The sequence below is a fragment of the Larkinella humicola genome (assembly GCF_008727875.1).
Lineage (GTDB): Bacteria > Bacteroidota > Bacteroidia > Cytophagales > Spirosomataceae > Larkinella > Larkinella humicola.
In genome coordinates this window covers 1-230,686 of sequence record NZ_VTWS01000005.1, presented here as the reverse complement: position 1 = coordinate 230,686, position 230,686 = coordinate 1, and the positions used below count along the sequence as shown (strand labels likewise).

Here is a 230,686-nt window from a genome sequence, read left to right as displayed (position 1 = left end):
GTTAGTCAGTTTTGCCAATCGTTATTTCCTATATTGAACCATCAATTTCATGCTAATGACGTCAAAGGATTTGAGAGATTAGCTCAACGTGGTTTGATACTTGGTTTGGTTGTAGTGGGTACAGGAGCATTTTTTTTATCAATAATAGGGCCAATATTTATTTTTTCATGGTATAAGTGGCAGGCTACACCACTAGCTATATTTTGGTATTGCTTAACTATATCCTCAAGTATAGTTGCTTTTCTAAATCAGTATTTTGGTAATTTATTGGTTATTACAGATCGGCAGCAAGAGCGTCTTTGGGCTGATACAGCGCTGGCATTTATGCTGTTTATGATTTGTTATTTGACAGTTAATCGATGGCCGGATGCCAGTCCATTTGTCGCTAATTTTTTCTCTATTTCTATCGGAGGGCTTTGGGTATGGGTAGCTTATAAACGACGAAAACACTCATTTTTAATCTAATTTCGAGTAAATACGCATACTATTTCTAAGAATAAATCATGAAACTATTGTTTTCTTACTTTCTTAAATGGGGATTATTGCTTATTTGGTTAGGCCTGTTAATGGGAGTAGTAATTACGTATAGTAGTGTGTCATTTCATGTTGTAGATTGGTTGCTTTTTTCCCTCATTGTTCTGTTTTTTCTAGTCCAGTCATGGTTTCCAGTGTTTAGGAGTGATGATACTTTATTGACACCAAAAAATCTGATGTTATTTGTTTTTCTAAACAAATTAGTATTAATCCCATTAGAGCTATTAATATGGGGAAATCAGGTGCAGAAGTTTGAATGGAAAAGAACAAATTTAATTGAGGAAGTTGCTGTAACTACATTTGCCTTCCTGGCTTTCACAGTTGGCTGGAAATTAAACGGTTTGAATAAATACAACCGATCCATGAAAACTGAAAATTATGAACCTATTCGTTGGCTTGCCTACATTTTTCTGTTAATTGGTATTTTCTCTATTTTAGTTCGTTACGGATCTATTCAAGGCTATTTAACTGGTTCCTTTTTAAAAGAAACAATAGCTCAATTCAATGAAAATAATGCAGGAAGTATAATAGGACTTATAGGGAGCATGACGTCCCGATTTTTACCATTTTCGTCAATCCTGTTTTGGATCTTAGCTGATCAAAAACGCGACAAGATAGGGGGACCATATTGGAGACAAAATATTCTTTTTATTGTACTCTGTGTGCTTTGTTCGCTTAGTAGTAACCGGGCTAACATTATTTACCCTTTATTGTCTCTTTTAAGTATAATGTTTAGCTATTTTAAAGTTTACAATAAAGTACCTGTTATCGTAATGGGTATTCCGGCTATTGTTTTGCTGTTTTTTTTTGGATTGGTTCGATCATTACGTGAGTTCAGTTTAGATGAAATACCCAAACTGTTAAAACTTTTTGCTGATAATTTTGGATATGTGCCATCGGCTCATCAGATTTATTTCGGAACGCCTTATCAGATAACACCTTTAATTTATACGGATTATCAACTACAAGGTAATACTTTACTTTCGTCGATATTGTTCTCTATACCACTGGTCGGAAAAAACTTTCGCCTAACAAGTGGTGTTTCTATGTATAATCAAGCTATTTACAGTTCATCAATTAGCTCAGATCAGGTCATACCTGTTGCTGGAGAATTTTACTATAATTTTGGATTGGTAGGTGTTGTACTTTCTCATTTGTTAATTGGTTATTTCTATTGCAAAATAGACAAATTATTCAAACAAAGTCTACTTTACTCAAAAGCTATTGCAGTCGCTTGGTTTTATATAGCTATTCACTATAATGCAGCCATTTTTCTAAGCATTTCTGTCCTAATTCAGTTTTTAGTGTATTCTTGTTTGCCAGCAATCATCCTGCTCATTATTTGTAAATATCAAGTTGAAGAAATGAAATTAGAATTTGAGTCATGAAAATTGTATTAATAGGGGAGTCGTATTTTCCTTTAAGAAACGGTATTTCTTCGATAATGACCATGCTCGCCGAAGGTTTGGTACGTAAAGGATATAAGGTAACCGTTGTAACTACATATCACGTTGATCGTACAGTCAATGAACACAATGGAGTACATATTCGCCAATTTAAAGTTGCCGGTAATTGGATTTCAGGAATGTCAGGCGAGGTCAGTCAGTTCATAGACTTTATTGATAAAGGTGATTGGGACATTCAACATCATCATGCCTGCCAGAACTGGACTTTCGATGCGCTTATAAATTGGTATCCGGTTAGAAAGCGTCCTGTTATTGTTACACCACATGGATTTTCATCTTTAAATAATTCTGGATGGAAGAGCTATTTTGATCGATTTAGGGAAGTTTTGAATCATATTGACGCTGTTACCTGTCTGTCCTCCGCTTTCGAGGAAGTTCCGTATCTGCAAAAAATAGGGTATCGCCATTATTCTATTATTCCAAATGGTGTTAATATTCAGGAATTTGAAAGCATATTTACCTGCAATTTACGCAATGAATGGGGAATTAATGAGCGATATTGGATACTGAATGTTTCTAATCACGTTGGCTTAAAAGGTCATAATACCTTGCATTATTTAGCTGAAAATTTACCGGATACATCAGTTGTTAATATTGGGAGACCAATTCAGACACGTCGTTTTAATCTTGATCGAATGGGTATTTATTCTGGATGCTATTATGTTTGTCGTGTCAAAGAATATTTAATCTCAAATTTTCAAACCAGGCAATGTAATCGGGATATAACTGTGTCGGCTTACAAGCATGCAAATGTATTCGTTCTTCCTTCCACGCGTGAAGCTTCACCTGTAGTGATTTTAGAGGCAATGGCTGCCGGTTTGCCGTGGATAGCTTTTGATGTTGGTAATGTGCGTGATCATGAAGGGGGCATCATTGTTAACTCAAAACAGGCTATGGTAGATGCAATCAGGAGGCTAAAAAATGATCCGGATTTTTCCAATGATTTAGCCGAAAGGGGAAAAAAACACGTACGTCTTAAACATGATCAAGAACAAATAATTGAAAAATATACAACATTGTACGAAAGCTTTTAAGTTTAACAATAGATAAAGTTGAATAACTAAAGTGTTCTTGGCATGATCGTCGTTGAGTTAATGGGTGGACTTGGTAATCAATTATTTCAATACGCTATTGGACGAAGTTTAGCTTTTAAAAAGAAAACGGACCTGTTCATAGATACCAGATTTTTGACAAGTCGAAATGTGACTGGTCAGCGCGTTGTTTTTCGAAACTATGATCTTGATGTTTTTAACATCAACCCTACTCTTGTTACATTAGATATTTCACGAAGATATGGAACTAGTTCTTCTTTTCTCAACCGGTATGGAAAGCGATTGTTAAACCATTGGATCAAAACGGGAACTTTGACCTATGTGTATGAACGAATTCCGTTTCAGTATGATAGCCGAATAGGTCAGGTAGATGATAATACTTATCTAAGCGGTTATTGGCAGTCTGTACGCTATTTTCAATCGGTTATAAAAGAATTAAAATCAGATTTATGTTTTAAAAAGCCTATTCCTTCGTTTGCAAACGGATTGGCTGAAGACATCCAGCAGCAACAATCGGTTTGTGTTCATGTACGACGGAGTGACTTTGTGACAAATTTGCGTCATAACATTATTGAGACAGTATATTACCAGCAAGCGGAACGGATGATTCGGACGCATGTCACCGAGCCTGCCTTCTATGTGTTTTCCGACGATATTGATTGGTGCCGAACTCATCTTCGGTTTGATGGTCCTACTGTATTCGTAGGCGACGAGTATGCAGGTGAACAGGCCGGAACCTATTTGCACCTGATGACACTCTGCCACCATTTTATCATACCCAACAGCACCTTTAGCTGGTGGGCTGCGTGGTTGAGCAAACATGCCGATAAAGTGGTCATTGTTCCGAAGAATTGGGTGTATGACCGTGGTACTTTTATCAAGTCGGATGAACTGGTTTATCCCGGCTGGATTCAACTTTAAACAAAAAGAGGTAATTGTATGCCTGTGGTTACCGTTGGCTTACCGGTTTATAACGCTGCTCCCTACCTGGCCGATACCATTCACTCGGTCTTGAACCAAACGTTCCAGGATTGGGAATTGCTTATTGTTGATGATGGGTCGACGGATAACTCGGTTGGTATTGCCCGTTCGTTTAGCGATCCCCGAATAAAAGTTATTGCTGATGGACTTAATCTTGGCTTACCAATCCGTCTGAACCAAATTTCTCAATTAGCACAAGGCTTGCTGATTGCTCGGATGGATGCAGACGACATTATGGTGGATAAGCGTCTACAAGTTCAAATCGACTATTTTGGCAAACATCCAGAAGTCGATGTCGTGAGTTCATTCATTTACACTATTGATAAGCATAATAAGGTGTTTGGAATAAGGGGTAGTACAAGCTTGCCAAATACCCTTAAAGGGGCCATATGTGGAGTCCCTATTGCACATCCCACTGTTATGGCTAGAAAGAACTGGTTCTTGGAACACCCTTATAATCCCACGAATTTTAGGGGACAAGACATTGAATTGTGGTTATCAATTATTGAAACAGCAAAGTTTCACGTAATTACAGATTCGCTTCTGTTTTACAGAGAAATAGGGCTTCCCTATACTAAAAAATACTTACAAACATCGCAGGCCGTACGTACACTTCTCAAAAAATACAGTAAAAAAATTGGTCACCGAAATACACTACTTGCTTTCCTTATGACTTATGTAAAAGACGGCCTTTATATACTCTTTCATCTTTTTAATAATGAAGATTGGTTGTTGCATCGTAGGAGTAAAGTATTGACTACATTGGAGCAGCAGCATGCTCAAGAAATGCTGACCCAATCGATTCAACGCAATCTGACACACAGGCTATGAACCGGAATCATGCCCTTGTTCAAACGATTAGTGTACCGGTTTCCTTAACTTTTTATCGGAGTGCAGTTTATTTTATTGATTTAAATTGCTTGAGCATACATATATTTACTTCAAAAAGATGTTTAAAACCGGTATCGCCGACGAACGACTATAGAGAATGTATAAAACCGCCTATTACGAGAGCTCATTGAGCGAATACGCATTTTTAATAACTGGAGGAGCCGGTTTCATTGGATCAAATTTGGTTGAGTATCTGCTGAAGCATAATGCCGGAAAGGTCCGCGTATTCGATAATTTCAGTACAGGGTGTAAGAATAATCTGGAAGAGTTTAGAACTCATCCGGCTTTTGAGTTATTGGAAGGTGACATTGCCGATGCCGACGCCTGTCGGCTAGCCTGTGAAGGCATTACTCATATTTCGCATCAGGCTGCACTTGGCTCTGTCCCACGTTCCATTAATGACCCCATGCGCACGCATCAAGTCAATGTAACTGGGTTTTTGAATATGCTGATTGCAGCGAGAGACGCCGGAATTCGACGATTTGTTTATGCTTCATCAAGTTCTGTATATGGCGATAGCCCGGCACTTCCAAAAGCAGAACATCAAATCGGCTGGCCGCTTTCACCTTATGCAGTTACAAAAGCAGCTAATGAGCAATATGCGCGGGTATTCGGTAAGATCTATGAAATGGAAACCATTGGCCTGCGGTATTTTAACATATTTGGACCCCGGCAAAGTCCAAATGGCCCCTATGCCGCCGTAATTCCATTATTCATGCATGCCATCAAGGGCAATACTGCTCCTGTCATTCATGGCGATGGCGAACAGACCCGAGATTTTACTTTTGTAGAAAATGCAGTACAGGCAAATGTGCTTGCCATGTTGGTCAAAAATGCGATGACCTACAACGAAATTTTCAACGTCGCAGTCGGTGAACGGATTTCATTGAATCAGCTTTGGGATGAAATCTGTACCATCGGCCAGAAAAAATTGAGTCCATTGTATTTAGAACCACGCAAAGGCGATGTTCGAGATAGCCTTGCCGATTTATGTAAAAGTCGAAAAATACTTTCATATCAAACTGAAATCTCACTGAAAGAAGGACTGTTAAAAACTTATAATTGGTTTTTGAACGGGGTTGAATGAGGCATAAGAGGGTAACACTATAATTTGCCCGGAAGAAATGAGGTTGATATACTGTTCTCGTCGGTCTATGCCTATTCTATAGAAGCAATTATGCGTGCCTTGCTTTATGATTGTCTGGGTATTTTTTAAAAAGTAGACAGACGCTATCGTCTCGTTTAAAACTACTTCGTTTCTATGTGCGGCATATTTGGAACCGTTAACTGGCCCCATGATTCACCAGCGTACCTGAGGGGCAGCTTATTGCATCGGGGGCCGAACGAGCAACGGGATTGGCGACAGGATAATGTCTATCTGTTTCATGCCCGACTGGCAATTCAGGATTTGTCACCGGGTGGACGCCAGCCAATGACTTACGGTATTTACACCATCATTTTTAATGGAGAAATTTACAACCATAAACAGTTACGTCAGCGGTATAACCTGAGCTGTCAGTCGTCATCGGATACTGAAACGCTGCTTCATCTCTTTGTACTATTAGGGTTGAAGATGCTGGATCAACTGGATGGAATGTTTGCGTTTGCGCTCTATGACACCAAGGCCCAAACGATATTGTTGGTTCGTGATCGGGCGGGTAAAAAACCGCTGTATGTTTATCAGCACAACAATCAATTGGCATTCAGCTCTGAATTGAACGCCCTGGCGGCTTATCTGCCCTTATCAGTTGACGACCAAGCGTTGGCCCGTTATCTGCGGGTCGGTTTTCTATATGGTCAACAGACGCCGTACTGCAATGTTATGGAATTACCAGCTGGTCATTATGCCGAGATTGACTGTAGAACGGGGACTTTGGCGATTTCATCGTGGTGGGACATCACTGCTTTTGCCCAACAGGTACGTCCTATTTTGGAGACAGAGGCCCTTGAACAGGTAGACACCTGTTTGCGAAAAGCAGTTAATCAGCGGATCGATAGCTCCGATTTGGAGGTAGGTGTATTCCTGAGTGGAGGAATTGACAGTGGATTAATCACCGCAATGGCAGCTCAATTCAAACCAGGCATTCGGTCGTTCACTGTATCGTTCGCCAATGGAGAGTACGATGAAGCTCCGTTGGCCCGGCTGGTTGCCGATCGCTACCAGACAAAGCATAAAGAAGTGCGACTATCATTCGAACGGCTTCAGGATGACATCGAACGGATTATTGCCGGCTATGGTGAACCGTTCATGGATAGTTCGGCCATTCCAAGCTACTATGTTGCGCAGGCAGCCAGGAAACACCTGACGGTCATTCTAAACGGTGACGGTGCTGATGAACTCTTTGGCGGTTACCGGCGCTATGTGCCAGCCGCTCGATTTGACTTTAACAATTTCCCCAGCGTCGTGCAGCGGAGTGCCGATGTGCTCTACAGATCGTTGCCTTACCCAACTAACAAAAAAAGCCGGTATAATTTTGCGTATCGGATGCTGGATATGGCTCGAAAATCAGGTCTTGAACGTTATTTGTCAGCTACGACCGATGTTTTTGAAAACTATACAGAAGCGTTTTACCAACCTGTGCCACTGGCTGATCTGGCCGGAGCACTAGATCGACTACGAATGTCAGGACTGAGTTCATTGCAGCAAATGCAAGTTGCAGATTTTCAGACTATTTTGCCCGGCAATTTATTGGTAAAAATGGATATCGCCACAATGGCACACTCGCTCGAAGGTCGAAGTCCTTTTCTGGCTAAAGATTTATTAGAGTTAGCACCCACCTTGCCGGATTCATTAAAGATTCACAGTACCACAACAAAGTATCTACTGCGTCAACTGGCCAAAAAATATTTGCCTCAAAAATTGATTGACCAACCAAAAAGAGGATTTGAAGTCCCACTTAAACAATGGATGGATAAACAATTAAAAACGGTGGTCTGTGACTATCTGGCGGAACCACAATTGGCACAGCGGTATATCCGAAGGGAATTTATCAGTAAACTGATCAACCAGCCTGATAAATTTCCGGCTGAAAAACGGGCTAAAATGCTGTATTCTCTGTTTGCAATGGAAGTATGGTATCGAAAAGCCGTGAGAAATGACTAAGCTGATGCGGATGACAACCGTCCCGGTTTCACTTCAGAGTCTAATCCGGGGACAGATGCGGTACATGAAATTGCAAGGGTTTACCGTCTGGATGAGCAGCGCCGATGGCACAATGCTGCGGGAACTTGAGCAACAGGAAGGTTGCCCACACTACATTGTGCCGATGACACGAAAATTGACTCCCCTACAGGACCTGAAAGCGTTGTGGGTGGCATACCGACTCCTTCGGCGGCTGCGTCCGGACATTATTCACACGCACACCCCTAAAGCCGGTTTGATCGGAATGCTGGCTGGCTGGCTCGCGGGAATTCCCATCCGGCTTCATACCGTTGCCGGTTTGCCTCTCATGGAGCGCGAAGGAGTTTTAAAACAGGTATTGATCAGGATAGAACAACTCACGTATGCTTGTTCAACAGGCATCTATCCCAATTCGATTGCGTTACGAAACTACGTAGAAAAGGTTCTCTATGCTAATCCTCAAAAACTAAAAGTAATCGGACACGGGAGCAGCAACGGTATCGACAGCCGACATTTTCACCGAACGGTTGAGATGAGTGTGCAAGGTCAAACGGTGCGGAATCAATGGAATATACAGTTAAAAACGTTTGTCTGGATCTACATAGGGCGCATTGTTAGGCAAAAAGGAGTTGACGAGCTGATACAGGCCTACGTGCGGTTAGCAAATACCTGTCCGGACATCCGGTTGGTGTTGGTCGGGCCATTTGAGTCGGATCTGGACCCGATTTCGCCCGATTCGGAACAACTCCTGAAAAACCGCGGGGATATCATCATAACCGGTTTTCAGGCGGACGTACGTCCTTATTTGGCTATGGCCGATGCGCTGGTTTTTCCGAGTTACCGGGAAGGGTTTCCGAATGTCCCAATGCAGGCCGCCTGTATGGAATTACCCATGATTGTAACGGATATCAACGGATGCAACGAGATCGTGACCCGGGAGGTGAATGGACTGATTGTTCCACCCAAGGATGAAGAGTCTCTTTATCTGGCCATGAAGCGGTTGTATGAAGATACCGACCTGCGTCAGAAATTCAGCCGGAAGTCGCGCGAATTGATGGTCGAACGGTTTGACCAGCAATGGATATGGCAACAATGGCTGATCGAATACAAGCGATTGATGGTCGAAAAACGTCTTATCTAGCTATGAAAAAACTGCTTTTGCAACAACTTCACCAAGTCAGGGGCATCCGCTGAACCGTGAGGTGTGGCTGGCCGGTTCCCGGTGAACGGCTATTCGTACGGAAACGACATTTGAATAGAAAAAAATAAAGGCTTACTACTCACAACGCACTGAAAATGTATCAGAAAGCCGGGAAACGTCTCATTGATATCAGCGTATCAGCGATCGCTCTGCTGGCCCTGCTGCCTGCGCTGTGTTTGCTGTTACCTGCACTGACACTGGCTACTGGTGGAAATCCATTTTTTATTCAGGCCCGGCCGGGCCGAAATGAGCGAATTTTTTGGTTGGTTAAATTCAAAACGATGAACGACCGGCGTGCTCCGGATGGTCGCTTGTTGCCCGATGCTGACCGCCTGACGCCGATTGGCCGATTGGTTCGAAAAACATCCCTGGATGAATTGCCACAGCTCTGGAATGTTCTGAAGGGTGAAATGAGCCTGATAGGACCCCGCCCGTTGCTGGTCGAATACCTGCCTCTGTATACCGATCATCAGCGCAGGCGGCATACCGTTCGGCCCGGTATAACGGGTTGGGCGCAGGTGAATGGCCGAAACACCCTATCGTGGGAAAAGAAATTTGAATACGATGTATGGTATGTGGAGAATGTATCTTTTGGACTAGATTGTAGAATAGTGTGGCTTACCATACAAAAAGTTTTACAAGCAAAGGATATCAATGAGTCACAGCAGGTCATGATGTCCCGTTTTACCGGAAATACTCAATAAGCTTATGCAGAAGAAAATCGCTATTTATGGAGCAGGGGGCTTTGGTAGAGAAGTACTCATGCTGATTCGGCAAATTAACCAGTTTACCAGTGATCAGTGGGATTTTGTGGGTTTTTATGATGATGGTATCGAGACTGGTACGCTTGTCAACGGCTATCCGGTGTTAGGTGGAATAGCGGATTTGAATCAGCTCAATCAACCTATCGGTATTGTCATCGCCATAGGCAATCCGACCACTAAAAAGAAAATTGTAGTTGGACTTCAAACGGCCAACGTTTATTACCCCATACTAATACACCCTTCTGTCAGTGTTAATGATGATCAACAAATAAAAATTGGTGAAGGCACTATTATTTGCACAGGGACTATTTTAACGGTTAATATCAGGGTTGGGCAACATGTGATATTGAATTTGAATTGCACGGTGGGACACGACACTAGAATTGAGAACTATTGTTCGTTTATGCCTGCGGTTAATCTTTCTGGTGAAGTGTTAGTGGAAGAAGGGGTTTACATAGGAACGGGTGCAACTGTTATTAACCAGGTTATTATCGGACAGAATACAACGGTAGGAGCAGGCGCTGTCATTGTAAAATCACTCCCAGCCAACTGCACAGCCGTTGGTGCACCTGCCAAGCCCATAAAATTTCACTAATGTTGTAATATGATCCCAGAAATCTATCTTTCATCTCCCCACCTCGGTGACCTCGAACTGCAGTATGTTCAGGAAGCTTTTGCCGCTAACTGGATCGCACCCGTTGGCCCACACATCGATGCGTTCGAGCGGGAGCTGTGCATCGAAACCGGAGCCGCCCATGCGGCCGCGTTGTCGTCCGGAACATCAGCTTTGCATTTGTCGCTGGTATTGTTGGGGGTAGGGCCCGGCGATGAAGTGATCTGCCAGTCGTTTACCTTTGCGGCCAGTGCGAATCCGATTGTCTATCAGGGAGCGACCCCCGTGTTCATTGATAGCGAAGCCGATACCTGGAACATGTGCCCGGATGCACTCGAAATGGCGCTGAAAGACCGCCTGGCGCGGGGAAAACGCCCCAAAGCCGTCATCGCGGTTCACCTGTACGGTATGCCGGCCAAACTCGATGCGCTGCTCAAAATATGCCATCACTATGAAGTACCGTTGGTTGAAGATGCGGCCGAATCGTTTGGTTCAACATACAAAAATAAGCCTTGTGGTAGCTTTGGAAAGCTAGCGGTTTTGTCATTTAACGGGAATAAAATCATTACGACATCGGGGGGAGGAGCGTTGCTGTCCGATGATGAGGCTCTGATTAAAAGGGCACGGTTTCTGGCTACGCAAGCACGTGATCCGGCCCCTTACTACCAGCATTCGTCCATTGGCTACAACTACCGAATCAGCAACGTCTGTGCCGGAATCGGGCGGGGGCAACTGAGGATTCTTGCTGACCGGGTAGCGCAGCGACGCGCCAACTACGCGTATTATTTCGAGCATTTAAGCAAGCTGCCAGGCTTTGCTTTCCAGCCCGAACCCAACCCCTGTTTTTCAAACCGCTGGTTAACCTGCATCACGCTTGATCCGGATCTGTCAGGGGGGATTACCTGTGAGGATATTCGACTGGCATTGGCCGAAAGACGGATTGAAGCGCGGCCTTTGTGGAAACCAATGCACCAGCAACCCGTTTTTGCCGGGTTGCCCTTTTACGGATCCGGTGTATCTGATCGACTCTTTAAGACTGGTTTATGTTTGCCGTCCGGTTCTAATTTGACCCGTGAACAAATCATCAAGGTGGTATCATGCATAGAAGAAACCGTAGAGGTAGCTTATCTGGCGGATGGTAAGAACTAGATCAGAAAAACCATGTACAGGATTCTGTTAGTAGACGATCATTCCATCGTGCGTTCGGGCATTCGTCTCCTTTTGAAGGAACAGTACGGCGCAATTGAGGTAGACGAGGCCAAAAACGGCAGTGTGGCATTCGGGAAAATCATGGAAAATGCCTATCACCTGATGGTGACGGATATCAACATGCCCAATACCGATACATTCAGCCTGCTCCGGAACATCCGAAGCACGGCACCGGATTTGCCCATCATGGTTTTCACGATCATGACCGAATATGCTTTTGCCAAACGGTATTTGCAACTGGGTGTGAAGGGATACGTCAGCAAGCAGGCTGAAGATTCGGAAATTCTGCAAGCGGTTCACCGCATTTTAGTCGGAAAACTTTACGTTTGTTCCGAACTGATGGATCAGATGGTGGAGGACAGCCACTTTAGCCAGGAACCAGACCCGTTTGGGCGGTTATCGAACCGGGAACTGGAAATCGCCTATCACCTAGTGAAGGGAAAATCCGTGAGCCACATTGCCGACACGCTGAACATTCACACCTCGACCGTAGGCACGCACAAAGCCCGGATTTTTGATAAGCTGAAAGTAGATAACGTGGTCGTTATGAAGGATCTGGCCATGCATTACCGGCTGATCTGACGCCGTTTGGGTCGACCTGACGGGTAAAATAAAAGCCGCAAACGAAATCCGTTGCGGCTTTTTCGGGTTCAACCAGTTCGTGCAATTAAAGCGCGTTTCCGCCTTTCACGCCCTTGCCAATCGCCAGTAACTCTTCCGGGGAAATATACCCCAGCACTTTCTTGACAACTTTGCCGTCACCGTCGATGAAAAACAGGGTCGGATAGCCTTCCAATGGGTATTGCAGCGCTAAATCCGGGCCTTCGCCTTTTTCCATATCAACCTTTACATTGATAAATTCTTTGTTGAAAAAGTCGCCGACAGTTGGCTGCGTAAAGACATTTTTCTGCAACATTTTGCAGGGACCACACCAGCTAGTGTAGGCATCCAGAAAGACCAGTTTGTTTTCGGCTTTCGCCTTGGCCAGGTGCGTTTTCCAGGCGGCATCCGTAAATTGAATACCCGGTTCTGCACTGGCCGTAGCCTCCGCTGGAGGGGTTTCGGCTTCGCTCGCAGCCGGAGTTGCGCTTTCACTAACGGCCGTTTTTTCTCCTTCCGATTTTGTGCTGGTGGTGTTGCAGGCATTCAAAACCAAGGCCAGAGCAACAAGGACGGATAGCAAACTTGTATTTTTCATAATTCGGTATGCGGTTCGTTCAGATGGAAGAATAACGACGAATGGTTTCCAATTGGTTTCCCAATTCCCGGAAATGCTCCCATTCGTAGTACAATTTTAAGCAAAAATATCGATTATAAGTCGTTGTGATTGATGCAATATGGGGATAGAATAGTACTCTTCTCAATTCTTTACGAACTTTGCGGCTGGAAGACGGTTTTTAAACTTGTTCTCTGAACCATTATGGAAGTAAAACAAGCTGAATTTATAATTAGTAATTCCGATCCGACCCGCTGCCCGAAACCCGACAAACCGGAATACGCTTTCATCGGTCGCTCGAACGTCGGAAAGTCGTCGCTCATCAACATGCTGACCACCCGGCACAAGCTGGCTAAAACCTCGCAGACGCCCGGAAAAACGCAATTGATCAACCATTTTCTCATCAATACGGATTGGTATCTGGTCGATTTGCCGGGCTACGGTTTTGCGAAAGCACCCCAGCGGGAGCGGGAAAAGTGGGAGAAAATGATCGATGCCTACCTGACCGAACGCCCGAATCTGATCTGTACGTTCGTGCTGGTCGATGGCCGCATTGACCCGCAGCGGATCGATTTGGAGTTTATGGCGAAAATGGGCGAACGCGGACTACCCTTCGTAATTATTTTCACGAAAAACGAAAAAAGCAGCACGAACGCCATTTCTCAGATGGTAAAAAAATACAGTCAGACCTTAAAACAAACGTGGGACGAACTGCCGCCGATGTTCGTCTCATCAGCCGTCAGTAGCCGGGGTAAAGAGGAAATTTTGGACTATATCGACCAACTGAATAAAGAATTTTATGAGGAGATGAAGGCAAAGAAATGACAATAAATGGGCTCAACACCCCAGGCGTATCGAAGGGAATTAAAATCGCCTAAATCCACTCTGTTGCTGTTATGTGCAGGCGATTAGCCCTATCTTTGCCCCTCAGTTTTTCATAAAATTGGCAATAACCAAATCAAATCGACCGTTACCCATTAAACAAGCAGCATGGAAGCGCTGAAAGAAATTGCAAATATTGCCGGCAAAAGCGGCTTATACCGAATCATGAAACCCAGCCGGACTGGCGTGATTGTGGAGTCGCTCGACGAAAAGAAAGAAAAAACCATGATCGGGCCGACGGCGCGCGTATCGGTGCTGAAAGACATCTCGATTTATACCGACGACGAGGAACAATCGAAGCCCCTGGCGGATGTGTTTCTGGCCATCTACGAAAAATACGAAGACAGCTTGCCGATCACACCCAAATCGGCGTCAAATGCTGAACTGGCCGAATTCATCGGCGAAGTGGTGCCGGAATACGACCGCGACCGGGTACACATGTCGGACGTCAAGAAAATGATTGGCTGGTATACCATTCTGCGGAAAAACCTGCCGGAAGTCTTTGAGAAAAAAGCGGAAGAGACGACGGACGTTGAAGCAACCGCCGAAGCCACTCCGGGCGAAATGCCCTCTGCCACCGCCGAAACGGAGGAGCAAAAAGCATAACGAATTTCCATTTTCAGTAATTAATTGAAAAAGCAGGAATGGGCCTTTGGCTTTCCTGCTTTTTTTTTGGAGAAGAAAGAGGAGAGACAAGAGAGAAAAGACCCTTTGCATGCGAATCATCTTTCCTCTCTTGTCTCTCCTCTTTCTTCTTACAGAAACAATCGCCTGATGGTTTCTTCCGAAAAACCGGCGCTGGAGGTCATGCCTTTGCCGCCAATCCCGGTGACGATGTGAATGTTTTCCAGATCGGCTTCGAAAATTTCCTGCGTAGTCTGGGCGTAAAAACCGGCCCAGGTCCGTTGAATCCGATTCACCGGGAAGTTGACAATGCGGCTGGCTTCCTCCAGAATCAATTGATTGACATAGTCTTTGGTGTCGAACCCCAGGTCGTCGGTCTGGAGCGCCGTTGCGTATTCGTGCGAATCCCCGATGATGATGGAACCGTCGAGCGCCTGTTTGAACAAGACGTGAATGCCCCATTTTTTTAGCTCGTCCAGGTGTTCCGGCGTCTTGAGACTGGCGTACGACGGACAATCGGCAAACGACTCATACCGCCGGATGGTCAGACCCGTCAGAATGTTTCCGGGGAGGGCAATTTCCGGCATCGGAACCGTCTGCATCATCTGAAGTTTGCTTACCACCAGCCCACTTTCGGCAAACAAGTCGGGGTACAACAACCGAAATTCGCTGCCGTTGCAGATCAAAACCTTCTGAGCCTGAAACCGTTCACCATTCGCCAGTTGAACCGTTGCTCCGCTGGCCGTCGATTCGCAGCCAACCACGGCGGCATTGTTCCGATACGTTACGTTGGCGTATTTCGTCGTCACGTAGTCGATGAGCTTGTAGATCATCAGATCCGGCTCGACGCTGATTTCTTCCGGAAAAACCACGGCCCCTTTGACATATTCGGGCCGCAAAACCGGGTATTTTACCAACGTCTGGGCCTGCGACCACAATTCGCAGGGGTAGCCGTCGGCCCGGCGCTGGTCGTATAATTCGTTGGCCAGTTGCCACTCGTCGGCATCCGACGCCACGTAAACCGAGCCGTTTTTCCGGACCGAAATGTCGTGTTCCTGCTGAATTTCGTGGTAGAGTTCCAGACTGCGACGCCCGTACTGATACCAACGCCCACTCAAACCCGACGGAACGACCTGCCCAAAATTCCGAACGGTGGCACTGACGGGGCGGTTGTCTTTTTCAAGAACCAGAACCCGCTTGCCGGCACGGGCGGCATGGAGCGCATGAAACGTCCCCAGAATACCGGAGCCGATGATGATGAAATCGAAAAAAGCCAAGAGAAAAAGGGATTACGAATTACAAACTAAGACCGTTGGCCCGTTTTTGAAAGGACGTGGCAGAAAGCAGGGTCGGCAAATCACCGAGCGATCCCAGTAACTGGTCGTGAGGGTAGGCTTCGAGCTGGGCGCGGGTGTGGGTGCCGTTGACGACCCCCAGATTGAGGGCAACCCCGGCGGCTCTTCCCGATTGCAGATCCGAAGGCGTATCGCCAACGTTGACGACCGACTTTGGGTCAGAAACGCCCAGTAACCGCATCGCTTTCTGAATCATCAGCGGCTGTGGACGACCGTGTTCCACCTCATCGCTGGCAATCGACGCCTGAATAACGGTTTGACTATTGCCCACATACTGCTCGTCCAGACCGGTCAGCCAGCCTAATTTTTCCAGAATAATATCAGTCACCTTGCGGTAAAAACCGGTGGTCAGCGCAATGCGGATGCCATGTTTACGCAGGAAATCGAAGGTTTCGAGACAGCCTTCCGTTGGCACAATGGGTTGGGTTCGGTAATGATTTTCCAGGATTTCGGTAAAAAGCTGGTAGGAATGATCCACTTTAGCCGTCAGTTCCGAAGGCGAAGGCTGGCCCAACTGTTCTTTCCAGAGGGTTTCAAAAACAAACCGCTTGGAAAGGCCCTGCATGGCCAGAATGCGTTCGTCGCTGACGATCAGATCGGTCTGGGAAGCCGCCCGGGCGAAACAGTGCTCCACCTCGTGCTGGTCCCGAACCGTCGTGCCAGCCATATCAAATACCACCAATTGAAATGCTTTCATTTTTCAAAAACGGATAAAATACCAATCGCCAAACATACAAAAGACCGGTCTATATACGGTTATCGGTGTATTAAATTCCTGGATTTCTTGGGCTTATCCGGGCTAGTTAGTAGATTCCATTTTTGAACCACCGGGATTCCGTGAGCCCGGTTTTCGTACAACTCTTTTCGGAATTGTTACCACTATGGCCTACCGCTGCACCGTTCGGAACTTTACCTATCACTTCGACGACCTGAAAACGTTGCTGGCCAAAGCGACCCCGCTCCGGTCGGGCGACCAACTGGCGGGAGTGGCGGCCCAAACCGCCGAGGAGCGGGTGGCGGCCCAAATGGCCCTGGCCGATCTGCCGCTGACGACGTTCCTGAACGAAGCCGTGATCCCGTACGAAACCGATGAAATTACCCGGCTGATTCTGGACACGCACGATGCCGATGCGTTTGCCCCGATCAAAAGCCTGACGGTGGGCGAGCTGCGGAACTACCTGCTGGCGGACGAGGTCGATGCGCAAACGCTGACCAGGCTGCAACCGGGCCTGACGCCGGAAATGGTGGCGGCTGTGAGTAAGCTGATGCGGAATCAGGATTTGATTACGGTTTCGGCGAAGTGCGAAGTCATTACCCGGTTTCGGGACACCATCGGATTGAAAGGGCGGTTTTCGACCCGGCTGCAACCCAACCACCCGACCGACGATTTCCGGGGCGTTGCGGCCAGTATCGTAGACGGTTTGTTCTACGGCAGCGGAGACGCGGTGATTGGCATCAATCCGGCCACCGATCACGTTCGGACGGTGGTTCGGCTGGTCGATATGATGGACCAGATCCGGCAGCGGTTTGAAATTCCGACGCAGACGTGTGTGCTGAGCCACATTACCACCACGCTCCAGGCCATCGAACAGGGCGCGCCGGTCGATCTGATGTTTCAATCCATCGGCGGAACGGAAGCCGTTAACAGTTCCTTCGGGATCAACACGGCTCTGCTCCGGGAGGGGTTTGAAGCTACCCGCGCCCTGAAACGCGGTACCGTGGGCCAAAATGTTATGTATTTTGAAACGGGGCAGGGGAGTGCGCTGTCGGCCAATGCCCACCATGGCGTCGATCAGCAGACCTGCGAGGTCCGGGCGTATGCCGTGGCCCGGCTTTTTGAACCTTTGCTGGTCAATACCGTAGTCGGTTTTATCGGACCGGAGTATCTATACAATGGAAAACAAATTATTCGGGCCGGTCTGGAAGACCATTGCTGCGGAAAACTGCTGGGGTTGCCGATGGGCGTCGACATTTGTTATACGAACCACGCCGAGGCCGATCAGGACGATATGGACACCCTGTTAACCCTGCTCGGAACCGCGGGCGTTACCTTTATCATGGGCATTCCCGGTGCCGATGACGTGATGCTGCATTACCAGAGTACGTCGTTTCACGATGCGCTGTATCTGCGGGATTTGTGCCGCCTGCGTCCCGCGCCGGAATTTGAAGCCTGGCTTTTGCGCATGGAATTGATGAACGCCGACGGAAAGTTGATGCCGGTTAAAAATACCCACCGTTTACTCCAAGCTGCCGGTTTATGAGCCATCTGCCCGACCAACCCGATCCGTGGGCGTTTCTGCAAAGCCACACCTCCGCCCGCATCGCCCGCGGACGTACGGGCCACAGCCTGCCCACGCGCGCCCTGCTGGATTTTCAGCTCGACCACGCCCGCGCCCGGGATGCGGTGTATTCAGAACTGGAGCGGGATGCCTTGCTGGCTCAATTACAAACCGTTCAACTGCCGGTTTTGCCGCTTCATAGCCGGGCGGCTGACCGTCAACAATACCTGCAACGCCCGGATTTGGGTCGGAAACTGAATGAGCAGAGCCTTTTACACCTGTCAGGTCTTGAAGACCTGACAGGTGTCGATCTCAGTATTGTAATCGTCGATGGCTTATCCGCCACGGCGATCAATCGGCACGCAGGAACCGTCGTTTCGCGATTAGCGGAAGAAGTTCGGGCGTTAGGCTGGTCACTGGCGCCTTTGTGTCTGGTGGAACAGGGGCGGGTGGCGATTGGCGACGAAATTGCCCACGCGCTCCAGGCCGAAACCGTTGTGGTGCTGATTGGCGAACGGCCTGGCCTGACCTCGCCCGACAGCATGGGAGCCTACCTGACGTTCCATCCGCAACCCGGTTTGACCGACGAATCGCGCAATTGCATCTCCAACATCCGGCCCGAGGGCTTTCCGTACGAAGCCGCCGTACAAAAGTTGCTTTACCTGCTCACCGAAATGAAAACCCGGCGGTTATCGGGGGTGCTGTTGAAAGACGAATTTGACGACAATTTGTTGACGCCTTAACGAAGAGGCTTCAATGTGGCTTTCATGCGGGTCGTCAGAAACACTTTTTTGCCTGAAATCCGCTCCAGCATCGGTTTGAGAATTTTGTCGGCGTTCTGCCGGGTTTGTTCCAGAATTCCGCTGTTCAGTGCCGACTGCCGGATTTGGGTTTCGGCCCGCTGGTAGGCTTCGTTGACCAACTGGGCTTCTTCAAAAAACGCGTATTCCGTATTGAAAACCCGCGAGCGGTTGTGGTTGATCTTGTAGGAACAGATTTCTGGGTCGGGTAGATGAACGATCAAACTGTCGCCCTGAGCGGTAATATCGTCGGCGGTTATTTTGGTCAGATCCAGGCAACCGATCGCTTCGCCTTCCACAATCAGCACGGCTTTTGGGTTGGGCAGCCACTCCCGGACAAACTGGTGTTCGACAATGTCTTTGAAGCGGTATTGAACCAGTTCGAGTTTTCCTAACTCAGTTACCTCCTGCAAAACCACCGTCTGGACGGTCGCTTCTTTCTTCGTCAACCCGCTGAAAACCGACCAGCCCCGCAGTTGTTCCCACAGCACCACCAGGCCAACGACCAGCAGGACGATCAGAAACAGGCGGAGAATCGTATTGAGAAAGCGGGACATAGTTGGTCGGTTTACGGTTTTCAGTTTACGACGGCCCGGCGTAAACTGAAAACCGTAAACCGAATACTGTGAACGAAAAATCCCAAACCAATTGCTTCGTTTGGGATCTTAAGGAACGCTCATCATAGGTTAGTGAAAATTCTGCGATGCATCGGCGGGTTGTTTTTCCAGATCGAACAGATCCGTCAACACATCGATCAGGGTATCGGCTTCGCCCCGTTTGCAGGCGGCTTTGAGTTGCAATACCGGTGACTTCATGATTTTTTGCATGATGCTGCGCGTAATCTTATCCACTTTTTCGGATTCTTCGGCAGTCATGTTTTTCAAATGGCGGGCAATTTCCTCTTTTCGAATCTGCTCCAGCGCATTTTTGAATTTATTGATCGTGGGTGACACCACCATTTCCCGCGACCAGTCGTTGAAATCGGCAATTGACTGATCGATGATGGCTTCAACCTGCGGAATCGACGCCATCCGGCGGCTCAGGGCTTCGTCGGCCCGGTTGCGGATGTGGTCGATGTTATACAAAAGCACACCCGGAATCTGCTCGATGTTGGTATCGATGCTCCGGGGAACGGATAAGTCAATGAAATATTTGAACGTCAGGGAGTTTAAGCCGGCCAGCAAGTCGGTGGTAATGAGCGGTTTTTCAACCAGAACCGACGCAATGATCACGTCCGCTTTGGCAATTTCCTCCGTTAGATCGGCCATATCCGCCACCCGAAACGCGTGTTTCTCCGCCAGGGCATCGGCTTTGGAACGGGTGCGGTTGCAGAGTGTAATGCGGTTTAATTTGCGGGCGGCCAGGTTTTCGCAGATGTCCGCGCCGATTTCACCCAGACCAACCACCAACACCGAGGGTGTCGCCGGGCCGTGACCCGCCGGACAGCCGCTGGTTCCCACCAGTTCTTCAATCAATTCAACGGCGGCATACGAAACCGAAGCGGCTCCGTCGCGGAAACTGGTTTCCTGGGCCACCCGTTTGTTGGTAAAGAAGATGGTGTGCATCAGCCGGTGCAGGAAAGGACCCGCCATATCGAGGTCGGCCGACCATTGATAGGCTTGCTTGACCTGATTCGGAATCTGCATATCGCCCACGACCTGCGAGTGTAAACCGGTGCAAACTTCGAACAGATGCCGAACGGATTCGGCCTGCGTATCAAAAAAATGAAAATAGGGAAGGTAATCTTCCGTCGAGGTTATCCCTTTTTCAGTGAGTAGCAACCGGGCTATTTCCCGGTTCAGATTTTGCGGGGAAGTGTAATAAACCTCCGTGCGGTTGCAGGTAGAAATAACCAGCGATTCCGAGGCCCCAAAAAACTCCCGAAGCTTGATCAGAAATTGTTTGGACTCGTCTTCATTTAATGCAATTAGCTCCCGGACAGCCAGGGGGGCGGTTTTATGTGAAAGGCTAATTGATTGAAAGAAATCGTGCATTGCTACTTTTCAAAATATGCCCAAAATTACGATACAATTCTCTTACAGAAAACACTGTTGGTACAGATTCAGTTTACTAGTTACTTATTTAGAACCTCTATAAACTATTGCAAAGTTCTCTTCTTTATATCCTATTTGCAATATTATTCTGGTGAGACGGGAAATAAGGACATTGAATTGCTGAAAATGAGCGTTATGACGTAAGTCTGTTGCGAAGTTACCACCTGAAGCGGGTGTGATTTGATGATGAGAATCAGCTCATAAAATGATAATTTTCACCCGATACGCCGAAAACCGGAGTTAGGTTGCTTCAAACCGAAATCTATGTTGAAGTCATTGGATATATATGGTCAGCGAAACACGCTGAAGATTGTCGTTGCGCTGAATCTGCTTTTAGTCGGTACGGCTTCCCTGCTCTACACCAACCGGTTGGTGGAACGGCTGGAAGAACGGGAGGAGAATTACGTCAGGCTGTATGCCAAAGCCCTGGTTCAGGTGTCTGATGAGAATTCGAATGAGGATATGACGTTCATTACCCAGGAGATTATTTTTGTTAACGAAAAAAACCAGGTCCCGACGATTTATGTAGATGAGAACGATAAAATAATCGTTCACAATTTCACTTTCCCGCCGGGCACACCCGACGAAGAAATCGACCTTGAATTGGAAGAAAATCTGGCGGAAATGAAAGAAGAGCATCAACCCATTGTAGTTGAGACCGGTAACAAAAAGCGCGGCTACATTTATTACCACAATTCTTCATTACTGACCCAACTCCGGTTTTTTCCGTACGTCCAACTGGCGGTGATGATCACCCTCGGTTTTCTGGCGTATCTGGCGTTCAGTTCGGCCCGGAGGGCGGAGCAAAACCGCGTTTGGGTGGGGCTCGCGAAAGAAACCGCCCACCAGTTGGGAACTCCGTTGTCGTCGCTGATGGCCTGGGTCGAATACTTTCGCACCGATCCGGCGATGGATCAGTCGATTGCGGATGAAATCGAGAAAGATGTCAACCGGCTGGAGACAATTGCGACCCGGTTTTCCAGCATTGGCTCCATTCCGACGCTAAAGCGGGAGGATCTATACGAAACCGTCCACCAATTTATCACCTACCTTGAGAAGCGTATTTCAACGAAGGTCAAAATGCACGTAGAAAACTATCTGGTCGATGGCCGGGAGGTGAAAATCAACAAGTTGCTGTTTGAGTGGGTCATTGAAAACATCTGCAAGAATGCCGTCGATGCAATGGGTGGGATCGGTAGCCTGACGATTCGGTTGTTACCGCTGCCCCGCAACGAAATTGCCATCGACATTACTGATACGGGAAAAGGAATCAGTAAAGCGAATATGCAAAAAGTGTTTAATCCCGGTTACAGCACCAAAAAACGGGGGTGGGGCCTGGGCCTGACGCTGGCGAAACGGATTATTGAAGAATACCACAACGGCAGGCTGTATGTCAAAAGCTCCGAAGTGGGCAAGGGAACTACCTTCCGGATTTTGCTGCGGGAAACCGTGGTGGGCGAAGAACCAGCCCTGGAAAGCCACAAAACGATTCGCAGTGCGTAGAACCGGTTTTTACGCACTGCGAATCGCATAGTTTTAATTCAGGGGAACGGAAATGGTATCGGTTTCCACGACGTTACTGACGCGCAACTTGCGGTCCCGAATGCGGATGGCAAATTTGACCGGCGTCATGCGGGTATTGCGCGAGCGCAGAAAGCTTTGGGAGAAATCCAGTTTGCCTTCCAGTGGACTGTCCTTGTTATCCGGTTTCAAACGGGGAAAAAACAGTTTGTTGAGAACCGGTAGATCAACGTATTCGAACTTGCCATTGACAAACTTGTAGGTCTTCAGTTCATAATTTCCCCAACTCAGGTAATTCAGGGAATCTTTGGTGCGTTCATCCACCGTTAGGCCCAGATCGCCGTCACCGTCCTGAAACTGAACCGTAATCACCAATGAATCTTTGGGAATCTGGGAAAAATCGTCGAAGGCCGGATACGATGTAACCGACGGAGAGCTTATTTTGGGTGTGTTATCAAAATCAGGCGGTTCCAGACAGCCGATCAAAAGGGCCGAAAATCCTAAAAAAAACAGGCCTTGCCGAATAAATCGCGTAGACATCGTGTTTATAAACTAATCGTTACCAGTTTGTCTTTACCAGGCTTACCGCCATGAATAAGCCCCTTTCTACTCTTACTTTGTCGCCTTCAAGCATTCGTCACGAACTCCGAAACCGCATTATCCGGCTTGCTGCAACCGACCGTACCGGGTTCGATTCGCTCGCACTCGCGGTTTTTCGTTATCAGGCCGCTTTCAATCCCCTTTACGGGTCATATTTAAGGCATCTGAATATTCAGCCTGAAAAGATACGAACCATCGCTCAAATTCCGTTTCTCCCCATCGGTTTTTTCAAACAGCACCCGATTCTGACGATTTCGTCTGGCGAAGCAAAACCGTCTCTGGAAGACTTGTTGACCTTTGAAAGCAGCGGTACGACCGGCGTGGTGACCAGCCGCCATTTTGTTCCTGATCCGGCGTTGTACGATACCGTTAGCCAGCAAATCTTTGAAAACCGCTACGGGCCGCTCGATCGCTTTCACATTCTGGCCCTGTTACCGTCTTATCTTGAACGAAATAACTCGTCGTTAGTGTATATGGTTCAGCGGTTTATTCAGAAATCGGACTCGGCGTTTTCGGGTTTTTTTCTGCACAATACCGCCGATCTGACCGCTGCATTGCAGGAACTGGCCGCCCATCCGGATCCGGATCGCAACATCCTGCTCATTGGCGTTACGTTTGCACTACTCGACTGGGCCGAGTCCGACACGGACTTTTCGTTCCTGCAGGCCTTGCCCCAGTTGGTAGTCATGGAAACCGGTGGGATGAAAGGCCGGCGGCAGGAGTTGCTCCGCGAAGAAGTCCACGATCTGCTGATGGCCAGGCTGGGCATATCGGCGGTTCATTCGGAATACGGCATGACCGAATTACTGTCGCAGGCTTATTCGACCGGGGCCGGGGTTTTCCACATGTCGTCCACCCTGCGCATTCTGCTCCGGGACGTGAACGATCCGTTTTTCATTCATTCTTTACCGGACAATAAGTCGGCTTCATCGGCGCGTTTGACGGGGGGAATCAACGTGATCGACCTCGCGAATCTGGATTCCTGCAGTTTTATCGAAACGCAGGATTTGGGGCAGTATGAAAAAGACGCGCCGGATGCTTTTCGGGTCATCGGCCGGTTCGATAATTCGGATATTCGGGGCTGTAATCTGATGGTGATTTGAGGAGAAGCCGATCAGGCGGGGGGGGGCGGCGATTGCAAATCCCAACCAGCCTCAGGCATACATTTCGACATCATTCCGGCTGATTTCGTCACCGCAGAGAATGACCAGTCGTTCAACCACATTGCGTAATTCCCGGACATTTCCGGTCCAGGCCAGAGACTGGAGATAGGCCATGGCGTCCGGTGTAATTTCTTTGGTTTGCGCGCCGTATTCTTCCGCAATGTCGTGCAGAAATTTATCAGCCAGCAGCGGAATGTCTTCCCGCCGGTCGGCCAGCGGAGGAACGTGGATGCGAATGACGCTCAGCCGGTGGAAAAGGTCTTCACGGAACATTCCTTCCTGAATTTCTTTGCGGAGGTCTTTGTTCGTGGCCGCAATCACCCGAACATTGATTTTTATTTCTTTATCACCGCCCACGCGGGTGATTTTACTTTCCTGCAGAGCCCGCAGCACTTTGGCCTGGGCGGAGAGGCTCATATCACCGATTTCGTCCAGAAACAGGGTGCCACCATCGGCCTGCTCAAATTTGCCGGTACGCCGGGCCGAGGCACCGGTGAAAGCGCCTTTTTCGTGACCAAACAATTCACTTTCAATGAGTTCGCTCGGAATTGCTGCGCAATTGACTTCGATCAGCGGCATGGCCGAACGGCTTCCTTTTTCGTGGATTTGCTTGGCAACCATTTCCTTGCCGGAGCCGTTGGCACCGGTAATCAAAACCCGGGCTTCGGTGGGAGCAACGCGGTCGATGGTGTCTTTAACCCGGCGAATGGGGTCCGAATCGCCCACAATCTCGTTGAGTTTATAAATTCGCCGTTTCAGGGTTTTGGTCTCCATCACCAGTTTCGCTTTCTCAATGGCATTGCGAACCGTGACCAGCAGGCGATTTAAATCGGGGGGTTTGATGATGAAGTCGAAAGCGCCCCGTTTGGTGGCTTCAACGGCGTTTTCAACGTTGCCGTAGGCTGAAATCATGATAAACTGGGTTCCTTTGCCAACGTCGGCGGCTTTCAGCAACAGCTCAAGACCGTCCATTTTAGGCATCTTGATGTCGCACAGAGCTACATCATAGCTATTCTGTTTAATCAGTTCCAGTCCCTCTTCACCATCTTTGGCTTCGTCAACTTCATAGCCCTCATATTCCAGAATGTCACGAAGTGCATCCCGGATACTTTTTTCATCATCAATGATGATTAATCTCGCCATAAATCAATGTTACTTAATAAAATAACCTGGTAACTTGTCTGGAAACTAACATTCCCGAAACTGAATTCTGGTGGAAAGTAATAGAAAGAGATTTCAATAAACAAGGTTATGTCTTTTTTTTTAGAGGAATTGAACAAACATTCATATAAAAGGATTTTTGACCCACTCAAGGCGTATCGGTCGATGCAATTACCGGACAAATTCAGAGGATAAATAGGGATTCTGTCCACAAAAATTTGATCGTTCCGTGAAAAATATCTAAAAAATGCCTTGTAATATCCTAAAAGTTACTGAAATTTAGAAAAACCGATGATCGGGGCTGAATTGCGGGTAAATTCAATATAATCTTGCTCTTTTACCATTTTACGCATTTACCATCTTTATTTTTTAAACCCATTTCCTATGCAGTACTCTACCTTCCTAAGAAGTTTGCTAACCCTGTGGCTGGGTGTCTTGTTGGTGGCAGGCGCTCAGGCACAAGACCAGCGGGTGACCGGAACGGTTCTTTCCGGGAAAGACCAGCAGCCCGTTGCGGGTGTCTCAGTCCTGATCAAAAACTCTACCCTCGGAACCACGACCGATGCCGCGGGTAAATTTGCCCTGAATGTACCGGCCAACGCGGTTCTGGTCTTCAGTTCCATCGGTTTTCAGGGCCGCGAGGTGGCCGTTGGTAATCAGACGGTGCTCAGTGTGATTCTCGAAGAAGGTTCACAAAGCCTCAACGAAGTAGTCGTGACGGCCCTCGGGATCAAAAAAGAAGCCAAACGGCTGGGGTATGCCACGGCCAATGTGAATTCGGAACAGATCACGACCAACCGAACCGTTAATTTCATGAACGCCCTGCAAGGCAAAGTCGCCGGGGTCAACATCTCGAATTTAGGTACGGGAGCCGCTGGTACCAGCAAAATCCGGATTCGCGGGCAGTCGTCGTTCTCCGGACAAAACTCGCCCCTGATCGTTGTCAATGGGGTGCCCATCGACAACACGAACTTCGGCCAGAACAACGGCAACACGGGCAGCGACGGTTCCATCGCCGGACGCGACCGGAACTACTCTGACGGGGGCGACGGACTTTCGTCCATCAACCCGGACGACATCGAGGGGATGACCGTTCTGAAAGGGGGAACAGCGGCAGCCCTCTATGGCTCCCGGGCCAAAGACGGCGTTATCATGATCACGACCAAAACCAAAGGCAGCGGCCAGGGCATCGGTGTCGTGTATAACACCAACTTTACGACTGACACGCCCCTGGATTTTACGGATTTTCAGTATGAATACGGGCAGGGTGAATACGGGGTCCGGCCCACGGCGGCCAACCCAACTTCCGGGGTGTGGAGCTTTGGCGAGAAATTCAACGGACAGACGCAGGTTCTTTTCGGCGGTGTTACGGTTCCCTACGTACCCGTCCGCGACCGGATCAAGAAATTCTACCGTACCGGCTCCACCTGGACCAACTCCGTTTCCGTTTCGTCGGGCAGCGACCGGGGCGGTTTCAACCTGTCGGTTTCCAATACGGATAACAAAGGAATTACCCCGAACAATTCGTTCAACCGCAAAACCATCAACCTCGGATTCAGCTACAATCTGTCGCCAAAGCTGACGGTAACGGGAACGCTCAACTATTCGAACGAGTATAACAAAAACCCGCCCCAGATTGCCCAGCAGGATAACAGTACGCCAACGGTGATTTACACCATGTCGAACTCGATGCCCCTCGATTTGCTGGAGGCCAACCAAATCAATCCGGCAACGGGCAACGAATTCATCTGGTCACGGTTTCAGAACCGAACCAACCCGTATTTTGTCCTGAGTCAGAAGTTTGAAAACATCCGGCGTGACCGGCTGCTGGGTAACCTGACGGCCCGCTACAATTTTACGGACTGGCTGTATCTGCAGGGACGGGTTGGGCAGGATTTCTGGTCGCGGGATCAGGACTACAACTTCCCGACGGGACAGGCTTCGCTGGCAGCCGCGCCCGCCGGTTTTGTGAACGGGGCCTATGTGCAGGAAGCCCGCCGGTTTCGCGAAATCAATGCCGACTTCCTGATTGGAGCGAATAAAACCTTTGGCAAGTTTGGCGTCGATCTTACCGTGGGCGGAAACCAGTTGTACCGCCGGAGCGATGTGAACAGCGTGCTGGTTACCGATTTTATCGTTCGGGGGCTGTATATTCCGCAAAATGGCCGGGTAAAAGATCCGACGTACGGTTTGAGCGAGCGGAAAGTGAATTCACTCTACGGAGCGGCCGAATTTTCGTTCAACGACTTCCTGTATCTGAATGTAACGGCACGGAACGACTGGTTTTCGACGCTCGCACCGGCCAACCGCAGTGTTCTATACCCATCCATTACGGGTAGTTTCGTGTTTTCCCAGGCCTTCAGCAATATGCCAAACTGGCTCAATTTTGGGAAAATTCGGGCTGCTTATGCCGAAGTGGGCAGCGATGGCGACGTGGCTCCGTATTCCAACAACCTGTTCTACAGTGTGGGTGCCAACCTGTTCCCAAACCCTTCGGGTTTAGGCCAGCCGGTGGGCAACATCACCTCGAACACCGTTCCGAGTGCGACGCTGCGACCCAGCCGGACGGCAGAAACCGAAGTGGGTCTTGAACTGAAAATGTTCAATAACCGCGTGGGACTGGATGTGGCGTTTTACAACAAAATCACCAGCGACCAGATCGTGGCGGCTCAGTCGTCCGATGCGTCCGGCTATACCAATACGCTGATCAACAGCGGCCAAAGCCGCAACCAGGGTTTTGAAGTACTGCTCAACGTATCGCCATTCCGGACGAAAGATTTTTCCTGGGACATTACGCTGAACGGTTCGTATAACCAGACCAAACTGCTCCGGTTGCTGACCGATGTTGCAGGGGAGCAAATTGTGGTGGGCAACGGGATTTACGTGGGCGACCTGCGCCATGTTGTCGGTCAGCCGCTGGGTCAATTGTACACCTTTGGGTATGTGCGCGATGCGCAGGGGCGGATTGTGCACGGGGGCGATGGCTTGCCGGTTCGGACGCCGGCCCCGATTTCCTTCGGTTCGGCCTTGCCTAAATACATCGGCGGGATTAACAACTCGTTTACCTATAAGGGCATCAATCTGTCGTTCCTGATCGATTTCAAACTGGGCGGGAAAATGATTTCGGGGACTAACCTCAACACCTACCGGCACGGTTTGCAGAAAGAATCGCTGGTGGGCCGGGGCGAAGCCGATAACAAGATGGTTGGCGCCGGCGTCAACGAACGGGGCGAGGTCAACACGGTTCGGGCTTTTGTACAGGACTACTACTCGGTCGGCCGTTCGAAGAGCCTGGGCGAACAGGTGGTCTACGATGCCGGTTTCTGGAAGCTGCGTCAGATCACGCTGGGCTACGATTTTACGAAAATGTTACCCAGCAAACTGTTCATCAAAGGCGTTCGGCTGAGTGCGGTGGCCAACAACGTCGCACTGCTGAAGAAATGGGTGCCCAACATCGATCCCGAACAGTTCGGATTCAGTTCGGATAACCTGGTTGGTCTGGAATCAACAGGCTTGCCCACGACCCGGAGCATTGGTTTTAACCTAAATGTTAGATTCTAAATTGGTTTACGGGATTCGGTTTCCAGTTTACGGTGGCTGGCGCAAGCGATCTTTGCGTGCGCCAGCCACCGTAAACTGAAAACCGTAAACCGAATACCCCAGACAGAAAATTATGAAAAAGATAGCTTTATACATCCCGTTGATTGCCCTGCTACTTACCACAAGTGGGTGTGAGGAGGGATTCGACGAATTGAATGTCAATCCGACCGCAGCGACGGCCCTCAATCCGCTTTTTACGTTCAACAACGCCATGATCAATACCACGTTTCCGGGAGGGACGATGGTATTTGAGCATCCCATCGTGCAGCAGATGTTTTCGCCCAATTCCGGAGTATTGGCGGGCGGAAACTTTAACGTCGACAACCGCGGGCCCACGGGACCCAACACGGCGATTTGGCAGCGGTATTACCGGGATGTGATCCGGTATCTGGTGGATGTGGTCGCCAAGACGAAAGACGACGCCAACCGGACGAATCTGTACCATATGGCCCGGATCTGGAAAGCCTATGCTTTTATGGTGCTGACCGACACGTACGGTGATATTCCGTACAAAGAAGCGGGACTGGGGTTCCTGGGTACCAACGTAACGCCGAAGTACGATACTCAGCAAAGCATCTATGACGATATCATCAAGGAATTGACGGAAGCCACAGCCGCGCTGGATGCTGCCAAACCGACCGAAGCCGGGGATATCGTTTACGGTGGAAACATTGCAAAATGGAAAAAATTCGGCTATTCGACCCTCCTGCGGGCGGGCATGCGCCTGACCAAAGTGAATCCGACGCTGGCGCAGGCCACGGCGGTAAAAGCCGTGGCGGGTGGTGTGATTCTGACCAATGCCGATAACGGACTCATTCGGAACAATGCCAATTACCAAAACCCGGTCGGAACGATGCTGAATTCGACGGAAGCGGCCAACTTCTACCTTACCCGCTATTTTGTAAACTACCTCAATGCCAATGCCGACCCCCGGCTGGCGTCGATTGCCGTGCGGTATGTGGGTGCTAAAAGCGGGGCAGAACACACGGCCGCCAGGGCCAACCGCGACCCGAGTGTTCAGATCGGGATGCCGATGGGATTTGACAACGGGACCATCCCGGCTCAGGCTATCGCCGACAAACTGGCGAGCTTCTACGATTACTCGCAGTTGGACCGGACACGCTTGGGTAAGCTGGACGCCCCAACTTTTATGGTGACGGCCGCTCAGACAAATTTGCTACTGGCCGAAGCGGCTCAACGCGGCTGGATCACCGGCAGCGCGGCTGATTACTACGCGGCTGGCGTAACGGCCCACATGCAACAGTTAGGCGATGCCGATGCGAATTCGGCGGTACCGGCGGCTGCCATTACGGCTTATCTTCAGAAAAACCCGTATGTGGCTGCGAATGGTCTGGAATTGATCAACACGCAATACTGGGTGGCGTCGTTTCTGAACGGCCCGGAAGTATTCGCTAATTTCCGGCGGAGCGGTTTTCCGAAGCTGACGCCCAATCCGTATCCCGGCAAGGAAATCAAAGGAAACTTTATCAACCGCATCACGTATCCGGATTCCGAATTGTCGGTGAATAAAGCGAACCAGGCTGAGGCACTTTCCCGTCAGGGTCCTGATAACCAGGATAGCCGCGTCTGGTGGGATAAACAGTAGAACTATCCATTCAATAAAAAAACCGGAAGGAAACTTCCGGTTTTTTTATGCCTAAACGAATCGTAATTACTTCTTGTACATCACCGCATCGACGGCCTGTAACGTCCGTTTCACGTTGGGCAGAATCACTTCGATCAGCGTGGGCGCATACGGCAGCGGCAAATCCAGGCTGTTGACCCGAATCACCGGTGCATCCAGGTAATCGAACGCGTTCCGCTGAATGTTGTAGGTCAGTTCTGATGAAATAGCCGCCAGTGGCCAGGCTTCTTCCACCACCACACACCGGTTCGTTTTCTTGACGGAGTTAATGATCGTGGCGTAATCGATCGGGCGAACGGAGCGCAGATCGATCACTTCCGCCGAAATGCCTTTGTCGGCCAGCTCATCGGCAGCTTGCAGTGCCACTTTCATGAATTTACCAAACGACACGATGGTCACATCGTTGCCTTCCCGCTTGATATCGGCTTTGCCAATCGGAATCAGGTATTCTTCTTCCGGAACCTGGCCTTTGTCGCCGTACATCAGTTCCGACTCCATGAAAATAACCGGATCGTTGTCGCGGATCGCCGTTTTCAGCAGTCCTTTGGCATCGTAAGGATTCGAGGGAACCACCACTTTCAAACCGGAAGTGTTGGCAAACCAGTTTTCGAAATTTTGCGAGTGTTGCGACGACAGCATCCCGGCATTTCCCGTCGGTCCGCGGAACACGATGGGGTTGGAATACTGACCACCCGACATCGACATGATTTTGGCCGAGCCGTTGATGATCTGGTCGATGGCAACAAGCGAGAAGTTAAACGTCATGAACTCGATGATGGGCCGTAAGCCGTTCATGGCCGCACCGACGCCAATACCGCCAAAACCCAATTCGGCAATGGGCGTATCGATGACCCGCGCCGGGCCAAACTCGTCGAGCATGCCCTGACTGACTTTGTAAGCACCATTGTATTCAGCCACTTCTTCACCCATTAGAAACACCTTCTCGTCCCGGCGCATTTCTTCTACCATGGCTTCGCGAAGGGCTTCGCGGAATTGTATTTCTCTCATCGTGTGTGAGTTAATTATTGTCAGCTTCTAATAAACGGTCAAAAATAGGGAAAACAGGCTAAAAGTACAATTCGATCTCACGACACGCGCAACCCGGCGTTCGGGCGGGGCTGAACCCGAAGCTGCAAACCGCCTTTGGGACGCAGCGTTATGCCCGGTTCCGGCTCCACGATTTTCTGATCGACCGGCTGAAAATCAAAGTCACGGATCAGCAACGTCAGTACAATCTGCATCTCCATCATCGCAAAATTATTCCCAATGCAGAGTCTGGGCCCTCCGCCAAACGGCAGATAGGCATAAGTGGGCCGGAGCTTAACCTGCTCAGGAAGAAAGTGTTCGGGGTGAAATGCTTCCGGTTTTTCCCAGTAACGTGGATCGCGATGGAGAAGATACGGGCAAATCAGCATCCCATCGGCGCCCGGAACCTCGACCCGGTAGTCGCCAAACTGGTCGGAATGCAGCGGTTGCCGGCCGAAAATCCAGGCCGGTGGATACAGCCGCATCGTTTCCTGAATCACCTGCGTGGTGTAGGTCAGTTCGCGCAGGGTTTCGATGGTCGGCAGATTGCTGGGGCCTAACACCCGGTTTATTTCCTCGCGTAGTTTTTCGGTAATATCCGGATGAGTGGCCAGCAGGTAAAACGTCCAGGACAGGGCGTTGGCGGTGGTTTCGTGACCCGCCATAAAAATGGTCGTCACTTCATCGCGCAGTTGCTGGTTGGTCATCTGTTCCCCCGTTTCTTCGTCGCGGGTTTCCATCAACATGCCCAGCAGGTCGTCGTGCCGGATTTCGGCCGGTTGGCGTCGGCGGCTTTCGATGATTTCATAGATAATGGCCTCCGTTTTTCGAACCGCCCGGCGGTAGCGGACCGTGCGGGGCGTGGGCCAGTTTCGTGTAAACGGGAAGAAATTGAAAAGCTCCTTGTAGGCGGTTTGAATGATGATCGTGATGGATTCCGAGACGTTTTCCAGGTGGTTTTTGACGTCCGAACTAAACAGCGAACGCGTCACAACAGCCAGTGCCAGGTGCATCATTTCTTCCGAAACCAGCAGCGGCCCGGTCAGATCCCGGTTTTTCCACTGCGAAATTAGCCCGGTGGTTTCGTGGTTCATACCGTCTACCAGCAACGCCAGCCGCTGTTTATGAAAAGCCGGTTGGGCCAGCCGCCGTTGGCGTCGCCAGAAATCCCCTTCGCTGTTCAGCAAACCGTTGCCCAGAAACATCTTCAGCACGTCGTAAGCTGCGCTTTTGACGTAGTTTTTATTATTTTCCTGTAAAATGTGTTTGGCGTCTTCGGGCGTCAGGGTGAGGGTAATCAGTCGGCCGACGGCCTTGAATTGCACCAGCCGGTCGTATTGCCGTTGCAAACCCGTCAAAAATCCCAGCGGATCACGGGCGAAATCAAAGGTGCTTCCCACGAAAGGAACGCCTTTCAGTTTCGGAATGGGTTTCGGCGGTTTTTCATCGGTAACCATACCTGATTTCGGTAAAGAATTTTATAAAGTTACAAACTCCTTTCCAATCAAAAGTCTCCGTTCCGAACCTTTCGGTTATCTTTGCGGACATTTAACACTCTGATTACCTCTGGTGTTCTCTGATCAACTCTGTGAAATAACTTCGATAACTGTTCCACAGAGTTGATCAGAGAACACCAGAGGTAATCAGAGAAACAGTTCTTTTTATGTCGAAGACCATTCAATCTGCGCTTATTTCAGTTTATTACAAAGACGGGCTGGAGCCACTGGTTCGGTTGCTGCACCAGAACGGCGTGCTGCTCTATTCAACGGGGGGAACCCAGACGTTTATCGAACAACTGGGCATTCCCGTAACCGCCGTGGAAGACATTACGGGCTATCCGTCGATTTTCGGTGGTCGCGTTAAAACCCTCCATCCGGTCGTATTCGGCGGCATTCTCTACCGCCGGAATCTGGCCGAGGATGTGGCCCAGGCCAGCCGCCATGACATCAACCCGATCGATCTGGTGGTGGTTGATCTCTATCCCTTTGAAGAAACCGTTGCGTCGGGTGCTTCGGACGAAGACATCATCGAGAAGATCGACATTGGCGGTATTTCGCTGATTCGGGCTGCGGCCAAAAATTACGAAGATGTGCTGATCGTCTCGTCGCGCGGGCAGTACGCCGATGTGGTCAGTCTGCTGACGGAGAAGGAAGGCACGACGGAGCTGGAAGACCGACGACGGTTTGCCAAAGAAGCTTTTGCCATGACGTCGTCGTATGACACGGCCATTCACCACTATTTTGCGGGTTCGACGGCTAGCGATGATTTCCGCCAGCTTCCCGCGCAGTCGCTGCGCTACGGTGAAAATCCGCACCAGCAAGCTACTTTTTACGGCGATCTCAACGCCCTGTTCGACCAGTTAAATGGCAAAGAATTATCGTACAATAACCTGGTGGACGTCGATGCCTGTGTCAGCCTGATCGATGAATTTACGGATACCACGTTTGCGATCATCAAACACACCAACGCCTGCGGTGTTGCAACGGCCCCCACGGCGAAGGAAGCGTATCTGAACGCACTGGCCTGCGACCCGGTTTCGGCGTTTGGTGGAGTGATTATTACCAACGCCAAAGTAGACTTGGAAACGGCGGAAGAACTGAATAAACTGTTCATGGAAATCCTGATTGCACCGGAATTCGATGACGATGCCTTGAAACTGCTCGGTTCGAAGAAAAACCGGATTCTGCTGAAACGCAAACCGGTGGAATTCAGCCCAAAAATGTTCAAGACCCTGTTAAACGGCGTATTGGAACAGGACAAAGACAATCAAACCGAAACCGCCAGCCAGTTCAAAACCGTTACGGAAAAAGCGCCGACTGAAGCGGAAGAACGGGCACTGGAATTCGCGCTGAAAATCTGCAAACACACCAAATCTAACACGATTGTCCTGGCGAACGACGGTCAGTTGCTGGCGAGCGGTGTCGGCCAAACCAGTCGCGTCGATGCACTTCGGCAAGCGATTGAAAAAGCCCGGACGTTCGGTTTCGAACTGAAAGGGGCCGTGATGGCGTCAGACGCGTTTTTTCCGTTCTCCGACTGCGTTGAGATTGCCGGTGAAGCCGGTATTTCGGCGGTGGTTCAGCCCGGCGGCTCGATCCGCGACAAGGATAGTATCGATGCCTGCAACCAGCGCGGGATGGCGATGGTGACCACGGGCGTCCGGCATTTCAAGCATTGATCTATGTTGTACACGATCTGGTGCGGTTTCTGGTTTCTGACCCTGTTTCTGGTTCTGTTTCCGTTTATGTTCCTCTTCCTGCAACGGGAAGAATGGAAACCGTACGCCCATAAAGTTAACTACGTCTGGGGGCGGTTATTTTTCTGGATCATTGGCATGCCCATTCAGGTCGACTACCGGTTTCGCCCCGACCCGAAACAGACGTACGTGTTTTGCGCCAACCATTTCTCGTACCTGGACATCGCGGTGATGGGCGTCATCATCCGGAATTTCTACGCGTTCATCGGGAAAAGCGAGGTAAAACGCGTGCCGCTGTTCGGCTACATGTTCGCCAAACTGCACATTCAGGTTGACCGGAGTCAGGCCAACAGCCGCGCCTATTCGCTGTCGAAAGGCATCCGAACGCTGAAAAGCGGCCGCAGCATCATGATTTTTCCGGAAGGCGGCATCAAGTCCAAACAACCCCCTAAAATGCACCATCCGTTCAAGGATGGTGCATTTACGATGGCTGTTCAGCAACAGGTGCCGATCGTGCCGATTTCGTTGCTGAATAACCACGAAGTGTTCCCCGAAAAGAAAAAACTGCGGATGTACTGGCGGCCCATCCGGGCGGTGGTTCATCCGCCCATCGAAACAAAAGGACTGACCCAGACCGACGTAGAACGGTTGAAAGAAGAAACCTTCCGGGTGATCGACGAATCGTTGATGAACCAGTCGGCCCGGGTTGCGATGAATTAAACGAATAGCCTATGAAAGTTGATCACGAAACCCTGCACAAAATCGCTCACCTCGCCCGGCTTGACGTGCGGCCCGAAGAAGAGCAGCCCCTGATTGACAGCCTGAATGAGGTGCTGACCTGGATGGAGCAACTCAATGAAATCGATACGACCGGGGTTGAGCCATTGACCCACATTTCGGCCGAAATCAACGTTCTGCGCGAAGACATCGTCGGTCATCAGCTTCCGCGCCAACAGGCACTGGAAAACGCTCCCGACAAGACCGATACGTACTTTCAGGTTCCTAAAGTAATTGAGTAAAAGAAGCGGTTTTTGTAACTGCCGGATTGGTACAAGCTAGGACTTCCATTCTTTAACTTCGCCTTCGTCCTGACATTCCGTCAGCAACTGCCGATTGGTTTTTTGAAAAACCGGGTGAACAAACTCGGGTTCAATTTCCGCTAGCGGAACCAGCGTAAACCGCCTTTCGTACAGGAAGGGGTGAGGAAGGGTCAGCTTTTCAGTGGTCATTACCACATCATCCACATATAACAGATCGATGTCGATGATGCGACTGCCCCACTTTTCGCGCCGAACCCGGCCCAAACGGGTTTCGATGGCCTGGGTTTTTGCCAGGATTTCTTCGGGCGTAAAAACGCTCAGAACTTTCAGCACCTGATTCAGAAAAGCCGGTTGGTCTGTAACACCCCAGGCTGCGGTTTCGTAGAGGGCTGATTGCTTTAGAACCGGCCCCAGATCGATCTGAATCGCTTCCTGCGCCCGTTGCAGGGTGGCGGCCCGGTCGCCCAGGTTGGCGCCCAGCAGCAGAAAAACCGTGTGCGTCGTCATGGGTTAAAAACCAATGGACCGGTTCGTTTTTTTAGCGAAATGAACTTCTTCTTCCAGGTGATAAATATCGGCCAGGGTCATGGGTTGCTCCGTCCGGAACGCCAGTTCCCGTTCTTCGAGCAGCCGGTTGGCTTTGTCGACGGCCAGTTCGCCAAATTCGTAGCGGGCAATGAGCCGCCCTTTCCGAAGCAGCGCCGGATCGAGTCGTTTGATGTCGGTATTGAACGTACAGATGATTTGGATGGCCAGGCAGTCGGCCAGCAAGCCGTCGGTCAGGTTGAGCAGGTTGGAAACGGCGGCATTCCGAACATCCGATTCGCGGTCCATCAGCACCTGTTCCGCTTCTTCGATGACCAGAATCGAGTTGCGCTGTTCGAGCAAAAACGGAATAAAACCGGGTTGGGTCATCACTTCGACCAACTGGGGCGGCAACACCAGCACCTGCTTGGAAAGCTGCGTGGTCAGGTGGCGGATGAGGTTGGTTTTGCCCGTTCCCGGTTTGCCGTGCAGGATGATCAGCCCTTTTTCGCTGTTGGTATTCAGCCGCTGAATCAACTTGTCGTAAACCGGCTGCAAGTCGTCGTTGTAGTGTTTTTCCAGATCGAGCGGCAGCAGCTTCAACTGGGTTTCTTCCACAATCAGTTCGTTGTACTGTTGCGTAATGAGCCCCACCTTGCCCAGCGAATTGTCCGGGTCCGGAATCTTGTAGGCATCCAGGCCAGTCAGAACCCGGTCGAGCACTTCGCGGCTGCTGTAGCCACCCAGCATCGAGTAGGCCTTCATGGCGGGCAGGTAGTGCAACCGGAGCAAAAGCCCCTCGGGATGTGACCAGAACGAATGTTCCTCCTGTTTGGTAAACAAATCCGTGCGTTCGTGAACCTTGACGAATCGCTGTTGGGTCAGGAAATCAGGCAGGGTTATTTCAAACTGATGACGGCAAATAAGCTGATTGGGGAAGATACCAAACTGCTGAACGAAATAATAAACGTTGGGAAAATCGTCGTCGTCGGGCGAAAATTTAAACTGGTCGGCGGGTAGTTTCCATGACATGCTGTAAAAATCGTTCAATAGCCGCAAACGTGCAAAAAAACCGGCTGAAACCTTCGAAACTTCGGACGGCACCCGTCAGGTTTTAGAAACCTGACGGGTGCCGTCCGAAGTTTCGAAGGTTTCAGCCGAACGAGTGCGCGGGCGTTTTGGGCCGTTGGAAAAAGCTGACCAGCCACACGAGAGCGGCAATTCCGGCCCCAATTCCGGCGACCAGCGATACGGAACCGTTGCCCTGTTGCCCGGCGGAAATGGCGGCAAACGCCCAGACGAACACCAGCAGGTACGAAAAACTCCGCAACCGGCTGAAGACGAATAACCCGATGGCCAGACCAACGGCAATCAGGATCTGCGCCCAGACCGGTCCGCCCAGACCGCCACCATCCCAGCCGGTTGATTTCAGCCAGACACAGATGTTGGCAATGGTAGCCACCGTCACCCAGCCAAAATACAGGCCAAACGGAACCCGGGCCAGCCATTTTTCGGCAGTCGGTACGTCGGCTGCGTTCAGCCGAAGACCGAAGTTGATGCCGTAGAGCGTAAAGAGAATACCGGAAATGAACAGAACGGAAACAAAAAGCCACTCATTTTGGAAAATGGGTAACCACAAACTGTTGAACACGCCATTCAGGATGACCAGCGGGCCGATGGCTCGAAAACGTGGATTAGTCCGCTGCGACGGCAAAGCCTGATAAACCGCAAAGCCCAGTAAACCCAGATAGATGACCCCCCAGATGGCAAAGGCAAAACCGGCGGGTGTGAAGTCCGTAAAGTATTTATTGGAAACCTGGGCGTTGGTCTGCCCGCCAAACGGCAACGCGTTCGACAGGTAGTTCATGATGATGGTCGAAATAATGACGAAGACAACCAGGAACTGCCGGAGCTTATCGTTTTTCATAGCAAAAAAGTTTACGGTTTACGGTTTTTGGTTTACGGTGGCTGACGCATTCACACTTTGCTCAGCCACCGTAAACCAAAAACCGTAAACCGTAAACTTGAAATTTAACCCGTTGTTTGGAATGGCCTGAAACTTAGAAACTCAGGATCTTAAACTCCGTTCGGCGGTTGCGCTGGTGTTCGTCTTCCGTTTTGGCGTTTTTGACAATGAGCTGCGTTTCGCCGTAGCCTTTGGCAATCATCCGTTCGGCCTCAATTCCTTTGGAAACGATGTAATCGACGGCGGCTTTGGCCCGGTTTTGCGACAGGCGGATGTTGTAGGCATCGGCGGCCCGAACGTCGGTGTGCGAACTCAGCTCGATTTTCAGCGTCGGATTGTCTTTCAGAATGGTCACCAGCTTGTCGAGTTCCTCGGCCGCGTCGGGGCGGATGGCGTATTTATCCAGGTCGTAATAAATATTTTCGAGCACAAACGTTTTGCCCAGCGTTACCTTATCCAGCAAAATCGGTACTTCAAAAGTGGTGTCGGTTTCGGCTTTTTTCAGGAAGATCGGCGGAATGCTCCGGCCCTGCATCGTAAACTGTTCGCGCTTGGTTAGGTAGCCGGGCCGTTCAACCAGAATCGTGTAGTCTTTTCCTTCCTTCAGCGGGTATTTTCCATACGTACCGGGGTTGCCCGTCAGCGCTTCGCCAATCGGTGTTTCAACGCCTTCTTCAATGATTCGAACCGTCGCGGAATCCAGGGGGGCCTGAGGAGACGCGTTTTCCGAAACCGTACCGGCAATGAAATACCGCACCCGTTTCGGCGCTTCGGTCGGTGGGGTAGAGGCCAATGGCGGTTTTTCGGTGGTCGATTCGGAGTCGTCGAAATAATAAATGTCATCGTCGCCCTTTCCGCCCTCGCGGTTCGACGCAAAATAGCCTTTGTCGGCTTCGACCAGAAACAGCCCGAAATCATCCGCCGGTGAATTGATTGGTACGCCCAGGTTCTCCACCGAAATGATGCCCTGCGAGCGGGTTGCAACGAAAATATCAAGCTTGCCTAAACCGGGATGACCGTCGGACGCAAAATACAATTTGCCATCTTCGGCCACATATGGAAACATTTCGTCACCCGGCGTATTGATGTCACGGCCCATGTTGACCGGGCGGCTGAACCGGCCCGACGCATCCATGTTCGTGCGATACAGATCAATTCCGCCCACGGTTCCGGCGCGGTTGGAAGCAAAATAGAGCGTTTTGCCGTCGGCCGAAAACGCCGGGCTGCCGTCCCAGGCGGTTGAGTCGCTGATGGGCAGTCGCAGGGGTTCGCTCCAGGCGTTGTCGGCTGATAACCGACTGATAAACAAGTCGACGTCCAAACCGCCTTTGCGTTTTCCGTTGTTGCCCCGCGCAAAAATCATGATTTTTCCGTCTTTCGAAAACGCGGGTGTGCCTTCGTTGGCGTCGTCTTTGAAAATGTTGGAACTGAACAGTTGCGGGTTGTTTCCGGTTTCGTCCGGTTTCTGTGCCAGCTTGATTTTATAAAGCCCGGTCATCGGCTGACCGTTGTTTTTGTAAATCTTCTCTTTCCGGGATGAGGTAAAAATGAGTTCATCTCCGCGAACCACCGGCGCATATTCGGAACCCGGAGAGTTCAGCGCACCAATGTTTTTAGGCTGGAAAGCGATCTTTTTCTGGCTGATGAGGTCGATGGCCCGCAGGGTTTCGGCTTCGCGCCGGGCTTTTTCCAGATTGACTTTACTGGACGGTTTGGTGGCTACATACTGATCCAGTTGCACCAACGCTTCCGGATACCGGCCCTGCGCCTTGAGCGCGTAGGCATAGTACATTTTGGCGTTGATCTCCGGGATACCGGCTTCGATGGCTTTCTGGTAAAACGGAGCCGCCTGCGGGAAACGGTTCGACAGGCGGTAGGATTCCGCCAGTAGATAATTCAGCCAGGCGACGTCGGTGACGCCTTTGCCGTTGGCGGCTTTCTGCAAATTCTCAATAGCCAGGTTGTATTCCCCTTGTTCGAATTGTCGAACGCCTTTTTTATACACCTGCATGGCAGAGTTGCATCCAGCCAGCCCTATGGCCAACCCCAGCGCCACCAGCAGGGAATAGGAGGTACTGATTTTCATATAAATCCTGTAACGATATGCTGTGATTGCCGCCAAGTTAACGATTTATCACTTGGCTATACATTTTAACGAAGAGAAGTTGAATTTATTGGGGCAAAATCGGGGTGGAAAAAGGGGGATTTGCGGAAATGAAAAATCCCGCCGGAGGCCAGCAGGATTTTGTTGAAAGACGCAATTGAATAGTAAACGGCGGAGTCGGGCAAATAGTTTATGGTATGAAAAATTGATGTATTATTTTTCAGAATAATGCTCAGGTTTTATTTTCTGCCTTAAATTCTGTAAAAAGGCCTGTTTGACCCGAATTTCTCTTTGCAAAAATCCTTTCAGGCAAGGCTGCTGGTTCTGGATTTAGGGATAGAAAAACCGCCTGGGTCCAGCCTCGTATAAAAACCAAAAGTGTATTACCGGAACGCCTATCTTTGCGGGAACGAAATCGTATGAGTGCATTTAAAAAATTGGCGAGCGATACCGCTCTGTATGGGGTCAGTACCATCTTGGGGCGGATGCTGTATTGGTTGATGGTTCCATTGCATACGCGGGTGTTTCCGCGCCCCGGCGAACTGTCTTCGAATGTTGAATTGTTTTCGTACGTACCGGTCTTGCTGCTGGTGTATACGTTAAGTCTCGAAACCGCCTTTTTCCGGTATGCTTCCCGCCAGAAAGAGGATAAGCAGAAGGTCTTTAACGAAACCTTAAGCATTGTGCTGGCCGTCAGCCTGGTGGCAACGGCCCTGATTGCGCTTTTCTCTCCCCAAATTGCTACTGCACTGAATTATCCCGGTCAGCAGAAATTTATTATCTGGGTGGCGATGATTGTGGCGACGGACGCGATTGTGTCGATTCCGTTTGCCCGGTTGCGGATCGAAAACCAGGCCCGGCAGTTTGTAAAAGCGAAACTGATCAATATTGCGATCAATGTCGTGCTGAATGTCTTCTTTCTGGTGATCTGCCCGCAGATTTACAACGGCGAGTATTTGCTTTTTCTGCAACCCGTCGTTGATCTGTTCTACGACCCTTCCGTTGGACCCGGTTACATTTTTCTGGCGAATCTGATAGCCAATCTGGTGTATTTTCCGCTGCTGTGGAAAACGTTTGCGGGGTTTCGTTTTCAGCTCGACAGGCCGCAGGTACGGCTTTTACTGGCCTATTCGTTTCCATTGATGCTGACCGCGCTGGCCGGTAACGTGAACATGCTAACGGATCGCTGGTTTTTGCGCCCGCTTTTGCCGGACGGTTTTTATCCGGGCCTGACGTCGGAAGATGCCCTCGGTATTTACGGGAACTGTTATAAACTCTCCGTTTTTATGGCGCTCGCCATTCAATCGTTCAAGTTTGCGGCTGACCCGTTCTTTTTCTCCCGCGCCGAAGATAAAAATGCCCCCGGTTTGCTGGCCGACGTCAACAAATGGTTTGTCATTGTCTGCGTCATCATTTGGGTTGGCATCAGTTTGAACCTGGACTGGATTGGGCTGTTTATCGGGAAAACCTACCGGCAGGGGCTGAGCGTCGTACCCCTTTTGCTGCTGGCTAATCTGGTTCTGGGCGTCTATTACAACATTTCATTCTGGTTTAAGCTGAGCGATAAAACCGCCTATGGCACCTTCATTACCGCCCTGGGCGCGGCTATTACGGTGCTGCTCAATGTGTTGCTGATTCCGGTGATGGGCTACATGGGCTGTGCCGTAGCGTATCTGGCATCGAGCGTGGTGATGTGCGTTACCTGCTACCTGCTGGGCGAAAAGCATTATCCGGTTCCCTACGATGTGTCGTCGGCGTTGATTTATCTGTTCAGCGGGGGACTATTGATCTATCTGGCTTCCCAAATTGAAATTTCCAACCTCTGGATTTCCGTACCGTACCACCTCGTACTCTTCGTTTTATACGTTGGCACGATGCTGGTGATCGAGCGGAGAACCTTTGCGCCCCTGCTGGCGAAAGTGCGAAACCGGGGGCGGGTTGTTCATAATAAATAATAAATGTAGAATGATGAATGTTAAATGTAAAAGGGCGGGGCCAGAAACCACTTTTACATTTGGCATTCATCATTCTACATTGATTATTTTTTTGACAAAATCATCGATCAACCGGCAAGGTGATGATAAATTCCGATCCGATTCCTGGCTGGCTTTCGACGGTTAGCGTTCCGCCGTGGCCTTTGGTAATGATGTCGTAACTCAGTGAAAGCCCCAAACCGGTGCCTTCGCCGGTGGGTTTGGTGGTAAAGAAGGGTTGAAAGAGTTTTTCTTTGACGGAATCGTCCATCCCCAGCCCATTGTCGATGATTCGGATTTCAATTTGCTTCAAACCGGCTTTTGTCGACACTGTAACCGTTGGCTTATACGGTGACAGCGTTGTTTTCTGCTTTTTCTGGACGACGTAAAATGCATTGTTGAACAGATTCAGCAATACCCGCCCGATTTCCTGCGGGACGAGGTTGACCGAACCGGCCGTCGGGTCCAAATCGGTTACCAGTTCACAATTGAACGTGTTGTCTTTGGCCCGGAGGCCGTGGTAGGCCAGCCGCAGGTATTCGTCACAGAGCGCGTTGAGGTTGGTGGCCTGGCGGTCGCCGGTCGTGGTGCGCGAATGGGCCAGCATATTTTTGACGATCTGACTGGCCCGGCTGCCGTGGTGATTGATTTTCTGGAGGTTCTGCTTCAAATCGCCCAACAATTCTTTTTCCAGTTCGGCGTCGCGATCCGTTTTTTGCTGTTCCTCTTCGAGTTCAGTCACCAGTTCGGTGCTTACTTCCGAGAAGTTATTGACGAAGTTGAGCGGGTTCTGAATTTCATGGGCGATACCAGCCGTTAGCTCACCCAGCGAGGCTAGTTTTTCTTTCTGAATGAGTTGATTCTGCGTGGCTTTCAGTTCCTCAAGTGAGGTCTGTAGCTGGGCGGTACGCTCTTTTACCTGTTGTTCCAGCAACTCGTTCTGGCTGGCGATGATGCGGTTTCGTTCGATTTCGCGTTCTTTCTCAAGTTGTTCCTTTTCAATCGCCTGCTGCGCCACCCGTTTGCGCGCCAGGTTGTAGCGGTTGAGCAAGGCTCCCGAAAAGAAGATAATGAGCCAGGCAAAGCAGAAACTTTCGCTGTACTCAAGCATACCCCGAAACCCTTTTGGGAGCTTCAAATTCAGAAACCGTCCTACAATTTGTGTGCTAAGGGTAAAGAGCCAATACGTAAACAAAGGCAGCGTTGCCAACAGGGCAAACCGGGCGTCGAGCGACCCGCGCCGGACCATTTTCACCATTCCGATACCCAGCAAAACATACACGACCCGGATCAGGATTTCGATGAGAAGCATGATTTCGGAGGTCGGCATCCCCGAAAACCGGTACATGAAGAACTGAAGTATATTGACGGCGGCCGTCAAAGCCAATGAATAAGAGATGGCGCGGTTCAACCGGTTTAACGCTGGAACCGGTTGAATAAATTTTCGGATTGATTGAATGAAAAAGCTGAAGAAGATAATGAAAAAGAAATTGGCCAGCAGTTTGAACAGATGGGGCTGGTTTTCAAAAAAAGCAAGCTGAATGTGGTAGGCGTTGCGGTCTAAGGTGAAGAAAAAGAGACAAATAGCGAAATAGAGATAGACGACATCTTTGATCGAAATGAAGATGAACAGGTTGTAGGCAATGGCCAGAAAAAGAACCCCGATCATGATCCCGTCAAAAAAGTAATTTTCCCACAAGTTATCAACCCGGATCGACTTGTAAACCGATTGAATGCGGTTCTCTTCGGTCTCGAACTGAGGCTCCAGGTAGGTCAGGGGAGGGTGCCAGTAGGCGCTTTCCGCGCGTTGGTAAAGCGTTGTTTGCTCGCCGGGGCGCAGATGAATGAACAACCGGCTTCGTTCTTTATTGCCGTTTCGATCCGGAATCTGGTTTTCCGGAACCAGATCACCGGTTCGCTGGTGCTGCCAACGCTGACCGGCATCCAGTCGGTACAGATCCAGGTAGCTGGCGTAGAAATCGCCGTAATAGAGATTCAGATCGTGGGGCAACGTGTTTTTGACCCGCATGCGAATCCAGTAAACATGCGAACTTCGGTTGGGATTGTAGTAAGAATCGTACCGGAACGAACGGCTGCGTCGGACCTGTTCAAAGGTGTAATTTCCCGCCGGGTCTGCCAGCACCTGGAAATGGGCCGTATCGACTTCCACCCGACCGGAATCCGTTTTGATCTCAAAAACCGGTGGCCAGGGCTGCTGCGCAAACCCAAAAAATCGAAATCCGAGCCAGAAAAGCAGCAATAAGGCCCCATTCACCGCAGAGGATGACCTTCGCGTCGGTCCGCCATTCCTGGTTAACGGTGCATCATTCATTGCTGTCATGCCTTGGTATCCCGTAAGAGTTTATTGGCGTAGATAAACTCATTCAGTTCAGCCACATTCGATTGCGTGATGGTCGAACTGGTGCCTTCCCACATTTTTTTGCCCTGGTAGAGAAACATGATTTTCTCGCCGATTTCCATCATCGAGTTCATGTCGTGGGTAATCACAACGGTGGTGATTTTAAATTCGTCGGTAATTTCCCGGATCAGCTCGTCAATTTTGATGGACGTCAGCGGGTCAAGGCCGGAGTTGGGTTCGTCGCAAAAGAGGTATTTGGGGTTCATCACAATGGCGCGGGCAATGCCGACGCGCTTTTTCATCCCACCGCTGATTTCGGACGGCATCCGATCGGCCGCATTTTCGAGCCCGACCCGCTGCAGACAGAACTGCGCCCGTTCCATTTTTTCCGACGTGGGCATATTGGTCAGCATGTCGAGCGGAAACCGGACGTTTTCCAGGACGGTTTTTGAATCGAACAACGCGCCACCCTGAAACAAAACGCCCATTTCGCGCCGGATGGCTTTCTGGGTATCTTCGTCGCCGGTCAGGAAATCGCGGCCGTCGTACAGCACCTGGCCTTCTTCGGGTTTGATGAGGCCAATCATGCACTTCAGCAAAACGCTTTTGCCGGTGCCACTGCCGCCAATGATCAAACTCGTGTCGCCGGGCAAAAACTTCCCCGAAATACCAGACAGAATCGTCCGCTCCCCGAAAGTTTTCTGAATGTTTTTTATTTCAATCATGATTTCGAGTTGTTTCGCGGAGTTGAGCGGAGGAAAGGCGAGTTAAGCGGAGTTGTTTATTAATTCTCTGCTTAACTCCTTTTCCTCCGCTCAACTCCGCGAAACAGTTTTACAACAACAACTGCGCTAACAGAAAGTCGGCGGCTAAGACCGCAATACAGCTATTCGTGACGGCAGCCGTCGAGGCCTGTCCTACTTCCAGCGCTCCCCCTGCCGTATAATATCCTTTGAACGACGAAATGGTCGAAATCAGAAAGGCAAAGACCACCGATTTGATCAGGGCAAAGGTGATGCTGAACGGTTTGAAGTCGGAACGGAGTCCACTGATGTAGTCTTCGGGCGTAATGATATCGGCTGCTGTTCCGGCAATGTAACCGCCGTAGATCGACAGAAAACCCGCCAGGATGACCAGCATCGGAAACGTAATCATGGAGGCCAGCACTTTGGGCAACACGAGATACGAACTCGAATTGATCCCCATCACTTCCAGCGCGTCGATTTGTTCGGTGATTCGCATGGTTCCCAAACCACCGGCAATGTTGGAGCCGACTTTGCCCGACAAAACGACGCAGGTGATGGTGGGAGCCAGTTCCAGAATGGTGCTGTCGCGTACAATTACCGCGATAATCGTTAACGGAACCAGCGGGCTAACCAGGTTATAAGCTGTCTGGACGCAGGTTACGGCCCCAATGAACGTCGAGACGATGGAAACGATGAAGACGGAGTTGATGCCGATTTGGATGCATTCGTCCAGAACCAGTTTGGAATAAACCCCCATTTTTTCCCGGTTCCGAAACAAGGAACCTAAGAAGATAAAATAACGTCCAAGGTGATGCATGAGCACAAATAACAACAAAACTACGGTAAAGATAGAACGCTTTTGTGCGTATCTTGCCAAAAAACATGAAAGAGTCGATAGTCATTAACAAACAATCTTTCGTATTTAGGTAGATTGGATGGTGGCTAATGACCATTGGCTGATTCTATGAATCCACTATTGGTAGTTACAGGCGGCACGAAAGGCATTGGCCGGGCCGTGGTTGAACGTTTTGCAGAAGGCGGTTTTGACGTGGCGGTTTGTGCCCGCAATGAGGACGATTTAAGGCAATTGAAGCACGAAATCGAGGAATCGGTGGCGGAGGTTCTGGAAGGATTCGATGATGCGGTGCTGCCAACCATCTTTCCGTTTGCGGCTGATCTGGCTCAACGTGAAGAGGTTAGCCAATTCGTTGACTTCATTCGTTCGCTGGCCCGTCCGGTTAGTGCGCTGGTCAACAACGCCGGTGTTTTTCTGCCGGGGCAAATCCACAACGAACCGGAAGGAACGTTTGAACGGACGATGGATCTCAACGTGGCCAGCATTTATCACCTGACCCGGGGGCTGATTGGCGATATGATGAAGCAGCGGAACGGCCACATCTTTATGATGGGGTCAACAGCCAGTACAACGGCCTATCCGAACGGCGGTTCGTATTGCATTTCCAAGTTTGCCTTGCTGGGAATGGCCAAAGAATTGCGGGAAGAGATGAAACCGTATGGCGTTAAAGTGACAACCTTGCTGCCGGGGGCCACCTATACCGACAGTTGGGCGGCTTCCGGTCTGCCCCAAGCCCGGTTTATGCAGGCCTCCGATGTCGCCGAAGTTATCTGGTCGGCGTATAATTTATCGGCGGGAGCCGTGGTTGAAGAGATTTTGCTCAGGCCGCAATTGGGAGATATTAAATAAAGTAGGTTGGTAAATATCGAATAATGAATATTGAATAGCGAATGTTGAAGTAGGGTCGCGGGAGGTTCCGCATTCAACATTCAGCGTTCAATATTCATTATTCGATATTCATTAAAATCTTCCTTCGTATCTTGCGCCCTCATTGAAAAAACTGAGATAGAAAAGTACGTTTCAAACATAAAACTCCAGTAATGGAATCTGTTCAATATTTGGGTATTGACGTCGGCGGTACGAATGTCAAAATGGGTATTGTCGACGCGCAAAGTGGCAATATTTCCAACTTTTACAGTCATGATACGGCCAGTTGGCGCGAATCAGGGCATTTTGTCGAACAATTTGCTGACGCCATTGCGCTTCAACTGTATGAACACAAGGAAATTAAGAAAGTAGGCATTGGCTTGCCCGGTATGATCAACCGGGAGCGAACCGTCCCGCTCGAAATTACGGCCATTCCTGAATTGAACGGCGTTCCCCTCGTCGAATCCCTGAACAAACGGTTTCCGGACGTCCAGTTTTTTCTGGAAAATGACGCCAACGCGGCTGCGCTGGGCGAATTTTATTTTGCTGACGATAACATTGACGAAAATTATATTTTCATAACCCTGGGAACGGGTGTTGGCGGAGCGGCTATTATCAACAAAAAGGTATTTGTCGGTGGCGACGGTAACGCGATGGAACCCGGTCATCTGCCTTCGCGCAACAACCGCGTTCTCGAACGGAACATCGGTAAAAAAGAACTGCTGGATCTAGCCAACGAACGGCGTCAGGAGTTTGAAGGAACCACCCAACTGGCGGCAGACGGAAGCATTTCGACGACCAGTCTGGTGGCTGCGGCCGCCATTGGCGACGAACTGGCCCTGCAAATCTGGACGGAAGTGGGCGAGATGCTCGGCGACGGGCTCGTGGCCTTGATTCGGGTGCTGGACATCAAGCAAATCCTCATTGGTGGCGGTCTGTCGGCTTCCTACGACTACATTCTGCCTGCCGTTCAGAAGCAACTGGACTTCTGGCTCACGCCCTATTATCAGAACGGTTTGTCGCTCAAACGCGCTACCCTCGGCAATGACGCGGGCCTGCTGGGCGCGGCATCACTTTGTTTTGAATAGATGGTTTTTGATGGTTAAAAATGGTTGGATGGTTTGAATGGCTGATTCATGCAACTTTCCAACCATTTTTAACCATTCAATTCAAACCATTTAACCATCCAGCCATTTCAATCCATTCAAACAATATTCACTTCCGGATTCAGCCGAATCCCGAACTGGTCTTCCACCGACTGCTGGACCTGGTGGGCTACGTTCAGAATTTCGGCACCCGTGGCCCCGCCGTGGTTGACCAGCACGAGGGCCTGCTTGGAATGCACCCCCGCAGCACCGATGTGTTTGCCTTTCCAGCCGCATTGTTCGATGAGCCAGCCGGCCGGAACTTTCATCGTCAGATCACCGGTCGGGTAGCCGGGCAGGGTAGGATACTCGGCTTTCAGCCGGGCAAAGTCGTCTTTTGAGATTTCCGGATTTTTAAAGAAGCTCCCGGCATTGCCAATTTCGGCGGGATTGGGGAGTTTGCTGCGCCGGATTCGGATGACCGCTTCACTGATTGCCTTGATGCTGAGATTGTCCTCCGACACGCCCATGGTCGCCAGCGTTTCCCGAATCGCACCGTACTCGATGTGAAAAACGGGCTGTTTGTTCAGGCGAAACGTGACGCTGCTGATGATGTATTTACCTTTGGCTTCGTGTTTAAAAATGCTTTCCCGATACCCAAACCGGCATTCGGCATGATTGAAAATCCGGGTTTCGCCCGTCTGGATGTCCACTGCTTCCAGATGATCGAACACCTGCTCGATTTCAACGCCGTAGGCTCCGATGTTTTGCATGGGGGCCGCACCCGTGGTGCCGGGAATCAGGGACAGGTTTTCGATGCCGGCATACCCATTTTGTACACAAAACAGAACCAGCTGGTGCCAGTTGACACCCGCTCCGGCTTTCACAAAAACGTGTGACTCGTCTTCCCGCACCACTTTGATCCCCTGTATGGACATTTTAACAACCAGACCCTCAAAATCACGCGTGAAAAGCAGGTTGCTGCCTCCGCCCAGAATCAGTTTGGGAGCTGCTAAAAACTCGGATACCTGGAAAAGCGTCCTCAGTTGTTCTTCGGTATCGATTTCAACCCAATAGCGGGCTTTCGCGTCGATTCCGAAGGTATTATAGGATTTCAGTGATACGTGGCTTTGAATATCTAGCATGGGTTAGCGTAAGAAGGCTACCTCAAAGTAAATAAAAAGAAGGGAAAACGTTGGTATGTTGGCGGTATTGCTCAACAAGATAGCGTGCGGATTGTTGCATAACCAGATAGTTGCTAAATTTGCAAACAAGGGATGAAAGCACAGATGTATAAAATTCGTTCGGATAGCGCGTTTATCCTGGTAGTTTTGGTCGGACTGTCGGGCTGGATCAGCTCGTGTGCCTCATCGAAGAAGGCGGTATCCCGGTCGTCGTCGTCAGTGCCTTCGACGGATTACAATACGTATAATTACGATTTATCGGCTACCCGCCCCAAATACAGCACGGCCGCGCCAGCAACGGCAAAACCGTCACCCTCTACACCGCCCGCCCGCCCGGCTCCCGAAACCCGCCGGACGCTGCCGATGGCTGAGCCTTTGCACATCAACAAAAAACTGGATGCCATCCTGGACACCATTTCGGTTAAAAACCGCTCCATCCGGTACGCACAAGGGTATCGAATCCAGGTGTACGTCGGTGACCAGCGGGCCGAAGTGGACCGCGTCAAGCGGTTTACCTACCAGAATTTTCCGGAATTGAACCCCTATACGACGTATCGCCAACCAACGTACCGGTTGAAAGTGGGCGATTTTATGCGTCGGCTCGATGCCGAGCGGTATTTGGCCCAATTGCGTCAGCAGTTTTCGTCGGCTACACTTTTACCCGATCGGATCGAGATCAGAAGGAGTTTGTCCATTAAATAGCGATACCCTATATTTTTTGTAGCCAGTCTTTATTACTATTCTATGAAAAAAGCACTTATTACCGGAATTACCGGCCAGGACGGCGCCTACTTAGCAGAACTGCTCCTGTCGAAGGGATACGAAGTTCATGGCATCAAACGCCGGAGTTCGCTGTTCAACACCCAGCGGATCGATCATATTTACGAAGATCCGCACGAGAAACACGTGCGGTTTGTATTGCACTACGGTGATTTGTCCGATTCGACTAACATCATCCGAATCATTCAGGAAGTTCAGCCGGATGAAATCTATAACCTGGGGGCTATGTCGCACGTCCGGGTGAGTTTTGAAGAACCCGAATACACGGCGCACGTCGACGGGATCGGTACCCTGCGGATTCTGGAAGCCGTTCGGTTGCTGGGATTGAGCGAAAAAACCCGTATTTATCAGGCTTCGACTTCAGAGTTGTATGGTGGAGTACAGGGCCATGCCCAATCCGAAACGACCCCTTTCTATCCCCGTTCTCCCTACGCCGTCGCCAAACTGTACGGCTACTGGATTACGGTCAACTACCGGGAAGCCTACGGCATGTATGCCTGTAACGGGATTCTGTTCAACCACGAATCACCCCTGCGCGGGGAGACGTTTGTAACCCGGAAAATCACGCGGGCGGTGGCCCGGATTGCGCTGGGTTTGCAAGACAAGGTATTCATGGGCAACCTGGACGCACAACGCGACTGGGGCCACGCCAAAGATTACGTCGAAGCGATGTGGCTCATGTTGCAGCAGGAAACTCCGGAAGACTTCGTGATTGCCACCGGGAAAACCACCCACATCCGCGATTTTATCCGGATGGCTTTTGCCGAAATTGGCGTTGAACTGGAGTTCAAAGGCGAAGGCGTCAACGAAACCGGTGTGGTGGTCAAGTCGACCAATCCCGATTATCCCATTGAAGTGGGACGCGAACTGGTCTGCATCGACGAGCGCTATTTCCGCCCGACGGAAGTGGATCTGCTCCTCGGTGATCCGACCAAAGCCATGACCAAACTGGGCTGGAAACCGAAATACGACCTGGCCGCTTTGGTGAAAGAAATGGTTGCCGCCGACATCGAACTGTTCCAACGTGACCAGTTGCTGGAGAAAAGCGGTCACCGGGTGATGAATTATTTCGAGTAAGTTTTACCCCTGAATACCCTAAAGGGGACTTGGACACAGTTTATTCGGATTTAACGGTCCCCTTCAGGGTATTTAGGAGCAAAAACCAGTTCATAAAACAGCCGCCGGTTCCGAGAACCGGCGGCTGTTTTATGAACCCGAAAACACTCTTGATACTTTATACCGGCACAGCGTAGTAATACATCCGGGAACTGTTCGGATACATTCCGATCAACATCAGGCCTTCACCTTCTTTGGTAGTGTTCAGCGCCGTTTGCAGATCTTTCACCGTGCGGACAACTTTTCCGTTGGCTTTCACAATGATGAAACCTTCTTCGATGTCGGTTTCGGACATTTTGCCTTCCCGAATCCGTTTCACCCGAACACCGCCATCAACACCCAGCCGTTTGGCATCGGTTGCGGCCAGTTCTTCGAAGTCGGCTCCCAGTGAACCCAGGGTGGCGGCTGAATTAGAAGCAGAAATGTTGTCGCTTTTCTTGATGATGTCACGACCTCCGTTGCGGTTACGCAGTTCGACGCGGAAATCCCGCAGATCACCATTCCGGTTAACCGTCATGGCAATGACGTCACCCGGGCGACGACGGCCGATGATCTCCCGCATCTGAGCGTCGGAATCCACATTCTGGCCTTCCATTTTCACGATCACGTCCCCTTTTTTCAAACCAGCCGACGCTGAGGCACCACCTTCCACGACTTCGTTGATGTAGATACCACGTCCAATTTTAGAACCCAGTTCCTGTGCTCGCAGGCTGTTCAGTTCAACCGGAATGATGCCCAGATAACCCCGTTGCACGTTGCCGTATTTAACCAGGTCAGCCGAAACTTTCTTCACCAGAGAAACCGGGACAGCAAAACCGTATCCGCTGTAGTAGCCCGTAGCTGAAGCGATGGCCGAGTTGATACCGACCAGTTCACCGCGCAGGTTGACCAGTGCACCACCGGAATTACCGGGGTTGATGGCGGCATCCGTTTGGATGAAGGCTTCAACCGGCGAATCCGGTTTGGCGTCGTTGCGATCAACATTCTGATCCAGGATACCAATCCGGCGTCCTTTCGCACTCACAATTCCGGCGGTTACCGTCGATTCCAGATCCAAGGGATACCCCACCGCCAACACCCACTCACCGAGCTTCAGCGCATCCGAATCACCCAGGGTAATGGAAGGCAGATTTTTGGCGTTGACCTGAATCACGGCCAGATCGGTCAGCGGGTCGGTGCCAATCACTTTCGCTTTGAAACTGCGTTTGTCGGTCAGAATCACCTCCACCTCGTCGGCACCCTGTACCACGTGATTGTTGGTGACAATAAAACCGTCCTGACTGATGATGACGCCAGAGCCGGAAGCCTGCCCGCGTTGACGTTGCGGGGCTCCTCCTCCGCCGTTGCCACCCCGGCCAAATTCATCCCCAAAGAAGTCACGGAAAATATCCGGAATCTGCTGTTGGCGAACCGTACGGGTCATAGTCGTTTTGATGTGTACCACCGCCGGTGTAGTGGCTTCGGCAGCGTAGGTAAAATCACCCGGAGCGCCCTGAGGCCCGGTCAGTGCCGCCAACCGGCCCGTTGGGGTGGGAGTTGGTGACGATTCGTTAAAAATTACATCCTGCTTATTAAATCCTAAGAAGTTATAAGCGGCCAGGGTAACAAAGCTTGACAGCAGAGCGATGATCGCTAACGTTTTCCAGTTGTTTTTCATGACTTGATTCTAAAAATGGGTCGTTTACTGTTTTCGTACCAGTTCCCCATGATAACGAAATCTGCTTTTCCAAAAATTCGCTTTTTTAACGCAATTAACAAATTTTAACAGGCGAATGTTGGCTGGCTCGGTCGTCACAAACCTAAGATGGTGAGCCAGTGAAAATTACAAATTTCCCTTATCAGGTTCTTGTTCAAAAATCAGGGATGTGATCACCCTAGTTACAACATCTATACCAGTCCAATGTTTAGATAAATTTATGTCATTATGGCGGGAATATTTGTTTATTTTAGCATACTGCCCAGTCAGTTTGACAGACGGTTTTTGACTGCAAGGGGTGACATTCGATAAAATGACACCAAATACCGAAGGCTGGTGCAGAAAGGAGTAATCTGGAGTCTTGATCGAGAAATGGGAAGAAGTCGGTTCTTAATTAGAAACCGGTTTCATTTGCAGTTGCTCACAGGCTTTTTCGGCGGCCGACTGTTCGGCTTTTTTCTTGCTGTAGCCACTGCCCTGGGCAAACGGTTCGTCGTTGACCGTTACCTGCGAGATGAATTCGCGGAAGTGGTTGTTTCCGCGTTCAGAAATAATGATAAATTCGACTTTTTTGCCTTCCCGCTGCGCCCACTCGATCAGGCGACTCTTGTAGTTGGCGTTGTTGCTGATCAGGGCTTCGAGGTCGTAATGGCCCAGTAACTCCTTGAGAATGAACCCGCGCGTAAATCGGAAGCCTTTGTCGAGGTAAATCGCGCCGACCAGGGCTTCGAGCGCATCGCCGTACATGGAGGTGCGGGAGGGCACAATACCGCGGTTGCGGCTGCCGTCGTATTCGATCAGATTTTCCAGACCAATTTTGCGAGCGATGCCGTTGAGGGTTTCCCGGTTGACGATCCGGGAGCGGATTTCGGTCAGGAAGCCTTCGTCTTTGTACGGAAATTTTTTGAAGAGAAACTCGGCAATCACCATGCCTAAAACCGCATCACCAAGGTATTCCAGCCGTTCGTTGGATTCTTTGAAACCCTTGATCGCCGTTTCTTTCGAAGCCGAAGTGTGCCGGAAGGCGAGTTGATACAGGCCGACGTTGGAAGGCGCTTCGCCAATGATGTGTTCAACGGAGCGCTTAAATTTTTTGCGTTCGCTGTTGCCCAGCCGAAACCGGAAAAAACTGCGAATTGGCTCGAAGAAGGTGTTGGCTGAAGCGGCTGGCACGCGGCTGGTTATGACTCAAGTTTGCGAAATATCACGGAAAAATTATGACCCCCGAATCCGAACGTATTACTCAAAGCAACGTCGATGGTCCGTTTCTGGGCTTCGTTGAACGTAAAGTTCAGCTTCGGGTTAAATTGTTCGTCGTCGGTAAAATGATTGATCGTCGGTGGAACAATACCGTATTTCATCGCCATCAGGCAGGCAATGGCTTCGATGGCCCCGGCCGCCCCCAGCAGGTGGCCTGTCATCGATTTGGTGCTGCTGATGTTGACCTTATAGGCATGATCGCCAAACACTTTTTCAATCGCCGTCGCTTCACTGAGGTCGCCCAGGGGCGTCGAAGTTCCGTGTACGTTGATGTAGTCAATGTCTTCCGGAGCAATCTGGGCGTCGTCGAGGGCATCTTTCATCACGTTGAGCGCACCTAGACCTTCGGGGTGCGGTGCCGTGATGTGATAAGCATCGGACGACATGCCTCCGCCGATCAGTTCGGCGTAAATCTTGGCACCCCGCGCTTTCGCGTGTTCATACTCTTCCAAAATCAGTGCCCCGGCACCTTCGCCCAGCACAAAACCGTCGCGGTCTTTGTCAAACGGCCGGGATGCCGTTTCCGGCGACTCGTTTCGTTCCGACAACGCCCGGAGTGCATTAAACCCGCCGACACCCGCTTCGGTTACGGCGGCTTCTGAACCGCCGGAAATGGCGATGTTCAGTCGTCCCAGCCGAATGAAGTTGAAGGCGTCGATCATGGCGTTGGTCGCCGAAGCGCAGGCCGAAACCGTCACGTAATTGACACCGTGAAAACCGTAGCGGATCGAGAGCATGCCCGATGCACTGTCGGCAATCATTTTCGGAATGAAGAATGGATTGTAACGGGGAGTGCCATCGCCGGTGGCGTAATTCTTTACTTCGTCTTCGAAGGTTTTTAGCCCTCCGATTCCTGAACCCCAGATGACACCGGCTTTGTTCAGATCGAGCTTGGAGAGATCCAGCCCGGCGTCTTTCACCGCTTCGTCGCCCACAATGAGGGCATACTGGGCGAAAGGGTCCATCTTACGAGCGTCCTGACGAGGAATAAACTGGTTGATGTCCAGATTCTTAACTTCGCAGGCGAATTTTGTCCGAAATTTTTCGGCATTGAATTTAGTAATCGGACCGGCGCCACTTACACCGGCAGATAAGCCGTTCCAGAACTCTTGTACTGTGTTACCAATCGGCGTAAGAGCGCCCAGGCCGGTGATTACTACTCGTTTAAAAGGCATAGAATGAACTACAAAAAGAAAAGCTTATTTCACATTCTCTTCCAGGTACGTAATGGCCTGGCCTACCGTACCAATGTTTTCCGCCTGATCGTCCGGAATAGAGATGTTAAACTCTTTTTCAAATTCCATAATCAGTTCAACGGTGTCGAGCGAATCAGCGCCCAGATCATTAGTGAAGCTGGCTTCCGGCGTTACCTCCGATTCTTCAACACCCAGTTTTTCAACAATGATTGCTTTTACTTTGTCTGCAATTTCTGACATTTCTGTATGCGTTTGGGGTTCTAAAAACTGTGCAAAGAAAGAGATTAAAAACAGTATTGTCAAATAATTTTTTCTATCGAAAATCGTTTAAAAGAGCTTGGTTTTTTTCGTAAAAAGACAGATTAACAGCTTATTACAAAATAAAATTGTATTTACCAACCGAACTACCGTCCCGGTAGCAACTCATTCACCGGACGGCCAAATGAAGTATCTCCGGTTTCGTCGAATGGCCCAACAATCCATCAAAATGGCAATAAACGACTTAAATTTCAGATTAGTCGCTTCTGAAGCGGCCAGAACCGGCAAAACTTAGCGAAAGTGCGATTTTGGCAGGGCTCAACCAGTCAAAGTGGGCTAATTGTGTAGTTTTGTACGAAAACGTCAAAACCACCTGTGAAGATTACCAAACTAAAACACACCGATTCGGGCAATTTTTTCCTGATTGCGGGGCCCTGCGCCATCGAAAGCCGCGAAATGGCCCTGGAAATTGCCGAAAAACTGGTCGCCATAACGGACCGACTCCGGATCCCGTTTCTGTTCAAAGGGTCCTACCGCAAAGCAAACCGGACGAAACTGGATTCTTTTACCGGTATCGGCGATCGTTTGGCTCTTGAAATTCTCAGAGAAGTGGGCGAGCGGTTCCAGGTTCCGACCGTCACGGATTTCCATGAATCGCACGAGGCCGCGATGGCGGCAGAGTACGTGGATGTGCTGCAAATTCCGGCCTTTCTGTGTCGGCAAACCGATATGCTCACCGCGGCCGCTCAGACCGGAAAGGTGGTCAACATCAAAAAAGGACAATTTATGTCGGGCGATTCGATGGCTTTTGCCGTTGAAAAAGTGAAGTCGGTTCAGCCGGATGCGGAGGTGTTTCTGACCGACCGGGGCAACTCATTCGGGTACGGCGATCTGGTGGTCGATTACCGCAACCTGCCGATGATGCAGGCCCATGGCGTTCCGGTGGTAATGGACTGTACGCACTCGCTGCAACAGCCCAACCAGTCGTCGGGCGTCACCGGCGGAAAACCGGCCCTGATTGCCACCATCGCCAAAGCCGCCATTGCCGTAGGGGCCGACGGTCTGTTTATCGAAACCCACCCCAACCCGTCGGAAGCTAAATCGGATGGGGCCAATATGTTGCCGCTGAGTCAGTTGGAAGGTTTGCTGGAGAAACTGGTCCGGATTCGGCAAGCCCTATCCTGACTGATAACAGTAGAAAAAACCGCTCCAGCCCTCTCTTCATAAACTGATCTTATTTATCCATGCAGACCCGTTATACGACCAATCCCAGCGATTTCAAGCAGTATGATACCGACCGGATTCGCCGGGAATTTCTCATCGAAAGCCTGTTTACACCCAATACTTTCGAGTTCGTTTATTCGCATTACGACCGGATGATCGTGGGGGGCGTCATGCCCGTTGATGGGCCGCAGACGTTACCGGCGTATGACGAGCTGAAAGCGGATTTCTTTCTGCAACGGCGTGAGTTGGGGATTATCAATCTGGCCGGAGACGGAACCGTAACGGTTGACGGACAGGTGATTGACTTGTCAAAAAAAGAGTGTTTATACGTGGGGATGGGAAGCCGGGAAGTGACCTTCAGGAGCAATCAGGCTGACAAACCGGCCAAATTTGCGCTGATTTCGACCCCCGCCCACCGAACCTGTCCGACGGCAAAACTGACATCGGCAGAAGCTTCGCCGGTGGATCTGGGTGCCCAGGAAACAGCCAATCAGCGAACCATCTACAAATACATTCATGCCGACGGTTTGCAAAGCTGTCAGTTGGTGATGGGCCTGACAACCCTGAAATCCGGCAACATCTGGAATACCATGCCGCCCCACGTTCACGACCGCCGTATGGAAGCCTATATTTATTTTGATGTTCCTGAAAACCAGCGGGTTTTTCATTTTATGGGCCATCCCCAGGAAACGCGTCACCTGCTGGTGGCCACCGATCAGGCCATTCTGTCTCCGCCCTGGTCCATTCATGCCGGCGCCGGAACCGCCAGTTACTCCTTCATCTGGGCCATGGCGGGCGAAAATTATTCGTTTACCGACATGGATTTTGTTCAATTGAGCGACATCCGGTAGTGAAAATCCGCCGTTTCCGACTGGAAATCGCGCGCCTTCCTTACACTTATTTTTGGATAAATTTTAAAACCTGATTGAACGGGACTGTCTGATTATCAGATGGATAGATTTTTGATAAAATCTATCCATCTGATTTTTAGCTGGTTATGTTAAAAATTTAAAAAGAATAACACTAGATTTAGGAGCAACATTGCTACCTGAAACTATGTCCATCGTAAACAAAGCGCGGCAGGCTTACAAGAGGCTCTTTCCTGCCCCGGTTCTCAATGATTTTCCGGCTGAGAACCTGCCCTGGATTGACAGGCAGAATCCGGACATCGAGGGGTTCGTCAGACAGTTCCCCAAAGCCCGCCAGTTACCCTATGATTTGACCGAAAAGCTTCATTTTTGGTGCAAGAACGGGTATGTCATTCTTGAACAGGTCATTTCGGACGAACTAATCGATGCCTATCTGGCCGATGTGCAGGAATTGATCGAGAAGCACAAGCAGTATGACATCAACATTCGCATCGACCGGCCCGAATACAGCAAACACCCGGTGATGAAAGTCAGGGATGTTCCGCGTGAAATTATTGAAGGCCAGTATATTAAAGTAATGGACTTCCACAATGCCTCGGTGGCCGGTAAGAAACTGATGCTTCATAAAGCCATTGTTTCGTTTCTGGAGGCCATCTTCAACGAAAAGGTGGTGGCCATGCAGAGCCTGACCTTTTTGTACGGTTCACAGCAGGAAACCCACCAGGATTTTCCGTATGTGGTTCCCCAGGTTCCGAGTCATCTGGCCGCAGCCTGGATCGCGCTGGAAGATGTGAAACCCGGATCGGGTGAACTGCATTACTTTGTTGGTTCGCACAAGATTCCGAAATTCAACTGGGGAAACGGTATTTTCTTCACGGGTGAATCGACCAAAAATCCCACGGATTTCGGCCGTTATCTGATCGCCGAGTGTGAGGGGCTGGAGCGGAAGACGCTGTTGCTCAAAAAGGGCGACGTTCTGATCTGGCATGCGGCTCTGGCCCACGGTGGCGAACCGATTCTGGATGAGAACCTGACCCGCAAATCGTACGTCTGTCATTATTCTTCGGCCCTGGGGTATTTCCGGCACCGGCACGACCTCGTAAACGAGCCCGTCCGCTACAACCTGAACGGGGCTGACGTCTTTGCGGACCCCACGCTGAAAGAATACGAAAATACCTTTCAACGCGGTGAGACGATCCAGGGATAGTCAGCCGGTTTTGTTCTATAAAAAATCGCCCTCCGAGTCAGAGGGCGATTTTTGATTCTACCAATCTCTATTAACTATCGGTTAGATGAAAGAAGGTAGACAAGAGACGAAAGAAGGGCCTAATACCGGGTGGTATGATCGTGTTTACCCTCTTTTTTCTCCTGTCTATGCTCTTTCTTCGCATATTAAACGCTTTTACCGGTCTACGCTTTTGATCGAGCTGGCACCGGAGGTATTGGAGCGGATGGAGGCCGAACCCCGGTAGGTCAGGCTGCTGGCTCCGCTGGCGTCGGCATCGAGCCGGTCGCTGACGTTCATCCGGGCGCTGCTGGCCCCCGACAGCTCTACTTTGGCACTCGAAACCTTCAGGTCATAGGCTTTCAACGTCGTGGCCCCCGAAACGTCGCCGTCGAGCCGTTTGGCCTGACCGGTCAAGGTCACATTGGAGGCACCCGACAGATCGATCATCACACGCTCGGCATCCACTTCGATGGTCGACGTCGATGCGCCCGAAATATCGACCCCCAGGTCCTTGAGGTTGCGGAAACCGGTCACATCGGACTTGGAAGCGCCCGAGAAGGAAACACTTTTCAGATCCGGCATCGTAATCGTGACGGTTACCCGCTGCCGGTTGCGGTTCCAGCCAAGTTTATCTTTGTAACGAACCTGGAGCTTATTGCTGATTACTTTCGCTTCCAGATCGTCCAAATCATCGCCCCGTCCCGAAGCCGTCACTTTATAGCCACTGCCGCGCGTCACGTGAATAGTAAAGGCACTGCCAAGGTCGAGTTTGTCGAAGTTGCTGACGTTGAACGTCCGGGTTTCTTCCTGAACGGGCAGGGCACTCATGATTTCGACCAGTTGGCTTCCCGAAGGACTGATGGCGGCTATCGATAAAACCGTTGTCGAGAGCAGGAAGGGTGTGAATAAGGAAAACGCAAGTGACCTTTTCATAGCAGATTTTAGTTGAATAATTCAGGCTAAAGATGCAGAGCTGCACCAAAACGTTGCATCTATTGCGGCTGATTTGTATTTCCGTGTACGCTGCTGGCTCCGCTGGTTTTCGATTTCAGATCGTCTACCGTGCCGAATTCCGCGTTGCTGGCCCCGACGGCTTCGACGTCGGCCCGGCCAACTGTCATTGCCGTCGCATCGAGCTTACAGGCCCCGGACAGGTGCGCGTTCACATTGTTGGAACGTCCCCGCAGGGTCGCCTTCGAAGCGCCGGTCAGATCGATGTCCAGTTTGTTGGTTTTGACGTCAATGAGGGCTTTGCAGGCTCCGGTCAGGTCGATGTCCAGGTTGTCGAGCGAGTCGAAACCGGTAATGATCGACTGCGTGGCTCCCGAATAATGGATGGATTGCACATCCGGCATCGTTACCGTGATGCCGATCCGACGGCGGTTGCGCCATTTGAAAATGCCCTCGTTCCGGAAATCAACGTGGAGTTCGCCGTTTTCAACCCGAACCCGCAGATCGTCGATGTCTTCTTCACGGCCATCGGCTACGACCTTGAAGGTTTCGCCCCGTTTTACCCGGACGGCAAAGGCACCCCCCATGTCGATTTTTGAGAAGTTCGTCGCTTCAAACTGGCGGGTGTATTCACCTTTCTGGTGGAAATCATCCCCCAACTCGTTGCGCAGTGCTTCGTCAATGGCGTCGTTGGTATCGAAGTCTTCCTCGTAGCGGTTGTCGTTCAGTTCACGCGGGTGGGTCAGGGAAACCAGACCATCAGTTTTGCTGAATTTCCAGATACTGGTTTTCATCCGTTCCAGTTCTTCGTTTCCAAACTCATTGCGAATATGCCGGGCAAAGGCTTCGGTCATTCGGAACGGGCGTTCATAGGGAATGTAGATCGTGAGGTCGATATCCTGCCCCCGGAACCGTGATCCCGGTTTGATTTCGTAGCTGTCGTCAAACCGAATCAGCGAGTCTTTTACCGACCAGTTATACAGAATGGTCCGGGCATTTTGCTGCGCTTGCTGGCGGGTAGGTCCCTGGGCTTCCTGACGCTTCAGCAAGCTCCAGGCTGTGCCCTCGACCCCTTCCAGTTCAATGGCTGTATGAAAATCGTTGTCATTGTCGTCCTCGTCATTGATGTCGAGTGTTGGGATGGCTGCCGGAACCGGCAACGTCACCGTCTCCTCGATGTGACCGCTGCGACTGAATTCATTGACCACCTGCGGAACCGTAGCGGCCAGACCAATCAGACCTAAAAACCAGACACTCAACAACGTTAACGAAATAGCGGTAGTCACCAGGGCCCGTTGCGAAATGATCATAATTCCGAGAATCGCAATGGCCAGACCGGGCAGAAAAACCGCAACGAAGGCCGACAGAATCATCGGGGGGGTGATTTCCCGCTGGATCATATAGGGAATGTCGCTATTCCCGAAGTGAATTCCTTTCAGGCCAAAAACCGTACCCAGAACGCCCAGCGCGCCCACCATAATGGCAAACCCGACCACGACCAGAAACACCCCGGCTAAAACCCGAACAATCGATACCGTGCCGCGTGCCAACGGCCCCAGAATGCTGGCCAACCCGTTGAAGATGGTGGCAATCAGCCGAAACGGAAACAGCAGAACTTTGGCCAGCGTACTTTCTTCGGCGGTTTCGTTGATATCAAGGCTGCGCTTGATATTGCTCTCGATGTTCGAGAGCGTAATGGGCTCCCCCTGCATTTCCATCTTTTCGGTTAACGTATTGGCCGTCGGCGAAATGATCCAGAGAACAATGTAGGCCAGAAAACCGGTACCGAACAGGAAGATGGTCAGAACGAACAGCAAACGAACCACCCCGGCATCGATGCCAAAGTAAGCGGCAATCCCCGAAGCCACGCCACCCAGCACTTTATCGTCGGGATTTCGGTAAAACTTCTTGACACTTTTGTCGTCTTCCAGCGTCATGGAACCCGGAAAGGCCACCCACATGGCGATGTACAGAATCACGGTAAACCCGGAAATGCCGCCAAAGAATTCATCACTGCCATGGCCGAAAATCCCGCTGAAAGGCGGCAGGGCCAGAATGAGCGTCACAAAAATCAGCCGTACCCAAACCGGGTCGATGTTGAAGTAATTGGCAATGCCGGAAGCAACGCCACCGGCAATTTTCCGGCGTAGGTCGCGGTACAGTTTGCGCGGGGGCAAACCGCTCGGGCGGGGCGGAGGCACCGAACCCGTTCCGGGGGTTGGGCCGGTTTTGGGTTCCGGATTGGCCCCTGTCGTTGCGGCCGATTCGTAGGCTGCCTGCGAACGGCTGCTGGCAGCAACACTGATGCTGTCTTCTTCTTCGATGGCTTCAAAATCGGCCACCGTTCCCATCGACAGAATCAATTCGTTGACATCCTCCAGCGTGACCACCTGGCGCGGACTGGCCTGCTTTTCTGCCGCCTTGAGTTTGTTGAGCAGTTTTTCGGCAATCCGGTTTTCGATGTCGGTAATGATTTCCTGGCTGTCTTCATACGTCGAAAAGTAGTGTTGAATCGACGTGAGATACCCTTTCAATTTATCGTAGCCATCTTCCTCGATGTGGAAGATCACTCCGCTTATATTAATACTGATGGTCTTTTTCATGGCAACAAAGCGTGTGAAAGAGTCGAGATGTGTTTAGGTCAGTTTTCTGGATTGGGCTTTTCGGGATTGTTATCGACGGACGGAACCGAAGTTTCCACGGCTGTCAATCCATTGATCGCAGCCTTGTGTTTTTCGGTTTTACTGACAATCGAGTTCACCGAATCGGATAATTCCTGCCATGTATCGTTCATTCCTTTCAGAGACGCCTGGCCGGTTTCGGTCAGCAGGTAATATTTCCGCGGGGGGCCGGAGGTCGATTCCACCCATTTATAATCGAGCAACCCGGCATTCTTGAGCCGGGTCAGAAGCGGATAAAGCGTGCCTTCTACGACCATGATGCGGGCGGACGTGAGTTCCTCCAGCATGTCGGAAGCATATACTTCGCCCCGCGAGATGATGTGCAGAATGCAGAATTCCAGAATTCCCTTCCGCATTTGCACTTGAGCATTTTCAATATTCATATCACTGCATGACGTTTAAGGAGTTGACGGGGGTGGGAGCTGATTGGCTTATTCATGGGTGTAATCGGTTGTTCATCAGTTGTTGTTCACGTAGTAATCGGTGTCCAACCAGCTCCTGACCTTTCCAGTTTTGATAGTTCAAAGGTACACAAAGGTACTATGCAATGCAAGGTACTTTATAAAATACTCTTTGCTGAAATGATGAGCGGAAAAAATAAAGAGATGAATGGCGGATTTGGGGTAAACGCCGATTAATTCGTAAGTTTATCTGCCGAATTTTATTCACCCGCGCCATGAGACTCATCTTCTTAAGCTTTTTGTTCTGTCTGGTATCATTGAAATTGGTTGCGCAAACAATCAGATTTGGCAATGAATGGATCGATTTTGGGCAAACTTATTACCGAATCCCCATCACCCAGCCTGGTGTGTACCGGCTCACCACGGCCGATTTGCAGAAAGCCGGTATTCCGGTGGCTTCCGTCAACCCCATCAGCTTGCAGGTATTTCGGCGGGGCATCGAACTGGCGATTTACATAGCCGGCGAGTCGGACAACAAACTGGATGCGGATGATTACCTGGAGTTTATCGGCGAACGGAACGACGGTCGGCAGGATTCGCTGCTCTACCGCCCCCGAAACGCCCAGCCCCATCTGTATTACAGCATGTATTCGGATACGGCGGCCTACTTTCTAACCTGGCGGCTCGATGGACGGAAGGGCAAACGCATGGATGTCGTTGCCGAAACCGACGCGCAGGGCCTGACAGCGGAGCCGTATCATCTGGCCGAGAAACTCACGGTTTTGACCAACGAAATCTCTATCAACCAGTCGAACGGCGGGCCGTCGCCTTTTCCGTCGGCCTACGAACTTTTTTTTGAAGAAGGTGAAGGCTACACCGGCCCAATGCTTAAAAAAGACAGCCTGGTTAGCCGAACCTTTCTGCTCGACGGCTGGGTGCGAACGGCACCCGAAAAACCGCACCTGGAACTGTTGCTGAACGGACGCGATAACACCACCCACCTGGTCAATGTATTTTCGGGGAAAACCGCTCCGGGGTCGTCTCCGCTGGCAAACACGCGGTTCGAGTGGTTCAATACGGGCCGTCTGGCGTTCGACGTACCGCCAGCAGATGTCTCGTCGTCGAATGAATTAACGCTTTCAACCCAATCATATGGTCCGTTTGAAACCGACCGCTATTCGGTGAGCTACTACCGGCTTCGGTTCCCGCAGACGTTCAGTTTGAGTAACCTGACCCGGAAGACGATCAACCTTTTGCCCAATCCCCAAGGCCGGTCGTATGTGGAATTGACTGATGCCCCGGCCAATGCGCTGCTGTATGACCTGACCGATCCGGTTCACCCGCGCCGTCTGACCGCCGTCCGCGACCAGACCCGTCTGAAACTGATCGTGCCCAATACTGAAACCCCGCGCCAGCTTCTGATCACTGCCGGAACGCTGACGCCGTCGCGGCTGGAGCGGACGGTTTTTCGGAAGATTGATCCGACAAAACATAACTATTTGGTTGTCAGTCACGAGTCGTTGATGAAACCAGTTGGCAACGTGGCGAATCCGGTCAAAGCCTACGCGGGTTACCGGGCGTCAGCAGCGGGGGGAAGCCACGATACGCTGGTGGTCACGATGAAGCAATTGCTCAATCAGTTTAGCTACGGCGAACGGACGCCCCTGGCCATCCGCCGGTTTGCTGATTACATGCTGACGGGAAAACCCTCATCCGCCGATACGACCAAATACATGCTGTTGATCGGGCGCGGCAATGCGTATTATCCCATGCGGACGAGTGCGGATCAGTACTACCGTGACCTCGTGCTGACCATCGGCAATGTGCCGGGTTCCGACCTGTTATTGACGGAAGGGCTGGCCGGTTATCCGGCGAATGTGCCGGCGATTCCGACCGGTCGGATCAACACGCTGAATCCGCAGGAGGTGTTGGCGTACCTCGAAAAAGTGAAGGAGTTTGAACGCACACCCGTCAACGAACCCTGGCGGAAGGAAGTGCTGCACCTGAGCGGAGGGAGTTCGGTTTTTGAAGTGACCACCTTCCGGCGCATTCTGGATCGGGCCAGCGAAACCGCCCGCAGGCAGTATGTGGGGGCCAATATTACCGTCAAAGCCAAACAGACCGACGAACCGGTGGAACGCGTCGATGTCAGCGGGATTGTCAATGCCGGCGTTGCCCTGATGACGTTTTTCGGCCACTCGTCGCCCATCGTGACCGATCTGGATTTCGGCTATGCCTCCAAACCGTCTTACGGTTATCACAACAAGGGTCGGTATCCACTGATGTTTTTCAACGGCTGCGGAGTCGGAAATATCTTTTTCGGGTCGGTCGGTAACTTGTCCACCGACTGGCTGCTAACGCCCGACAAAGGAGCGATTGCGATTTTGGCGCACAGTGGTTCGGGCTATTCCGGGCCGCTCGAAACCTACACCCAGCAGTTCTACCAGACGTTATTTGCCGACACGGCTTTTCTCAATAAACCGATTGGGTTGATTCAGCAGGAAACCACCCGGCGCGTGCTGGCCCACTACAGCGGAGCCTACGACATTTCCAACGCCCACCAGATGGTGTTGCAGGGTGACCCGGTTTTGCGTTTGTTTCCCATTCAGAAACCGGATTTTAGCGTCAATTCGTCGGGTGTTTTTCAGCGGGGTTCGCAAAAAGATTCCGTGCGATTGGGCGTGGTGGTCACCAACGCGGGGCGTTTCGAGGCCGGGCAACGGGTGGGGCTGGCGGTTCGGCAACGGCTGGCCGACGGGCAGATGCGCTCGTATGGTACGAAGATGAACAACGCCATTGCCTACCGCGATACCCTTTTTTATGCCTTCAAACCGGAATTACTACCCAACGCCGAAACGCCCAACCGGTTTGAAATTACGGTTGATCCGGATAACCAGATTGCGGAGTCGGAGGAAAAAAACAATGTGCTGGTGTTCGACCTGAAAGCCGGGGCGGATGGCTACACGGTGGTTTTACCGGATTCGGGCCAGCGGTTTCCGCCCGACCGCTTGAACCCGTTACTGAGTGTGACGTTTGACGGTATACCACTGAAAAATGAAGCCCTGGTGTCGGCCAATCCGTTGATTCGGCTGGTTTTGCAGGACGAAGACCCGTACCGAATCCGTCAGGATACCGTTGGGATTGAGGTGTTTCTGAAAAAACCGTGCGTGACCTGCGATTTTGAACGGGTCACCCTGTCTGGTCCGGCCGTTCGTTGGAAACCGGCCGGACCAGACAACCGGTTTGTCCTGGATTATCAGCCCCGGAATCTGGCGGATGGCCTGTATGCATTGCAGATTTATGCGGCCGATGTCAGCGGCAATCGGGCCGGGCCGGGGCCGTACGAGATCCAGTTTCGGGTCCAGAATGAGGATAGTTTATCCGCCGTGCAGGCAACGCCCAATCCGTTTGCGACGCACACCCGGTTACGGTTTACGGTTTCGGGACCGGAGTCGCCGGGGGAGGGGCAGATTCTGATTCGGAACCTCACCGGCCATCTCGTTCGCACGCTTCGGCAGCCGGTGCGGGTGGGCGAGAATCTGGTTTTCTGGGATGGCACCGACCAGGGTGGGGTGCCACTGCCCAACGGTTTGTATGTCTTTCGGTTGTTGTTGACTGATGGGCGACAGAAAAGTGGGAAAGTCGTTCTAAACCGGTAAGCTGGTTTAATCCCAACATTCCATCAGGAGCAAATCGCCGGTTCGGTACTGAATCTTCACAAAACCGTCTTCGGCGGCTTCGTTGCTGCTGCCGGTTCGGTAGCCGAGGGTCAGGGTTTCGTCGGCGAGGTTGTACTTGAGCCCTTGGGTAATGATGCCGTCCACTGCGCCGACCGGAATCAGCGAAATGGGCGTGCCTTTGGCGTACCATTTTTCGAAAGAACCGGTGAGGGGCGTAATTTTTGAATGATCATCGACCATAACGACCTTAATCCGGTCTTTGTACCGAATGATATTGGTCATGTTCGTCATGGTGTGATCGGCCCGGCGACCCGTGGCCCAGACGATGTTGACGGCCGGAAAACCGCGTTCGATCAGAAATTCAATGCCTTTGTCGAGGTCGGTTTTGTTCTGGTCGGGCGTGTGAATGATTTCGATGGGGTATTGCCGTTCGCGAATCAGGTCAAAATCGGGCTGGTCATCGAAATCGCCGAGCAGGGCGTCCACCTTGATATCCAGATCCAGCACGCGCCAGATGGCATTGTCCAGCACAACGACGAACGGATTCCATTCAAGCAGTTGGCCCAGCAGGTCCGGGTCGCAGCTTTCGCCGTTGGCAATCAGCAAAGCCGGTTCCTGTTTATCGCGTACAATGTGGTGAGAAGACATAAGTTGAATGAATGATGAACGATGGATGATGAACGATGACAGGGCCGTCCGCATAAGCCCACTCATTGCTCATCATTTGTTTAGTTGGTTTTTCCGGCCACTGTTCAAAAACCGTCATCGCTTGGTCCGTCTTGCCCGGTTTGGATTCCTTTTTTGGCGAGTCGAATGGCTTCCCGCAAAAAAAAGGCATCCTGCTGTTGGGGAGCCAATCCATCTGGAGTATTCACGTTGGTCAGCTCGTTCACGTCCTCGATTTCCAGTAACTCGATCGCATTGTTCATCAGAATGGTTCGCGGATAGGGCGTGCCTTCGGCGATGCCCCGAAGCAGGGCCGGATAGGCGGCTGGCTCCCAAATGCAGACGGACGGTTCCGGGAAACGATGGTCGCTGTCCCAGAAAGCCGTCGCGATGGTTTCGCTCTTTCGATTGAAGACCAGTTTCTGGATCGATTGTTCGGATAAAAACGGCAAATCGCACACCACCACCAGCCAGGCGTGGTGGAGCGACTGGTTTTGGAAGGCCGTCAAAATACCGGCTAAAGGGCCTTTCACCGTCGAATCGTCCGGAATGAGTTTAAACCGGCTGTTGGCTAATTGAAGGGCCTGCTCCGCATTGACCGACAAAAAAACGTCGTCGCAATACGTGGCCAGCAAATCATGCAGGTATTCGTACTGCGGTTTTCCGTGGTAGACGATGGTGCTTTTGTCCACACCCATGCGGGTGCTGCGCCCACCAGCCAGCACCAGACCCAGCAGGGGAGAGCGTGCTTCAGGTGGTTTGGTGAAAGTCATTTTTTCCGCCGGTTTTGTCCAGCAACCGGGTTTCTTTGATTACAATATTGTGCGAAAACGCTTTGCACATGTCATACACCGTCAGGGCCGCCACCGACGCGCCCACAAGTGCTTCCATCTCAACGCCGGTTTTGGCTTCGAGGGCCGTGGTGCATTCGATGATCACCTCGTTTCCGTCGGTAGTAATGGTCAGTTTGCAACTGTCCAGACCGAGCGGGTGGCAAAGTGGAATCAGATCGGACGTCCGTTTGGCGGCCATGGTGCCGGCGATGATGGCGGTTTGAAAAACCGGCCCTTTTTTGGTCTGAATATCCTGTCCCTGCAAATGCTGCATGATGTCGTCGTTCAGTACCACAATGCTTCGGGCGCGGGCCACGCGCCGGGTGACGGCCTTGTCGCCGACGTCAACCATCGTCGGATTGCCTTTGGGGTCGATATGGGTAAACATAAGGAGGTAAAAGTTATGAATTTATAGCTTTCGCTTTCTGCCCCTAAATCCCCTAAAGGGGACTTGGACACGATCAATCCGGATTCCAAAAGTCCCCTTTAAGGGATTTAGGGGCAGAAAGCGAAAGTCATTGAATTATGAGTTAAAAGTTAAACGCGTCAGCTAACCCTTAACTCATAACTCTTTAAAGCCTGATAAACCTGGTGAACCGGTAAACCCATTACCGTATAAAAAGACCCTTCGATGCGCTGGATGCCGATCATACCGATGGGTTCCTGAACTCCGTAGGCCCCGGCTTTGTCGAAGGGGCGGTATTTTTCGACGTAGGAGTTGATTTCATAGTCGTCCAGCGGATTGAAAACCACCGTAACCACGTCGGTGAACGAAACGGTTTCTTCGGCCGACAGCAGACAAACGCCCGTCATGACCTGGTGCGCCCGGCCCGACAACCGTCGGAGCATCTGCACGGCTTCGTCGGCATCGGCGGGTTTGTTCAGAATATCGGAATCGACAACGACGATGGTGTCGGCGCACAAAACCAGTTGATCGCCCAGATCAGCCCGAAACCGGTCGGCTTTCTGACGCGCCAGAAATGCCGGAACATCGGCAATGGGCATGTCTGCCGGGAAGCTTTCGTCGGTCGGTCGGACGTCAACGCGGAACGTACACCCCATTTCACGCATCAGTTGTTGTCGGCGGGGCGAATTGGAGGCCAACACCAGGGGACGGGTTAATTGCATGGATTTCTGAAATATTATTCGTATACTTTAAACGGTTAATGGGGCAAGAGCATCTATTCCCTGCAAACATAACAACTAAACTTGTCTTGAAAACACCCTTTCAGATTCGAACCGCTACTCTGGAGGACGCTGTTGCGTTGACTGATCTGGCAATCCGGACGATGCGGGAAGCGTTCGGCCCCCCCCACAATCCGGCAGAGCTGGTTGAAGCGTATATACAAGAAGCTTTTTCCGTGGAGCAAACCCGTCAGGAACTGTTGGATTCCCAAGCTACTTTTTTAGTAAGCATTAGTCCCGAACAGGAAGTGGTGGGGTATGCAAAATTACGAAGAAACCGCCCACCCCGTCAGCTAAAAGGCCAACATGCCATCGAAATTCAGCGTTTATATGTATTGGATAGTCAGATCGGGAACGGATTGGGGAGACAGCTTATGGAAAACTGCCTTGATCGGGCCCGTCGGGAAGGCTATCAAGTGCTGTGGCTGGGAGTGTGGGAACGGAACAAACGGGCCATTGGCTTTTATGAGCGGATGGGTTTTCAACAATGTGGGTGGCATTATTTTCAGTTTGGCCACGAACGGCAGCGGGATTACTGGATGAAAAAAGAGGTACAGTAGCGTGAAACCAGTCAGAGGTCGTCAGATCGATTCCAGTAGGTTCTGGCTCATTCGCATGGGCTGGCCAACGATCGTATGGCTGCTGATGACCGTTTCGGTGGCGGTGGCGCAGGAAATTAAAATTCCCGTTCCCGACACCCAAGGCGACTCGCTCACCCGGGCAGATTCGATTACGAAAGGCATTCGGGACGCCAAGCAGGTGGTGCGGGACAGTTTGTTTTATGTGAAACTGAAAAACCGGATGTTCAAACGCAGGATCACGCGCGAACTCCACAAACTGCTGTTTCACGACATGTATAACAGCCGGATCAAAACCGGTGATGTGAATGAGATTGAAGTCAATCCATTTGTAAAGTACCAGGGCCGGGTGATCAATAAAATCTACATCCGGCGGCTGGGCGTGTTCGGCCCCAGTGTATACGATACGCTGCGCCGACCCCGAAGCTGGCTCGAACGAACGGCGAACCAGCTTCATGCCGACACCCGCGAGGGGGTGATCCGGCGGTCGTTTTTGTTGTTCGAAGAGGGCGACCGCATCAGCCCGGACACGCTGCGCGACAACGAGCGGCTCCTGCGGAATTCCAACGTATTTCATGATGCGCGGATCATCGTGGTGCCGCACGAAGGAAGCCGGGGCTTTGTCGATGTCTACGTCATTACGCAGGACGTTTGGTCGTTGCTGCCGTCGGGCAGTGTGGGCGGTTTCAACCGGTTCGACCTGAGGCTGGAACAGCGAAATTTCCGGGGACTGGCACACACTTTTTCCAACCAGATTGCTTACAACGCCGATGACCCCTTTCAAAAACTCGAATACCGGGGGCGGTATATTGTTCCGTACATCGGCAAAACATTTTTTACGGGTCAGGCCGATGTGGTAGAAACCCGCGATCTGAAACAATATTCAGTTCGCTTCTACCGCCCGTTTCTGACGCCGGATACCAAGTGGGCTGGTTCGGCTGAATTGAGTTACAACCGGTTTCCCCGCTACATTGTGTTTTCCGAAGACAGTGCCCAACTCACCAAACTCGGTTATTATTACAACGATATCTGGGCTGGTTATTCGTTCAAGCCGTTTTTTAGTTTTTTAGGGGAAGGTGACGACCGAACGCGGCTGGTGGTGGCTGCCCGCTTTACGCGACTCGCTTTTACGAACCGGCCGGAAGTACGGCAAGACACCAATCAATTGTTTCAGAATACGAATGCCACCCTGTTCAGCATCGGTTTGTCGCGTCGGCGTTACGTGCGGGACGTGTTGATCTACGGGTTTGGCCGGACGGAGGACGTGCCTTTCGGGAGTCTGGCATCCATTGTGGCGGGTTACGACAACGCCGAACTGGGGCAACGCAAGTACCTGGGTTTTAAATACTCCAAAGCGCATTACCTCGAATCGTTCGGCTATCTGTATGGCGCATTGAGTATCGGTAGTTTTTTGCGCAGCAAGACCACCATCGAGCAGGGTGTTTTTTCGCTGGAGTCGAGTTATTTCACCCCCCTTCGAACGACCAACTGGGGCAACTGGCGGCATTTTATCAACTTCCGCTACACGATGGGCTCCCAGCGGTTCGACAGTGAATACCTGACGCTAAGTGGCCGCGACCGGCTCGGGATCAACAACAACGAACTGCGCGGCACGAAGTTATTGTTGACCAATCTCGAAAATATCCTCTTCTCCCGTCTGAACATCGTCGGTTTTCGGGTGGCCATCGTCACCTTTGCCAACCTCGGTCTGGTCACCTACCAGACCCGGAAACTGTTTCATGGGCCTCTTTATCAGGGCTATGGCGTAGCGTTTCGGTTGCGAAACGAGAACCTGACCTTCAACAGTTTTCAGATCCGGATTGCCTGGTATCCCAATATTCCGAACAACCCGGCACCCTTCCGTCCTGCCTTCGAAGGGGTGCCGACGGCCCGTTTCCGCGACTTCGATACCTCGGCGCCAGAAATTATTCCATACCGCTGAAACTTTTTTTGAATATAATGTTGTTACATTAAATGTATAGACAGTATATTTGTAACGTTAACGGGGACTGGTAATTAAAGGTGAATTGGTTATTTTGCAACAGAACCGAAGAAGCCGTTCCTCACTTAGCAAAAATGACAATGCCAATCGAGAATGACATCAAACAGACAACATCGTTCCGGTCTCCGTATCACCGGATGACGGTGAACCTGATGTATACCAACGGGTGGGTATGCGATGAGCAGATGTATTTACTAAAACCGTATGGATTAACCATTCAGCAATACAACGTCCTCCGGATTTTGCGCGGGCAATATCCCAACCCGGTCAAAGTAGCAGATATTACGGAACGGATGCTGGATAAAATGTCGAATGCGTCCCGTTTGGTCGATAAATTGCTTGCAAAAGAATTAGCCCAGCGCACCGAATGCCCCAACGACCGTCGGGCCGTCGACGTCGTGATCACCGAGAAAGGGCTGGATCTGTTGAAAATCATGGATCAGCACCAGAATCAGTGGGAAAAGCGGTTTCACAACCTGACCGAAGAAGAAGCCAATGAGCTAAACCGTTTGCTCGACAAACTTCGCGGATCGTCAGAATAACAATCCCTTTTTTTACCAATCAATCCAATTACAACCAACCAATTTCCCTAAATTAAAAATTAATCTCATGTACAAGCAAATTTTAGTAGGATTCGTGGCCCTGAGCGTGGCAATCAGCAATCCAGTAGCAGCCAACCATGGTGTTTCCGGCAATGACAAAAACGCCAAAAAAAGTGTCGCCAAAACGACAACCTACAACATCGACGTCGACAAAAGTGTATTGACCTGGAATGGTAAAAAAGTAACCGGCGAACACACCGGCCCCGTAAAAGCTGAAAAAGGCTATTTGACCCTCAGTGGTAACCAGTTGAAAGGCGGTCTCGTTTCGATCGACCTCCGGACGATGACCAGCACCGACCTGAAAGACAACAAGGAATACCACGACAAACTGATCAACCACCTGAAATCGGACGATTTCTTCTCGGTTGCCAAACACCCGGTTGCCACGTTCAAAATCACGAAAGTGAAGGCCACCGCCGGTAATGTTGCCGATGTAACCGGCGATCTGACGATCAAAGGCATCACGAATCCCGTCACGTTTCCGGTCACGTATTCCGTTTCGGGTAACACACTGACGGCTAGTGGTAAAGCTACCATCAATCGTGCAAAATTCGAGATCAAATACGGCTCGAAGTCGTTCTTCGATAACCTGGGCGACAAAGTAATCTACGATGATTTCACCGTCGATATGAACATTGTGGCAACGGCCGACAATGCAGCTTCAGGCGTAAAAACGAAATAAGGGTTTTGCAGTATCCCCCGTAACGAACCGCGTTCCTGCCAGCAGGACGCGGTTTTTTTGTTCCCAGGGACTTTTCAGGCCATTGGTAGATTACGTAAACCGGGGGAGATCGTCCAGAAAATCAACGGTTTGGAGTTGATAATCGACACAGCAGCAATAGTGGGTCAGGCCGTTGGTGATCACGATATAAGGCGCCTGGTGGATGTGGTTGTAGCGGCCAATCTGGTCGAAAACCTGCTGCGTGACGGTCACCTGGGGGGCTTTGCATTCGACGAGCAAAAACGGTTTCCCAAGCCGGTCGAACACCAGAATATCCGTTCGTTTCCGCAACTGATTGAGTTTCAAACCGCCTTCACTCCGAATCAGCGATTTTGGATAGCCATACTGATTCAGCAGCAAATGCACGACGTGTTGCCGAACCCATTCTTCCGGTGTAATGAGCACATACTTCTTCCGCAACACATCGAAAATATACGGTTTCCCCTCGATCTGCTTCGTATTGTACTCAAAAACCGGTAGGTTTAACGATTCCATTCGTCAAAAATAAGCAATCTGGCGGAGTAATGCTGCCGTCGATCGATGATACACTTCAAACCATGAAAACCAAAGATGAAATTGTCCAAAACTGGCTGCCCCGGTATACCGGAACGCCCATCGAGCAATTCGGAGAGTACATTCTGCTGACGAATTTTATCAACTACGTCGAGCTGTTTGCGAAAAAATACGACACCGAAATCTACGGGCTGGGCCGGGCCATGCAAACGGCAACTGCCGACAACATCACGATCATCAACTTCGGAATGGGCAGTGCCATGGCCGCAACGGTCATGGATTTGCTGACGGCGGTGAACCCCAAGGCGGTGTTGTTTCTGGGAAAATGCGGTGGTTTGAAAAAAACGCTGGTCGGTGACCTAGTTTTGCCCATTGCGGCCATTCGGGGCGATGGCACCAGCAACGATTATATGAAGCCCGAAATCCCGGCTCTGCCGTCGTTTAGGTTGCAGCGGGCGGTTTCGTCCATGATCAAAAAACACGAACTGGATTACTGGACCGGTACGGTCTATACGACCAACCGGCGGATCTGGGAACACGACGAAGTGTTCAAGGAGTATCTGCGTGAGATTCGGGCCATGGCGATCGACATGGAAACCGCCACGATCTTCATCGTCGGTTTTGCCAACGCCATTCCTCACGGCGCCCTGCTGCTGGTTTCCGACAATCCGATGGTGCCGGAAGGCGTCAAAACCGAAGAAAGCGACAAACGCGTTACCGGCTCGTACGTCGAAAAACACCTCCAGATCGGCATCGACTCCCTCCGCGAACTAGCCAACTCAGGCGAATCGGTCAAGCACCTTAGATTTGAATGATGGGTTATGAATGATGAACGATGAATGCTTACCGGCGAAGCTCGTTCATCGTTCATCATTCATAACTCATCATTCTAATTACAGTAATCACTAATCGCCTTGTACGACGGCGTGTAGCCGAGTTCGCCGGATTTGCTGAGGTCGAGACAGCCGCCGTTTTCGTCGCCCAGACTGTGGCGGATGATGCCGCGCACGTAGTAGACTTCTGCGTATTTCGGATCAAGTTGAAGTGCGCTGTTGCAGTCCAGAATCGCCCCTTTCTGGTCGCCCTGCTGCGAGCGGATGAGGCCGCGGGTGAAGTAGGCTTCGGAGTAGGTCGGGTTCAGTTCGATGGCTTTGTTCAGATCGGCCGTGGCTCCTTTGATGTCGTTGACTTTGCTTTTGCTGATGGCCCGGTTAAAATACGCTTCCGAGCGTTCGGTCGACAGGGCGTCGATGATGTTTTTCTGCTGCACGGCGTTCCGCAAATTGTCCAGAACCGCCCTTGAGATTTTGCCGTTATAGACCACTTTCGTCTCTACGTTGGCATTGTTGATTTCAATCGCGGTATTGTAATCCTGAATCGCCCCTTTCTGGTCGCCCAGTTTGCCACGGCAGAAGGCGCGGCCATAAAAGGCCCGGTAGTTGGTTGCTTCCAGAACAATCGCCCGGTCATAGTCATTCAACGCACTTTTGTAATCTTCCAGTTTGCTCTTGGCAAAGCCCCGGTTGTAGAACGATTCGCCATCTTCGGGCGCCAGTTCAATGGCCTTGTTAAGGTCTTCAGCGGCTTTTTGGTACTGGCCCAGTTGCACCAGCGACGCTCCCCGACCGGCATACGCCTGCGCCCGTTTGGGATTCAGTTCGATGACCTTCGAAAAATCGGCCAGACTGCCCGCATAATCGTCCAGTTTCTGTTTGGTGATGCCACGGGCATACAGCGTCTGCACGTTGTTGGGGTCCAGTTCGATGGTTTTGGAGAAATCCTGCAAGGCTCCCCGGTATTGTTCCAGGCGGCTGCGGCTCGCGCCCCGGTAATAATACGCCTGGGCGTCGTCGGGCGCCAGTTCGATGGCCCGGCTGAAGTCCATGAGGGCCGCGCGGTGGTCGTCCTGTTTGCTCTTGCTGACCCCGCGACTGAGGTAAGCCAGGGCATCTTTTCCATTGAGTTCAATGGCCCGGTCGTAGTCCAAAATGGCGCCCCGGTGGTCTTTCAGATTGGCTTTGGCCAGTCCGCGGTTGTAGTAGCTGGGTGCGTTTTCGGGATTTGCCCCGATGGCCATACTGAATGCCTGCAAGGCACCCATGAAATCGCCCGATTTACTTTTCACAATGCCGGTTTCAAAAAACGTGGCCGCGGTCTGCTGCGCCTGTAGGATCGTGGTACTTAGGAAGACGCAAAAAATGAAGGATAGAAGACGGTAATACTGGAACATAAGTAATAGTACGGTTGAGAGGAAGGTACAGAAGGCTAAAAATAAGGTTTGATTGTCGATGCATCAACAATCAGTTACATTAAATTTCTGGCTTACTCATACCGAAAAGCCATGCTAACCCTTTTGTGCCCATATTTCTGCTCCATATCCCGCACTTTGAATCCGCAACCGTCGGGCCTGAAGAAGTGGATAGGGAACTCCACACGCGAACGCCTGGGGCATTGAGCAATCGTTCAGACAAAAATGCTGATCAAACGAGACAAAATGTCATTGTTTATTTCAATATATATAATTTTAGTGACAAAATGGCTGATTTGCGTTCTGTTTTTAGATTGGTACACAAGTTGAATAAAGGGAGTTGTAGTTCAGAAATTAAAAAGATAACCAGCATAAAGCCATGAGAACCTTAGTTCAATACAACCAATTGCCCTCGTTTTTTAACAATCTGGTAAACCACGAATTCAACCGTCATTTTCACACGCCAGCGGTTGCCAAAGCGGCTAGCCCGGTCGTTCCGGCGGTGAATGTGAAAGAAGATGAAACCGCCTATCACATTGAACTGGCGGCCCCCGGTTTGAAGAAAGAAGATTTCGCGATCAACCTGACCAACAACCAGTTGACCATCTCCGCCAAACTGGAAGAAGCGAAGGAAGATACAACCGAAAAGTACACCCGGAAAGAGTTCAGCTACAGTTCTTTTGAACGGAGCTTCCGCTTACCGAAAAACGTGAACAACGAACAAATTCAGGCCGCCTACACGGACGGTATTTTGAAGATCGATCTGCCGAAAGTTGAAAAACCGGTGATCGAACCCAAGCAAATTGCAGTAGCGTAAGGTAAGTCGACGCATAGAAAGAAAACCCCGGCCGGTTTGGTCGGGGTTTTTTAGTATCTAATTTCGGTGGATTTGGGTGAAAAACCGGGTCAGTTTATCCGGATCCAGCTTTCCGTTGGTTCGGACACCGCTGCAAATATCCAGCCCGAAGGGCTGCACAGTGTCGATGGCCTGCCGGACGTTCTCCGGATTCAGGCCACCAGCCAGAAAAACCGGCACCCGGCTTTGCTCCACAATCCGGCGGCTCAGTGTCCAATCGTGTCGGCGACCCGTTCCGCCCAACTCCTTCACGGCCAGTTTCGGATTGCCCGAATCCAGCAGCAACGCATCCACTTCCTCCGCCGACGCCAGGGCTTCGTCGATGCTGAGCTCATCCAAAACGTGAATCACTTGTACGAGTTTTATGCCCGGTAAAGCCGCCCGCAGGGTCCGGTAACTCCCCGGTGGCAGAGCGTCGACCAACTGAATGGTGTTGGTAAAAACCCGGCGGTGGTGTTCGATCACGGCTTCGGCCGTAGGCTCGCTCGTCAGCAGAAACGTGGCGATGGGGGGAGGCACGGTTTGCGCAATGGTTCGGATGAGGTCATCCCCGATCACGCCCGGCCCGCTGGGCATCCGCCCCACCAGACCCACCGCCGACGCCCCGGCTCCAACGGCAAGCCGGGCCTCTTCCACACTGCTGATGCAACAAATTTTGACACGCATAACCGAATTTTTGAAAGACGTTAAAAAGGACGACGGGTAGCCCGGTCGTGGGTTGGGGCGGCTCGGCGGCTCATTTACAAAAACAAAGAAATGACAGTTCCACTTAATAAGCAGCAGAATCCTGATCGAACCGTTATTTTTGTCGTATGAATAAAAAGGTTGACACCTACGCAGCCCTTCGTTATCCCGAATTTCGCTTTTTTGCTGCCAATAGCTTTCTGTTTACGGCCACGCTTCTGATTCAGGAGGTTTTGTTGGGGTATGAATTGTACAAGATGACGCACGATCCGCTGGCGCTGGGCCTCGTTGGCCTGGCCGAAGCGTTGCCGTTCATCGCTATGTCGCTGTTTGGCGGGCACCTGGCCGACCGGCGGGAAAAGCGTTCCATTTTGCAGATCAGCCTGTCGGTGATTATTCTGGGTTCCGTCATTCTCTATCTGGTGTTCCAACCTTCCGTAGTCGGACATCTGTCCAAATCCACGCAGTTGGTGGTGATTTACAGCGCGTTCGTGCTGATCGGAACGGCTAAAGGATTTTATTCACCTACCAGTTCGTCGTTGAAACCGTTTCTGGTTCCGCGGGAATTGTACGCCAATTCGTCTACCTGGAGCGGTTCGTTCTGGCAGGCCGGTGCCATTGCCGGGCCGGGCATTGCCGGTTTTCTCTACGTCTGGCTGGGCTTGGATTATTCGTTGCTGGTGGTCATCGGTTTGCTGCTGGTTTGTCTGGTATTGATTTCGATGATCAAGAGAAAACCGGTTCCGGTGACGGAAGGCCCGAAAGACAGCCTGTGGAACAGCCTGCGCGAAGGCTTCCGGTTTGTATTCAAAACCAAGATTATTCTCTATTCCATTTCGCTGGATCTGTTTTCGGTTCTGTTCGGTGGCGTGGTGGCCATGCTGCCCGTTTTTGCCGAAGACATTCTGAAGGTAGGCGCTCAGGGGCTGGGAATTCTGCGGGCCGCACCGGCCATCGGCGCCATCGGAACCATGCTGCTCCTGACGCGATTTCCACCGACCCACAACGCCTGGCGGAACATGCTCATCGCGGTGCTGGGCTTCGGGGTTTTCACGCTGGTATTTGCTTTCTCGACCCACTTCTGGCTTTCGGTTTTTGCCTTGTTGGTGACGGGAGCCTTCGATAGCGTCAGTGTGGTGATCCGAAACACGGTTCTGCAAATTTTCCCACCCGATCACATGCGGGGCCGGGTGGCGGCTGTCAACGGTATTTTCGTCAGTTCTTCCAACGAGATCGGCGCTTTCGAGTCGGGGGTGGCGGCCCGGTTGCTGGGCGTGGTGCCTTCGGTGGCGCTGGGCGGGGTGGTGACGCTGGTCGTGGTGGCGTATGTCTATTACAATTCCAAGGAGCTGTTTGCGGTTCGCTTAAGTTAGCGCGCTGTACGGTAACAAACCGGCCAAACCGTTGGAATAACGGCCTCCGTGTCGTTATCTTACGGGGTAAATAGTACAAAACCATCTGCTCCCGAATTATGCGTTTGCTAAATCTACTGTTAAGCGGCAGTATTGTTCTGGCCGTTACCCTGTCGGCGTTTGAATCGCCGAAAAAAGAAAAGAAACTCGTGAAAGTCTGGGAAACCGACTCCACATTGCGGGTGCCGGAATCGGTGCTGTATGATCCGAAAGGGAAAGTTCTTTATGTGGCCAACATCGTCGGCAAATCCGATTCGCTCGATGGGGACGGGTTTATTTCGAAAGTCTCGCTCGACGGCAAAATCGAAAACCTCAAATGGACGACGGGCCTGAACGCACCCAAAGGCATGGGTATCTATAAAAACCGCCTGTATGTCACGGACGTCTACCGGCTGATTGCCATTAATCTGTCGAACGGACAGGCCGAGCAAACCTGGGATGCCACGGACAAAAAGGCATTTCTGAACGACGTGACGATCGATAAAGACGGAACGGTCTATGTGTCAGACAGCCGGAACAGCAAGATTTACCGCCTGAAAGACAGCAAGTGGGAAATCTGGATGGACGGTGGCGAACTGAACAATCCGAACGGTTTGCTGGCGGTCGGCACGAAGAAAATGATGATTGGCAGCACCAAAATCGGGGCTTTACAATCCATCGACGTCGAAACCAAAGCCATTACGAAACTGGCCGACGGCATGGGAAACACCGACGGCATTGTGGCCGTCGGAAAAGATTTCATCGTTTCCGACTGGAGTGGCCGGTTGTTTTACATCACTGCCGACGGGCAGAAACAATTGATGCTCGATTCGCGGCCTGAAAAAATGAATACCGCTGATATTGAATACGTTCCGGGCAAGAAAATGATCGTTGTGCCGACATTTTTCAAGAACAAACTGGTGGCCTACCGGGTGGAATAAGTAGATAGAATAAAAGGTGTCAGACTTAACGATCTGACACCTTTCAATACGGAATCCCTTCGTCTTCCAATATTTTCTTGACGTTCAGAACGCAGCCCTCCATAATCGGGACATCGTTGCCCCAGTCGGTAAAGATCCAATCCTGATTCGGTACCGCTACAAACACACGACGTGGTTTGCTCAACACCCAGAATACTTTTTCGACGCCGAAATCAAATAATCGCTGCGTTTTTTCGGCAATGTATTCCATCTCCGCGCCCGGTCGTTCGCTGACATCGGCTTTGATATCCACTTCAATGACTATTTTGGGGGGTGTGTTGAAGTATTTCGTCGTTAGTTCGAACGTCCCTTTCTCGTAGATGGCAATGTCGGCGGCTAGATTGTCATTCGTCTCAAGATGAAGGCCTGCTTCATTGGTGAAGGGGACGTAGCGTTTTTTATCCCGGTTGTTGAGAATAAAGCCGTAAATGAACGATACCAGAAACGATTGAAGCGAACTACTGCCCATAATAGCGCTGAAATCGAGTTTGCCCGCCAGTACATCCCGGTACCCCCGGTAGTAAACCGGCTGTCCGTTCAGCACTTCGTAGATCAGGTACGAAGGCACGGGCGGAGTTTCCGGTTTTGTTTGTACGGTTTCTTCAGTTGCTACCATAATCGTTAAGCAGATTTGATAACCAATGTAGGTAAATTTTTAGATAAATTAAAGCGCTTTTGCCAGGAGTCGTTCCACGGCTTTGGCCACTTTCTCCGCGCCAAATCCCTGCAGGTTTGCGTCCATGTACTTCACAATCTGATCGTTCCCCAGATTGCCAAGGCTGCCTTCGTGCGTGTGGTGCAATTCGCGTGACGCTTTATAAGTCCCTTCTTCCACTTCGGTTTTGACCATCAGATACGCTTCCCGAAACGGAACGCCTTCCAGCACCAGCGCGTTGACGCGTTCGACGCTGAACATCAGATCGTATTTCGGATCGTCCATCAGATTGGGTTTCACCTGAATGTTTTCGAGCATGAAATCCGTGATTTCCAGGCAGTCCAGGAGTTCTTCAAAAGCCGGCATCAGAATTTCCTTCAAAATCTGCATGTCGCGGTGATAGCCCGACGGCAGGTTGCTCATCACCAGCGTCACCTCCATCGGCAGGGCTTTCAGGCGGTTGGTTTTGGCGCGGAGGAGTTCGGCCACGTCGGGATTTTTCTTGTGCGGCATGATGCTCGAACCGGTCGTCAGGGCGTCGGGCAGCGTCAGGAACCCGAAGTTCTGGCTGTTATAGAGGCAAATGTCCATCGCCATGCGTGAGAGCGTAGCGGCCACGGCAGCCAGGGCCGTCAGGGCGGTTTGTTCGGTTTTTCCGCGACTCATCTGCGCATACACCACGTTGATGTGCATGCCTTCAAAGCCCAGCAATTCAGTGGTTAACGTGCGGTTGAGCGGAAACGAGGAACCGTAGCCCGCGCCCGAACCGAGCGGATTCCGGTTGGCAAACCGGTAGGCGGTTTGCAACAGCAGCATATCATCGGCCAGGGCTTCGGCGTAGGCACCGAACCACAGTCCGAACGACGACGGCATGGCAATCTGCAAGTGCGTATAGCCCGGCAGCAAATCGGTTTTGTGCTGCTCCGAACGGGCAATCAGCCGGTCGAACACCTGTCGAACGGCTTCGGTCACTTGCCAGAGCCGGTCGCGGGTAAAGAGTTTGAGGTCGACCAGCACCTGGTCGTTGCGCGACCGTCCGCTGTGAATTTTCTTGCCAACATCGCCCAGTTTGCGGGTCAGCATCAGTTCCACCTGCGAGTGAACATCTTCCACACCGTCCTCAATCACAAACTCGCCAGCTTCTATTTGGCGATGTATATATTTTAACTCTTCACTCAAAACTCTTAACTCATCACTCGACAAAAGGCCGATGGTTTCGAGCATGGTGGCATGAGCGAGGTTGCCGAGAACGTCGAAAGGAGCGAGGTACAGATCCATCTCGCGGTCGCGTCCAACCGTAAACCGTTCGATTTTTTCAGATGCTGCGTTGGAATGAGGGTCGGTCGTTGCTTTTTGCCAGAGTTTCAAGCGCGTAAGGAGTCAGTTGGAAAGCCGCAAAATTAAGCGGTTCTTCCCGGACTATTTAGTAAATTTGTTAAAAAACAGGCAAGTTATGGAAGCGGTAATCACACAGCCGGAGCAAATACGACCGGACTACGAAACGGAACGCGGGAAAGCTATGCCCAGTAAAAATCACGCTTTAATTCAAAGCCGTATACTTGTGACTTTGTCAAAGAAGTACGGAAATCAATATGATTTTCTGTCGGAGGTCAGTCTGGATATGGCCGGGAAATGGGTTGTTCCTGACATTGCCGTTTATCCACAACTCACATTTGACTCGCTACACGATGAAACCCGGATGGCACAAATGCCGTTGGGAGTGATCGAAATTTTGTCCTCATCCCAGACGCAGGAAGAATTAGTCGAAAAATCAACTCAGTATTTTGCTGCCGGTATTCAGTCCTATTGGTTGGTCAATCCGTTGTTTAAGATCATTCACGTGATTCACAATTCAGAAACGTACCGGAATTTTATTGGCGGAACACTGACGGATGAAAAACTCGGGTTATCGCTGGAACTGGAAGAGGTGTTTCGTTAAAGGCAAGAGGAGACCGTTCGGATGCCTTACCTAGTTTCCGACCAGAGCGGTTTTCTTTTCTTGGGCCGCTATCCACCAGAATAGGACGGCCGAGGTCAGGCAAAATCCCATCACCACCACCCAAAGCGTCGGAAAACCCGCCCAGGCGACAATCTGCGACCCGAAAGCGGGTGCCGTAATTTGAGCGACCGCATAGGCCATCGAATACAACGCCAGGTATTGCCCCCGGTTTTGCGGATTGGCCCGTTCCACCGTAAACGACTGCATGAACGGCATCGCCAGCATTTCCCCAAAGGTGTTGATAAAAACCGCAAAAATGGCTAAAACCGGCCACAAACCGGTATTCAGGAGCAGGTATGACAAGCCGACCAGCAGCGCGCCAAACCCAATGATGCCGACTTTCAGGTGCGCATACCGCTTTTCAACCGCATACACCAGCGCCATTTCGATGAAGACGATCATCAAGCCATTCATCGTCATCAGCAGCCCGATCTGGGTTTCTTTCAGGTGCAGCACCTGTTTGAAATAGAGCGGAATCATGCCGAACAACTGCCAGAAGCCGATCGCAAACAGGATCGTAGCCCCGACAAAAATCAGAAACAACCGATCCCGGTAGGCGGATCGGATGCCTGCTATAGGGGCGTCGGTTTTGCCTACCGTTGGACCAGGCCGGACGGGAACGGGCAGGTACGCCCGCAGCACGATCGCGGCCACGATGCAGGTGAGGCCATCGACCCAGAACAGAAGCCGGTAGTCGATGCCGGCCAGATAGCCGCCCAAACCGCCCCCGAGCGACCAACCGAGGTTGATCGCCAGCCGGTTGAGCGAATAGGCGCGGGTGCGGTTTTCGGGAACGCTGTAATAGGCCACCGCCGACGAAACCGCCGGACGAAAGGCATCCCCGAGCAGGGTGTAGACAAAAACGACCCCACACATGGTGTAGAAATCCTGCGCGAACTGCAGGAAAATCAGGAAAAAGCCCGAAACCAGAAGGCTCAGAAACTGAACCGGGTAGAAACCGAACTGGTCGGAGAGCCGCCCACCCAGGAACGTCCCGACCAGCGCCCCCGCCCCGTAAACGGCCATCACCAGGCCTGCTTCCGTCACGCTGTAGTGCAGGTGTTGCGTCAGATACAGCGTCAGGTAGGGCAGCACCATCGTACCGCTGCGGTTGATGAGCATCACGCCCCCCAACAGCCACACCGGTGCGGGCAAACCCCGGTACGCATCCCGATACAGACGTAAACTGCGGCCAATCATAGCCGCAAAGGTCACCGGTTAGCGGGGAATAAAAAAGAAGGATTTCGGGTGTGGACGCGATTTGCCGTTATTTCTTCGCCAGTTCCTGCAAGCGGATGTTGCGCCAGCGGACTTCCATGGGGCGCTGCACTTTGGTGCCGTGAACCTGGAGGGCAATAAACCCTTTCGTCGCCAGCGTATCGGTGTAGTCGGTGGTTTTGACGCCATTCAGGAAGATCTTGACGGTTTTGCCAATGGCTTCGATCCGGTACTGGTTCCAGTCGAATTTTTTAAAAGCCTGCCGACCTTCGGGGTTGTTTTTCAGATCCACCAACCAGCCGCGCCGGGCTTCGTCGTATAAACCGCCACTCCAGGCACGGGCTGCCGGATCGATTTCGGCCTGGTAGCCGTGAACGCGGCCGTTTTTGAAATCCGGGCGGCTTTCACTGCGAAACTGAATGCCCGAATTCATGCCGGTATCGACCTTCACTTCCAGTTCCAGAATGAAATCGTCGTAATTTTTATTCGTACAAAGGAAGGTGTTCTGGGAATTGGGTTTCGAAATTCCGACGATTTCGTCGTTCTCGATCCGGTAATCATTCTTGACCTGTTCCCCGCGAATGGTCCAGCCGCTGAAGTCTTTCCCGTTGAAGAGTTTAACCCATTTTTCTTTCTGGAAGGCGCAGAAAGTGAGGGTGAAAGAAATGGCGATGATGAGTTTTTTCATGAGAATTCGAAAGTTGTTTCGCAGAGTTTATCAGAGAAAAAAGGAGTTTATCAGAGATTTCTCCGCTTACCTCTGATTTTCTCTGATAAACTCTGCGAAACAACCCTTTCTACTCACTCCGGATTCACAAAAATCTTCGGATCGGAGATTAACTCCCGGTGTTCTTCCAGAAACTGCTTGAAAAGCCGGATTTCTTCGAGCTGTTTATCAATCGGATGCGTGAGGGAATAACTCTCGACATACACCTCCTTAAAATCCGTGATCAGGTATTCCATCAGCCGGATGCCGCGTTTTTTCAGCGCGTGGAGATACAGATTCTGGTGGTTGAAGGTGAAACGGGGATGCTGATAGGACGCCGTGGTTTTGATATCGACGGCTTTGTATTTTCCGATCAGATCGACGTAGCCGTAAAACAGCACATCGTCAATCTCGTACTGGCAATAAACCTGGGTTTCGATGATGGGGCGGGGCAAGTGCCGGCGAAATTTTTCCAGAATGTCGGCGTTAAACCGCTCTTCGTCTTCGCCCTTGATCACGGCGTCTTCAAACCGGGTGCCGCGCTCCTGCGCCACCGTCGTTGGGGCCGGGACCCGGTTGATGGTATCGAGCAACTGCTGCATCGTGAAATTACCCCCGGAAAGATACCGGGAAAAGGTGTTGAGCAGCGTCGGATAAAAGCGGTATTTGACCATGCCTACTGAACACGGATTCGAACCCGAATTGTTCGTTTTTCCTCAATTCTTTACCACCAGCACAACCCCCAGCACGATCAGCAGAACGCCGACCAGCCGCCACAACGTCAGACCGTGTTCTTTAAACCCGAGCAGGCCATAATGATCCAGCACAACAGCCGCCAGCAATTGACCGGCTACGCTCAGACTGAGCAGGTTTCCCGCGCCAATCCGGGGAACGGTAATGATGACGGTTGTTACATAAATGGCCCCCAGCAAACCGCCCGTCCATTTCCACCAACTGATGCCCCGCATGGTTTCGAGAGCCGGTATGGGGGTTCGAAAAGCCAGACACATCAATGCCAAAACCACAAAACCGGAGCCAAACGAAATGAGGGCGGCCAGAACCGGGTGGGCAATGCTCTGCCGCAACTGGGAATTCACGCCCGATTGAATGCTCGTAGCCGTTCCAACCAGAAAGGCAAAAATGAAGTAGATGAAATTCATAAATGAAATGATGAATTATGGATGATGAGCTATGAATGGGCTGGCGCAGGTAATCCATCGTTCATCGTTCATAATTCATCATCAGTTTAAGGTACGTAAGATTCCAGAACCGTCATGGGGCCGTTGGGCAGCAGCGTTACCTGCGTGGTTGAAGCGGGCAGCAGCGCGCATTGGCCCGTTTTCAGCGGGATGCGGTAACCATCGCCGGTTTCGACCGTCAGCGAACCGTCGACGCACACCAGGATGACGAATGAATCCAGATGCGTATAGTCGTGCAGCACTTCCTGATCGAATTTCAGCACATTGGTGACGAAATAGTCGCTGGTGACGGCATTGACGCTCTGATTCGGTTGGGAGTCATACGGCGTTTTATACTGATCGTAATGCGTGTAATCGATGGCATCGACGGCCAGCTCCGTGTGGAGTTCGCGTTTCTGCCCTTTGTCGTCGGTGCGGTCGAAATCGTAAATCCGGTAGGTGATGTCGGAGGTTTGCTGGATTTCGGCCAGCAGAATGCCTTTTCCGATGTAGTGAACCCGACCGGCCGGCAAAAAGAACACATCCCCGGCGCTGACCGGCTCGATGTTTAGAATGTCCATCAGGGTGTTATCCGCGACGGCTTTTACGTACTCGTCTTTGGTCACTTCCCGGTTAAAACCGGAGTTCAGCGTGGCTCCTTCGTCGGCTGCGAGGATGTACCACATCTCGGTTTTTCCGAAACTTTTGTGCCGTTTTTTGGCGAGTTCGTCGTTCGGATGGACCTGAATCGAGAGGTCGTCGTTGGCGTCGATGAATTTGACCAGCAGCGGAAATTCGTTACCAAACCGCTCGTAAACGTGTTTGCCAACCAGTTCGTCTTTGTAATGTTCCAGTAAGTCCTGCAAACTTTGGCCTTTCAGCGGTCCTTCAGCCACCACGGAGATGTTGCCCGTAACGCCGGAAATTTCCCAGGTTTCTCCGCAGTTGGGCAGGGGCGAAAAGTCTTTGCCCAGAACGGTTTTGATCTTCTGGCCGCCCCAGATTTTGTCTTTGAAAATCGTTTCAAACGTGAGTGGGTGCAACATGATTTACAGGATTTGTTCTAACATTCGGATATATAACTCAATTCCCTGTTCAATTTCCCGCAAATAAATAAATTCGTCGGCGGTGTGCGACCGCTCGGAGTGGCCGGGACCGCATTTCAGCGACGGGCAATCGAGCAGGGCCTGGTCGGAAGTGGTCGGCGAACCGTAGGTTTCGCGTTTCAGGGCCATACCGGCCTGCACAATCGGGTGGTCCAGCGGAATGCTCGACGGTTTGAGTCGAATCGAACGCGGCTGAACGGTTGAGCGAATGTTTTTGCGAATCGTCTCGATGATTTCTTCCAGCGTGTATTGTTCCGTAGCGCGCACATCGACCGTAAACGTGCAGGTGTCGGGAACGACGTTGTGCTGCGAACCCGCGTTGATGATCGTCACCGACAATTTGACCGGCCCCAGCGTCGGCGACACTTTCGGAAACGGATTACTGGTCAGCCATTCAATGTCTTTGATGGCGTAATAAATGGCGTTGTCGCCTTCGTCGCGGGCAGCATGACCAGATTTGCCTTTGGCCGTGCAGTCGAGCACCAGCAGCCCTTTTTCGGCAATGGCCAGGTGCATCTGCGTGGGTTCGCCCACAATGGCAAAATCGATGGGCGGCAGTTCGGGCAGAATCATTTCCAGCCCTTCGCGACCGGATATTTCCTCTTCGGCCGTAGCGGCCACCACGAGGTTGTAGGCCAGGTCTTTTTTGTCGTAAAAGTGGCAAAACGTGGCCATGAGCGACACCAGACAGCCCCCGGCGTCGTTGCTTCCCAATCCGTAGAGTTTGCCTTCGCGTTCGATGGGCTGAAAGGGATCGAGGGTCCACGACGTATTCGGTTTGACGGTATCGTGGTGTGAATTGAGCAACAAAGTGGGTTTGGCGGGATCGAAAAACCGGTTGTGGGTCCAGACGTTGTTTTTGGTCCGCTTGTAAGGAATGCTGCGCTGGCGGAAAAACTGCTCGATGAGAGCCGCCGTACGGTCTTCCTCCCGGCTAAGCGAAGGGGTTGCAATGAGCCGCTTCAAGAGGTCGATGGCGGCTTCCGTTTGCGTCTCCAGCGAATAGGCCGTGAGTGGTTTCGTTTTTGTGCCTACAGACCGGTCTTTGGGGGCGTTATTCTTCATAATATTTAATTCTCAAATCTCGCAGGAACTTCTTGATGATGTCAACGTGGACGCACTGGCCAACGTTCAGAAACGGGTAATTGGACACGCGGGTCTGGCGGCCGTTCACAATCACGTCCCGGTCTTCGATGTCGAAACCGAGGTGGAGGTGGCGCGTGGAGCTTTGCATCCCATAGATGATTCCGCTGGTATCGAAAAGCGGCCCACCACTTTGTCCCCGCAAACCGGGTGTACTCATTTCAACGCCGACGATTTCGCCGTTTTCGGCCCGCAGCCGGGTCACGATGCCGTCGATGGGAAAACGCGGGGTGTTGCTGCGTCCATCGGCAGTCCACTCGATGTCGTCGAGATCCGGATTGAAGCGGTAATTGGTAAATTCCGGAAAGGGATACCCCAGGCGGCACAGGCTCCGGCCCTGCTTGATTTTGCTGCTATCGCGCAGAAAAACCGCACAGGCGTTGTACTTAATCTGGCTGTATCCTTTAAACTGAATAACGGCCAGGTCCTGTGTGGGGTGGAGGTGGTAGGTGATTTCCGAAAACTGATCGACCGAGTTGACAAACTGGTTCTTGATCCGGATGATGCTTTCCCGGCGCAGGTTGTATTTATTTTCCAGGTCTTCCTGCCGCCGGGTCTGGTTTTTGTCCCGCGGAATGGAACGGCGCTCGCCCTGAAACTGGATGTAATTTTGGTGGATCGTATCCGAACTAATCAGTTGTTCGGCCACGTGCTTGCAGGTGACGGCGCAGGCCTGCTCATTGACGAAAAACATGGTCGAACAGGCCGGAATCACTTCGCTGCTGCCATACCGCCGGACAATCGATAAAATAGGACGTACAAAAGGGTCGACCCGCTCAATGGCTTCAACAAACATAAATTGGGAGGTAAAACGGTCGCGCAAGTTAGCAAATCCGCTGATTTTACGGTTCTGATTTTTTATCGAGCAAATTCAGGAATCCTTCGAACTTATCCCGGTAGGAAGCACCCAGCGGAATCTTGGCCGTACCCACAAAGATTGTCCGATAATTATAGCTGTTGATTTTGGATAAATTTAATAAGTACGATTTGTGAATCCGGAGAAATTTGTGCCGGGGGAGCAGATTTTCCAGATTGGAAATTATTTCGTTCACCACCACCACTTTCTGGTTGATCATGACCTTGCAGTAAGTACCAAAGGCCTGTATGTATTCGATGGCGTCGTAATCGAAGCGCTGCATGGCATGACCCACTTTTAAAAAAATGAAACGATCCTCGGTCAGGCTGTTTTGGGCCAGTTGAACCCCCAGGGCGCGGTTGACAGCCCGAATAAACCGGTTAAAAGAAAAGGGTTTGAGCAGATAATCCGCTACATCGAGATCGTAGCTTTCAACGGCAAAATCGGGGTTGGCGGTGGTAACAATCACCGATAAGGGTTTGGGGAACGAGCGTAATAAATCAAGACCCATTTGGTCTGGAAGGCTAATATCCAGCAAGATAAGGTCAAAATGCTGCTGTTGCAGGAGGCTTGTGGCGTCCCGAACGGTTCCGCTGACCTGAGGGGGCATAAAGAAGGGGAGCCGCGCCAGATACTCCTGCAGGATGGCTACCGCCGAATCAGAATCGTCTACAATCAGACATTGACGATATTTCATGGAATTGAGCTATGGTGAGTAGAGGGGAATTGTTACTGTGTAATGATAAGCTAGTAAATATAAGTAAACAAGTTTTTTGAGCAAACAACCCACCGAATATAACCGAACATGTTTTACTCGACCTACTTTGGAGAACATTCATGCACTGAAAAGTCCTATTTGGCCAATATTTAGTGACGTTAGTACTCAATATAGGGGCTAAAAAGCCTGTACAGTAAGTTGATAAGCCCAAATATAAGTATTTATACTCTATATGATTCGGTTTATAACGTTAATCTATACGTTCATGGTGTTATCCCCGTAAGCTGGAGCCTGTGGCGGGGTAATTGTATTTAACAATCATGTAAAATCAGTAACATCACTGTTGATTTCGGACTCAAAAATCAACTCCATTTCCGAAGTTGCCGGATTGGGAAGGCCTGATTCTGTCGTACCTAAACGTAACAATTCATTACAGTACATTAATTTTCTCTGTCGTATGAAACGTGTATTAAGAGACGAAGAACTCATTGGTTCGTATCTGAACACCCGCCGGGCGGATTGTTTGGAGACTTTGTACAAACGCTATGTGCATAAAGTGTATGGTAGCTGTCTGACATTTACCCGCGATCCGGTCAAGGCGGAAGACTATACGCACGACATTTTTCTTCAGGTCTTCATTAAAATTGATCAGTTTCAGGGACGCTCTGCCTTTTCGACCTGGCTGTTTTCTATTTCACAAAATTATTGCCGGCAGAAAAGCCGGGTCGCAAACCGCATGGTGGTGGTGGCTATGGATGAAGTCGATATCGACAACATTCCCGATTCGGAAGGAAGTGATACGGCCCATGCCATGCTGAGTCAGATGGCGGTGGTGATGGAAAAAATTTCGCCGGACCGAATGGCCTTGCTACAACTCAAATACGTGGATAATATTGACGTTACCGAAATTGCCCGGCAGTACAACATTAACCACAGCGCCGTCAAGATGCGGTTGAAACGGACGCGTGAGCAGGTGATCGATGCGTATCAAAAGCAATTTATGATGGATTGATTGTGGGGCTACCGGGCGGTTTTAAGGCAAGGCTTGTTCAAACCGCTTGTACACCGTCTGATACCGCCGGTGGCGTTCGGCATCGGGCTCGAACGTCTGGCCGAAGCCGACGTGGCGGGTGGCTTCGGCCAGGGACGAAACCCGCCCGGTGGCCTTCATCGTCAGCAGGATAGCGCCAATGGCACCACTTTCGTTGCTCTCGTTGAGCCGAACCGGAACCCCGAAAATATCGGCCATCATCTGCACCCAGAACGCGGACTGGGCAAAGCCGCCGTTGGCGTGAATCACTCGTGTGGGCCCGGTGTGCCGCGACAAAATGCGCTCGATGCGGAGCAAGTTGAACAACACGCCTTCCAGCGCGGCCCGCACAAAGTGCGCCCGTCCGTGGTGCCAGTCGACATTCAGGTAGGAGCCCCGCACGCCCGCGTCCCAAAGCGGTGCGCGTTCGCCCTGCAAATAGGGTAGAAACAGCAGATCGTCGGAACCGGCTTCCACGGTGGCCGCTTCGGCCAGAACGTCGGTGGTTTCGGATTGTGTCAGCTTTTCGGAAACCCATTGCAGAACATTCGCCCCGTTGTTGGTTGGGCCGCCGACCACGTAATAATTTTTGTCCACCGGATCGTTCACGTTCAGGATGTAACTGAATAACCGTCCTTTTTCATCGCGCAGCGGCCGTTGAACCGTCCGGCGGATGGCTCCACTCGTGCCAATGGTGATGGTAGTGATCCCGGATTCAATGGCTCCGGCTCCCAGATTTGCCAGACATCCGTCCGACGCCCCGATGTATAGGGCCGCTTCTGCTAGCCCGTCGGTAACGGAGCCGGGTAGCCCGGAGGTCGTGAGCTTGCCGGCGTAGGTGGTCGGCACCGGTTCCGACAACTGCTCGATCCGGATCCCGGCAAAGTCGAGCGCGGGCGCATACCATTCTTTCCGCTGGCTGTCGAATAAACCGGTGGCGGTGGCAATCGAATAATCAATCTGATACTTCCCCGTTAGTTTGTGCCAGATGTATTCCTTGATCGAAATCCAGCCCGTGGCCCGGCGCAGCAGCCGCAGATTGTGTTCGCGGAACCAGGCCAGTTTGCAGAGCGGAATCATGGGATGCAGGGGCGTGCCGGTTCGTTCGTAAATGTCTTTGCCGAGAACGGCCTGGTCGTGGCGCAGGGAGGCTGCCTGTTTTTCGGCCCGGTTGTCGGACCACAAAATGGCGTTGGTGAGCGGTTTTCCGGCGTCATCGACCCCCACGCTGCTGTGCATGGCCGAACTGAATCCAACGGCTTCGATGCGTCCGTTCTGCTGCTGCACTTCCCGGCAAACTTCGTCCAGTACGTCGACCAGGTTCGTCCAGACTTCCTCCGGGTCCTGTTCCGCATAACCGGGTTGGGGATGGAGTGTTGTCAGAGGGGCGGAAGCGTGGGCGATAATATCGCCGGTTTCCGGCTGAAAAGCGAGGGCCTTAACGTTAGTCGTGCCGATGTCGACGCCGAGAATGCAATTCATCATAGAAGTAAAGGGCGGCTAATGCGGTGCAAAGAAATGGGAAAAAGTAATAGCGATTTCGGAAAAGGTCAAACGGCAGTCGGCCACCAGTTGAAAAACAGGCGGTTTTGTGATAAGTTTGTTCTGTTTTTTATCATACGATGTCTTTCAATAGATCAATTTCGTTTTTCGTCTATTTGTTTTTTGTTTTTTGGGTAGTGGCGTGTAATCAAAGCCCAAAGTCGACCACGCCAACCGAACCGTCAGGCTTAAGCGGAGAGGAGCTAGCCCGGCAGTATTGCGCAGGTTGCCACGCGTTTCCGTCGCCGGAATTGCTGGAAAAAGACATCTGGAAGCGGAAAGTGTTGCCGCAGATGGCGCTTCGGATGGGCTTTTCGGCCGATTCCCTCTCGCCGTTTCGGCAGTTGAGCGACCCCGACGAAATTCAGCGGGTGCTGCAATCGACAGCCTTTGCCAACGCGCCAATGGTGCATCCCGACGATTGGCAGAAAATCACCGACTATTACGTAAAAAACGCGCCGGAAAAACCGTTGCCACAAGCCCCCCGCCCCGCGATTTCATACAATTTGCCGCTTTTCAAAATCCGCAAACCTGCCCAGCCCGTCGACAATCTGGTGACCCTGCTGGCCTATCAACCGGCGAGTCGGCGGATCGCGGTGGGGAGTCGGCGCGGAAGGCTGTATTTTCTGGATAGTGGCCTGCAAAAGGTTGATTCAGTGGTGACGTTTTCGCCCCCTTCCAGCCTGCGGACCCGTCCCGACGGTAGTCTCGATGTGCTGGCGATGGGAACGATGGACCCCAACGACCTCCTGAATGGCGAACTGCTACATATCAACCGAAATCCGGCGACGCAGAAGATCGGTCGGTCGGTGTTGCTGAAACGGCTGCAACGCCCGGTCGATGCCACGTATGCCGATCTGAACGGCGACGGAAAAGAAGACATTCTGGTGTGTCAGTTCGGTTTTTATACCGGACAACTGACCTGGTTTGAAAATACCGGGTCGACCTACACCGAACACGTTCTGGAACCGGTGCCGGGCGCAATCCGAACCGTGGTGACCGACATGAACGGCGATGGCAAGGCGGACATTGTCGTTTTGTTGTCGCAGAGTGACGAGCAGGTCGCCGTCTTCAACAACGAAGGCGGGGGGCGGTTCTGGAAGAAAACCGTGCTGCGTTTTCCGCCGGTCTTCGGGTCCAGTTATCTGGATGTGGTTGATTTTGACCAGGATGGCGACATGGATCTGCTGTATACCAACGGCGATAATGCGGATTATTCCAACACGCTGAAGCGGTATCACGGCGTCCGGCTGTTCCGCAACGACGGCAATTTTAAATTCCGGCAGGTCTGGTTTTATCCCCTGCACGGGGCCACGAAAGCCCTCGCCCGCGACTTCGACGGTGACGGTGATCTGGATGTTGCGGCCATTGCGTTCTTCCCGGATGTGTCGCGCAAACGGCTGGAGAACTTTGTGTTTCTGGAAAACCGGGGGAATAACCGGTTTCGGCCGAAATCGTTTCCCGATGCGGATCAGGGCGCGTGGCTGACGCTGGATGCCGCCGACGTCGATCAGGATGGCGACGAAGACCTTTTGCTGGGGTCGTTTGCCTTCCGGGTGACGCCCACGCCCAAGGCGTTGCTAGACCGCTGGCGGCAGTCGAAAGCCGGGGTGATTCTGCTGGAAAATCAGTCGAAAACGAAGATACAGATCGACTGATTGCCTTCCAAAAGCCATCCAGCCGATCTGTTTTGATGTCGGTTAATTTACCACGTAATGGCTTTCAGACGCACGCCCTGCGGATTTTCAGCATCCGAGAGTTTGAGGGCGGTTTTGCCACTTTCGACCTGGTAATTCATGGTTTCCTGCTTCAGTTCTTCCTTACGCGCATCGCGGTTGATGTTACTCTTGGGCGCACAGCCGTAAAAGCCCCGGTAGTTGCCGCTGGTGGGCGTAATCACAAACGAACGGTTTGCTTCGTTAACCTTGACGGTTCCTTTGAAAAACGTGTAGGCTTCCGTCCGGCAATTGTAGCTCGTGGTGGAATTAATGACGTACTCTTCGTAAGTGCCATTGGCGTGAAATTCGAACACCAGGGCCTGCTCGTAGGCGTTGCCGGTGTATTTGCCAGTATAATCCCAGAAATTGGTCGGCGAGAACGTTCCATACGACCATTTGCCGACGAGTTCTGCCGGTATTTTTCCGGTTGCCGGGGGCGGATTACCGGAATTCGGATTTTGGCCGCTTCCGTCGCCGGATGAATGATCGGTCGGATCAACGGATTCATTGCCACCTTTTTTACAGGCAACCGAAAGGAGTACCAGCGCCAGCAGCGCGAGAAAACGCATTTTCATGGTTCAGTCGTTTTTGTTGTTTGGTACAAAACAAGGCAAGCGCGCGGCAGTATTCAAAAACCGGGTGACTCAAAAGGCGGAACCAGTGATTGAATTGCTGAAAAAGAAGGCTGAATTGTGCGCTGGGTGCGCTGGTCGAGATTTGCAATCTCGACCCACTCTGTGGCGGATTTGCAATCCGCCAATTCTCATAATTCCGTTACTCTTCCCCCTTTTTAACGTCAAACAGTGGTATCTATAAAATAAAAGGTTTGCTATGGGGGTTCGCAACCGTATTTCCGAAGACTATGCCTATTTTCTGACGCTAACCGTCGTTGATTGGGTGGATGTATTTACGCGACCAGTTTATAAAAATATAATCGTCGATTCGCTGCGGTATTGCCAGAAACACAAGGGGCTGGAGTTGTATGCCTGGGTGTTGATGACAAATCATGTCCACCTGATTGCTTCGGCTAAACCGGGCACGTCTTTGTCGGATATTCTCCGCGATCTCAAGAAATTCACGTCTAAAGCGCTGGTAAAAGCGATTCAGGAAGAGCCTGAAAGCCGTCGGCAATGGCTGCTGTATCGATTTGAATTTGCCGGAAAGGTTCGGCCTAGAATTAAGGAATATAAGTTTTGGCAGGATGGCAATGAAGCGAAAGAACTGTTTACCGATCCGTTTTTAGTTCAGAAGTTAACCTACCTGCACGATAATCCGGTACGGGCCGGGATTGTTGAGTATCCGGAAGAATACCTCCATAGTTCTGCCCGGAATTATGCGGGGAAAAAAGGATTGTTGGAGGTGATTGTGATTTAAAAGAATTATGGTATCCGTTTCGGATTGGCGGACAGATTAAACAAATGCGGATTGAAAATCCGCTACAGAGTGGGTCGCGATTGCAAATCGCGACCAGCACCCGACTCATCTCGATCAGCGGTCAAAAAAAAGTCAACTTTTTTCAAAAATCACTAAGGGTAAAATAGTGCAATAAAGTCTTTAATTCGTTTTAGAGATCTTGCGCTAATGGCTACCTTTACCCTGTTGAACCCTTCGATATCGCCCGAAAACCGCCCTACGCCTTCAATCGCCGGAGAAAAACCGGTGACGACGGTGTATGATTCCGAGCTTTTTTTGCGGAAAGCCTTTGAACAGGAACCGCGGAAAGGGTTTGAACTGCTGTTTCGGCACTATTATACCCCGCTCTGTAGCCATGCCGTTCGGTTCGTCTATTCCCGGCAACTGGCGGAAGACCTGGTGAGTGAGGTGTTCTACCAGTTCTACCGCACGGAAGCGTACCGGAAAGTACACTCGTCCTTCATCAGCTACCTGTTCACGGCGGTTCGGAACGAAGCCTATACGCACCTGCGCCGGGAGTTTGGCAAAACCGATTCCATCGACGCGACGACCGAAAACCACCTGACGGGCCATCAACCGCAGCCCGATTCGGAAGTCCATTTCAACAACCTGTTTCTGGCCGTCAACGACGCCATCAGCCAGTTGCCCGCGCAGTGTCGGCGGGTGTTTCTGCTGAGCCGGTTCGAGAATAAAAAGTACGAAGAGATTGCCACCGAATTGCAGATTTCCCCACGAACCGTCGAGGTGCATATCTCCAAAGCCCTCAAACACCTGCGCCAGACCCTGCGGGAAGAATGGGCGGTGCTCGTCTGCCTCATCAATCTATTTTTCTGCTGAACTAAGGGGAAAAGTAGCTTTTCAAGTCTCTCGTTCAAATGCCACAAACATGAATCATTCGGTATCGAAACATACCCTGTTTACCTATCTGGCCGGACAGGCAACCCCGATCGAGCGTCAAACCGTGGAGGAATGGCTGAAAAATCCGGCCAATACCCCGACGTTCCACGAATGGCTGCTCGAATGGGAGATGCGCTCCCTGCAATTTGTGCCGGATCAGGAAGCGGCTTTTGAAAAAATGGTTCAGCGGCTGGATCAGACCGAAAAGCCGGAAGCCGACGAAGAACCGATGCCCGTTCGCAAACCGCTGTTCTTTTGGGGCGGCTGGAAACCGTATCTGGTGGCAGCAACGGTTTTGCTGGCGCTGCTCATTCCACTACGGAATAAACTGTTTTATCAGACACATTATACGACCTACGGGGAAACGAAAACCCTCCGGCTGGAAGACGGAACCGGCGTGGTGCTGAAATCCAATTCATCCTTGCAGGTGCCCCGGTTTGGCTTTTACACGAACATCCGGGAGGTACTTTTGACGGGCGAGGGCCGGTTTTCGGTGACGCACCAGCCTGACCACCAGCGGTTTGTGGTCAAAACGTCCGACCAGTTTCAGATTGAAGTGCTGGGGACCGAATTCACGGTTTATGCCCGGAAACAAAGCACCAACGTGGCGCTGGGCCGGGGTAAAATCCGGGTTGATTACAGCCGGGGAGCCGACAAACACCACCTGACGATGAAACCGGGCGATCTGCTGACACTCAGCCAGCAGGGCAATCTGCATCTGCGCCAGCTTCCGACGGTTCCACCGGCTGAAGCCCGGAGCAAAACCGGCCTGACCTTCAAGGAAACGTCCGTGTGGGAAGTTTGCTATCTGCTCCGCGAAAAATTTGGCCTGAAAGTGGAAATCGTTGACGACTCACTGGCGCAACGAACCATTTCCGGGAATTACCACGCCGACAATGCCGACGAACTGCTTGATGTTCTGATCGAAACCCTTGAAATCAAGACCGAGAAAACCGGCACCGGCCTCCTGTTAAAAAACAACTGATTATCCCTATTCCTTCTTATTTCAGATCAAATGAAGAAAACTGTACACCACCTGGGTCTGTTAGCAGTGCTATTGATCGGCTATCCGGTTACCGGTTTTTGCCAGACGCTGGCGTCTGCCCAACACCTGCAACGCTCCGCCGGACGAAGCGCGCAAGTGCAACTCAAGAACGTTTTGCTCGATTTGCAGCGCCATTACCGCGTTGAAATTGTGTTTGAAGACCGGATCATGGCCGGGAAAAACGGGCCTTCCGAACCGGTCAACCTGAACGTTTCTGTCGAGAAAAACCTGCACAATTTGCTCAAAAATACGGGTTTGCGGGTGAAAAAAATCCGGAAAGACACGTTTGTGATTACCGAAGAGCGGAAAACGAAAAACGATTTGTCGAACCGGACCCCGGAAACGCAGTCGGAAGCTTCAATGCCCGCTACTACGCCGGTTGACGAGCGCACCGATGGCAATGCGACCGAACCCGTTGCCAACCACCAGCCCGTTGTGGCCGACCTCAGCATCAGCGGCACGGTTATCGACGAATCCGGGGCGGGATTGCCGGGCGTTAGCGTCGTGTTGAAAGGCACGACCCGCGGTACGACCACCGACAGCAAAGGGTTCTACCAGGTGAATGTTCCCGATGAAAAGGCGGTGTTGGTCTTTAGCTTTGTCGGCTACATCTCTCAGGAAGTGACCGTCGGAAACCGCTCCACGGTGGGCGTTAAACTGGAAAATGATACGAAGTCGCTCTCGGAAGTAGTCGTGGTGGGCTATGGCACGCAGAAAAAAGTGAACCTGACGGGGGCCGTATCGTCCATCTCGAACGAGGAGCTGGTGCGACGCCCCGTGGGCCAAACCTCAGCCGCTTTGCAGGGCATGATGCCGGGCGTAACGGTGACGCAACGCTCCGGCCGACCGGGTGCCGACGGCGGTTCCATCCGGATTCGCGGGGTTGGAACGTTGGGAAATTCGGACCCGCTCGTGCTCATCGACGGCATTGAAGGGTCGATGAACAGCATCGATCCCAACCTGATCGAGACGGTTTCGGTTTTGAAAGATGCGGCTTCGTCGTCCATTTACGGGTCGCGGGCGGCCAACGGCGTGATTCTGATCACCACCAAACGGGCCAAAGGAAACCGGATTTCGGTCAACTACAACAACTACATCGGCTGGCAAACACCAACGAACTTGCCCAAAATGGCCAACGCCATCGACCACATGCTGCTCACCAACGAAGCGTATGTGAACGTTGGCCGTTCCCCGCTGTACTCCGATGATTTAATCCAGAAATACCGTACGGAAGGCGCTTCCAACCGCGATTTGTATCCCGATACGGACTGGCAGAAAGAAGTGTTAACGGGTTCCGGTCTGCAACAGAGCCACTTTGTGAGCATCAACGGTGGGAGTGATAAAATCCGCTTTCTGACGTCGGTAGGCTACTTTGACCAGAAAGGCGTCATCGAGAATTCGACGTTCAGACGCTACACACTCCGGAACAACGCTGATATTCAGCTTTCTAAAAAATTCAGCGCGCGGGTCGATCTCCAGCTCGTGGCAGCCACGACCCTCGAACCGGGCCGGGGTTCCGAGGAAGTATTCCATTGGATGAACCGGATTCCGGCCAATCAGATCGGCATCAATTCCAACGGAACCTGGGGCGACGGCTGGAACGGCGACAACCCGATTGCGATGTCGCGCGACGGCGGAACCCGGAAGAACAACAGCCCCTACGCTTTTCTGAATGCGGCCCTGGTGTACAAACCCACCTCGTATTTGACGGCGGAAATCGCGTATGCCCCGAAATATGCCCTGTCGATCGATAAAAACTTCAACAAAGCCATTCAGGCGTATAAACCCAATGGTGCGCTGAGCTTTCTGGCACCGGCCCGAAGCACGCTGACAGAAGGAGAAAACCGATCGCTCTATACGACCCTGCGCGGAACGTTGACGTTCGACAAAGCGTACGGTGATCACGGATTGAAAGTATTAGCCGGTTTTTCCCGGGAAGATTTTCGCAATGACAACATCTCCGCTTACCGGGAGGGTTTTCTGCTGCCCGATTATCAGGTGCTGAACGCCGGAGCCTCGGACATCCAGCGGGCTTCGGGAGGAGCGTCGGAATGGGCGTTGCAATCCGCTTTCGGACGGGTTAACTACGATTACAAACAGAAGTATCTGCTGGAGGCCAATGCTCGCTACGACGGATCTTCCCGGTTTGCGACGGGGCGTAAATACGGTTTTTTTCCTTCGGTATCGGGCGGCTGGCGGATTTCACAGGAACCGTTCATGCTGCCGGTTTCCAACGTGGTCAATGAACTGAAACTAAGGGCTTCGTGGGGGCAACTGGGTAACCAACTTATTGGCAACTATCCGTTTATGTCGTCGCTGCAATTCGGCCCTTATACGTTCAATAAACAGATTGTCAACGTCGTAGCGCTCAATACGCTGGCGAACGCGGATATTTCCTGGGAAACGACCGAAATGACGGATATTGGTCTGGACATGACGCTGTTTTCCAACCTGTCGATCACCGCTGATTATTTTTCGAAACGTACCAAAGATATTCTGTTGGAACTGGATATTCCGGCCATCATCGGCTTGGGAAAGCCTTCACAAAATGCCGGTGTGGTGGAAAACAAAGGCTGGGAACTTGGCATAAATTACAAAGGAGCCGTCCGGAATTTTCGCTACGATGTCGGATTCAATATATCGGATGTTAAAAACAAGGTGATCGACATGCGGGGTGTCAACCTGACGGGTTTGACTGCCAACCGGGAAGGTTATCCCATCAATTCCCTCTTCGGTCTGGAGTCGGAAGGGTTTTTCCAGACGGCCGACGAAGTGGCCGCCCATGCCCAGCAATTTGGGGTGATCAAACCGGGTGATATCAAATACAAGGATCAGAACGGCGACGGGCTCATTAACAACGACGATAACGTGGTTTTTGGAAACACCATTCCCCGCTTCACCTACGGCAGCACGCTGAACGCGTATTACAAAGGGTTTAGCTTAAATATTGTTCTTCAGGGCGTTGGCAAAGCCGACGGCTACCTGAATGAGCAGGGCATCATGCCGTTCTTTCTGGGTGGAACCGTGCAGGAGCAACACAAAGACCACTGGACGCCGGAAACGCCCAATGCCACTTTCCCCCGGCTGGCGTTCAGCGAAGCCAACAACGAAAAGAACTCCAGCTTCTGGATGCGGAATGCCGCTTATATGCGTCTGAAAAATATTCAGATTGGCTACACGCTACCGACGAATCTGACCCAGCGCGCGGGCATCAACAACGTGCGGGTTTTTGCCAACGGCCAGAATCTGCTGACCTGGGACAAGTTCTGGGACGGCTACGATGTCGAATCGCCGGTCGGTTCGGGCCGAAGCTACCCGCAGGTCAAAATGGTCAGCTTCGGACTTGATGTCAGCTTCTGAAAACTTTGCCCCCAACCCCCTAAAGGGGACTTTTAAAACTGGCAGTGCAAAGTCCCCTTTAGGGGGTTGGGGGCAAAAACACTTGTTACCAATGCTTTAACGAACCTCACTCGAATGAAAAAGATACACTACTGGTTTTTGTCCGTCTGCCTGATCCTGAGTACCACCTCCTGCGAGGATTACCTGGAACGCTTTCCGCTGGAAGGCCCCGCCGACCAATCGTATTTTGCTAACGCCAGCGAACTGGAGCTGGCCGTCAACGGCTGTTACAAAGGCATGAATTTTCACCCCAGCGATGGGATGCCGACCCAGCTTTTGCTGGATGTTTGCACCGATATCAACTGGGACCGGAACAACAGTGCTATGCAGCAAATCGGCAAAGGAAGCCACGACAGCAACAACGGTTTTGTGCGTTCGGTCTGGAATGAGTCCTACAAGATCATTGGCCGCTGTAATTTTATCCTGGACAACATGAACAAGCTGGACGGCAAAATGGATGCGACGCTGTATGCCCGCTACCAGGCCGAAGCCCGTTTCATCCGCGCTTACCAATACGGTTATCTGATCGAATTGTTTGGTGGCGTTCCGCTGGTGACCAAAACGCTGGGGCTGGCCGATGCACAGGTTCCGAAAGGCACCAAAGACGAGTGCGCCACCTTCGTGATGAATGAGCTGGACGAAGCTGCCAAGGCGTTGCCAACCAGCTATGATGCCAGAAATACCGGTCGGGCCACCCGGCAGGCGGCTCTGGCTACCAAAGCCCGGACAGCCTTATACAACGAGAAATGGGACGTTGCAGCCACCGCTGCCAAAGCTGTCATGGATTTGAATATCAACAAACTGCATCCAAATTTCGGGGAGTTGTTTTCGTATAAAGGCCAGAATTCCAGTGAAATTATGTTCTCGTTGCAGTACCTGAAAGGAACGCTGACGCACAGCACCCCGCAGAACTTTCTGTCGCGCAACGCGCAGGGCGCTTCCAACAAGGTGCCGGGGCAAATGCTGGTGGATTCCTACGAATGTACGGACGGTTTGTCGATCGATAAGTCGCCCTTGTATAACCCGAAAGATCCGTTTAAAAACCGCGACCCGCGCCTGGATTTTACGTTGGCCGTGCCGGGTTCCAACTACTTCAACTTCAAGTTTGAAACCCACAAGGACAGCGTCAAAACGATCAATTATGCCACAGGTGCAAGGGTTGACAACCAGGACGCCATTCACGCCTTTGCGACGTACACCGGCTACTGCTGGCGGAAATATACCGACCTGACGGACAAAGACGACCGGAGCAATTCGGAACTCAACATCATCCTGATCCGCTACGCCGAAGTGTTACTGATTTACGCGGAAGCTAAAATTGAAGCCAACCAGATCGACCAATCGGTTTATGACGCCATCAATGCCGTGCGGCAGCGGGTCAACATGCCAGCCATCAAAACGGGCAAAACGCAGGCCGAACTTCGCTCGATTATTCGGAAGGAACGGAAGTATGAATTGGCCAATGAAGGCTTTCGTTTGTTTGACATCCGTCGCTGGAAAATCGCTGAAAAGCTGATGAACGGGAATTTCCTGGGCCGCATTCCGAAAGGGTTGCTGGCGACAGCGCCAGCGATCGACGCCAACGGAACGCCGGATTACAGCAACGTGCCTAATAAAGCCGACATGCGGGTGGTCGAACTCCGGATTTTTAATCCGAATCGCGATTACCTGTGGCCGATTCCGTACATCGAAACCGTTACGAATAAAGTGCTGACTCAAAACGCTGGTTATTAAATAATAAAACGGATGTCTGATCATCTCTAAATTGATTATAAGCTGCTCTGATAGGAGTTACAGTTACCCCGGAGGGGTGATCTGTTAATAGTCAATAGGAAGCCAGTTAGTGACCTTAAGCCCCGGCTGGGGCGCTCTAATGAATGCCCTTACGCTAAGTCCGCCCCAGCCGGGGCTTGGAATCTGGACTTATGGACTCTGCCTATTGACAGATCACCCCTCCGGGGTAGTTCCTGTTAGAGCAGCTTAAAGGAGATTTAGGAGTAATAAACCTACCTGAAACTAAAACTAATGCCTGCAACCCGACGTCACTTTCTGAAAGTATCCGGCCTGAGCGGTTTAGCCCTCACCGCCGGACTCCCCGAACTTTACGCCAGCACAAACGCTGCGCTGGCGGAGACTGAGTATGATCTGATCATTGTTGGGGCCACGCCCGGCGGAATCATGGCCGCCGTTTCGGCTTCCCGGATGGGCAAAAAATCGTTGATTCTGGAGCGGACGGCCTACATTGGCGGTTTGCCCGCCAACGGACTTGGTGCCACCGACATCGCCACCCGCGGAGCCACGGGCGGGTTATTCCTGGAGTTTGTGCAGCGCATCAAGGCCTATTACGTCGAAAAATACGGCGCGGATTCGCAGCAGGCCACCGACTGTGCCAATGGCTACCATTTCGAGCCGTCGGTAGCCGCCAAAATCTTCAATGGTTTTTTGAAAGACAGCCCGAATGCGATGGTATTGACCCTGCGGCAGTTCGATTTTGAACCGGAAAATCTGACGATTGAGAAAAACCGCATTCGGGGCATTCGCGTCATCAACCGAACGACGAAAAAAACGGAAACCTACCAGGGGCGGTTTTTTATCGACGCGACCTATGAAGGTGACCTGATTGCGGCTGCGGGCGTGCCGTTTTTTCTGGGCCGGGAAGGCAAATCGGAATACAACGAAGTGGGAGCCGGGCGAGTGTATAAATACTGGGCCGGGCCGGAAGGCGAAGGCTCGACGTTTCAGGGCGACAATGCCGTGCAGTCGTACAATTACCGTTTGTGCGTGACCAACGATCCGAAAATCCGGGTCAAAATCCAGAAACCGGCGCGTTATAACCGCGAAGAATATGCCTCGCTGATCAATGACGTCAAAACCGGTACGTATACCGGCGTCGCCATGACGAAACTGACCGATGCGCAGAAGGCTGAAATTCAGCGCAAGACGAAAGCGGGCGTGTCGCCGGACGTTCCCGGTATGCCGAAAGGCATTGCCTGGCTGACGAATATGGTCAAACTGCCGAACGGAAAAAACGATGGTAACAACCAGCACCACGCCTTCATTTCCACCGATTTGCCGGAAGAAAACTGGCCGTATCCGACCTCCGGCTGGGAGTGGCGCGACCGGTTTGCTCAACGACTCCGGGAATATACCGAAGGCCTGTTTTACTTCGCCCAGAACGACCCCGAATTGCCCGAGTGGTTTCGAAACGAATGCGCGCAATGGGGCTGGGCGAAAGACGAATACACCGATAACGGAAATTTTCCCCGGCAGTTGTACGTTCGGGAAGGCCGCCGGATGAAGGGAAAATACATTTTCAAAGCCCAGGATGCGCAGCCGGTCAAACCGGGCGGCCGACCTCCGCTCCATGCCGACAGCATCACGGCCAGCCACTACGCCCTCGACTCGCACGCGGTTCGGAAACGGGAAGCGGGCAAAATTCACCTGGACGGTTTTATCAGTTATCCGTCGGCGGTTTATACGGTTCCGTTCCGGGTGATTGTGCCGGATTCGCCTTTGGAAAACCTGCTGGCACCGGTCCCGGCTTCGGCCACGCACATCGGTTTTTCGACGCTCCGGATGGAACCGTGCTGGATGGCCCTCGGGCAAGCCGCCGGAACCGCTGCGGCCTTGTGCGTCCAGAAATCGCAGTCGGTGCATGACCTGTCGGTGCCGGACTTGCAGAAATCGCTGCTTCAGCAAAAGGCCATTCTGGTGTATGAGAAGGGACTTTCAACATCCGACCCGAATTTCGAAGCCAATCAGTTGGGGGCCTTGCAGGGAAAATGAGTTTTAAAAAGAGTTGTATCGCGGAGTTTAGCAGAGGAAAAGGAGTTGAGCAGAGTTTTTTGTAAGTTCTCCGCTTAACTCTCTTTTACTCCGCTCAACTCCGCGAAATAATAATCCAAAAAACATGCGATACATACTACTTTGCCTCAATCTACTTCTCATCACCTCCGCCATTGCCCAGCAACAGGTGGATGTCTGCGTCTACGGCGGCACATCCGGGGGCGTCATTGCGGCTTACACGGCCCGGAAACTGGGAAAAACCGTGTTGCTGATCGAACCCGGCAAACACCTCGGCGGCATGACCTCCGGTGGCTTGGGCCTCACCGACATTGGCAACAAATACGCCATTACGGGCATCTCCCGCGACTATTACCGGCGCATCGGACAACACTATGGCAAGTTCGAGCAGTGGATTTTTGAACCGCACGTAGCCGAAAATCTTTTCAACGACTACGTCAAGCGCGGCCAGGTCGATGTGCTGTTGTCGCACCGGCTTTCGAGTGTGAAAAAGACGAATGGAACCATTCAGGAAATCGTTTTGGAAGACTCAGGAAAACCGGCTGCCAAACGCACCGTTCGGGCCAAAATGTTCATCGACTGCTCGTATGAGGGCGATTTGATGGCGAAAGCCGGGGTTTCGTACACCGTTGGGCGGGAGGATAATTCAAAGTACAACGAAACCATCAGTGGAGTGCAACTCATGAAAGGACACCAGCTTCCCGATGGCATCGACCCGTTCAAAACCCCCGGCAAACCGGAATCCGGCTTGCTCTGGGGCGTTAGTCCGGCGAAACTGGAACCGGATGGAACCGGCGACAATAAAGTCCAGGCGTATAATTACCGCATTTGCCTGTCGTCCGATCCGGCCAATCAGGTGCCCATTACACGCCCGGTGGGCTACGATTCCACCCGGTTTGACCTGCTCGCCCGGCTAATTGAGGCCCAGCCGCAGAAGCGCACGCTCAACGACTATTTCATCTGGAGCGGAATGCCCAACAAGAAAACCGACATCAACAACCGGAACGGTTTTTCGACGGATATGATTGGCATGAATTACGAGTATCCGGACGGAAGCTACGAGAAACGGGCGCAGATTATTCGCGATCACGAGCTGTATACCAAGGGATTACTGTATTTCTTCGGCCACGATTCACGGGTTCCGCAGGAACTTCAACAGCAGATGCTGAAATGGGGGTATCCCAAAGATGAGTATACCGACACCGGCAACTGGTCACCGCAACTCTACGTCCGGGAAGCGCGTCGGATGGTCGGTGCCTACGTGATGACGCAGGCCAATTGCCAGGGAAAAGAGGTCGTGACCGATGGGGTTGGCATGGCGGCTTACACGATGGATTCGCATAACATTCAGCGGATTGTGATCGAAAAAGACGGCAAGAAAATGGCGAAGAACGAGGGTAACGTCGAGGTGGGTGGTTTTGGGCCGTACCCGATTGCGTACCGCGCCCTCATTCCGAAAGAAACCGAGTGCCGGAATCTGCTGGTGCCGGTTTGCCTGTCAGCATCCCACATTGCCTACGGATCGATTCGGATGGAGCCGGTTTTTATGGTGCTGGGCCAATCGACCGCGCTGGCGGCTTCGATGGCGATCGATGCGAAAACCAGTGTACAGAAAGTGGATATCGCCAAATTGCAGCAGGAACTGAAAATGAATCCGTTAGCGGATAAAAGTACACCCGAAATTCTGGTCGATAATGACGACCAGGTATCGACGGCGGCAACCGGCCCGTGGCGGCTGGAAAGCAAGAGCAAAGGCGGCTATGGCCCGTCGTATCTGATCCACGAAGGACAGGGCACCGAAGCCGCGTCGGTGCGGTTTACGCCGAACATTGTCAAAGCGGGCAAATACCGCATTTACACCTATTTCCCGCGACTGGCTAAAAGTGCTTCGGAGTTGGGGGTAACGGTTTCGGACGGAAAAAGCCAGAAGTCTATTCCGATCAAACCCGCTGATATTGTGGTGGTTGGGCAAACGTCCGGCGAGTGGGTGTCGCTTGGGGAATACGACCTGCCGAAAGGGAAAACGGCCTCGGTTGAAATTGCGGTCAAGCAAACCGACGGTCCGGTGGTGGCTGATGCGGTTTTGTTCGTACCGGCGTTTTAACATCCGTGGGTACGTTTAATTTCAATTTGGTGGCTGGTTGACAGTAGAGGAAAGCCTGATCGGAGCTTTACACGGTTAGCAATCTTCATTTTATTCCTTCATGATTCTTGATCTTTTCTCCCTTCAGGGCAAAACGGCACTGGTAACCGGCGCCAAACGCGGGATTGGTAAAGCGATGGCCATTGCGCTGGCCGAAGCCGGTGCCGACATCATCGGGGTGTCGGCCACGCTCGAACCGGGTAGCGAGGTGGAAACCGCCGTAACCGCACTGGGCCGCAAGTTTTATCCGTTTCCGGTCGATTTTACGGATCGGTCCGCGCTGTATACCTTTCTCGAAACCGTCCGCGACGAGTGTCCGCCCATCGATATTCTGGTTAACAATGCCGGGAACATTCGCCGAAAACCAGCGGCCGAACATCCGGACGAATACTGGGACGAAATCATCGACATCAACCTCAACGCCCAGTTCATCATCAGCCGGGAAATCGGTCGCGAGATGCTGGCCCGGGAGGTGGACTACAACCGAAAAATCATTTTTACGGCTTCCCTGCTCACCTTTCAGGGTGGCATGACGGTGCCGGGCTATGCGGCTAGCAAAGGCGCCATCGGGTCGCTGACCAAAGCGTTGGCGAACGAATGGGCATCGAAAGGCATCAACGTCAACGCCATTGCGCCGGGCTACATCGCCACCGACAACACGGCCGCGCTCCGGGCCGATGCCGACCGCAATCCGGCCATTCTGGCGCGCATTCCCGCCGGACGCTGGGGCGAAGCCGATGACTTGCAGGGTGCCGTCGTTTATCTGGCCTCGCAGGCTTCCAACTACGTGCAGGGAACGATTCTGACCGTCGATGGCGGGTGGATGGGGCGATAGGTTGACCGAAAACCGTAAACATTCGGATCCGTTTCGCAGTTATGGAAGGAAACAACCCTCACCATGATGGACACGAACGAAAACGAAAATCAGGAAACCTTCGACCCGCAGGCCCGGGACGAATCATATTATTCTAAAAACCCGTATCAACACGGAACGTCCGATTACGGGAAACCGAGTGAGGGCGTAGGAACCGGCGAAATGGTGGTTCCGTCGGCTGATGGGGGCGAAGTTGCCCACGACATCAGTGCCGACCGGGAAGACAACCGGGGTAATTTTGAACATGAAGCCCGCCCGGACAGCCACGGATCGACACAGGAATGGGATGTAGATCCCAATGTGATTGCTGAAAACCGGCAGGATGCGGCCCATGCGCCGGATAGCGTTGAAAGCGGTTTGCCCAGCAGCATCGAGGGATTGCCCGATAATCCATCGGACGAAGCACTGTTTGTCCGCAAAGGCGCTACCTACCTGGAAGAAGGCGATAAACCGTCGGAAAGCTACGACCCGCACCATATGGGGTATGGCGATGGCGACGATGATGAGAAAAAAGATAAGTCGTAAAATAAAGTTGAATCTTTGCGAAAACGGCCTGCTGATCTTAGCAGGCCGTTTTTTTTTCATAATTCGGATGGCGAACGCTGCGTCAACTGACGAGCGTCTTTCGAAAAATGGGAGAAATCGGTGTAGCCGACCTCTTCGAACGGATACCGGCTTCCATAGCGTTGATACAACTGAAGCGCGTTCTTAAACCGAACAAGTTTCTGGCAATATTTGGGTGAATAACCCAGTGTTTCGTTGAAATACCGGTGAAGTGAAGGGTACGAAACGCCGAGTTCGCGACAGATCTTGCTCAAGTGCTGATCCCGGTTTGCGGTTTTTGGTCCAAATTTCTGCAAAACCGCCTGCACGATTTTTAACTTGTAATTCACTTCTACCCGCTGAATTCGCTTCAGCAACCGAGTCTCCATCAGGCGGACGCGTTCGTGAAAAACAGGAGCGGTTTGCAATTGCTCTTCCAGTCCGTCCGGGTGGATCGAAATACTTAAGTCCGCATGGGCATTTTCTATTTCCTGAGTCTGGAAATGAAACAGTTTACCCAGCATTCCCGGTTTGAATTTGACGTAAAATTCGTGAACGCCAGCGGGGTAGATGGACGTGTGTAAATCCGTCAGATTTCCGAGCAGCCGGGAACCGTGTCCGGTTTTGATCGCGCCAGTTTTCTGGTTGATCGACAGCCATTTTTGCGGATTCAGACTGATGCACAGTAAATTTGAAAGGTTCGGTAAGCCATTCAAATACAGTGGATTCGATAAGGTGGCAGGTTGATTTACTTCAAAATAATAGTCGACAAAAACCGTCAGTGCCGGGCTGGGGTAGGCCAGCCGAAAATGCGGTTCTGCTTCGTCTTCATAAATAACCCGTCCTTTGTTCATGACACCAATCGAAACAGCAGTTCGACCCCCAGGCCGGTGATCAGAAACCGCTCTTTTTTGTTTTGCAACAATTGCTGCGTCCAGTCGACAAAACCGCCGTCGCCAATTTCGTAGTCCTGACCACCAACTGTGATCAATATCTTGTATTGTAGTCCTTTGTAATAGTGGTTTTCCCGATTGGGTGCAGTTTCGGTTTCGATGACGAGGTCGGGCCGACGTTGCAGGAGATGGTCTTTCACTTGTTCCAGCAATCGACCGTCCTCACTTCGTTGAATGAGTTTGAACCGGAGCGTATCCATCCGCAGGGCGTCGCGCAAAACGGCCGTCATCACCGAGATGTGTTCGGCCAGACTTTCGCGCTCAAACTGAAAACTGCCGGTATCGCGTCCCGACGAGACCAGACAACCGATTTTAAAGTGTTGGGTATGCCCCGCAACGGCCACTCTGGGCGTCCGAACGTGCCGCTGAATGGTGCTGAACCGGAGTTGATCGGTGGGCGAAACCGGTTTCCATTGTCCGCTTTTTTTTAAGTCGCTAACGTGCAGCGCGAGTGCGTTGGTGGCGTCGGCCAGCACTTCGGTGCCGCGTAGGGCCGACAGGATTTTCTGCTGATCGGCGGTTGCTACCACCGAGCAGGAACCCAGGGGGGCCACCGGCGACAGTTCGATGGGTTTGAACAGAAACGTCTCGAATAGCTGCAAAAGCTTGGTTTCCAGCCCGCGCAAAGCCAGAAAGTTGGTGTCGGCCGGTTTAACGAAGCGGTTTTTCTGGTAGTGTTGCAGCAATTCCGTCGGGGCCAGCCGCCCGGTTTGCCGGTTGAATACCTCCAGCAACAGCGAATTCAGTTCCGAGGGCGTCAGTTCGTCCGACAGAATCTGCACCAGATCCGGTCGGTTGATTCGGTTCAGGATTTTCTCGACAATGGTCATGACAGCAGCGCAGTTACTTTCTCCTCATCAACGAGACTATACCGGTATTCATCCACGACTTTACCGTCCTTGTAGACAGCCGCTTTCTGAATGACATCCAGCACAAATCCATTTTTTTCCAACACCCGCATCGACGGTTTATTGTAGGCCATGATGCCCGCAAAAAGCCGGATCAGCCGGGTGGTTTCAAACGTATACTGAACGAAGTGACGAATGGCGACCGTGGCCATTCCCCGACCCCAATAGGGTTCGCCGAGCCAGTAGCCAATTTCACCCGACAATTGATGAATGTCCGTTTGCGGAATCACGCCGGTAATACCCGCCAGCTTTCCGTCCAGATAGATTCCTAAAACCAGGCCCATGGTACCGTCCTGAGCGGCTTCGATGAAATACACCGCGTCGTTGAGCGAATACGGATGCGGAAAGGAATCCCGCAAATTGAGCCAGATGGCGCGGTTATTGGCCAGTTGGGCAATGGTTTCGGCATCCCCGGCTTTCAGGCTGGCCAGTGTGATGCCGTTTTCGCAGTCAAGTTCGATTCGCGTCGTCATACCTGCAAAGGTGGTGGCAATCCGGGTGAAATCAGGTGTAAAAATCTATCATCTTGTAAAAAACGCATTTTATGGAAGCTTTTTACTAAAAAAGTTGCCGCATCGGTCCCGGTTTTCTAATATTGTTACGTTGTAGCTTTACAGCAAACCAATCGTGAACTCAAATTACATTTTTATGAAGATTACGCTCAACGCGCTGGCCCGGGTGGCCTTGTTGGCTCTGGTTTTAAACGTCGTCAATTCGTCTCAAACCGACGCATCAGGCCCCAAAAAAGGAAAATGGGTCAAACTTTTTGATGGAAAAACGTTGACGGGTTGGCACAGCTACCTGAAAAAGGAAGCGTCTGACAAATGGCAGGTGGAAGATGGGGCCATTGTGTTGACCAGCCGGGGCGGGGGCGACCTCGTAACCGACAAAGAATACGAAAACTACGAACTGGAACTGGAATGGAAGATTTCGGAAGGCGGCAACAGCGGAATCATCTACCGCGTTCACGAAGATCCGAAATACAAGAGCACGTATAACTCCGGTCCGGAGATGCAGGTGCTTGATAACGAGCGGCATAAGGACGCCAAGGCGGGCAAAAACGGAAACCGGACCTCCGGATCGCTCTACGATATGCTGCCACCTTCGGATTTTTCGGCCCAGAAAGTGGCCGGTGAATGGAATAAGGTTAAATTGGTGGTCAACAACGGGAAAGTCGAGCATTACCTGAACGGCAAGAAAGTGGTTGAATACCGCACCAGCGGTCCGGAATGGGATAAAATGGTGAGCGAAAGCAAGTTCAAAGGCTGGGAGGGTTTCAACCAGTTCAGCAAAGGCCACATCGCCCTCCAGGATCACGGCGACAAAGTATGGTATCGGAATATCCGAATCAAAGAATTATAAATAATATCGAATAACGAATGTTGAATAACGACTATCGAAGGAATGCTGTTTTATTTCGATAGTCGTTATTAGGTGTTCGATATTCATTATTCCCTTCCCACATGAAAACTCCTTCCCGCCGTTCGGCCATCAAAACCCTGGCCGGAACCGCCCTGACCTTTTCTGTTATCGACTCCTTAGCCGCTCAAATGGAAGAAACCCGGAAAACCGCTTTCCCGGCCTTGAAAGGCCGGATCAATCACTCCGCCTGCAAATGGTGCTACGGAAAAATTCCGCTGGAAGACTTTGCCAAAGCCGCTAAGGAAATTGGCCTGACCGGCATCGATCTGCTGGGACCAAACGAATGGCCGATCGTTAAAAAGTACGGTCTGACCTGCTCGATGGCGCAGGGAGCCGGGAAGGGCATCAACGACGGTTTCAATGATCCGAAACTGCACGACGAACTGGTGGCGAGTTACGAGGCCATTTTCCCGAAACTGAAGGAAGCCGGGCTGAAAAACGTCATCTGCTTTTCGGGAAACCGACGCGGTATGGACGATCAGAAGGGCATGGAAAACTGCGCGGTGGGCCTGAAACGGCTCATGAGCAGTGCCGAAAAGCACGGCGTGGTGATGGTGATGGAGTTGCTCAACAGCCGGGTCGATCATAAAGATTACATGTGCGACAAGTCGGCCTGGGGTGTGGAACTGTGCAAAATGGTCGGCTCCGAAAACTTCAAGATGCTGTATGACATCTACCACATGCAGATCATGGAGGGCGACATCATCCGCACCATCCGGCGGGATCACCAGTATTTTGCTCACTACCATACCGGCGGGAATCCGGGTCGCAACGAGATCGACAACGGGCAGGAACTGTATTACCCGGCCATTATGCAGGCCATCGTCGACACGGGCTACAAAGGCTTTGTGGCGCAGGAGTTCATTCCGAAGCGTGATCCGCTGACGTCGTTGCGGGAGAGTATTGCGATTTGTGACGTGTAGCTTAGGTGGTTTGGGCTAAAGTCTGTGAATAGAATTGTTTAAAAAGGCTTCTCTGTGACCGGGGAAGCCTTTTTGCGTCTAGGTAGGATTAGGGTACAGCATCGAAGACCGTATCCTGAAAATCCACTACCTATGAACACCGAAATGCCAGACCAGTACAGCAAGCTGCTGGGCGACATCAGCCACCAGATTTTGCAAAGCCGTTACCGGGCGGCTAAGCTCGTCAATCGCGAATTATTGCTGCTTTACTATGCTGTTGGAAAACGCTTATCTGAGAAGATTGCTGCCGAGAAATGGGGCGCAAAGGTTTTAGAGCAGCTTGCGGATGATTTGCAGAAAAAACTGCCGGGGCTGCGGGGATTCTCGCATCGGAACTTGAAAAATATGCGGCAGTTTGCCGAAGAATATGTCGAGCTAATTGGGCAGTTAACAACTGCCCAAATGGAAGATGCTAATAATCAAATAGATAGGATTATGCCGTTAGCAATGGCACAATTTGGCGACTTCAAAAGTGATGTTTTCTTTGGAGTGAGTTTTACACATCATATTTTATTACTGAATCGCTGCACAGCCTGGAATGAACGCCAGTTTTACATACAAGAATCCGTTAAAAACCAATGGACGGTTGAAATGCTTGACTGGCAAATCAAAGCCAAAGCGTACCAGAAACAGGATCAAAAATTAAGCAGCAATTTTGCCCGGACATTACCCGAAACGTTGCGTGACACTGCTTTACAAGCCTTCAAGGACGAATATCTGCTGGATTTTATCAATGTCGAAACCGACGATGAACGAGTCGTTGAAAAAGGCATCGTACAAAATATCAAGGATTTTATTCTCAAAGCGGGCAAAGGTTTTGCCTTTATCGGAAACCAGCATCGCCTTTTAGTCGATGACGAGGAGTTTTTCGTAGACCTGCTTTTTTATAACCGCCACCTAAAGTGTTTAATTGCGATTGAACTGAAGAAAGGGAAGTTCAGACCCGCTTATGCCGGACAATTAAACTTTTACCTGAACGTACTCAACGACCAGGAGCGGTTAGCCGATGAAAACCCGGCTGTTGGCATTATGCTCTGCTCGGCTAAAAATGATAAGACGGTTGAGTATGCTTTTCAGGCTATTCACAATCCGATGGGCGTAGCAACCTACCAACTCAGTTCGGACTTGCCGGCGCATTTGCGTGATGTCTTGCCTGACCCGGAAGCTCTTAAAAAATTACTTGGCTGACACTCTCGGCATAAGCTAATAAACAAAACACCGGCTTCCCCACGCATGAAGAATCCGGTGTTATAAAAGTAGAATTGTTGTTTACTGAGCATACGTAATAAACCGCTGCGACTGCACCGCAGGCAAGGCACCAATCTCGATCTGGCGAACGATTTTCTGGTTGCCGTCGGTGATTTCCAGGTAGTAAACGCCGGTTTTCATGCCTTCAAAATCAAATTTGCGCCAGTGGTTGGCGGGGGTTTTGCTCAGGGCTTCCCGGTAAAGAACCGTGCTGTTGGCATCTTTCAGCCGGATGGTCACTTTTCGGGGCTCCCGAACGGCCAGCATCACATTAATCTTCTCCTGGGTGCCCAGAAACATGTTCACATCAAAGGCCGACTGGCTGGCCTTTGGATCGTTGGCTGCGGTTACCTGGGCATTCGAAACCGTTACGAGTAAACCGACTAAAAGTGTCATCAGTACGTGTTGTGCAATCGTTTTCATGAGTTTGTGTTGTTTCGTTTCTGTGACAAAGGTGCAGTGTTTTGGAATATTAGCAAAACGAATTATTTTTGTCGAAATCATGAAAATTATTCATCATGGAAATCCGGCATCTGCAAATGGTGAAAGAGGTGGCTACCTGCGGCAACCTCACCAAAGCCGCCGATCGGCTGTACCTGACCCAGTCGGCACTGAGCCATCAGTTGAAAGAAATTGAGGGCTTTTTTAATACCCAGTTGTTCATCCGCGACAAAAAGCAGATGCGGCTGACGGATGCCGGAACGGTGGTGTTGGAGGCCGCCGAGAAAATTCTGCGGGAAGTGGCCGAAACCAAAGCTAAAGTCAAGTGCCTGACCGACAAAGAGTCCGGTGAGGTACGGCTCTGCACGGAATGCTACACCTCCTACCACTGGCTGTCGGGATTTCTGCGAGCCTACCGGGATATTTACCCGAAAGTGGATGTAAAAATCGACATCGAAGCTACGCACTACGCCGAGCAACACCTGCTTGAAAACAAGATCGACGTCGCCATTCTCGAAGATTCTGAAAATCCCAAATTGACCTACACGCCACTTTTTCAGGACGAGTTTATGGTGATTGTGGCCCCTGACCACGAATGGGCGGGGCGCGAGTGGGTAGAAATCGATGAATTTGCCGACCAGAATTACGTCATGTATAATATCCCGGATGAAGAAAGCTCCAATTTTAAGATGCTTTACAAAAACAGTCGTCCCCAACGGGTTTATAAAATGACGTTGACCGAAGCCATTCTGGAAATGGTAAAAGCCGGCATGGGCGTGGCGCTGCTGCCCAACTGGATTGTCAAACCGTATCTGAAATCCGGCGAATTGTCCGCCGTTTCGCTCACCCGGAAGCGGTTCCTGCGGACGTGGTATGCCGCGACGCTGAAAAACAAACAACACGCCCCGTATACCGATGCGTTCATCGAGAAACTGGCGTCCTATATGAAAGAACTTGACGGTTATGCCGTTCTTTGCCCGGCCTAAAGCCAGCCGGTTTTTGCCCGATCCGGGTTATTTTATCAGACAACTGTTTTCTTACTCAACCTGATTGTGTCTACTTCTACTGATTCGACGCCCTTGCCCCGACGGCTGGGATTGTGGCAAGCTACGGCCTTGAATATGATCGATATGGTCGGTATCGGCCCGTTCGTGGTGTTGCCCCTGGTTATTCACATCATTGGCGGGCCGCATTTCCTCTGGGCGTGGATTCTGGGAGCGGTTATTTCGCTGATCGACGCCCTGGTCTGGGCCGAATTGGGGGCCGCTTATCCGCAGGCCGGGGGGAGCTATAACTTTCTGAAAATTGCCTACGGTGAACAACGCTGGGGCAAGATGCTGTCGTTTCTGTATGTCTGGCAAACCATGATTCAGGCCCCGCTGGTGGTGGCTTCGGGAGCCATCGGTTTTGCGCAGTATGCTTCGTATCTGATCCCGTTGGAGGGCTGGGAACGAAAGGCCGTTTCCGGGGGTGTGGTGATCCTGATTACGATGCTGTTATACCGCAAAATTGAATCCATTGGCCGCATCAGCATTTTGCTGTGGGTTTGTGTACTAGCCACGCTGGGCTGGATCATCTGGGGTGGTCTGACGGGCGGGCAACAGACGGTTTCGTTCGCGTTGCCGTCGGGCGAATCCCTATCCGGATTGTTTGGCGCCGGTCTGGGAATTGCGTCCGTGAAAACGATTTATTGCTATTTAGGCTACTATAATGTGTGTCACCTGGGTGGCGAAATCCGCAATCCGTCGCGCAACATTCCGTTGAGTATGTTGATTTCGGTGGTCGGCATTGCGGTTTTGTATCTGTCCATGAACTGGAGCGTCGTCAGTGTCATTCCCTGGCAGGAAGCCCAGCACAGCGAGTTTATCATCAGTGCCGTGATTGAGCGGCTTTACGGTTCGCAGGCGGGTACGATCGCGACGTTTATGGTGTTAATCGTGGCCTTTTCGTCCTTATTTGCGGTTTTGCTGGGGTATTCGCGGGTTCCCTACGCGGCTGCCGCCGACGGTCAGTTTTTCCGGATCTTCGCCAAACTGCACCCCACCCGGCATTTTCCATATGTCTCGCTGTTGTTTCTGGGTGGGCTGGGTTTCGGTTTTAGTTTGCTGTTTCGCCTGTCCGACGTCATTACGGCCATTCTGGCGATGCGGATTGTGGTGCAATTTATCGGACAGGCCGTTGGCTTGCTGCTGTTGCACAAACGCAAGCAAACCAGCGCGTTTCCGTTCAAAATGCCGCTCTATCCGTTGCCGGTTTTGCTGGCCATCGCCATCTGGACCTTCATCTTCATTTCCACCGGCTGGACGTTTATGCTGTCGGGTCTGACGGTGATTGCGCTGGGGATTATCGTGTTCCTGATTACGGCCCGCATTCGCAAGCAGTGGCCGTTCGGAGCCGTGGACCAATCCGCTACGCCTTTGGTGGATCCGACGGAATCGTAATCCGCCCGCGCCAGAATTCACGGCTGTAGACCCGCAGGAACGGCCAGTTTTTCATCTGTAAGGCAAACGGCGTGTAGGCGTGAGCGTCTTTGAGCGTGCTTTCATAGTACAAATCATCGTCGGTCAACACCAGCCCTTCGTACAAATCGGCGGTTTTACGGGTCAGATCGGCAAAGGGAAGTTCTTCCACCAGACCGGTTTTGGTGTCTTTCAGCGCATCTTTCAGCAAACGCGCACCCGGAACGCGGTCGGTTCGGCGGGGTTGCGGGGCATACGAACCGTCGGCCACGGAGAGGGCATACTCGAGGTATTGCTTCAACACTTTCGGCCCTTCGTTGGCGGTGTTTTCAACGGCAAGCTGTTGTGGATATATACTCGTGACTACGTAAATCCGTTCCCGCGCCCGCGTCACGGCCACATTCAGGCGGTTTTCGCCCCCTTTGGCGTTCAAACTACCGAACTGGGCCGACAGTTTTCCGCCAACATCGGGTGCGTAGCCGATGGAAAAAATAATCACATCGCGCTCGTCGCCCTGTACATTTTCGATGTTTTTGACGAAAGTGGTTTCGGTGGAAGTGGGGGACGCTGATGCAGATTTGAAATCTGCATCTTGATCTGTTTCGGATTTGTAATCCGCATTTTTACTTACTTCGGATTGCAACGGGGTCGCCCGGCGATCCGAAACAGATGAAATTCCAGCGGGGTCGCCCGGCGATTGCAACGGGGTCGCCCGGCGATCTGGAACAGCGGATTGCAAACCTGGAACAATGCGCCCTGCCAGTGCGTGTTCCTCCAGCAATTCCTGAATCAACTGCTGCTGCTGGAAGTTGAACGTCACCACGCCGATGGAACGCCCCGGCAACTCGTTCGCCAGTTGATCGATCAGGGCAACCACGGCGCGGGCTTCGGTTTCGTTGGTGTTATTTTCCCAGATTCCTTTCACGTTCGAATACCGGATGGCAGGCTCCCGGCGGTTGAGCTGGTGGAAATCGGGGAGGAGATGGAGCGAATTTTTGTAGAAAAGCCGGTTTGAAAAATCTATCAGATCAATCGAGCGACTGCGGTAGTGGCCGCGCAACTGCGTTTGCGGGAAATAATGCGTGGCCAGATCGAGCAGCGATTCCACTTCCAGCGCAGCGGACGTTTCCTCATTGGGTTCGGTTTCAAACCGGATGCGGTATAAATCGCTCGGTTGAAGCTGCTTGCTGTCGCCGGTGATGACCACCTGCCTGGCGCGATACATCGCCGGAATGCCGTTTTCGGCAAAACACTGCGACGCTTCATCGAAAATCACCAGATCGAAAAGCCCCGGTTTCATCGGAAAAATGGCCGAAACCGATTCCGGCGACGCCATCCAGCACGGAACCAGTTGAAAAACCTCGTCCGAGTGCTGCTCCATCAGTTTCCGAACCGGCCAGATGTTGCGTTTTTTGGTCACCTGATGGCTCAATTCCCGGTATGTAACAAGGTTGTTCAGGCGGTTGAAAGCCAGATTCTGGTACGCTTTTTCGCGAAGTTTAACCAGCAAGATCTGGCGGCTCAGCGTCTGTTTCTTCCGGACACTCTCCTGCAAAGCGGTTTCTAACTGGCTGATTTTTAAAGAAGAAACACCACGTAGAATGGGGTATAAGCTCTCAAGATGTTCAATCCAGGCCAGGTGCAGACTGTTTAAAAACAGCCCGACCGTTCCCGTATCGCCCAGCCGTTGCACAATGTCCCGTTCCGCAACCGTGAAATTGTCGGTCAGCCGATCGGTTTCAATCAACAGGTCGATGTCCTGTTCGAGGGTGCGAATCAGCGCATCGGTTTGGGCCGGTTCCTGCCACAACCTTTGGATTTGCGATTCGCTCAGAAACGATTGCCACCGGCTGCGTTGAGCCGCCACACCACGACCGGTTTCCAGCAATTGCGCTACGGTTTTTGAAAAAACACCGACGGTTTCCAGCCGGGATTCGGGCAGGGTATTCAACCAGGAAATGGCGTTCAACCGGCGGACCGCGTCGAGCGCCTGGCGGGCCAGACGAACGGTCAGAACGGCATTTTCGGCGGTAACGTCCTGATCGACGGTCTTTTCGATTTGCTGACGAAGGATCTCAAAGCGGATTCGACGCTGTACTTTTTCGAGCAAAACCGGCAGCGTTTCGTCGGAAAGGGCCAGGCCGTTGGCGGCTGCGAGTTGCTGCAACCCGGTTTTGTCCTTGCTGAACCAGCCCCAAACTGTACGTCCGACAAACGACGAATGGCTTTGAATGGCTTCCTGCAACCGGTGGGCCATGTTGGGCAGGTCGGTCACCGGAAGGCTTTTTTCGATGCCGGTTCCGCCCAGGCAGTCACTGAGTTCGGCTTCCATGCGTTCCAGTTCCTCCGGTTCGGTCCGGAACAGCGGATGGCCGGACTGTTGTTGCAATCGCCGAACCCACTGCCAGCGGGGGGCCGAAGGGTCGGCATTCAGCAAGGTCAGCAAGGCGGTGGTTTCCCATTCGTCCTCCTGCACGGTTTCCCAGTCGGCGAACGAAAACGTACGATGGGTGAGCATTTGCGCCTGTTCGGTTACGGTTTTAACGAAAACCGGCAGTTCTCGCAGCATTTTTTTGAGTGTCGGGAGCTGGCCAAACGAGAAGGGAGCGAAGGAAATCCGGTCGGCCCACGGATGATCGGGACCCAGGCGGTTTATATAAGCACCGTATTCCCGCAATTTTTCCACAAAACCAGCCACCGAATCGGGCCGAAACTGGGTATACACATCGGCAAGTGGAATGGTTTCGGCAGTGGGATCGCTGCTCAGGTACAACTGTTTGACGGAAATTCCCGCTTCTGTTTCGTTAAACAGGGCTTCTTTGAAGGCTTGTAATTCCGCCAGCGTCTGATCGATCCGGCGGCTTTCCTGATCGAAATTGCGTTCCAGTAAAATCGCATCCAGGCCGTAATTCTGTTTGCGGTATTCTTCCACCCGCTCAATCTGACCGGCGATCTGGTCGTAAAGTGCCTTGCGGTCGTTCTTGAAATCGTGAATCAGGGCCGAAAAGGGCTGCATCCCGACCTGACGCAGTCGTTCGTAGACCACATCCAATGCCGCCCGTTTCTGACAAACCAGCAAAACCCGCTTGCCCTGTGCGGCAAAATCGGCCATCAGATTTCCAATCAACTGCGATTTGCCGGTTCCCGGAGGACCCTGCACCACCATCGACTCCCCGGCTTTGATGCGTCGGATGGCTTCCTCCTGCGATGCGTCCAGGGCCAGGGGCGTGTGCAGCGTTTCTTCCCGGACCGAAACCGGTTTCTGAGACGCGTTGAAATCGGGGAGCAAACCGGCCATCAACGCTTCGGAGGATGGCTCCGGCAGCTCGTCGGTTTGCAGGAATTGCACGGCTTCGCCTTCCAGCAACACCTCATAATCGGGTACCAGATACGAACCCGCCTGCGGAAAAATGCCCAGCACGGCTTCGGAATACAGCTTCAATTCGCCGTTGCGCTCCAGTTTATCCAGATCAGTTTTTTTAACCGGATCGAACCACTGGAGCTGATCCGTAAAAAGATTCTGGTTGAAATTGATTTCCAACGGGCTGGCTTTCAGCCACTCGTAGAGTTGGGTGCGAAAAACCGTAGCGTCTTTGTCGTACTCATCCAGCGTGTGTTCCAACACGGCATCGGGCAGAATGAACTGGTTGTAGTACCCATACGCCATCAGAAAACTGCGGTTGAGCATGATGGACTCATCCGCCCGGCGAACGAGCATCCATTTATTGCCCTGGGGTTCGAGGTGAACCGGGAAGAAAACCAGTGGCCCGTGAATCACCGTTCCGTCGGCCAGCTTGCCACGCACGAAGGGATACCCCACGTACAAGTCTTCCGAACCGCGTTCTTCTTCGATAAACCGGTCGGTTCGGGCAATTTTCCGGAGTTTTTTACTGACCTCGTTGCCTTTTTCCAGTCGGCTATCCATCACATCGCAGAGCGGAATGGCGGGTCGGCGGGCCATTAGCTGGCGGACGAGATCGAACGACGGTTTGTTGTCCAGAAAATCAAGCTCGTGCAGATCCAGAAACTGCTCGACGGGCAGGTTGGTCAGCAGCAGCGACCGGTTGCGGCTGCTGAGGTTGGTCAGGCGTTTGAGGTAAGCTTTAAGAACCGTTGGGGATAGCATACGTACCCACGGATTTGAATCCGTGTTTTGTCCGGAAAACTGACTGAAAATAGGGAGCGAATGAAAACGCCACCGAAGAGTGAATGCACCTGATCGTGCAAAAAACGAAGCCCATTCCCCATCGCTGCCCCTACAAAACTACCCAAAAAGCCGTAAAAACACAGGGTTCGCAACGGGACAGCCCGGCGTAACTGATCGGGGCGGAGGGCCGCGCTGATTAGCCAGGAATTTTTCAGGACTTCATTGTGGTAAAATCGTACATCGAATGGCTATAAATGTATACTAAAACAACAAAATATTAGTATAATATTGCGATATAATTATATAAGTAGCAATTGTTATCATAGATACTGTACGCTTAACTTCATTTCAAGACCTTATAAACAGGTCTTTCTGACGTGTGGATGCACCGATAACGCAATGGCTCCGACTGACAAGCATATGCCTGGTGAAATGATCCGGAGGGCCCCGAAGACCCACGAAGCTCTCTATGTACAGTATCGACCGGCTTCTCTCAAATTTTGTGAGTCCCTGATTAAGAACAAGGGAGAAGCTGAGAAAATGGTTTGTGCTGTTTTTAGTGAACTTCAGGACTGCGGATCAGAACCCCAGTCTGACCCGGATTTTAAAGCTTTTTTGTTCATCAGGCTGCGGAACCAGGTTTTTCATTACCTGAAAACCCGCGCGAAGAGCGAATTGGCCGGTGGCCCGTCAGAACCCCAATCCACTGGCAATCGAATCAATCATTCCTTGATCCGATTGTAATCTCCTCATCAGCGAATACCCTTTTATTTCTGGTTCATACCCGGACTAAATCCGTTCGGGCAGTCGTGCAATTTTACAAATCCTAACCCTTCACATATACTCCTTTTATGAAAACAAACGCTACCGTCAGGCTTCTTCTTCCGTACGGCCTGCTTTTAACCTTCCTCATCGGCCCGGCACTTGGGACAGGCTGGGCGCAGCGGGCAGCCCGGCAACTGGTTCGTGGCAAAGTCACCTCGGCCACCGACGGCACTCCCATTCCGGGCGTAAACGTTGTTTTGAAAGGAACACAGGTGGGCACCACCACAACGACCGATGGCAACTATTCCGTGGATGTCGACGGCAGCGAGCCGGTTCTGGTTTTTTCCTACATCGGTTTTAGTCCGCAGGAAATCCCGGTGGGCACGAAAAAGAACATTGACGTCCGTCTGGTGGAAAGCGTCGCTACCTTGCAGGAAGCCGTCGTGACGGCCCTCGGCATCAAGCGTGAAAAGCGATCCCTGGGGTATTCGGTGGGCAACATTGACAGCAAAGCTCTCACCGAAACCCCGCAGAATAACGTCCTGAACGCCCTTTCGGGGAAGGTGGCCGGGGTGCAGGTCTCGCAGATGGATGGCACAGCGGGGTCGTCGGTCAACATCATCATTCGGGGGGCCAACTCCCTCAACAATGATAATCAGCCGCTGTTTGTTATCGATGGGGTCCCTGTGGCCAACAAACTGAACAATGCTTTTGGTGGGGCCGATATGGGCAATCCGATTTCGGATATCAACCCCGCAGACATTGCCAACGTCTCGATTCTGAAAGGACCCAGCGCAGCTGCCCTCTATGGATCGCGGGCGGGCAATGGCGTTATTCTGATCACGACCAAATCGGGCAAGGGCGGTAAGAAAGGCATTGGCGTTTCATTGAACACCGCCGTGGTGCTGGAAATACCGTACCGGTATCTGCCCGTTCAGAACAAATTTGGGAACGGAAAAACGGGCGCGCATGTGCTCGAAGAAAGTGAGAACGAAAACTGGGGTCCGCAACTGGATGTGGGCGAGCAGTGGGTGCTCTGGAACAGCAACGGCCAGAAAGCTCCGCTGGTGTCGTATCCGAACCGGTTCAAGGATTTCTTCCAGACCGGAACCACCAATACCAATAACGTATCGGTAAACGGGAATTACGAGAAGGGTAATTTCCGGCTGTCGGTGGGTAACATGGCCAACCGGGGCATCATTCCGAATACCGATCTTTCGCGCCTGACCCTAGCGCTCAATACGACGTATAACCTGACCGACCGGCTGCGGGCGACGGCCAATTTTAACATTACCGAATCCGGGTCCAAAAACCGGCCCCTGATCGATGGCAGCCGCAACTCGCCCGTTCGGAGTCTGTATGAAACGGGCGCTCAGGTCAATATTCTGGATCTGAAGGACTATTGGCTTCCCGGTTCGGAAGGCATTCAGCAACGGAAATACAAGGACAAACAAAACAATCCCTATTTTCTGGTCAACGAAAATCCGACAAGCTTCAACCGCGACCGGACGGTGAGTAAAATTCAGTTGGATTACGACATTTCCGATGATTTTTCGCTCATGGGCCGCTACGCCCGGGATTCGTACGAAGAAATTCTGGAAGCCAAAAAAGCGTACAGCAACTTCGAGGCTCTGAAAGGAGCCTATCAGGTTGCCACCAACTACCGCAAGGAATCGAACATCGACCTGATTCTTTCGTACAAAAAAACGCTGAATGAAGCCTGGAACATTAATGCCATTGCCGGCGCTAACCGGCTGGATCAGAACTTCCGCTCCATCGACAATGCCACGTCGGAGCTAACGGTTCCGGGGCTGTATACCATTGGCAACGGGGCGCCGGGTACGGTGATTTACACCAGTTCGCTGGCGCGGAAAATCCTGTATGGGGTCTATGGCTCGACCTCGATCGGGTTTAAGGACCGGGTCTACCTGGACCTGACGGCGCGGAATGACTGGTCGAGCACCTTGCCGAAAGAAAACCGCTCCTACTTTTATCCGTCGGCTTCCTTGAGCGTCATTGTTTCGGAAATGCTGAAAATGCCGTCCTGGCTTACTTTTGCCAAAGTTCGGGCCGGATCAGCTCAGGTTGGGAACGACGTGGCGCCCTACAGCCTGCGCCAGACCTTCTCCACGGCACCCGACTGGGGTTCGGCCAAACGAATGTTCCAGGACGGTTTACTGCGGAATGCGACCCTGAAACCGGAAATTTCGACCTCGAATGAAGTGGGTGTTGACCTCAAGTTTTTCAACAACCGCCTGGGGCTGGAGGCCACGTATTATGAACGCCAAAACCGCAATCAGGTCCTGTCCATCGGCATTCCCATTGAATCGGGAGCCAGCAACAAGCTGATCAACGCCGGGATGGTGCAAAGCAAGGGCTTTGAAGTGGGAATCGTGACGACGCCGGTGGTGGCCGGAGATTTCCGCTGGGACCTCAACCTGACGCTAACCCGCAACCGCACGTACCTGAAAAAGCTGGCGGATGGCATCAAGTATTTTGCGTTCGACTCCTACAACGGAGCCGAAGTCCGGACCTACGAAGGAGGACAGATTGGCGACCTGTTTATGAGACCCATGCTCACCGTTAAAGACAAAGCGTCACCGTATTATGGCTACCCCATCCTCACCAGCGGGGGGCTCTACCAGACGGATAATGACGTGAACAACCTGGTGAAAATCGGGAATTTCAACCACGATTTTCTCCTGGGCATTCAGCCCACGTTTACCTACAAGTCGTTCAGCGTTTTTGCCAACATCGACTGGCGGCAGGGCGGATCGTTTTATTCCAATACGATGATGTTTTTGGGGAACAACGGCCAGTTGGAAGAAACCCTGTCGGGCGTTGCTTACGACAAAAACCGGAGCATCGAGGAGCAGATCAAAGAAAACCCCGGGGCTTTTCTGGGCAACTGGGTGGGGGGGCGCAACGCCGAATACGGCGGTTTTGCCTGGACGGGTGCCGAGGCTTCGGTCCGGAAGCAGGATGCCAGTTTTAACGTCGGTGTTCGGGAGGTGAAAGGGGCCGACGGCAAAACGACCTACGTCGAGAACCTAGGCGGTGCAACCACCAAATGGCTTGATCCGTTCAATGCCTACCGCTACGCCAACCGTCCTTTCCCGGATCGGAACCTGTATAGCGCCACCTATGTCAAACTTCGTGAAATTGCCGTGACGTATCATTTACCCAAATCGTTTGTCAACCGGCTAAGAATCCAGAATGCCTCGGTTTCGGTGGTTGGCAACAACCTGTTCGAATGGACGGCGGCCGGCATCGACGTCGATCCGGAGCGGGCATTCCGCCAGAACGGAGCCACCTGGTCGCAGGGCGTAGAATACTACAACGTCATGCCCTGGACCGGTTCACTTGGCTTTAAAGTAAACGTTGACTTTTAAATTCACCCAACCCGATGAACGCTGCAAAAACTATTCTGATCACGCTGATCGCTACGCTGGGTTTGGTAATGACTTCCTGCGAAAACCTGAACGAAGTCAATAAAAACCCCAATGCTGCCGAAGAAGTATCGTCCAATTACGTTCTGACGTACGTCCTGACCCGGTCGGCCCGGGTATATTATAACCTGGGTGCCGAAGGCTCGAAGATCGCCGGGGCCATGCAATACAACCAGGTCGGCACCGATCTGGACGCTGCGGCCGTCAACCAGTACGGCTGGGGTCAGGAGTCATGGAATGAGTATTACGACATTCTCCGGAACAACAAGATCATCTACGACAATGCCGTTCGCGACAACAACAACTTTTTCAAGGCGGTTTCCCTCACCATTCGTGCGTCGCTTTTCGGGCTGTTGACGGATTTGTACGGCGACATTCCGTATTCAGAAGCACTGAATGCCAAAACCGGGACGTTTTTCCCGAAATACGATCCGCAACTGGACGTCTACAAAGGCGTCTTGAAGGATTTACAGGAAGCCAATACGTTGTTGTCCGCACTAACGGCAAAAGACGCCATCAATGCGACCTCGGATGTGTTATACAAAGGTGATGCGGCTAAATGGAAAAAGTTTGCCAACTCCCTCCGCCTGCGGTATTGCCTGCGGGTTTCGAGTAAAAAAGCCGAGATGAGTGCCGCCGGGATCAACCTTGAAGAGGAGTTCAAAAATGCCGCGAGCGCCGTTTTTACCAGCAACGCGGACGATGCGCTGATCAACTTTCTGGGCACCAATGGCGAAAACTCGGCTCTGGGCGGTTTATTAAACAGCCCGAGTCCCAAGTATTTCATCAAGCCTTCCAGGACGTTTGTGAGCAAACTACTGTCCACGGGCGATCCACGGCTGGAGCGCTGGGCCCAGCCGGTGTTGAACAAATGGGATTCGCGCGTGAAGAAAACCGTTGACTCCACCGTAAAAAACCGCTTCGGCGACTCGTTTACCGTTAAATTCATTCCGGCCACGGCCAGCAGTGTCGATACCTCGCTCTACGTAGGGCTGCCCATCGGGCTGCCGGTGGTTCAGGCCATGGCCTACAACAAAGGAACCGATGCCGCCACCTACAACCCCGAGCGGAATCCGTATATCTCGTTTATCCACGATCGCTACCGGAAGAACACGGACCCCTACGTCAACATCAACTGGATGACGTACGCTGAAGTGGAATTCATTCTGGCCGAAGCGGCTTTGGCGGGAAATTTTGGGGTAGCGGGAACAGCGGAAGAGCATTATAAGAAAGGCATCAAAGCCTCCCTGGAAAAGGTAGCGGCTTTGGGCGCCACCGGGTTTGATTTCGAGAAGTTTTACGCGCAGCCCGGGGTGAGTTATGCAGCCGCGACCACGAAACTTGAACGGATTCTGGAGCAGAAATGGATTGCGGGCTGGCTTACCGTCCAGTCGTGGTTTGACTGGCGACGCACGGGCTACCCGAACCTGAAAACCGGTCCTGTAGCGCAATCGGGCGCGGCTCTGCCGATTCGTTTTATGTATCCGACTCCGAATCTGGACCCCAGCTACCTGGTCAATTACAACCAGGCTGTCAGTCGGCTCGAGACGTCGGCTTACATTCCGGCCGGGCAGAGCAAAGACCATCCATACGGCAAAATGTGGCTGTTGCAGGGAACTTCCAAGCCCTGGTAAGCGCTTTTCGTATTAAAAAAGCAGGCCATGCGAGATCACTCCGCATGGCCTGCTTTTTTATTCTATGTCGTGCTGAAAAGAATGCCTGATCCGGTGGTATCTACACCTGGACTTCCTCCGGTTCCTTCTTCTTTTCCGGAATCAGCCAGGAGGCCAGAATGCTAACGCCCAGAATGGTCAGAATGACGTACAGCGAGTAAACCGTCTCAAAACCGTGATCTTCCAGCCAACTGTGGAAGATCATTTTCAATCCGATGAACGTCAGCAGGGCCGCCAGACCGGTTTTCAGGAAACGGAACTGGCTCATGATGCTGGAGAGGAAGAAGAACATCGACCGCAGCCCCATGATGGCAAAAACATTGGAGAAAAAGACGATGTAAGGGTCTTTGGTGATCGAGAAAATGGCCGGAATGGAGTCGACGGCAAACACCAGATCGGTGAACGCGACCACGATGACGACAATGAACAGGGGCGTGACGAACAGCTTGCGGTCGGATTTCCGGCGGACAAAAAAGTGGTCGATGACGTTCCGGCGGTAAACGTTCATGTACTTGGCCGTGAGCTTGACCACCGGGTGGTTTTTTGGCTCCATCTGCTGGTCTTCATCTTTTTCGAAGAAGAGTTTAACGCCGGTATAAACCAGAAACGCCCCGAAAATGTAGATGATCCAGTCGAACCGTTGCAGCAGCGCCGAGCCGACGAAAATAAAAATAAACCGCAGGACGATGGCCCCCAGGATGCCCCAGACCAGAATCTTCTTGTAGAACTTCTGACGTACGCCGAACGACGCGAAAATCATGATGAAGACGAAAATATTATCAGCCGACAGGGAATACTCCACCAGATAACCGGTGATGTACTCCAGCGCCATGTTGTTCTGGAAAATGGCCAGACTCTGCTCGAAGTTGCCCGGAATCAGTTTGAGGTGATCAGCATACAGGCTGCGGACTTCTTCCAGCCGCGCCATGTCGGTGATGCCGTGAACGAGGTACCCGAAGTTTTTAATGAAAAAGTAGAAGCCAATCGACAACGCGACCCAAACCGCACTCCAGGTACCGGCTTCTTTAAAACTGACAATGTGGCTTTTCTGCTTCGTAAACGCCCCCAAATCGAAGGCCATCACCAGCAGAACAAAGAGCGCAAAGCAAACAAAAAATATGGTTTCGTAACTCATGAGTCGAAAACAATGAAATTTAGCGTATAACGAGTGTTTAAATAGAACTGTTTAATTGAATTTTGGCACAAAATTCGCCGGAAGATCGGTGAGTTGTAGAACCAAACAAATCGATTTGTGAAACTGATTGCAATATAGCTCTATTAAGTAACAGGTTATGATTTCGGTTGATTCCTTATTTTTGCAAATATGTATCATGATAAGAAAGTCGTAGTTGTATTACCGGCCTATCGGGCCGCCCTGACGCTGGAACGTACCTACCGTGAAATCCCGTTCGATATCGTTGATGAGGTCATTCTGGTCGATGACGCCAGTCCGGACAATACCGTCGATGAAGCAAACCGCCTGGGCATCCGGCATGTGATCCGGCACGAAAGAAACAAAGGCTACGGCGGCAATCAGAAATCCTGCTACCGCAAAGCGCTGGAGCTGAAGGCCGATATTGTTGTGATGTTACACCCTGATTATCAGTATACGCCCAAGCTGATTGTGGCGATGGTCAGCCTGATTGGCAATGATTTGTACCCGGTGGTGTTTGGCTCCCGAATTTTGGGGAAAGGGGCGTTGAAAGGCGGAATGCCGCTGTATAAGTACGTGGCCAACCGCTTCCTGACGCTGACGCAGAATGTGCTGATGAACCAGAAACTGTCGGAATACCACACCGGTTACCGGGCGTTTTCGGGCGAGGTGCTGCGCAGTCTGGATTTTACGCACAACTCCGACGACTTCATTTTTGACAATGAAATGATCGCGCAGATTTTTCAGAAAGGCTTCGAAATTGCCGAGGTAACCTGCCCGACGAAATACTTCAAGGAAGCATCATCGATCAATTTCCGGCGGAGCAGCATCTATGGTCTGGGCGTTTTGGCGGTGTCGATGCGCTACCGGCTTCACCGCTGGGGGCTTATGCGTTGGAAGGTATTGCAATAGATTCGGCCATTGCCTGCTCGGTGACCGGCAAAACCGCCGGTATAATTTCCAGAATCATCGACTCCAGGGTCAGGCCCGGCCCGAAAGCGCAACTCAGAATGTTGCCTGCCCCCGACTCCGGGCGCAGGTGATTGCGGATTTCTTTCAGCACAAACAGAACCGTCGCCGACGACATGTTGCCGTATTTTCGCAGCACCTCGTAGGCAAAGCGGTTTTCGTGCGGTTCAATGCCCAATTGCTGCTCAATCACTTCCAGAATTTTGCGTCCGCCGGGGTGCAGAGCGTAGTGGGTGATGTCTTCGATGGCCAGTCCGCTGTGTTCCAGCAAGCGGGAGAGTGCCTGGCCGATGCCCTGCCGGATCACCGCTGGCACGTCCGATGTCAGCGTCATTTCAAAACCGTAGTCGTTGATGATCCAGCCCATGTCGTTTTTTCCATCGGGTAATAAATCGCAGAAGAACGTCCGCATCCGGAAGGAAGGAACCGGTTTTTCCCGGTTGGGTCGACCTTCCACCAACACCGCAGCGGCTCCGTCGGCGAAGAGGGCGTTGGACAGCAGATGATCTTCGTCAGTTTTCTTCTGAAAATGAATCGTACACAATTCCAGGCAAACGATCAGCACGCAGGCCGACGGATCGGCGCGGACGAAGGCGTCGGCGGTTTTCAGCGCGTTGAAAGCACCGTAGCAACCCATAAAATTGATGGCCGTGCGTTGCGTGGTGGTGGGCAGGGCGAGGGCTTCGATCAAGTCAATGTCCAGCCCCGGCGCATACATACCCGTGCAACTCACCGTAATCAGGTGCGTGGGCTGAACGGTTCGTTTTTCGTCGCAATATAAATCCTGAATAGCGGCCACCGCCAGCGGGAGGGCTTCGTTGCGGTACAATTCCATCCGGGTTCCGACGGTCGGAAACGGTTCAAGATCAGGCGTATTCGGAAAAAATGTATATTCACCGGGCAAAGCGCCGTAGTCGGGCAGCACCGAATGCCGCTGGTCGATGCGGGTCAGTCGGTAGAGGGCCTGCAATTTTCGCCGGTTGTGTTCATCGAGCTGGAGAGCCTGCGCCATAAACGAAGCAATTTGCAACTGCGAGAAGCCGTATGGCGGAACGGCCGTGCCGATGGCGGTAATGTAGCTATCCATTTAGTCCTGTTCAGGGTTGCCGGAGCGATCCGGACTTTTCTATAACCAACGGTTCACTTGAATGTTAGACTTTCGATGATGAAAACTGTACCCTCTATCCTTCCTCTCCCGGTATGACCTTTCGGACCGTCTGGCTCCATTTGCGGGTGCCGTTTTCGTTTTTTCTATTGCCGGTTTTTCTCTTTGCGCTGAGTCAGTCGGAACAGCTTCATCGGGGTACGCTGGATTGGGGGCGGGTAGCCGTGATCGGGGCGGTTATTCACCTCCTGCTCTATCCGGCCAGCAATGCCTACAACAGTTATTTCGACAAAGACGAAGGCAGTATCGGTATTCTGGAAACGCCCCCGCCGGTCGATAAGACCCTGTTTTACGTCGCCTGGGCGCTGGACCTGCTGGCGTTGGTGATTGGCGTCTGGATCGGGTGGCCATTCGTGGCCTATTTACTCATTTACGGATTGATTTCCAAAGCGTATAGTCATCCAATTATTCGCTTAAAAAAGTACCCCATTGCCAGTTGGCTCGTGATCGGGTTGTTTCAGGGCGGTTTTACCTACCTGATGTCGCTTCAGGCCATCGATGGGCTGCCGATTCTGGAATTAGCAAAGCCCCGGCCTCTGCTGGCGGCTCTGCTCTGTACGCTGAACCTGCTGGCCATTTACCCGATCACGCAGGTGTATCAGCACGAGGAAGACGGTCGTCGGGGCGATTTGACGATGAGCCGTTTGCTGGGGGTTCGCGGTACCTTTCTGAATACGCTGATCTGGTTCACGCTGTCGCTGGCCGGTTTTTACGCGTATTTCCGGGGCGAGACGGTATTCTGGCTGTTCCCCGTGTGTTTGTTGCCGGGGGTGTTGTATTTTCTGTTCTGGGCAAACCGGGTTTTTCGGGACGAACGGCAGGCTGATTTTCGGTCGGCGATGACGATGACGCTGCTGGCGGGCACGGGACTGAATGTTTTCTTTCTTTTTTTGTTGGTTTTAACCGATTCATAATCAGAATATAAGTGGCGTTATGGGTGATCCTGCTAATTTTTTTTCAGGAAAGTACTTGCCAAACGGCGCAGACCCCTTATATTTGCATCCACAAAACGCCAACGTTCTGGCATAGAACGCGAAAGTAGCTCAGCTGGTAGAGCGCGACCTTGCCAAGGTCGAGGTCGCGGGTTCGAACCCCGTCTTTCGCTCAAAAGCACCCACCGCGGTGCTTTTTTTGTAGAATGTGGTTGCTACCACGCCGGGATGGCGGAATAGGTAGACGCGCAGGACTTAAAATCCTGTGAGCAGTAATGTTCGTGCGGGTTCGATTCCCGCTCCCGGTACGTTAAATGCCTTATAAGTTGCTGATATTAAGCCTCTTGTAAGGCATTTTGTTTTGCTGCTCTAACATCACTATTACCGGATGCTCCCACCTGGATTGAGACCACTAGGGACACGAACCGGGATGGTCTTATCAAAACCAGGATCTGTCAGGGCTTTTAAAAACGAAATGAGTTGCTCCTGCTCGAAGTCGCGCAAGGCAACTCGCTGTATTTTTACGTCCATTTGTTGAACCGGCACATGCGGATTTTGCGAAATAGGCTCACCAATATCGTCATAAAACTTAAGTACCTCCTGTAGAGTCTGAAACACCCCGCTATGCATATAGGGAGCCGTCAGTCCTACGTTTCGCAAGGAGGGAGTCCGAAACGCATAAGTTCCCCCCGCACCCGCGTCAGAACTTGTCAGTTGGGTATTGTCAGGCACCGACATCACGTGCAGTTGGTAGTCGGAAAACATCGGTCCCGAATGGCAAAGGGGACAACCCTCGTCCTTAAAGAGCTGCATCCCTTGAACTTGTTGGTCAGTAAGGGCCGCTTTATTGCCTTTCTGGTAGCGGTCGAAGGGGGAATTCATCGCAATTAAGGTACGTTCGAAAGCCGCAATGGCTTTGCTGATGTTGGCCGCAGTAATGGCTTTGCCGTTACCAAAGACGGTCTGAAACCGTTGTCGGTACTCCGCAATGGTTGTCAAACGCGCTACCAGACTGTCTAACGTAACGGCTTCACTAAAGGCATGACCGCGCATTTCCTCAAAGCCCAGGATTGGGCTGGTAACCTGATTCTCCAGACTTTGGATACGCGAATCCCAAAACATCGGCGCAGTCAATGGCTCATAAGTTCCGCTACCACCCATGCCATTGAAGGCCGCATTGAGTAGGGTTTGCGTATTTCGCTTTGTAAGAGGCACATCATTAGGCCGCAGAAACCGGCGGTTTTGCCCATAGCCCACGGCATTGGGACCCAGTGACAGGTCCAATCCATCGGTATAGGCATTGTTGGGGTGATGACAGGTAGCACAGGCTACGTCTTTCCCGCCTGACAGGATTGGGTCCCAAAACAGGAGCTGGCCAAGCGCAGCCGTATCATTGGTAAGTGGGTTACTGACTGGGCTGCTGGTTGTACCGGGGGAGGGACTGACTGAAGGACCTATGGCCGCGCTGCGATCATCTTTTGTACAGGCTTGGATAATGACGGTGAATAAACAAATAATCGTGAGCAGGGCTAGTATATTTTTGCGCATCGTTAAAGCGGATAAAACAGAGGCAACATATTTTTGATCTAGCTAAATCTATTTCCTTTGATTTACGCGAACTTCAATACCAAGTTACGCAAATTAAACGCCATTTCAGGTACGTTATCTTATTACGCATTTGCATGGTAACAAAAATGCCGAAGGTGAACGAAAAATTCATTGTCGGAAAAAAGTAAGGCTGTTTAAGGGAGACTTTACGGCAGTTTGCGGAACCTGGACAAAAACGGACTTTGGTATGGGGACCCAACACGATGATTCGCTTTGGGGATTTGATGTCGGTATGCATTTGCCGATTCCACTATCTGCGATGGATAACAAACCTAAATGCGTAAAAGTGGATAAAACTCCGGATATTAACAGTTTTGAATTGCATCCGGACCCTTGATCATAAAAAATAGATGAACTTGAAAAGAAGAGCTTTTATCAAAAATGCCGCTGGTGTGGTAACCTCGGCAATAGCGCTCCCCACCTTGATTCCCGCTTCGGCCCTGGGGAAGAACGGATTTGTCAGTCCGTCAGACCGGATCAATCTGGCATTTATCGGAGCGGGCAATCAGGCTGAGAATGACGTAAAAGGTTTCCTCCCCGACAAGCGGGTACAGGTAACCACCATTTGCGACCTCAACAAGAAAAGCACGGGGTATTGGGACGGACGGGTTGGCGGTCGTGAGTACATCATGGAGCTGGTCAATGATTTTTACAGCAAGGAGAACACCAAATCGTACAAATCAACCAAAGGATACCTTGATTTCAGAGAAGTCATCGATCGCAAAGACATCGATGCGGTGGCGGTGCTAACCCCGGACCACTGGCATTCCATCCCGGTGTTGATGGCGGCCCGGGCGGGCAAAGCAATGTACTGTCAAAAACCGCTGTCGCTTACGATCTCGGAAGGCCGGGCCATGAGTGATGCCGTCAAGAAATACGGGGTCGTTTTTCAAACCGGCAGTCAGCAACGATCGGGACCCGAGTTTCTGCGGGCCTGCGAATTGGTTCGGAATGGTCGAATCGGCAAATTGGAAAAAGTAGTTTGCGGCTTACCCGGAGGAACGCCTGATTTTGGTAAAACCGGCCATTTGACGGCTCCAACTGCCGTTCCGAAGGATTTTGACTACCAGACCTGGCTGGGTCCGGCCCCCGAGGCTCCGTACTGTCCGGCGCGAACCCACGTTAACTTTCGGTGGAATCTGGATTATTCGGGAGGTATGGTAACGGATTGGGGAGCGCACCACCTCGACATTGCCCAATGGGGAATCGGTACAGATCATACCGGCCCGGTGGAAATCAGAAACCCCAGCGCGAAGTGGTCGAACGATCCGGTCTGGAATACGGCGGTGGAATTCTATTTTGAGTGTATCTATAAAAACGGCGTTCAGTTAATTGTGGGGTCGGATGCATCCCGGGCACCCCGCGGCATTACGTTTCACGGTTCGGAAGGGAACATCTGGGTGTCGAGAGGCAGTTACAAGGTGACTCCTGAAAAAATCGACAGCACGGTAATTGGCGAGCAGGAAATCCACCTGTACAAAAGTGACAATCACTACCGCAACTTTATAGACTGTGTAATTTCCCGGCAACCGACCGCAGCTCCGGCGGAGATTGGCCATCGTTCGGTCACCCTTGCTCACCTCGGAAACATGGCCTTGCTGCTCAACCAGGATCTGAAATGGAACCCGGAAAAAGAGGAGTTTGTAGCGAATTTCGCTGCGAATCAATTGCGTTCCCGCGTCATGCGGGAACCGTGGGGAGCGCTCTACCGAAAATACAAAGTGTAAGCTATTTCCTTGACAACGCGGAACGAAAACGAAACCCGCCCTTTGATTCCACAGAAAATGAAATTTTCTTTTATCGGTCTATGTTGCGTTGCTTTTTTCGGTTCGTGGGAAAACGAAGCCCCAAAAAAAGCCCCTTCCCATTCGATTTCACTCAATAGTCTGAACGAATTCAATCCGGTAACGAGCAACTGGAAGCTGGCCAATGCGGTTCACTTCAGTCCGTCTTCGGATGAAAATAGCTTTGAACCGGGAAAAGGAATCGTTCTCGATTTGCCCGTTAAACCCGATACCGGGCATTTGTTTACGAAAATGCAGCATGGTGATATCGAACTGGAATTTGACTTTGTCATCGCCCGGAAGTCGAATTCAGGGGTCTACCTTCAGGGGCGTTACGAAGTTCAGATCTACGATAGCTGGGGCGTTGAGACGCCCGCTTTTTATGATTGCGGGGGAATCTACCAACGCTGGGATGAAAATCGAGTTGCTAAAAAAGGCTTTGAAGGCCAGGCTCCTGCTCGGAATGCCAGCAAAGCCCCGGGCGCGTGGCAGCATTTCAGGATCGTATTCCGGGCCCCTCGATTTGACAAAAATGGCCGAAAAACCGAGAATGCGCGATTCGTTAAAGTCGTGCTCAATGACGTCGTGGTCCACGAGAATGTCGAAGTGACCGGCCCCACCCGATCAGCGGCATTTAACGATGAGCGGCTCTTAGGTCCTCTGATGTTTCAGGGCGATCATGGACCCGTGGCCATCCGGAATATTCGATTCACCTTGATGTAAGAAACGTCAAACAGGCTAAACCCCCGCATTTTCCTGAGTGGGCCTCTTTCGGGATACAGTGTATCCCTTAACCAGTATTCGAAGCAGAGACAACCAAAGGGGGCATTGACCGATTTTTCAAGCCGGATAACTTGTAAACCATGGTATGGTTGAACACTCGTCACCTTAGAAATAGCAGCGGTTTTGTGAGCCTATCAGGCAGAACAAAAAAAGATGTGGTTAGCCTCTGCCGGTAAATTTCCGAACCCAGCCGGGTTATGTCTAAAAAGTTAATACCCGTTTTTGAGATGAGTGCCAAGAAGCGACAGGCCGTTCGCTTTTCGCAGGCCACTCAACAGGAGTCACAGGCACCCGAAAAATGAGGGCAGAAGGCTGTTTTTCATTCAGTATGGTCGATAGTCTCATTCGTTACCACTTCAGAGTCGCCTGCCTCTGCAACCGCCATTAGCCGCTCAGATCCGTCACCTGATAAAGGATAGCCCGACCAATACGCCCCAAAGGCGTATCAAATTATGATCTGAGTCGTCTCAAATCCGTTGTGAGTCGAAATGAGGGGTGTATCAGGACACCTTTGAGCCATTGATCACGTAACACGCAATACGCAATGGCACGGTATACACTAATTGCTTTCCTGTTCCTCATCGCCCGGTCCATCTCCGCCCAAACGATTACCGGTACGGTTCTCGATCCTGACCGGCAGCCCGCGCCCCTGGCCGTCGTTAAACTACTCAAGGCAACAGATTCAACGCTGATTCGAGGTACGGCAACCAACGACCTGGGGCAGTATCACTTTCCGGACGTGGCCCCCGGCACGTATTGCCTGCAACTTTCGCTCGTTGCTATGAGAACGCTCACCAGTCGGGTTGTGGGCGTTCGCCCGGGCGAGACAGTGGTGATGGAGCCGCTCACCTTTCAACCCGCAGATCAGACCCTGGCGGTCGTCACCGTACGGGCTCGTAAATCGTACGTCGACCAGGAGATTGATAAAACCGTGCTGAACGTCGCTGCGGATGCCAGCGCTCAGAGTAAAACGGTTTACGAAGTCCTGCAGCAAGCCCCCGGCGTGGTTATTGATCCGAATGATAATCTGCGCATGGCCGGTAAACAAGGCGTCAATGTGTTCATCGATGGGAAACCAACCAACTTATCGACGACCGATTTGGCGAATCTGCTGCGCGCTACGCCAGCCAGCAACATCGACCGGATTGACCTGATTGCTAATCCGTCTGCCCGGTATGATGCCCAGGGTGGAGCGGGCATTATCAACATCCGATTCCGGCGAGCCGGAAACCTGGGTTTGAATGGGAATGTATCGGGTAGCTACGCCAGAAGCGATCACTACCGCTCGAATTTGGCACTCGACCTGAATTACCGGGCTAAGAAAGTAAATGTATACGGGAACGTGTCGGGATCCGATAATTATCAACGAACCAACGTGCAATTTGATCGACAGGCGGGTGGAGCCCAGTTTCTGCAACGAGGGTATGACCGGGATGGCACCCGGGCGGTGGTCTACAAAGCAGGATTCGATTACTTTATCAATTCCAAAGAGACAATCGGCCTGATTATATCGGGCAACCGGTCGGCGAACCGGTTTGGAACCTATACCAAAACCGCCGTCGTCGCGGAGCAAAACCGGGTAGATTCCAGCATTGTCAATCGGGTGGATAATCCGAATCAGAATAACCGCATTAATGCCGCCTTCAACTATCGATATGCCGATACGTTGGGGCTGGAAGTGATGGTCGATGTGGATGTAACGCGTTTCAACTACACGTCTCCCAGCCGGATTCGTAGTGACTATTTGGGTCAGGACGGCCAGGCTTTACTCACGCGACAGTACCGGTTCGACCCAACGACCGACATCAACATCGTTGCTCTAAAAGCGGATGGGGTTAAAGAGTGGAAACCGAGTCACCTAAAGCTGGAAGCGGGTCTCAAGCATACGAACGTAGCAACGGATAACGATTTGCTGGCTTACACGGGTGCTGAGCAGCAAGCCGATGTCACGCGAACCAACCGGTTTCGATACCAGGAAATGGTCAGCGCAGTGTATGCTTCCTTAAATCGGTCCGTGGGAAAATGGGCGATTCAGGCGGGGTTACGTGGCGAAAAATCGACTATCCGGGGTCAGTCAGTTGATTTGGCAGGGCGTACGATTAACCGGCCGGATACGGCTTATTTCAATCTGTTTCCGACCGGTTTTGTTCAGTATCAGGCCACCGGCAAAAGTCAGTTTGCGCTCAATTACGGCTGGCGCATTGGCCGACCGAACTACCAGGATTTAAACCCGTTCATCTACCAGCTTGATCCGTACACCAGTCAACGGGGAAATCCGTTTCTGCGACCTGCCTACAGCCATAATGGTAGCCTGGCTTACACCTACAAATGGGCAACCACGCTTAAACTGACCTACACCAGGACGAATGACTTTTCGACGGACGTGATTCAACAAACGGGGTTGACAGCCTACCAGACCGTGGCCAACGTGGGCCGGGTCAATGCCCTGAATATTTCGCTAAGTACGCCCTACACCATCACAAAGTGGTGGAACACGTATCTCTATATGGGTGCCACCTGGAATCATTTTCGGGGGCGTTTCACCGCCGACCAACCGTTCAACGAACGGGGCTTCGGGTTCGACGGCTACATGCAACACTCCTTTACGCTTTCCAAACGCTGGACGGCCCAGGTGTCGGGCTTCTGGAATGCCCCGACGACCCAAACCATTTATCGCATCGGTGGACTTGGCGCGCTGAATATGAGTCTGGAAACGAAAGTGTTCGGCGAACGAGGTAAGCTCACCCTGAGCGTCGACGATATGCTGAACACGATGCGTTGGCGTCAGTCGGCGGCCTTTGCTTCCCAGCAGTTCAGCGTCGAGCGGAAGTGGGAAAGTCGCCGGGTGGCCTTGCGGTTTGCCTACCGCTTTGGCCGCCGTGAGATCGCGGGCGCTCGGGACCGGCAAACGGGCGTCGATGCGGGTCGGATCAAAACAAAAGATAATTTATGATCAACGGAAAGACCCGACTCATGAACCGTTTCCATCGACTGCTCCTTTTGATCCTCGTCCTGCTCAGGTTGGCAACTCCTTGCAGCGGTCAACGAATAGCCACTTCATCGGTACCTACTGCCTGGATTACCTTCAGCATTCGGAATACGAGTCTGCGTTCCATCAATCAGATGATTTGTTTCCAAAAACCTGGACCGCCGATTCATCCTCTCATGATCCATCAGTATCGGTTTGGGCCGTTCAGTACGCAAACGTTTACGTATCCGGTTGGCACAAAAGTGGAATGCGTCCAGCGTGTTGACTTGCAGGGCCGCCCAGAAACCGTTTATTTGCTGGCGGTTTTAACGATGCGCGATCAAGGCCGTACCTTTAAGTTATCAATGTAGGATTACCGGATGAATTTCTACTTTAGTGCTTATTCAACGCCCCTGCTGTTTGGCTTTATTCAGGGCTGGATTTACGCGGTGTTGCTGTGGATTCGGGGCTGGCGAGCGGAGCGGTTGTCCGATTACTTGCTGGGCTGGGTTCTCGTGGCTTTGTGCTTCAATATCTGGATTTACATGCTGGGGTTTGGGGGCATCGAAATTCTTTGGAAGGAACTCAACTTTTTTCCCCGGACCCTCAGCTTTCTGCTACCGCCCCTTTACTACTTCTATCTGCGTAGTCAGTTTGACGGTATGTTTCGGCTTCGTTGGAGTGATTGGCCGCACGCGCTGCCCTTCGGGCTGGATGCCCTCTACCACCTGATCGTATTTGGACGCGGGTCTGATTTCGTAAAGGCTTGGGAAGCGGACGTGCACAATCCCTACCACGTTGATGATCTGACTTTTCTAGCCAATACGGGCCAGCATATGCTTTACCTGTATTGGTCTTTCCAGCTTTATCGTCACTATCGCACCTGGATTGGAACCCAGTATTCCGATACGGACACCCTTAGTTTTCGCTGGTTTCGCAATTTCCTGCTAGCCCTGGCTTTGATGGTAACCATTGATTTTAGCATGACGGTGCTGGACCTGTGGCTAAATCTAAGCTTCTGGCAGGATTGGTGGAACAACCTGGCTGGTGTAGTCTTGATCTACTACGTTAGTATCACGGGGTATGGGCAACGCCAACCTAGTCGGCCACTGGCTTTTGTGGAGTCTGCGCCTGCACTTCCTGACCTGGTGCCAGCCGAACCGCAAAAACCAGTTTCGGCTGAGTTAGCGGAAGTTTATCAGCGACTCCTGACGCTGATGCATACCGAAAAGCCGTATCTGGACGCCGAATTATCGCTGGCTGATCTGGCCCGGCGTATGAAGTTAAACGCAACTATCTTATCGCAGACGATTAATAGCGAGGGGGGCAAGAATTTCAATGACTTTATCAACGCCTACCGGATTGACGAATTTAAACGAGCGGTCTTATTGCCGGCCAATGCGCACCTGAGTTTACTTGGCGTAGCGCTGGATTGTGGCTTCAATTCCAAAGCGACGTTTAATCGGGCGTTTAAGAAACTGACCGATCAGTCGCCCGGGGAGTACGTAGCGGCCAACCGCTGAAAGCCTGCTCAAATGTCAAATTAAAGCCAGGGGATGCTTAAAAGAAAGTAACACGCCTTTTGTACCTTAGCTCTCCATTTTCATCTGTGTGCCATGGCTATTTCGTTAACAACTCGCTATCGATGGATAGCCAGCTTTCTGGTACTGACCGGCCTGTTGGGTTGGATCGAATACGGCATCGTCACATCCACGGTCTTCCAGGCTCAACCCGACCGGTTGGCTTGGGCAATCTCGGCAGATCTGCTGCTGGGCATCCCTATTCTTTACTACCTGCTCATTGTTCGTCCCTTGTCAGTAACGCCCCTAACGCTGGTTGCCATTTTTTTAGCCGCCGTGGGATTAGCCCGTTGTTACCGCCAGCCCACCGGCAGTATGTACACTTGGCGGAGCGGGTGCTGATGCTGGCTGAGCTAGGCCTCATGATCATCGCGGTCATTAATCTGAAAAAAACCGTAACAGCCTACCACCGGCTGAATACCCATCAACCTGATTTTACCGCCAATCTGCAGCAGGCTCTCACTGAGGTGGTCGGGAAACTGCCCGCCCTTGGCTGGCTGGTAGGCGAAGTAGCGGTGCTACGATATGCCTTGCTGGGACCCTGGCTCAAACCCGAAGTCAAGCCGGATCAGTCTGCCTATACCCTTTACCGGGAGTCAGGCGTGACGGCCTTGGGCATCACTTTGCTAGTGGTAGGTGGCGTCGAAACGTTGGTGATTCACCTGCTGTACGGGCAGCATGCCGAGCGGGGGAAAGAAACGATTCTGGATATAGTCCGGTATTATGCAGGACACGATCTCAACCACCTCGCCCAGATCGAAGCGATTCTGAAAGGGTAAGGACGAGCGAAAAGCAAACCAGTCATAAGAAAGCCCGTCTCAGGTAAACTGGGACGGGCTTTTTCGAAACGGTAGGACGTTGATCAGGCTAGATCAAAGCGGTCCAGATTCATCACTTTATTCCAGGCTTTTACGAAGTCCCTGACAAATTTGCCTTGTGCATCGGAGCTGCCGTACACTTCGGCAATGGCTCTCAGTTCGGAGTTGGAGCCAAACACCAGATCGGCACGGGTGGCGGTCCATTTGGGTTGACCGGTACTCCGATCGCTGCCCAAATACAATTCCCGGTCTTCGGAAATGGCTTTCCAGGCGGTGTTCATGTCAAGCAGATTGACAAAAAAATCGTTGGTGAGCTTGCCCGGGGATTGCGTAAAAACACCGTTTTTAGAACCGTCGAAATTGGTGTTCAAGACCCGCAGCCCGCCCAGCAACACGGTTAACTCAGGGGCTGTGAGGGTGAGCAGTTGCGCCTTGTCGATCAGCAATGCCTCGGTAGAAGCCGTGAATTTCGATGTCTTGTAGTTACGGAAACCGTCAGCAACCGGTTCCAGATACCCCACCGATTCCACATCGGTCTGCTCCTGCGAAGCATCCATACGACCCGCGGTGAAAGGAACGGTGATCGGATGTCCGGCATCGCTCGCTGCTTTTTCAACACCTGCGCAACCGGCCAGCACGATCAGATCGGCCAGTGAAACTTTTTTGCCGTCCGACTGCGTCCCGTTAAATTCCTGCTGAATGCTTTCCAGAATCCCCAGCACTTTTTGCAACTGCGCGGGATTGTTGACCTTCCAGCCTTTTTGAGGAGCCAGGCGAAGGCGGGCTCCATTGGCCCCTCCGCGTTTGTCGGAACCCCGGAAGGTAGAAGCCGAAGCCCAGGCGGTGGAAACCAGTTCCGAAACGCTCAGACCGGAGGCCAACACGTTTGCTTTCAGGGCAGCCACATCGTTTTCGTCGATCAGGGCATGATCCACGGCCGGAATAGGGTCTTGCCAGATCAATACTTCGTCCGGCACATCCGGACCCAGATACCGGGCGCGGGGGCCCATATCGCGGTGCGTCAATTTGAACCAGGCCCGGGCAAAGGCGTCGGCAAAGGCGTCGGGGTTTTCCAGAAACCGGCGGGATATTTTTTCATAAGCCGGATCGAACTTCAGCGCGAGGTCGGTCGTCAGCATGGTTGGTGCATGCTTTTTGGAAGAGTCATACGCATCGGGAATAATGCTCCCGGCGTCTTTTGCCACCCATTGGTGCGCACCACCCGGGCTTTTCGTTAATTCCCACTCAAAACCCAACAGGTTTTCGAAGAAGTTGTTACTCCACTGCGTCGGCGTCTTCGTCCAGATAACTTCCAGCCCGCTGGTAATCGTGTCGGCTCCTTTACCGGAACCATAGCTGTTGCTCCAGCCGAAACCCTGCGATTCCACATCGGCAGCCTCCGGCTCTTTGCCAACATGTTCGGAAGGGGCAGCACCGTGGGTTTTACCGAAGCTGTGTCCGCCGGCGATCAGGGCAACGGTTTCTTCGTCATTCATGGCCATGCGGCCAAAGGTTTCGCGAATATCTCTTGCGGCTGCTACGGGATCCGGATTGCCGTCAGGACCTTCCGGATTGACGTAGATCAGACCCATGTGGGCAGCACCCAGCGGTTTTTCCAGGTTGCGGGAGTGGATGTTGCGTCCCGGATCTTCGTCCGACGAAACGACACCATGGTCCGCCACGCCGGGAGAACCATCTGCGTAGCGGTGGTCGTTACCCAACCAGGTGGTTTCAGCACCCCAGTAGACGTCTTCATCCGGTTCCCAGACGTCGGCCCGTCCACCGGCAAAACCAAACGTTTTGAAACCCATCGATTCGAGGGCCACATTACCGGTGAGGATCATTAAATCGGCCCAGGAAAGGCTGCGGCCATATTTCTGTTTGATGGGCCAAAGCAGCCTGCGCGCTTTATCAAGGCTCACGTTATCGGGCCAGCTATTCAATGGAGCAAAACGTTGTTGTCCGGCTCCGGCGCCACCCCGGCCATCACCCACGCGGTAGGTTCCGGCGCTGTGCCAGGCCATACGGATGAACAGGGGACCATAATGTCCGAAATCGGCCGGCCACCAGTCCTGTGAGTCGGTCATGAGGGCGTGAAGGTCGCTTTTTACGGCTTCCAGGTCGAGGCTTTTGAAGGCTTCGGCATAGTTGAAATCTTCACCCATCGGGTCGGATAAGGATGAGTGCTGGCGCAGGATATTGAGCTTCAACTGGTTGGGCCACCAGTCACGGTTCCGGGTGCCACCACCGCCCACGTTTTGTTTCAGACTGCCATTGTGAACCGGGCACTTGCTGATGTCGTTTGATCCTTTTTCCATTTCGATACATTCTGTGTTAAATCAATACCTGCCTGCACCGGATTGGGTGCAGCGGGATAAAATTATGTTATTGGGAGAAATAATACCAATCGATAAATTCTATATTTAAATAGTTAAAATCTATAACTTCGCTCGCTCTACCATTTCGACGAAGCAAATGGGTTGAAGATGAAGGTTGATCAACTGTGACCTGCAGGAAGAACCGGTCAGCATTCATCCATTAATGATCATGCAGTCCAGCGGTGATTGAGGCAAGGTACAATACCCATCGTTCCCTCCGGGGTTGATGTCGCCGGCGGAAAACCGGTCGCCAGTGACGGAATTTCGTATTTACCCACCCTGCTGGGGAAAGAAAAGCGGCAGGAAAAACACGAATACATCTCTTGGGAATATCCCGAAAAAGGCGGGCAACTGGCGATTCGGATGGGAAATTGGAAAGCGGTGAAGCGGGATCTAAGGAAAAATCCAAACGCCCGCTGGCAACTTTACGATCTGGCAAAAGACCGGAAGGAAACCACCTATCTGGCGGTATCGAATCCCGCTTCACTTGCGCAGTTTGATGCCATTGTCAAAAAAGAACACCGTCCTCCGCACGTTGCGGAGTGGAAATTTCTGGAGTAAACCCACGGGCTACTTCCGGCCCACCGGCCGGGCAGACGGGAAGAATGGTATTTTGATTCATCTAAATTCCTGGCTACAGCAGAAAATTGAGGGTAAAATATTTTTTACTCTAAGAAAAATATGCCACGTTTGTACTCCAAAGCCAGAGCAGCATCTCTGGCTCTGTTTTTTAGTAAAATGTCTATAAAATATATAGGATAAGTGTATTAATGAATTGCTGTAAAAAATGATGACTGAACAACAACCCCGTACGCTCGTTGCCACGAATCCAATCCCGGTTTTGACCTTGTCGCTGGTGCTGCTCATCGGGGGCGGAATTGCGGTCTGGTATGCGTTTGGACCGGCGCTGACTCCGGTCGTCACCGAACTCGTTACCCCCACGTTCTGGCTGTGTGTCGGGGCGGGTTTTCTGGCGCAAACCATCGATGGTGCTTTGGGAATGGCCTACGGAATTAGTTCAAATTCGCTGCTGCTGAGTCTGGGTGTTAGCCCGGCTGCGGCCAGTGCCAGTGTACACATCGCCGAAGTGTTTACGACCGGGGCATCTGGTTTGTCGCACTGGAAATTCGGGAATGTCAATAAGAAACTCTTTAAAATTCTGGTCATTCCGGGCATTATCGGGGCCGTAACGGGAGCGTATCTCCTCAGTTCATTCGACGGAGCCTTTCTCAAACCATACATCTCCGTCTACCTGATTGTCATGGGGTTGGTAATCATTCGCAAAGCACTGATCGGGAAGACGGCGAAACAGAAAACCCGGTTTGTCGGTCCGCTGGCATTGCTGGGCGGCTTCATCGACGCCGTTGGCGGAGGGGGCTGGGGGCCGGTCGTAACGTCCTCGCTGCTGGGGCAGGGCCGCAATCCGCGCTACACGATTGGTTCGGTCAACCTGGCCGAGTTTTTCATTGCAGCCGCCGGAGCCGGAACCTTTATTCTCATGATTGGCACGGGGAACTGGCCGATCACAGCCGGTTTGCTGCTGGGTGGGGTGCTGGCCTCGCCGTTTGCAGCTTTTATCTGCGGAAAAGTAAATCCCAAAATCCTGATGGTCATTGTCGGACTCGTCATCATCGGTCTGAGCCTGCGCAACATCTGGGGTCTTTTTTAATGACATCGACAACCTAAAATGAATTGTACTTTATGAAACGCATGTCCATTCTCGCCGTGGCCGGTATGCTCCTGGCGGGCTTCGTTACCAGAGCTGACACCCGCCCGCAGGACGGTTTTTGGCGCGGTACGTTTACCGTTGCCGATGGGCAGGAGTCTCCCTTTAATTTTGAACTGAAAGGCCGGAACGCCTGGTTGCTCAACGGTTCCGAACGCTTTGAGATCACAGGCGTTCACCAGAAAGGCGACTCGCTGTTCTTTCCCGTCGCTATTTATGACGCGGTACTGGCGGCAAAAATCGAGACAAACCAAACGCTGACGGGCGTCTTTAAACGACTCGGAACCACCACGCCCGTTGCCGACATTCCGTTTCGGGCCGAATGGGGGAAACGCTACCGGTTTGTTGAAAAACCGGCCGCTGCCACCGCCAGTTTGCAGGGAAACTGGGACGTTACGATTGGCAAAGGGAGCAAAGTTGTGGGTGTTTTTGAACAAAGTGGCAGCAAGCTAACGGGGACATTCCTTTCGACGACGGGTGATTACCGGTATTTTGAAGGATCGGTACAGGGCAATGCGTTTGCCTTATCGACCTTCAGCGGTTCCAGTCCAACGCTGATTAAAGGGACCATTGAAGGGAACGAGTTAACCGCCGAATTCATTGGCGCGCGCGGGGCGCAACCCATCAAAGGCCTTCGCAACGACCAGGCGGCCCTGCCCGATGCGTATACGCTGACCAAAAGCAAGGAAGGAGTTCCGTTCGATTTCACCTTTCCCGATGCGTTTACCGGAAAACCGGTATCGCTGAAAGATCCTAAGTACAAAGGGAAGGTGGTGATTGTTACCATTCTGGGGAGCTGGTGCCCGAATTGCATAGACGAAACCGGTTTTCTGGCGCCGTGGTATAAGGCCAATAAAGACCGGGGTATCGAAATCATCGGGCTGGCTTTCGAACGCAAGAATGATCCGGCCTTCGCCAAAACCCGGCTCGAAACGCTGAAGAAGCGGTTTGGGGTCGAGTATGACATTCTCTTTTCGGGCCTGGCCGATAAAAAATATGCCTCAGCCGCGTTGCCTGCTCTGAGTGAAGTGCTGTCGTTCCCGACCACCATTTACGTCAACCGTCAGGGTGAAATTGCCAAGATTCACACGGGGTATTCCGGTCCCGCGACGGGCAAGTACTACGACGAGTTTGTGAAGGAATTCAACACCGACGTCGACCAACTACTGAAAGAAACTTCCCAGAAAACCGTAACCCGTCAATCCGGTAAATAAAACCGGCGGCATTTTACTCGTGCTTTGAATCCCTCGTTGGGTGGTTTCCCATGCCTGATTTAACCGACAAAGTAGCTTTTATTACCGGAGCCGCCCACGGACAGGGGCGGGCCGTCGCCCTGGCCCTGGCCAAAGAGGGTGCTCACATTGTTGCCTTTGATGTTGCTCAGTCCCTGACCTATCCCGGCTATCCGCTGGGGTCGGTTAGTGAGCTGGAATCCCTGCAGCAGGAATGCGAAGCACTGGGTGTCTGGTGTTTGACGGTACAGGGTGATGTCCGGTGCCGGGCGGATGTCGAGCGGGCGGTGGCATCGGCCCTGCGTAACTTTCGAAAGATCGATATTCTGTTCAACAATGCCGGAATTTGTGCCTACGGACTGGCGCACGAACTGTCGGAAGAGGAATGGGACGCCATGCTGGACACCAACCTGAAAGGAGCCTGGCTTGTTGCCCGTTCGGTTATTCCCGTCATGATCGCCCAGCAGTCCGGCGTCATTCTCAACAATTCCTCCATTGCCGGGCTGCGGGGCATGAACCGGTTGAGTCACTATGCGGCATCCAAATGGGGGCTGGTCGGGCTGACCAAATCGTGGGCCATTGAACTCGCTCCGCACCACATTCGTGTCAATTCCATTCATCCAACGGGGGTCAACACGCCGATGAACGATGGGCTGGCGGCTCTGGAAGGGGCCACTACGGAAGAAATTGCCGAACGCTCGGCCGGTAATCTGCTGCCGGTTCCGTGGGTCGAACCCAACGATGTGGCAGAAATGGTGCTGTATCTGGTGTCCGACAAAGCCCGCTACGTGACGGGTTCTCAGTTTGTGCTGGATGCCGGCTTGCTCTCCCGGTAAACCGCAGCGTTGACGGTTATAAATCCTGAAGAATACCGTTCAGGGAAATCTTGTCCAGGTAGGGCTCCAGGTCTTCGGTGTTCAGAAAACCGCGCAGCAGGGTTACTTCATACCGGCGCTGGCAAATCCACATTTCAACAAAAAAGGTATTTACGGCATACAGATGGAGCCAGAAGCCGGGTATGCGCCGGGCTTCCAGCAGTTTGCCCTGCTGCCAGACGCTGTTGAGCTGATCCTGATACGATAGTGCGTGGAAGTGGGAAAGTGCCTGGCTCAGGTGTTTACGGTTCATGGGCTAACACGGCGGTGTAAATTCAATGATTTTCGGTGTTCTTTTCCCCGGCGGTTATCCGAACGGCCAGCCGGTTCTGTTTGGGGGGTAACGGACAGGTCGCGTAGGCCGTGAAGGCACAGGGTGGATTGATGGCTTTGTTAAAATCCACGATCGTAGTGCCGTCCGGACCCGGTTTGTCGACATACAGGAAGCGCCCTGCTCCGTAGGTTTCATGGCCGTTCGTAACATCGGCAAACAGCACAAACAGTTTTTCGCCTTCGCCAACCGCATCCAGCCGAACAGTTGAACCGTTGAGTTCAAAAACCAGCGTTCCGGCCAGGGGTTGCTGGTGGGTCAGGCCCAACACGTCCGTAATGGCCATGGTTTTGGGTTGGTCGGGCACGTTCACCCGGGCCTTCACCTGCCAGGAGCCATCGACCGGAAAACGATCGATGCCCCGGAACGATTTTAACCGGGCACTTTCCAGATCCCGCAGCCGGATTCCGTACTGATTGCCCCGCTTGATGACAAACCACCGCAAGGAACCGTACTGGACAACGACCGGTTTAACCAGAGAAGGCGAAAAGAGCGTAACGGATTCGCTGAGCGGTTTTCCATCCACCCGAACATCCGCCCCAGGTGCGCTTGTAAAGGAGACGGTTCCATCTTTTAAACGAAAGGTGCCGAGATGCGCAGGTGTTTTCCCCGAAGGGAAGGCAACGGCACTGCCCGGGCCACCAACGGTATTGTCACCTTCTTTCAGCCAGAACAACCCGGCCAGATTCAGCCAGCCACTTTCCTTTTTTAGGGCAGTGATTCGTTCGGCATGCCACTGATCCAGTTGAGCTTTGTAAACCGATGGGTCTTCGCTCCGGCGGAAACTAACGGAACCAACCAGCGCCAGCAGCCAGAGCAGTACAAATTGACGATAGTATTTCGTGGGCGTTTCGGCGGGTGTTTCAAACTCTTCCATGCGTTGTGAAGTCGTTAACGTGTTTGGTCGATTTCGAAAAGGGTGATATTAAAAATTTGTTTGTATATAGATTTGGTATGGTAATAGACTAAAAAAGGGCTTACGTCTCTGATGGCGTCGTTAGGGACAGATAAGGAAATAAATAGGGATCAATCTCTACTTCCAGGACATTGTTGAAGACGTTGGTCGCGATCATCTGTCCGGCAAAAGCCACTAACGCCACCAGTTGCGCGTCCGAATACAAAGCCTGAACCGGATCGAAAAGGAGGTCGGGAACCTCACCTTTGCTACGGGCAATTTCGCTGCCGAAATCAACCAGAAGCTGCTCGTGTGAGCTGAGCAGCAGATCTTCGGGTTTTTCACCGTTGTCGATCATAATCCGTCGGAAAAAGGTTGTGCACAGCGGACAGTTTGAACCCTGCGAAATCGCGTGGGCGTACAGATACGCCAGCCGGTTGCCCAGAATCTCCCTGATCTGTTCGTAGAGCGGATACCACTGCATATACACCTCAAAACTAAGGAGCGACCGGCCCAGCGTGGCTTTCATATTGGTAATCCGGCTACCCGGATAATCGGCTACGTGCTGGTCGTAGGCCGCCTGAACGTCGGGTGGGGCCACCTCGCGGGGCAGTGGTGTTACGCGGGACATGGCGATCGTGGATTAAAGTCCGTGGATACGATGCGCAAAAGTAATGAATTTGATCAAAAAAATACTTGTTCTATAAATTTTGTAGAATAAGTTTGGAAAATCAAAATTCATGCCCTTATCTTTACAGCGTCTTACAATTACTACCTGCAAAGTACTTGTGGATTTATATCGGAAAGGGAGCAACGAACTTGCTGATCCCTGAGAATTATAAATTTACAACCTCCATGTCTACGTCTCTTTTCCAATACCGCTGCGCGCCTGATCAGGACCAGTCTGTTGCCCTCCGATGTTGTCAAGCCACCGGTCAACTCGGTTAGACCTGTTTTTCCCTTTTCCGGTTTTTACCGATTGCCTGCGTCGCTAAATTCCTCGAACGGAAACAGTTCTATTTTTTGCCCTATTACTATACTTATTCGCTATGAATACTATAGTAAATCAAACTCGCCATAATTTCAAAAAACAGGTACCATGAAAGTAAAACCATTCCTTGCTCTGTGCAGCGTCGGCGCTGCGATCCTGACGGGCAACGGCGCGCAGGCTCAGGACAAATTCATCAAAGAAGGCATCTGGCGGGGGGTATTCACCGTCAACGAAGTGCAGGTTCCGTTCAATTTTGAGGTAAAAGGACAAAAAGCGTCGGAGGCTTCCTTCGCGCTCCTCAACGGCACGCGCCGGGATTATTTTGTTGTCAAACAGACCACTCCGGATTCGCTGTTCATCAAAATGAATACCTACGATGCGGCTCTGGTGGCAAAGATCGAAGACGATGGCACGCTGACGGGAGCCTACAAGAGTCTGGTTCCGGGCTTGCGGGGCAATTCGCTCCCGTTCGTGGCCGAACACGGCAAATCCTACCGCTTCGTTGAACCGGGCAAAGATCAGGAACCCGCAGCAAACCTGTCGGGTAAATGGAAGCTGAACATCATCAGCAAGGACGCCACACCGGGCCGCCTGGCCCTGCTGGAACAGAAAGGCAACAAACTGACCGGTGTAATCATGTCGGTGGTGGGCGATACCCGCGAACTGGAGGGAACCGTGCAGGGTAAAAACTTTGTGCTATCCGGTTTTACGGGCCCATCACCCATAATTGTTCGGGGGACGATCAACGACGATAAATCGCTGTCGGGCGAAATGGGGTTTGGCATTTACCTCAACCAGAAATTTGAAGGCGTAAAAGACCGGAAAGCCGATTTGCCCGATCCGTATGCGCTGACGCACCTGAAAGAGGGCGTTTCCACGTTTGATTTTTCATTGCCGGATCTGAACGGTAATCCGGTTTCGCTGAGTGATGCCAAATACAAAGGCAAAGTGGTGATCATCGAAATCATCGGAACCTGGTGCCCGAACTGCACCGATCAGACGGCCTTTCTCTCGCCCTGGTTCAGGGAAAACAAAAACCGGGGCGTGGAAGCGATTGCGGTCGGTTTCGAACAGAAAGACGACCTGGAATACGCCCGCTATACGCTCGGCAAGCTGCGGGATAAGTACAAGATCGAGTATGACATTCTGTTTGGCGGCATTGCCGACAAGAAGGTGGCCTCCGGGAAATTCCCGTCGCTCAACCGCATGATGGCTTTTCCTACCACCATCATCATTGGCCGCGATGGAACCGTCAGGCAAATTCACACCGGCTATACCGGAGAAGTTACCGGCAAGTATTTCAAGCAATACGTGAAGAAATGGAACCGGGATCTCGACAAATACATTGCCGAACCTGCTCCAAAGGATGCCCTGGCCGCACGCTAACGGTATCTGCCGCCGGGAGTGCCGTCAGACAGCGCCCGAGTGGTCGACGGTTCGTCGTCGCGGCTCCTCCCGGCTTTTTTGAATCAAACCAATTTACGCATAAAACCTGCATTCTCATGAAAAACACATTCGTACTCCTCGGTCTGGCCGCTCTTTCGTTTGTTTCGTTTACGAACCCCGGCGACAAAAAAGTCAAAGAAACCACCTACAAGGTCGATCCCCAGCAGAGTAAGCTGGTCTGGAACGCTAAAAAAGTAACGGGCGAACACGCAGGCCTGGCACCGGTTAGCAGCGGTTCTGTCGTGCTTGATGGCGGCCGGCTCAAAGGCGGTTCCATTGATGTCAACCTGAAAGCGTTGACCGTGACGGATTTGACGGACCCCGACTACAATGCCAAATTGACGACGCACCTGAAAAGTGACGATTTCTTTTCGGTAGAGAAACACCCGACGGCCAAACTGGTCATCACATCGGCGAGTCCGTCCGGTGATGGCAACTATGACGTCGTCGGGAAATTGACCATCAAAGGCATCACCAACGAAGTGAAATTCCCGGCACTGGTCAGAACCGACAAAGACAAGCTGACGGCTACGGCCAAAGTGACCGTTGACCGGACGAAATACGACATCAAATTCCGATCGAAAAACTTCTTCGAAAACCTGGGTGACAAAGCCATCGACGACAATTTTACGCTGGATGTATCGCTGGTTGCCACCAATCCGGAGCTGAAAGCCAGTCGCTGATCAGGGCGGGAGATTCTTCGGGAGATCGATCGAACTGCTCCCGAAGAATCCCTAACAAAACCCACGGCATTCGCATGAAACGATTCCTTGTTCTTATTCCCCTGGTCCTCCTGCTGGCGGGCGCCGTGGCGGATAAGCCGGTAGCCTATTGGACTTTCAAAACGACCCCATCGACGCTGGCCCCGGCGGAACTGGAACCGGGCGACGAAATCGATTTGATTTTTACGGCCACCCTGGACCCGGAATGGCTCGTCTATTCGTCCGATTTTTCGGCCGATGCGGGGCCTCCGCCGACCACGTTCGAGATTATTCCTGACGATTCATTCGAAACGGTGGGGGGAATCCGGTCCGTTGATCCCCGGCGAAAAAAAGACCGAACCGGGGGCGTGGAGGTTTCTTACTTTGAGTCGAAAGCCGAGTTCCGGCAGCGCATTCGGGTTCTGAGTCCCGACTACATCGTGAAAGGCGTGATTCGGGGGCGGTATTGCAGCGAAAAAAAAGGACTGAGCCTGCCGTTTGAACAACTGTTTGTTTTTTCAATCCAATGAGAGCTTTGGTAACCTGGCAAAAAAAGATTTTCCTGTTGGCCAGTGCGGGATTCTTTGTACTGAGTTTTGCCCCCCGGCCTGCTGAAAATCAATCCGGTGACGAACCGCTCACGAAAAGCAAACTGGGCGAAAAGTTATTCTTCGATCCGATTTTGTCGTCCAACCGCACCATTAGCTGTGCCTCCTGCCACAAACCGGAGTTTGCCTTTGCCGACACGATGGTTTTGAGCCTGGGCGTGAATGGTCAGGTAACGGACCGAAATACGCCTTCGGCGATGAATCTGGCAGGACGAATTCATTTATTTTGGGACGGGCGCGCGTCGTCTCTGGAAATGCAGGCTCTACAGCCGATTGCCGCCCCGAACGAAATGAACCTGCCCATCGCCGAAGCCGTATCCCGTCTGAATGCCGATCCGTATTATGCCCGGGCTTTCCGGAACGTCTTTCGTACGAATGCGTCGGAGAAGACCCTGGCAGACGCCCTGGCGACGTATGAGCGAACGCTGGAGACGAGCGATACGCCGTATGACCGGTTTATCAATGGTGACGATACCGCCCTGTCGCCAGCCGCCCAACGGGGACGTATAGTGTTCATCGGTAGGGCCAACTGTGCCAATTGTCACGCGGGAGAAGACTTTACGGCCGACCGGTTTAAGAACATCGGGTTGTACGATGGTAAAAAATTAACCGATCCGGGCCGGTTTGCGGTCACCAAAGACAGTTCGCAACTGGGTCATTTCAAGGTGCCGGGTTTGAGAAACGTGGCGTTAACTGCGCCGTATATGCACAATGGGATGTTCAAAACACTCCGGCAAGTGCTTGAGTATTACAACAAACCGGATGATTTTGTCAGAAATGGCCACAACCGGGATCTGTCGCTGAGTACACCCCTGAATCTGTCAGAAAACGATCTCACCGATCTGGAAGCGTTCCTCCACGCTCTGACCGATGAACGGTTTGTGAAAAGAATAAAGAAGTGAGACAAGAGAGCAAGGGTAGGGAAATTTGCTGAATTTCAGGGTAATAGAGCGTCTTTATTCTCTTGTCTCTCCTCTCTTGTCTAAAAAAATCTAGTTGGTTTAAATTTGGTAGTACCCACTTCTTCATCCGACTTCCATTTGGGAGTCGGCATGAGGGAGTATTGAACAGGCAAACGCATTTATGAAAAATCTACTACTTCTATTGATTATATTGACTTCATTTGCTGCTTGGGGGCAGAACCGCACGATAACCGGCAAAGTAACGGCGGCAGAAGACGGCGTTGCGCTGGCGGGGGTTTCGGTAACGGTTAAGGGAGCCAATCAGGGCACCACCACCGACGGAGCGGGTCTGTTTGCGATTCGGGCCGGCCGGGGTTCGGTTTTGGTTTTCTCGTTTATCGGGTTTAACAGCCGCGAGGTGGAGGTTCGCACGGATTCCCCCCTCGACATCCGCTTGGTGGTGGCTTCGCAGATTCTGGGTGAAGTTCAGGTGGTGGGTTCCCGCAATGCCAACCGGACCAAGCTGGATTCGCCGGTGCCGGTCGATGTGATCGACCTGAAACCGCTGCGCGAATCGGCTCCGCAGGTGAGCATAACCCAGTTGCTGCAATACGTGTCGCCTTCGTACCACTCGGTCAACGGCACCAACGCCGGAGATGCGGGTTCGGCTCTGAGTCTGTCGCAATTGCGCGGGTTGGGGGTCGATCAGGTGCTCGTTCTGGTCAATGGCAAACGGCGGCATAAATCCTCGAATGTCAACTGGGGCGGCTTGGGCAACGGAACAACGGGCTACGACCTGAATTCGCTGCCGACGGCGGCCATCGAGCGGGTGGAGATTTTGCGCGACGGGGCAGCCGCTCAATACGGTTCCGACGCCATTGCGGGGGTCATCAACATCGTGTTGCGAAAAACGACCGAAGAACTGGCCGTTAGCACCACGGCCAGCGCCCGACGCCGGGGCGACGGCATCACCACCCGCACCAACGCCAACTACGGGTTTGCGCTGGGCAAAGAAGGCGGTTTTCTGAACGCAACGGCCGAATTTGCCACCCAGGGCATTTCGCTGCCACCGGGCCGCGATGAGGCCGGTTTGTACAACGGCCCGGCCTACGGCGGAGGAGCCAACACCCGCCCCTTCGACGCCATTTATACCCAAGAAATCGACGATGCCATTCTGGCCAGCCGGGGGCTCGACCGGCATCATTTCGATCAACGGGGGGGCGGTTCCAACAAGGCGAAAGACGCCCTGCTGTTCTTCAACTCGGCCATTCCGTTGCGGAAAGACGCGGAGGTCTACGCCTTTGGCGGCATCAGTCACCGGACTTCCCAGTTTACGGCGGTGTATCGGCTGCCGGGCTGGACCGAGCGAACCAACGCCTTTCTGTATCCCGACGGTTTTTTGCCCGCCATGGAAAATGTCATTACCGACAAATCGCTGGCGGTGGGCATCAAGGGTACCATCAGGAACTGGAACGTCGATGTGTCGAACGTCTACGGCCGGAACGATTTCGGGAATTACATCACCAACTCCATCAATGCCAGCCTGGGTCTGAAAAGCCCTACAACCTTCGACGCCGGAAAATACAACGCCAGCCAGAACACGGGCAGCCTGGATTTCAGCCGGTATTTCGACAAAGCACTGCGGGGCGTGAACGTGGCTTTTGGTGCGCAATACCGGGTCGAAACCTACCAGATTATTGCGGGTGAAGAAGCCTCGTACTCGAAAGCCGATTTGCGCCCGGTATATCGCGTGGATACGACTACCGGCGGCATTACGTACCTGAACACCACCGGTAGCATCGGCCTGAACGGGTTGTCGCCCGGTTCGCAGATTCACGCCGGTTTTCGGCCTTCCAATGAAGTCAATGTCGATCGGGCAATTGTGGCGGGTTACCTGGATCTGGAAGCGAATATTACCCGAAAATGGCTGCTGTCGGGTGCGTTGCGGGTGGAGAATTTCTCGGATTTCGGGAACGTAACGACGTATAAAGTGGCTACCCGGTACAGCTTTACGGACTGGCTCGGCATTCGGGGGTCGTTGAACACCGGGTTTCGCGCGCCCGATCTGGCCCAGTTCTATTACACCGAAACGTCGACCACCTTTCAGCAGGGCCGCGCCATCGACCTCGTCACGGCATCCAACAAAAGTGCGGCCACGCGCTCGCTGGGTTTTCCGAGTCTGACCCCGGAAAAATCGAAAGGCTATACGGCTGGTTTTACGGCTCAACCCGTTCGGAATCTGGAACTTACGGCGGATGCTTATTGGGTGGATGTTGATAACCGCGTGGGAAATACCGGCAACTTTTCGGCAACGGATGCCAATCTGCCTCTCGAAGTGCGTAACCTGTTTGTCCAGACCGGAACGGTTCAGGCAAAATTCTTCTACAATTCGTTCAGCACCCGCACCAAAGGCATCGAGTTTACAGGCAGTTACCGAACGCCGTTCCGAAACGGCAACCTCCACGTGTTGCTGGGCGGTAATTTTGTGAAAAACGAAGTGATCCAGGTCAATACGCCGAAAGGGCTGGAAGCGTATCAGTACATTATTTTCAACGACGGCGAAAAAGCGCGGGTGACGACGAATATTCCCGGACAGAAGCTTACGGCGCAGGCCATCTTCCGCGAAGGGCGGTTTACGTACCTCCTGCGAACGGTCTATCTCGGTTCCGTTACCACGGCGTCGGCCCAGAATGCCAACTTTCCCAAACCGGATTATTTCTACCAGACGCTGAAACCGATCTGGGTGACGGATGCCTCCGTGAGCTACACCATTTCACCCGCCGTTCAGGCCACGGTCGGTGTCAACAACGCGTTCAATAACGTCGGCGACTACACCGATCCCAAGCTGGCGGGTTTGCGCAACCCAACCGTCATCGGTATTCAAAACGGCAGCGCCGGTATTCAACCTTTCATTCGGCTAGCCGCCAAACTGTAACTCCTTTCTCATGAAAACGCAACAAAATCGACGCAACCTTTATCAACAGGCCGGTTTTCAACAACTGAAAACATTCGTACTGGCTGGCGCTTCCCTGCTGGTTCTGGCCGGGTGCGACAAAACCGACTACCTCGACATCAACGCGTCTGAACGGCCGCCCTTGAGTGCCTACATCAGTTTTGTGAACGCCCGGCCCATCCCGGCAGGCTTGCAATTCTGGACCTTCACGACGCAGGTGACCACAACACCCATCGCGCCGAATCAGGCTTCGGCGTACCTGCCGACGGTTTTTGGCAACGTCCAGATCAACGTGACGGAAGGCACCAATACCAGTTACAAAGCCTCGCTCCAGTTTGGCAACAGCGCGACCTTCTCGGCATCGGGTCGGCCCAACGGCCCGATTGCCACCTATCGCCATACGGTCTTTGCCGCCCGAAATGCTAAAGCGACGGCGGATACACTGATTCTTTTTTACGACGATCTGAAAGCACCAGCCGCCGGAAAAGCCAAACTTCGGTTTGTCAATCTGTCGCCGGGCGTTGGAGAGTTGAATGCGTCGCTGGCGAACGGAACGGCTTTGTTTACGAATGTGGCCTACGGGCGGGCGGCCAACTCGGCGTTGTCGGGCGAAGCCCTGAGTGCTTTCTCGCTGGGGCCGTTTGCATCCGTTGATCCGGGAACGGTCACGCTCACCTTCACGCGGGCCAATGGAGCATCGGTCGGAAATTCCGGTGTGCTGACGTTGCAGGCCGGAAAAATTTATACGGTTTTTACCCACGGTCTGGCGGGGAGCAACCCGGCTTTTGGGGCTCAATTGCTGGAGCATCCCGTGGTTCAATAAACACAACCTTTTTTTACTTCACCTTCTCTGACGATGAAATCCGCTTTCGACCCACTTAAAATTCCCTGTTGTCTGTATGGAAGTTTATTTTGACAATGCTGCCACGACGGCACTCGATCCGGAGGTCCTGGAAGCCATGCTTCCGTACCTGACCCAACACTACGGAAATCCTTCTTCGGCACACCACAAAGGCCGGGAAACCCGCCGGGCGATTGAGACCGCCCGGCGAACCGTAGCGGATCTGCTGAATGCCCAGCCGGATGAGATCATTTTTACGTCCGGTGCTACCGAATCGGACAACATGGCACTGGTCGGCAGCATTCGCGGGCTGGGAATCCGGCACGCGGTCTCCAGTCCGATCGAGCACAAAGCCGTTGTACAAACGCTTCATCACCTGGAAAAAGACTGTTATGTGCAAACCCATTGGTTGCACCTGGATGCGCAGGGGCGACTTGACTGGGCCGATCTGGAATTGTACCTCCGGCAGTATCCGCGTGCGCTGGTTAGCCTAATGCACGGCAACAACGAAATTGGCACCCTCAACGACCTGGAGCGCATCGGCTGGCTGAGTCGGTACTATCAGGCGGTTTTTCATTCCGATACCGTCCAGACGATGGGGCAATACGGCTACGATCTGGCCCAGCTACCGGTTGATTTTCTGGTAGGGTCTGCCCACAAATTCCACGGTCCCAAAGGCGTCGGCTTTTTGTTTGCCCGCCGGGCCTACCGCGTTCCGGCCCTGCTGCACGGCGGCAGTCAGGAACGCGGCTGGCGACCGGGTACAGAAAACGTCGCGGGGATTGTGGGATTGGCCAAAGCCCTGGAAATCAGTTGCCGGAATCGGAAAGCCATTCACAAGCACAGTCTGGGCCTGAAAAACCGCCTGATTGAGAAGCTGCTGAATGCTTTGCCGGGGGTGGTTTTCAACGGAACCAGCGGTTTGCCGGACGAAAGCCTGGCGACCGTCGTCAATGTCGGCTTGCCTGCAGTAGCGGAAAAATCGCTGGTCGAGTTGCTGGATGAAGCCGGTATTGCGGTTTCGGGCGGCAGTGCCTGTACCGCCGGGGCGGGTTCGCACGTGCTGGAAGCCCTCGGCACCCCGACCAACCGTGAGAACATTCGTATTTCACTGGGGAAATATAATTCGGATGCCGAAGTCGATTTTCTGATTTCCGTATTGAAGGAAATCTACGCTCCGATTCCCGAACAGGAACCGGTTTGAACCCTGAATTACGTTAACCAAACAAAATACCCGCTTTTCGAAGAAAATACAGGATTTCGAAATTGACAGAAGTGATTAGAAAAATAGAATCCGTCCATCAAATCATGGGCGGATTTTCGTTGTTTTTACTTCGCTTTATCCGAAACGATTTTCAAGCCCGGCAAGGCAGACCATTCCGGGTTCGTCAGGGAAGAGACCGAAGCAGCAAACCTATTGCCGCAGCGGCTCCAATCAAACCGATTTCGGGGATTTTCTTAAACCGGTAAAGCACTCCAACGGTTCCGATCGCGATCAGCATGGCGGGCACATCAACCAGTTGCCGACGCCCCAAGACGAACACGGCACCGGCAATGGCTCCAACGGCGGCCACGGTTACGCCGTCCACAAACGCCTTGATGCCGGGGTGTTTGCCCCACCGTTTGAAGTAAGGTGCTGGCAGGATGGTCAGCACATAACAGGGCAGAAACGTAGCCAGAGCCGCTACACAGGCACCGGGCAAGCCCGCAACCAGATACCCGATAAACGCAACCGTGATGACAACGGGGCCGGGCGTAATCATTGCAACGGCAACCGCGTCCAGAAACTGCTGCTCGGTCAGCCAGCCATTTTCTTTAACGACACCACCGTATAAAAACGGCACAATGGCCAGTCCGCTGCCAAACACAAAAGCCCCGGCTTTGGTAAAGAAAACCGCCAGTTTCCACAACACGGAATCCGGGGGTAGTGCCAGCACCTGCGTCAGAAAAGGGGCCAGACTACCGCCCACGCCCGGCCGGATGAACGCGGGGGGCGCTTTCACGAACCAGTAAATACCGCCCGACAACAGCACCAGCCACAGCAGTTCTGATTCGGCAATCGCCGTTGCCAGGGCAGACAGACAAAAGAGTGTCCAGCCCAGGCGGTCATTTCCAACGGTTTTGATGGTTAATCGATAAGTGCCGATGGCAATGATTCCAATAACGGCGGCTCCAATGCCGTAGAAGCTAGCCTGTAGCCCGGGAAGCCCTTCAAACCGGACGTAAAGCCAGCTCAGGGCGAGCACGATCACGAACGAGGGCAGCACGAAAGCCACGCCCGTCAGGGTTGCTCCCCAGATTCCGTAGTGAACATAACCGAGGTAAATCGCCAGTTGGGCCGCCAGCGGGCCGGGAGCCAGTTGGGCAAGCGCCATCCCTTCCCGGTAGTCGGCTTCTGTGATCCACCCCCGCTCCACCACCAGATCGCGGTGCATCGCGCTCACCAAAGCCGGTGGTCCGCCGAAACCGAGGGTCCCCAGGCGCAGGAAATAACGGACCAATTCAATTAGTGAATACGAAACGGGTGCTTTCATGGTAGCCCAAAATTCCGCTTGTTGCTCCCGGAACTTTGGGTACAAAAAAACACCCGTTGGCCGTCGAAAACTAGAACGGATTTCACCTTTGGTATCCACTTTACCTTTCCGGTCGTTATTAGTAGCCCGGATTCTGTGGAAACGCTGTCAGATCGTTGTGAACGTCGATTTCACGTTGCGGAATCGGATACAGCAACCGGTTGGCCGTCAAAACCGGCGTTGTTAAACCGTATTCCGTCGCCAGGTGCGTTTGCAAAACCGGCAACGCTTTCGAATTTCGAATCAGATCGAACCAGCGGTCGTTTTCAAAGGCCAGTTCTACCCGTCGTTCCTTAAAAATAGCGTCCCGCACGGCCTCCTGACCCGGTAAATCCGCAGCGGTTTTGGCGGCCAGCCCCGCCCGGCTGCGAACTTTATTCAAATACCCCAGCGCACTGCCTTCCGCCGTTGCGGCCGAATAACCCTGTTCGTTGAGGGCTTCGGCCAGCAACAGCAACACGTCGGCATACCGCAAGACCGGAAAACTGTTGCCTTCGTCGCCGGTCGTTGCGGGCAGATCGAAGTATTTTTTGACGTAATTCCCTTTCACAACGGTCGTGGCTGTCCGGTTATACAACGTATCCAGCGAAGCCGCAAACCGTTTGTCACCCGGTTCGTAGGCTTTGGCGATGTTGGCGGTGGGGCGGTTGTTTCCGGCCCCGGAATACGAAATGCCGTTCACATAGATCAACGGCATCATGTCGTTGAAATACAGGTTTCCTTCCGAGGGGCTTTGGCCTTTCCGGAACCGAACGGCAAAGATGGTTTCGGCGGTAATCGGGCTTTCCGCTCTGAACAAATCGGCATAAGTGGGCAGCAGCGAATAGGTGGGCAACACGGTTTTTAATACGGTGGTGGCATCACTCCATTTTTTCTCCGTCACATACACTTTGCCCAGCAAGGCGCTGGCACTCCCGCTGGTGGCCCGACCCAGGTCGGTGGCTGCGGTATAGGAAACGGGTAACAAACCGGCTGCCGTTTTGAGGTCGGTTTCGATTTGGGCGTAGATTTCCGACACCTCGTTCCGCCGGGCATTCAACGATTCGTTGGGCGACTCCGTCCGAACCACCAGCGGCACTTTTCCGTATAAGCGCACGAGATTGAAGTAGGCTAATGATCTCAGAAACAGGGCTTCTCCTTTAAACTGTTTTTTCGCCGTTTCGTCGATGGTGGCTCCGTCGATCCGATCCAGCACCGCATTGGCCCGGGCAATGATCACATACGAACCCGCGTAAGCGTCCAGCACGAACGGATTGCTGGTGATTTCGGTGAACAGATCCACCTGTGAAGCGATTCCGGCGTTGGCCCCCCGGTCGCCAATGTCGGTGTTGTCACTGCGGACTTCCATCAGGTAATAATAGGCTTTTCCATACGTCTGCGGGCTTTGCAACCCATCATAAATGGCATTGACGCCCTGCTGAAAATCAGACGCGGACTTGAAAAAGGTGGAACTGGTCTGGTTGGAAATGGACGCCAGATTGATGAAATCGTCCTGGCAGGAACCCAGGATTCCGGCGGTTCCGACCAGCCAAAGCAATCGGATCATTCGTGTATAGTTCATGATCGGTTTCGTTAGAATGAAAGATTGAGGCCCAGTGTGTAGGTTCGCGACAGGGGATAGGTTCCGTAGTCTTCGCCTTGCGACAGGGGGCTTTCCGGCCGGGCGTTCACCTCCGGATTGTAGCCGGTGTACTTCGTCCAGGTGTGCAGATTCTGGGCGGTGAAATAAATCCGGGCGGTGCTGATTTTGTCAGAAAACCATTTTCGGTTGAGGCTATACCCCAGCGTTACGTTCCGCAGCCGGACATACGATCCATCTTCGACGTGGAACGAGCTGATCTGGCCGCTGTTGGCATTGGTCACCCGATTCGCCCGCGTGGTGTTGCCGTCGCCCGGTTCGGTGGGCGATTTCCAGTAGTTCAACGCTTCGATCATCTGGTTGGCGTTGCCTTCCAGGTTGTAGATATACCGGCGTTGCAGGTTCAGAATTTTGCTGCCCTGCACGGCTTGCAGCGAAACCGCCAGGTCAACCCCTTTGTACCGGAAGTCGTTGGTCAGCCCCCAGATAAATTTGGGAAAATAACTGCCGATGATGGTCCGGTCGTTGGCGTCAATTTTGCCGTCGCCGTTCACGTCGATGAACTTCCGGTCGCCCGGTTTGGTGGTGGCGTAGTGTGGATAGGCATCGATTTCGGACTGGTTTTTAAAGACGCCCCCGTTGACGTAGCCGTAATAATTGCCGATCGGCGAACCAATTTGCGTGATAAAAATGCTGGCAACCCCGCCGTCGGAAATGATCGGTGCGCCGTTCGGGCCGAGCTGCAGGACTTTGTTCCGGTTGGCCGAGATGTTGAAATTGGTGTTCCATTTAAACGCACCTTCCAGGTTGTGGGTGGTCAAACCCAGTTCCACACCGGTATTCTGTACACTGCCGACATTCCGCAGCGCCGTCGCAAAACCGGAGCTCAACGGCACATTCACCGACAGCAGCAGGTCTTTGGTGACACTCTTGTAAAAATCCGCCGACAGGTAAATCCGCCCCCGGAACAGCCCCAGGTCCAGACCGGCGTTGAACTGCGAAGTCTTTTCCCAGGTTAGATCCGGATTGGCCGGTTGCGACAACCCGACGCCGTTGTTGGTCGTGCCCGTTCCGGCACCCAGAATGTAGTTGTTGGCCCGGAGTAAATCGAGCGAACCGTAGTTGTCGATCTGGAAATTGCCGGTTAATCCGTAGCTGGCGCGCAGCTTCAGTTCGGTGATGGCCGGAATCTTGAAGAAATTCTCCCCGCTGATCAGCCAGGCCCCCGAAACCGACGGAAAATAGCCCCATTTGTTGTTGGCTCCAAACCGCGACGAACCATCCCGGCGCAGGCTGGCGGAAAGGAAATACCGATCGGAAAAATTGTAGTTGATGCGTCCCAAATAGGACAGGAGTGACCACTCCGAAGCCGAGGACGTGCCGCTCGTGATGGTGGCCGCATTGATGGTCTGAACCGCATCGTTGGGGAAACCCGTACCATCGACCTGGCTGGCGTCCGTCCGGTTTTTCTGGGAGGTATAGCCCAGTAACACATTAAACCTATGCGCTTCTTTTAACGTGAACGCATACGTCAATGTGTTTTCCCACAGCCAGTTCCGGGCGCTGGCGTTCTGCGCCGAGCCTTTGGGAATGGTCGGAGCATTCTGCTGGATCGGGCGGTAGGCTCCGAGGGTAGACGGGCGGTAGTAGTTTCGGCCGAAATAGTTGAGGTCGGACGCAAAATAAGTCTTGAACGTCAAACCGTTGATGATTTCGTATTCACCAAAAATATTGCCCAGCAAGCGGACGTGGTTGAGTTTGTCTTTGATCTGCGTAGCCAGAGCAACCGGGTTTTCACCGCCCGAAAAACCGTAGGCAATGGCGTTTTGCTTGTTGATGGCGACCGATCCGTCCGGGTTATAAACCGGGAAAATAGGAGCGGCTTTGAGGGCGTTGTCGATAATGCCGTCGTAGATAAACGGCCCTTCCGTGTTCACCAGATCGTAGTGATCGACCGTCGGGTTGAACCCCAGACCTACCTTCAATTTGGAGGTCAGACTGGCCGTCAGGTTGGTGCGGACGCCGTAGCGCTTGTACCCGGATGCGATGACAATTCCTTGCTGATCAAAATAATTGCCGGAGATGTAATACTGGACCTTGTCGGTTCCGCCCGACGCCGAAAGGGTATGGTTCTGAATGGCGGCATTGCGGAAAATGGCGTCCTGCCAGTCGGTAGTGGTCAAACCGGGCGTTTTGGCGAGGTAGGGGAGGATTTCCGGCGGAATCTGGTAGGTGGAACTAGCCCGAACCGTATTGTCATCGTTGATGCTGGCCCGTGGGTTGGCATCCAGGTACGCGTTGTTTTTGCCATCCAGCACCAACTGTGACCACTGGTAGGCATCCATGAGTTTGATCGTATGACTCGCCTGTTGCACCCCGCCGTATGAACTGTAGCTGAACGTCGGTTTGCCGTCTTTTTTGCCCCGTTTGGTCGTCACCAGAATGACGCCGTTGGACGCCCGCGACCCGTAAATGGACGCGGCCGACGCATCTTTCAGTACCTCGATCGACTCGATGTCGTCGGGGTTCAGTGTGCTCATCGGGTTCGGCGATTTCTGGAAGGAAGAGATGCCGGAAATATTGATCAGGTCCGTGCTGCCCTGCAGGTTTTTCAGGTCGTTGGAAATCGGAAAACCGTCGATTACGTACAGCGGATCGGTGCCGGCCGAAATGGAATTGAGTCCCCGAATCCGGATGCTCATGCTGCCACCGGGTGCCCCGGAATTTTGCAGCACCTGCACCCCCGCCAGTTTGCCGGCGATGGCCTGTTCCAGATTGGCAACGGGCTGGTCTTTCAACTCGGCGGCCCGAACGGAGGCAATGGCGCCGGTAATTTCGCGTCTCCGCTGGCTACCATACCCAATCACGACGACCTGTTCCAGAACAGACGCCGATTCTTTCAACTGGACCGACAGGGGCGCTTGTCCGGGCCGGACGTTGGGCAGGGTCTGCGTTTCGTAACCAATAAAGGAAATGATCACGGAGAAGGCGTTGCCGGTGGGCAGGTTACTGACCTTGAACGCACCGGTTGCATCGCTGAGGGTTCCCGAGGTCAAACCGGTCTGGCTATTTTTAACGATGACCGAAGCGCCCGGAATGGCTTCATTTTTTTCGTCCCGGATGGTTCCCGAGATGGTTCGATCCTGGGCTCTGGCCAGCAGCGGCAGCAGCCAGATCGCCAGTAACCAAACCCGTAATTTGCTGGGTGATACAAGTACTGTCATAGGTGTTTTGATTGGTAAATGGTGTATCGTGCCACGTAAAAGGAGAAAAATAGAAAAAAAGTAGGTATTGTCTATTGATTAAATAGATATTCAAATAAAAGCGATCTTCTCCTAATTGACTAAATCTAATCCACACAAAATAGCGAAGGCGAATGAATTGTTGTTTTTTTACTACTTGTTCCTGTTAATGTACAAGCTACATTTGGGCTACCGCTGTCAGGGTTTTTGACCGCTGACAAGGTAGCCCAAAGGTAGCTTGGTGACCGTCTGGTAGCACTGGTTTAAGCGGGTTGGCTACTGCACCGAAAACGGTTCCGAAAACGGAATGCAAAGGCCATTTTTAGAACTGCAAAGCAGGCCCTTAATCGTACCTTTAACCTGATAGCCGGTGGTGAGCACCTTGACTCTCTGCCGGAATTCGGCCTTCTTTGCAAAATACGTGTAGGGTTGATCCCAGGCCGGATCAACGGTTTTCTTCGGATGGATGGCCTGAACCGACCCGACCAACGCGTAGGAAGTGGCCTTGTCGAAGTTGAATTCCGTCGGTAGCGGGCCAATATCACTCGCAAAATCAGAAGAGTATAACTTCCAGGTATCATTGATGGTTGCCGAAAAGATGATATCCACCACCTCACCCGGTTTGGCCGTAGGTTTTGATAGCCGAACGTTCCATTTGGTAATGTCTGCGGCCTCCTGCGCACAGGCAACCGTGGAAACGAACAGCAGGATGGCGCCTGAATTTCGGCAAAGACGTCTTATTGTAAACGGATTCATGATGCTTGTGAGAAGAGGGTTTCGAACGCCGGCCTTGTTCTTCACCGGCGTTCGAAACGGGATACGAATACGGTTGCCGTTCCTTATTCCGATTGTCTCGATGCCCGGGCTTTTGACAGGTCGGCCGGAACCGGTTCGGCGATCAGGGCATCCAGATCCTGGTTCCACTTGGTAACGTAGTTTTTAAAATACTCACCCGTGATTTCGCCCGTGTAGCCGGTATGAATCTGCCGAACCTCGCCCTTCCGGTCGATGATGATCGTGGTCGGAAAAGCCATCATTTGGTTCAGTGCGGGCAGTTTTTCGGAAGCCACCTTCTTGTCGGCAATGCCACCGAACAGGATATCGTACTCGATGCCGTATTTTTTCCGAAGCGTACCGAGCGTGTATTTGGCGTAGGCCAGGTCGTCTTTCTGCTCAAATCCAATGGCAATGGCTTCCACGCCCCGGTTTTTGTTGGCCTTGAACCAGGGTGAGAGGAATGCCGTCTGATCGGTGCAGTTCGGGCACCAGGTTCCGATGATTTCGACAATGACCACCTTGCCTTTGTACTTGTTGTCCGACAATGAGACTTGCTTTCCATCCAGATCGGGCAGTGTAAAATCCAGCTTCTTGTAGCCTTCTTTCAGGTAGGTAATCTTATACGGGTCGGGCAACTCAACGGTTTTGCTGGGAATGCCTTCAAACTTGGTGCTGTTATAAATGCCGGAACTCAGCTCGCCGGTGATGGAACCGTCTTCGTTGATTTTGCCCCGGTAAACGCGCGGATTCGGGCCGGAGAAATGCGAGAGCACAAACTCATCACCTTGCACAACGCCTTCCAGTTCGCGGCTGTCGCCCACTGTCGACATCACCACGCCGGTTAGCTTATTGCCTTCCTGTTTCAACAGCGCCACGTTGTCCGGTAGTTTGGCTTTGCTGTAGATTTTCAGGTCCCACTTGCCCGTCAGGTTGTGGTTCGTAGGCTGTTCTTTTCCGTATTCGACAAAGCGGTAGTTTTTCCCGTGTTCGGCCACAAACGGAAGCGAATTTCCCCGAAAACCGGGAACCAGACTCCGGTATTCGCCGGTAATTTTGCCGTCGGATTCTACGCGGGCTACCAAGGCTGCGTCGTAGGTGTTCATTTTGACAAAGATCGAATCCGGGCCGATTTGCTGCACTTTGAAGTCGTCGCGACGCGTTCCGTTGAGTAGCGTCAGAATCGGCTGCACCCTGTCCTGAGCGGTATACTCAAAATTGAACGGAATTTTGGTCTCGCTGATAACGAATTCGCCCCGCCAGATGCCGGTTTTGATGGTTTTGTCCTGAGCCTGCGCGCCGTTGCCCGTCAGGATCGCAGCGCCGACGCTGCACAGAGCAAGGAATGGTTTTACTTTCATGGTACCTGTTTTTTAAAATTGTGAAGAGTTGGATTTACTATAGTATTCATAGAGAATAAGTATAGTACTGGGCGAAAAAGATAAAGCTGACTCCGTTCGGGGTCGTTAGCGACGCAGGCTATCGAGAAAAACCGGGAAACGGATACGCAGGTCTAACCGCGTTGTCCGGTGGTTTGACAACATCGGAGGGCAAGGGGCCGGGCCTGAGCAGGCTCGCAGCGGGACAGAATAGAATGGGTAGGCATGGGGTTGCAAAGGTATAGTTCCTCAGGGGCAACGAGTCGGTTTTCCCTTTTGATGTAAATCCACCGCGATGGCGGTCCGAAACTACTTTGCAGGTAGTAATTGTAAGACGCTGTAAAGATAAGAACGGCAATTTCGTATTTCCAAAAATTATTCTATATTATTTATAGGCATAGTATAGATTTGGTGCTGCTGTTTACTAGTTCTGGTCAGTTCGGTTGTGATTTTTTAACCAGTATACTGCCTGAACGGCTTTGGCAAAGGCCACCCAATCCGGTTTCCGGTATCTTTCAACCGAACTGCGGCCGGAAGGCGACTGCCTGACAGGCGTTCCAGTTTTCAGGATTTGCCTTGCTTTTCAATTGCTGAAGCGGGGTGTTGGCCGCAAACCACAAGCGTTCGATGAAGGCGAAGGTTTGTCACAGTTATTGAGTAGAATATTTTAGGTGTAAAATAGAATTATAATGTTTTTTTAGTCCTTTTTTTCAAAAAAAAACAAAAGGATTTGGATTGTAGTCCAGAGAGTAGTTTACTTTGTCTGCTGATTAAGTAGAATGACTATTCACCCGGACTTTTGTTAACCACCAGCAGAAGCGTCGGAAGCAACTAACTTTTTTCATTTACGACAATGAAAGGGATATCTACGTCTTTTTCGCCATTGACCCCGATGGCACAGGTGGTTTTTTTTGATCCGGTAGAGGCTGATTGTGCCCTTCTGCGTTGCCCCAATGGCTGTTGTTGTTAAGCGCCATTCTCTCATCTGACTTCACGTGTTTTTTTGGCTGATACCCCGGTAGACAGGCCCGTCAGGCTTATCTGATTTTTCGGTGGTTGATTATTCTTATGGGCCTGTCGGCCTGTCTATCGGGTTTCCCGCCAGAAATTATATGACGCACTATTACTATATAAAGTATATAGAAATACTAGTTTAATTCTTTTGAACGAACTGCTTTTCCGTTTCAACGGGCGAAAAGTGGCGTTACATTCCCGCAATTTGATCCAATTCAATTCCTCTGTTTTACATGGAAACAACTCCGTTACTCCGTCGAATCATCCCGGTGTTAAAAACCGCCTTGCTGCTGTTTTTAACACCCTCCATTGCCTTTTCCCAGGCCCGGCTGATTACCGGCACCGTGATTGGCCAGGACGATAACCAACCCCTGCCCGGTGTCAACATCGTGGTGCTGGGAACCACTATCGGTTCACAAACCGACGCGGGCGGTACATTCTCGCTTTCGGTGCCACCGACGGGCAAAACGCTGGTTATTACGTCCATCGGTTACGTCACAAAGGAATTGCTCATCGGCAATCAGACGTCGTTTGCTATTACCCTGACGGCCGACACCCGTCAGTTAAATGAAGTGATTGTTACCGGCTATTCCAGCGAAAGCAAAAAAGCGTTTACGGGTTCGGCCTCCAAGGTTTCGGCAACGCAACTGGAAAACCGTCCGGCCCAAAGCCTCGACCAACTTCTAGGGGGGCAGGCTGCCGGGGTCAACATCGTTCAGCCCAGCAGTGCCCTGAACGCAACGCCGGTTTTTCGCATCCGGGGGATCAACTCAATCACGTCGTCGGTGTACCCGCTGATTCTGGTCGATGGGGTGACGGTTTTTACGGGCTCCGCCGGTGGAGCGGTGGGTAACAACCCGCTGGCCGACATCAATCCCAGTGATATTGAGACGATTGATATTCTGAAAGATGCCTCGGCCACGGCTATTTACGGTTCCCGGGCCGCCAACGGTGTGGTGGTGATTACGACTAAAAAGGGAAAAAAAGGCCGGACCAAGGTGAGCTACGACGGTTGGGTGAGCTTTAGTAAACCGTTCAATCTGTTGCCGCTGCTGAACCCGGCCGATTACGTGACGATCAAAAACGAAGCGCGCGTCAACGCCGGTTTGACCCCCGGTTTTGTGCTGGGGAAAAATGCGGATGGCAGCGACGTGGGCACCGACTGGAACGATGTCGCGTATCAGACCGGCGTATCGCAAAACCATACCGTCAGCGTTTCGGGCGCCAACGACGCGACCAATTACTTCCTGTCGCTCAATCATTCCGACCAGAACGGGATTCTGAAAACCAATACGTTCAAACGGCAGTCGGCCCGCCTGAATCTGGAGCACAAACTGAACCGCAGCATCAGCATCGGAACCAGCTTAACATACAGCAAATCAGTCAATGCCGGACCCAATTCGGGCGCGATTGGTCCCAACTCGGTGGCGTCTTCGTCCGGAAACAGCGTCAACACCCAGTACATCGGCCTGCAACCCCTGGCGCGGCTGACCTACATTCTGCCCCCCAACGTGCCGGTTTACAACGCGGACGGATCTTACAACATCAACCGCGCCAACGGCAACATCGGCTACGGCCCCAACAGTTCGGCCCTCGGAGTTTTCAATGCCTACAACCTGCAAACGATTCTGGATCTGGACAAAAACTCATCCGAAAACAACACCCTGATCGGCAGCGTCTTCGCCGAATTTGAAATTCTGAAAGACCTGAAATTGAAAACCGTCTACGGGATTGATAACTATGTGGTTGAAAACAAGGAGTTTCGGAACCCCTACAGTGGCGACGGTTTTGCCACCAACGGGGCGGCCACCAACTCCAATACGGTTTACTTCCGCTCCAACTGGACCAACACGCTTTCCTACAGCACCACCTTTGCTGAGAACCATAATCTGAGATTGCTCGTCGGTCACGAGGAAATTTACCGGAAAGTGGATGGCTGGGGCGCCACCCGCACCGGTTTGGCCGATCCGTTTTACACCAATTACCAGGGCGGTTTTACCACCATTACACCGACCGCGAACGTCTTTTCGGAAAACGGGTTGCTGTCGTATTTCAGCAATGTGAGTTACGATTACAAACGCAAGTATTTGTTCAGTTTCAACTTCCGTCGGGATGGTTTGTCGGCCCTGGCTGCGGGAAACAAGTGGGGCAACTTTGGCGGAGGGTCGGTGGGCTGGAACCTGTCGGAGGAACCGTTTTACAAAAATGCGTCGCTGTCGCAAACGCTCAACGACGTCAAGATCCGGGCTAGTTACGGCATTGTCGGCAACAGCAGCCTGAACGACTACGCGGCCCTGTCGCAGTTTGGTTCGGGAACCTACGCGGGTGTTGCCAGCCTGTCGTTCGGGCAGGCCGGCAATCCGGATTTGCGCTGGGAATCGAGCAAGAAAATCGACATCGGATTGAACGTCGGGTTGTGGAACAACCGCATTACGCTGGAGGCTGATTACTACAAAAACACCATCGACGGTCTGATTCTGAATGCACCTCAGCCGCTGTCGAAAGGCATTCCGGGCAATTCGATTGCCGCCAACGTCGGATCGTTATACAATTCCGGCGTTGAACTGGCGATCAACGCCGGGATTCTGACCAAAGGAAAATTCCAGTGGAATGCGAGTTTCAACGTCGCCACGCTCAAAAACCGGGTGACATCCCTGGGGCCCGGCGGTGACATTTACCCCACCAACCTCAGCACCTTCGGGATTCAGAACATCACCCGCGTGGGTTATTCTGTCGGCTCTATTTTCGCGGTGCCGTCTCCGGGCGTCAATCCGGCCAATGGAAACAAGTTGTACATCAACCGTAACAACGAAACGGTTCAGTATGACGCGGTGGCGAAGCGGTTTACCTACCTCGAAGGCGGTACGGCCCCGGCCATCGACAACTACGCCGATGGCCGGATTCAGGGGCCTTCGCTACCGACCTATTACGGCGGATTCAACAACAACCTGGCGTACGGGGACTTCGATGTCGTGATTGGGATCATCTTTTCCGGCGGCAATAAACTGTACAACGGAACCCGGGCCACGCTTTCCGATCAGCGGTATTTCAACAATGGCACGTTTATCAAGGATCGCTGGACCACGCCCGGCCAGGTGACCGAGATTCCGAAACTGGTTTGGGGCGACAGCTTCACCGGTGGTTTTTCGTCGGCCAACACGACCAACGTCGAGGATGGCTCGTTTGTCAAGCTGAAAAATGTGGCGCTGGGCTACCGCGTGCCGGTGCAGCGGATCGGGATTGCCAAATACATCGCATCGGCGCGGGCCTATGTGCAGGCGGCTAACCTCTTCACAATCACCAACTACACCGGTTCCGATCCCGAAGTTTCGATCAACGGAAATTCCATCAATTCCGGGAAAGACCAGAACGTACCGGTCAATGCATCGGTGTTCACAGTCGGTTTAAATGTCGGTTTTTAAAAATGCCCAACCTTAAAAACGCCCCCAATCCCCTGAAGGGGGCTTCCGAATCTGGACGGTGTAGCCCCCTTCAGGGGATTGGGGGCGTTTTTAAGGCTTAGGGCAAAACAGCAATTCCTCAGAACAGTATCCCATATGAAATTCATTCGCAACTACACGTATAGTATTCTCGCCGTCGCCCTGCTGCTATCGGCCTGCCAGGAAGACCTGCTCGACAAGCAGCCGGTCACCACCATTTCCAACGAATCGGCCTACAGCACACCCGCCAAGGTGCTGGCGCAGGTGAACGGTTTGTACGCGCAGTTTAGCAGCCAGTCGTTTTACGGCGGCCGGTTTATCGTTTTTAACGAACAACGCGGCAACGAATTCAGCCAGAACGATGGCAATAACTCAACCGGTGCCAACGTCTGGAACCAATCGATCACGGCGTCGGGGGATTTCGTCAACGCGGTCTGGAGTGCGGCCTACACGACCATCAATTCGTCCAATCTGCTGATTGAAAACCTGGCCAACTCGACGGTGGTAGCCGATTCGCTGCGCAAAAACTACATCGCCGAAGCCAAGTTCCTGCGGGCGTTCAGTTACCTGAGCCTGGTGCAAACCTACGCCAAACCGTTTGCCCAGAGCAGCGGCAGCCCGGCTTTGCCTTTGCGCCTGAAAGCCGAAACGTCGGGCAGCAACAACGACTTCCCGTTTAGCACCGTCGCCGAAGTGTATGCACAGATTATCAAGGATTTGAACGAAGCCGAAACCGATTTGCCAGCCGCCTATGCAACGGCGCTCCTGAACGCGTCGCGGGCGCACAAAGCGACGGCGATTGCCCTGAAAACCCGGGCGTATCTGTCGAAAGGGGATTATGCCAATGTGGTGACGGAAGCCGCTAAACTGGTGCCCGCTACCGCTCCCTACCAGTATGTTTCGGGAACGCTGACGCACCGGCTGGAAGCCAGCATCGCCACGGTTTTTGGTGGATCGTACGTCGGCGGGGAAGCGCTGTTTACCATTCCGTTTATCAACCCCGCTGAAGCACCGGGTTTGCAGAGTGCACTGGCCGCCAATTACTTATCGCCGGTTTTGTACCTGAGCACCACGGCTATTGCGGCCGATCCGGTTTTCGCTGCGGCCACCTCGACCGATGCCCGCAAAAACCTGATTACCACCAACGCAACGGGCCAGAAACTGCTGCGGAAGTTTCCGAAAAATTCGGCGCCTTATACCGATTACGTTCCGCTGATTCGCTACGCCGAAGTCCTGCTGAATTATGCCGAAGCGGCTGCCCAAACCGGCAATCTGGCAACGGCCACGGCTTTGCTGAAGGCCGTTCGAAACCGGTCGGATGCAGCTTTTTCGTTCACGACGGGCCTTGGTTCGAAAGATGAACTGGTCGGCACGATCCTGAACGAACGACGCATCGAATTGCTGGGCGAAGGGTTTCGAACACCGGATTTGCTGCGTCGCGTACAGCCTTTACCAGCCAAAACCGGCAACGCCGGAACGGCTCCCGAAATCGCACCGACAGCCGGTAATTACGTCTGGTCGATTCCGAGCAACGAGTTGGCGTATAATGCCTTAGCGCCACGTTAGTTGGTGATAATGAGCAACGATTTCGGAAAACTCTCCCTTCAACACAGTTGCCCCTAAATCCCCTAAAGGGGACTTGGACGCTGAAATGTCCAGATGCACAAAGTCCCCTTTAGGGGATTTAGGGGCCAAAACTCAATACATCATGAAAAAGACCCTCGCGTTGTTCTCCCTCGCAACCCTCCCGTTTTACGCCTTCCGCCACCCTCCCGGCGATGGTAAATCGCCCCAAGCCGTTGCCGACAAGATTTACATCAATGGCAAAATCATCACCGTCAATGCTTCCAATGCGGTTGCGCAGGCGGTGGCCGTGCAGGGCGGTAAAATTCTGGACGTGGGTTCGACGGCGGATATTTCCAAATTGAAAGGAGCCAATACCGTCGTTGTGGATCTGGGTGGAAAAACCGTCATTCCCGGTTTTATCGACGGACACAGCCACTTCATGGGGCTGGGCCGGGCCAAAACCGCCAACGTGGCGGCCCCGCCGGTTGGCCCGGTCAAAAACATTGCCGATCTGGTGGCCGAATTGCAGAAACACAAAGCCGACAGGAAAATAGCGGATGGCGAATGGATCAGTGGTTTCGGCTACGATGTCGATCAGTTGGCGGAGAAACGACACCCGACTAAAGAGGATCTGGACGGTGCTTTTCCGAACAATCCGGTGGTGATTACGCACGTTTCGGGCCACATGGCCGTCGCCAATTCGGCGGCTCTGAAAGCTGCGGGCATCGACCGCAATACGAAAGATCCGGCGGGGGGGATGATTGTCCGCAAAACGGGTACTAATGAACCCGAAGGGCTGCTGCAGGAAAAGGCGCAGGGGCTGATTCGGGGGAAAGGAGACAGCAAACCCGCGACGCTGGACGACCAGATCAATGATTTAAAGGATCAGCAGACGTTCTACGCCAGCCACGGCATCACGACGGCGCAGGACGGCAGCACCAGCTTCGAATCGCTGCAACTGCTCAAAAAAGCCGCCGAACGCAACGCGCTGTTCATCGACATCGAAACGCTGCCGTCGTACGGGATCATCGACAAGGTGCTGGGGAATCCAGATTTCAAGTACGGTGTGCTGGACAATCACCTGAAATTGAATGGATTCAAGTTTGTCTCGGATGGTTCTCCGCAGGGGAAAACCGCTTTTTTCGGAAAACCGTATCTGACCAAAGTGCCCGGCTGCGACAACATCGAGTGCAAAGGCTTTCCGGTAACGACGCAGGAGCAGTTCAACGCAGCGGTTAAAAAAGGGTTCGAAAACAACATTCAGGTATTTGTGCATTGCAACGGCGACGCAGCCATCGACATGTACCTCACGGCCATCGAAGCCGCCAACCGCGATCTGAAAACCACCAGCACCGCCCGGCGGCCCGTCGTGATTCACTCGCAGTTTGTGCGCGCCGACCAGTTGGATCAATACAAAAAGCTGGGGCTGGTGCCGTCGTTTTTTACGAACCACACCTTTTTCTGGGGGGATGTTCACGTTCAAAATTTGGGTCAGGACCGGGCCTTTTATTCGAGTCCGCTGAAATCGGCCCTGAAGCGAAATATCCCTTTTACGAACCACACGGATTATGGCGTTACGCCGGTCAATCACCTGTTTTTGCTGTGGTCGTCGGTCAACCGCCAGTCGCGTTCCGGAAAAACCATCGGGCCGGAGGAGCGGGTCACGCCCATCGAAGGCCTGCGCGCGCTGACGATCAACGGGGCCTACCAATATTTTGAAGAAAAGACGAAAGGTTCCATTGAAAAGGGAAAACTGGCCGATCTGGTGGTGTTGTCGGACAATCCGCTGACCATCGATCCGCTGAAGATCAAAGACATCGTTGTGCTGGAAACCATCAAGGAAGGCCAGACGGTGTTCAAACGATAGCTTTTTAATTGACAGAAAAAGTTAGTTGTATGTGTCTAGTAGGGAGCGGTTTGACTCCCTGCTACATTTTTTTATAAGACAAAAGAGTTGAGACAAGAGAGTAAAGACTAAAGCCGCTGAATTTGATTTTGTCTTTACTCTCTTGTCTCACTTCTCTAATCCAATCTACTAAAATGACTTTATCAAACCTAAAAACCGTATCCATCCGGACGCCCCAGCGCGTGGCGGAAATCTCCTGGTTCAACGACATCATCGGGGGCGACACCGAATACCTGGGCGTTCTGGACGAGGAGCGCCGGAGCAATTTTGAACATTGTCGCGACATCACGCTGACGGCCGAAAACCGGGGCTTCAGCTCCATTCTGTTTCCAACGGCGTTCACGGTCGGGCAGGATGTGCTGACGTTTGCTGCCGGAGTGGCACCCGAAACCCAGTCCATCAACTTGCTGACGGCCATCCGAACCGGCGAAATTCACCCGCCCATGCTGGCGCGCGCCATTGCCTCGCTCGATCACATGCTGAAAGGACGGCTGATTCTCAACATTATCAACTCGGATCTGCCGGGAACGCGCGAAAACCCCGACTTCCGCTACCGCCGTTGCGCCGAAATCATCGAAATCCTGAAACAGGCCTGGACGCAGGATCGCATTGACTACAAAGGTGAGATTTACCAGTTCAACATGCCCGCCGATCCGGTGAAACCGTACCAGCAAAACGGCGGGCCGCTGTTGTATTTTGGCGGCACGTCGCCCGGCTCGCGGGAAGTCTGTGCCAAACACTGCGACGTGTTTCTGATGTGGCCCGAATCGGAGGAAAGCCTGTACGCAACCATGCAGGACATGAGTGCGCGGGCCGCTGCCGAGGGGCGCCAAATTGACTTCGGGTTGCGCGTCCACGTCATTGTGCGGGAAACGGAAGCCGAAGCGCGCGCGTACGCCAAGCGGCTGATGTCGAAGTTCGATGAGCAACGCGGGAAGGAAATCCGCAGCCGGGGCGAGGATTCGCGTTCGCTGGGAGTGGTTCGGCAGGACGAACTGCGCGAAACCGCCGACGACGACGGCTACGTGGAAGACATTCTCTGGACGCACATCGGCAAGGTGTTTTCGGGCTGCGGGGGCGGTTTGGTCGGGAGTCCCGAGCAAATCATCAAGAAGCTGAACCGCTACCTGGACATGGGCATCCGGGCGTTTATTTTCTCCGGTTTTCCGCTGATCGAAGAGGCCAATTACTTCGCCGACCTGGTTTTGCCGCATCTGCCAAACGTCTCGATGCCGGTTTTGCAAAACCGCATTCCCACCGAAACGCCCGTGACACCTTTAACCAATTCTGTTCTGGTATAATCCATGGAAGCTGTTGACGTTACGCCGGTTACCGAACTGAAGCGCGAATTGGGGCTGCTGGATGCCACGCTGCTGGTGGCAGGGGGAATGATCGGTTCCGGCATTTTTATCGTCAGTGCCGACATCACCCGCAACATCGGTTCGGCGGGCTGGCTCATTGCCGTCTGGCTGATCAGCGGTTTTATGACCCTGACGGCGGCCCTGAGTTACGGCGAACTGAGTGGCATGTACCCCAAAGCCGGTGGTCAATATGTGTATCTCAAAGAAGCGTACAATCCGCTGGTGGCTTTTCTGTACGGCTGGAGTCTGTTTGCCGTCATCCAGACCGGAACGATTGCGGCAGTGGGCGTCTCGTTTTTTAAGTTTCTGGCTTATTTCGTGCCGGAACTGAGCGAAGACGTGACGCTTTTCGCCCTGGGTTCGTTCCGGATTTCACCGGCCCAGGTGTTGTCCATCGGTCTGATTCTGCTGCTGACCTACATCAATACGAAAGGCGTGAAAGGCGGAAAAATGATCCAGACTACCTTTACGGCCACCAAAGTGCTGAGCTTGCTGGGGTTGATCGTGTTCGGGTTTATCTACCTCAAACCGGACGTCTGGACGGCGAACTGGAGCGACGCCTGGCACATTCGCAAACTGTCCGGCGACGGTTCTTTTCAAAACTACATCGGCCTTCCGGCTTTGGGTGGCGCCATTGCTGCCGCCATGGTCGGTTCGGTGATCAGTTACGATGCCTGGAACAACGTCACATTTGTGGCCGGTGAAATCACCAACCCGAAGCGGAACATTGGCCTGAGCCTGCTGCTGGGGACGCTGCTGGTTACCGTTCTGTACGTTTCGTTGAACATCATGTTTACAGCGGTTTTGCCGTTGCAGGACATTGGTTTTACGGATAAAGACCGGGTTGGCATTGCGGCTGCCCAGGCCATTTTTGGTGCCAGCGGAACAGCGCTCTTTGCCGTCATGATCATGATTGCGACGTTCGGCTGCAACAACGGCCTGATTCTGGCCGGTGCGCGGGTGTATTACAGCATGGCCAAAGACGGTTTGTTTTTTCGGAAAACCGCCAAGCTAAACCAGCATGCCGTTCCCGAATTTGCCCTTTGGATTCAAGGCCTGGTGGCGTCGGTGTTGTGTCTGAGTGGGAAGTACGGTGATTTGCTGGACATGATTTCGTTCGTTGTCGTGCTGTTTTACATCCTGACGATCTGGGGGATTTTCATTCTGCGAAGGAGAAAACCGGAGGTGCCGCGCCCCTACAAAGCGTTCGGTTACCCGGTTTTACCGGCCCTGTACATTCTAATGGGCGTTGCGTTTTGCGGGTTGCTTATCATCTACAAGCCCACGTATACGTGGCCGGGGCTGATCATTGCCCTCATTGGCGTCCCGATTTATTACGGACTAAACCGCCGGAACCGGTCGGTTCGGGAGGAAGAATAAAAACAGAATCCCATGAAAAAAAGCCTTTTCTCCTGCAAATCCGACGCAATTAATTCCGGGGAAATTTGGAATCTATTTTTTATATACTTTACTTTGTCTAATGATTAAGTAGACTATTGTTTAATGCATTGGTTATCCTATAACCAGTCCTTTTTCAGTTTCGTTGTATGAAATTATCCAGTATAGTTCGCGTAGCTTCGATCCGTTTAGCCGGTTTCCGGCCTTCTTTGCTTTCATCGTCTTTTCCGGGCGGTATTATTGGCACGCCCGTAGCCTGTTGTTGTTGATCCCTTTCTCTTCTTCCCGTCTGTTCAATTTGCATTAAACCTCGGAGTGTTTCGCTCCCGTTGATTCGTTAGTTGCTGTTCGTTGGATAAGTATACAAGGTCCCGTGGCCGGGTGGCCAGGCAGAGGTCTGCAAAATCTCCTACAGCGACGGTCGGCCGCTGCCGTTCGAATTCGCTCGGGACCTCACTTTTCAAGGATTACTCCGTAGGTTTCGGTCATTTTTTCATCACTACATTTTATCTCCTTCGCTTATGACGCTGGTCGAACGCCGTCTGAAAGCTCTGCTTTGTTGCTGTTGTTGTTGCCGATAACCCATCCTCTCTTCATTCCACTTTTTGTGGAAAATGGCAGCGTTTCGACCGGGAAGGTCGTTACGCCGGGGGAAGTATACCCCCACTTTTCAACTTCCTGATGCGAATCAGACCACCAGCAACATTCATTGGCTTTTATGAAATCATTTGCCCCTTTCCATTTCGAAAATAACCTGACGGCCGAACAGCGGCTATTTTTTCAACAACACGGTATTATTCAATTTAAAAACTTCGTCGAAAAAGAAACGGTTGCGGTATTTCTGAGGGAAATTCAGAACGTACAGCATGTGTTATTGAGCCAAGACATAAAGAAAGTAAACGGTATTCCGTTGAAGTTCGGTTTTGACGAAACCGGTCGCACCCTGATTCAGCGACTGGCGTTTACCTCCCATTACAGCAACATTTTGAGTGAATTTTTGAAAGATCCGCGGTTTCAGCTTTTACTGGAATTGTTGGGACCTTACGACGGTCGGATTGGCGAAAATGAAAAAGACGGCTTGGTCGTCAATCACTACGTGAATTCGCCCTTCAGCCAGTTTAAGCAACTGGGGTGGCATACCGACAGTCCGCGCGATTTGTTTATGGGCAGCCGCATTCAGCCGATGTTGAACGTAGGATTGCACCTGGACGATTGCCCCGTTGAGAATGGCGGTTTGCGGGTTCTGGCCGGAACCCATACGCAGGGCCTGATGGGACTGTTTTTCAGGAAAAAATACTTTGTGGATAACGCAGCAGACCCGGCTGAGGTGGGCTTCAACATTGAAGCGGGCGATTTAACCATTCACGATGGCCGGTTGTGGCACCGGGTTCAGCAGTCGCCCGTGGTGGGGGCCAAAAGCCGTCGCCGGGTGATGTACATTCCGTTTATCACGGGTGCCTACCAACCCAAAAATGCTGATAGTCCAACCCCATTTTACCATAAACTGGCCGGTTTAAAACAGAAGCGGGATGCGGCACAAGCCGAACGCAGCGAGAAGTTTGCGTTGAAGAACCTGAACTGGAGCCGTCTTCTGGGGTAATTCAATCGTTCACCAGACCATCAAATCTGACACACACATGCCTTCTGCTTTAATAACGGGTGCTGCCAAAGGCATCGGACGAGCCATTGCCGGGGAACTGGCCCGGCTGAATTATGATTTGTTTCTGATCGACATCGATGAATCGGAACTCCTCCGGACGGCCCGTCGTCTGGAGGAGCAACACGGGAGGTTCACCTACACCCTGACGCTCGACCTGTCGCAGCCGGATGTGGCGCAGACCATTCAAACCTGGTACAAACAGTTTCGGAACGATCTGGAAGTGGTGGTCAACAACGCCGGTTTTGGCCTCAACGGTTCATTCGAGCAGATTCCCATTGCCGAACAACTGGAAGTGATCAACGTCAACATCAAGGCACTGGTTGAAATCTCGTATGCGTTTGTCCCCATTCTGAAAGAACAGAAGAAGGCGTATTTATTGAATGTGGGCAGCACAACGGCTTACCAAACCGTCCCGTACGTCTCGATTTACGCGGCTTCCAAGGCGTTTGTCGTTTCGTTTACGCGTGGTCTGCGCCACGAACTCCGGCATTCCAACCTGTCGGTGAGCTGTTTGAGTCCGGGCAGCACCGACACCGACTTTGTCAACCGCGCCCGGATGGGGGAATCGATCAGGAAAACGGCGTCGAAACTCAACATGAGTCCGGAGTCGGTGGCAAAAATTGCGGTTAAAGGCCTGTTCAGGGGCGAATCGGAGATCATTCCCGGTTTTATCAACCAGGTGGGTGCTTTCCTGCCGAGGGTCGTGCCCAAGTCGCTGGTTGAAAAAGTCGTTGGCGGTATTTACGAGCCCAAAGACAATTAAACTGTTTTTGGGCCGAAATGCCTCGTGTATTCACCGTCTTTATTTCCAAACGAGTAGCCGGATCATCATGGATACGGCGGTGATGATACCAATGCCTGCAACGTCGAGCAGCAACCCGGCATTGCGCATGTCAGCCGCACGAATCCGCCCACTTCCAAACACAATGGTATTAGGCGGGGTTGCAACGGGAAGCATAAACCCAAGCGACGCAGCCAGCGTGGCGGGCACCATCAGCATTAAGGGGGGCAGGTCGGTTACTTTTTGAATGGCTATTAAAATGGGTAGCACCAATTGGATGCAGGCAACATTGGAAGCCAGTTCGCTAATGACACAAACGATAACGCAAATGCCCGCGATAACAACAACGGGGGACGCATCCTTTAAAAAAAGCAGTTCCTGTGCCAGCCAGGAGCTTAGTCCCGACTGATCGCAGCCTTTTGCCAACGCGAAACCACTGCCCAACAAGAGGATGATGCCGATCGGAAGTTTCTTTGCTTCTTCCCAGCTCATCAGCATTTTTCCTTTCTCATTTTTCGAGGGGATTAGAAATAGCAACAATGCCATTCCGATAGCCACCGTGCTATCCGTAATGAACGATGCCTGTGTCCCTAAAAGACGGCTCCAGCCGGTTAGATGAAACGATCCAAAATCAATATCCTTTCGGCCAAACCACAAGTAGGCGGTCATCACAAAAACCGTAAAGACGATCTTTTCTTCAAAAGCCATTTTGCCCAATTGCCGCAGGGAGGCAACGAAGTAACTGCGGTCAAAAACCACTTTTTTTGCATGGCGTAGAAAGGAGAACTTAAGAATAAAAAACGCCGTGGTCAACAAGATTACGGCAATCGGAAAAGCCAGCACAAACCAACTGACAAAGTTCATGTCATGGGCATCCTGGTAAGCATCTACATATATTTTGTAGAAAGCGAGATTCGTGGCCGTTCCCACCAAAGTCGCCATGCCACCAATGGAGGCCGCATAAGCAAGCCCCAGCAGCATGGCTTTGGCGATCGCATTTTTTTGAAAAGGAGATAGGTTGTGTTTTTCCACCTGAATGATAATGCCCAGCACCGCAGAGAGCATCATCATGACGGTAGCCGTATTGGACACCCACATCGAAATAAAAAAAGTAGCGCCCATCACGCCCGCCAGCACGGTGGCGGGGTTGGTGCCCAGTTTCGATAAAATGGACAAGGCAATCCGCTGGTGCAGGTTCCACCGTTCAATCGCAAAAGCGAGCAGCACGCCCCCAATAAATAAAAAAATGGTTTGATCCATATATTGGGCCGCCACCGTTTGCGAATCGGCTATGCCCAGGATCGGAATGAGGATGAAAGGCAGCAGGGCCGTCACGGCCAGGTCGGTTGCTTCGGTGAGCCACCAAATGGCCACCCATGCGGTCACCGCAGCCATTCTGGTAACCTCGGGATGACCCGGGTTTAAGTCAGCAAAAAATAAAACCAGAAAAAACGCAGCTGGTCCGGCTAGTAGCGCACTAAGATGGGCAGGTTTCACAGAATTTCGGTTCAGGCCGTAAAGCACGTCAATAATTCGGTAATAAAGTGCTATTGCTTTGAACTAAAACTGAAAGAAGGAATGGGTGAAAACCTGATGAAGAGAATGATCTCAAAATCACCCTTTACGCACAAAATGCTTATCAGTTAAATGGCTAATTCTATAAAATCAATAAATTTTAGGATCAAGAGCAAAAGTTGTGGAGCAAACAAAAAAGCCACCTCGTTTTCGAAGTGGCTACGTGCTTGATTTGAAGGGTGGGAGTTGACGGGTTCGAACCGCCGACCCTCTGCTTGTAAGGCGTAGCATTTCTATTATAAACTGTTTATTATTGATTATTTATATTACTGCAAATCAGTTATTTATGTAATATTGGTTAATTGTCCTTTGTTGTGCGTATGGTATTATTTATTACATTTGTTTAAACCAGCGTTTAAACCGAAACGCCCGGTTTAAACAAACTGGCAATGGCGAAGACAACTGAGCACAAGGAGGGTAAAGCAACCGTCAAAGCGGTCTATTATACAAGCAAGGTGATGGCCGATGGAAGTCACCCGTTCATGGTTCGCATTACCAAAGACCGTAAATTGAAGTATATAGCAACCGGATTGTCTTTACATCCGAAGTTCTGGAATCCACTGAAAAAGGAGATTCGGAAAAGCTTTCCTGAACCCTTTCGCGATGAATTAATCAAGAAGCTTCATCAGTGGGAACAGAAATATAGTACTGCCGCCGAAACGCTTGCAGATGCCGACGAGATACACGACGCACATGCTGTAGCAACCAAAGCAATTGAAGGCCGGAAACAGGCCCGTAGCGTTACGTTATTAGCTTATATTGACGAATTGGCTATGTTAATGATAAATGCTCGTCAGGAAGGCAACAGCGCAATTTATCGGGACCTTAGAAACCAACTGTCTGACTTTATTAAAGATCAGTATAGCAGCAAGACGAAAGACGTACCATTCAGCGAAGTAACGGTACGGTTTTGCAATCAGTTGGAAAGTTTCTTTCGCAACCGTGGGAACTCCGAAACAACCCTTTCAAACCGTTACCGAACATTACGCGCTGTTTTTAACAAAGCCATTGCCGAAGGCGTTGCCAAACCTGAACAGTATCCATTTGCCCGTAACATTGCTGAAAAACACAAATTCAGTATCGGGAAATTTGATACATCAACACAGAAAAGGGCGATAAGCCGTGAAGAAGTTCGTAAAGTTGAAAACTTTGTTGCGGTTGGAACGGCCACCGGAAAATGGGCAAATATCAAGAACGCGGCCGAAATCGAACGGCTTACGCTGGCACGGGCCGTATTTCTATTTTCTTTCTATTGTGGAGGAATCAATTTTGTTGATTTAGCAAAACTGCGTTGGCGCGACGTTGGTAACGATGCTGAAGGTTTTCCCCGTTTGACCTACATCCGACAAAAAACGGGCGGTAAGTTTTCCGTTCGGTTATTAGCTCCAGCCTTATCCCTTATCGAGCAATACCGGCCTTTTACGCACAACGGCCCAGACAGTTTTATTTTTCCCATTTTAAACGTGAAAACTCACGTTACCGAAAGTCAAGTTCGAAATCGATTGCACAAGATTTTGGGACAAATCAATATCGACCTCAAACTATTGGGCGAACGCGCCGGAATTAAAACCCCTCTGACAACCTACGTTGCCCGTCACTCATTCGCAACAACGCTCCAACAGAAAGGCACTGCTACGGCTGTAATCAGTCAGGCAATGGGACACAAAACAGAAGCCGTTACTGCTATCTACCTTGATTCATTTGCATCGGAAATCGTTGATTCCGCTTATGATGCTCTACTTTAAATACATTTCATCAGAATACTTAATCAAAATTAAAGTGCTTTTTACAAGGCGTGGACAAAAAAATGAGAACTGACAAGACAATCGTTAAATAATAAAGCATTTCTAATTAACCTTGTATTTAATAAAATAAAATATATGGATGCTAAGTTAAATGAAGAAATTATTGAACAATTTATTGAAGAAGCCTTATTGGAAAGCTTTGATGTTCATCCTACTAGATCAGAAGCTGTAGTTGGAATAACCACAAATGAATTACGAAGGGAAGCCGAATACTTGAAAGGCTTCATATCTGTTAAGTCTTCAAAAGAAATTGAAAAATTAGTTAAAGAAGAGCGATTAGATATTACAAATGAATATATAAGTTATAGCTCAATGTATTCAAACGATTGGGATCATATGTATGGCAGCATAGTTAATGATCAATTCTATTTTTTATCAATTATAAAATTTAATGATAAGATAACGAAACTTATTTTTTCGGAGACAAATAAAGTACTTTTTCCTGAAAGTAATAATGATGAAAGTAAACTTACCCATGCACAAATAGCAATGTTATGTTTCTTTGACAAGAAGCCAATAACAGCAAATAATAGTAAAGATATTGCTTCAAAATATGGCTACGTAAATAAAACTAGTGGACAAAAATTATTTGACACTTACAGGATTATACTGAAAGATAGTAATCGTAAAAATTCCAAAAATGCGATCAAGAATTATGAAGCAATTCTTGATCTATTAGAAAATGACAAAGGGAAGGCAGAAGCTGGGAAGGAGTTGCAACAACTGAAAAGTAAGCAAACTTAAAAAAAACAAAATAGTCAACCGGTTGCAACCGGTTGCATTCACTACCGCTTGTTACCATTGCAGCGTAAATCAAACGCTATTAGCAATGTCTTACATAAATCCTTATGAGTTGATAGACCGGCGCTTAACTGCAATTGAGCAGGTATTGCAAGATATACGGCATCAACGGAACAATACTGTAGGTACTCTCGATGAAATCGGTGGTATAGAGTTGGCCCAACAACTTACCCGCTTAAGTAAAGCCCGCATTTACACTCTGGTATCTCAACGGGAAATTCCGCACAAAAAGCGGGGAAACCGTTTGACATTTTCTCGCACAGAACTTATTGGTTGGTTAGAAGAGGGTAAGCGCGCCCAAAAAGGGCTTAACGTATGAAAGGTATGCTTGCGCTCAATAAACTCCGGCACTCTTTTGAAAAAACTGGTTGGCCGCCAACTTTCAATGAAGCTTCTCCTGGGTTTGACTATGAAGACAAAACCGCTTCCGGTTTAACCAAATGTGTTATTGATTACTTCAAATTGTCCGGCCATTTTGCAATTCGGGTAATCAGTACTGCAACCTATAACGCTAACATTCATGAGATTTCCTCACAACAACGAGCGGTAATATTAGGCGTATGGGCCATTGTTGAAGACGCCACAATCTATGTTGAGACAAGGCAGGAAAAAGATGCCAACTCTGAAACGCAAATGCAAACAATTCAGGCACTTTTGACGCCCGATACATTTGTTTATAAAGCGGGCGATTTTGAAGGCTTCTACGACTGGTTTACGACTCTCAAACCAATCCTTTATAAGGGAAATAGTACGCTTCCGTTCGGCTCAACACTAAACGATTGACGCTTCTATTTTTATAAGATGTAGTTAATAACCGGTCATATAGTCAACTAAAACGTGCCAATACCCCGAAGTACTGGCACGTATAAAATCTTTACTTAAATGGAAGAAGAATCAGGCAAAGATACACTAACAATATCAGATATTACAACGGAAATTGCCGCCGATGCCAATCGATTAAAAAATGCCGCGTTCGTTTTCCAACCTCATCAACAATTAATGATTAACTTGTTGGAACAGGTTGAAAAAGTAGACTTCCGAGCATTTGCGTTTAGTTCTGGCAATGAAAATACTTCACAAGACGAGGACTCGAAACTAAGAAAGGAACATTATTTAGTTACCATTGTGGAAGAGCTGTTAGACCTTGCCCAAAAGAACAAATGGGGGCTTTGCCAGCGGAATACACTCATTTATCTCTACAATGGAGCATTTTGGAAAGCCATTGAAAAAGAGGATCTAAAAGCTTTTTTACAAAAAGTAGCCGAAAAGATGGGGGCCGATAAGTTCAAAGCCCGCTATTATGAATTTGCTGACCAATTATTCAAGCAATTTGAGGTTTCGGCGCATTTACCTTCGCCGGTTGCCGATCGTAATACAGTTAAAATTAACCTGATCAACGGGACGTTCGAAATAAATACCATAAGCCAGCAATTACGTCCCCCTGCTTCTACTGATTTTCTTACCCATCAGCTATCTTTTGCTTACAATCCTACAGCGACCGCACCACAGTTTCAGAAATTTTTGGATCGGGTTGTACCTGATATCGAATGTCAAAAGCTATTGGCCGAATATTTAGGCTATGTTTTCATTAGCCCGTCCAAACTCAAACTGGAGAAAACCTTATTGCTCTATGGTTCGGGCGCAAATGGTAAATCAGTTTTTTTTGAGATTGTAACTGCTCTGTTGGGGCAAGAAAATGTTTCCCATTATTCGCTTCAAAGTCTAACCAACGAACCTGCTTACAGTCGCGCTCATCTGGCTACCAAGTTGGTTAACTATGCCAGCGAAATTAACGGCAAATTGGAAGCTAATACCTTTAAACAAATGGTTTCGGGCGAACCGGTTGAGGCTCGTTTGCCTTACGGTCAACCGTTTATAATGACTGAGTACGCCAAATTGATTTTTAATTGTAATGAGTTACCCGCCGACGTAGAACACACTCCGGCCTATTTTCGCCGGTTCCTCATTGTTCCATTTACCATTACTATTCCCGAAGAGGAACAAGATAAACAGTTATCTGCTAAAATTATACAATCCGAATTGTCGGGAGTATTCAATTGGGTTTTGGACGGATTGCGCCGATTACTAATCCAGGAACGCTTTACCGATCCGATAGTCGTACGTGAACAGTTGGAAGCCTACAAACGACAATCCGACACTGTAAGGCTATTTTTAGATGAGCAAGCGTACCAACCTCATATAGATGCTTTTATTTCATTGCAAGACTTATATCGGCACTACAAGGAATTTTGCATTGAGGATGGCTATCGACCTGTGAAGAAATTAAACTTCAGGAAAAGGATTGAAAGCTACGGTATTCTAACTGCTGACCGTAATATTGGTAAAGTCGTATTTGTAAAGAAATCCTATTAAGCTAAAAAAGATGTTGTTTGAACCCCACTTTTATCACTTTTACCACCAGCCGACAAATCTGCTTTTCTGGAAAGATTACTCTAACTCATAAAAAGGCTTGTGCTGTGAGTGGTGAAAGTGATTAAAGTGAGATTCTAAACAAACCTTTTTTCCTACGATATGAAAACACAGGCAAAATCATACCGTTACCAACTTCCTAAAAAGGCTATCAAAACTAATTGTCCGGCTTGCGGCCATAAACACCGTAAGACTCTAAGCTGCTATATAGATACCCAAACAGGCAAAACATTACCCTATTTCTACGGACGTTGCGACCGTGAAAGCAATTGTGGTTATCACTTAAGCCCCTACCAGAAAGGCCCAACAGGATTGAGTTACGCTGATGAAGTTTACCAACGGCGAAAAGAAGAAATAAACCACATTGCCGGTTATAAACCCCAAAAAACGATATTTCACCAAAATAAGCCAGTAAGTAAGAGGCCCGTATATTGCATTCCCGATCCTGTATTTATGCAATCATTAGGTCACTATGACCGAAATCAATTCGCCCAATTACTTATTCATAAATTTGGGGAAAAGAAGGCCAAAGAAGTATTGCAACGGTTTCAGATTGGCACATCAGCTCTTTGGCCTGGAGCCTGTGTATTTTGGTACATTGATGAGCAGGGCCGTAAGCGGGGAGGACAAATAAAACTATTTGATTCTAATTGGCATACCGTCAAATATATTGACCGTGAAGGCAAGAAACAAAGTAAAACTAGTTGGGTTCATTCTGCTCTTATTCGTCGTTACAAGCGGCAAGAAAGGCTGCTTCCTGTGTGGTTAACGGAGTATGAACAAAATGCAGAGCGTTCACCTTGTTTATTTGGATTACCTCAGCTTTCATATGAACCGGTTGAAAAGCCTGTTGGTATTGTGGAAGCTCCTAAAACCGCAATAATATGTACAATTTATATTCCTGATTTTATTTGGATGGCTGTAGGTGCTTTATCATTCCTGAATTCCGAACGATTGGCACCTTTGAATAATCGTAAGATTATGCTTTTCCCTGATCTTAATGCTTTTGAAAATTGGAACCGACGTGCCGAACTATTAAGAGCAAAAGGATTTCAAATTGAGATGTCCGATTTATTAGAACGGAAGTCAACAATTGAACAGAAAAAGCAAGGCTTAGACATGGCAGACTTTTTATTATTACCACAGTGCGAAATGGTGACCAATAAACCGCCGAAGGATACACGTCCGATTATCAACAATAATTAATCTAATGCGATGCAAAACGATCTTTCAAAAAACGAATTTGGCCGTTTGTCAAATGGTCAATTTACGTTTGGTAACAAGTTCAGCCGGTACACCGAAGAGGAACGAGAAGAACAATTTCAAACGTATTTGATTCATCGAAGCTACGGAAAACCGAAAGAGGAGTTTATACTTTGCTCGTACCGTGATTTAGAGAAATGGGCCGATTCTTCGGCAGATAAAAAAGAAGAACTTGAAATGGCCGAACGCAAAGGGCAAGCCTATTGGAGTGGAGTTTTGGTTCGGGCCGCTTTAGGCTTGGAAGTACCCTACAATGACCCAATTACCGGCAAGCTTACGGTACTAAAGCCTGAAAAGGTAAATACAACCCTTTTGATCTTCTATCTCAAAGCATTGTATCCGAAAACTTACCGAGACAATTTGAAAGAAAGTAATCGTGAAGCGGAAAAAACTGTACCGGAATCAGTACCGTTTACAATAATTCAGAATAATATTATTGAAGAATTTACGTTGCTCGGAGCTGCTCTAACAAGTTTCAAGCCTGATTTGAATAAGAATAAATAGCATGTAATTACATTGGAATCAAAATAGATACATTACCCAATTACAAAATGCAATAATATACTAATTAAATTAAACTATGAATATAGAAAATGGCACCTTTGTCTTAATATTCTATATAACCGGAAAGAATGCCTTTTCTGTGTTATTAGATTGAGGTTATTTTGAGTTAGAATATGTAATAGGAACTTTGTGAGCAAAGATTACTTACAAGTGAGGATCTTTGCTTATTTCATTTCCTTCTTAATCTTTCTAAAGTGTTGGACGTACTAAAGTAAATATTTGTCATTATCAGAGTTGTCTTTATATCATTGTGATTAAAGATCTTCCACTAGTTAATTCATAAAGTTCATTCCAAAAAGTTTCCATTGGTACATTATCAATTTGAGGCTGTCTTAAAAGAGCTTTCCATTTACTATTGTAGAACTGGAATAATTTAGCATTGCGCCAAATAGGATCAACTTCAACAACTGCATTCATTGTCCATTCATAACATTGAATTATAGGATTTGTTAAAAGATTACCATCTTTTGATTCTATCCAACGCAGATTCTCTTGCAATTCAATTTTATAATTCCTTGTTTGTCCTGCCTGGTTGTCGAAGTTGAAGAAAAGACGTGAACCTGCTTCAAGCAATATTTTGAACTGAAACTTACCAATCTGATGGACAAGTATTTTTGCCAAATCCAGCTCTCTCTTAAATATTGGAGTTCCTATATTATCATGTGAAAAAGGATTTAAATACCAATCTTTTAGGTTTTTTAGATCTGATAATTCCGACGCGTTAATTCCATTATTTTCACAATAGCTTATAAATTTTTCTAGAAATTGACTTAATGTTCTTAATTTTTTAATTTCTTTAATTCCTGTTTCATTATCAATATATTCCCTGTAATGTTCGTTTTCTGGGAGTAGTTCTTTAATTCTTTTTTCTAATTCTTTACGTAAATAATTAGCGCAAGAAGGATAGTCGTGTTTTTGATAATGGTATTCAGCCTTTTGCAAGTAGTCAAGTGAATTATAAAGGATAGGTGTATTAAATGGTAATGCTGGTTTTTGATTTGTAAAAAGTTCTAAGTAGCACCATTTATCTTTGGATTTAGTCTCAAACCAATTCTTCGCTACTTGGAACCAAAATCTGTCATATGTTGATATAAATATCTGATATGTCTTAAAAAATGGTTCAGGTTCTGTTTGGATAATTCCATCTATGTAAAGTATTCTTTCAATAATTATATTGTCATTATCAACATCTACGAACTGCTCAATAATAGGTTTTTTGAAGTTTTTAAGTATCTCGAGTAAAGGGAGCCTATTACTCATATCTAGTCCAATAAAAATATCATCTAAAAATAAAATTTTAAAATCAAAATTGTCTTGGGGTGTATTTATTAAAGCTGTAAGGTAAATTGAAATAGCTAGAGCAGATAAACGAGCTTCATTTAATACTGTTAAATGATTTTCTTCATCATTTTCAGTTTCAAGGCCAAATAGGTTGACCACTAAATCAACTTCACATATAGGATATTTACCGATTCGATTTCGCTTTGCTGAGTAGATATAATCAATATCAGTACTTACAAGTACCAAATTTACATTCAAATTTGGTTCAAAATACTTCAATATTTCGTTTAAAATCAAATTTATTCTATGGATATCCAATTTTAAACCTTTTGCGAAGGTTCTAAGGTTTAGTTCTTTGTACCAAACTCTTGGAGCAAATAATGCCTCCCACGAACTAATATATGCCCTTTGGGTAGCACTATTTTTTTGTTTTGCAAGTATGTTTTCAATTAATAGATTAGCAAACCTTCTACGGAACTCCGTTCTATCACGTAGGTTATCCATTAAATAGGTGCGTAATAACTCTCTATATGAAAGAAAGCTATTTAAAAGGTTAGCTTGAGCTATATAAATTGTACCTAGAATATTATTATTAGGTGTTCCAAACGTTTTTTCCTCACTTCCTGTATCATCTGTAAAGGTTACTTTTACAGCAACTTCATTTAGAACTTCTCTTTCTATTTCTTCTGGTGTACCTTCGTTTTCTCTTTGAGCTCTTGTTCTCGGAACAGCAACATGACGGGAAGGAGTTACTTGGATCGTATTATCTGAACTATTAAAGAATTGCTTCAACCCTTCATAAATACTTGATTTTCCACTCCCATTTTCACCATAAATAAGTACACTCTTACCAGCTGGAATTTTAATGATATTCGCATCACTATTTTGATAGAATGCTTTGTAGTTAATAAATTTTATTTCAGTTATTCTTTTCATAACTGAACATTATTGAGTATGAGCTCAATTTGTGGAATTGCTTGCATACTAAACAAAGATTGCCTCACAGGATGATGATTTGCACTGATAATCACATAGATTTTTCGTAACTGATGCAGTGGCTTTTCAAGTTCACTCAGTTTGGGCAAGTCGGCAATATATTTAGCGAACTGTAGATTTCTATCTTCGAACTCTTCCTTAAAATACAACTCAAAGACTAACGCGTTAGCTATTTGTTCAAAGTATATCAATATAAATTGATCAGTGCTATCTTGTGGGTTTTCTTTCTTCAATGCTACCAAATAATCAACAATTTTTGCAAAAGGTATTTCTTGGTTACCTGTTATTTGTTTCACTGGTATTTTCTCAAAAAAAACTTTTCTTAGCTCTCGTGTACCACCTTGCAATTCAGGGAAGTTATCGGAAAAGCAATACTTAAATAGCTTTGAGTTTAAGAAACAAGTTAAATATTTTAGGTTTTCTCCTGTTAGTATATAACTTTTGTCGTTAGAATAAAAGTGATTAGACTCATCATAAATAAACGGCATATACTTAGTCATATTTGGATACATTATTTTGGGCTTATCAAAGTCCATTATATAGGCGCAATTACGAAGATTAGTCCAGTCATCACCACTATCATTTCTGCTTTGAAGCTGATTTTTAAAATTTGATAACCAGTTGTATACAGCAGGGTAATTTTTTAAAGCATCTACTCTTGGAATATTTAAACTTTTTACTCCATTATGGGTATTCACTAGCCACAAATTATCAAAATCTGGATACCATGAAACGAAATCTCGCCCCCTCAAAATAGGTCTTAGGATTTCTATGCTGTGTGGATCGTCAGCAATTATTTTTTCTTTTATTTCATTATTTATAATGAATGCTTCGTTTAAACCAGTTTTGATGCCATAATTAATTATGATTTTCCATTTGTTGAGTGGAATACCCTGCCTTTCAACATGTTCTTTAATACTAAAAACATCCTTCTCACCAATTACCCAGGCATTATGGCTAAGTGAAGGAACTGTGTAATTATTACTTGAGACGTAGTCACTTAAACTTTGCTCAGCCAGATTGAAATCATTATTTATTCGAGTAGCGATGAGTTTTTTAGGCTCATAGATTCTTTGCTTGGGTTTCTTTTGCAAAATCAAGATGTTTGTATCTACAGTTGCAGTATCAAAAACCTGTACATTACCAAAATCTATGAGCAACAAAGGATACGTTTTCTCAGCGAAATAATGCCTTGTGCTAGCACCATAATTTGCTCTCATCCATTTGTTAGAGGAAATAAAGCAAAGGATACCTTTATCATTGAGAAGTTGTACCCCACGTTCATAGAAGAGTGAGTAAATATCACCTGTTCTTTCAAAGGTGTCATATTTATACGGTTCATATAGTTTCGCTAGCTTTCCCCCGTCTTTTTGCAATTGAACATAGGGCGGATTGCCGATTACTATGTCAAATCCTTCTTTTATACCAAACATCCACCACGAATCAAACCAAGAGCATGATTCGTTCTCTTCAAATGGATTAAATTCATAAAGTTTAGTATAAATTTCATAATTCCTACTTGTTGAAAGCTCTCTAAGACTTAATAAGTCTGTTTGTATTTTTTTGAACTTTCTTTCCAATTGCAGTTTGTTTTCACTACTTACATTAAAAAAATCATGTCGTAGCGCTTCCAATTCTTTTACTGCTTGCGCTGCCTTACCTTCTATGTCATAATCTTTCAAATCGCCCAGTGGAATTAATGTATTAGCACAAATGATTTTGAAGTCAAGGTTGGGTAAGGGTTGTGGTTCTTGTTCATCCACAACCAAACTCAGCCAGAATCGCAATCGAGCAATGTCCACAGCTCCTGCATCAATATCAACACCGTAGATGCTTTCTTCAATAATATGTTTTTTAATATCGGCATCCGAAACGCTTTTTTTAAAACCTTTTAATTCTTGTAAATAAATTTGTGCATTAAAAATTTCTTGTAATAAACCAATTAGGAAAGCACCTGAACCAATAGCAGGGTCACAAATTTTTACCTGCTCTAATGTATTGATAATTTTATAGGCGTTCTTCTCTGCGTACAACTTTTCTTCATTATCTAATTCTTGCTGTTGAATGATTTTACCAATAGTGCATCTTGCCAGTTTGTTTTCAGCGAAGTGCTGTTCATCATGAGCAAACAGATATGTCTTTAAGCTCTCTTTGGACATGTAATGCACAATTTCCTTAGGTGTATAAAAAGCTCCTTTAGCTTTATTGTCTTCCAGTAGGTTTTCAAAAATGTGTCCGAGCATTTCGGGGTCAACGGCTATAGTATGTTCATCAGGGGCATCTTCATAAATAGTGAAATTGTAATTGTTGAATGTCTCAAATAACCCTTCAAAAATATTTTCTGGAAAATATAATTTATTGTATTTACTGTCTTGAGCAGCATCAAACAATCCACCATTAAGATAAGGGAAGCGTTCCACTCGAGCAGCGTTTTCAGAATCTTCGTTATTCAGACGTGTAAAGAATAACGGGACTAATTCTCGAGCATAGAAATCGTTTTTGTGTTTAGAGTTTTGAAAAAGGTCATATAGATAATTAGGATTGCCTTCGCCCCATTTTTTACCTTGACCCACAGCTAACCAACCTTTTTTTTGAATGAAATATAAAAACACAATACGGCCCATTAAGCGTTTGCAAAAGTCACGGGCTTGTTTTTCATCTTTACTAAAAAGGGCTGTTAACTGCCAGTCAGGCTCGTGAATAATCTGCTCTACATATTTGTTGCTTTTCTTGCTATATCTCTTACCAGTAAGTAATTGAACAAAATTTTCATATGTATCTTTGTAGTTTTTGAAGAATTCTTTACTCAGCTTTTCTACTGAGAAAGCATCTTCAAAGTCGTCTAATGACAATAGCTGAAAGATATTTTCCTTCTGTTTTTGTATTAAACGTTCAAAGCGAATTGCCGCAGTTAGAGCTTTTTCATTTTTACCAAATAGGTAAGTATAGCGCTTTGTTGCTGTTTCCTTATCCTGAATTTCGTTTGTCTCTTTGTTCTTAACTTTACGTTTACTTATATAGCTGAAACGCCATTTGTCACCTTGCACAAAAACTACCATTGAACCAGCCACCTGTTTGGTCAGGTCTTTAATTAGGTTTCGCAAAGCCACACGGTTACGGGTTATGTTAACCTTTTCGCTTAATTCTACCTCAAAAATGCCGATTCTTGTGTATTCGTTTATTTCATAATTACCCAAGCTTAAACATTGCTTGCTAAATGTATTGTCCGAGAGAGCAATCACTCGGTCTTCCACATTCAGTTTATTATTAGTAAACTGGCTTTTCAAAAAACTTTTCCATACTTTTCGATCGTATGGATTTTCGAGTATATTTCTTATTTCTGATACAGTCATCTTTCAATCTTTTTGTGAAGAAAAAGTTTCAGAAATGATGATTTTTGGCTGAATAGGTTCTAGCTCTTTCCTCATTTGGCGCTTTATTTTAGAAGTGTATTTTCTTGAAAGTCTAACAAGCTCCATTTCCAATTTGGTTGAATTTGTTTCATTTCTTAGTTTATAAACTTCGTTTGTTAAGTTGGTATATGTACCGTGCTTTAGTAATGGTAAAAGATTGTTTCCCGCTTCAATTGCTTCGGGAGCCACAAGGATTTGATTTGCCAGCCAATTATTTAAGTCGTTTAATGCCTTATTTGATCTTACATCAAGTTTGTCCTCAACTCCTCCAATTATTTCGGAAGTAGTAATATCACGCTCAAATTGCTCAACAATATCGTTGATATGTTTATAATGAAGTTCAGGCACTGGTAAAAGGCATAACTCAGATTTCTGCGCTTCAAAAATTTGAACGGCTGTTTCAAAAGGAATAGCGAATGATTTGCCTTCTGTATATAGATAGATGTTTTTATGTTCTCCGTTTTTTACAAAGGCAATACTAATCTCTTTGTCTTTACTCTTGCGAATACACCGGACTTTTAATGGAAACTTGCGGATTGCATTAAAGTGGGCTTCGTTTTGCACCCTGTATTTTCTAAGCCATTCTAACCATAATGTTCTTATGTCAGTTTCCTCTTCTTTTTCCTCAAACATCGACCATTGTTCAATGATTTCACGAAGTGAATAAATTCGGCTATCTTCACCATAGGCTGTATGGCTACTTTGCAATTTAGCTACTGATCTTTCTTTTAGATTAATAATCGTATCACCATGTTGCGAAGGATAGAAGTTATAATTATATATATATTGAGCATTTGTCCCAATCCGGTTAATACGGCCTAGCCGTTGAATAAGTCGTGTTGGATTCCAAGGAGTGTCATAATTTACTATTACGTTAGACCGATGTAGATTTATACCTTCAGCCAACACATCAGTGGTTAAAATAATGTCAAAGTCGTTTCTTTGAATGCCTTCATAGTTGGCATCAAAGTTTTCGCGGATTGTTTCAAAAAGCTTATTTCTATTATCGGATGTTATGCTAAGAATTTTGTATTCTGTTTCATTTTGGAGTCTATTAGAAAGATACTTTAGTGTGTCTGCTGATTCTGTAAAAATGACAAGTTTACCAAGCTCGTTTTTGGCTTTATTAAAGTATTCTTTTTTTAATAGATCAATAAAAACCTCCCATTTAGGATCATTTTCATCTTTAACACCTTGCCATCTTTCATTTAATTCGCTCAAATTTTTATAGTCTCTTTTCAATCCTTCAATAAATCCACTTTTAAAATCTGATTGCTTGAATTTCTTGTTCTTTGGCTTGTCATCATCTATTTTAAAAATTTCAATTTCAATTTCTTCATCGGTCATTCCTTTACTTAGCATTTCTGAAATATATAAGTCAGGCGCAATGAACACGCTGTCCCTTTCATACATTTCAATTATTTGTTTAGTTGATGTGGTAATTTTGTTCAAAGAAATTTTAAAAGCGTGAAAACTACTTTCTAAGCGTTTTATAAGCTGGGTTTGCATAATAAATGCCAGTGAACGAGATATCGTTTCTGCACTTTGATACAATCCGTTATTAGCTTCACTTGTCAGGTATGCAATGGCCTGATAGCGGAAAAAATTAATTTTTTCATTGTCTATAATTTTGCTTGCTGTCTCTAAAAACAAATGAGCAATACTAGACGATAATTCATATTCATTCGCAATCGGGTCCGCCACTTTAGGGAAAATAATCCCTTGATCTTGTAGGTCTTTTCTGTATCGTTCATTTTTCATCAAGTCGGTTCTTGTCCGTCTTATAGTGATGTCTCTTACAACCTTATCTCTTATGTTATTAAAAATTTTCTGTATTGCAAGCAAATCAAGTGGTGTTTGCTGAATTAATGATTTATAGCGGACAATATGCGGATAGAAAAATTTTTGCAGATTGGGCTCCCCTAAATTGCTGTTTCTAATATCTTGAAACAGTGATATTAAATAGTAAATATCTTCAGGCTTGTTGTTTAATGGTGTTGCTGAAATTAAAACAACTTTTTTTTCAACGCCTTCAATACCACCAATATTTTCACGGCCTGACTTGCATATGATTTGTAGGTGTTCGAATTGCTGACTTCTGTGGTTTCTGAACTTGTGAGCCTCATCAACTAAGATTAGGTCGTAAACTTCTTTTTCATAGTAGTTCTGATCACCTTCTACTATCTTATTCAAACTTCCATTTGTAATGAAGTGACACTTCTCATCAATTCTGAATTCTTTGAATGTGCTTTTCCAGTTCTTTTCAAGTGTAGGTGGATAAATAATAAGGATTTTGGTTTTTGGTCCATTGTTGATTATGAACTTTTTGGCAAGTAACGCAGCCATCACTGTTTTACCTGTTCCGACTACATCCGCCAAGAAGAATCCATTGTATTTCAATAGTAGCTCATACCCCTGATTTATAGCATCAATCTGGTAGCTCAATTTTTTAAACTTTTTTAATGGAATATCACTAATGCTATCAGGGTCGTATTCAATATTTTTATCAAAGAATTCAATCAGGAATTTTACAAATAGCTCAAATGGGGTTGGTGTTGTATCAAGAAAAGTTTTCTTAATCAGAGTAGGAGCATCAACTGGTAGAATCTGTGTACTTTGTTCCCAAAGGTTTTCAAATTCGGTATTGGCAAATTTTATATTTTCATAATCCCGTAGCTCAACATTCATTTCATAGTTGTATTGCACATTCTCTAAACCTAATCCTTGTGCCGATAGGTTTGATGAACCCATTATCACCATTCCATTAGGATTGTGCTCATTGAAATTTGGAGATAGGAAGATGTAAAACTTGGAGTGAAGCTTTTTGGAGTTGTGTGCTCTAATTTCAATTCTGCCCTCTCCTATGTCATTAATAAGTTGCAATATACCCTCTTCAATATTTTTATCATATTTAGAATTTACTATATCAGCTTGAATAGATTCAATAAATGTATTTCTAGCATCTGTGGTTGTCAGGTTAAATAGTATACCTTGCTTTTGTGCTAAGGCAATAAATGGGTCAACATTGATTCCTGCTATTATTTTGACCTTTAATGTCTTAGGAAAATGTTTACGTATTGCGAAATATCCTGAGGCTCTGAAATAGCCAATTACAGATTTGAAATACTCGATATTTTGCATGTGTTCAAATACACCCACAAATTTTTTGTAAAGTGTATTCTGGCCTTGATTGGTAAAAAAGTTAGAAACCATTACTTCGATTTCTTAAGGTTTTTTGCTACTGATTTAAGTGCTTCATCGGCCAATGGATCGTCTTTAATTACATCCATCACTTGGTCTGCCAACCATAGAGTCAACAATTCTGCTTTGTCGGCTTTAAGAATATCAGCCAAGATTGAAACTTGCTCCTTTTTGATTGGTCGTTCTCCTCTTTCCATTTTACTAATGATGGAGGTGTCCACATTCAGTTTAGTGGCTACTTGTCGTAATAGCAGGTTTTGCATTACTCTTAGCTTTCTGATTTTCTCACCAAATTGGGTTGCCATTATAAAAAAAATGTCTTGACAAATATTGGCAAATATAGCCGAATAGCTGAAACCAGAATTTGGTAGTAGCAGAAATTTGAAACTTTAGATTTTACGAAGGGTGTTATAATGCTTTTTGGATAAACAAAATACATTGGCTAGTTGGTGTTGTAAATCTAATCCATACTCGGGTCTAAGAAAGTATTTGCTTTATTAAACGTTTTATCAAAAACAAATTTTAAACAAGAGAAGTACTTAGCATTTCAGCTAAGTACTTCTCTTACAGCAAAAGAGGATGTACGAAAAATGCTGTTTGAACCCACGGCCTGTAGCTTTGGAAACTTATATCATATTAACTTGTTTAAACCATCGTTTAAACCAAAAGCAAAAAAGCACTTACAAAGATTTGTAAGTGCTTGATTTTCAATGTGGGAGTTGACGGGTTCGAACCGCCGACCCTCTGCTTGTAAGGCAGATGCTCTGAACCAGCTGAGCTAAACTCCCTTTTTTGTGTTTCCCCAGCGACTCATTCGCGTCGTTTGGGAGTGCAAATATAGTGGCTTTAAAAGGCATTCTGCAAGCATTCCACTAAAAAAAATCAACTTATTTTACAACCAATTCATCGTCAGGACTTTTGAATCAACATTCGGGACAGTGGTCGACACATTCGCCACCCGGTTTATTCGAAGGTCAGATACAGCGTTACCGTGTGGGTGCGCAGTTTCTGAATGCCGATGTTGGCCGTATTGCCCTGCACCGGTTCGAAGAGGTTGACCAACCCGTGTGAAAACCGGATTTCGGGGGCAAACTTGAAGAATTCGAAAAATTGCTCGAAACCAATCCCGTATTCAACCGTCAGATCCCGGTTTTTGGTCAGCAATCGGCTCGAACCGGCCACCTCGCGCCGACGGACGTTGGTTTCGATCCCGAGCGAGCCCCCGCCCACGACATACATCCGCGAGTTCATCCGTCGTTTGGACTTGTATTTCAGCAAAACCGGAAACTCCAGCCAGGTCGATTCTCGCACCTCCTTTTTGCCGGTTCCACCCGGATACTTGTATTCGACCGAGCGGGAATAGAGCGACACCGCGGGCGTCACCCGCACATCGAAATGTTCGCTCAGGATGGTGTTCATGACAAAACCGACCCGAAAACCGACTTTGCTGGGGGAATAAAGTTGGTGGGCCGAATCAGCACTGACGTAGGCGTCGCTGTATTTGATGTTGAAACGGGTGACGGGAGCCGCAAACAGAAAACCGTACCGGATGGTCTTGTCGTCGTACCCTTCCAGGTGAATCCGGCGGTATTTCATCGATGACTGGGCCTGAAGATTCGGACTCAGCATCGCCAACAGCAAACCGAGGGCTATACTTTTTTTCCGGTGTAAATAGAACAAATGCCAAATGTAAGAGGTATCCATCGTGTTTGCGTAAAGCCTGCCTGTTCAAGAACCCGGATAAAATCGGGGCCGTCCGGAAACGCCTGCATCGACTCGGGCAGGTACGTATAAGCCGAAGCGTCTTTCGACACCAGCCGGCCAATCAACGGCAGGAAACGATTCGTGTAAAAACTAAAAAATTGCTTGAACGGAAAGTTGCGCGGCTTCGAAAACTCCAGTACCAGGCAGGTGCCGCCCGACCGCGTAACACGGTGCATGTCGGTCAGCCCTTTGAGTAGATTTTCAAAATTGCGTACACCAAACGAAACGATGACGGCGTCGAAAACATTGTCTGCGAATGGTAATCTTTCCGAATCGCCGGAGCGGAGTTCGATTTTATCCTCGTGCCCGAGTTTGCGGATTTTCTCCCGCCCAAACGACAGCATGCCTTCCGAAATATCGACCCCGATGATCTTGTCGGGGTTGAGTTTCAGGGCTTCGATCGCAAAATCACCCGTGCCGGTGGCAATGTCGAGAAGCATTTTGGGTTTCTCGGGTTGCAGGAGCCGGATCGCCTTCTTCCGCCACACAATGTCGATGCCGGCACTGAGGAGGTGGTTGAGCAAGTCATATTTCGGCGAAATCGAGTCGAACATCTCTTCGACCTGCTCACGCTTGCTGGTATTTTTGTCTTTATACGGAACGACGGACATAAAAGCTGGATGGCTAAAATGGCTAAGTATGGTTGGATGGGTGAAGATGGTTTTTATGGTTATAATGGTTTTCATGGTTAGATGGTTTTTATGGTTGTAAATGGTTGGGTGACTTTAACCATGCAGTCGTAAATGTCATCCTAAGCCATCCGGCTATTTATAACCATTCAACCATTTACAGCCATTCAACCATTTATAACCATTCAACCATTTACAACCCTCTAACTACGAAAACCAAATTTCACAAAGGTACGTGCCCTTGGTTAGAAAGTTTGTGATTACCTCACAGATTGCGTAGTTTTCGAAGACTATTTCTTCCCTGCATTGTTATGAATCGTTCTGAATTTTTGAAAACATCGGCCCTTGCCGGTGCTGCGGTGGTCACTCGTCCGTTGATCACACTGGCGCAACAATCGACCTACCGCACGGCCCTGGTTGGTGCCGGCTGGTGGGGCAACAACATCCTGCGTTGCGCCATGCAGTCCGGGCAGTCGAAACTGGTGGCGCTGTGTGATGTGGACCAACGGCAATTGACGAAAACCGCCGAAGAATTTTCCAAACTGACCAGCGACAAACCCAAAATCTACCGGGATTTTCGGGAAATGCTGTCCCGCGAAAAACCCGAGATCGTGATTGTGGCCACACCCGACCACTGGCACCCGCTCATTGCCATCGAAGCCATGAAACAGGGCGCACACGTGTATGTAGAAAAACCGATTGGTCACACGATCAACGAAGGCCGGGCCATGGTGAAAACCGCCCGACAAACCGGCAAGGTGTGCCAGGTGGGAACGCACCGGCGGGTTTCTCCGCACAATGTTTCCGGGATGGAATTCCTGAAATCGGGGAAAGCCGGTAAAATTGGCATGGCGCGTGCCTTCGTGCATTACGCCGGTGGGGCGGGGCAGAAAGTTGCCGACGAGGAAGCGCCCAAAGAACTGGACTGGAATTTCTGGTGCGGTCCGGCTCCGTTGCGGGCCTACAACCGCACGATGCACCCGCGCGGTTTCCGCAATTACCTGGATTACGCCAACGGGACGCTGGGCGACTGGGGCATTCACTGGATGGACCAGATTTTGTGGTGGACGGAAGAGAAATACCCGAAAAAGGTTTTTTCGACCGGCGGACGGGCTATTAAACAGGATAATACCGACGCTCCCGACCACCAGGTGACCAGTTTTGAGTTCGAAGATTTTACGGCGGTTTGGGAACACCGGACCTTTGCCGGGAACAATGCCGAAAAAACGCACCCGCAGCAGGCCGTAGGCGTCTATTTTTACGGAACCGAAGGCACGTTTCACATGGGTTGGATGGACGGCTGGACGTTCTACCCGGCGGATTCGAAAAAAGCGGTGATTCACCAGGATGCGCAACTGAACAAACCGGATGACCAGAACATTGCCCAGCTCTGGGACGATTTTCTGAAAGCCATCAAGACGAAGAGCCTGCCAACCTGCGACATTGAAATCGGCCACCGGTCCACCAACATGGCTCTGCTGGGGATGCTGTCGTATAAACTGGGCCGTAGTGTGGAATGGGATGGGGAAAAAGAAGTGATCAAAGGCGATGCCGAAGCCAATAAACTGCTGAGCCGCGAATACCGGGGTGAGTGGAAATATCCGGTGTAAGTCCGTGGGTATGCAAACAGCTTACCCCTGAATCCGGTTATAGTAGAAGTAAGCTGTTACTATTCATGTCCGACTCAACCGATTCCTCTGGCGATTTCGACCAGGCCACCGCTGGCCGGACAACACTTCGTTATCTGGCCCGTGCCATGCATACCGAACATCCCTCCGATGAGCCTTTTGTGCTCAACAACGCGGAGCGCCACGCCCTCTACCGGATCAAAGGCGCCACGATGCTGGTATCATCGGCTTTGGTGGTGTTCGGTATCTGGATCGTTTATTTGCCCCACACGCTCTGGGCGAGTTGGTTTGCAAAGACCCATACCGCCCTGGGCGACTGGCCTCTGGTCAGCGTTCTGTTTGCGGTTTTGGTACTTTACCTGGTTCTGCATGCCTTGCTGCTGGTCTACACCGGGGCGGTCCGTCTGATTGAAATGACGTGTCAGTTTCCACGTTTTCATGATCTGTCATTTACCCGCCACATCAACCAACTGGCCGAGAACAGTCCTCCGCGGGGCCTGTTTCGGCTTCGGATGAGCCCGCGGCCCCTGCTGCCGTGGACGCTGTCCGGGTATTTGATAACGGTTTTGTTACTGGCCTTTGCCTGCAACGGGTTGGTGCAATGGGTTCTGCGGTTAAGCAGTGAACGGGCCATTACGCCCATCATGACCATTTCAACCAGCACCCTGGTTGCGGCCATCGGGATTAGCTGGGCCACCTACCGCATTCTGCAACAGGCTCAGCTCCGGGTGATGGCACCGTTGACCATCCGGCAGTTTACCAACGAACTCGTAGAGGAGTTTGGCCGTGAACCCGCCTTTCGGCAACTGCTCCCCAGCGTTTTGCAATTCGCAGCGGTTTCTGCCCGGCCCGACAACTACGCCCATCTGTTGCTCCGGGAAGCTCTTGTGTCCCGGTTTTCCATCGATGCCGATCTGGAAAAGGGGGCTAAAACCGAAGTATTCCCCGAACAACTGGCGACGTGCCCCGATGCCGTTCGGCACGGACTGGAACGGCTTTTTATTTTCACCATTCTCATCGACGGTCATCTGTCGTCGCTGGAGCGAAACCGGCTGCGGCAGTTGCAAAGGGCGGGAATTCTGACGACTTCCGAAGCGGAACTGGAATCCCTTCGCAAAAACTTCGTGCGTGGGGAGGGGTTGTGGGTGTAATTTCGGAAATTGGCCCCTAAACCCTGTTTCCATGAAACCCTTCCTAGTCCTTTGCTTTCTGGCATTTGCCGTCCTTTCTTTCGCCCAAAACCGCCCCAAACCACCCGTTTCCATCATTCTGGATACCGACATCGGCCCCGACTACGACGACGTGGGTGCGATGGCGGTTTTGCACGCCCTGGCCGATCGGGGAGAAGCCCGCCCGCTGGCGGTTATTGCGTCCAATAAACATGACCTGGTGGTGCCCGTCATCGACGTCTTGAATACTTACTTCGGTCGGCCAGACCTGCCAACGGGCGTCACCAAAGGGCCGGGTGTGGTGGATGGTGCGTGGCAGAAATGGCCCGAAATGCTCGTGGCAACCTATCCGCACACCATTCGTTCGAGTGACGACGCGCCCGATGCCGTGACGGCGTATCGGCAGCTTCTCGCCAAACAACCCAACGGTAGTGTGACCATCGTGACTGTCGGTTTTCTGACCAATATGGCCAATTTGCTGGATTCCAAACCGGATCGGTTTTCGAAACTGGGCGGAAAAGAACTGGTGAAGCAGAAAGTAAAGGAGTTGGTGTCGATGGCCGGCGCGTTTCCGAAAGGCCGGGAGTTCAACGTTTACAAAGATTCGGTGGCCTCTGAAAAAGCCTTTGCCAATTGGCCCACGCCGGTTATTTTCAGCGGATTCGAGATCGGGAAAGAGATTAAAACCGGTCCGCGTCTGGTAGCCAGTCCGACTCTAAAAAGTCCGGTGAAGGATGTTTTTGCACTCTGTATGCCGAAAGCCAAGCAGGACAACGACGGGCGTATGAGCTGGGATCAGACGGCGGTTCTGGTGGCCGTTCGGGGTGTCGAACCGTATTATGGACTGAAACGGGGGCGGTTTTTGATCCGTGGCGGTACCAATGCCTGGCAGGATGACCCGAATGGGTCGCACTACTATTTGACCGAAAAAATGCCGGTAGCCCGGGTAACCGAAGAAATCGAAACGCTGATGATGCACCAGCCGGGGAAGAAGTGATTCGATAGACAATAGACGGTACGGGTGGTAGGGAGTTGGATTTTTTTGCGATTCAGGTCTGGAAAAATAGCATGATGTTTGCTACATTTGATGTACCCAACCGTATGACCAGACATGTTCAGACAACTTTTTACCCACCTTGCTGGCCGGGTTCAGCTTCAAATAACCCGGTTTGGAATCAAAGAATGGATTTTACTAATCTATTTCTTTGTTCAACCCCTCATTTGGCAACAATGTATCGACGGTTTTGACTATGCCTGGCATCTGCTTCAGATCGCCAGTTTGTTTGCCACGGCCGACATCGCCGAACACCTCATTGGGATCTTTCAAAGTCAGGTAGAGAGTCGGCAGTTGCTGACCCGCATCAAAGAGTGGGGGTTGATCATCTCGGCCGCAGCCTTCCTGATTCTGTTGGTAGAAAGCGTCGTAATCGGTTTGTAATGTTGCTCCAACTCCCTAAAGGGCTTTTGTAGACTTGTTGAAAGCCCATTTAGGGAGTTGGGGTAAACGATTTTAAGAATTACCGGCCAGCGTCGCCCAGGGCGGGTTTCTTTAACGGTATTTTCTGGTCGCGCATGGCCGCATTGTACACAAATGATGCGACAATCGTAGAGGCCTGTTTCAGGTCATCGGCGATCAGGTGGTCGTAGGTATCCATGTTCGTGTGGTGCGTGCGGGTGCTGTATTCGATGCCATCCTGGATAAACCCAAAACCGGCTAGTCCCACCCGATCGAACGACACGTGGTCGGTTCCTCCGCTGCTTTTGGGGGCAATGGTCGCGGCTCCCAAATCGTGGAAAGGCTCCAGCCATTTGGCAAAAATCGGACCCGCAGCGGTGTTGTTTTGCAGGTAAATTCCCCGGATCTTACCGGTTCCGTTGTCGACGTTGAAGTAGGCGGCCAGTTGCTCCCCTTCCTTCGTGAGTTTGTTCGTAGCCGGATCGACAAAGTGTTTTGTGACGTAATTTTTGGAACCGTGTAAGCCTTGCTCTTCTCCGCTCCAGAGGGCAATCCGGATCGTGCGACGCGGTTTCAGGCCCAGTGTTTTCAGAATCCGGACGGCTTCCATCATCACCGAACAACCGGCAGCATTGTCGGTCGCGCCCGTGGCGGCATGCCACGAATCGAGGTGGGCGCCGAGCATCACCACTTCGTCTTTCAGCTTGGGGTCCGACCCCGGTATTTCGGCAATGACGTTGTAGCCCTTGGTGTCGGTCGTATAGAATTTGGTTTTGACATCCAGTTCGAGTTTGATCGGCACGCCCGCTTTTGCCATCCGGCTCAGCGACAGGTAATCTTCCACCGAAATGGTCAGGTCGGCCAACTCGTCGTGGGCAATGCCGGTGGCCGCATTGGCAAAATCGCCACTGACAAACAGGGTTCCGTCTTTGCTGAGCTGGCTGGTGTTCAGGATGGCCAGCGCACCGCCCTGTTTCGCCAGTTTGCGCATTTTCTGGTTGAACGCGTTGCGGGTTCGCATGGCCGCAATCAGGCTGCGGTAGGACGAATCGCGGGCGACCGATTCATCTTTTGCCATTTTTTCCAGATCACTTTCGGTAAACCGTTTGGCATCAGCGTTGAAGGAGGGGCTGATGGCGAATGGCTGGTGGAGCAGAATGACTTTATTTTTGAGCTTGTTGCGGTAGCCTTCCAGCGCCGTCGTGTCCGACTCATCGATGTACAGCACTTCGGCCTGCTGCATTTTTTCCGTCCCCCCGCTCCAGGCTCTCGGCACGGCGATGATGGTTTTATAGTAGGGGGCCGTCATGGCGATGTAGCTGCGCTCGATCTCCCAGCCTTTTCCCCACTCGCCCCAGGATTCAAGTTTGGCGTTTTGCAGTCCCCATTCCGCCAGTTTGTTTTTCGACCAGTTTGCGGCTTTCATAAAACCGGGTCCCTGCAAGCGCGGTCCGTTGACATCCGTCAGGTAAAAGGCGGTTTCCATAACCTTGGAGCGCGTCAGCCCCTCTTCCCGAATTTGTTTTACCACCGCTAAATCCGGTTTATCATCCTGCTGGGCAACGGATGCGAGAGAAAAACAGGTCAGTAAGCTCAGCAGTAACAGTCGCCTTTTCATGCGTAAAAACGTTTAGGTTGTGTTACTAAAGTACAAATTTGAAAAACTAATATCTACTTCAACCCGTTGGTTGTTTGTTAATTACAATCGGATCTGTGAATAGGTATAGGTTTGCGGGAATGGAAGCCAACCGGATCAGATAAGCCATTCAATCAATGATTAAATCGGGTGAATGGCTATTTCTTGAAATCAAATTCGCGGTGGCTAATAAAAACCGCGTTCCGTAGAAGTGTCAATACGTGATCAATGCGCTGTTCCCTTCTTTCTGTGCCTTTTTGATCTGCTTCAGTCCTTCCTGAATCAGACTCAGCACAATCACCCAACCCAGCAATCCCAGCAGGATGTGTTTAAACTGGATGCCGAAAATGGACGGCAGCAACGGCAGATCGAAACCGGCGTTCCAGAGCATGTGCATAACGACCACGAGGAGAAATAAGCGGATGAACGATTTTTCCTGCAACAACTCCCACCGGAATTTATCGAACCGTTTGAGCCGCCAGATGGCAGCCGCCGTAATGGCTGTCCAGATGATGTGGCCGAACGGGGCCAGAATGCCCCGCACCACGATGTTACCCAGTGCGACATCGACGGAACCGTATTCCAGCAGCGCTACAAAGGCGTAACCTGCAGATTCAAAAGCGGCAAAACCGGTTCCCACGGCTGCGCCAAACAGCAGACCGTTCAAAATCCAGGGGTATTTCCGTTTATTCCGCATCAGGGCCAGAACCGTCAGCAATTTCCCGGTTTCCTCCACAATGCCGGCACTCGATGCGCCCAGCCAACTGGATAAAAAACTGACATTGCTGAAAAACAGCAGGGAGATCAGAATGGACAGAATGCCGCCCATAAAGAGCAGCTTCACCGTCTGGTAAAGCGAAACGTTCTGGGGAGCGTTCATCTCCCAGAAAAAAATCAGGCAAGCAAAAGGAACCGCAAAAGCACCGACGAAGAGCAAGCCGGGAATGACAATGATGTTGTTAAACTGGGCGGCACCGATGTACAATCCCCAGAAAATGAGGAGGGAAGCACTGGCCATTCGGGCAAAAAGCCAGGGCTGCGGCCAGTTTGCCGCGATTTTCGAAAGGGGGGGCGTGGTTTCCCGGGTTCCAACGGTGAAGGCATTCTCGATGTCGTCGTCCGTTCGCTTTTCGCCGATTCGGGAGAAGATGGCTTTCAGGCTGAAATCCCGATCGAGCTGGTCGATCCCGGCGAAATTGGAAAACCGCTGGAAAGGTTCGGTAAACTGGTTTTCGGAGGTGGTTGACGGCGTTGGCTTCGACAACCGCCAGAGCGACGTTCCCAGTTGCAGCGCGTCGATTCCCAACGCCATTTCACCCGCCATAGCCGGTACACCATTGAGCCGAATGTAGTGGTTATCAACGGTATGAAATTGGATTCGGACTCCGTCGAAGAAAAGACTCAGGTGCTGTTCGGCGACATACGGATCATGGAGCCGGTAGCTGCTTTGGATGCCGGTGCCCAGCAGCAAGCGGACGTGGGGCGTCAAGACGATGGTTTTGCCGGCATCGGGTCCGGCGAAACACTGGAAGATGAACAGGTCGGGCGGTAAAGGGGGTTGGTTCATAGCCAGAATGAGCGATTTGCTGATTAACTGGGTGTTTCCTGTCTGACAATTTCGACATGCTGAATCCGTTTGTCATCGGCAGAAAGGACTTTAAACATAAATTCGCCGTAGCTAACCTCCTGTCCTGTCAGGGGAACCCGGGTGAACAATTCGAGCAACAAACCGCCCAATGACTCGCTCTCGCCTTTGACCTCGTCAAAATAGGTGATATCGACCTGTAGAACCCGGCAGATGTCCGTCAGCAGGATTTTTCCTTCCACCCGAATCGTCCGGTCATCGATGCGCTGAAACGGAATGGGCTCTTCTTCGTCAAACTCGTCGTTGATGTCGCCAAAAATCTCTTCAATGATGTCTTCCAGCGTGATGAGGCCGCGGGTGCCGCCGTATTCGTCTACCACAATGGCCATGTGCACCCGGCGTTTCTGAAAGTCCTGGAGCAGATCATCGATTTTTTTGGTTTCCGGAATGAAGAAAACCGGGCGGATCAGCGTCTGCCAGCGGAACGCATCGTCGCTGTCCAGGTGCGGTAACAAATCCTTGAGGTAGAGAATGCCCTCAATTTCGTCCAGTGATTCTTTGTAGACCGGCACCCGGGAATAGCCCGACTGGTTGATCCGGGCCAGCAATTCCGTAAAGGTCAGGTCTTCGCTGAAAGCCGTTATATCGACCCGGGCCCGCATGGCCTGTTTGGCCGTCAGGTTACTGAAATTGACAATGCCTTTGATCAGTTCGCGCTCCTCTTGGGTTGATTCACTGCTGGTTAGCTCAACGGCATGGTTGAGTTCCATCATCGAGACCTTGTAGCCCCGTCGCCGGATTCGCTGATCGATCACACTCGTTAAACTGACCAGCAGAACCGACAGGGGCCGGAAGAGGGTGGAAGCCAGCGCCACCAGCGGAGCCGTCCGGCGGGCCACCGACAGGCTGTTCTGGCTGGCATACACCTTCGGAATGATTTCGCCGAACAACACAATCGTCAGGGTCAATACCGCCGTTAAACTGGCCAGCACCCAGCCGGAGGTCGGGTCGAGCTGGCTGAGTTTCCAGACGAGGTAGGTGACGATTACGACAATCGCCAGATTTAATAAGTTGTTGAAAATGAGAAGAGAAGCCAGAAGCCGCCGGGGCCGGTCGAGCAGATTCATGATCCGGCGTTCGGCAACCTCATCGCTGCTGCGGCAAATGGCGCGGTCGTCGGACGAAAGGGAAAAAAAGGCGGCTTCAGAAGCGGAGACAATGGCCGCAAGGGCCAGTAAGACAATCAGAATGGCGGCATAAGGGCCATAAAAACTAAGATAGGTGCCCCAGGCATCGGCCGGGAGCACCTTACTCGAGAGGGGATCGCTATCCATGTAAGTGCGTATAGGTGAACAAAAACACGGGCTTAGAACGGTAAATCGTCGTCACCTGCGTTATTCATATCGTCGGGAACGGGCTCCGGTTTGCGGGCTGCCGGAGCGGGCCGCGGGGCCGGTTGAGGAGCCGCCTGTGGCTGCGGGGCCGGTTGCCGGGCGGGGGCTGGCTGGGGAGCCGCCTGTTGCCGGGGTGACGGTGTCGATTCGGCGTAAGACTCGCCCCCTCCTTCAGCGCCATCCTGGCGGGCACTGCCCAGGAATTGAAACGTTGTGGCCCGAACCGTCAGCGAGAAACGTTCCTTGCCTTCACGGTCGGTATACGTTTCGGTTTTCAGCCGACCTTCCACGTAAATCTGGTTGCCTTTGCGGACGTATTTTTCAACGGTTTTGGCCTGGTCGTTCCAGACTTCGACCCGAAACCATTCAGTCTGGTCAATCTGCTCTCCGGTGCGGGTGGTGTAGCGTTCGTTTGTGGCAACGCTAAATTTGGCAACCACTGACCCTCCATCCAGGTAGCGGACTTCAGGATCGTTACCAACATTGCCAATCAGAATCACTTTGTTCATGCTTGCCATAAAACGGTAAATAAAATGATGAATGGATACTAACTTACTAAGTAAAAGTAGCTAAAAACGAAGACTTTTCAAATAATCCACGACTAAAATTGGCTTTGGTAACCGTTCTGTTTCAGACTGTTCACAAAAAGTTAACCCGTCTGGCAACTCCACTTTTCGGCCTTCCGGCACCTCCACCAGCCAGAACTTTGCCCGGATCTTTTGGTGGGATAAAATGTGGGTTCGTTCGTCGGATAATCCCTTCAAAATGCCTTCCTGCAACACCCAGTTCAGCACGTTTCCGGTTGGTAATTCCCGAAATGCTTCCATCGGCTCTTCGGTTTCAATCAGGCAAAAATCGTACAGATGCTGCCAGATGTCTTTCTGAGTTCGCTCTTTCAACGCAAGACGGTCGCCCTGGCGAATCACAATGTAGTTAAAAAACCGTTCGCGGACGGCGGTTTTCTTACTTTTGACCGGTAACATTCGTTGTTTGCCTGTCAGATACGCGCGACATTGCTGCTGCAAGGGGCACAAGAGACAATCCGGCGAAACGGGTGTGCACTGAATGGCGCCGAATTCCATAATCGCCTGGTTGTAGGTCGCCGGATTGTCAGACTGCTGAATCAGCCGGTTCGCCAGCGTCGAGAAGGTCTTTTTGGCGGTCGTGGTCGTGATGTCCTCTTCGATGCCAAACACCCGGGCCAGCACCCGGTATACGTTTCCGTCGACCACGGCCACTTTTTCATCGAACGCAAACGAGGCAATGGCGGCCGCCGTGTAGGTGCCGATTCCGGGCATTTTCAGGAGTTCGGCATACGATTCGGGGAACCGACCGGCTAATTCGCCGGCGATGTACTTCGCGGTTTTGTGCATATTTCGAGCCCGGGAATAATACCCCAGCCCCTGCCAGAGCCGCAGCAAATCACGCTCGTCGGCATCGGCCAGCGACTGAACCGTGGGGTAAGCCGCCACGAAGCGTTCGTAGTAGGGCCGGCCCTGGATCACACGCGTTTGTTGCAGGATAACCTCTGATAACCAGATGAAATAGGGATTGCGGGTGTGACGCCACGGCAAATCCCGTTTGTGATGTTCATACCACCCCGTCAGGGTAGCGGCAAAATCGATTCTTGCGTCGTCGGAGTCTGAAAACCAATCCAAAACAATTCGTAACTTGGTGTTGTTGAGAAGAAAAAACAAGGTAGAGTGTTTTTTCTCTAACAGGAAAAATCTACCTTTGTGCTCCCAATTTGGAGAGGCTTTTTTTTCAACAACTGATTGAACCTTAAAGTTTAGTACGAACGTGACGAAAGCAGACGTAATCGCAGAAATTGCCGAGAAGACAGGAATCGACAAGGCAGATGTTCAACACACCATTGAAACATTCTTCACCGTAATCAAGAATAATCTGGCGAAGAATGAGAACATCTACGTGAGAGGGTTCGGTAGTTTTATCAACAAAAAGAGAGCCCGTAAAGTGGCCCGGAACATCTCCAAGAACACGGCGATGGTCATTGATGAACATTTTATCCCGAGCTTCAAACCGGCCAAAGTGTTTGTTGAGCAAGTTAAAACCCAGGTTAAGCGGAACGAAAACGTTTCAGTTTAATCAGTCAGATCAATGAGATGAAATAGTAGACAAGAGAAAAGAATCTCGTCTCTCTTGTCCGCTATTTCATGTCTGTTATCATGAACAAATCTATCTTTCTAGTCATCGGTGTTGGTATCCTATTGACGGCGGGCTTATACAGTCTGCCCAATGTAGTGGTTCGTAACGAAGACCGGAAATTGACCAACGAAAAGACCACGGATCCGGAAACGGCCGTGCGGGATACCGCGGTGCTGCGTACGGATCGTTCAGACCTGCACACGGCCAGTCTGGCGCCTGAACAGCAAAAGGAACTGAACCGGTTGAGCCGCCGTTTTGAATCGGCGGAAGACAAACAAAAACCGGTTGTGGGGAACGAACTGATACAGGCCTATCGGAAAGTGAGTCGGTATGACAGTGCTGCCCGGATTGCCGAACAGCTGGTGACGCTGGCTCCCACCGAAGCGAACATCCTCCGGACCGGCGATTTGTATTATGAAGCCTACGGATTTGCCGTTGACAATCAGAAACTGGCGAATCTGGGGAAAAAGACCCGGGAGTTTTATCAGAAAGCCCTCGACAGTAACCCTAATCTGCTGGCTGCCAAAGCGAATATGGCGATGACGTATGTCACGACCGAAACGCCAATGCAGGGGATTATGCTGCTGCGGGATGTGCTGAAGGAAGACCCGACGAATGAACTGGCACTGTTTAACATGGGGCTGTTGTCGATGCGTTCCGGTCAATACAACCGGGCGGTGGAACGGTTTCAGGCCATTTTGGTCAGTCATCCTGACAATACCAAGGCGCAGTTTTACCTGGCCATCAGCCTGGGGGAAATGGGCCGCAAAGAAGAGGCTCGAAAATTGCTGGCTAAAGTGAAAGAGCGGGAGAAAGACCCGACGATTCAGGCGGCTGTGAAAGAGCTGGAAAAGAATTTGTAAAATTGAATGGTTCTGATGGCTAAAAAGGGTTTGAATGGTTAAAAAGTGCTTCTAATGGTTAAGGATTTAGCCATCAGAACCATCCAGCCATTTCAACCCAATGACCATTTTCAACCATTCAACCATTTTTAACCATAAAAAATAATTACCATTATGCCTTGCGGAAAGAAGAGAAAACGTCACAAAATTGCTACCCACAAGCGGAAGAAGCGCCTGAGAAAGAATCGCCATAAGAAAAAATAGGTAGATCGCTTTCGGGCGGATTTTACCATACGGGCCGGCCAATCGGAGGACTTATTCGCTTGTGCAACAGGACTTTAACCTGGATGCCGACGAACCGATTGCCCGGCCTTTTTATATATTTTCGGGCCTCTTAACCGCATATTCATCTTGTGAGTAACGAATTAGTCATTAGTTCGACTCAGAAAGGTGATCGGATAGCACTTTTGCAAGACAAAAGACTGCTGGAATATCACGTTGAAGAGTCGGACAGCAGCTTTACCGTCGGCGATATTTACTTAGGAACAGTTAAAAAATTAGTGACGGGCCTCAATGCGGCATTTGTCGACATTGGCTATGAAAAAGATGCATTCCTGCATTATTTGGACTTAGGCTCCAACATTAACTCGCTTAACAAATTCACGAAAGACGTTATCGCCAAACGGGCCAATACCGGCCGGCTGAACAATTTCAAGCTGGAACCCGAGATCGACAAGCTCGGGAAAATTGATAAGGTATTGAGTAAGAATGCACCCATTCTGGTGCAGGTTGTCAAAGAACCCATCTCGACCAAAGGGCCGCGTTTATCCTGCGATATCTCCATTGCAGGGCGGTATCTGGTATTGGTGCCCTTTGCCAGTACGGTCAATATGTCCAAAAAAATTACGGATAAAGCCGAACGCACGCGCCTGATGCGCCTGATGTCGTCGATAAAACCGCAAAATTTTGGGGTGATCGTCCGGACAGTGGCGCAGGGCAAAGACGTTGAAGAACTGGATCGCGATCTGACCAATTCCCTCGAAAAATGGGAAAAAGGGATTGCCCTCCTGCGCGACGCCAAACCCCGCGACCGGATTATTGGCGAGATGAACCGGGCTTCGTCCATTCTCCGCGACATGCTGAACGAATCGTTCGACAGCATTACCGTCGATACCAAGGAGATGTACGATGAAATTAAAACGTACATACACACCATTGCCCCCGAAAAAGAGAAAATCGTCAAGTTCTACACGAACAACAAGATGAAGGTTTTCGAACAGTTCGGGCTTGAAAAACAGATCAAGTCGCTGTTCGGGCGTTCAGTAAGCCTGCCTGCGGGCGGTTACCTGATCATCGAGCATACGGAAGCGCTGCACGTAATCGACGTGAACAGCGGGAATAAATCGAATTCCGAGGAGGATCAGGAGGCCACGGCGGTCAGTGTCAACAAAGAAGCCGCAAAAGAAATTGCCCGCCAGCTTCGGCTACGCGACATGGGTGGAATCATCGTCATCGATTTTATCGATATGAAGAAGCCCGACAACAAGAAAATGATTTTCGACGTGATGCGGGAGGAAATGAAAACCGACCGCTCCAAATTCACGATTCTGCCGCTGACGAAGTTCGGTCTGATGCAAATTACGCGGCAGCGTGTTCGTCCGGAAATCAACATCGTTACCAAAGAAGTTTGCCCGACCTGTGGTGGCACCGGTACGATTCAGGCCAGTATTCTGATTACGGACGCCATCGAACAGAACCTGGAATACATTCTGACCCGCCAGAACGAGCGTGGTGTTCAGATCATGATGCATCCGTACCTCTACGCCTACTATACCGCAGGCTGGTATTCCAAGCAGATGCAATGGTTCATGAAACACAAAACGTGGGTTAAGTTGATCAAAGACAGCTCGTTTGGTATCAACGAATTCAAGTTCTATAACAAACAGGGCGAAGAGATTGAGGTGACCAGTGCCTGATTTCGGTGTCATCTTCAATTCATGCAAAAAGCCACCTTTCGGGTGGCTTTTTGCATATAAAGAGCATTCTGCTTATTTCAAAATCGGTTCGAGGGCTTCCCGGTTTTCATCGAGCCACTTCGTGATGTCGGTGACAATTTCTTTGATGCCCAACTCGGGTTTCCAGCCGGTCAGTTTCGTCACTTTCGTGTTGTCGGTGATATACAACCGGATGTCGGCAGCCCGGTTTTCGGCTACACTGCTGATGGGGATGGTTTTGCCGGTGACTTCCTGACAGATTTTGGTCAGTTCCTGCAGGGACGCACTGCTTTCGTTGCCCCCCCCGGCATTCAGAATCTCGCCGTTGACCTGGTCGATGTTGTGTAACTCCCAGTCGATCAGTCGGTACAGGTCGGCGATGTGGAGCATGTCGCGGGTTTGTTTTCCGGTGCCGCCGTAACCAATATACGCCAGTTTTTGCTCAAAGTAGTGTTTGGCAATCCAGAGAACCATCACGCCCTGGTCGACCTTGCCCATCTGCCACGGACCGGTGATGACCCCGCAGCGGTTGATGACGGTTTTCAGGCCGAAAAACTCCTGATACTCCTGAATAATCAGTTCCGAAGCCAGTTTCGTTGTGCCGTAAAGCGAGCGGGCGCCGTCGAGCGGAAAGTTTTCGGCAATGCCTTTGGACGAAACGCCCGGCACCGGTTGTTCGTCGGACAGCACAAACCGGGTGTCGTGTTCATCGAAATTCAGGGTTTCGATGGTTTTGATGGGATACACCCGGCTGGTGGAAAGGAAAATGACGTTGGCTTTGGATTTCAGCGCAAAGTTGAGGCAGTTCACCGTACCAAACAGGTTGGTGTTGATGAGGTAGTCGGGTGTTCCGGTCAAACCGGCCAGCACCGACGGCTCGGCAGATGCCTCGATCAGCGTGTCTACGGGCGGAATGGGATCAAAATCTTCCTTGTTCCGGATGTCGCCGTGAACAAAGTGAATACCGGCCTTGGTCAAGCGGGCTACGTTCAGTTCGGAGCCTTTCCGTTTGAGGTTGTCAAGAACAAAAATTTCGTACTGTGGGTAGTCGGTTTTGAGAGACAAAGCCAGTGAAGAGCCAACAAAACCGGCTCCGCCAGTGATCAGTATTTTCATTTATGGGAGAAATTAGGTATCGATTCGTTTCAGTTTGACATTCTCGACCGGACGGATCACCAGCGGCACTTTTTCGATTTTCACGGCACTGCTGTCGAGTCCGAACCAGCGGTCTTCGGGGGTGGTGAAGTTTTTGACAAAGAAATAGACATCCATCACAATCCGTTCGCGCAATGGCAGATCATTTTCAAAGGAAAGAAATTTTTCCAGTACCACAAACCGGAAATCACCGATTACATTCTGACGGCTGAGGGATTCGTAGCGGCTGGTGATGTCCACTTCCTTGTTTTTCACCATGTCTTCGATAACCCGCCGGAAAAAGAGGTTGATCCGCTGCTCGATTCGGAAACCCAGCCGGAATGTAACCTTGTAAACATCATCGGGGGCGATGGTGTTCACCTTGTATTCCATCGTATACGGATCATCGGTGGTATCGACGTGAATAAACCAGTAAATATCCGCGCGTTTGGGGCGTTTCTGAAAAATGGAGTAAATGACCTTGGACTCGATTTCGGCGGCCCGGGCTGCGTTGCTCATAAAAACCAGGTGCGTTGCGTATTTCGGAATGCTGATGTCGCGGCTGAGTTCCTTGAACGGTTGAATGTACTGGTCGATTTTAACGTATTCCGTCAGGCGTAGTTTGATTTTGTTCGCGTTCAGCCAGATGATCATAATACCGGCCATCACGCCCGCAATCAACACCGACACCCACCCGCCGTGGGTGAATTTGGCCAGGTTGGCAATCAGAAAACTGGTCTCCACGAGCAGGTAGAACACCAGAAAGAGCATGACAAACCACGCGTTGTACTTGTGGGAGTACATGTAATAGCTGAACAGAATGGTCGTCATCAGCATGGTGAGCGTGATGGCCAGACCGTAGGCAGCCTCCATGCGGGACGATTCCTGGAAATAGAGAACAACGCCCACACAACCCGCGAAAAGCAGCCAGTTGATGCTGGGAACGTACAATTGTCCTTTTTTATTGGTCGGGTAACGGAGCCGGACCTTCGGCCAGAAATTCAGCCGGATGGCTTCACTGATGAGGGTAAACGCGCCGGTAATCATGGCCTGGCTTGCAATGACAGTGGCCATGGTGGCAATGACAATACCGGCAAAAAGAAACCATTCGGGCATCAAACCGTAAAACGGATTCCGCTCGCCGAGGGGCTGACCGGCCAGACTTTCCACAAAGGCGCCTTGCCCGAAATAGTTGAGCAGGAGACAGGTTTTCACAAAAGCCCAACTGATCCGAATGTTTCCCCGACCCGTGTGGCCCATGTCGGCGTAGAGCGCTTCGGCCCCGGTTGTTGATAGAAAAACCGCACCCAATAACCAGAAAGCACCGGGATAATCGGTCAAAAAGTGATAGACGTAATAGGGATTGACCGACTGCAGAATGGATAAATCGTCGGCGATGGCCAGTACACCCAGGGTGCCGAGCATCGTAAACCACAGCAACATGATCGGCCCGAAAGCCGTGCCGACAACGCTGGTACCAAACGTCTGAATCAGGAACAGAAACGCCAGAATTCCGAGAACGATCGGTACGGTCGGAATGTCGGGGTACAGGATGCGAAGCCCCTCGATGGCGGAGGATACCGAGATGGGCGGGGTGATGATGCTATCGGCTAACAGGGCACTGCCACCGATAATCGCCGGGATGGTCAGCCAGCGGGCATGCCGGCGGACAAGCGCATAGAGCGCAAACGTTCCTCCTTCACCCCGGTTATCGGCCCGCAGCACTAAAATAACGTACTTGATGGTGGTCTGTAGGGTGATGGTCCAGAAAATGCAGGAAAGAGCTCCCCTGACAATATCTTCCTGAATGGGTTGATCGGTGCCAACAACAGCACGGAGCACGTAGAGGGGCGAGGTGCCAATATCGCCGTAGATGATACCCAGTGCAACCAGCAGACCCGCTGCCGATACCTTATCCAGGTGCCTTTTATCGTCCATAGAGAATAAACGCCGGGCTAAACGAGTCCGGCTGGTGAAATCCGGGTAAAGATAACGTTAAATCCCGGTTTTCTCCATTAAAGAGTACCAACCAGCAAGACAACATTCAAAACAATAATCAGGCCGGCAACCGCCCAGCTGAGAATCGTCAGCCAGCGGGGGTTGACGAACGCCCCCATTTTGAGTTTGTCGCTGGTGAACAGAACCAGCGGTACGACGGCAAAACTGAGTTGGACCGACAGAATTACCTGGCTGAAAACCAGCAACTCCGAGGTGCCGCGTTCGCCATACAGGATGGTGACAATCAGAGCCGGTACAATGGCAATCAGGCGGGTGATGAGTCGGCGAAGCCACGGTTTAAGCCGGATGTTCAGAAACCCTTCCATCACAATCTGACCCGCCAGCGTGCCGGTTAGGGTCGAGTTTTGCCCCGATGCCAGCAGCGCAACAGCAAAGACAACGCTCGCGAGCGTGGCCCCTAAAAGCGGATCGAGCAGGCGGTGAGCGTCGGTAATGTCGGCGACCTGGTGGTTTCCGGAAGTGTGAAAAGCCGCTGCCGACAGAATCAGAATGGCCGCGTTGATAAAAAAAGCCAGGAATAGCGAGAGGGTGGAATCGATGGTGGCAAACTTGATGGCATTCCGGCGACCACTGTCGGTGTGGGCAAAATCGCGGGTTTGAACGATGCTCGAATGCAGGTATAAGTTGTGGGGCATCACGGTGGCCCCCAGAATCCCGATGGCAATGTACAGCATGTCCGGATTGGTGATGACTTCTTTCTGCGGAATCAGCCCCCCCAATACGGCGGCTATTTCGGGCCGGGCCAGCAAAATTTCGTAGGCAAAACACAGCAGAATGACAAAAATCAGGGCTCCGACGATGCTTTCGAGCCAGCGAAAGCCCTTATGTTGCAGATAAAGCAGCAGCAAAACATCCAGCGCCGTAATGCAAACGCCCACCGACAGCGGGATTCCGAACAACAGGTTCAGGGCAATGGCCGATCCGATCACTTCCGCCAGATCGCAGGCGGCAATGGCTATTTCGCACAAAAACCAGAGAACTGCCGACACCGGCCGACTGTAGTGATCGCGGCAGGCCTGAGCCAGGTCGCGGCCCGTTGCAATGCCCAGTTTCAGCGACAGGTGTTGCAGCAGCATCGCGAAAAGGTTGGAAATCAGGATGACCGACAGCAGGGTGTAGCCGAAACGGGATCCCCCGGCGATGTCGGTGGCCCAGTTCCCGGGGTCCATGTAGCCGACGGCCACCATCAAACCCGGCCCCGAAAAGGCCAGTAATCGTTTGTAAAAAGAACCCGTTTCCGAAACCGGTATGCTGGCGTGAACTTCAGGCAGTGATTTTGTTCTATTTTCGGACTTCCATCCCTGTGCCATTGGTGAGGTAGATTCGTTCGTTACCATAGCGTTAGACTGCTACTTACATGGTCTCTCATTTAACGCAACAAATATATCAAATGTTTCTAAATAAAAATTTAGACGAGTCTAAAAATTTTTTGAACGGTAATAAAAATCTAAATTTGTAGACGGAAAATATCAGGTAGTGATCCCATCGGTCGTTTTCCGGTTTTAGTCGATTCTGGAGAGATTGGGTGGATGGCAAATCCGTCCTGCGCCTATGCATTCATTCACGGAAGAAAATTATTTAAAGACCATTTATTACTTGGCTGCCCGGCAGGAAGGGGAGGTTACGACCAATTCGCTGGCCGAAATGACGGCGACAAAGGCCGCTTCGGTATCGGACATGCTGCGAAAACTGGCGGAGAAACAACTCATCCATTACCGAAAATACCAGGGCGTACGGCTCACCGAAGAAGGCGAACGGCTGGCGTTGAAAGTGATTCGGCGGCACCGGATCTGGGAAGTGTTTCTGGCCGAAAAACTCGGCTTTGGCTGGGACGAGGTGCATGAAATGGCCGAAGAACTGGAACACATTCGCTCGGAAGACCTGGTGCAGAAACTGGATGCCTTTCTGGGCTACCCGCAATTCGACCCCCACGGCGACCCGATTCCCAGCCCGGCGGGGCAGATGCCGACCGTGGAATACACCAAATTATCGGAGGTGACCATTGGGGAAGAAGTTCAGGTCATGGGTGTGCTCGAACATTCGCCGGAATTTTTGCAACACCTCGATAAAACCGGGTTGAATCTGGGCTGCCGGGTGCTGGTGCAGGATGTCAACGCGTTTGATAAATCCGTTTCTGTACAGATTAACCACGAAAAAACGTTGTTTGTCAGTAATGAAGTAGCCCGGAATCTATTAGTCAATTAGGCAACTGTCTGGCTGACTCTAACCCACTTGCATGAAACTCCTCGACTGGTATATTTTAAAACGGTTTTTGCTGACGTACTTCTTTGTCGTAATGGTCATCGTGCTGGTGGTCTGTGTGGTCGATTACACCGAGAAAGTGGACGATTTTTACAAGCACAAGGCCCCCGGCGATAAAATTCTTTTCGACTATTACCTCAACTTCATTCCGTATTGGGCCAACTACATCAGTCCGCTGATGGTTTTCATTGCCACGGTTTTCATGACCTCCCGGCTGGCGGCCAAATCGGAGATCATCGCCATGCTGAGCAGCGGCATGAGCTTTGTCCGGCTGCTGGTTCCCTACGGCATCGGCGCCCTGATCCTGAGCATAGCGACCTATTTTCTGGTGGGCTGGGTGGTTCCGAAAGCCAACCAGACCCGGATCGCTTTCGAGCTGAAATACACCAAAGACCCCTACACCTATTCGGGCCGGAACATCCACATCAAGGTGGCTCCCAATGTGTATGCCTACCTGGAAAGCTATAATAACCAGAGCAATACGGGCTATAAATTCACGCTGGAACAGGTTCAGGGCAACAAACTTCTGCAAAAAATGGCGGGAGACCGCATCGAATGGAGCCCGGAAAAGAAAAAATGGACCGTGTATGATTACAGCATTCGGAAAATCGACGGCTTGCAGGAAACGCTCACGCATGGCACCAAAGCCGATACACTCCTGAATCTGTATCCATCGGATTTCGACAGCGATTTCAGTCTGTACGAAACGTTTACGTTTCCCGAACTCGACAACTACATCAGTTTGCTCAGCAGCCGGGGGGCCGACGGGGTGGAAACCTATTTGCTGGAGAAATATTCCCGGCAAACGCGCCCCTTTGCCATCATCATTCTGGCGGCCATCGGGGTGATTATGTCGGCCCGGAAAAGCCGCCGGGGGGTGGGCTGGCAGGTGGCACTGGGGTTTGTGCTGGCGTTTGTCTACCTGCTGTTTTTTATGCTGGCCAAAGGCATTGCCGAGTCGGGCAATCTCAATCCGATCGTGGCGGTTTGGTTGCCAAACATCATTTTTGCGGCCATCGGGGTGATTTTATACCATACGATTCCGCGCTAACGTATGAATCGCCCCACCACCACCGATTACCTGCACCTGCATTTTTTAGTCCTGATCTGGGGTTTTACGGCCATTCTGGGCGTTCTGATTTCGGTGTCGGCCCTGACTTTGGTGGTGTATCGCACCCTGCTGGCGGCCATCGGACTGGGGGTTTTGCTCTTTGTGCAGAAAAAAATGGTGCCGGTTTCCGGGCCCGACCGCCTGAAACTGCTGGCCACGGGGCTGGTGATTGCGCTGCACTGGGCGTTGTTTTTCGAAGCCGCCCGAACGGCCAACGTGTCGGTTTGTCTGGCCGGCATGGCCACCGGGTCTTTGTGGACGAGTTTGCTGGAACCGCTTTTTTTTCGCCGACGCCTGCGGGCCGTGGAGGTGATCCTGGGTGTGGTTGTGATGGCGGGTTTATACCTGATTTTTCGCTTCGAAATTGACCGGGCTGCGGGTCTGGTCATGGCGGTTTTTTCGGCCATGCTGGCGTCCATTTTCACCATCGTCAACAGCCAGTTTACCCGGCGGTATCCACCGATGGTCATCACTTTTTACGAAATGTCGGGCGCGTTTGGTAGTTCCCTGCTGTTTCTGGGGCTATATTTGGCGTTTAGTTCGGAAAAACCGACGGCCTTGTGGCCGCAGCCGGCCGATTGGCTCTGGATTTCGATCCTCGCGTTTGTCTGCACCGTCTACGCCTATTCGGCTTCGGTCTGGCTCATGCGGAAGTTTTCGGCCTTTGCGGTAAATCTGACCGTTAATCTGGAACCCGTCTACGGAATCATGCTTGCCTGGTTGTTTTTTGGCGACCGTGAGCGGATGACGACGGGTTTTTACGCTGGTACGCTGATTATTCTGCTGGCCGTGCTGGTGTATCCGGCTTTAAACCGGAGGATGGATAAAAACAAAAGCTATTCTGTCCAATAACAAAACGTTACAAAACACCGGCTTCGGTTTATGTAACTCATTCTGAAACCGATGAATAGAATTATTTCGCCAAACAAATACATTTTTCTGCTTTTGACCGGGTGCTTGCTGCTGGTTTCCATTCCCCTGGTCTGGCTGGCTTTTTACAACCATCCGTCGATTGTCGATGATTACTGTTTTGCGTATACCGTGATGCGATTTGGGGTATGGAAATCCCAAATGATGTATTACGATGGCTGGACGGGGCGCTATTTTCACAACTTCATCGTCCACACGAGCCCCTTGATCTGGCGGTGGTTTGGTGCCTACACGGTTTTTCCTATGCTGTTGCTGCTGGCACTCTGGAGCGGTTTTTTCGCGCTGATCCGCCAACTGGGCCGGTCCGTTCTGGCCACTTCCGAGCAAATTGCAATCGCGTCGGGGGTCTGTTTTTTATACATTACGCAACTGCGCTCCATCGCCGAATTTTTCTACTGGTATACGGGTTTGGCGGGCTATTCCCTCGCCTGTGTGTTTCTGCTGTTTCTGATCGGCGTTTTCATCGCCCACCACCGGCAGCAAACCGGGTGGAAAAGTCCGCTTCTGTGGCTGGAAGCCCTTTTGATTCTGGTCATTATCGGCTCCAGCGAAACCTGGATGTGGTGATGCTGTCGTGCCTGGGCTTCTGGGCTTTGCTCCGTCTGATCTACCACCGAACGCTTCCGGTTTCCCTGCTGATCCTGCTCGTTTGGGCGGGTTTCTGTAGTTATATGGTGGTGCAGGCGCCGGGCAATGCCATTCGGATGGGAGGCAACAGCTCGAGCCAGGATTTGGTTTTTTCGGCACTGGAAGCCGCCAAATTCGGGTGGGTCTATTTCCGGAATCTGCTTTTCCAGTCGGCTATTCTGCCGTTGTCGCTGCTTTTTTTACCCATTGCCTACCGGCTGACCGACAGCCGGAGTCCGGCGCGGGTTTATTTTGCCATTAACGGGTGGCTGGCGCTGGGTTTCTACCTGGGTCTGCTGTTTATTCTGACCTTCCTGCATTTCTGGGCCGTGGGTGTTCCGCCGGTGGCTCGTCTGCTGAATGTCGTCAATTTCGTGTGGGTCGTGGGGTGGTTTTACACGCTGACGTTTTTCGTCCGAATTTTCCGGGGAACCATCGGCTCATGGCCGTTGCTGTTGCGCCATCGGTGGCCGGTGATACTGGTCGTTACGGTGGTGCTTGGATGGCAGGGATACCGGAACGCCAATGTTCGGCTCACGTACGAAGATCTTCGCTATGGGCGGGCTCAGAAATACCACCGGGCGATGATGGCGCGCTATCAGCTTATGACTAGCGCCAGGGCCGATACGGTAATTTTGCCGTCTTTACCCGTTCTTCCGGTGTCGTTGGTTTTGGATGACCTGAGCTACCGGTCCGGCGACATGTTTAACGATTGCTGGGCTGGCTATTTTTACCGAAAAGGGGTGAAGCTCCGCAAAGTGCCGGTTCCGGCAGTCACTCCACAACCCGACTTACCCCAGATTGCCCGCAAACCGTGAGGTCTCTTCCTGAATCGCTTCAACAGACCAGCCCAAAGATTGGGTAGGATTGGGTGCGTTCATTATCTTTACTCTCTTTATTTGCCAATTTCTGAGTATTAAATAGGAATATGCCCTTTTTAATACACTCGCTGTGCCCGGCTGATGCTGGTGCGCTGGCTATTTGTTGTGACGACAGCAGGTTGTCCGGCAATGGTACAGAATGGGGTAAGGCGAACGGTAATCTATTCACTAACAAAGCGTTGCGAGCTACAACACGTGTTTCGTGTGATTAATCTGTCACTAATGAATCCATTCATTACACCCAACAAGTTCGTTTTCTTTCTGATTCTCGGCTGCCTGTCCCTGGTTGCCATTCCACTCATTGCCTTGGCTTTTTACAACCAGCCCTCGCTGGTGGACGACTACTGTTTTGCCGATACGGCCCGGCAATTCGGGGTCTGGCAGGCGCAGAAGTTTTACTACGATGGCTGGACGGGGCGCTATTTTCACAACCTGATGGTCCACACCGGGCCGCTGGTTTGGGAGTGGTATGGGGCCTATGCCGTGTTTCCGATTCTGCTCCTGATCCTGCTGTGGCTGGGTTTTTACGCGGTTATTCATGAACTGGCCCGGCCGTTGCTGACGTTGACGGAGCAGATCGTCGCAGCCTCGGCGGGTTGTTTTCTGTTCATTTCCCAACTCGTGTCGATCCCGGAATTTTTTTACTGGTATCCCGGTCTGGCCTGTTATTCCGTCGCCTGTGTTGGTTTCCTGTTTTTACTTGCGGTTTTGATTGCCCACGACCGGATTCAATTCCGAATGAACGGCCGTTTTCTGTTCCTGGAAGCGTTGCTGGTCGCGGTGATCATTGGGTCCAGCGAAACCAGCATGATTATGGCCATGGCGTTGCTGGGAACCGTTCTGATGGGCCTGCTGATTTATCGAAAAAAACTCCCGGTTTCTCAGCTCATTTTGTTTGGCATTGCCGCCATCTGCTGTTACATCCTGATTCAGGCACCCGGCAATGCCGTACGGATGGGTGGTAATGAACGCAGCCAGGATGTGCTGTTTTCCGTTACCGAGACGCTGAAATACTGCGTGCAGTATTTTCCGAAACAATTTACGAAAACGCCATTATTGCCCCTGTCGTTGCTTTTTCTGCCCGTTGCCTACCAGTTGACCGATACCCGGAATCCCACCCGTCGTTACTTTGAGGTGCATGCGGGTCTGGCCATTCTGCCGTATGTCGGGCTGCTGTTTATCCTGACGTTGTTGCATTTTTGGGCGGTTGGTGTCCAGCCGGTGCCCCGTTTGCTCAACGCCGTGAACCTGATTCTGACACTGGGGTGGTTTTATAACCTGACGATTTGGGTACGGGTCTTCCGGCAGAATGTCGGCGTTCTGTCGTTTCTGACCAGTTACCGCTGGACGGTGGTGGTGGTGGTAGCCATTTCGCTGCTTTTCTTAACGTACCATAATGTAAATTTTCGGCTGACTGTCAGTGATTTGCGCTCCGGCCGGGCCAAACAATACCACGATGCTGTGGAGCAGCGGTATGCGCTGATGGCGAGCAGCAAGAGCGATACCGTTCAGTTGAGTCCGTTGCCGGTTAGCCCGGTTTCGCTGGTGCTGGGTGATTTCAGTTCCGATCCCTACCATCTGTGGAACCGCTGCTGGGCGGGATATTACCACAAAAAAGGGGTGAAGCTGGGGCCCGCAACCATTGAATAAGAGTGTAAAGCCCGGGCTGTCACAAGTCTGGGATATGTTCTATTTTTGTGGCACCGTTCTTTATATAAATCGATCGTACGTTGACCGACATACCCACTGCCCCCAACGACAGAGTATACATTGTTATTCCTTTGTTTAACGACTGGGAAGCCTTAAGCCTGCTTCTGGAGAAAATGACGAAAACCGTCGCCCCCGCTCTCCGGAAACGGTTTCATTTCCTGATTGTGGACGATTGCTCCGTTACCAACTACGCATCGTTGCCAGCCGATACAGGCTACAGCCTGTCGATCATGCGGCTCTGGCGGAACGTGGGTCATCAGAAAGCGATTGCGCTCGGTCTTTCGTACCTGGCCGATCAGCCGGAAACCCACACCACCATCGTGATGGATTCGGACGGCGAGGATCAACCCGAAGACATTGCCCGGCTGCTGGAGGCTTCGGCCCAAAAGCCCGGACAGATCATTTTCGCCCATCGCACCAAACGCCGGGAAAGCCGCCTGTTCCGAACCTTTTATTTAATTTATAAATCCGTTTTCAAGCTGCTGACGGGGAAAGCCATTACCTTTGGTAATTTCAGTGTGATTCCGCCCAACCTGCTGCGAAAACTGGCGCACGTTTCCGACATCTGGAACAACTACCCCGGTGGTGTAATTCGCTCGCGATTGCCCTACCAGTCGGTTCCGGCCGAACGGGGGGCGCGGCTGGCCGGCACGTCGAAGATGAATTTTGTGTCGCTGATTCTGCACGGTCTGAGTGCCATTTCGGTGCTGATGGAAGCCACAGCCGTGCGTATTCTGCTCTTCTGCGTCATCACGGCGGCTGTTTCGACGGTGGTCATCACGGTGGTTATCCTGTTGCGGGTGACGGATCAGTTGATCATCTCGCAGGGCGCTATTTACATTGTTTTTTCATTGTTCATTGTTATTCTACAGGCTTTCCTGATCTCCCTGTTGCTGGTGTTTATCGTGCTGACCTACCGAACGCAGTCGCACTTCATTCCGGCCAAACAATACGGGGATTTTGTAGAGCAGATCGAAAAGGTCTATTGACCTGAAAAACCGCACTTTACAGGCCTGATGCCATTCCGGGGAAGTATGTACATTGAATGCCAACCGTTGCCGTATCCAGTCGCCCGCTCGCTATGATTCAGATTTCAGAACCGCTTCGGAAAATTTCTCCGTTCCTGGTCGCTTTCCCGATTGCCAGTTTTCTCACGTTGGTGCTCCTCTTTACCGACAACGTTCCCTGGATGGACGACCTCGAATCGTTCGTGGGGTTTCTGGTCAATTATACCGAAGCCGATTCCTTCTCCGAAAAATTCCACTGGTTGCTGGCTCCAAACAACGAACACCGCATCCTGTTTGCCAAACTAACCACACTGGTCTTCTACAACCTGACCGGCATGCTCAACTTCCGGTGGCTGATTCTGCTGGCTTTCGGCTGTTTGCTGGCCATTCTGTTAGTTTTTTACCGGGTCTTCCGGACGCTGCGGTTGCCCCTGCTGGCGTTTCTGCCGATCGCGCTGGTGCTGCTGCAACCCCAACATCGCCTGACCAGTTTCTGGGCCATCACGGCTTTGCAGCACCTGGCTGTGGGCATGATGATTCTCTGGGCGTTGTACTGGCTCGCTTTTCCCGGCCGGTCCGCCACCGTTTCGATCCGCTTTGCCGGGGCTCTTTTTTTACAGATTCTGGCTTCGTTTTCCATGAGCAACGGCCTGTTCGGCTGGGTGGCCGGAGCGGGTGTTTTGCTGGTGCAATGGCGGCTGGAAGGGCGTCACTACCTGGTGCGGCTGGCGGTTTGGATCACGATCGCGGTGGTGGTCATCATCCTGTATTTTCACGATTTTGCCAGTTTGCAGGGCAATGAAAGCAGTCTGTCGTTTTTCCTGCAACATCCCCACCTCGTCTTTTTCGGTTTTTTTACGTTCCTGGGCGGTTTGTTCGACTTTTTCCCGCGGACCGATATTTTGATCCGCAGCCTGCTGCCCACGCTGGGCGGTATGCTGCTCATTGGCCTCCTTTTCCGGCTGTTCAAAACGACGCTCCTCCCCAGTCTCTGGCAACCCAGCCAAAAACCGGCCGATGCTGAACTCAGTCACCGGCGGTATTTTTTCGTGGGCGTATACGGTTTTTTGCTGGTCAACGCGGTGGTGGTCGCCATTCTGAGACCCCGGTTTGGCTACAGTGTCATGCTCGTGAGCAATTATATGCTGTATCCGGCGCTCTTCGTCAGTGTGCTCTACCTGAACCGCTTGAGCGAGCTTCGGAGTCCGGAGCACCGGAAGCGATGGATGGTGGGTGGTCTGGTTCTGGGGTGGGTCGTCTGGGGCGTGATGTACTTCAACCATCTGCCGTTTCTGGGTGCTCAGACGCTCATGCGGCAGACATCGGCTTTCAACCAGAAACACAACGATCTTGGTTTCGGGGCCATGATTGGTTCGCCGTATGCGGCTGCCAGCGAAGAATGGATGCACACCGCCGTTGAAAAGGGGTTTTACACCTATCCCGAAAACGCGTTCTACGCGCCCTATGAAGCGACGCTACTGAAACCGGCACCTCCCGCCGACTCCGCCCTGCACCTGCTGGTGGAGGAATCGGCGGGTGAATTTCGGGTGGTGACCCAGAACTGGCCGCTGCCTGCGGGGATCAGCGAGGCCTGTATCGTGGTTAAATCCGATCGCCATACCTATCTTTTTCCGGCCGAAAACCTGTTTTTCCCCCGGCAATATTACCTCAGACGCCGGTTGCCCAATGTCAGTGCGCAGGTGTTTAAATCGTTTCTGCATCCGGGGGCCTATCAGCTTGGCATCCTGATTGTTTCGGGCGAGGGAGCCGACATCCGTTTTTCGAATCAATTCATAAACGTTCGGTAAGTACTGACAATAATGTAATTTTGTGCGTCCCAATTAACTGCTATACACTTTGTCTGATCCACAGATTTCCATAGTCGCTCCACTATACAACGAACGGGAATCGTTTCCACACCTCGTTACCCGGCTAAATGCCTTGATGGATCGTTCACCGCTGGCCATCGAAGTCGTCCTGATCGACGACGGCAGCCGCGACAATACGGCCGTTTTGATGCAGCAACTGGCGCTGACCGACGACCGGTATCACTGCGTTTTTCTGGCCCGCAACTACGGCCACCAGATTGCGCTGACGGCCGGGATGGCAGCCGCGAAAGGCTCCGAAGCCCTGTTCATCATCGACGGCGACCTCCAGGACCCGCCGGAGTTGCTGGACGAATTCTACGCCAAATTTCAGGAAGGCTACGATGTCGTTTATGCCGTTCGGAAGAAACGGAAAGAGGGTGCTTTCAAGAAAACCGCCTATTTTCTGTTTTACCGGTTTATGAAATCCATTTCCTACGTCGACATTCCGCTCGATAGCGGTGATTTCTCGCTGATCAGCCGCCGGGTTGCCAACGTCCTGAACCAGATGCCCGAAGAAAGCCGCTTCATCCGCGGGATGCGCAGTTGGATCGGCTTCAAACAAATCGGGGTTGAATACGAGCGCGATGCCCGGGTGGCCGGTGATGCAAAGTACACGTTCAAAATGCTCCGGAAACTGGCTTACAACGGTATTTTTAATTTCAGTGAGTTCCCGATCAAGTTCCTGACCAATCTGGGCATGTTTTCCATCGGGATTGCTTTTTTGTATTTTATTCAGACGCTCATCAAGAAATATTTCTTTGGGGGCGTGCCGGAAGGCTTCACGGCGTTGCTGTTTACCATCATCCTCTTCGGGGGAATTCAGCTCATTGGGATGGGGCTGATCGGCGAGTACGTGCTGCGGATTTTCTTCCAAAGCAAAGGCCGCCCGCTCTACATCGTCCGGGAAACCATCCGAAAAAAAGAACGCCAGAACTAGTTAAGAATGAAGAGTTAAGAGTGATGAGTTAAGAGTTGTGAGTTAAGAATTAAATGCGTCTGCTTCTTCTTAACCCATCACTCTTAACTCATCACTCTTAACTCTTAACTCAAGTAGGAATGCTATTTAATTCGCTCCAGTTTTTATTGTTTTTCATCGTCGTAACCCTGGCGTATTACAGTCTGCCGTGGCGCGGGCGGTGGGTGTTGCTGTTGTTGGCCAGTTGTTACTTCTACATGGTCTTCAAGCCGGCTTACATCCTGATCCTGTTTCTGACCATCGTAATCGACTATTACGCCGGGATCTGGCTGGAGCGCACCAAACCCGGTTCGGGCCGAAAATGGCTGCTGATTGTCAGCCTGATTTCGAACATCGGCATTCTGGCGTTCTTCAAGTATTTTGGATTTTTCACCGACAGCCTCGTCTGGCTGCTCGACCAGGCAAATCTTGATGGTCCGGCCCAGCTTGTCAACCAGAAAGCCATCGGTCTGCTCAACAAAGTGCTGACGCTGTTTGGCCAGCCCAACACCACCTCGTTCAGCATTGTTGATTCGATACTGCCCATTGGTCTGTCGTTTCACACCTTTCAGGCCATGAGCTACACCATCGAGGTGTATCGGGGCAATCAGAAAGCCGAGCATCATTTCGGCATTTATGCGCTCTATGTGATGTTTTATCCGCAACTGGTAGCCGGTCCCATCGAGCGTCCGCAGAACGTTTTGCACCAGTTTCATACCCATTTTCATTTCAGTTTCGAGAATCTGAAAGCCGGGTTGATGCAAATGGCCTTCGGTTTTTTCAAGAAAGTGGTCATTGCCGACCGCATGGCGGAGATTGTCAGCCATGCCTACAACCACCCCACGCAGCAAAACGGCCTGACGCTGCTGGTGGGAACGCTGGCCTTCACGATCCAGATTTACTGCGATTTTTCGGGTTATTCCGACATTGCCATCGGGGCGGCCCGGACGATGGGGTTTACACTGATGGACAACTTCAAGGCGCCGTATTTTTCGCGTTCCATCACCGAATTCTGGCGACGCTGGCACATTTCGCTTTCCACCTGGTTCCGCGATTACCTCTACATTCCACTGGGCGGAAACCGGGTCAGTCCGTCACGGCGGTATTTGAATGTGTTTATTGTCTTCTTAGTCAGTGGATTATGGCACGGCGCGAGCTGGAATTACGTCATCTGGGGCGGCTTGCACGGCGCTTACCAGCTCATGGCGGGCTGGCGCGACAAGGCATTTCATCAGTTTGGAATCAAACTGCCGGAAGAGAACAAAGCCTACCAACTGCTGCAAACCGTGCTAACCTTCGTGCTGGTGATGCTGACGTGGGTGTTTTTCCGGAATCACAAAGCGCCCGTTGGCAATGCCTTTCACATTCTCGGCAAAATCGTCTTTTCGCCCTTCGACGGGCCCCTTAGCACTCCTTTCAATTCGACCGAATTGTGGTTTTGCGTGTTGCTGGTGGCGGTTTTATTCGTAAAAGAGAAGTTGTACCTGACGATTCCAACGCGCAACACCGCCCTGTTTTTCGTGCTGTTTCCGCTGATCTGCTTTCTGTCGTACCTCTTCGGCGTCTTCACCTCGAATCAGTTTATTTATTTTCAGTTTTAAATCGTTTAGCGGTTTAAGTCCGGAAATTAGATTGGAAAACAGGGTTGGAAACCCGTATTTAGTAAAGACTAGCTTGGTCGAACCGTTTTTTTGCCCCGTCAGGGGCTCAACGGCGCAGCGTCGGTAGCCCAAGAATGTCGACAAGGTCCCGCGTGCCGATAGGTACGCAATCATTCACAAGAATCCGACAGTCGCGTACCTCACGGCACGCGGGGAATAATGAATCATCCTTTTCTACCGACGCTACGCTGTTGAATCCCTACGGGATAGAAGGCTTGGCTGGTCAAGAGAATCGATTTGGGAATGGACATTCCATAATTCACGCCTTATCAAGTAAAAACCGTCCCGTTTTAGCTTCTATACGCAGCGCGAATCCGATCAAAAACCACGCGTGTGATCTCGTTTTTTAAAATGAAGAAAAGAGCTTCTGTAGAAGTCACAATCCGTTTTATTTTACCAATTCTTCTGATTTGGGTTGCGGCCGGAACCCGGATACTGGCCCAGGAACCCCGTTTTGAGTCCGAAATTAAGGCCTACGAAGCGAAGGCCGTTACGGATCCGCCCGTCCCCGGCTCGACATTTTTTGTGGGCAGTTCGACCTGGCGGCTTTGGGGACCAGCGCTGGAAGAAGATTTCAGCCAGTTTAGTCCCGTCAACCGGGGGTTCGGCGGAGCCACCATTCCCGATGTGCTGCGCAGTATGGATCGGATTCTTCTGCCATACCGCCCCGCCCGCGTCGTTTTTTCCTGCGGGGGGAATGATCTGGCGGGAGGTGATGCTCCCGAAACCGTTGTCAAAAACTTCAAAACGTTTCTGGCCCGACTCTGGCAATCGAACCCGTTGACGGAAGTGTATTTTGTGTCAAACCGGCATTCGCCGGCCCGGCAAAAATTCAGAAAACAGGGCGACCGGTTTAACCGGGAAATCAAAAAGCTGGCGGGAAAGCTGGACGGTTTGTACTACATCGACGTCGTTCCGCTGACGGATGACAAGGACGGAAAAGGCCGCAGGGAGTTGTTTCTGGCCGACGGTCTGCACCTCAACCGGGACGGTCAGCAGCTTTGGATACCGGTCATTACGACCGCGCTGAAAGAACGGGATCGGTCGCGAATGAAGCTAAATCCCGCCGATCTGTTCCCGAAACGGGTTGCTGCCGGGATTTTTCCGAAGTCGGATCCAGTCAACTTTTCGGAACAGAAACTGAACATTGTTTTCATCGGCAACAGCATCACAGCCGGGGCTGGCTTGAAAGATCGTCAGACGGAAGCGCCACCGGTTTTGGCAACGACGTATTTGAAACAGCAGGCTGGTATTCAGGAGATTACGTTTTCCAATCAGGGTGTGGGCGGTTATACGACCGTCGATTTTCTGCCCGCAACCAACAAATCGTTTCCCAAAGTGGCGCAGGCTGCGGAAACCTTCCGGAAAGAAACCGGTCAGCTCGTGTTTTCCATCGTTCTCGGCACGAATGACAGCGCCATGCAGGGACCCAACGGCGCACCGGTTTCGCCGGAATCGTACCGCGCCAATCTGAAAACCATCGCCGACACCTTACTGAAAGCCAATCCGGGTTGCAAGCTGGTGATTCACCACCCGATTTGGTACAGTCCCACGACCTACAACCGTTCGAAATACCTTCAGGAAGGGCTGGATCGGCTGCAAACGTACTTCCCCGAAATCGATGGACTCGTCGCGGATTATGGCAAAACCCATCCGGGACAGGTCCACGTGGGCGATACGCAGGGGTTCAATTATTTCAAAACCCATTACCTGACCGATTTTCAACACGAAAATGGCCAGCAGGGAACGTTTTTTTTGCACCCAAACGCCAAAGGAGCCGCTACGCTGGGGCTTTTCTGGGGGGAAGCCATTCGCAAAGCCGTGTTGGAATAACAGTTGTTTGAATGAAGACCGGAGGCCTGTCCTGTCGGCAATAGTCGGCATCAACGAGTGGTAGCTCCGGAGGAGCGGCCTGAAGATGTTTTTAGACCGCTCCTCCGGAGCT

Annotated in this window: 187 protein-coding genes and 3 tRNA genes (1 of these 190 cut by a window edge); 113 read left to right on the top strand and 77 right to left on the bottom strand. The window is 50.9% G+C overall.

Going from position 1 to position 230,686, the window contains the following annotated elements:
- From F0P93_RS19865 to F0P93_RS19810, 12 genes are all read left to right on the top strand, one after another.
- On the top strand, positions 1-465 hold the 3' end of the coding sequence (locus F0P93_RS19865; protein WP_150879045.1) for a lipopolysaccharide biosynthesis protein. It extends 834 nt beyond the left edge of the window; only the last 465 of its 1,299 coding nucleotides appear in the window; its start codon lies beyond the left edge, outside the window; the stop codon is at positions 463-465.
- Positions 466-503: 38 nt separating this feature from the next.
- On the top strand, positions 504-1,922 hold the full coding sequence (locus F0P93_RS19860) for an O-antigen polymerase (protein ID WP_150879043.1): 1,419 nt from the start codon (positions 504-506) through the stop codon (positions 1,920-1,922).
- Positions 1,919-3,034, top strand: a complete 1,116-nt coding sequence (locus F0P93_RS19855; RefSeq protein ID WP_150879041.1) for a glycosyltransferase family 4 protein — start codon at positions 1,919-1,921, stop codon at positions 3,032-3,034. Before F0P93_RS19860 ends, F0P93_RS19855 begins: the two co-directional genes overlap by 4 nt.
- A gap of 42 nt (positions 3,035-3,076) precedes the next feature.
- On the top strand, positions 3,077-3,973 hold the full coding sequence (locus F0P93_RS19850) for an alpha-1,2-fucosyltransferase (protein ID WP_150879040.1): 897 nt from the start codon (positions 3,077-3,079) through the stop codon (positions 3,971-3,973).
- A gap of 18 nt (positions 3,974-3,991) precedes the next feature.
- The gene (locus F0P93_RS19845) at positions 3,992-4,864 is read left to right on the top strand and encodes a glycosyltransferase (protein WP_150879038.1); all 873 of its coding nucleotides are present in this window, start codon (positions 3,992-3,994) and stop codon (positions 4,862-4,864) included.
- 157 nt (positions 4,865-5,021) lie between these two features.
- Positions 5,022-6,011: an SDR family oxidoreductase gene (locus F0P93_RS19840; protein WP_150879036.1), complete on the top strand. Its 990-nt coding sequence runs from the start codon at positions 5,022-5,024 to the stop codon at positions 6,009-6,011.
- 174 nt (positions 6,012-6,185) lie between these two features.
- Positions 6,186-8,027 (top strand): asparagine synthase (glutamine-hydrolyzing), encoded by a 1,842-nt coding sequence (gene asnB / locus F0P93_RS19835; RefSeq protein WP_150879034.1) that lies wholly within the window; start codon positions 6,186-6,188, stop codon positions 8,025-8,027.
- A complete protein-coding gene (locus F0P93_RS19830; RefSeq protein WP_150879032.1) occupies positions 8,020-9,186 on the top strand; it encodes a glycosyltransferase family 4 protein in 1,167 nt (388 codons plus the stop codon). The genes asnB and F0P93_RS19830 overlap by 8 nt, the downstream gene beginning before the upstream one ends.
- 155 nt (positions 9,187-9,341) lie before the next feature.
- The gene (locus tag F0P93_RS19825) at positions 9,342-9,950 is read left to right on the top strand and encodes a sugar transferase (protein ID WP_150879030.1); all 609 of its coding nucleotides are present in this window, start codon (positions 9,342-9,344) and stop codon (positions 9,948-9,950) included.
- A 4-nt stretch (positions 9,951-9,954) separates the two neighbouring features.
- On the top strand, positions 9,955-10,605 hold the full coding sequence (locus F0P93_RS19820) for an acetyltransferase (RefSeq protein WP_150879028.1): 651 nt from the start codon (positions 9,955-9,957) through the stop codon (positions 10,603-10,605).
- Positions 10,606-10,614: 9 nt separating this feature from the next.
- A complete protein-coding gene (locus F0P93_RS19815; RefSeq protein ID WP_150879026.1) occupies positions 10,615-11,772 on the top strand; it encodes a DegT/DnrJ/EryC1/StrS family aminotransferase in 1,158 nt (385 codons plus the stop codon).
- A gap of 12 nt (positions 11,773-11,784) precedes the next feature.
- Complete coding sequence (locus F0P93_RS19810) at positions 11,785-12,414, top strand: response regulator (protein ID WP_150879024.1); 630 nt, start codon at positions 11,785-11,787, stop codon at positions 12,412-12,414.
- An 85-nt stretch (positions 12,415-12,499) separates the two neighbouring features.
- On the opposite strand, the gene F0P93_RS19805 is transcribed toward F0P93_RS19810, so the two are convergent.
- A complete protein-coding gene (locus F0P93_RS19805) occupies positions 12,500-13,030 on the bottom strand; it encodes a thioredoxin family protein (protein WP_150879022.1) in 531 nt (176 codons plus the stop codon).
- A gap of 222 nt (positions 13,031-13,252) precedes the next feature.
- Here F0P93_RS19805 and yihA point away from each other — a divergent pair, with 222 nt between their 5' ends.
- Both yihA and F0P93_RS19795 read left to right on the top strand, forming a co-directional pair.
- Entirely contained in the window at positions 13,253-13,873 is a 621-nt protein-coding gene (gene yihA / locus F0P93_RS19800) for a ribosome biogenesis GTP-binding protein YihA/YsxC (protein ID WP_138993506.1), read from the top strand.
- A gap of 165 nt (positions 13,874-14,038) precedes the next feature.
- Entirely contained in the window at positions 14,039-14,536 is a 498-nt protein-coding gene (locus tag F0P93_RS19795) for a DUF5606 family protein (RefSeq protein WP_150879020.1), read from the top strand.
- A gap of 149 nt (positions 14,537-14,685) precedes the next feature.
- Here the strand turns inward: F0P93_RS19795 and F0P93_RS19790 are convergent, their stop codons facing one another.
- Together F0P93_RS19790 and F0P93_RS19785 are read right to left on the bottom strand one after the other, a co-directional pair.
- A complete protein-coding gene (locus F0P93_RS19790) occupies positions 14,686-15,831 on the bottom strand; it encodes a TIGR03364 family FAD-dependent oxidoreductase (protein WP_150879018.1) in 1,146 nt (381 codons plus the stop codon).
- 19 nt (positions 15,832-15,850) lie between these two features.
- On the bottom strand, positions 15,851-16,606 hold the full coding sequence (locus tag F0P93_RS19785) for an HAD family hydrolase (RefSeq protein WP_150879016.1): 756 nt from the start codon (positions 16,604-16,606) through the stop codon (positions 15,851-15,853).
- A 184-nt stretch (positions 16,607-16,790) separates the two neighbouring features.
- On the opposite strand from F0P93_RS19785, the gene F0P93_RS19780 reads away from it, so the two are divergent.
- Positions 16,791-18,170: an ethanolamine ammonia-lyase subunit EutB gene (locus F0P93_RS19780; protein ID WP_150879014.1), complete on the top strand. Its 1,380-nt coding sequence runs from the start codon at positions 16,791-16,793 to the stop codon at positions 18,168-18,170.
- Entirely contained in the window at positions 18,167-18,931 is a 765-nt protein-coding gene (gene eutC, locus F0P93_RS19775) for an ethanolamine ammonia-lyase subunit EutC (RefSeq protein ID WP_150879012.1), read from the top strand. Before F0P93_RS19780 ends, eutC begins: the two co-directional genes overlap by 4 nt.
- On the opposite strand, the gene F0P93_RS19770 is transcribed toward eutC, so the two are convergent.
- Together F0P93_RS19770 and hemA are read right to left on the bottom strand one after the other, a co-directional pair.
- Positions 18,928-19,545, bottom strand: coding sequence for a DUF4230 domain-containing protein (locus F0P93_RS19770; protein ID WP_150879011.1), 618 nt, complete (start codon positions 19,543-19,545; stop codon positions 18,928-18,930). The genes eutC and F0P93_RS19770 overlap by 4 nt on opposite strands.
- A gap of 129 nt (positions 19,546-19,674) precedes the next feature.
- Positions 19,675-20,982 carry a glutamyl-tRNA reductase gene (gene hemA / locus F0P93_RS19765; RefSeq protein ID WP_150879009.1) on the bottom strand — a complete coding sequence of 436 codons (1,308 nt, stop codon included), beginning with the start codon at positions 20,980-20,982 and terminating at the stop codon, positions 19,675-19,677.
- Positions 20,983-21,306: 324 nt separating this feature from the next.
- On the opposite strand from hemA, the gene F0P93_RS19760 reads away from it, so the two are divergent.
- Positions 21,307-22,545 (top strand): sensor histidine kinase, encoded by a 1,239-nt coding sequence (locus F0P93_RS19760; RefSeq protein WP_150879006.1) that lies wholly within the window; start codon positions 21,307-21,309, stop codon positions 22,543-22,545.
- A gap of 33 nt (positions 22,546-22,578) precedes the next feature.
- Here F0P93_RS19760 and F0P93_RS19755 read toward each other — a convergent pair whose 3' ends face one another.
- Positions 22,579-23,103, bottom strand: coding sequence for a hypothetical protein (locus F0P93_RS19755; protein WP_150879005.1), 525 nt, complete (start codon positions 23,101-23,103; stop codon positions 22,579-22,581).
- A gap of 50 nt (positions 23,104-23,153) precedes the next feature.
- On the opposite strand from F0P93_RS19755, the gene F0P93_RS19750 reads away from it, so the two are divergent.
- Positions 23,154-24,266, top strand: a complete 1,113-nt coding sequence (locus tag F0P93_RS19750) for a LuxE/PaaK family acyltransferase (RefSeq protein ID WP_150879003.1) — start codon at positions 23,154-23,156, stop codon at positions 24,264-24,266.
- A 51-nt stretch (positions 24,267-24,317) separates the two neighbouring features.
- Here the strand turns inward: F0P93_RS19750 and F0P93_RS19745 are convergent, their stop codons facing one another.
- Positions 24,318-25,469 carry a sigma-54-dependent transcriptional regulator gene (locus F0P93_RS19745; protein ID WP_150879001.1) on the bottom strand — a complete coding sequence of 384 codons (1,152 nt, stop codon included), beginning with the start codon at positions 25,467-25,469 and terminating at the stop codon, positions 24,318-24,320.
- Positions 25,470-25,871: 402 nt separating this feature from the next.
- On the opposite strand from F0P93_RS19745, the gene F0P93_RS19740 reads away from it, so the two are divergent.
- Together F0P93_RS19740 and F0P93_RS19735 are read left to right on the top strand one after the other, a co-directional pair.
- Positions 25,872-29,048: a SusC/RagA family TonB-linked outer membrane protein gene (locus tag F0P93_RS19740; protein WP_150878999.1), complete on the top strand. Its 3,177-nt coding sequence runs from the start codon at positions 25,872-25,874 to the stop codon at positions 29,046-29,048.
- 112 nt (positions 29,049-29,160) lie between these two features.
- On the top strand, positions 29,161-30,693 hold the full coding sequence (locus tag F0P93_RS19735; protein ID WP_150878997.1) for a SusD/RagB family nutrient-binding outer membrane lipoprotein: 1,533 nt from the start codon (positions 29,161-29,163) through the stop codon (positions 30,691-30,693).
- Positions 30,694-30,759: 66 nt separating this feature from the next.
- On the opposite strand, the gene F0P93_RS19730 is transcribed toward F0P93_RS19735, so the two are convergent.
- Positions 30,760-31,740, bottom strand: coding sequence for a pyruvate dehydrogenase complex E1 component subunit beta (locus F0P93_RS19730; protein ID WP_114407156.1), 981 nt, complete (start codon positions 31,738-31,740; stop codon positions 30,760-30,762).
- A gap of 77 nt (positions 31,741-31,817) precedes the next feature.
- The gene (locus tag F0P93_RS19725) at positions 31,818-33,215 is read right to left on the bottom strand and encodes a cytochrome P450 (RefSeq protein WP_150878995.1); all 1,398 of its coding nucleotides are present in this window, start codon (positions 33,213-33,215) and stop codon (positions 31,818-31,820) included.
- A 206-nt stretch (positions 33,216-33,421) separates the two neighbouring features.
- Between F0P93_RS19725 and purH the strand changes: the two genes are divergently transcribed.
- From purH to gatC, 3 genes are read left to right on the top strand one after another with little or no spacing between them, the layout of a single operon-like run.
- A complete protein-coding gene (gene purH / locus F0P93_RS19720; RefSeq protein ID WP_150878993.1) occupies positions 33,422-34,936 on the top strand; it encodes a bifunctional phosphoribosylaminoimidazolecarboxamide formyltransferase/IMP cyclohydrolase in 1,515 nt (504 codons plus the stop codon).
- A 3-nt stretch (positions 34,937-34,939) separates the two neighbouring features.
- The gene (locus F0P93_RS19715; protein ID WP_150878991.1) at positions 34,940-35,674 is read left to right on the top strand and encodes a lysophospholipid acyltransferase family protein; all 735 of its coding nucleotides are present in this window, start codon (positions 34,940-34,942) and stop codon (positions 35,672-35,674) included.
- An 11-nt stretch (positions 35,675-35,685) separates the two neighbouring features.
- Complete coding sequence (gene gatC, locus F0P93_RS19710; protein WP_150878989.1) at positions 35,686-35,973, top strand: Asp-tRNA(Asn)/Glu-tRNA(Gln) amidotransferase subunit GatC; 288 nt, start codon at positions 35,686-35,688, stop codon at positions 35,971-35,973.
- A gap of 36 nt (positions 35,974-36,009) precedes the next feature.
- Here gatC and folK read toward each other — a convergent pair whose 3' ends face one another.
- The 4 genes from folK to F0P93_RS19690 form a co-directional block, all read right to left on the bottom strand.
- Positions 36,010-36,501: a 2-amino-4-hydroxy-6-hydroxymethyldihydropteridine diphosphokinase gene (gene folK / locus F0P93_RS19705; protein WP_150878987.1), complete on the bottom strand. Its 492-nt coding sequence runs from the start codon at positions 36,499-36,501 to the stop codon at positions 36,010-36,012.
- A gap of 3 nt (positions 36,502-36,504) precedes the next feature.
- Positions 36,505-37,551 carry an AAA family ATPase gene (locus F0P93_RS19700; RefSeq protein WP_150878985.1) on the bottom strand — a complete coding sequence of 349 codons (1,047 nt, stop codon included), beginning with the start codon at positions 37,549-37,551 and terminating at the stop codon, positions 36,505-36,507.
- Between the two features lie 121 nt (positions 37,552-37,672).
- Complete coding sequence (locus tag F0P93_RS19695) at positions 37,673-38,446, bottom strand: TspO-related membrane protein (RefSeq protein WP_150878983.1); 774 nt, start codon at positions 38,444-38,446, stop codon at positions 37,673-37,675.
- A 133-nt stretch (positions 38,447-38,579) separates the two neighbouring features.
- Positions 38,580-40,571 carry a CHU_0125 family OmpA-like outer membrane integrity protein gene (locus F0P93_RS19690; RefSeq protein ID WP_191908863.1) on the bottom strand — a complete coding sequence of 664 codons (1,992 nt, stop codon included), beginning with the start codon at positions 40,569-40,571 and terminating at the stop codon, positions 38,580-38,582.
- 437 nt (positions 40,572-41,008) lie between these two features.
- On the opposite strand from F0P93_RS19690, the gene F0P93_RS19685 reads away from it, so the two are divergent.
- The gene (locus F0P93_RS19685; RefSeq protein ID WP_150878981.1) at positions 41,009-42,544 is read left to right on the top strand and encodes a polysaccharide biosynthesis C-terminal domain-containing protein; all 1,536 of its coding nucleotides are present in this window, start codon (positions 41,009-41,011) and stop codon (positions 42,542-42,544) included.
- A gap of 100 nt (positions 42,545-42,644) precedes the next feature.
- Here the strand turns inward: F0P93_RS19685 and F0P93_RS19680 are convergent, their stop codons facing one another.
- The 3 genes from F0P93_RS19680 to F0P93_RS19670 all read right to left on the bottom strand — a co-directional run bounded on the left by F0P93_RS19680 (position 42,645) and on the right by F0P93_RS19670 (position 46,484).
- Positions 42,645-44,837: a sensor histidine kinase gene (locus tag F0P93_RS19680; protein ID WP_225309565.1), complete on the bottom strand. Its 2,193-nt coding sequence runs from the start codon at positions 44,835-44,837 to the stop codon at positions 42,645-42,647.
- A 62-nt stretch (positions 44,838-44,899) separates the two neighbouring features.
- Positions 44,900-45,646: an ABC transporter ATP-binding protein gene (locus F0P93_RS19675; protein ID WP_150878977.1), complete on the bottom strand. Its 747-nt coding sequence runs from the start codon at positions 45,644-45,646 to the stop codon at positions 44,900-44,902.
- A 109-nt stretch (positions 45,647-45,755) separates the two neighbouring features.
- Entirely contained in the window at positions 45,756-46,484 is a 729-nt protein-coding gene (locus F0P93_RS19670) for an MlaE family ABC transporter permease (protein ID WP_114407268.1), read from the bottom strand.
- A gap of 147 nt (positions 46,485-46,631) precedes the next feature.
- Between F0P93_RS19670 and F0P93_RS19665 the strand changes: the two genes are divergently transcribed.
- Positions 46,632-47,372, top strand: a complete 741-nt coding sequence (locus F0P93_RS19665; protein WP_150878976.1) for an SDR family oxidoreductase — start codon at positions 46,632-46,634, stop codon at positions 47,370-47,372.
- 191 nt (positions 47,373-47,563) lie between these two features.
- The gene (locus tag F0P93_RS19660; protein WP_150878974.1) at positions 47,564-48,478 is read left to right on the top strand and encodes an ROK family protein; all 915 of its coding nucleotides are present in this window, start codon (positions 47,564-47,566) and stop codon (positions 48,476-48,478) included.
- Positions 48,479-48,594: 116 nt separating this feature from the next.
- On the opposite strand, the gene murB is transcribed toward F0P93_RS19660, so the two are convergent.
- Positions 48,595-49,620, bottom strand: coding sequence for a UDP-N-acetylmuramate dehydrogenase (murB, locus tag F0P93_RS19655; RefSeq protein ID WP_150878972.1), 1,026 nt, complete (start codon positions 49,618-49,620; stop codon positions 48,595-48,597).
- A gap of 132 nt (positions 49,621-49,752) precedes the next feature.
- Between murB and F0P93_RS19650 the strand changes: the two genes are divergently transcribed.
- Both F0P93_RS19650 and gmd read left to right on the top strand, forming a co-directional pair.
- Positions 49,753-50,361, top strand: a complete 609-nt coding sequence (locus tag F0P93_RS19650) for an SPOR domain-containing protein (RefSeq protein ID WP_225309564.1) — start codon at positions 49,753-49,755, stop codon at positions 50,359-50,361.
- Between the two features lie 42 nt (positions 50,362-50,403).
- Positions 50,404-51,516, top strand: a complete 1,113-nt coding sequence (gmd, locus tag F0P93_RS19645) for a GDP-mannose 4,6-dehydratase (protein ID WP_114407170.1) — start codon at positions 50,404-50,406, stop codon at positions 51,514-51,516.
- 157 nt (positions 51,517-51,673) lie between these two features.
- Here gmd and F0P93_RS19640 read toward each other — a convergent pair whose 3' ends face one another.
- From F0P93_RS19640 to F0P93_RS19625, 4 genes are all read right to left on the bottom strand, one after another.
- Positions 51,674-53,212 (bottom strand): Do family serine endopeptidase, encoded by a 1,539-nt coding sequence (locus tag F0P93_RS19640; RefSeq protein WP_150878970.1) that lies wholly within the window; start codon positions 53,210-53,212, stop codon positions 51,674-51,676.
- 429 nt (positions 53,213-53,641) lie between these two features.
- Positions 53,642-54,424, bottom strand: a complete 783-nt coding sequence (rnc, locus tag F0P93_RS19635) for a ribonuclease III (protein WP_374756779.1) — start codon at positions 54,422-54,424, stop codon at positions 53,642-53,644.
- An 8-nt stretch (positions 54,425-54,432) separates the two neighbouring features.
- A complete protein-coding gene (gene fabF, locus F0P93_RS19630) occupies positions 54,433-55,686 on the bottom strand; it encodes a beta-ketoacyl-ACP synthase II (RefSeq protein WP_150878968.1) in 1,254 nt (417 codons plus the stop codon).
- A 24-nt stretch (positions 55,687-55,710) separates the two neighbouring features.
- Positions 55,711-55,947, bottom strand: coding sequence for an acyl carrier protein (locus F0P93_RS19625; protein ID WP_038121612.1), 237 nt, complete (start codon positions 55,945-55,947; stop codon positions 55,711-55,713).
- 393 nt (positions 55,948-56,340) lie between these two features.
- Between F0P93_RS19625 and kdsA the strand changes: the two genes are divergently transcribed.
- From kdsA to F0P93_RS19610, 3 genes are all read left to right on the top strand, one after another.
- The gene (kdsA, locus tag F0P93_RS19620; RefSeq protein ID WP_150878966.1) at positions 56,341-57,150 is read left to right on the top strand and encodes a 3-deoxy-8-phosphooctulonate synthase; all 810 of its coding nucleotides are present in this window, start codon (positions 56,341-56,343) and stop codon (positions 57,148-57,150) included.
- Between the two features lie 59 nt (positions 57,151-57,209).
- Entirely contained in the window at positions 57,210-58,040 is an 831-nt protein-coding gene (gene kduI / locus F0P93_RS19615; RefSeq protein WP_150878964.1) for a 5-dehydro-4-deoxy-D-glucuronate isomerase, read from the top strand.
- 205 nt (positions 58,041-58,245) lie between these two features.
- Positions 58,246-59,265, top strand: a complete 1,020-nt coding sequence (locus F0P93_RS19610; protein ID WP_150878962.1) for a phytanoyl-CoA dioxygenase family protein — start codon at positions 58,246-58,248, stop codon at positions 59,263-59,265.
- A 195-nt stretch (positions 59,266-59,460) separates the two neighbouring features.
- Here the strand turns inward: F0P93_RS19610 and F0P93_RS19605 are convergent, their stop codons facing one another.
- From F0P93_RS19605 to F0P93_RS19595, 3 genes are read right to left on the bottom strand one after another with little or no spacing between them, the layout of a single operon-like run.
- Positions 59,461-60,219 carry a head GIN domain-containing protein gene (locus F0P93_RS19605; RefSeq protein WP_150878960.1) on the bottom strand — a complete coding sequence of 253 codons (759 nt, stop codon included), beginning with the start codon at positions 60,217-60,219 and terminating at the stop codon, positions 59,461-59,463.
- Between the two features lie 59 nt (positions 60,220-60,278).
- Positions 60,279-62,840, bottom strand: a complete 2,562-nt coding sequence (locus F0P93_RS19600) for a PspC domain-containing protein (protein ID WP_150878958.1) — start codon at positions 62,838-62,840, stop codon at positions 60,279-60,281.
- A 38-nt stretch (positions 62,841-62,878) separates the two neighbouring features.
- Positions 62,879-63,301: a PadR family transcriptional regulator gene (locus tag F0P93_RS19595; protein WP_150878956.1), complete on the bottom strand. Its 423-nt coding sequence runs from the start codon at positions 63,299-63,301 to the stop codon at positions 62,879-62,881.
- Between the two features lie 293 nt (positions 63,302-63,594).
- On the opposite strand from F0P93_RS19595, the gene porU2 reads away from it, so the two are divergent.
- Positions 63,595-66,978, top strand: coding sequence for a putative type IX secretion system sortase PorU2 (porU2, locus tag F0P93_RS19590; protein ID WP_150878954.1), 3,384 nt, complete (start codon positions 63,595-63,597; stop codon positions 66,976-66,978).
- A gap of 6 nt (positions 66,979-66,984) precedes the next feature.
- Here the strand turns inward: porU2 and F0P93_RS19585 are convergent, their stop codons facing one another.
- The 4 genes from F0P93_RS19585 to F0P93_RS19570 all read right to left on the bottom strand — a co-directional run bounded on the left by F0P93_RS19585 (position 66,985) and on the right by F0P93_RS19570 (position 69,626).
- A complete protein-coding gene (locus tag F0P93_RS19585; protein ID WP_150878952.1) occupies positions 66,985-67,647 on the bottom strand; it encodes a thiamine diphosphokinase in 663 nt (220 codons plus the stop codon).
- A gap of 104 nt (positions 67,648-67,751) precedes the next feature.
- Positions 67,752-68,438: an NTP transferase domain-containing protein gene (locus F0P93_RS19580; protein ID WP_150878950.1), complete on the bottom strand. Its 687-nt coding sequence runs from the start codon at positions 68,436-68,438 to the stop codon at positions 67,752-67,754.
- Positions 68,416-68,886 carry a cyclic pyranopterin monophosphate synthase MoaC gene (moaC, locus tag F0P93_RS19575; protein WP_150878948.1) on the bottom strand — a complete coding sequence of 157 codons (471 nt, stop codon included), beginning with the start codon at positions 68,884-68,886 and terminating at the stop codon, positions 68,416-68,418. Before moaC ends, F0P93_RS19580 begins: the two co-directional genes overlap by 23 nt.
- Before the next feature lie 158 nt (positions 68,887-69,044).
- Complete coding sequence (locus F0P93_RS19570) at positions 69,045-69,626, bottom strand: Maf family protein (protein WP_150878945.1); 582 nt, start codon at positions 69,624-69,626, stop codon at positions 69,045-69,047.
- Positions 69,627-69,712: 86 nt separating this feature from the next.
- Between F0P93_RS19570 and F0P93_RS19565 the strand changes: the two genes are divergently transcribed.
- From F0P93_RS19565 to F0P93_RS19550, 4 genes are all read left to right on the top strand, one after another.
- A complete protein-coding gene (locus tag F0P93_RS19565; RefSeq protein ID WP_225309563.1) occupies positions 69,713-70,243 on the top strand; it encodes a GNAT family N-acetyltransferase in 531 nt (176 codons plus the stop codon).
- Between the two features lies 1 nt (position 70,244).
- The gene (locus F0P93_RS19560; RefSeq protein ID WP_150878942.1) at positions 70,245-72,203 is read left to right on the top strand and encodes a BamA/TamA family outer membrane protein; all 1,959 of its coding nucleotides are present in this window, start codon (positions 70,245-70,247) and stop codon (positions 72,201-72,203) included.
- 140 nt (positions 72,204-72,343) lie between these two features.
- The gene (locus tag F0P93_RS19555; RefSeq protein WP_114407183.1) at positions 72,344-72,805 is read left to right on the top strand and encodes a MarR family winged helix-turn-helix transcriptional regulator; all 462 of its coding nucleotides are present in this window, start codon (positions 72,344-72,346) and stop codon (positions 72,803-72,805) included.
- Positions 72,806-72,872: 67 nt separating this feature from the next.
- A complete protein-coding gene (locus tag F0P93_RS19550) occupies positions 72,873-73,547 on the top strand; it encodes a YceI family protein (protein WP_150878940.1) in 675 nt (224 codons plus the stop codon).
- 90 nt (positions 73,548-73,637) lie between these two features.
- Here the strand turns inward: F0P93_RS19550 and F0P93_RS19545 are convergent, their stop codons facing one another.
- Complete coding sequence (locus F0P93_RS19545; RefSeq protein WP_150878938.1) at positions 73,638-74,081, bottom strand: type I restriction enzyme HsdR N-terminal domain-containing protein; 444 nt, start codon at positions 74,079-74,081, stop codon at positions 73,638-73,640.
- A 62-nt stretch (positions 74,082-74,143) separates the two neighbouring features.
- On the opposite strand from F0P93_RS19545, the gene F0P93_RS19540 reads away from it, so the two are divergent.
- Positions 74,144-74,914 (top strand): AMP nucleosidase, encoded by a 771-nt coding sequence (locus tag F0P93_RS19540; protein ID WP_150878936.1) that lies wholly within the window; start codon positions 74,144-74,146, stop codon positions 74,912-74,914.
- A gap of 74 nt (positions 74,915-74,988) precedes the next feature.
- Here the strand turns inward: F0P93_RS19540 and F0P93_RS19535 are convergent, their stop codons facing one another.
- The gene (locus F0P93_RS19535) at positions 74,989-76,329 is read right to left on the bottom strand and encodes a tetratricopeptide repeat protein (protein WP_150878934.1); all 1,341 of its coding nucleotides are present in this window, start codon (positions 76,327-76,329) and stop codon (positions 74,989-74,991) included.
- Positions 76,330-76,726: 397 nt separating this feature from the next.
- On the opposite strand from F0P93_RS19535, the gene F0P93_RS19530 reads away from it, so the two are divergent.
- Positions 76,727-77,164, top strand: a complete 438-nt coding sequence (locus F0P93_RS19530) for an Hsp20/alpha crystallin family protein (RefSeq protein ID WP_150878932.1) — start codon at positions 76,727-76,729, stop codon at positions 77,162-77,164.
- A 57-nt stretch (positions 77,165-77,221) separates the two neighbouring features.
- Here F0P93_RS19530 and F0P93_RS19525 read toward each other — a convergent pair whose 3' ends face one another.
- Positions 77,222-77,869 carry a phosphoribosylanthranilate isomerase gene (locus F0P93_RS19525; RefSeq protein WP_150878930.1) on the bottom strand — a complete coding sequence of 216 codons (648 nt, stop codon included), beginning with the start codon at positions 77,867-77,869 and terminating at the stop codon, positions 77,222-77,224.
- Positions 77,870-78,015: 146 nt separating this feature from the next.
- Between F0P93_RS19525 and F0P93_RS19520 the strand changes: the two genes are divergently transcribed.
- Positions 78,016-79,260 carry an MFS transporter gene (locus F0P93_RS19520; RefSeq protein WP_150878928.1) on the top strand — a complete coding sequence of 415 codons (1,245 nt, stop codon included), beginning with the start codon at positions 78,016-78,018 and terminating at the stop codon, positions 79,258-79,260.
- Positions 79,261-79,358: 98 nt separating this feature from the next.
- A complete protein-coding gene (locus F0P93_RS19515) occupies positions 79,359-80,219 on the top strand; it encodes an SMP-30/gluconolactonase/LRE family protein (RefSeq protein ID WP_150878926.1) in 861 nt (286 codons plus the stop codon).
- Positions 80,220-80,262: 43 nt separating this feature from the next.
- On the opposite strand, the gene F0P93_RS19510 is transcribed toward F0P93_RS19515, so the two are convergent.
- Both F0P93_RS19510 and argH read right to left on the bottom strand, forming a co-directional pair.
- On the bottom strand, positions 80,263-80,874 hold the full coding sequence (locus tag F0P93_RS19510) for a Uma2 family endonuclease (protein WP_150878924.1): 612 nt from the start codon (positions 80,872-80,874) through the stop codon (positions 80,263-80,265).
- A gap of 48 nt (positions 80,875-80,922) precedes the next feature.
- Entirely contained in the window at positions 80,923-82,281 is a 1,359-nt protein-coding gene (gene argH, locus F0P93_RS19505; RefSeq protein ID WP_150878922.1) for an argininosuccinate lyase, read from the bottom strand.
- Between the two features lie 85 nt (positions 82,282-82,366).
- On the opposite strand from argH, the gene F0P93_RS19500 reads away from it, so the two are divergent.
- Positions 82,367-82,852, top strand: coding sequence for a Uma2 family endonuclease (locus tag F0P93_RS19500; protein WP_310588012.1), 486 nt, complete (start codon positions 82,367-82,369; stop codon positions 82,850-82,852).
- 30 nt (positions 82,853-82,882) lie between these two features.
- On the opposite strand, the gene F0P93_RS19495 is transcribed toward F0P93_RS19500, so the two are convergent.
- The 8 genes from F0P93_RS19495 to F0P93_RS19460 all read right to left on the bottom strand — a co-directional run bounded on the left by F0P93_RS19495 (position 82,883) and on the right by F0P93_RS19460 (position 89,816).
- Positions 82,883-84,127 (bottom strand): MFS transporter, encoded by a 1,245-nt coding sequence (locus F0P93_RS19495; protein ID WP_310588010.1) that lies wholly within the window; start codon positions 84,125-84,127, stop codon positions 82,883-82,885.
- Between the two features lie 52 nt (positions 84,128-84,179).
- Positions 84,180-84,818 (bottom strand): 3-keto-disaccharide hydrolase, encoded by a 639-nt coding sequence (locus F0P93_RS19490; protein WP_150878917.1) that lies wholly within the window; start codon positions 84,816-84,818, stop codon positions 84,180-84,182.
- A gap of 113 nt (positions 84,819-84,931) precedes the next feature.
- Positions 84,932-85,510, bottom strand: coding sequence for a PD-(D/E)XK nuclease family protein (locus F0P93_RS19485; protein WP_150878915.1), 579 nt, complete (start codon positions 85,508-85,510; stop codon positions 84,932-84,934).
- A 42-nt stretch (positions 85,511-85,552) separates the two neighbouring features.
- The gene (locus F0P93_RS19480) at positions 85,553-85,996 is read right to left on the bottom strand and encodes a DMT family transporter (protein ID WP_150878913.1); all 444 of its coding nucleotides are present in this window, start codon (positions 85,994-85,996) and stop codon (positions 85,553-85,555) included.
- Between the two features lie 86 nt (positions 85,997-86,082).
- Positions 86,083-87,060, bottom strand: a complete 978-nt coding sequence (locus F0P93_RS19475) for a type I phosphomannose isomerase catalytic subunit (protein ID WP_150878911.1) — start codon at positions 87,058-87,060, stop codon at positions 86,083-86,085.
- 3 nt (positions 87,061-87,063) lie between these two features.
- Positions 87,064-88,185, bottom strand: coding sequence for a M20 family metallo-hydrolase (locus F0P93_RS19470; RefSeq protein ID WP_150878909.1), 1,122 nt, complete (start codon positions 88,183-88,185; stop codon positions 87,064-87,066).
- Positions 88,175-89,059, bottom strand: a complete 885-nt coding sequence (locus F0P93_RS19465; RefSeq protein ID WP_150878907.1) for a trypsin-like peptidase domain-containing protein — start codon at positions 89,057-89,059, stop codon at positions 88,175-88,177. Before F0P93_RS19465 ends, F0P93_RS19470 begins: the two co-directional genes overlap by 11 nt.
- 46 nt (positions 89,060-89,105) lie before the next feature.
- Positions 89,106-89,816: a LytR/AlgR family response regulator transcription factor gene (locus F0P93_RS19460; RefSeq protein WP_150878905.1), complete on the bottom strand. Its 711-nt coding sequence runs from the start codon at positions 89,814-89,816 to the stop codon at positions 89,106-89,108.
- Positions 89,817-90,294: 478 nt separating this feature from the next.
- On the opposite strand from F0P93_RS19460, the gene F0P93_RS19455 reads away from it, so the two are divergent.
- Entirely contained in the window at positions 90,295-90,849 is a 555-nt protein-coding gene (locus tag F0P93_RS19455) for an RNA polymerase sigma factor (protein ID WP_150878903.1), read from the top strand.
- A 21-nt stretch (positions 90,850-90,870) separates the two neighbouring features.
- Here the strand turns inward: F0P93_RS19455 and F0P93_RS19450 are convergent, their stop codons facing one another.
- Positions 90,871-92,349 (bottom strand): gluconokinase, encoded by a 1,479-nt coding sequence (locus F0P93_RS19450; RefSeq protein ID WP_150879779.1) that lies wholly within the window; start codon positions 92,347-92,349, stop codon positions 90,871-90,873.
- 140 nt (positions 92,350-92,489) lie between these two features.
- Between F0P93_RS19450 and F0P93_RS19445 the strand changes: the two genes are divergently transcribed.
- A complete protein-coding gene (locus tag F0P93_RS19445; protein ID WP_150878901.1) occupies positions 92,490-94,067 on the top strand; it encodes an FG-GAP repeat domain-containing protein in 1,578 nt (525 codons plus the stop codon).
- A 47-nt stretch (positions 94,068-94,114) separates the two neighbouring features.
- On the opposite strand, the gene F0P93_RS19440 is transcribed toward F0P93_RS19445, so the two are convergent.
- Complete coding sequence (locus F0P93_RS19440) at positions 94,115-94,702, bottom strand: hypothetical protein (RefSeq protein ID WP_150878899.1); 588 nt, start codon at positions 94,700-94,702, stop codon at positions 94,115-94,117.
- 256 nt (positions 94,703-94,958) lie between these two features.
- Between F0P93_RS19440 and F0P93_RS19435 the strand changes: the two genes are divergently transcribed.
- The 9 genes from F0P93_RS19435 to F0P93_RS19395 all read left to right on the top strand — a co-directional run bounded on the left by F0P93_RS19435 (position 94,959) and on the right by F0P93_RS19395 (position 108,227).
- Complete coding sequence (locus tag F0P93_RS19435) at positions 94,959-95,501, top strand: REP-associated tyrosine transposase (protein WP_150878897.1); 543 nt, start codon at positions 94,959-94,961, stop codon at positions 95,499-95,501.
- Positions 95,502-95,708: 207 nt separating this feature from the next.
- Positions 95,709-96,377 (top strand): RNA polymerase sigma-70 factor, encoded by a 669-nt coding sequence (locus F0P93_RS19430; RefSeq protein ID WP_225309562.1) that lies wholly within the window; start codon positions 95,709-95,711, stop codon positions 96,375-96,377.
- Positions 96,378-96,426: 49 nt separating this feature from the next.
- Entirely contained in the window at positions 96,427-97,422 is a 996-nt protein-coding gene (locus tag F0P93_RS19425) for a FecR family protein (RefSeq protein ID WP_150878895.1), read from the top strand.
- A 30-nt stretch (positions 97,423-97,452) separates the two neighbouring features.
- Positions 97,453-100,842 (top strand): SusC/RagA family TonB-linked outer membrane protein, encoded by a 3,390-nt coding sequence (locus F0P93_RS19420; RefSeq protein WP_150878893.1) that lies wholly within the window; start codon positions 97,453-97,455, stop codon positions 100,840-100,842.
- Between the two features lie 114 nt (positions 100,843-100,956).
- Positions 100,957-102,615, top strand: a complete 1,659-nt coding sequence (locus F0P93_RS19415) for a RagB/SusD family nutrient uptake outer membrane protein (protein WP_150878890.1) — start codon at positions 100,957-100,959, stop codon at positions 102,613-102,615.
- Positions 102,616-102,906: 291 nt separating this feature from the next.
- On the top strand, positions 102,907-104,667 hold the full coding sequence (locus F0P93_RS19410; RefSeq protein WP_150878888.1) for an FAD-dependent oxidoreductase: 1,761 nt from the start codon (positions 102,907-102,909) through the stop codon (positions 104,665-104,667).
- Positions 104,668-104,791: 124 nt separating this feature from the next.
- Positions 104,792-106,789, top strand: coding sequence for an FAD-dependent oxidoreductase (locus F0P93_RS19405; protein WP_150878886.1), 1,998 nt, complete (start codon positions 104,792-104,794; stop codon positions 106,787-106,789).
- Between the two features lie 100 nt (positions 106,790-106,889).
- Positions 106,890-107,663, top strand: coding sequence for an SDR family oxidoreductase (locus F0P93_RS19400; RefSeq protein WP_305036507.1), 774 nt, complete (start codon positions 106,890-106,892; stop codon positions 107,661-107,663).
- Positions 107,664-107,726: 63 nt separating this feature from the next.
- On the top strand, positions 107,727-108,227 hold the full coding sequence (locus tag F0P93_RS19395) for a hypothetical protein (RefSeq protein WP_150878885.1): 501 nt from the start codon (positions 107,727-107,729) through the stop codon (positions 108,225-108,227).
- A 56-nt stretch (positions 108,228-108,283) separates the two neighbouring features.
- Here the strand turns inward: F0P93_RS19395 and F0P93_RS19390 are convergent, their stop codons facing one another.
- The 3 genes from F0P93_RS19390 to F0P93_RS19380 are packed head-to-tail and all read right to left on the bottom strand — an operon-like array spanning position 108,284 to position 110,579.
- On the bottom strand, positions 108,284-109,099 hold the full coding sequence (locus F0P93_RS19390) for an AraC family transcriptional regulator (RefSeq protein ID WP_150878884.1): 816 nt from the start codon (positions 109,097-109,099) through the stop codon (positions 108,284-108,286).
- Positions 109,096-110,028 carry a hypothetical protein gene (locus F0P93_RS19385; RefSeq protein ID WP_150878882.1) on the bottom strand — a complete coding sequence of 311 codons (933 nt, stop codon included), beginning with the start codon at positions 110,026-110,028 and terminating at the stop codon, positions 109,096-109,098. Before F0P93_RS19385 ends, F0P93_RS19390 begins: the two co-directional genes overlap by 4 nt.
- The gene (locus F0P93_RS19380) at positions 110,025-110,579 is read right to left on the bottom strand and encodes a GNAT family N-acetyltransferase (protein ID WP_150878880.1); all 555 of its coding nucleotides are present in this window, start codon (positions 110,577-110,579) and stop codon (positions 110,025-110,027) included. Before F0P93_RS19380 ends, F0P93_RS19385 begins: the two co-directional genes overlap by 4 nt.
- Positions 110,580-110,754: 175 nt before the next feature.
- Here F0P93_RS19380 and F0P93_RS19375 point away from each other — a divergent pair, with 175 nt between their 5' ends.
- From F0P93_RS19375 to F0P93_RS19365, 3 genes are all read left to right on the top strand, one after another.
- The gene (locus F0P93_RS19375; RefSeq protein ID WP_150878878.1) at positions 110,755-111,468 is read left to right on the top strand and encodes a 3-keto-disaccharide hydrolase; all 714 of its coding nucleotides are present in this window, start codon (positions 110,755-110,757) and stop codon (positions 111,466-111,468) included.
- Positions 111,469-111,569: 101 nt separating this feature from the next.
- Positions 111,570-112,451, top strand: coding sequence for a hydroxypyruvate isomerase family protein (locus F0P93_RS19370; RefSeq protein ID WP_150878876.1), 882 nt, complete (start codon positions 111,570-111,572; stop codon positions 112,449-112,451).
- A gap of 132 nt (positions 112,452-112,583) precedes the next feature.
- Complete coding sequence (locus tag F0P93_RS19365; protein ID WP_225309561.1) at positions 112,584-113,678, top strand: PDDEXK nuclease domain-containing protein; 1,095 nt, start codon at positions 112,584-112,586, stop codon at positions 113,676-113,678.
- An 81-nt stretch (positions 113,679-113,759) separates the two neighbouring features.
- Here F0P93_RS19365 and F0P93_RS19360 read toward each other — a convergent pair whose 3' ends face one another.
- Positions 113,760-114,161, bottom strand: a complete 402-nt coding sequence (locus F0P93_RS19360) for a T9SS type A sorting domain-containing protein (protein ID WP_150878874.1) — start codon at positions 114,159-114,161, stop codon at positions 113,760-113,762.
- A 95-nt stretch (positions 114,162-114,256) separates the two neighbouring features.
- Between F0P93_RS19360 and F0P93_RS19355 the strand changes: the two genes are divergently transcribed.
- Positions 114,257-115,165 (top strand): LysR family transcriptional regulator, encoded by a 909-nt coding sequence (locus F0P93_RS19355; RefSeq protein ID WP_150878872.1) that lies wholly within the window; start codon positions 114,257-114,259, stop codon positions 115,163-115,165.
- Between the two features lie 135 nt (positions 115,166-115,300).
- On the top strand, positions 115,301-116,620 hold the full coding sequence (locus F0P93_RS19350; protein WP_150879774.1) for an APC family permease: 1,320 nt from the start codon (positions 115,301-115,303) through the stop codon (positions 116,618-116,620).
- On the opposite strand, the gene F0P93_RS19345 is transcribed toward F0P93_RS19350, so the two are convergent.
- Positions 116,589-120,764, bottom strand: coding sequence for an AAA domain-containing protein (locus F0P93_RS19345; protein WP_150878870.1), 4,176 nt, complete (start codon positions 120,762-120,764; stop codon positions 116,589-116,591). The two genes, F0P93_RS19350 and F0P93_RS19345, sit on opposite strands and share 32 nt — an antisense overlap.
- An 872-nt stretch (positions 120,765-121,636) precedes the next feature.
- Here F0P93_RS19345 and F0P93_RS19340 point away from each other — a divergent pair.
- A complete protein-coding gene (locus F0P93_RS19340; RefSeq protein ID WP_150878868.1) occupies positions 121,637-124,942 on the top strand; it encodes a SusC/RagA family TonB-linked outer membrane protein in 3,306 nt (1,101 codons plus the stop codon).
- Between the two features lie 14 nt (positions 124,943-124,956).
- Positions 124,957-126,633, top strand: coding sequence for a SusD/RagB family nutrient-binding outer membrane lipoprotein (locus F0P93_RS19335; RefSeq protein ID WP_150878866.1), 1,677 nt, complete (start codon positions 124,957-124,959; stop codon positions 126,631-126,633).
- A gap of 100 nt (positions 126,634-126,733) precedes the next feature.
- On the opposite strand, the gene F0P93_RS19330 is transcribed toward F0P93_RS19335, so the two are convergent.
- Positions 126,734-127,807, bottom strand: a complete 1,074-nt coding sequence (locus F0P93_RS19330) for a TerC/Alx family metal homeostasis membrane protein (protein ID WP_150878864.1) — start codon at positions 127,805-127,807, stop codon at positions 126,734-126,736.
- Between the two features lie 189 nt (positions 127,808-127,996).
- Between F0P93_RS19330 and F0P93_RS19325 the strand changes: the two genes are divergently transcribed.
- The gene (locus F0P93_RS19325; protein ID WP_150878862.1) at positions 127,997-128,737 is read left to right on the top strand and encodes a glycosyltransferase family 2 protein; all 741 of its coding nucleotides are present in this window, start codon (positions 127,997-127,999) and stop codon (positions 128,735-128,737) included.
- Here the strand turns inward: F0P93_RS19325 and F0P93_RS19320 are convergent.
- Positions 128,712-129,881 carry a type III polyketide synthase gene (locus tag F0P93_RS19320; protein WP_150878860.1) on the bottom strand — a complete coding sequence of 390 codons (1,170 nt, stop codon included), beginning with the start codon at positions 129,879-129,881 and terminating at the stop codon, positions 128,712-128,714. The two genes, F0P93_RS19325 and F0P93_RS19320, sit on opposite strands and share 26 nt — an antisense overlap.
- A 113-nt stretch (positions 129,882-129,994) precedes the next feature.
- Here F0P93_RS19320 and F0P93_RS19315 point away from each other — a divergent pair, with 113 nt between their 5' ends.
- The 3 genes from F0P93_RS19315 (at position 129,995) to F0P93_RS19305 (ending at position 131,199) form a co-directional block, all read left to right on the top strand.
- On the top strand, positions 129,995-130,873 hold the full coding sequence (locus F0P93_RS19315) for a UbiA family prenyltransferase (protein ID WP_150878858.1): 879 nt from the start codon (positions 129,995-129,997) through the stop codon (positions 130,871-130,873).
- Between the two features lie 118 nt (positions 130,874-130,991).
- A tRNA-Gly gene (locus F0P93_RS19310) sits at positions 130,992-131,064 on the top strand.
- Between the two features lie 49 nt (positions 131,065-131,113).
- Positions 131,114-131,199, top strand: a tRNA-Leu gene (locus F0P93_RS19305).
- Positions 131,200-131,272: 73 nt separating this feature from the next.
- On the opposite strand, the gene F0P93_RS19300 is transcribed toward F0P93_RS19305, so the two are convergent.
- Positions 131,273-132,439: a cytochrome-c peroxidase gene (locus F0P93_RS19300; RefSeq protein ID WP_150878856.1), complete on the bottom strand. Its 1,167-nt coding sequence runs from the start codon at positions 132,437-132,439 to the stop codon at positions 131,273-131,275.
- Between the two features lie 416 nt (positions 132,440-132,855).
- Between F0P93_RS19300 and F0P93_RS19295 the strand changes: the two genes are divergently transcribed.
- From F0P93_RS19295 to F0P93_RS19270, 7 genes are all read left to right on the top strand, one after another.
- The gene (locus tag F0P93_RS19295; protein ID WP_225309559.1) at positions 132,856-134,226 is read left to right on the top strand and encodes a Gfo/Idh/MocA family protein; all 1,371 of its coding nucleotides are present in this window, start codon (positions 132,856-132,858) and stop codon (positions 134,224-134,226) included.
- Between the two features lie 57 nt (positions 134,227-134,283).
- On the top strand, positions 134,284-135,006 hold the full coding sequence (locus F0P93_RS19290) for a 3-keto-disaccharide hydrolase (RefSeq protein WP_150878853.1): 723 nt from the start codon (positions 134,284-134,286) through the stop codon (positions 135,004-135,006).
- A gap of 604 nt (positions 135,007-135,610) precedes the next feature.
- The gene (locus tag F0P93_RS19285) at positions 135,611-138,019 is read left to right on the top strand and encodes an outer membrane beta-barrel protein (RefSeq protein WP_150878851.1); all 2,409 of its coding nucleotides are present in this window, start codon (positions 135,611-135,613) and stop codon (positions 138,017-138,019) included.
- A gap of 212 nt (positions 138,020-138,231) precedes the next feature.
- Positions 138,232-138,405 carry a hypothetical protein gene (locus F0P93_RS31535; protein WP_191908862.1) on the top strand — a complete coding sequence of 58 codons (174 nt, stop codon included), beginning with the start codon at positions 138,232-138,234 and terminating at the stop codon, positions 138,403-138,405.
- A gap of 9 nt (positions 138,406-138,414) precedes the next feature.
- Positions 138,415-139,557 carry a helix-turn-helix domain-containing protein gene (locus F0P93_RS19280; protein WP_150878849.1) on the top strand — a complete coding sequence of 381 codons (1,143 nt, stop codon included), beginning with the start codon at positions 138,415-138,417 and terminating at the stop codon, positions 139,555-139,557.
- 93 nt (positions 139,558-139,650) lie between these two features.
- On the top strand, positions 139,651-139,956 hold the full coding sequence (locus tag F0P93_RS19275) for a hypothetical protein (protein ID WP_150878847.1): 306 nt from the start codon (positions 139,651-139,653) through the stop codon (positions 139,954-139,956).
- A 20-nt stretch (positions 139,957-139,976) separates the two neighbouring features.
- A complete protein-coding gene (locus F0P93_RS19270; RefSeq protein WP_150878845.1) occupies positions 139,977-140,393 on the top strand; it encodes a hypothetical protein in 417 nt (138 codons plus the stop codon).
- Between the two features lie 83 nt (positions 140,394-140,476).
- Here F0P93_RS19270 and katG read toward each other — a convergent pair whose 3' ends face one another.
- Positions 140,477-142,750: a catalase/peroxidase HPI gene (gene katG, locus F0P93_RS19265; RefSeq protein WP_150878843.1), complete on the bottom strand. Its 2,274-nt coding sequence runs from the start codon at positions 142,748-142,750 to the stop codon at positions 140,477-140,479.
- Between the two features lie 246 nt (positions 142,751-142,996).
- Here katG and F0P93_RS19260 point away from each other — a divergent pair, with 246 nt between their 5' ends.
- The 4 genes from F0P93_RS19260 (at position 142,997) to F0P93_RS19245 (ending at position 146,604) form a co-directional block, all read left to right on the top strand.
- A complete protein-coding gene (locus F0P93_RS19260) occupies positions 142,997-143,371 on the top strand; it encodes an alkaline phosphatase family protein (protein WP_150878842.1) in 375 nt (124 codons plus the stop codon).
- A gap of 226 nt (positions 143,372-143,597) precedes the next feature.
- On the top strand, positions 143,598-144,479 hold the full coding sequence (locus F0P93_RS19255) for a sulfite exporter TauE/SafE family protein (protein WP_150878840.1): 882 nt from the start codon (positions 143,598-143,600) through the stop codon (positions 144,477-144,479).
- A gap of 41 nt (positions 144,480-144,520) precedes the next feature.
- Positions 144,521-145,750 (top strand): peroxiredoxin family protein, encoded by a 1,230-nt coding sequence (locus F0P93_RS19250; RefSeq protein ID WP_191908861.1) that lies wholly within the window; start codon positions 144,521-144,523, stop codon positions 145,748-145,750.
- A gap of 50 nt (positions 145,751-145,800) precedes the next feature.
- Positions 145,801-146,604, top strand: coding sequence for a mycofactocin-coupled SDR family oxidoreductase (locus tag F0P93_RS19245; protein ID WP_150878836.1), 804 nt, complete (start codon positions 145,801-145,803; stop codon positions 146,602-146,604).
- A 16-nt stretch (positions 146,605-146,620) separates the two neighbouring features.
- Here the strand turns inward: F0P93_RS19245 and F0P93_RS19240 are convergent, their stop codons facing one another.
- From F0P93_RS19240 to F0P93_RS19230, 3 genes are all read right to left on the bottom strand, one after another.
- A complete protein-coding gene (locus F0P93_RS19240; protein ID WP_150878834.1) occupies positions 146,621-146,896 on the bottom strand; it encodes a hypothetical protein in 276 nt (91 codons plus the stop codon).
- A gap of 22 nt (positions 146,897-146,918) precedes the next feature.
- On the bottom strand, positions 146,919-147,851 hold the full coding sequence (locus F0P93_RS19235) for a DUF1684 domain-containing protein (protein ID WP_150878832.1): 933 nt from the start codon (positions 147,849-147,851) through the stop codon (positions 146,919-146,921).
- 100 nt (positions 147,852-147,951) lie between these two features.
- Positions 147,952-148,500 (bottom strand): carboxymuconolactone decarboxylase family protein, encoded by a 549-nt coding sequence (locus tag F0P93_RS19230; protein WP_150878830.1) that lies wholly within the window; start codon positions 148,498-148,500, stop codon positions 147,952-147,954.
- Positions 148,501-148,968: 468 nt separating this feature from the next.
- Between F0P93_RS19230 and F0P93_RS19225 the strand changes: the two genes are divergently transcribed.
- From F0P93_RS19225 to F0P93_RS19195, 7 genes are all read left to right on the top strand, one after another.
- Positions 148,969-150,246, top strand: coding sequence for a peroxiredoxin family protein (locus F0P93_RS19225; protein ID WP_150878828.1), 1,278 nt, complete (start codon positions 148,969-148,971; stop codon positions 150,244-150,246).
- A 116-nt stretch (positions 150,247-150,362) separates the two neighbouring features.
- Positions 150,363-150,989 carry a YceI family protein gene (locus tag F0P93_RS19220; protein ID WP_150878826.1) on the top strand — a complete coding sequence of 209 codons (627 nt, stop codon included), beginning with the start codon at positions 150,363-150,365 and terminating at the stop codon, positions 150,987-150,989.
- A gap of 74 nt (positions 150,990-151,063) precedes the next feature.
- Positions 151,064-151,537, top strand: coding sequence for a protein-disulfide reductase DsbD domain-containing protein (locus F0P93_RS19215; protein ID WP_150878824.1), 474 nt, complete (start codon positions 151,064-151,066; stop codon positions 151,535-151,537).
- Complete coding sequence (locus F0P93_RS19210) at positions 151,534-152,517, top strand: cytochrome-c peroxidase (protein ID WP_150878822.1); 984 nt, start codon at positions 151,534-151,536, stop codon at positions 152,515-152,517. Before F0P93_RS19215 ends, F0P93_RS19210 begins: the two co-directional genes overlap by 4 nt.
- A 181-nt stretch (positions 152,518-152,698) precedes the next feature.
- A complete protein-coding gene (locus tag F0P93_RS19205) occupies positions 152,699-155,452 on the top strand; it encodes a TonB-dependent receptor (protein ID WP_150878820.1) in 2,754 nt (917 codons plus the stop codon).
- A 10-nt stretch (positions 155,453-155,462) separates the two neighbouring features.
- Positions 155,463-156,293 carry a DUF4397 domain-containing protein gene (locus F0P93_RS19200; RefSeq protein WP_150878819.1) on the top strand — a complete coding sequence of 277 codons (831 nt, stop codon included), beginning with the start codon at positions 155,463-155,465 and terminating at the stop codon, positions 156,291-156,293.
- Between the two features lie 76 nt (positions 156,294-156,369).
- Positions 156,370-157,515, top strand: coding sequence for a cysteine desulfurase family protein (locus tag F0P93_RS19195; protein ID WP_150878817.1), 1,146 nt, complete (start codon positions 156,370-156,372; stop codon positions 157,513-157,515).
- Between the two features lie 184 nt (positions 157,516-157,699).
- Here the strand turns inward: F0P93_RS19195 and F0P93_RS19190 are convergent, their stop codons facing one another.
- The 5 genes from F0P93_RS19190 to F0P93_RS19170 form a co-directional block, all read right to left on the bottom strand.
- Entirely contained in the window at positions 157,700-158,845 is a 1,146-nt protein-coding gene (locus tag F0P93_RS19190) for a chromate transporter (protein ID WP_150878815.1), read from the bottom strand.
- A gap of 118 nt (positions 158,846-158,963) precedes the next feature.
- The gene (locus F0P93_RS19185; RefSeq protein WP_150878813.1) at positions 158,964-160,445 is read right to left on the bottom strand and encodes a RagB/SusD family nutrient uptake outer membrane protein; all 1,482 of its coding nucleotides are present in this window, start codon (positions 160,443-160,445) and stop codon (positions 158,964-158,966) included.
- Positions 160,446-160,456: 11 nt separating this feature from the next.
- Complete coding sequence (locus F0P93_RS19180) at positions 160,457-163,687, bottom strand: SusC/RagA family TonB-linked outer membrane protein (protein WP_150878811.1); 3,231 nt, start codon at positions 163,685-163,687, stop codon at positions 160,457-160,459.
- Between the two features lie 294 nt (positions 163,688-163,981).
- Complete coding sequence (locus F0P93_RS19175) at positions 163,982-164,461, bottom strand: protein-disulfide reductase DsbD domain-containing protein (RefSeq protein WP_150878809.1); 480 nt, start codon at positions 164,459-164,461, stop codon at positions 163,982-163,984.
- Between the two features lie 83 nt (positions 164,462-164,544).
- A complete protein-coding gene (locus F0P93_RS19170) occupies positions 164,545-165,840 on the bottom strand; it encodes a peroxiredoxin family protein (protein WP_150878807.1) in 1,296 nt (431 codons plus the stop codon).
- 1,265 nt (positions 165,841-167,105) lie between these two features.
- Here F0P93_RS19170 and F0P93_RS19165 point away from each other — a divergent pair.
- The 7 genes from F0P93_RS19165 to F0P93_RS19135 all read left to right on the top strand — a co-directional run bounded on the left by F0P93_RS19165 (position 167,106) and on the right by F0P93_RS19135 (position 178,966).
- Positions 167,106-170,294, top strand: a complete 3,189-nt coding sequence (locus F0P93_RS19165) for a SusC/RagA family TonB-linked outer membrane protein (protein WP_150878805.1) — start codon at positions 167,106-167,108, stop codon at positions 170,292-170,294.
- 135 nt (positions 170,295-170,429) lie between these two features.
- Entirely contained in the window at positions 170,430-171,878 is a 1,449-nt protein-coding gene (locus tag F0P93_RS19160; protein ID WP_150878803.1) for a RagB/SusD family nutrient uptake outer membrane protein, read from the top strand.
- Between the two features lie 142 nt (positions 171,879-172,020).
- The gene (locus F0P93_RS19155; RefSeq protein ID WP_191908860.1) at positions 172,021-173,745 is read left to right on the top strand and encodes an amidohydrolase; all 1,725 of its coding nucleotides are present in this window, start codon (positions 172,021-172,023) and stop codon (positions 173,743-173,745) included.
- 173 nt (positions 173,746-173,918) lie between these two features.
- Complete coding sequence (locus F0P93_RS19150) at positions 173,919-175,085, top strand: LLM class flavin-dependent oxidoreductase (protein WP_150878799.1); 1,167 nt, start codon at positions 173,919-173,921, stop codon at positions 175,083-175,085.
- A 3-nt stretch (positions 175,086-175,088) separates the two neighbouring features.
- Positions 175,089-176,525, top strand: a complete 1,437-nt coding sequence (locus F0P93_RS19145) for an APC family permease (protein ID WP_150878797.1) — start codon at positions 175,089-175,091, stop codon at positions 176,523-176,525.
- Positions 176,526-177,261: 736 nt separating this feature from the next.
- The gene (locus F0P93_RS19140) at positions 177,262-178,143 is read left to right on the top strand and encodes a phytanoyl-CoA dioxygenase family protein (protein ID WP_150878795.1); all 882 of its coding nucleotides are present in this window, start codon (positions 177,262-177,264) and stop codon (positions 178,141-178,143) included.
- 37 nt (positions 178,144-178,180) lie between these two features.
- Entirely contained in the window at positions 178,181-178,966 is a 786-nt protein-coding gene (locus F0P93_RS19135; protein WP_150878793.1) for an SDR family NAD(P)-dependent oxidoreductase, read from the top strand.
- A gap of 39 nt (positions 178,967-179,005) precedes the next feature.
- Here the strand turns inward: F0P93_RS19135 and F0P93_RS19130 are convergent, their stop codons facing one another.
- Entirely contained in the window at positions 179,006-180,481 is a 1,476-nt protein-coding gene (locus F0P93_RS19130; protein ID WP_191908859.1) for an SLC13 family permease, read from the bottom strand.
- Between the two features lie 467 nt (positions 180,482-180,948).
- Here F0P93_RS19130 and F0P93_RS19125 point away from each other — a divergent pair, with 467 nt between their 5' ends.
- The 7 genes from F0P93_RS19125 to F0P93_RS19095 all read left to right on the top strand — a co-directional run bounded on the left by F0P93_RS19125 (position 180,949) and on the right by F0P93_RS19095 (position 187,362).
- Positions 180,949-182,304: a site-specific integrase gene (locus F0P93_RS19125; protein ID WP_150878789.1), complete on the top strand. Its 1,356-nt coding sequence runs from the start codon at positions 180,949-180,951 to the stop codon at positions 182,302-182,304.
- Between the two features lie 135 nt (positions 182,305-182,439).
- Positions 182,440-183,108, top strand: a complete 669-nt coding sequence (locus tag F0P93_RS19120) for a hypothetical protein (protein WP_150878787.1) — start codon at positions 182,440-182,442, stop codon at positions 183,106-183,108.
- 85 nt (positions 183,109-183,193) lie between these two features.
- The gene (locus tag F0P93_RS19115; RefSeq protein ID WP_150878785.1) at positions 183,194-183,484 is read left to right on the top strand and encodes a helix-turn-helix domain-containing protein; all 291 of its coding nucleotides are present in this window, start codon (positions 183,194-183,196) and stop codon (positions 183,482-183,484) included.
- On the top strand, positions 183,481-183,948 hold the full coding sequence (locus tag F0P93_RS19110; RefSeq protein WP_191908858.1) for a VRR-NUC domain-containing protein: 468 nt from the start codon (positions 183,481-183,483) through the stop codon (positions 183,946-183,948). The genes F0P93_RS19115 and F0P93_RS19110 overlap by 4 nt, the downstream gene beginning before the upstream one ends.
- 99 nt (positions 183,949-184,047) lie before the next feature.
- The gene (locus F0P93_RS19105) at positions 184,048-185,538 is read left to right on the top strand and encodes a DNA primase family protein (RefSeq protein ID WP_150878781.1); all 1,491 of its coding nucleotides are present in this window, start codon (positions 184,048-184,050) and stop codon (positions 185,536-185,538) included.
- Between the two features lie 159 nt (positions 185,539-185,697).
- Positions 185,698-186,801: a DUF6371 domain-containing protein gene (locus tag F0P93_RS19100; protein WP_191908857.1), complete on the top strand. Its 1,104-nt coding sequence runs from the start codon at positions 185,698-185,700 to the stop codon at positions 186,799-186,801.
- A gap of 9 nt (positions 186,802-186,810) precedes the next feature.
- Complete coding sequence (locus F0P93_RS19095) at positions 186,811-187,362, top strand: hypothetical protein (RefSeq protein ID WP_150878779.1); 552 nt, start codon at positions 186,811-186,813, stop codon at positions 187,360-187,362.
- Positions 187,363-187,662: 300 nt separating this feature from the next.
- Here F0P93_RS19095 and F0P93_RS19090 read toward each other — a convergent pair whose 3' ends face one another.
- The 7 genes from F0P93_RS19090 to ubiE form a co-directional block, all read right to left on the bottom strand.
- Complete coding sequence (locus F0P93_RS19090; protein WP_150878777.1) at positions 187,663-189,639, bottom strand: AAA family ATPase; 1,977 nt, start codon at positions 189,637-189,639, stop codon at positions 187,663-187,665.
- Positions 189,636-193,052: an Eco57I restriction-modification methylase domain-containing protein gene (locus F0P93_RS19085; RefSeq protein WP_150878775.1), complete on the bottom strand. Its 3,417-nt coding sequence runs from the start codon at positions 193,050-193,052 to the stop codon at positions 189,636-189,638. Before F0P93_RS19085 ends, F0P93_RS19090 begins: the two co-directional genes overlap by 4 nt.
- Before the next feature lie 3 nt (positions 193,053-193,055).
- Complete coding sequence (locus F0P93_RS19080; RefSeq protein WP_150878773.1) at positions 193,056-196,325, bottom strand: helicase-related protein; 3,270 nt, start codon at positions 196,323-196,325, stop codon at positions 193,056-193,058.
- Positions 196,325-196,618: a helix-turn-helix domain-containing protein gene (locus F0P93_RS19075; RefSeq protein ID WP_150878771.1), complete on the bottom strand. Its 294-nt coding sequence runs from the start codon at positions 196,616-196,618 to the stop codon at positions 196,325-196,327. Before F0P93_RS19075 ends, F0P93_RS19080 begins: the two co-directional genes overlap by 1 nt.
- Positions 196,619-197,026: 408 nt before the next feature.
- Positions 197,027-197,101 (bottom strand) — tRNA-Val (locus F0P93_RS19070).
- Positions 197,102-197,276: 175 nt separating this feature from the next.
- Positions 197,277-198,017 carry a type IX secretion/gliding motility protein PorT/SprT gene (gene porT / locus F0P93_RS19065; RefSeq protein ID WP_150878769.1) on the bottom strand — a complete coding sequence of 247 codons (741 nt, stop codon included), beginning with the start codon at positions 198,015-198,017 and terminating at the stop codon, positions 197,277-197,279.
- On the bottom strand, positions 197,963-198,688 hold the full coding sequence (gene ubiE, locus F0P93_RS19060) for a bifunctional demethylmenaquinone methyltransferase/2-methoxy-6-polyprenyl-1,4-benzoquinol methylase UbiE (protein ID WP_150879772.1): 726 nt from the start codon (positions 198,686-198,688) through the stop codon (positions 197,963-197,965). Before ubiE ends, porT begins: the two co-directional genes overlap by 55 nt.
- A 329-nt stretch (positions 198,689-199,017) precedes the next feature.
- Between ubiE and F0P93_RS19055 the strand changes: the two genes are divergently transcribed.
- From F0P93_RS19055 to F0P93_RS19040, 4 genes are all read left to right on the top strand, one after another.
- Entirely contained in the window at positions 199,018-200,316 is a 1,299-nt protein-coding gene (locus F0P93_RS19055) for a Gfo/Idh/MocA family protein (RefSeq protein ID WP_150878767.1), read from the top strand.
- A 65-nt stretch (positions 200,317-200,381) separates the two neighbouring features.
- A complete protein-coding gene (locus F0P93_RS19050) occupies positions 200,382-201,485 on the top strand; it encodes an LBF_2804 family protein (protein WP_150878765.1) in 1,104 nt (367 codons plus the stop codon).
- A 31-nt stretch (positions 201,486-201,516) separates the two neighbouring features.
- On the top strand, positions 201,517-202,500 hold the full coding sequence (locus F0P93_RS19045; RefSeq protein ID WP_150878763.1) for a nucleoside hydrolase: 984 nt from the start codon (positions 201,517-201,519) through the stop codon (positions 202,498-202,500).
- Between the two features lie 114 nt (positions 202,501-202,614).
- A complete protein-coding gene (locus tag F0P93_RS19040; RefSeq protein ID WP_150878761.1) occupies positions 202,615-202,941 on the top strand; it encodes a hypothetical protein in 327 nt (108 codons plus the stop codon).
- 79 nt (positions 202,942-203,020) lie between these two features.
- On the opposite strand, the gene F0P93_RS19035 is transcribed toward F0P93_RS19040, so the two are convergent.
- The 5 genes from F0P93_RS19035 to mutY form a co-directional block, all read right to left on the bottom strand.
- On the bottom strand, positions 203,021-204,577 hold the full coding sequence (locus tag F0P93_RS19035) for a M20/M25/M40 family metallo-hydrolase (protein ID WP_150878759.1): 1,557 nt from the start codon (positions 204,575-204,577) through the stop codon (positions 203,021-203,023).
- A 232-nt stretch (positions 204,578-204,809) separates the two neighbouring features.
- Positions 204,810-206,162 (bottom strand): PrsW family glutamic-type intramembrane protease, encoded by a 1,353-nt coding sequence (locus F0P93_RS19030; RefSeq protein ID WP_150878757.1) that lies wholly within the window; start codon positions 206,160-206,162, stop codon positions 204,810-204,812.
- 23 nt (positions 206,163-206,185) lie between these two features.
- Positions 206,186-207,514: a gliding motility-associated protein GldE gene (gene gldE / locus F0P93_RS19025; protein ID WP_150878755.1), complete on the bottom strand. Its 1,329-nt coding sequence runs from the start codon at positions 207,512-207,514 to the stop codon at positions 206,186-206,188.
- 32 nt (positions 207,515-207,546) lie between these two features.
- On the bottom strand, positions 207,547-208,092 hold the full coding sequence (locus tag F0P93_RS19020) for a single-stranded DNA-binding protein (protein ID WP_150878753.1): 546 nt from the start codon (positions 208,090-208,092) through the stop codon (positions 207,547-207,549).
- A gap of 51 nt (positions 208,093-208,143) precedes the next feature.
- Positions 208,144-209,232, bottom strand: a complete 1,089-nt coding sequence (gene mutY / locus F0P93_RS19015; RefSeq protein ID WP_150878751.1) for an A/G-specific adenine glycosylase — start codon at positions 209,230-209,232, stop codon at positions 208,144-208,146.
- A gap of 142 nt (positions 209,233-209,374) precedes the next feature.
- On the opposite strand from mutY, the gene F0P93_RS19010 reads away from it, so the two are divergent.
- Together F0P93_RS19010 and F0P93_RS19005 are read left to right on the top strand one after the other, a co-directional pair.
- Positions 209,375-209,680, top strand: a complete 306-nt coding sequence (locus F0P93_RS19010; protein ID WP_114408168.1) for an HU family DNA-binding protein — start codon at positions 209,375-209,377, stop codon at positions 209,678-209,680.
- A gap of 80 nt (positions 209,681-209,760) precedes the next feature.
- The gene (locus tag F0P93_RS19005; RefSeq protein WP_150878749.1) at positions 209,761-210,603 is read left to right on the top strand and encodes a tetratricopeptide repeat protein; all 843 of its coding nucleotides are present in this window, start codon (positions 209,761-209,763) and stop codon (positions 210,601-210,603) included.
- 66 nt (positions 210,604-210,669) lie between these two features.
- On the opposite strand, the gene F0P93_RS31530 is transcribed toward F0P93_RS19005, so the two are convergent.
- Positions 210,670-210,834, bottom strand: coding sequence for a hypothetical protein (locus F0P93_RS31530; RefSeq protein ID WP_191908856.1), 165 nt, complete (start codon positions 210,832-210,834; stop codon positions 210,670-210,672).
- A 161-nt stretch (positions 210,835-210,995) separates the two neighbouring features.
- Between F0P93_RS31530 and F0P93_RS19000 the strand changes: the two genes are divergently transcribed.
- On the top strand, positions 210,996-212,558 hold the full coding sequence (locus F0P93_RS19000) for an Rne/Rng family ribonuclease (protein ID WP_150878747.1): 1,563 nt from the start codon (positions 210,996-210,998) through the stop codon (positions 212,556-212,558).
- A gap of 72 nt (positions 212,559-212,630) precedes the next feature.
- Here the strand turns inward: F0P93_RS19000 and F0P93_RS18995 are convergent, their stop codons facing one another.
- The 3 genes from F0P93_RS18995 to F0P93_RS18985 form a co-directional block, all read right to left on the bottom strand.
- Positions 212,631-213,692 carry an NAD-dependent epimerase/dehydratase family protein gene (locus F0P93_RS18995; RefSeq protein ID WP_150878745.1) on the bottom strand — a complete coding sequence of 354 codons (1,062 nt, stop codon included), beginning with the start codon at positions 213,690-213,692 and terminating at the stop codon, positions 212,631-212,633.
- 12 nt (positions 213,693-213,704) lie between these two features.
- Positions 213,705-215,648 (bottom strand): KUP/HAK/KT family potassium transporter, encoded by a 1,944-nt coding sequence (locus tag F0P93_RS18990; RefSeq protein WP_150878743.1) that lies wholly within the window; start codon positions 215,646-215,648, stop codon positions 213,705-213,707.
- A gap of 77 nt (positions 215,649-215,725) precedes the next feature.
- Positions 215,726-217,066, bottom strand: a complete 1,341-nt coding sequence (locus F0P93_RS18985) for an Nramp family divalent metal transporter (RefSeq protein ID WP_225309558.1) — start codon at positions 217,064-217,066, stop codon at positions 215,726-215,728.
- A 214-nt stretch (positions 217,067-217,280) separates the two neighbouring features.
- Between F0P93_RS18985 and F0P93_RS18980 the strand changes: the two genes are divergently transcribed.
- The 11 genes from F0P93_RS18980 to F0P93_RS18930 all read left to right on the top strand — a co-directional run bounded on the left by F0P93_RS18980 (position 217,281) and on the right by F0P93_RS18930 (position 230,574).
- Positions 217,281-217,934, top strand: a complete 654-nt coding sequence (locus F0P93_RS18980) for a metal-dependent transcriptional regulator (protein WP_138991000.1) — start codon at positions 217,281-217,283, stop codon at positions 217,932-217,934.
- A gap of 31 nt (positions 217,935-217,965) precedes the next feature.
- Entirely contained in the window at positions 217,966-219,042 is a 1,077-nt protein-coding gene (locus F0P93_RS18975; protein WP_150878739.1) for an LptF/LptG family permease, read from the top strand.
- 3 nt (positions 219,043-219,045) lie between these two features.
- Positions 219,046-219,954, top strand: a complete 909-nt coding sequence (locus F0P93_RS18970) for a DMT family transporter (protein ID WP_150878737.1) — start codon at positions 219,046-219,048, stop codon at positions 219,952-219,954.
- Between the two features lie 51 nt (positions 219,955-220,005).
- Positions 220,006-220,599 (top strand): hypothetical protein, encoded by a 594-nt coding sequence (locus F0P93_RS18965; RefSeq protein ID WP_150878735.1) that lies wholly within the window; start codon positions 220,006-220,008, stop codon positions 220,597-220,599.
- On the top strand, positions 220,539-221,477 hold the full coding sequence (locus F0P93_RS18960) for a hypothetical protein (protein ID WP_191908855.1): 939 nt from the start codon (positions 220,539-220,541) through the stop codon (positions 221,475-221,477). The genes F0P93_RS18965 and F0P93_RS18960 overlap by 61 nt, the downstream gene beginning before the upstream one ends.
- A gap of 285 nt (positions 221,478-221,762) precedes the next feature.
- Complete coding sequence (locus tag F0P93_RS18955; protein WP_150878731.1) at positions 221,763-223,190, top strand: DUF6056 family protein; 1,428 nt, start codon at positions 221,763-221,765, stop codon at positions 223,188-223,190.
- An 80-nt stretch (positions 223,191-223,270) separates the two neighbouring features.
- Positions 223,271-224,239, top strand: a complete 969-nt coding sequence (locus tag F0P93_RS18950; RefSeq protein ID WP_225309557.1) for a glycosyltransferase — start codon at positions 223,271-223,273, stop codon at positions 224,237-224,239.
- Positions 224,240-224,331: 92 nt separating this feature from the next.
- Positions 224,332-226,065 carry a hypothetical protein gene (locus tag F0P93_RS18945; protein ID WP_150878727.1) on the top strand — a complete coding sequence of 578 codons (1,734 nt, stop codon included), beginning with the start codon at positions 224,332-224,334 and terminating at the stop codon, positions 226,063-226,065.
- Positions 226,066-226,114: 49 nt separating this feature from the next.
- Positions 226,115-227,062 carry a glycosyltransferase family 2 protein gene (locus tag F0P93_RS18940; protein WP_138991007.1) on the top strand — a complete coding sequence of 316 codons (948 nt, stop codon included), beginning with the start codon at positions 226,115-226,117 and terminating at the stop codon, positions 227,060-227,062.
- 119 nt (positions 227,063-227,181) lie between these two features.
- Positions 227,182-228,681 carry an MBOAT family O-acyltransferase gene (locus F0P93_RS18935; RefSeq protein WP_150878725.1) on the top strand — a complete coding sequence of 500 codons (1,500 nt, stop codon included), beginning with the start codon at positions 227,182-227,184 and terminating at the stop codon, positions 228,679-228,681.
- Positions 228,682-229,092: 411 nt separating this feature from the next.
- Entirely contained in the window at positions 229,093-230,574 is a 1,482-nt protein-coding gene (locus F0P93_RS18930; RefSeq protein ID WP_150878723.1) for a GDSL-type esterase/lipase family protein, read from the top strand.
- The last annotated feature ends 112 nt before the right edge of the window (positions 230,575-230,686 follow it).

Bases quoted from the DNA above. Each gene is read 5' to 3' on its own strand.
- F0P93_RS19570 (WP_150878945.1), bottom strand. From the start codon at position 69,626: ATGCAATTAACCCGTCCCCTGGTGTTGGCCTCCAATTCGCCCCGCCGA.
- F0P93_RS19540 (WP_150878936.1), top strand. From the start codon at position 74,144: ATGAAAACCAAAGATGAAATTGTCCAAAACTGGCTGCCCCGGTATACC.
- murB (WP_150878972.1), bottom strand. From the start codon at position 49,620: ATGCTAGATATTCAAAGCCACGTATCACTGAAATCCTATAATACCTTC.
- F0P93_RS19535 (WP_150878934.1), bottom strand. From the start codon at position 76,329: ATGTTCCAGTATTACCGTCTTCTATCCTTCATTTTTTGCGTCTTCCTA.
- fabF (WP_150878968.1), bottom strand. From the start codon at position 55,686: ATGCCTTTTAAACGAGTAGTAATCACCGGCCTGGGCGCTCTTACGCCG.
- F0P93_RS19750 (WP_150879003.1), top strand. From the start codon at position 23,154: ATGAATAAGCCCCTTTCTACTCTTACTTTGTCGCCTTCAAGCATTCGT.
- F0P93_RS19325 (WP_150878862.1), top strand. From the start codon at position 127,997: ATGTATCATGATAAGAAAGTCGTAGTTGTATTACCGGCCTATCGGGCC.
- F0P93_RS19810 (WP_150879024.1), top strand. From the start codon at position 11,785: ATGTACAGGATTCTGTTAGTAGACGATCATTCCATCGTGCGTTCGGGC.
- F0P93_RS19300 (WP_150878856.1), bottom strand. From the start codon at position 132,439: ATGCGCAAAAATATACTAGCCCTGCTCACGATTATTTGTTTATTCACC.
- F0P93_RS19345 (WP_150878870.1), bottom strand. From the start codon at position 120,764: ATGCTATCCCCAACGGTTCTTAAAGCTTACCTCAAACGCCTGACCAAC.
- F0P93_RS18930 (WP_150878723.1), top strand. From the start codon at position 229,093: ATGAAGAAAAGAGCTTCTGTAGAAGTCACAATCCGTTTTATTTTACCA.
- moaC (WP_150878948.1), bottom strand. From the start codon at position 68,886: ATGTTTACCCATATCGACCCCAAAGGCAATCCGACGATGGTTGACGTC.
- F0P93_RS19360 (WP_150878874.1), bottom strand. From the start codon at position 114,161: ATGAAAACGATTGCACAACACGTACTGATGACACTTTTAGTCGGTTTA.
- F0P93_RS19090 (WP_150878777.1), bottom strand. From the start codon at position 189,639: ATGAAAAGAATAACTGAAATAAAATTTATTAACTACAAAGCATTCTAT.
- F0P93_RS19410 (WP_150878888.1), top strand. From the start codon at position 102,907: ATGCCTGCAACCCGACGTCACTTTCTGAAAGTATCCGGCCTGAGCGGT.
- F0P93_RS19550 (WP_150878940.1), top strand. From the start codon at position 72,873: ATGTACAAGCAAATTTTAGTAGGATTCGTGGCCCTGAGCGTGGCAATC.
- F0P93_RS19380 (WP_150878880.1), bottom strand. From the start codon at position 110,579: ATGACGACGCGAATCGAACTTGACTGCGAAAACGGCATCACACTGGCC.
- F0P93_RS19525 (WP_150878930.1), bottom strand. From the start codon at position 77,869: ATGCGTGTCAAAATTTGTTGCATCAGCAGTGTGGAAGAGGCCCGGCTT.
- F0P93_RS19670 (WP_114407268.1), bottom strand. From the start codon at position 46,484: ATGCATCACCTTGGACGTTATTTTATCTTCTTAGGTTCCTTGTTTCGG.
- F0P93_RS19270 (WP_150878845.1), top strand. From the start codon at position 139,977: ATGATCATCGCGGTCATTAATCTGAAAAAAACCGTAACAGCCTACCAC.
- F0P93_RS19400 (WP_305036507.1), top strand. From the start codon at position 106,890: ATGATTCTTGATCTTTTCTCCCTTCAGGGCAAAACGGCACTGGTAACC.
- F0P93_RS19095 (WP_150878779.1), top strand. From the start codon at position 186,811: ATGCAAAACGATCTTTCAAAAAACGAATTTGGCCGTTTGTCAAATGGT.
- F0P93_RS31530 (WP_191908856.1), bottom strand. From the start codon at position 210,834: ATGGCGATTCTTTCTCAGGCGCTTCTTCCGCTTGTGGGTAGCAATTTT.
- F0P93_RS19430 (WP_225309562.1), top strand. From the start codon at position 95,709: ATGGCTACCTTTACCCTGTTGAACCCTTCGATATCGCCCGAAAACCGC.
- F0P93_RS19335 (WP_150878866.1), top strand. From the start codon at position 124,957: ATGAACGCTGCAAAAACTATTCTGATCACGCTGATCGCTACGCTGGGT.
- F0P93_RS19040 (WP_150878761.1), top strand. From the start codon at position 202,615: ATGTTCAGACAACTTTTTACCCACCTTGCTGGCCGGGTTCAGCTTCAA.
- F0P93_RS19675 (WP_150878977.1), bottom strand. From the start codon at position 45,646: ATGATTGAAATAAAAAACATTCAGAAAACTTTCGGGGAGCGGACGATT.
- F0P93_RS19440 (WP_150878899.1), bottom strand. From the start codon at position 94,702: ATGAAAATGCGTTTTCTCGCGCTGCTGGCGCTGGTACTCCTTTCGGTT.
- F0P93_RS19500 (WP_310588012.1), top strand. From the start codon at position 82,367: ATGGAAGCGGTAATCACACAGCCGGAGCAAATACGACCGGACTACGAA.
- F0P93_RS19170 (WP_150878807.1), bottom strand. From the start codon at position 165,840: ATGAAAGTAAAACCATTCCTTGCTCTGTGCAGCGTCGGCGCTGCGATC.
- F0P93_RS19235 (WP_150878832.1), bottom strand. From the start codon at position 147,851: ATGGAAGAGTTTGAAACACCCGCCGAAACGCCCACGAAATACTATCGT.
- F0P93_RS19255 (WP_150878840.1), top strand. From the start codon at position 143,598: ATGATGACTGAACAACAACCCCGTACGCTCGTTGCCACGAATCCAATC.
- F0P93_RS19230 (WP_150878830.1), bottom strand. From the start codon at position 148,500: ATGTCCCGCGTAACACCACTGCCCCGCGAGGTGGCCCCACCCGACGTT.
- hemA (WP_150879009.1), bottom strand. From the start codon at position 20,982: ATGCACGATTTCTTTCAATCAATTAGCCTTTCACATAAAACCGCCCCC.
- F0P93_RS19850 (WP_150879040.1), top strand. From the start codon at position 3,077: ATGATCGTCGTTGAGTTAATGGGTGGACTTGGTAATCAATTATTTCAA.
- F0P93_RS19415 (WP_150878890.1), top strand. From the start codon at position 100,957: ATGAAAAAGATACACTACTGGTTTTTGTCCGTCTGCCTGATCCTGAGT.
- yihA (WP_138993506.1), top strand. From the start codon at position 13,253: ATGGAAGTAAAACAAGCTGAATTTATAATTAGTAATTCCGATCCGACC.
- F0P93_RS18935 (WP_150878725.1), top strand. From the start codon at position 227,182: ATGCTATTTAATTCGCTCCAGTTTTTATTGTTTTTCATCGTCGTAACC.
- F0P93_RS19075 (WP_150878771.1), bottom strand. From the start codon at position 196,618: ATGGCAACCCAATTTGGTGAGAAAATCAGAAAGCTAAGAGTAATGCAA.
- F0P93_RS19175 (WP_150878809.1), bottom strand. From the start codon at position 164,461: ATGAATCCGTTTACAATAAGACGTCTTTGCCGAAATTCAGGCGCCATC.
- F0P93_RS19190 (WP_150878815.1), bottom strand. From the start codon at position 158,845: ATGAAAGCACCCGTTTCGTATTCACTAATTGAATTGGTCCGTTATTTC.
- F0P93_RS19020 (WP_150878753.1), bottom strand. From the start codon at position 208,092: ATGGCAAGCATGAACAAAGTGATTCTGATTGGCAATGTTGGTAACGAT.
- F0P93_RS19385 (WP_150878882.1), bottom strand. From the start codon at position 110,028: ATGACCATTGTCGAGAAAATCCTGAACCGAATCAACCGACCGGATCTG.
- F0P93_RS19695 (WP_150878983.1), bottom strand. From the start codon at position 38,446: ATGAAAAACGATAAGCTCCGGCAGTTCCTGGTTGTCTTCGTCATTATT.
- F0P93_RS18975 (WP_150878739.1), top strand. From the start codon at position 217,966: ATGAAACTCCTCGACTGGTATATTTTAAAACGGTTTTTGCTGACGTAC.
- F0P93_RS19845 (WP_150879038.1), top strand. From the start codon at position 3,992: ATGCCTGTGGTTACCGTTGGCTTACCGGTTTATAACGCTGCTCCCTAC.
- F0P93_RS19210 (WP_150878822.1), top strand. From the start codon at position 151,534: ATGAGAGCTTTGGTAACCTGGCAAAAAAAGATTTTCCTGTTGGCCAGT.
- F0P93_RS19395 (WP_150878885.1), top strand. From the start codon at position 107,727: ATGATGGACACGAACGAAAACGAAAATCAGGAAACCTTCGACCCGCAG.
- F0P93_RS19050 (WP_150878765.1), top strand. From the start codon at position 200,382: ATGTCCGACTCAACCGATTCCTCTGGCGATTTCGACCAGGCCACCGCT.
- F0P93_RS19730 (WP_114407156.1), bottom strand. From the start codon at position 31,740: ATGAGAGAAATACAATTCCGCGAAGCCCTTCGCGAAGCCATGGTAGAA.
- F0P93_RS19785 (WP_150879016.1), bottom strand. From the start codon at position 16,606: ATGAAAGCATTTCAATTGGTGGTATTTGATATGGCTGGCACGACGGTT.
- F0P93_RS19365 (WP_225309561.1), top strand. From the start codon at position 112,584: ATGAACACCGAAATGCCAGACCAGTACAGCAAGCTGCTGGGCGACATC.
- F0P93_RS19220 (WP_150878826.1), top strand. From the start codon at position 150,363: ATGAAAAACACATTCGTACTCCTCGGTCTGGCCGCTCTTTCGTTTGTT.
- F0P93_RS19825 (WP_150879030.1), top strand. From the start codon at position 9,342: ATGTATCAGAAAGCCGGGAAACGTCTCATTGATATCAGCGTATCAGCG.
- kduI (WP_150878964.1), top strand. From the start codon at position 57,210: ATGCAGACCCGTTATACGACCAATCCCAGCGATTTCAAGCAGTATGAT.
- F0P93_RS19105 (WP_150878781.1), top strand. From the start codon at position 184,048: ATGGAAGAAGAATCAGGCAAAGATACACTAACAATATCAGATATTACA.
- F0P93_RS19515 (WP_150878926.1), top strand. From the start codon at position 79,359: ATGCGTTTGCTAAATCTACTGTTAAGCGGCAGTATTGTTCTGGCCGTT.
- F0P93_RS19595 (WP_150878956.1), bottom strand. From the start codon at position 63,301: ATGAATATTGAAAATGCTCAAGTGCAAATGCGGAAGGGAATTCTGGAA.
- F0P93_RS19490 (WP_150878917.1), bottom strand. From the start codon at position 84,818: ATGAAAAAACTCATCATCGCCATTTCTTTCACCCTCACTTTCTGCGCC.
- F0P93_RS19195 (WP_150878817.1), top strand. From the start codon at position 156,370: ATGGAAGTTTATTTTGACAATGCTGCCACGACGGCACTCGATCCGGAG.
- F0P93_RS19045 (WP_150878763.1), top strand. From the start codon at position 201,517: ATGAAACCCTTCCTAGTCCTTTGCTTTCTGGCATTTGCCGTCCTTTCT.
- F0P93_RS19205 (WP_150878820.1), top strand. From the start codon at position 152,699: ATGAAAAATCTACTACTTCTATTGATTATATTGACTTCATTTGCTGCT.
- F0P93_RS19690 (WP_191908863.1), bottom strand. From the start codon at position 40,571: ATGAAAATCAGTACCTCCTATTCCCTGCTGGTGGCGCTGGGGTTGGCC.
- F0P93_RS19530 (WP_150878932.1), top strand. From the start codon at position 76,727: ATGAGAACCTTAGTTCAATACAACCAATTGCCCTCGTTTTTTAACAAT.
- F0P93_RS19625 (WP_038121612.1), bottom strand. From the start codon at position 55,947: ATGTCAGAAATTGCAGACAAAGTAAAAGCAATCATTGTTGAAAAACTG.
- F0P93_RS19185 (WP_150878813.1), bottom strand. From the start codon at position 160,445: ATGAACTATACACGAATGATCCGATTGCTTTGGCTGGTCGGAACCGCC.
- F0P93_RS19740 (WP_150878999.1), top strand. From the start codon at position 25,872: ATGCAGTACTCTACCTTCCTAAGAAGTTTGCTAACCCTGTGGCTGGGT.
- F0P93_RS19545 (WP_150878938.1), bottom strand. From the start codon at position 74,081: ATGGAATCGTTAAACCTACCGGTTTTTGAGTACAATACGAAGCAGATC.
- F0P93_RS19280 (WP_150878849.1), top strand. From the start codon at position 138,415: ATGAATTTCTACTTTAGTGCTTATTCAACGCCCCTGCTGTTTGGCTTT.
- F0P93_RS19080 (WP_150878773.1), bottom strand. From the start codon at position 196,325: ATGGTTTCTAACTTTTTTACCAATCAAGGCCAGAATACACTTTACAAA.
- F0P93_RS19830 (WP_150879032.1), top strand. From the start codon at position 8,020: ATGACTAAGCTGATGCGGATGACAACCGTCCCGGTTTCACTTCAGAGT.
- F0P93_RS19125 (WP_150878789.1), top strand. From the start codon at position 180,949: ATGGCGAAGACAACTGAGCACAAGGAGGGTAAAGCAACCGTCAAAGCG.
- F0P93_RS19480 (WP_150878913.1), bottom strand. From the start codon at position 85,996: ATGAATTTCATCTACTTCATTTTTGCCTTTCTGGTTGGAACGGCTACG.
- F0P93_RS19315 (WP_150878858.1), top strand. From the start codon at position 129,995: ATGACCTTTCGGACCGTCTGGCTCCATTTGCGGGTGCCGTTTTCGTTT.
- F0P93_RS19420 (WP_150878893.1), top strand. From the start codon at position 97,453: ATGAAGAAAACTGTACACCACCTGGGTCTGTTAGCAGTGCTATTGATC.
- F0P93_RS18980 (WP_138991000.1), top strand. From the start codon at position 217,281: ATGCATTCATTCACGGAAGAAAATTATTTAAAGACCATTTATTACTTG.
- F0P93_RS19805 (WP_150879022.1), bottom strand. From the start codon at position 13,030: ATGAAAAATACAAGTTTGCTATCCGTCCTTGTTGCTCTGGCCTTGGTT.
- F0P93_RS19285 (WP_150878851.1), top strand. From the start codon at position 135,611: ATGGCACGGTATACACTAATTGCTTTCCTGTTCCTCATCGCCCGGTCC.
- F0P93_RS19375 (WP_150878878.1), top strand. From the start codon at position 110,755: ATGAAGATTACGCTCAACGCGCTGGCCCGGGTGGCCTTGTTGGCTCTG.
- F0P93_RS19350 (WP_150879774.1), top strand. From the start codon at position 115,301: ATGATCGATATGGTCGGTATCGGCCCGTTCGTGGTGTTGCCCCTGGTT.
- F0P93_RS18965 (WP_150878735.1), top strand. From the start codon at position 220,006: ATGAATAGAATTATTTCGCCAAACAAATACATTTTTCTGCTTTTGACC.
- F0P93_RS19405 (WP_150878886.1), top strand. From the start codon at position 104,792: ATGCGATACATACTACTTTGCCTCAATCTACTTCTCATCACCTCCGCC.
- F0P93_RS18945 (WP_150878727.1), top strand. From the start codon at position 224,332: ATGATTCAGATTTCAGAACCGCTTCGGAAAATTTCTCCGTTCCTGGTC.
- F0P93_RS19340 (WP_150878868.1), top strand. From the start codon at position 121,637: ATGAAAACAAACGCTACCGTCAGGCTTCTTCTTCCGTACGGCCTGCTT.
- F0P93_RS19275 (WP_150878847.1), top strand. From the start codon at position 139,651: ATGGCTATTTCGTTAACAACTCGCTATCGATGGATAGCCAGCTTTCTG.
- F0P93_RS18955 (WP_150878731.1), top strand. From the start codon at position 221,763: ATGAATCCATTCATTACACCCAACAAGTTCGTTTTCTTTCTGATTCTC.
- F0P93_RS19855 (WP_150879041.1), top strand. From the start codon at position 1,919: ATGAAAATTGTATTAATAGGGGAGTCGTATTTTCCTTTAAGAAACGGT.
- F0P93_RS19145 (WP_150878797.1), top strand. From the start codon at position 175,089: ATGGAAGCTGTTGACGTTACGCCGGTTACCGAACTGAAGCGCGAATTG.
- F0P93_RS19470 (WP_150878909.1), bottom strand. From the start codon at position 88,185: ATGAAGAATAACGCCCCCAAAGACCGGTCTGTAGGCACAAAAACGAAA.
- F0P93_RS19605 (WP_150878960.1), bottom strand. From the start codon at position 60,219: ATGAAAAGGTCACTTGCGTTTTCCTTATTCACACCCTTCCTGCTCTCG.
- F0P93_RS19355 (WP_150878872.1), top strand. From the start codon at position 114,257: ATGGAAATCCGGCATCTGCAAATGGTGAAAGAGGTGGCTACCTGCGGC.
- folK (WP_150878987.1), bottom strand. From the start codon at position 36,501: ATGACGACGCACACGGTTTTTCTGCTGCTGGGCGCCAACCTGGGCGAC.
- F0P93_RS31535 (WP_191908862.1), top strand. From the start codon at position 138,232: ATGATCCATCAGTATCGGTTTGGGCCGTTCAGTACGCAAACGTTTACG.
- F0P93_RS19580 (WP_150878950.1), bottom strand. From the start codon at position 68,438: ATGACTTTCACCAAACCACCTGAAGCACGCTCTCCCCTGCTGGGTCTG.
- gldE (WP_150878755.1), bottom strand. From the start codon at position 207,514: ATGGATAGCGATCCCCTCTCGAGTAAGGTGCTCCCGGCCGATGCCTGG.
- purH (WP_150878993.1), top strand. From the start codon at position 33,422: ATGTCGAAGACCATTCAATCTGCGCTTATTTCAGTTTATTACAAAGAC.
- F0P93_RS19460 (WP_150878905.1), bottom strand. From the start codon at position 89,816: ATGAAATATCGTCAATGTCTGATTGTAGACGATTCTGATTCGGCGGTA.
- F0P93_RS19200 (WP_150878819.1), top strand. From the start codon at position 155,463: ATGAAAACGCAACAAAATCGACGCAACCTTTATCAACAGGCCGGTTTT.
- F0P93_RS19665 (WP_150878976.1), top strand. From the start codon at position 46,632: ATGAATCCACTATTGGTAGTTACAGGCGGCACGAAAGGCATTGGCCGG.
- F0P93_RS19180 (WP_150878811.1), bottom strand. From the start codon at position 163,687: ATGACAGTACTTGTATCACCCAGCAAATTACGGGTTTGGTTACTGGCG.
- F0P93_RS19780 (WP_150879014.1), top strand. From the start codon at position 16,791: ATGGCCTACCGCTGCACCGTTCGGAACTTTACCTATCACTTCGACGAC.
- F0P93_RS19585 (WP_150878952.1), bottom strand. From the start codon at position 67,647: ATGTCTTCTCACCACATTGTACGCGATAAACAGGAACCGGCTTTGCTG.
- F0P93_RS19485 (WP_150878915.1), bottom strand. From the start codon at position 85,510: ATGGTCAAATACCGCTTTTATCCGACGCTGCTCAACACCTTTTCCCGG.
- F0P93_RS19745 (WP_150879001.1), bottom strand. From the start codon at position 25,469: ATGGCGAGATTAATCATCATTGATGATGAAAAAAGTATCCGGGATGCA.
- gatC (WP_150878989.1), top strand. From the start codon at position 35,686: ATGAAAGTTGATCACGAAACCCTGCACAAAATCGCTCACCTCGCCCGG.
- F0P93_RS19735 (WP_150878997.1), top strand. From the start codon at position 29,161: ATGAAAAAGATAGCTTTATACATCCCGTTGATTGCCCTGCTACTTACC.
- F0P93_RS19685 (WP_150878981.1), top strand. From the start codon at position 41,009: ATGAGTGCATTTAAAAAATTGGCGAGCGATACCGCTCTGTATGGGGTC.
- F0P93_RS19465 (WP_150878907.1), bottom strand. From the start codon at position 89,059: ATGTTTGTTGAAGCCATTGAGCGGGTCGACCCTTTTGTACGTCCTATT.
- F0P93_RS19250 (WP_191908861.1), top strand. From the start codon at position 144,521: ATGTCCATTCTCGCCGTGGCCGGTATGCTCCTGGCGGGCTTCGTTACC.
- asnB (WP_150879034.1), top strand. From the start codon at position 6,186: ATGTGCGGCATATTTGGAACCGTTAACTGGCCCCATGATTCACCAGCG.
- F0P93_RS19660 (WP_150878974.1), top strand. From the start codon at position 47,564: ATGGAATCTGTTCAATATTTGGGTATTGACGTCGGCGGTACGAATGTC.
- F0P93_RS19510 (WP_150878924.1), bottom strand. From the start codon at position 80,874: ATGGTAGCAACTGAAGAAACCGTACAAACAAAACCGGAAACTCCGCCC.
- F0P93_RS19555 (WP_114407183.1), top strand. From the start codon at position 72,344: ATGCCAATCGAGAATGACATCAAACAGACAACATCGTTCCGGTCTCCG.
- F0P93_RS19640 (WP_150878970.1), bottom strand. From the start codon at position 53,212: ATGAAAAACAACTGGAAAACGTTAGCGATCATCGCTCTGCTGTCAAGC.
- F0P93_RS19330 (WP_150878864.1), bottom strand. From the start codon at position 127,807: ATGAGTTACGAAACCATATTTTTTGTTTGCTTTGCGCTCTTTGTTCTG.
- F0P93_RS19110 (WP_191908858.1), top strand. From the start codon at position 183,481: ATGAAAGGTATGCTTGCGCTCAATAAACTCCGGCACTCTTTTGAAAAA.
- F0P93_RS19820 (WP_150879028.1), top strand. From the start codon at position 9,955: ATGCAGAAGAAAATCGCTATTTATGGAGCAGGGGGCTTTGGTAGAGAA.
- porU2 (WP_150878954.1), top strand. From the start codon at position 63,595: ATGAGACTCATCTTCTTAAGCTTTTTGTTCTGTCTGGTATCATTGAAA.
- F0P93_RS19715 (WP_150878991.1), top strand. From the start codon at position 34,940: ATGTTGTACACGATCTGGTGCGGTTTCTGGTTTCTGACCCTGTTTCTG.
- F0P93_RS19770 (WP_150879011.1), bottom strand. From the start codon at position 19,545: ATGTCCCGCTTTCTCAATACGATTCTCCGCCTGTTTCTGATCGTCCTG.
- F0P93_RS18995 (WP_150878745.1), bottom strand. From the start codon at position 213,692: ATGAAAATACTGATCACTGGCGGAGCCGGTTTTGTTGGCTCTTCACTG.
- F0P93_RS18990 (WP_150878743.1), bottom strand. From the start codon at position 215,648: ATGGACGATAAAAGGCACCTGGATAAGGTATCGGCAGCGGGTCTGCTG.
- ubiE (WP_150879772.1), bottom strand. From the start codon at position 198,688: ATGTCCGTCGTTCCGTATAAAGACAAAAATACCAGCAAGCGTGAGCAG.
- F0P93_RS19165 (WP_150878805.1), top strand. From the start codon at position 167,106: ATGGAAACAACTCCGTTACTCCGTCGAATCATCCCGGTGTTAAAAACC.
- F0P93_RS19150 (WP_150878799.1), top strand. From the start codon at position 173,919: ATGACTTTATCAAACCTAAAAACCGTATCCATCCGGACGCCCCAGCGC.
- F0P93_RS19700 (WP_150878985.1), bottom strand. From the start codon at position 37,551: ATGTCATGGAAACTACCCGCCGACCAGTTTAAATTTTCGCCCGACGAC.
- F0P93_RS19600 (WP_150878958.1), bottom strand. From the start codon at position 62,840: ATGAAAAAGACCATCAGTATTAATATAAGCGGAGTGATCTTCCACATC.
- F0P93_RS19100 (WP_191908857.1), top strand. From the start codon at position 185,698: ATGAAAACACAGGCAAAATCATACCGTTACCAACTTCCTAAAAAGGCT.
- F0P93_RS19140 (WP_150878795.1), top strand. From the start codon at position 177,262: ATGAAATCATTTGCCCCTTTCCATTTCGAAAATAACCTGACGGCCGAA.
- F0P93_RS19320 (WP_150878860.1), bottom strand. From the start codon at position 129,881: ATGGATAGCTACATTACCGCCATCGGCACGGCCGTTCCGCCATACGGC.
- gmd (WP_114407170.1), top strand. From the start codon at position 50,404: ATGAAAAAAGCACTTATTACCGGAATTACCGGCCAGGACGGCGCCTAC.
- F0P93_RS19055 (WP_150878767.1), top strand. From the start codon at position 199,018: ATGAATCGTTCTGAATTTTTGAAAACATCGGCCCTTGCCGGTGCTGCG.
- F0P93_RS19610 (WP_150878962.1), top strand. From the start codon at position 58,246: ATGTCCATCGTAAACAAAGCGCGGCAGGCTTACAAGAGGCTCTTTCCT.
- F0P93_RS19425 (WP_150878895.1), top strand. From the start codon at position 96,427: ATGAATCATTCGGTATCGAAACATACCCTGTTTACCTATCTGGCCGGA.
- F0P93_RS19390 (WP_150878884.1), bottom strand. From the start codon at position 109,099: ATGAACAAAGGACGGGTTATTTATGAAGACGAAGCAGAACCGCATTTT.
- F0P93_RS19240 (WP_150878834.1), bottom strand. From the start codon at position 146,896: ATGAACCGTAAACACCTGAGCCAGGCACTTTCCCACTTCCACGCACTA.
- eutC (WP_150879012.1), top strand. From the start codon at position 18,167: ATGAGCCATCTGCCCGACCAACCCGATCCGTGGGCGTTTCTGCAAAGC.
- F0P93_RS19450 (WP_150879779.1), bottom strand. From the start codon at position 92,349: ATGAATTGCATTCTCGGCGTCGACATCGGCACGACTAACGTTAAGGCC.
- F0P93_RS18970 (WP_150878737.1), top strand. From the start codon at position 219,046: ATGAATCGCCCCACCACCACCGATTACCTGCACCTGCATTTTTTAGTC.
- F0P93_RS19475 (WP_150878911.1), bottom strand. From the start codon at position 87,060: ATGTTGCACCCACTCACGTTTGAAACGATTTTCAAAGACAAAATCTGG.
- F0P93_RS19445 (WP_150878901.1), top strand. From the start codon at position 92,490: ATGTCTTTCAATAGATCAATTTCGTTTTTCGTCTATTTGTTTTTTGTT.
- F0P93_RS19290 (WP_150878853.1), top strand. From the start codon at position 134,284: ATGAAATTTTCTTTTATCGGTCTATGTTGCGTTGCTTTTTTCGGTTCG.
- F0P93_RS19435 (WP_150878897.1), top strand. From the start codon at position 94,959: ATGGGGGTTCGCAACCGTATTTCCGAAGACTATGCCTATTTTCTGACG.
- F0P93_RS19225 (WP_150878828.1), top strand. From the start codon at position 148,969: ATGAAAGTAAAACCATTCCTTGCTCTGTGCAGCGTCGGCGCTGCGATC.
- F0P93_RS19035 (WP_150878759.1), bottom strand. From the start codon at position 204,577: ATGAAAAGGCGACTGTTACTGCTGAGCTTACTGACCTGTTTTTCTCTC.
- katG (WP_150878843.1), bottom strand. From the start codon at position 142,750: ATGGAAAAAGGATCAAACGACATCAGCAAGTGCCCGGTTCACAATGGC.
- F0P93_RS19860 (WP_150879043.1), top strand. From the start codon at position 504: ATGAAACTATTGTTTTCTTACTTTCTTAAATGGGGATTATTGCTTATT.
- F0P93_RS19160 (WP_150878803.1), top strand. From the start codon at position 170,430: ATGAAATTCATTCGCAACTACACGTATAGTATTCTCGCCGTCGCCCTG.
- F0P93_RS19795 (WP_150879020.1), top strand. From the start codon at position 14,039: ATGGAAGCGCTGAAAGAAATTGCAAATATTGCCGGCAAAAGCGGCTTA.
- F0P93_RS19520 (WP_150878928.1), top strand. From the start codon at position 78,016: ATGAATAAAAAGGTTGACACCTACGCAGCCCTTCGTTATCCCGAATTT.
- porT (WP_150878769.1), bottom strand. From the start codon at position 198,017: ATGGATACCTCTTACATTTGGCATTTGTTCTATTTACACCGGAAAAAA.
- F0P93_RS19840 (WP_150879036.1), top strand. From the start codon at position 5,022: ATGTATAAAACCGCCTATTACGAGAGCTCATTGAGCGAATACGCATTT.
- F0P93_RS19370 (WP_150878876.1), top strand. From the start codon at position 111,570: ATGAAAACTCCTTCCCGCCGTTCGGCCATCAAAACCCTGGCCGGAACC.
- F0P93_RS19120 (WP_150878787.1), top strand. From the start codon at position 182,440: ATGGATGCTAAGTTAAATGAAGAAATTATTGAACAATTTATTGAAGAA.
- F0P93_RS19135 (WP_150878793.1), top strand. From the start codon at position 178,181: ATGCCTTCTGCTTTAATAACGGGTGCTGCCAAAGGCATCGGACGAGCC.
- F0P93_RS19215 (WP_150878824.1), top strand. From the start codon at position 151,064: ATGAAACGATTCCTTGTTCTTATTCCCCTGGTCCTCCTGCTGGCGGGC.
- F0P93_RS18985 (WP_225309558.1), bottom strand. From the start codon at position 217,066: ATGGTAACGAACGAATCTACCTCACCAATGGCACAGGGATGGAAGTCC.
- F0P93_RS19155 (WP_191908860.1), top strand. From the start codon at position 172,021: ATGAAAAAGACCCTCGCGTTGTTCTCCCTCGCAACCCTCCCGTTTTAC.
- F0P93_RS19115 (WP_150878785.1), top strand. From the start codon at position 183,194: ATGTCTTACATAAATCCTTATGAGTTGATAGACCGGCGCTTAACTGCA.
- F0P93_RS19815 (WP_150879026.1), top strand. From the start codon at position 10,615: ATGATCCCAGAAATCTATCTTTCATCTCCCCACCTCGGTGACCTCGAA.
- F0P93_RS19760 (WP_150879006.1), top strand. From the start codon at position 21,307: ATGTTGAAGTCATTGGATATATATGGTCAGCGAAACACGCTGAAGATT.
- F0P93_RS19725 (WP_150878995.1), bottom strand. From the start codon at position 33,215: ATGGTTACCGATGAAAAACCGCCGAAACCCATTCCGAAACTGAAAGGC.
- F0P93_RS19085 (WP_150878775.1), bottom strand. From the start codon at position 193,052: ATGACTGTATCAGAAATAAGAAATATACTCGAAAATCCATACGATCGA.
- F0P93_RS19755 (WP_150879005.1), bottom strand. From the start codon at position 23,103: ATGTCTACGCGATTTATTCGGCAAGGCCTGTTTTTTTTAGGATTTTCG.
- F0P93_RS19455 (WP_150878903.1), top strand. From the start codon at position 90,295: ATGAAACGTGTATTAAGAGACGAAGAACTCATTGGTTCGTATCTGAAC.
- F0P93_RS19030 (WP_150878757.1), bottom strand. From the start codon at position 206,162: ATGAACCAACCCCCTTTACCGCCCGACCTGTTCATCTTCCAGTGTTTC.
- F0P93_RS19650 (WP_225309564.1), top strand. From the start codon at position 49,753: ATGAAAGCACAGATGTATAAAATTCGTTCGGATAGCGCGTTTATCCTG.
- F0P93_RS19245 (WP_150878836.1), top strand. From the start codon at position 145,801: ATGCCTGATTTAACCGACAAAGTAGCTTTTATTACCGGAGCCGCCCAC.
- F0P93_RS19005 (WP_150878749.1), top strand. From the start codon at position 209,761: ATGAACAAATCTATCTTTCTAGTCATCGGTGTTGGTATCCTATTGACG.